Source organism: Pseudomonas sp. BIGb0381, from assembly GCF_024809815.1.
In the GTDB taxonomy this organism is placed as follows: domain Bacteria; phylum Pseudomonadota; class Gammaproteobacteria; order Pseudomonadales; family Pseudomonadaceae; genus Aquipseudomonas.
Window position 1 is genome coordinate 1 of the sequence record NZ_JANUEN010000005.1, and the last position, 228,356, is coordinate 228,356.

Genomic DNA, 228,356 nt, shown 5'->3' on the forward strand with positions numbered 1-228,356 from the left:
GGGCCATCCCTGGCCCAGGACGGCTAACCCGGCGTCCTGCCGGGTTACCCACGGATTCAAGCCTGCGTTCGGCCAGCGTGGTTAACGGGGCGCCTGAGATCAAGATCAAAAGCCAGAGGAAAAGCAGAGCAAAAGCAGAGCAGAAGCAGACCGAGGTCCATCTGATATATGGAGATCCAAATGTGGGAGGGGGCTCGCCCCCGATGAGGGTGGGTCAGTGATACTTGGGTTGACTGACTCACCGCTATCGGGGGCAAGCCCCCTCCCACATTTTTAACCCAGTACACCAGACCCAACTCCGGTCGGCTCTAAGGCCGCCACGAGACTAAGCTGCCCATACTCAGGATTGCCTGACCAACCCGCATCATCGGTCACAGAACTGCGCCTTCATGTTTGCGCCAAAACAAAACGGCACCTGGGTGCCGTTTTGTGTTTCATGCCCGGGCACGTTTACTTACGCGCTGCCTCCCACTGCTTGAGCAGGTCGCCGTAGGCCACGGTTTCGCCTTTCGGTTTCTCGTTGGCCAGTTTCGGTTTCGGCGCGCCCGGCTGGTCGAACCAGTATTGCGCGTCACGCTCGGGGTTCATTTTCGGGCCACATACCGGCTGCACCTTGGAGCGTTCCAGGCGCGTCATGATCGCGTCCTGCTCCTTGGCCAGGTTGTCGAGGGCCTGTTGCGGGGTTTTCTCGCCGCTGGCGGCGGCGGCGATGTTGCTCCACCACAGTTGCGCCAGGCGTGGGTAGTCCGGCACGTTGGTACCGGTCGGCGACCACTCGGTCCGGGCCGGGCTGCGGTAGAACTCCACCAGGCCACCGAGTTTCGGCGCCATGTCGGTCATGGCCTGTGAGTTGATATCGGACTCACGAATCGGCGTCAGGCCGACGATGGTTTTCTTCAGCGACACGGTTTTCGAGGTCACGAACTGCGCGTACAACCAAGCGGCGAGTTTCTGCTTCTCCGGCGTCGACTTGAGGAAGGTCCAGGAACCCACGTCCTGATACCCCTTCTTCATGCCCTTTTCCCAATAAGGCCCGACGGGCGACGGTGCCATGCGCCATTTCGGCGTACCGTCGGCATTCACCACCGGCAGGCCCGGCTTGACCATGTCAGCGGTAAACGCGGTGTACCAGAAGATCTGCTGGGCGATGTTGCCCTGGGACGGCACCGGGCCGGATTCGGAGAAGGTCATGCCCGCCGCTTCCGGTGGCGCGTAGGCTTTCATCCAGTCCACGTATTTCTGCGTGGCGAACACAGCGGCCGGGCCGTTGGTGTCGCCGCCACGGGTGACGCTGGAGCCCACCGGGTGGCAGTCCTCCACGCGGATGCCCCACTCGTCCACCGGCAAGCCGTTGGGCAGGCCTTTGTCGCCGCCACCGGCCATGGAGAACCAGGCATCGGTAAAGCGCCAGCCCAGGGATGGGTCTTTCTTGCCGTAGTCCATGTGCCCGTAGACGCGCTTGCCGTCGATTTCCTTGACGTCTTCACTGAAGAATTTGGCGATGTCTTCATAGGCCGACCAGTTCACCGGCACGCCGAGCTCATAGCCGTATTTTTCCTTGAACTTGGCTTTCAGCTCCGGACGCTCGAACCAGTCGGCGCGGAACCAGTAGAGGTTGGCAAATTGCTGGTCGGGCAGTTGGTAGATCTTGCCGTCCGGCGCGGTAGTGAAGGAGATACCGATGAAGTCCTTGATATCCAGGGTTGGCGAGGTGAAGGCCTTGCCTTCGTTGGCCATCAGGTCGGTGATGGATTCGGTCTTGCCATAGCGAAAGTGCGTACCGATCAAGTCGGAATCGTTGACCCAGCCGTCATAGATATTCTTGTCGGACTGCATCTGGGTTTGCAGCTTCTCCACCACGTCGCCTTCCTGCAGCAGGTCGTGGGTCAGCTTGATGCCGGTGATTTCACTGAAGGCCTTGGCCAGCACCTTGGATTCGTACTCGTGGGTGGTGAGGGTTTCCGACACCACATTGATCTTCATCCCACGAAACGGTTCCGAAGCCTTGATAAACCACTTCAACTCCTCAAGCTGCTGGTCGGCCGTGAGGGTCGACGGCTTGAATTCGCTGCCGATCCATTTTTTCGCGGCATCTTCGTACGCATCGGCCCAGGCCGTGGCGCTCAAACCGCTGAGGGCCAGTACGGCGGCCAATGAAATGCTATGTCGCAGCTTATTGTTCTTATTCAACATAGAGACCTCCTGGTTGTTTATTCATAAGGGCACTAGCCCCAACGCATCACACTCAACAGCCATACCAGGGAGAGCGCGGACGCTACCCAGATGCTCCAGTCGGTAACGCCGATCACCAGCAAATGCAGGTAGGCGCTGCCGAGAAGACCGATAAACAAGCGATCACCACGGGTGGTGCTGATCGGCAGGACGCCGCGCCGCGGGATGCTCGGCGAGCGCAGCTCCCAGGTGGTCATGCCCGCCAGAATCAGGGCAATGCCGCCAAAGAACAGTGCAGTGGGGGTGGTCCAGGCCATCCATTCCATCATCGACTCCTCAGACCCGGCCCAGGGCAAAGCCCTTGGCCACGTGGTTGCGAACAAACCAGATCACCAGCATGCCGGGCAGGATGGTCAACACCCCCGCCGCTGCCAGCACGCCCCAATCGATACCCGACGCCGACACCGTGCGCGTCATCACCGCCGCGATGGGCTTGGCGTTAACCGAGGTCAGGGTGCGCGCCAGCAGCAGCTCGACCCAGGAAAACATGAAGCAGAAAAACGCGGTCACACCGATACCGGAGCCGATCAACGGGATAAAAATCTTCACGAAGAACTTGGGAAAACTATAGCCGTCGATGTAGGCAGTTTCGTCAATTTCCTTGGGCACTCCGGACATGAAGCCCTCCAGGATCCACACCGCCAGTGGCACGTTGAACAGGCAGTGGGCCAAGGCCACAGCGATGTGCGTGTCGAACAGGCCGATGGACGAATACAGCTGGAAAAACGGCAGCAGGAACACCGCTGGGGGCGCCATGCGGTTGGTCAGCAGCCAGAAGAACAGGTGCTTGTCGCCCAGGAAACGATAGCGCGAGAAGGCATAGGCTGCCGGCAACGCCACGCTCAGGGAAATCACCGTGTTCAAGCTCACGTAGTACAGCGAGTTGAGGTAACCGGTGTACCAGCTCGGGTCGGTGAAGATCACCTTGTAGTTGGCCAGGGTGAAATCCTGCGGAAACAGGGTCAGCCCGCCGAGGATTTCGGTGTTGCTCTTGAAGGACATGTTCAGCAGCCAGTAGATCGGCACCAGCAGGAACAGGATGTAGATCAGCAGCGGAATAACCTTGCGCTTGCTCATGTTGGCGGCCTCAGCGGTTGGCGTCGGAGTGGGTCATGGCGGTGTAGAACAGCCAGGACACCAACAGGATGATCAGGAAATACACCAGGGAAAACGCTGCCGCCGGGCCCAGGTCGAATTGGCCTACGGCCATCTGGGTCAGCGTCTGACTGAGGAACGTCGTGGCGTTACCAGGCCCGCCGCCCGTGAGGACGAAGGGCTCGGTGTAGATCATGAAACTGTCCATGAAGCGCAGCATCACCGCGATCAGCAGCACGCTTTTCATCTTCGGCAACTGGATATGTCGGAACACCGCCCACGCCGAGGCCCGATCGATACGCGCCGCCTGGTAGTACACATCCGGGATGGCCCGCAGCCCGGAGTAGCACAGCAGCGCCACCAGTGAGGTCCAGTGCCACACGTCCATCACCAGCACCGTGACCCAGGCGTCCATGGTGTTGGCCGCGTAGTTGTAGCTGATCCCCAGGGCGTTGAGGCTGTAGCCCAGCAGGCCGATATCGGCGCGGCCGAAGATCTGCCAGATAGTGCCCACCACGTTCCACGGAATCAGCAGCGGAATGGCCAGGATGATCAGCACCAGCGACGACCAGCGGCCCTTGGTCGGCATGGTCAGGGCGATGGCGATGCCCAGGGGGATTTCGATCAGCAGCACGCAGGCCGAATAGATGAACTGGCGCAGCAGCGAGTCATGCAGGCGCGGGTCGAGCAGCACCTGTTTGTACCAGTCGGTGCCGACAAAGTAGCGGCTGGACTGATCGAAGATGTCCTGCACCGAATAGTTGACCACGGTCATCATCGGGATCACCGCACTGAACGCCACCAGCAGGAACACCGGCAACACCAGCCACCAGGCCTTGTTGTTCTGCACCTTGTTCATGGCAGCACCTCCAGCAGGTAGTCGTCGGCATACACCATCAGCCACTGCGCGGGGAAGCTGATACAGGCCTTGCCCTCCGGCACCGGTTTGTCTTCGGCCAGGCGTATCTTCAGCGGGGCGCCGTCGAGGTTGAGGGTCATGATCTTGTAGGTGCCGAGGTCTTCGAGGTGAGTGACATCGGCTTGCAGGGCGTCAGGGTTGTACTCGTCCCAGACGTGGATAAATTCCGGGCGAATGCCCACCTGCAGCTTCGTGTAGTCGGTGCTGGCAATGCGTTGTTGCATAGTCTCGGACAACGGCAGGTGAGTACCGGCAAACCGCACACCACCGGCCTCGGCCTGCACCTCGATCAGATTCATCCCCGGGCTGCCGATGAAATAGCCGACAAAGGTGTGGCTCGGCCGCTCGAACAACTCACGGGGGGTGCCGAACTGCACGATCTGCCCGCCGTACATCACCGCGATCTTGTCGGCGAAGGTCGAGGCCTCAAGCTGGTCATGGGTGACGTAGACCATGGTGATATTGAACTGCTCATGTATCTGCTTGAGCTTGCGCCGCAGCTTCCATTTCAGGTGCGGGTCGATCACCGTCAGCGGTTCGTCGAAGAGGATGGCCGACACGTCGTCACGTACCAAGCCACGGCCCATGGAGACTTTCTGTTTTTCATCGGCCGTGAGGTTGCGGGCTTTTTTGCTCAGCAGGGTTTGCAGGTCGAGGACTTCGGCAATCTCCTGCACCTTGCTGTGAATTTTCGCCTCGGCCATGCCCTGGTTCCGCAGAGGAAAGGCGAGGTTATCGAACACGGTCATGGTGTCGTACACCACCGGGAACTGGAACACCTGGGCGATGTTGCGTTTTTCCGGGGAGAGGTCATTCACCACTTTGCTATCGAACAGCACCTGCCCTTCGGACGGGCTGAGCAGGCCGGAGATGATATTGAGCAAAGTCGACTTGCCGCAGCCCGACGGCCCTAGCAAGGCGTAGGCACCGCCCTGCTCCCACACGTGGTTCATTTCCCGAATGGCGTAGTCCTCAGGACCGCTCGGCGTAGGACTGTAGCTGTGCGCCAGGTTCTGCAAATGGATCTCGGCCATCAGGCAACCCTCGCAACGCGGCGCCCGGGGGCCTGGACCAAACGGCCCTGGCCATCGAACACAAACAGTTTATGGGTGGGGATATACACGCGGATCGGCGCGTCGACGTCGTACTCATGCACCCCCGGCAGGTGCAGCACCAGCAGGAAATGCTCGCTGCGCACGTGCAGGAAGGTTTCCGAGCCGCTGATCTCGGCGACTTCCACGGTCACCGCCAGCTCCAAGTCGTCGTCGTTGCTCGGCACCAGGCTGATATGGCTGGGGCGCACGCCGAAGCGGAATTCGCCTTCGCCGATGGGGCGCAGGTCGACGTTCAGCGGGAAGTGCACGAAATTGGCGAAGCTCACCTCGTTACCGCTGATACGCCCCGGCATCAGGTTGATCGGCGGCTCGGAAAACAGCTCGGCGGCCAACACGGTCTGTGGCTGGTGATAGACCTCGGCGGCCTTGCCACTCTGGATCACCCGGCCTTCGTGAAGAATGGTGGTGGTGCCGCCCAGGGCCAGGGCCTCGTTGGGCTCGGTGGTGGCGTAGATGGCAATGGTATGCCGCGCCTTGAACAGCTCGCGCATTTCCTGACGCAGCTCTTCGCGCAGTTTGTAGTCCAGGTTCACCAGCGGCTCGTCGAACAGGATCAGCTCGGCATCCTTAACCAACGCGCGGGCCATGGCCGTGCGTTGCTGCTGGCCACCGGACAACTCCAACGGGTGGCGCTGCAGGAATTTCTCGATGCGCAGCATCTTTGCGGTTTCCAGCACTTTGCTCTGGATCAGCTCGTTGGACACACCGGCCTGGCGCAACGGCGAGGCGATGTTTTCGAACACGGTCATGGTCGGGTAGTTAATGAACTGCTGATACACCATCGACACGTTGCGCAGACGCACCGGCTTTTGGGTGACGTCCACGCCGTTCATCAGGATGCGGCCGCTGTCGGGCTTATCCAGGCCCGCCATCAGGCGCATCAGGCTGGTCTTGCCGGACAGGGTGCGGCCAAGCAAGACGTTGAAGGAACCGGCTTCGAAGCGCAGGTTGGCGTCGTCGATCCAGGTTTGACCTTCGACGACACGGGAGACATGTTCCAGGGTCAATGACATGACACGACCTTTTTATTATTGGAATGAATCTGGCCATTCGTCAGAGCGAGTTTCGTGCCAAAAACGGCAGGTGCTTGATCCACAAGGAAATGGGTGAAACGTGATGTTCAGGAGCGAACAGAAATGAACAGATCAGGCTGAACAATTGAACAATCCGGAGGTTGACAATGAACAGTTATGAACAACACTCTTTGAACCCGATTGACTTGGTTACACCCGTTGGATTGTGCAAGACCCCAAAACAATAAAAAGAAGGTCGCCCCATGGCCGAACCCCTGGCTCACGACACCCTTATCCAGGAATCCTGGCGCCGTTGCCGCGCCTTCGGCCTGGACCACCAGAGCACACCGAGCTTCGATCAACTGCCCGCCGAGGGCATCAGCCAACTGCTGGAAAGCCAGCATTCCCTGGTGCAGACCACGCATCAGGAAGTCCTGCCCTACTACGAAAACATCCTGAGCAACTCCAACTGTCTGATCATGCTGGCTGACAACCAGGGCCAGGTGCTGACCAGTTGGGGCACCCAGCGCTTTATCGAGCCCAAGCTGGCCCGGGGATTCAGCGCCGGGGCCAGTTGGATGGAACGCTCCAGCGGCACCAATGCCATCGGCACCGCGCTGGCCTGCGCCCAGGCGGTGCATATCGAACACGACGAACACTTCCTCAAGGCCAACCGCTTCATGACCGGCTCAGCGGCGCCGATCTTCGATGCCCAGCGCGAAATCATCGCGGTGCTGGATGTGTCCAGCGACAGCTACCTGCCGCCCTCTCACACCTTGGGCATGGTCAAGATGATGAGCCAGACCGTGGAAAACCGGCTGATCCTCAACCTGTTTCGCGGTGAGCACTTCCAACTGACATTCAACACTGGCCTGAGCAACCTCGACAGCCAATGGGCCGGCCTGCTGATCTTTGACGAGAGCGGCCAGGTGCTCTCGGCCAACCGTCGTGCCGACAACTTGCTGGGTATCAGTCTGTCGCGGGTGATGATCGACAGTTTGTTCAAGGTGTCGTTGCTGGAGTTGCTCAATCAGCCGGAGGGCCTGCCCTTTTCGCTGCAGGCGGCGGGACGCAATCGCTTCCAGTGCCTGCTGAAACGACCGAAGCAGATGCCGGTGCAGGCGCGGGTGTTCAGCGAGCCCGTTGCGCCAAAGCCCGCCGCGATTGGTTTGAAGACCCTGCACTTTGGCGATGCGCGCGTGGAAAAAGCCGTGCGCCAGGCCGAGCGCTTGCTGGAGAAGGACATCCCGCTGCTGATCCACGGTGAAACCGGCGTGGGCAAGGAAGTTTTCGTCAAGGCCCTGCACCAGGCCAGTTCCCGCAGCCAGCAGGCGTTTATCGCGGTGAACTGTGCGGCGATTCCCGCTGAGTTGGTGGAATCGGAACTGTTCGGCTACGAAAAAGGCGCGTTCACCGGCGCCAACCAGAAAGGCAGCATCGGCCTGATCCGCAAGGCCGACAAAGGCACGCTGTTCCTCGATGAAATCGGCGATATGCCGCTGCCGACGCAAGCGCGCCTGTTGCGGGTATTGCAGGAGCGTTGCGTGCAGCCGGTCGGCAGCAGCGAGTTGTTCCCGGTGGATTTGCGCATCATCTCGGCCACTAACCGGGCCTTGCGCGAGCGGGTCCAGGCCGGGCGTTTTCGCGAGGATTTGTACTACCGCATCGGCGGCCTGACCCTTGAATTGCCGCCATTACGCGAACGCAGCGACAAGCGGGCGCTGTTCCAGCAGCTGTGGCAGCAGCACCGTGAGCCCACCCAATGGGCCGGGCTCAGCGCCGAGGTGCTGGCGTTGTTCGAGCAGCACCCGTGGCCGGGCAACCTGCGCCAGGTGAGCAGCGTGTTGCAGGTGGCGCTGGCGATGGCCGAGGAACAGCCGATCCGCCCGGAGCATCTGCCGGATGATTTTTTTGTCGACTTGAAGGTGACGGCGCCGCTGCCCGCCAATGAGTACCTGGATGACAGCATCGACCTGCCCCAGCGCTTGAAGGCGGCCGGTGGGAACATTTCCCACCTGGCGCGGGAGCTGGGCGTGAGCCGCAACACCCTGTACAAGCGCCTGCGCCAAGGCAATGACTGAACGCCTGTAGCCGTCCTCTATCGCGTAGCCGTTTCTTGCGCATCCCGTAGCCATCAGTGCGAACCCTCAAACGATACTGGGGCAAGGGGCTCACATGCGCCGAAAGCACCACGAATCAAATGCGGGAGGGAGCTTGCTCCCGGTAGAGGGTGGGGCAGTCAGCTTATCTGTAGCTGATACACCGCTATCGGGGGCAAGCCCCCTCCCACCGTTTGATCTCCATGCAGCAGGTACCTGGGTGTCCTCTTAGCGCCAGCTCCACGACACTCCGGTGTAGATCCCGCGTCCATCGGCCGGTGTGGAGCGTGCGACATCCAGACCCTTGTCGTCGTAGCCCGGCGTGACGGTGTTGGCGTAGCGGCGGTTGGTGAGGTTGCGCAGGTCGACCCAGGCTTGCCAGTCCTGCTTGGGTGCGTCGTAGCCAAAGGTGGCGCCCAGGAGGGTGTAGGACGCGGCGTAATAGGAATTGGCGTAGTCCACCGCCACCCGTGAGGAATACTCGGCGTTGAGGCTGGTGTAGAAACCGGTCGGGTGGCTGTAGCGCAGTTGCGCCTGATAGTAGTGCTTGGGGATGCCCGGCAAGCGGTTGCCACCGAAACGGTCGTCGTCGCGGTAGTGGAAATCGCTGAAGGTATAGGCCTGGCGCACATCGAGCTTACCGCTGCGACCACCGTCCCACAGCGGGCTGAGCAGGCCCAGTTCTACGCCCTGGTGCACGGTGGGGCTGGCGTTGGACTCGGCGACGATGGCATTGCTGGTCGAGGTCTGGGCCTGGGTTTCCACGGTGAGCAGTTCGTGACGCACTTCGGAGCGGTACAGCGCCAGGTCCCACTGGCCGAGCCATGCTTCGCCACGGCCACCGATTTCCAGGGTGGTGGCGGTCTGGTTTTTCAGGCTGACGCCTTCGCGGGCCAGGCCTTTGGCTGCACCACTGGCAAAGTATTTGTTGGAACCCCAGATCATCGACCATGCGTGCGGTGGCTCGACCGAACGGCTCAGGTTGCCGTACACCTGCAACTGCGGGTTGAAGTCATAGCGCAGGCCGATGCGCGGTGCGTAGTCCCAGTCATGCTGGCTAAGCGGCGCCTGGCCTTCGGGATAGGTGACCTGGGTTTCACGGCGGGTATAGATCGCGGCCAGGCCGGTGGTCAGCCACAGGCCCTGGACCAGCTCCAGGTCGTTACCGATATGCAGCACGGTGTCGGAGCCCAGGTAGCTGTAGTCGCGGGTCTTGGTGCCGGGGGCGTAGGTTGCGGTGTTGCCGGCTGGCGTGCGCACGTATTCCGATGCGCCGTTATTGGGCATCGCCTGGGTGGTGCGCAGGCCGAGGGTGGTTTTGCTGTCGTGGCCGAAAAACGTGTCCTGGCGGATGTAATTCAGGGTGCTGCTGATATCGGTGTAGGCCACCTTGAGGCGGTTGGTGCCTTCGCGCAGGTCCATCGGGTAATCGTGGTACGCCAGCCCGACTTCCAGGCGCGAGCTGTCATCCAGCTGCAAGGTGGTCTTGTTGGCGATCCAGGTGGAGCCCGGTTGCAGGCGCTTGGAATCACGGGCGGCGTTGAGGCTGTTGGCGGCGCGCGGGTCGTGACTGATCTGGGCGCGGGTGAGTTTGCCGGGGGTGTCGTTGGTGGTTTCGCGGTAACGGAAATAGAAGCGGGTTTCCAGGTCCGGGTTGAAGCGGTAGCCGAAGTTGGCGGCCATGCCTTTGCCGGTGGCGGCGCTCTGGCGCTGGTAGCCGTCGGATTCCGAGTCGGTGAGGCTGATGTAGTAGTCGGCATCCCCCAGCACCTGGCCCGAACTGATCTCGCGCTGGGCATAGCCACGGCTGCCGGCTTCGTAGCGCACTTGCAACGTGGGCGCGTCGTAGCCGGTATGAGTCACGTAGTTGACCGCGCCGCCCAGCGCCAATGCGCCCCGATCGAAGCCATTGGCACCGCGCAGCACCTCGACGCGGCTTTGCCACAACGGGTCCTTGAGTTCGTAAGGGGTGCCGCCGGGGCCGGTCAGCGGCAAGCCATCGAACATTTCGTACAGCCCTGAAGCATGGGCACCCGGGCTGCGGTTCAGGCCAGAACCGCGAATGGACAGCTTCACCCCTTCATTATTCGCCGCCTTGGCGTACACCCCCGGCTGGTACTTGAACACGTCTTCGTTGGTGCTCACCCGCCCCTGCTGCACGCTGCTCATGTCGATGTAATTGGTGGCGCCGGGCACGCTCTTGAGCTGCGCCTGAGCCACTTCGCCGGCGCTGGCCTCCGGCGTGGTGACTTCGACCGGCGCCAATTGCAGGTCTTCGGCGTGCACCAGCGAGCTTAACGTCAAGGCGGCAAATAGGAACGGAGGTGGGCGCAGCAGCATGGGCGGATCCTTGGAATTCGGGGGCGTGAACGGCTGGGCCATCACGCGAACAGTGATGGGAAGGCAACGATGCTCGCCAAGTCACCCCTTAATAACGGACCAGCCCCTTCCCACAACAGCATCAGACCGGATTTATTTTTTAAGTCCAAAATCGAATTAATACATGCAAGCTCAGTATTTAAGGAAATAACCAGTACGTATTACTTCGGGTCATCGAGTCACCTATGAGATCGCCTCCCATGCCTGCATCCTCCACCGTCATCGACTTTACCCTCCATCGCAAACGGCACTTGTCACTGGATGCCCTGGCACGCGCCTGCGGCGTGAGCCGGGCGATGCTGGCACAGGTCGAATCCGGGCGCAGCGTGCCGTCGATCAAGGTGTTGTGCAAAATTGCCAAGGGTCTGAAGGTGTCGGTGGCGGCGTTCCTGGAAGATCGCGCGTTCGAAGGGGTTGAAGTGTTGCCGGCGCAGCAGAGCAAACGCCTGGTGAGTGCCGATGGCGCGTTTATCAGCCGGGCGCTGTTTCCCTACGATACGGCGCGCCAGTCCGAGTTCTATGAGATTCGCCTGCGGGCGCTTGGGGAGGAAGTGTCCAAAGGCCACGGGCCGTGGCATCCAGGAAAACCTGGTGGTGGCCCAAGGTGTGCTGGAAGTCAGCGTCAATGATGAACGCTACCTGCTGTCCACCGGCGATTCAATCCTGTTCTACGCCGACCAGCTCCACCGCTACCGCAAATCCGGCGGACAGCGAAGCCGTGGCGTTCCTGGTGATCACCTACCCAGAGCGGCTGGATTAATCACGCAAAAAAACGCCCCCGACTTATCGGGGCGTTTTTTATGGCGCGGGACCTGTCAGCAGGTGCAGCACATCATCGGCATCATTGGCATGGAGGTGTTCATCGGCATCTGCATTGCATTCATCATGTTCGAAACTCCGTAATCGACAGGAAATGGCTAGGTTCTGGCGCCGATTCCAGAGAGGCCGGAGGGCTGCGCAAGACGCCGGCAGAGCAGCAGGAATGGAGGTTCCCAGGGATGCTTAGTCGAACAAAACAGCTGTACCAGGCGTGATGACGATCAATCTGACGCTATTGCGCCACTTATATCCGCTACATGACGTTAATAGACGTCATGGATATTCGATTGAGGAATCTCGTCCAATCTTAAGGAATGACTAGGCGTTGGGCTTCTCCAGAGACTGCATCAATTCATCGGCCTCCGACCCCGGTGGCAACCTGAACCCATGCATTTCATCAGCGGCAAGAATTTCACCCAGAGCGGTGAGCAACTGCGCCTCTGTCGGCGAGTCTCGCAGCAGTTTATGCGCGGGCAGCAACAACTCGGAGGGAACGCCCTGAACGCTTGCGGCGTCGATCACAGCGAAGAGGATAAAGCGCAGGCGTATTTCGCGGTCCGTCGGCCACGCTGTTTTTCGCTTACCCAAGGTAGGGCCTCGTTTTTTCAGAAAAATCCGAGGCTATTGTGCACAGACAGGTGTTTCAAGCATCGGGATGCAAGATAGGCAGATTCCTACATCCAAAGGAGAAACAGCATACCGAACAACCCAATTACTGCACCGGCAGGAAATTCATCAACAACAGGCTTTGTGCATAGTTAAGCCCAATACGGCGGTAGCGTTCGTCGAGCATCTGGGTCAACAGGTCAAGGCGCGCAACAATCTTGCCGAACTCGACGGCGAAACTCAGGTTGCTGCCCTCCTCCGAGATCTCGTTGGAAAACAGGAGCAGGACGCCATTTGCATCCTGGCGCTTGCTGAGCAACCAGGTGGCCTTCTCGATGTTGCGCGCGGCGTTGCTGACGAACTGCGGGTTGATCGAGTCGGTAATGTAGAACTCGGTACGCCCACCGTGGGCGGTCACGATCATGCTGCCGATGGCATAGATAAAGGCACCGACCCGGTCGCCCTTGAACTCGGGGCTTAACGAATAGCTCAACGCGGCCAGGTCGCGACGGTCCCCCAGGGCAGGCAGGGACCGACGTTGCTCGATGGCCTGGCGAATTTCCCGCGCAGCGCTCACCGCATCCGGATAACCCGACTGGCGCCACTGATTGGGGTTGCGCAGATAGAGCTTGTTCATGAGCAAATACAGGCTTTGCAAGTTGTCGCGCATGCCCAGAGTCGCCATGCGATCGACACTGGTCTGGAAGAACTCATCAGGTTTGCCGTTGCTGAACTGCTTGGCTATGTCCCGACCCTGCTGTTGGGTGCAGCCACTGGCGCAGAGCATTAACACCACGGCCAGCCACAGTGGCCGACGCACTCGTCGAGTCTTGAATAAAAGTAACGTGCGAGCCATCGGCACCCGATCTGGTTCTTTCGCCCGCGCGGGAAATCGGCAGGGCTGGGACAAAGATAGATTGGAGAAATGAAAAAAAGTGCGATGGGCTGGGCAGATAGTTGTAAACAGTGCCTGGCGGGCCATGGGTCGGCAAAGTCGTGAAAGATTCGTTTCAGGACCTATACTCGATAGTTGCGAGTGTTGTCGACGCTCCAGGGAGGACTTACATCGCATGCGGCACGCTCATCCGCAACCGTACAGGAGGGTAGCGTAGATGAAACATCCCATTCGAGCTCAGATTTTTGTGCAAGTGATTTGCCTGCTTTCGGTGGCTCAGCTGTTCTGCTGAGCCTTGCGTCACTGCCGTTGAAATCAGCTGCGATTGCGGCCGGATGGCTCGCGCGCTTTATTTGGGGCCCATCAACTCAAATCACACCTGCCGCGCCCGGGTCGCAGACGGGGATTACGCTTGATAGGATGAGCCCCACTCAACTGCCGTTTCAATCAGGAGTCATGCGTGGGTAAAGGAATAAAAATGTCGTCGGCATTGGATGCGCTGGGCCATCCGCACACTATCGAGGCACTTCAAACGCTCAGCGATCGTAACCGCACTATTCCATCGCTGGTGTGTGACGGCGGCAACTGCCGTGCACCGGTGCGCTTTGTGCCGCGCGGACTCGTCAACCGGGCGGGAAAGGAACCATACGACCGCGCCGCCTACATCGGGCTGACTGCCGGCCGTGACTCCGACCACAAACCCGGGTGCAAATACGACGCCATCGGCCAGTTGAAAATTATCGTCGCGGCCGAGTCCGATCCCGACTTTATCGGAGCGCTCAACGCCGGCGCTTCCGAACTGCGCCTGTTACTGCTGCACAATAACCTGGGTGGCAAATCACTCTCTGGTGCTCAGTTTACGACTTCAGCAACGGAGGGCTCTGCCACGCAGAGACAGCCCAAGCTATATCAGCCAAGCGGCAAAAAACTTGCCAGCTACCTGCGCACTACGGCTGATCTGCTTAAGCTGCGTGAGCGGTGCGAAGCGGATGATGAACTGGCTCAACACCTGGTACTGCGCTTTGGTACTAAGAAAATTCGCTGGTCAGACTTTTTCTTTGAAAAAAACCGCTACGAAGATGCATGGCGAATGCTGGAACGCCTGGGGAGCGAGTGCCACCCCTTCGCCGTGGTGGGCACGGTCGACCGGGTTTACGTGCCAGATGAAGGCAGCGGCCGGGTCATGAGCTATCTGAATCTCACGGCTAAATACGAACGGCCCGACGCGGAAAATGTGACAAGCGTCTTCAAGGTCAGTGTTGGAGATAAAGACGGCGAGTGGCTGCAGACGCTGGTCAAAGGCACAGAAGTCATCGTATTTGGCGTGTGGAGCAGTGGCTCGCCGGAAAAACGAGCAAGCGGATCGAAAATCTACCTGAATCACACGCTGACGTTGTACACCAAGTTCAAGGAGCAGTTGGTGGTCGTGGCGTGAGAGGTGCCGTCACAGACGGGCACAGACCCACACCACGCAGGCGTAATGGCTTGGCTGTAGGGACTCTATTCGCATGCGTGTGTCATTTGTCCAGGTTCAATAGTTCGTGCATCCGCTCCCCTATCAGTCCCCGCAACCACTCGGCATGAAACGCCATTTCGTCCAGGGAGATACCCTCACCCAATTGATAGTCGAACACCTTGTCCTTCGGTCCCTGACACACGACGCGGAAATGCCCATCGCGATCAAACCGGGCGAGCACGTAGGGGCAGACGTAGATGATGTCGCTAAATGGCACACGCACTTCGCAGGCCCTGCCGAGCGGTCGGTAGCCTTACTTGAGCAGGGCAATCACCGCGCAGACAAGCATGATCGCCAGCGCGGGCCACTGCATGGGCATGAAAAAGAAGTGATGGCGCACGCCATCTTCATGCACCTGCCGGTTCAGGACAAAGCCCAGCACGGTGTTGATGCCCGAGCCAATCCCCAGGCCCATCAACAGTTGCATCAGTGAGGTATTGCCGGGTTTGACGCTGGGGTCGGGCCATAACCCCATCAGCAACAACACCATGGCCACCGGTGTGAACAGCGTCAGCCAGCCTGCGCCGCGATAGATCATCGTTTAATACTCATCTTTGATGCTGCCGGCTCACGCCAGCTCGCGTTTTTGTTCTTCAGCCGCAAACACGGCATCGAGGGTATTGAGGAACAGATCGTGGCTCAGAATGCCGGTGGCGATGGTCGACAACACGGGTTTGCCGCTCTCGTCCTTGATCACCACCTTTTCAGTCCAGGCATTGAGGTCGACGGTACACAACGACGACATCGGCACCTTGCGCCCCTGGTATTCGAGGAAATCCTGGCTCACCACAATCGGCGTCGTGGTGATTTTGAGGAAGTTGCCGCTGACGCGCTTGCCCCAGACCTGCCCGGAGCTGATGCAATTGAACCTGACCGCCCCGCCCGACTCCAGCGTCGCCATCACCTCCCGCAGACGTGCGCGTACGTGCAACTCACGAACCAACTCCTGGAAGTCGTGAAAGCCCTTGAGGCTCTCGATCACTCGATGAAACGGCTCGCTGGCATTACGACGGTAGGCCAGGTTGGTGATCATGCCGGTCAGCACGGTTTGCCCGGAGCCAAATAGATACAGGTCGTCAATCTCGGCAAAGGCGGTGTATTCCCGCTGATCGTTGATGATGCGCTCGATGCCGTGCTCATACACTGCGTAGCGCGGCGCACGCAGTTTCCTGTGCCAGGCGTAAGCGGCAAATACACCAAGCCCGAGAACGGCCAGCAAAGCGCTGGTGGCGTAGATCAAGGTATGTGGGTCACTGAAACTGAAGGCCATGCCACGGGACGTTTGGAGACTGACCGGCCCCTCATTGCCCGGTGGCAGGATCGTGCCCAGATACAACACAAACCCGGCGAGACCTAACAACACAACGCCAAATATCAAACTGAAAATCAGAAAACCCTTGCCGTGACGGAAACTGGCGATCAGTTCGCCGGTGGCGGAAGGCGCTTGGGAGGGGGATGACTGCATAAAGCTTACGTCCTTGTAATGGGTAGCGCGCGCCGCGGTTTACGCAGAGCCGATTGAGCCGTGCCCCCATTGGGCAGGCTTGGCACAGCAGGTTGGAACATGGCTAATTAACATCCTTCCTTGTGCGTAGGGGTTAATGCGGACGGGTTCACATAGTTCGCGGCACTGGGTTGGTTTTTTGCGCGAGGAACAGTGGACTGCCCCCGACACCGTAGATATCTCCAGCCTATGGAAAAGCTTGGAATTGCGCGGACTACAGTTCAGAAGTATTGGAATACATAAGCCTGCAGAACATCAGCAATCCTGCAATTTACGCAAATCGATGTTTATGGCGCGCCCTCTCGGGTCGGCTGTCGTAAACCATGCCATGGCTGACGCCAAGTCATGGCTCTTGGGCTTCCATCCTCGCGCCTCCGGCCTTACTGGCCTGCGCGCTCCGCTTGCTCTGGTCATTTCAATCGACGGAAGAAACTCGGGATGCCTCAGCCCTGCGCACTGGAGTGTAGTCATCCTGCCTGTCCATATTTCTGTTGGAAGGTGCGGTCGCTGGGTGGACAATACGGGTTTGGTCACCTGGTGGCTGGCCATTGAGGAAGGAACCCGCGCATGAGTCAGAAAGTTCTGAGGCTTCCCCGGAACGAGGTAGGTCGCGACTTCGTCGTCGGTGACATCCACTTCAAGACGATTGACCTCCATAAAGGATTGTTGAAGCTAGGTTTCGACAAGGCAATCGACCGAGTCATCGGGGTGGGTGACCTCATAGATCGCGGGCCGGGAGTCCTCGACGGGCTGAAGCTTCTTGGTGAGCCGTGGTTCTTCACTGTTCAAGGTAACCATGAGCAGATGCTTATCAATGCTTACAGGGAAAATCCCAGCGCTCGTTACGTAGCTCATGGTGCAGGCTGGTGGTCGACCATAGCCGACGAATCGAAGGAGATGATAATTGGAAAGCTTGAGAGCCTTCCATCCGTCATTGAAATCGAGTCGCCTCTCGGCTTGGTTGGAGTTGTTCACGCGGACATTCCTGCTGGGATGTCATGGGTCGAGTTCACTCGAGACATATCAATCCCTGCTGTCGAAGAGATCGCGCTATGGGGGCGCGAGCGGATCAAAAAGCACCATCGAGAAGGTGTCAAAGGAATCTGGCGTGTGTGCACGGGACACACCTGGATTCCAGAGCCTATTCGGCTAGGGAACGTTCTTGCGCTTGATTTCACCGGAGGGGGTGAAGGGTCACTAGCTGTATATTGCGTTCAGGCGGACACGATTTATGTGGAGGGGCGCCCCGTGTCACTTGACCAATCGCGAACCACGTGCCCTTTGTGGTGAGTGCCTGCTTTCGAAAGATCCCGACGAAGCCGGTTGGAAAGTAAGCCGGTCAGCCCCTAAGGAGCCACGAATGGATGCCATTTGGCGCGTGCCGGGCAGAGCCTATCAAGTCGCTCGTTATCCTGAGCGCCTGCTCATTGAAGAGCGCGCCGAAGCTCTCTCAGCCGCAGGCTATCCGCTGCCAGGTGATGATCCGGCCATGTGTACGCTGAGCAAAGGCTGAAAGCTGCCAGAGCGGCAGCTAGTTCATCCCAGGTAGGTAGCGTTAGCGAAAACACTGCGGCTGAGCTCTCCGCAAGAGAGGTATCCCAGGCACTGAGGGAGGCGATTTTTGTTCCTGCGCTGATCTACATCGCAATCAACTGGGGTAATTCCGAGACCTTGAAGGGCTGGGCTATCCCAGCCGCTACCGACATCGCGTTCGCCCTGGGCGTCTTGTCTTTGCTGGGTAAGCGAGTCCCGACTTCGCTGAAGGTTCTCCTCGCTGCCTTGGCGATCATTGACGACCTGGGTGCTGCGATCGGCTTGTTGGTGGGCAAGCAGATTGGCATCTTCCTATTGGCTGCTCTGGCTATTCGTATGGGCTTGGCCAAACTGCCGGAAGGAAGTAGCTGGACTCAGCTTTACGGCGTAGCGCTGCTGTGCGGCATTGGCTTCACCATGAGCCTATTCATTGGCAACCTGGCGTTCGCCGGATCAGCTCACTTGATTGATGAGGTCAAAGTCGGAGTGTTGATCGGCTCGATTCTGGCCGCGATTGCTGGTGTTCTGGTGCTGCGCCGCAGCAGCACAGAGGGGGAAGTCGCTTCCATGTAAATCATATCTGAAACCGACACTCAGGGAACGCGTTAGCTGCAAGATAGGGCTACCTGAACTACACTGAATTTGCTGAGGGATCAGCCCCATCCGAAACACAAAGTGCCCGGCCTTGCGCCGGTTTTTTTGTTTCTGTAATTCTGGTATGGCCGTGCCTTGGCTTCCTGATGGACTAAAAAATTTTACGGAAAATTTACGGGGCTAAACGGTTGGTCGTCCGATACTGCCCGGCGCTAATTTGGCAGGCTATTTTATGTCCCTCGCAACAATGCGGCTTATCGGCTTCATCTTAGGCATTTTTCTAGTTACTCTCGCTGTGAGCATGGTTATACCCATGATTACGCTTGTGGCCTATGAGCGTAGCGACGATCTGTCTGCCTTCCTCTGGTCGAGCTTTATTACGTTTATCTGCGGCCTACTGTTGATCGTGCGGGGGCGGCCAGACGCTGTCCACCTTCGCCCTAGGGATATGTACCTGCTGACGACTGGCAGTTGGGTGGTGGTATGCACCTTCGCAGCGTTGCCGATGGTGTTCATCAGTGGCATCAGCTACACCGACGCTTTCTTTGAAACTATGTCTGGTATCACAACTACTGGCTCAACCGTTTTAAGTGGTTTGGATACCGCGTCTCCAGGATTGTTGATATGGCGTTCGATGCTGCACTGGCTGGGTGGTATCGGCTTCATCGGCATGGCTGTGGCAATACTTCCATTGCTGCGGGTAGGTGGCATGCGTCTCTTCCAGACTGAGTCCTCAGACTGGTCGGAGAAAGTTACACCTCGCTCCCATGTGGCCGCTAAGTACATCCTCTTTCTCTATCTGGGACTTACTGGAGTCGGGGCTCTTGCACTCTGGGTAGCAGGAATGACGCCTTTTGAGGCGGTCAACCACGCAATGTCGTTGATCTCTACTGGGGGATTCTCAACGTCAGACGCGTCACTTGGCCACTGGACGCAGCCGGCGATTCACTGGGTAGCAGTAGTCATAATGATTCTGGGGAGCTTGCCCTTTACCTTGTACGTCGCGACGTTGCGCGGTAATCGCCGTGCGCTGATCAAGGATCACCAAGTGCGCGGATTCGTGGGGTTCTTGGTCGTCACCTGGCTGACGGTGGGTACGTGGCTGTGTTTTCACAGCGACTACGGATGGTGGGATGCGTTTCGTATCGTGGCCGTCAATGTGACGTCGGTCGTCACAACCACAGGCGTTGCTGTAGGCGATTACACCTTGTGGGGCAGCTTCGCGGTCTTGCTTTTTTTCTATCTGACCTTTGTTGGCGGGTGTTCAGGCTCGACGGCTGGAGGCCTTAAAATTTTCCGCTTTCAGGTTGCAGGTGCTCTATTAGTGAGTAGCCTGAAGCAGTTGATCCACCCTCGCGCAGTGATTCGGAAAAAGTACAACGGCCATCCAGTTGACGAAGAGATCTTACGCTCGCTTTTGACCTTCTCATTTTTCTTCACCATTACCATCGCAATGATCGCCTTAGGGCTCGCCTTAATCGGACTAGATTGGGTTACTGCGTTAAGCGGCGCGGCTACTGCTGTCTGCAACGTGGGGCCAGGGCTCGGCGAAGTCATTGGGCCTGCGGGCAATTTCTCATCGTTGCCTGATGCAGCAAAATGGCTACTCACCATTGGCATGCTGCTGGGGCGATTGGAGATACTCACTGTACTGGTGCTCATTACGCCGGTTTTTTGGAAGTACTAACATTCGCTTGGCGGTGACGCCGCGTTGGTAATCGTGTTTGTCCAGCCAACAACCAAGGACTGTTGGAGGAAATCCGTTTTTCCGGCTTAAATGACCGCATATCCAGTGTTCAGCCTTACGATTTTGCGGGCACACCAAAATTTGATATTGGCACCACTCCATTTTTCGAGGGCTAGCAATCATCGGCGGTAGAAATTACATTGAGCAACAGAAGTATAAGTAAGCGAGAAATACTCGCCAACGCCGACAGGGGCTAGTAAAGATGGACGCATACCAGCGCCGCCGACGCATCCAATTCTGGTTAGGCTCATTCCCAATGTTAGTAGGCTTTACCATTCTAGTTCTCGCCTTGATTCTGTCTGGCAGAGGTGCCTCGTTGAGCCCTCAAGAACTTGATGGCTTAAGCTTGAGTCAGCAAACGAAATCGCCCCCTCAAATAACCGACCATAAAGCAACTACAATCCTGGCAGTGGCCAAATAGCGAGCACACAGCTCCTAGCAGGGCTCATCGAACAGGTGTTAATCCGCCTAGCTTCATGGCACTCCTAGCGGCTTCTGAGCGGAGGAACTTTAATAGCGTGGCAGCCTCCTCTTGCTGCACGCTGCCCGTGGTGATCGCCGCTGAGTACATTGTCATTTTCTGAACCTGATCGGGGATAAGCCCAATCACATCGATGCCTTCCATGTGCATCAGCTCACTCAATTGTTGGAAGCCTATCTCCGCTTCGCCACGGGCTACTGCTTCTGCGACAGGCTTCGCAGAAATCGTTCTGGTCTTAACCCTCAACCTTTCTGAGATGTGCATTTGAGGGAAGAGAATACGTGACAGGTATGTTCCGCTGGGCGTATCCGATAGAGCCAGAGACTTTGCGTTGAGCAACGTCTTTTTGAAGTTCTTCATGGTGCTTATATCGGGCTTTTTAGCGCCTTTGCGGACGGCCATGGCAATGAACGACTTGGCAAGGTCAATTCGACTCGCTTTTTGCAAATGGCCTTGATCTATAAGCTTTCGTAGCTCCCAGTCCTCCATGATTACAACATCCGCTTTTTGACCACTCTCCAACAGATTTTCGATTGCCGTTGGCGTATTGCCTGTGGGCGGGGATTCTTTAGTTACCAGGCTGATTCCTGTCGTTTTTTCATAAAGGGGGGCTATGGATTGAATCGCCGCGATGAAGCCTCCTGTCGTAAAGAGGGTAAGCGTTTTGGTGGGAGTGGCATCCTGTGCCTCAATGCCATCTGCAAATAGAAACAAGCAAGCCAATGCGAGCCTCAATAAGGTCTTCGTCATGACGGGATATCCTGAATCGAGCGTAGAGATGAGATTTAGCAGTGGGGGCGCGAAAAAATAGGCACCTTTCAAGCAAAGACGAAATTAAGGATGGTTAAGAAATATTTAGTTTACCGTCCGATGCACCCTACCTAGGCTGCACAGATCTTTAAAGCCTACGGCGCTTGGAGCTCGCTTGAGCTTTAGGTTTGCAATCGTTGTGTGGAGTAAAAATGAATCGCGCGCTGGTGATAGAGGACGATGAGGTTACAGCCAAGGCTATTGTTAACACGCTGACCTCCCATGGATTCGAAGTTCTATGGACGGCGAACGGTCGTGATGGATTATCAGCGGCCATTTCTGGTGGCCATGATGTGATAACACTTGACCGGATGCTGCCTGATTTCGATGGTTTGACGATAATTAGTACGCTGCGAAGCCTCGGTATTCAGACGCCAGTCTTGATGATCAGCGCATTGTCAGATGTCGATGAGCGGGTCAAAGGGCTTCGTTCAGGGGGTGACGACTACCTGACCAAACCGTTCTCTACGGTCGAAATGATAGCCAGGGTGGAAGTGCTGCTGAGGCGCCCGCTTGCCGGTGTGAATGAGCGCCTACTATGCGTCGGCAACCTCCATATTGATCTTATTGAACAGTCACTCAGCCGCGACGGCGTGCAGATCCCACTTCTTCCAACCGAGTTCAAACTGCTCACTTATTTCATGCGCAACGCGGGTCAGCTGGTTACTAGAACCATGCTTTTCCAGGCAGTTTGGGGATATCACTTCGACCCAGGCACGAACATTATTGACGTCCATATCGGTCGCCTGCGTAAAAAAATCGAGGGTGGAAATTCACCCGTTATTCAAACCATACGCGGTTCTGGTTATGTTCTTGCCTCCCAGGAATGAGCGTTGGCGTTCCTCCAATAGCCGCCTTCTTGGGCTCTACGCCTTGTTTTTTATCGCTTGGGGAGCCGTTTTTACAGGTGTGCTTTATTGGAAAATATCAACCTACCTCGGAGCTGTTGCCGAGCGGACATTGATGCAGCGAGCCCACTATTACCAAAAAATAGATGATGCCAGCCTAAAAGACGAGTTGGCCGCTAGTGAGGTGTATTCGACGTCAGGAATCGACGCCTACGGCTTATTTGAAGCTGACGGCACCCATATCGCCGGCGACCTGCTTCGTTTGCGAGCAAGTCTGCCAGGTGACGGCCAGGTACATTATCTCGAGAGGGGATTGAGCATTGCATTGCCACGAGAGCAAACCCGAAGCAGCCATGCACTGATGCAGCATCGTGACGATGGTCGAATTTTGATCCTATCGCGCGATGGGGGCTCTATCTCCGCAGTCGGCGGTATTATCGAGCAAGCATTATTTTGGGGGTTTTCTCTTACCCTTATCCCTGGGTTGATCGGTTGGTGGCTCCTGAGGCGAAGGCCCTTACGTAGGGTACAGCGACTCCAAAGCTGCACTGAAAGTATCGTATCGGGCAATCTCGGCGAACGCCTTCCGCTGTCTCCACGCCGCGATGAACTCGACATGTTGGCCAATGCTGTCAACGTCATGCTCGAGCATATAGAGCAGCTTATGCATGAGGTTAAGGGGGCGTGTGACGGTATTGCGCACGATCTGCGTACTCCCCTGACTCGCCTGCGTGCCCATCTTGACCAGCTGCAGCAGTTACCCCTGGATAGCTCTCATGCAGAGACCTTGAACATGGCACTGGAAGAAAGCGAATCCATCATGTTGCGCTTCCAAGGGCTGCTGCGAATATCTGAACTTGAAGATACGAGGAGAAGATCAGGATTTGAATCTTTTCAACCTGCGGCCCTAATAACTCAGGCGCACGAATTTTTCGAACCGTTGGCACAGGAAAAGGGGCTAACACTGCTCCTTGAGATTTCAGCGGATCTTCCGGCTTTATCGGGTGATGTTTCTCTTCTGTTCGAAGCGTTGGTTAATCTTTTGGATAACGCCATCAAATTTACTCCCGAGGGTGGTGTCATTCACTTTAGGGGTTATCTGGCGGGTAACTCGCTCAATATCGAGGTCTCTGATAATGGCCCTGGGATCCCTGAGGAAGAGCGTGAAAGCGTGATTCGCAGGCTTTATCGCGTCGACTCTACTCGCCAGCAACCTGGGCACGGGCTGGGGCTTTCTCTGGTATCGGCAATCGTTCGGTTGCATGGGTTCGTATTGAGCATCCAGGAATCACCGCGTGGTTGCGGAGCCACGGTCTCGATTATCTGTCCTTTGCCAGAGGTGAAAGCAACCCTTGCCGCGCCAAGTTAAATTTATTTTAACCTGAGTTAATTTGAGCGATCACAAGTCCTAACTTAGTTTGGCGCGTCTTTCTGCTATCCGAGGCGGGCACTTGTGAAACACCCTAAATTGCGGCTTACACTCATTCTTGTGTGTTCTTTTTTGACACCAGCTTGGGCGGCTCCAGTATCAACCCCAAGTCCTGCGTCACCTAATCCGCGAGCGATGATCCCCGCAGCACCGCAACTGAGCGCAAAATCCTGGGTGCTTATGGATGCAGCGACCGGTACGGTTATAGATAGCCAAAACGCTGATATGCGCTTGCCCCCAGCCAGCCTGACCAAATTGATGACTGTTTATGTCGCTACCAATGAGATACAGGCTGGGCGCCTCAAGGTCGACGACCCGGTCACTGTCAGTGAGAATGCCTGGAGAACGGGCGGTTCTAGAATGTTTCTTGATCCAGGCGCCGTTGTGCCTGTGCGAGACCTACTGCGCGGTGTGGTGATCGACTCTGGCAATGACGCCAGTGTGGCGCTATCTGAGCATATCGCGGGTAGCGAAGATGCGTTTGCTGGGTTGATGAATGTCACCGCTAATAAACTTGGGCTGACTGACACCCACTTTGTGAATCCTACAGGCTTGCCGGCACCTGAACACTATTCTTCAGCTCATGATATGGCTCGGCTTGCACGGGCGATCATCACCGATGAGTCAGCTTACTACTCGTTGTACGCGCACAAATATTTCACCTGGAACAACATTCGCCAACCCAATCGGAATCTTCTCCTTTGGCGCGATCCGAGTGTTGACGGCCTCAAGACTGGCCATACTGAGGAAGCCGGATACTGCATGGTGACTTCTGCTGTTCGTGATGGGAGGCGCCTAATCAGTGCAGTATTTGGCTCGACAACGATGAACAGTCGTGCGGAAGATGCTCAAAAGATCCTGAGCTATGGCTTTCGCAATTTTGAGACAAATACCTATCAGAAAGGCGGAAGAATTTTAGCTCAACCGCGACTGTGGAAAGGCGACAAGGACGTAATCGCTGTTGGCTTGCGCGATGATGTGACACTCACGCTACCCAAAAATAGTGGTCGCAAGGTAGAAACGCGCCTACACATTAATAACGCTCTACAAGCTCCTATTGCTGTCGGCGATGTAGTCGGGAGTTTTGAGCTGTATGACGGTGTAAATAAACTTACTACCCGATCACTCATAGCGTTAGAAGCGGGAGAAGCAGGTGGTTGGTGGGTGCGTACCTGGGACACACTCCATCTTTTTTTTGCAGGATTGTTTGATGTGAAGGACGACACGGGAGAAGTAAAGGCCTGAATCTGGATTGATGATATCCAGCCGTGATTCACCTCACTGACAACCTCAAATGATTCCCACTGATCTGACGTGGCAGGGGCGAAACCATCCACTTGAGTCAGCAGCCTCGATGCCCAATGACATTTGCCTCAATGACGCTTTAGCGTCGGCTCGAAATGTCAGCCATCACAAAGGGAGAATGCTCAATGGGTTGTCGCTTCCATGCCATTCATATCTGATACCGACCTAAGAGAACGTGTTAGCTGCACCATAGATCTGACTGAACTACACTCGAGTTTGCTGATGGATCAGCCCCCATCCGAAATACAAAAAGCCTGGCTTCGCGCCGGGCTTTCTGTTTCTGTCATTCTGCGCAAGGCTTTACCCTGGGCTGAAATCACAAACCAAATTTCATATCAGTCTATGGTCAATACTAACTAGATGTCGTCTACCCAGTGGAACGTGAGCGCTCCTAACGCAGTCATGGCAAGCAACGCTATGACATGAAGCGAGATGGCCCCAATTGCAGGAATAAACCGTTCTTTGTGGCTTAACGTGGCCGATCCTGCCGAGGCTAGTGAGAAGACCGCGAGTCCTATGCAAAAGCTTGTGATGATCGCAAGGTGCCAGCGAGGAAAGAGCAGCGGCGAATCCACCCAAAAGCCAATGGTCAGGCCAATCAAGTAACCCCCGGCCAAATTCGCTGCGAGCGTTCCCGCAGGCATGCTCGGAAACAAATTCTTGAGCTTTTCCCCCAAAATATTGCGTAGCCACCCTCCAAGCGATGCGCTTATGGCGATGGCCACTAATGTTCTCACCAAGCTGACGAACTCCTTGCCGCTCTAGGGGCTGAGAGCTTATGTACTGAAGGAAAGGGATTGGTTATCCAAAGCGACCTGTAATGTAGTCTTCCGTCTGCTTCATTTTTGGTTTGGTGAAGATGGTGTCGGTCACATCATGCTCAATCAATTCGCCCATAAACATAAAGGCGGTGTAGTCCGAAACACGAGCCGCTTGCTGCATGTTGTGGGTCACGATGATGACGGTATATTGCTCTTTTAACTCAGTAATCAACTGCTCTATTCGCCCAGTGGAGATTGGGTCAAGCGCGGAGGTCGGCTCATCCAAAAGCAATACTTGTGGGCGTAAAGCGATGGTGCGCGCTATACACAGGCGCTGTTGCTGACCACCCGACAGGCTCTGTGCGCTCTGTTTGAGCTTGTCCTTTACCTCGTCCCAAAGCGCTGCTCCATTTAAGGCTTGCTCTACGCGTTCATCCATCTCACGACGGGAGAGCCGTTCATGGTGACGCACGGCGTAAGCGACGTTGTCGTAAATGGACATCGGAAACGGTACGGGTTTCTGGAAGACCATGCCGATATGGCTACGCAGACGGTTCATCGAGTAACCAGGCGCGAGAATATTCTCTCCGTTGAGCAGCACCTCGCCCCGCGCTTCCTGCTTCGGGTACATAGCGTATATACGGTTGAACACCCGCAGTAACGTCGACTTCCCGCAACCTGACGGCCCAATGATCGCAGTGATCCGCTTCTCTGGAATATCCATATCGATGGAGTTCAGAGACCGCTGGTTATTGTAAAAAAACTCCAGGCCACGAACGCGAATTTTGGTTCTTTCGTCGGCAAGGTCACGGCTATTCATCAGGTCAACCTATTGCGTAAAAGGATCAAGCGGGACAGTAAACTGAGTACCAGTACAAACAAGGTCAGCACCAATGCACCAGCCCAGGCTAGAGAGTGCCAGTCATCGAATGGGCTCATGGCGTACTGGAAAACCACTACGGGCACGCTGGCAATCGGTTTCAGAAGATTGCTGCTCCAGAACTGGTTGCCGAACGCTGTAAACAGTAGAGGCGCTGTTTCACCAGTGATTCTGGCTAGTGCGAGTAGCACCCCGGTCACCACGCCCGCTTTTGCAGCTCGTAGTACGATTTGTAGAGTCAATTTCCATTGCGGGACGCCTAATGCCAGCGCGGCTTCCCGCATGGTTGACGGTTGTAGTTGAAGCATCTCGTCAGTAGTTCTCACCACCACTGGAATCACCAATAGCGCCAGTGCCAGAGCGCCGGCGATAGCGGAGAAGCCGACTTGGTGATTAGTAAGTATGTTCAACGGCAAGATAACGCCGGTATAGATGAACAGCCCCAACACAATGGACGGTGCCGACAGGAGAATGTCGTTAATAAAACGTACCGTGGTACCTAGACGCGAGTGTCGTGCGAATTCCGCTAACCAGATTCCCGCCATCAAGCCAATGGGCGTCCCGATAAGCAGGGCGATACCGGACATCAGGGCGCTGCCATAAAACGCATTCGCCAGCCCACCTTCCGTACCGGGCGGCGGCGTCATTTGCGTAAAGAGGCGAATATTGAGCGCCTGAAATCCGTTGATCACTGTGGTCAGCAGAATCCAGACCAGCCAGATGAGACCGAACGCAGTTGCCCCACAACTGAGCGCCAATGCAAAGCGATTCTTGAAAGCCCGAATCTGGTAGAGACGTTCGTTTCCGGTCATAGACCCTCCTTGCGTGAAAGCCGCATGAGCAGGAGTCGTGCTAGCGCCAGTACGATAAAGGTGACGACAAATAACAGGAAGCCCAGTGCAATCAGCGCCGAGCGATGCAGGTCGGTATAGGCTTCGCTGAACTCGTTAGCGATGACTGACGCAATGGAACTGCTTGGCATCAACAATGAGGCGGAGAATTGTTGAGCATTACCCAGCACGAAAGTCACCGCCATGGTCTCGCCCAATGCGCGTCCGAGCCCGAGAAAAATTCCTCCCACCACCGCTGAGCGCGTGTAGGGCAGAACAATGTCCCAGACCACTTCCCAAGTAGTGCTACCTAGCGCGTAAGCAGACTCCTTGAGGGTTGTCGGAACACTACGGAACACCTCGTGCATGACAGAGGTGATGAAGGGCATGATCATGATTGCCAGCACAATACCCGCTGTCAGCATGCCAATCCCTAAAGGTGGGCCCTGAAACAGCGAACCCACCAAAGGAAGCTCACCCAGATAGTCATTGATCCAAGGTGATAGATGCTCTGCCATGAACGGGCCGAAAACGAATAGCCCCCACATGCCATAGATAATCGATGGAATTCCCGCGAGCAATTCAACCGCCGAGGCAACAGGCATCCGCAACCAGGGCGGAGCTACTTCAGTGAGAAAAATCGCGATGCCAAAGCTGACAGGAACCGCAATCAGCAGCGCCAGTAAAGAGGTCACCAAGGTGCCGTAAATCGGTACCAAAGCACCGAAGTGGTTGTTGACGGCATCCCACTCAGTGCTTGTCAGAAAGTCGAGACCGAAAGTCTTGAATGCAAGACTACCGCCCCAAAGTGTCGAGGCGGCAATACTCACCAGTAGCAACAGCACCAGCATTGCGGCGCCAAGCATTGAACGCTTAAACCAGAGATCATGACGCTGATCGCGAGCCGCACGCTTATCACTCGTAACGTCGCCAACGTAGAGGGTCATGGTCAAAGGTTGGACTGTGTCGTTCATCATACGTCTACTCACAAACAAACCCCTTCATCAGGCAAAACTTGCTCGAGGAAGGGGTTTAAGTGTTGCTGAATCAATGGGCGAAGTCAGACTTCCAGTAACCTTCGATACGCTTCACCAGAGAGTCAGGCAGGGCTACATAGTCCAGCGCCGAAGCCTGTTGCTGGCCTTTCTCCAACGACCATTTGAAGAAGTTGAAGGCAGCTTGGCTTTGCTCGGCATTCTTCGGCTGTTTGTACATGATGATCCAGGTGGTCGCCGTGATCGGCCAAGCGCTATCGCCAGGCGCATTGGTCATGATCAGGTTGAAGTCTTTGGCGTTAGCCCAGTCCGCAGTGTCGGCAGCCGCTTGGAACGCTTTGGCGTTGGGCTGAATGAATTTCCCGGCGGCGTTCTTCAGCTGTGCGTGCGTCATTTTGTTTTGCAGGGCATAGGCGTACTCAACATAACCGATTGAGTTTTTGATCTGCTTTACGTAAGCCGAGACACCTTCGTTACCTTTACCACCCACACCAACCGGCCAAGGCACAGTCGTGCCGAAACCGATTTTCGATTTCCAACCATCACTCACTTTGGAGAGGTAGTTGGTGAAATTGTATGAGGTGCCAGAGCCGTCAGAACGGTGGACGACGGTGATTTTACTGTCTGGCAGTTTCATGCCCTGGTTCAGGGCGACGATGGCCGGATCGTTCCAGACTGTAATCTCACCCAAGAAGATTTTCGCCAAGGTCTCACCATCGAGCTTCAATTGGCCCGGCGCTACACCCTCAATGTTCATCACCGGCACGATGCCGCCAATCACACTGGGAAATTGGCCTAGGCCACCGGCCTTGAGATCATCGGCAGACAACGGTGCGTCAGACGCACCAAAATCTACTGTTGCCGCTTTGATCTGAGCGATACCGCCACCCGATCCAATCGACTGGTAATTGATACGGTTGCTGGAGCTTTTGCTGTAGTCCTGCGACCACTTGGACAAAACCGGATAGACAAAGCTGGAGCCCGCACCGGTAACATCGGTCGCATGAGCAAGGCCACTCATGCAGAGGGAAGCCAGTAAGACAGACAGGCTTTTTTTAGTCAGCAACATCACGACAACACCTCAATGAAAGGAGTTAAGTGGAGGTATCCACCTATCGGAGAAGTGACGATTTAATTCTTTAAATATTTCTATCCGATGACAGTTCCGGGATTTTCAGAAATATTTTGAAATACGTGTGAATCGAGAACCTTCACTCGTTTGCTCGTTGAAAATGCTCGTCTGCATCGGTGTAAAGCCCTGGGGCTGCCGTTTACCCTCTTATACGGAGGGCGATGTCGGGAGCCGAACGAAGCTCTGTCTTGCTTACATAATGGACAAATACGCAACGAGCAAAACGCCCAGGATTGCCGTGATGACATTGATGCCAGGGCCAGCATTGACGCTGTAGCCAAGGGGGATCTCAACAGGCTTGAGGGTCTTTACCACCTTTTTGTACTGCCAGGATGACCAACAGGCAACCGTTGAGCCCAGCATCAGAAAAGCGAGTCCGATCCAGAAAGAAAAATGTTTTCCTGGAGCGCTCAAAACACCTGGCTTGAGCATTTGCAGCAGTAGTCCGAATCGTTCAATTACAAAGCCAAACGCCATCAGCGAAAGGCTGGTTCGGTTCCAGGCCAGCAAGGTTCGCTCAGCAGCAAAGAAGACTCGTGGATCGTTCAGGTCTGACATCAAATACCCCTTGGCTCTCAATAGGTGAAATCGATCTGGTCAGCGTGTGTAGACGTCTGACCGTGCTTCCGTCATTCGCTTTCATGGCTATCGCCTAATCAGGCCGTGCACCGACGTTCTAATAGAGAGAACAAGTACATACCGGCCAACATGGCCAATACGAATATGATGATCTGCCCGTGCCCCGTAAGCAGAATAGCGACGGCAGGCCCAGGGCAGATCCCCGCAATTCCCCAACCTATACCGAACACCAGGCTGCCGCCAATCAAGCGGGCACCCAACTCCCTTTTCATTGGTAACTGCATGGGGGCACCTAGCAAGGACTGCTTGTTCTTACGCGCCCAATTCAGGGGGATAACCGCCACTGCGATGGCCCTACCATCACCAGTGCGAGTGAAGGATCCCAGGCCCCGGCCACATCAAGAAAAGCCAATACCTTGGCGGGGTTCGCCATACTTGCCAGAAGAAGCCCAAGGCCGAAGATCAGTCCTGCAAAAAATGCGCACAGCTTTATCATTTTCATGCGCCCACCACATGACGAATGACGTACACCGTTGCAAAACCGGCGAACATAAAGCACATCGTTGCAGTGATGGAGCGGGCTGACAGTCGAGAGATCCCGCAAACGCCATGACCGCTAGTACAGCCGGAACCGTAACGGGTTCCCACGCCGACGAGCAGCCCCGCAATTATCAGGGTCGGCCACCCTGCCCTAATCTCGATCTCCGGCAGCACGGTAAATACTCCCCACAATAAAGGCGCAAGCAGCAGACCAAAAAGAAACAGCGCCTTCTCGCTCCAGCCCTCACTGCTAAATTTCATCATGCTACCAATCAACCCACTGATGCCTGCGATGCGACCATTTGCGAGAACGAACAAGCCAACCGCCAGACCTATCAAGGCTCCTCCGCCCAATGAAGTCCTAGGCGTAAAGTGCATCTAATAAATGCTCATTTTGCATCTCCTGCACAGAAGTGCTGATAAAGGACATGGATCATTGTTGATCTCTTTAGTGGCTCATGAGCTTGTCGATGGCACAGGGTTTGTCATGAACGCCGAAGCGGTCAACGATTGTTGCGCTGGCTTCATTGAGACCTCGCACTTCAACCTCAGCGCCTTCACGCCGGAACTTGATCACGACCTTATCAAGCGCTGCGACAGCGGTGATATCCCAGAAGTGCGCCTGTATGAGATCAATGGTGACCTTGTTGAGCGCTTCCTTGAAGTCAAAAATCTCAGTGAATTTGTCCGCAGAGCTAAAGAACACCTGGCCCACGACGTGGTAAGTCCGATGCGATTTCGTCACTTCCAGAGTGCTCTTGATATCTAGGTAGTGCCCGACCTTATTAGCAAAGAACAGCGAAGCCAGCAGCACACCTACCAGTACGCCGTAGGCCAGGTTGTGAGTGGCCACGACGACCACGACGGTCGCCACCATAACAAGGTTGGTCGACAGTGGATGCACTTTCAGATTGCGCAAGGAATCCCAACTGAAGGTGCCGATGGACACCATGATCATCACAGCCACGAGTGCAGCCATAGGGATTTTGGAGAGCCATTCGCCAAGAAATACCACCATCAGCAGCAGAAAAACGCCGGCACACAATGTCGAGAGACGGGTGCGGCCACCAGATTTCACGTTGATTATCGATTGGCCGATCATGGCGCAACCTGCCATGCCGCCGAGCATGCCGGCAGCGATGTTGGCTACGCCCTGGCCTTTGCACTCGCGGTTTTTGTTGCTGGTGGTATCGGTCAGATCGTCGACGATGGTCGCGGTCATCATTGACTCGAGTAGACCCACTACGGCCAAAGCAGCCGAGTACGGGAAAATGATGCGCAGGGTTTCAAAGTTCAGCGGCACTTCGGGCCAAAGGAAAATCGGCAACGTATCCGGCAATTGGCCCATGTCGCCTACAGTGCGGATATCCAAGCCGAGATAAATGGCGATGGCAGTAAGGGTGAGGATGCACACCAACGGTGACGGAATCAGCTTGCCAATCTTCGGTAGGTATGGGAATAGATAGATGATTCCGAGGCCCACTGCTGTCATGGCGTAGACGTGCCAGGTCACGTTGGTCAGTTCAGGCAACTGCGCCATGAAAATCAGGATCGCCAATGCGTTTACGAAACCGGTGACTACCGAGCGTGAAACAAAGCGCATCAGTGAGCCCAGCTTCAGGTAGCCAGCGAGGATTTGGAGTACCCCACAGAGTAAGGTGGCTGCTAGAAGATACTGAAGCCCATGATCTTTTACCAAGGTGACCATGAGCAGTGCCATGGCACCAGTTGCCGCTGAGATCATGCCAGGTCGACCGCCGACGAAGGCGATAACGGCGCAGATACAGAAGGAGGCGTAGAGGCCGACCTTGGGGTCGACTCCAGCGATAATTGAAAATGCAATGGCCTCCGGAATCAAGGCCAGAGCGACGACGAGACCTGCTAGCACGTCTCCACGAACGTTGGAGAACCACGTTTTTTTGAGTGATTGCAGCATCAGAATATCCAAGGCAATGCATCACACGCACACCAGGCGAAGGGCGAGCGCGTCGATACGAATTCAAATTTTGAGGATTATTTGACTGTGTGCTTTGGGTGTAAGAACCGGGCATACAGCAGTACGCACCGCTAGCGAACCAGGCGGGTGCGAGGTGTTGCGAGGGGGCGTAGCGCTAAGGCGGCGTAGGCTGCAAGTAGATGGTTTGGAGTACAGTCATGCTGATGTTCCTGTAGCTCAATGGTAAGACTGAGCGATAATTATACCGTCAAGCAGACGTCGATTGCGACACACAATAAAGCTCAGCGTGAGTGATTCCAGCGATCCTCCAACTCAGCCTGCTCATCAATCCTAGATACGTTCTACACCAGGATGGCAATCCCACGGCGGATATCAAAAGAGTCGAGCTACCGGTGCTACGGGTGCTCCGCAGGCCCGGAGCACCTAAATCCCACTTGAAAGTTGCGAACTGCCTGAGAAAAATTGATAGCTTATGCACGCAACCCTCAGTAAAGAGGGCTAACGCTACATTTGAAATTGCTTGACCAGCCTGTTCAATTCGACCGCTAGTTTTGTGAGTTCGGACGTTGCAATAGCTGTCTGACTTGAGCCCTCTGCCGCTTGATTTGAAAGATCACGGATACTCACTAAGCTGCGATCTACCTCCCTTGCAACCTGAGCCTGCTCCTCTGATGCGGTCGCAATCAGAACGTTGCGTTCAGTAATATTGTCGATAGATTCGGTAATCTCCACCAACGCGGAACCAGCGCCTTGAGCAGTGTCCAGAGTTTTCTGGGCTTGGGTGTTTGTGTGAGTCATTGCAGACACAGCAGATCCAGTGCCTTTTTGAATTGAGCTGATCATCTGCTCAATTTCACTGGTTGATTGCTGAGTACGATGAGCTAACGCTCGGACTTCATCAGCGACTACTGCGAAGCCTCGACCCGCCTCACCGGCACGAGCGGCTTCGATAGCCGCATTCAACGCAAGAAGATTGGTCTGTTCGGCGATAGCACGTATCACATCCAAAACCTTGCTGATGTCGGTGGCCATTACGGCGAGCCCTTGTACCTCTTGGGATGCGTCTTCAACATTTGCGACCATCAGGCTGATGGCCTGCACGGTTTCATCGACGCGCGCACGACCAGCCAACGCTGCGGAGTTGGATCGATTGGCTGCTTCAGAGGCTTGCGAGGCATTTCTAGCTACCTCTTCTACCGCTGCACTCATCTCAGTGACGGCAGTTGCTGCCATTTCAACTTCGTTATTTTGACGCAGCATGCCTTTATTTGCGTCTTCGGTGACAGCATGCATTTCTTCAGAAGTCGACGCCAATTGGTTAGAGGAATCAGATATCAAAGAAAGGGTATTTCGCAGCCCATGCTGCATTACGCTTAAAGCCCGCATAAGCCTCGCCACCTCATCGTGTCCTTGAGCTTCAATAACTCCGGTGAGATCGTTTTTAGCAATGCGCTCGGCAATAGCCAGTGATTGGCTGATCGGGCTGGTAATACTTCGAGTGTACATCAAAGCTAGTGCAATCGCGGCCAAGGTACTGATCAATATAAAACCACCAACGATCAATTTAGCTTGTTCATAGGTTTGGTTCGCCTCCTCCCCTGCCCGTTTAGCTTTGTTATTGTTAACGTCTATCAGTTCTTTGATATCGCTCTCAACAGCGTCAGCAGATTGTTTCATCGACTCGCTGGAAAGCTTGACTGCCTCATCTAAATTCCCCGAAGAAATTAGAGACAAGTATTGATCTTGAACCACCTGATAGTTGGCAAGGCTTTTTGAAAGCTCATCAACTTTCTGCTTGCCTATCGGGGTTACGATTAGAGGTTGCAAATTCGACAGCGAATTCTCAATATTAACTCTAGCCTTATTTAATTCCTCTAGAGCTTGAGTTTTTAGGCTTGCGGGCTCTACAGGATTGCGCAATCTTGCGTTGCCACCTCTGATGCTTACAAACTCCCTGTCAATTACCCCAAGTAGGGATATGCTGGGTACAACATTCGTTTCAACGAAGCTTTCAGAGTCCTTCAAGCTCGACGCCTGCTTAAGAGCGATGATCCCCAGCGCAATTATCATCAGGCAAAAGAAACCGAAGCACAGAGCCGAGCGTGGAGCAAGGTTGAGTTTACGCAGCATCATAATAAGAGCCTCTTTTGAATTATTAGCTATGTCGTCACTCGTCAGGCGCGCTTAAGCACCGTTCGTCGAGCAATACGATGTAGCCCGGAAAGGCAGGCCTTTTATTTGACGCATTATGTTTCTAGATGTAAAAAGCTGCAGCTTTATCCCGAAGAGTCAACCGAATTAGGATTCAGGGCATGCTCGTTGGGAGCATATGGAATTTTGCAATTAGCCCTTACCAAGTAATAAGTTAGAAAATTCTTTTAAACGGTATTCGTATTCGTATTGCATAGGAGCGCTTTGGCCATCACCCAGCGAGATATTTTGCACTCGCCTTACTACATCGGAGCGGTGAGTGCAACTTCGATCAATTTAGCCGATGCAAGCTCTGCCAAATCGCCATCCCGCTCACACCGTACTCATCGCAAGTACCTACAGACGGGTTATCGCGCATGCCATTACCGCGAAATTCGATATCCATAAACCGTGGCCTGCTCCATGTTGGTACTGAATTGAGTGAGTAATCCTAAGCGTTCCAGGATCATCATTGAAGGTCTGCCGCCAAGCGACAATAAGTCTTCCTGCCACCACATAGCAGCGCGCTACGCTAACTTTGACGTTCGCACTTCGAGGTAATGTTGATGTCCGAAACTGGCCTACCATGCAATTTCTAATCGGCTCAGGGAAGAAACTGATGACTACAGATCCGTTATGTCTAGTCTTTGTGCCGGCTCTGGCGGCAGTGCTGCAAGCCGCCGAGGATAAAAAGGGCACGCCGCTTACTGAGGCTGAGGTTTGTGAAATCCGAGACAGATCCACCTGCGTCGCTTTACCATTCAGCGCGGCGCTGGCTATGGAAGAAGAGCGTGGTTATCCAGACATCATTGCTGAGGACTGTAGGAGTGAATGGCAGCGTCTACGGCCTTTAATGCTAAACCGACCTGTCTGATTTCACTCCCTAGCACAATCCTACGTAATAGCTTGCTTACATAGCCAGTAACTCAACGCTCGAGCCCGTCATCCCCCCCCTCCGAAATTTTGTTACTCGATTTCATGGCAAATAGCGCCGGCTTAGCAGCAGCGATGACAAGGCACCATTGAGGAAGCGCAATTGCCGCATCGTCGTGCTCTATTGGATCAGGGGTCGCTTCGCAAAAATCCTCGATAGCGGCACTTACCTTTAGCAAAAAATCGCTCTCGGCTGGGGTGAAACCTTGAGTGCTGAAATACTCCTTGGAAGACAACGTTGGCACCCAGTCCTCCCAAGAATTGATTAGCTCATTCATACCGAACCGAGGTGGCTCGTTCTCGCATTCAATCAGCCACTCAAGTAGCTCGACAATTCGATTCCGTATTCGAGGGTAGACGAGCTGTCTTGTCATAGTTTTACACCTGGTCGAATGGTCATCTTGCCCTTGATGGGGATAAATTTTAGCCTTGCTACAGTGCCCGTCCCGGGTCGACAGGCCCCCCTTGGCCCTGCTCTCTATCTGCATCAACTCGGTGGCGTTGTCGACGAACAGCCCGTCACTTCTGAGTAAGTCTGGCAAACCAGCATAATTTTGTTTTTAGGCTCAAAGCCACAATCAATCATGCAGCGTTGCACTTTTGCAGTGCATCCGATGCTGACAACATCAGAGACTTTCAAGAATGACTCCTCGGCGCTTGATTGAGACGTAGGCATATCGGGAGGGCTGCACCGTGCTCTCTAGGACTTTTAGATAATGAGTCGAAAATGTCAGAAGACAGTCTGAAAAAGGATTCGGAACAAAAAGCGGCTACGTTCATGGGTTGGGGGAAGCTGGGAGCCCTAGCGTTGGCGATTTCAGTCCCCATTTTTTACTTGAACGGAAAGGCTTACCACGAGGGCTACCTCTCCTACTTGAACCTTGAGCCGTCCATGTTTCCTCTACAGGCAACGGAGTATATCGGTGAGACCGCTGTGGCATAGTTCAGGGTCATTGTAAGTTGGTTTACCACCGGACTCGACAGCTTGGGACGAAATTGGCTGTTGGCGATTCTAGGCATGGTTGGCCTAAGCCTTATTTTTGGTCTCGTTGATTTCATGACAGACCGTACGGGCTCTGTTAATCAAAGAAATCAGAAGCCTATAAAAGCTAAGAAACGGTCTTTTTTTAAATCCTGGCGAAGGGCAGGACTGGTTCTGTTCGTTGGTAGTTATGGTGTTTTCATCATCCTGTGCTTGATCTCAATGTCACTCGCGATGGTAATTATGCCCTTTAGCGATGCAGGACGAGAAACCGCTAGGGAAGACGTTAAGCAGGGTTTTAGTGATTCCCCCGTCGTGACTCTAAAACTACCCGGATCTGAAGAAGTCATCCAGTTCCGGATCATCCAGTGCTCGGGTAAATTCTGCGGGCTTTTTGCTAACGGCAGGGCATATACCGTACCAGTATCAGCCGTCACCTGGGCGGTCTCAGGTATGCCGGGTGTCAAAACTGGCGGTTGATCTAAGCGATGTCCGTTCTTAATAAAATCGGATATGCGCTACTCATGGAACGGCTGAGAAACGCTGCAGCTGCCCTCCATCAACATTACGGTACGTACTCATTCATCGCCGTCTGACGCCCCTGCGAGCGGCTCGACCAATTCTGGGCCCTGATTACGAACACTACCCACAGCCTTGCTTACCTTGTACCAATGAAAATCGGTAGCAGGCCGGCAGTGATCCATCGCGATTTCCCGCGCACGTTCAGGTGAAATATCTGAGGCGATCCATTCGCGGGCGTGCTCAGGAGCCAAAACCAGCGGTTTCCGATCATGGATATCTACCATCCCTTGATCGCTGGCGGCGGTGATGATGACGAAGCCGTCGCGAGGGTCTGTATCCAGGCCCTGGTGAACTTCAGCTAAACCAGCGAAGAACATCGGAGCCTGCTCTTTCAGGGTTATGAAGTAAGGCTGCTTTTTCTTTGGATCAGCCGGATCTTTGACCCACTCAAACCACCCGTTTGCCGGTGCAAGCACGCGACCGTTTGGCCAGAGCTGATTGAAAAACTTCCCAGTCATGACTGTTTCAACCCTGGCGTTTATCGGGTCAGGACGCTTTCCTTTCGCCCAAAATGGTGACCATCCCCATTTCACCTTATCAACGCTCAATTGGTCGTCCACTGGCCGAATAATTTCCACCCGAGTCGAGGGTGCGACGTTGTATCGCTCTACTGGCCAAAGATCGTAGCCGTTGATCACCAACTGCTCTGGCGCGAGCTCCTTCAGGTAGTGCGCCTAAGGGAAGCACAGAGAGAAGTGAAAGGTAGTCACGCTCCCCCCAAACCGTCAACTGAAAGAATTGGTAAGGTGCAACTGGAATTGTTGCACTCATAGAGACCACTCATTTTATCCAGGGAGTGGCACGCCATACCCCATCTCCCGGCCGAAAAAAACACAAAAAAAGGGCCTAGATTTTCATCTAAGCCCTTGATTTTGTTGAGTTCGCGGCGGGAAACCAGGGATTCGAACCCTGGGAACGCTATTAACGTTCGCCGGTTTTCAAGACCGGTGCATTCAACCACTCTGCCAATTTCCCGTTTATTCCGATGACGCGATGAAGCGGTACAGCAAGGTGCAACTGGAGATAGCCTTAGATAAGAACCCTGGGAACGCTATTAACGTTCGCCGGTTTTCAAGACCGGTACATTACAACCACTCTGCCAATTTCCCTTGTGCGTCACAGGATTATGGTAGCCCATCCTGTCTCAGCGGGCGCCATAATACCCGAATGAAACACACTGTCAAACTCTCGCCATAGCTTGTTACAGAGCGTCTGTTATGATCTTTGCGACTGAACGTTTCAAAACCGAAGGAGTGTCGCCATGCGCGAACAGAATTACGCAGTGAATGGTAACGCGCAGGCTGAGCAGCTTGAAGTCAGCCGCGTATTGCGCAACACCTATGGCTTGCTCGCCCTTACCCTCGCATTCAGCGGCGTAATGGCGTTCGTGGCCCAGCAGATGCACGTCGGCTACCCGAATATCTTCGTCGTACTGATCGGTTTCTACGGCCTGTTCTTCCTGACCAACAAGCTGCGTGACTCGGCCTGGGGCCTGGTATCGGCGTTTGCCTTGACCGGTTTCATGGGCTTTATCCTCGGCCCGATCCTCAACCGTTACCTCGGCATGGCCGGTGGTGCGGAAGTGGTCAGCTCGGCGTTTGCCATGACAGCCCTGGTGTTTGGTGGTCTGTCGGCCTACGTGCTGATTACCCGCAAGGACATGAGCTTCCTGGGTGGTTTCATCACCGCAGGCTTCTTCGTGTTGCTGGCGGCGGTGGTTGCGGGCATGTTCTTCCAGATCAGCGGCCTGCAACTGGCGATCAGCGCGGGTTTTGTGCTGTTCTCCTCCGTGTGCATCCTGTTCCAGACCAGCGCCATCATCCACGGCGGTGAACGCAACTACATCATGGCGACCGTCAGCCTGTATGTGTCGATCTACAACCTGTTTATCAGCCTGTTGCAGATATTCGGCATCATGAGCCGCGACGACTGATTTACTCGCTGCATAAAAAATGCCCCGTATCGACAGATGCGGGGCATTTTTGTTTTCACTGCATTAGTACTGGTTGGGTTCCATTTCCAGCTCGACCTTGAAACGCTGGGTGATGTCCCGCTGGATACGTTGGGCCAGGTTGGCAATATCGTGCCCTGTGGCGCCGCCATAGTTGACCAGCACCAGCGCCTGCAGGGCATGCACACCGGCATCGCCGTCACGAAAGCCCTTCCAGCCGGCCTTGTCGATCAGCCAGCCTGCCGCCAGCTTCATCTGCCCATCTGCCTGGGGGTAGGCGACCAGGTCCGGATACAGCGCCTGTAACTCTTCAGCCAGGGCCTTGGACACCAGCGGGTTCTTGAAGAAGCTGCCAGCATTGCCAAGCACTGCCGGGTCAGGCAATTTTTCGCTACGGATGCTGCAAATCGCGCGACTGACATCGCTCGGTGTCGCCTCGGTAATCCCCTGCCCCGCCAGGCGCTGCTGCACTGGGCCGTAGTCGAGCTTGAGGTGGCTGACGCGGCTCAGGGCGAAGCGTACCCGCAGGATCAGCCAGCGTCCGGTTTCGTGCTTGAACAGGCTGTCACGGTAGGCAAAGTTGCATTCTTCCAGGCTGAAGTCGCGCAGTTCGCCCGTCTGGCGGTCCAGGGCGGTCAAGCCGGCAAAGACGTCCTTGATCTCCACGCCGTAGGCGCCGATGTTCTGCATGGGGGCAGCACCGACGGTGCCGGGGATCAGACTGAGGTTTTCCAGGCCGCAGAAGCCCTGTTCCAGGGTCCACAGTACAAACGGGTGCCAGGCTTCGCCTGCTTCGGCTTCGACCACCACCTGCACGCCATCATCCTGCAACACACGAATGCCTTGGGTGGCCATGCGTAACACCAAGGCAGGAATGTCCTGGGTCAGCAGCAAGTTGCTGCCACCGCCAATCACGAGCAAGGGCAACGCCTGGGTCGACGCATAGGCCAGTGCCTCGCGCACATCGGCATCACTGCGGGCCTCGGCGAAGAATTGGGCACGCACATCAATGCCAAAGCTGTTGAATGGCTTGAGCGACACCTGCGCCAGCACTTGCAAGGTCATAACCGCCCCTTCAATTCGATCACCAATAAATCACACGCCTGCTCGATCAGGTCCAGGACCCGTTCGAAGCCTTGTTCGCCCTCGTAGTAGGGATCTGGCACCTCGTCCACTTCAGCGTCATAGCGGCGCAGGAACAGGTCCAGCTCCGCCTTGCCCTGGCCGGGCTGCAGGGCCTTGAGATTGCGCAGATTGCTGTTGTCCATGGCCAGGATCAGGTCGTAGCGCGCAAAGTCGGCGCGGGAGACCTGCTGGGCACGCTGGGCCGACAAATCGTAGCCGCGTACCAGCGCCGCACGTTGGCTGCGCTGGTCCGGCGGGTTGCCGATATGCCATTCGCCGGTGCCGGCGGACGCTACGCCGACCTGCCCCGCCAACCCGGCTTCGCGCAATTTATGGCGCAGTACGCCCTCAGCGGTGGGCGAACGGCAGATATTGCCCAGGCAGACAAACAGAACCTCCATCAGGCCCCCAACAGGCGACGGACGCGCTCAAGATCTTCCGGGGTATCGACACCCGCAGGCGGTGCTTCCAGGGCGTCCCCCACGTGGATACGTACGCCGTGCCAGAGGGCTCGGAGTTGCTCCAGGGATTCGGTATTTTCCAACCAGCACGGGCCCCAACTCACGAAGTCATGCAGAAAACCGGCACGATAGGCGTAGATGCCGATATGGCGACGGTACGGCACGCCTTCCGGCAACAGGTCAGGGTTCCTGGCGAAGGCGTCACGCGCCCAGGGCAAGGTCGAACGGCTGAAGGTCAGCGCCAGGCCGTTGACATCACTGACCACCTTGACCACGTTCGGGTTGAACAGGGTGTCGATGTCTTCAATCGGCTCGGCCAGGGTCGCCATACGCGCTTCACCATGGGCAGCCAGGTTGGCGGCCACCTGGTCGATAACGCCCGGCGGGATCAACGGCTCGTCGCCTTGTACATTGACCACGATGGCGTCTGGCGCCAGGCCCAACTGCGTGGCCACTTCGGCCAGGCGGTCGGTGCCGGAGTTGTGATCTTCACGGGTCAGCACCGCTTCGGCGCCGAACCCTTTGCAGGCTTCGATGATGCGCGGGTCATCAGTGGCCACCACGACACGCTCAGCGCTGCTTTTGCAGGCCTGTTCCCACACCAGCTGGATCATCGGCTTGCTGCCGATCAGTTGCAGCGGCTTGCCCGGCAGACGTGTCGAGGCGTAGCGGGAAGGAATGACAACGGTAAAGGCTGTGGTCATTTATCCAGGCGCTCGTCGGTGGTCAGGGTGCGGGCTTCGCTTTCCAGCATCACCGGGATGCCATCACGGATCGGGTAAGCCAGGCCGGCGCCCTTGCTGATCAGCTCGGTTTTATCGGCGCTGAGCTTGAGCGGGCCTTTGCAGATCGGGCAAGCGAGGATGTCGAGCAGTTTGGTGTCCATGAGTGTTTCCTGGATAGCAGCGTTTAAGGCAAAAGACGGGCGGGCAGCAGGCGCATCAGCTGCGTGTCGAACCAGGCGACGAACGCCGGCGACGGCACCGCATCCACCGCAAGGTACCACCAGTCGGGCTGGGCAAAGGCGCGGCACTTCACCGCGTCCTTCTCGGTCATGACCAGTGGCAATGACGGGGTAAAATTCAAGACCTCGGCGCTGTAGGGCGCGTGGTCGGCAAAAGCATGGGGAATCGGCTGCCAGTGTAGCGTTTCAAGGGTGTTGAAGAAACGTTGCGGGTTGCCGATACCGGCGACCGCGTGTACCTGCTGCCCCTCTGGAAAGTGCGCCACCGACTTGCGCTCGCCACTGTGCAGGTTGACCAGTGCGGTGGGCTGCAGGCAAAACGCAAAGCCATCGTCGCGATCCGAGCCGGCACCGTTGTAGAGCAGCGCATCAACACTGTGCAAACGCTCAACCGGTTCGCGCAATGGCCCGGCCGGCAGGCAACGGCGATTGCCCAGGCCCCGGGCGGCGTCGATCAGCACCAGTTCCAGGTCACGGGCAAGGCGGTAGTGTTGCAGACCGTCGTCGGAGAGGATCAGGTCAAGGGTCTCGCTGGCGAGCAGGGCCTTCACCGCACGACTGCGGTCGGGATCGATCATCAGGGCCACGCCGCAGCGTTGCACGATCAGCAAAGGCTCGTCACCCGCCACCGTGGCGCTGTGGCTCGCCTCGACGCGCCATGGCAACTGCGGTGGCTTGGCGCCATAGCCGCGACTGACCACACCGACGCGCAGGCCACTGCGTCGGCAGTGTTCGATCAACCACAGGATCAACGGCGTCTTGCCGGTACCGCCCACGGTGATATTACCGACCACCACCACCGGCACCGGCGATTGATAGATCTCGCCCTCTCCTGCCAGGAACCGCGCGCGCTTGCGCTGCACCACCCGGCGATACAACGATTCCAGCGGACGCAACAACGCGAGCCCCGGATGGCCCTCGTACCAGGCCTTGAGCAAACGATCGGACATGGCCATCAGGGTTGGCTCGCCGCCTCGACAGTGCTCATGCGCAGATGGCTGAAACCGAGCTTGCCGGCAGCGTCCATCGCGGTGATCACGGCCTGGTGCTGGGTCTTGCCATCGGCACTGATGGACAACGGCATCTTGGTATTGCCGCCGGACTCTTTTTCCAGGGCGGCGATCAGGCTGGCGAGGTCGTTTTTCTCCAGCAACTGGTTATTCACCGAAAACGCCCCGTCGGCGCTGATGGCGATGTCCAGTTGCTTGACTTCCTGGTCTTCGGCCGGCGAACCACTCACGGCTTCCGGCAGGTCGACACGCAGTTCGGTCTGCCGGGTGAAGGTGGTGGTGACGACAAAAAACAGCAGCAGGATAAACACCACGTCGATCAACGACGCCAGGTTGATGTCGACATTTTCCCGTCGCTTGCGGCGAAATTTCACGCTTTGCCCCCAACCAGGTCCACGTCACGGTCGCCCTGCACCACTTCCACCAGCTTGATGGCTTCCTGCTCCATACCGACCACCAGTTCATCGATGCGCCGCTGCAGGAAACGGTGGAAGAACACCGAAGGAATACCGACCATCAGGCCCGCCGCTGTAGTAATCAGGGCCTTGGAGATGCCCCCGGCCAGTACGGCCGCGTTGGTGGTCAGGCCCGAGCCCATGAACGAGCTGAAAATATCGATCATGCCCAGTACCGTCCCCAGCAAGCCGAGCAACGGCGCCATGGCCGCGATAGTGCCGAGGGCGTTGATATAGCGCTCCAGTTCATGGATGACCCGGGCGGCGGCCTCTTCGATGCACTCTTTCATGATCTCGCGACCATGCTTTGAATTGGCCAGGCCGGCGGCGAGGATTTCACCCAGCGGCGAGTTGGCGCGCAGTGCCTTGAGTTTGTCCTTGTCCAGCTGCTTGTTCTTGATCCAGCCCCAGACCTGCCCCAGCAGATGCTCGGGGGTAACGCGACTGGCACGCAGGGTCCACAAACGTTCGGCAACGATGCCGAGTGCGGCGATGGAGCTCAAGATGATGGGCAACATCATCCAGCCGCCAGATTTGACCAATTCCCACACAGTGAATGTCCCCTCGAAAAAGTGCGCCACTTTACCATATAGGTTCGGCGGCGGGGTTCGTCGGCCATGGACCCGTCTGTCCCAGGCGCCGGTCTTTGGTAAGGCTGGATCAGGGTAACGTTTCGCGCCAAAAACGGCGTTGACTACGCGCAACAGTCGGTGGCTGGAAAACCCCTAGTTGCACACGCACCGCGCCCTGCTCGGCACTGTCGTATATCTGGCTGCCCAGTTGCTGGTAGCGCTCCACCACCTGCGGGTGAGGATGGCCGAACGCATTGCCACGCCCACGAGAAATCAGTACCGACGTGGGTGACAGCCGCTGTAGAAAAGGCCATGACGACGAACTGCGGCTGCCATGGTGAGGGGATTGCAGCCAATCGGTGCGCACGGCCAACGATGAGGCGAGAAATGCCCGCTCGGCAGCCCGATCAATATCCCCCGTGAGCAGCAGGCGCTCACCATTGGCCTGGACCTGCAGAACACAGGACTTGGGGTTGCCATCCGTCGCATCAGGCCACTGCCACAGCTCGAATGCCACACCGTCCCACACCCATTGCTCACCGCTGACACAGGGCTGGGTTTCGAGAAACGCGGGCAAGCCCTCGGTTTCACCGCCCACGACACGCCGGATCGGCACCCCTCGGGCAACAGCCGACGCCCCGCCGGCATGATCGGCGTCGGCGTGGCTCAGCAGCATCATATCCAGCGTCCCGACGCCGAGCTTTTTCAACGCGGGCACTACCACGCGGGCACCGAGATCAACCGTCCCCGAACGCGGGCCGGCATCGTAGAGCAACGTGTGATGGCGGGTACGCAGGATCAAGGCCAGACCTTGCCCGACATCCAGTTGCACCACCTCCACCCGCCCATGGGGCACCGGCTCGCGGGGTGGAAACACTGCCAACAACAGCAGCGGCCAGCCCAGTGGCCGAAACGGCACGCCTTTGGGCAGCAATAAAAGCATCGCGCCGACCAGGCTGATCAGCCAGTACCCCAAGGGCACCTCGGCCGGTATCCAGGCAGGCATTTGCCCAGCGAGCCATGCCAAGCCCCGGAACAACCCGTCAAGCGCCCCACCCGCCAGCCACAACAAGCCTTCCCCCAGATACGGCAGCGACAACAATGCGCTCCCCAGCAACGCCAGTGGCAACACCACCAGGCTGATCCACGGCACGGCAATCAGGTTGGCCAGCGGCGCACTCACGCTGACGGGCAAACCGAGCACCAGCAACACAGGAAACAGACCAACGGCAATCAAGCACTGAGGACGTGTCCATGCCTGCCAGACACTCCACGGCCCCAACCGCCCACCAAATCCCACGACCAGCACCGCGACAGCCATAAAGGACAGCCAGAATCCGGGTTGCAGACTGGCTAGTGGCTCCAGGATCAGCACGCCATTGAGTGCCAGCAACAACGGCCACCAGAACCCCAGATGACGAAAGCGCAAACGCCATAACAGCACCAGCCCCACCATGACGCAGGCCCGTTGCACCGGCACGCCAAACCCTGCCAGCAGGCCGTACCCCAGCGCGGCGGCAAACGCCAGGCCACACGCCCACGGCAGCCACGGCCAGGTGCGGGGCCAGCAGCCGTAGCGTGCAAGTAGCGCGACCAACCCGTAGATCAACCCCGCCAACAAACCAATGTGCTGGCCGGAAATCACCAACAGGTGCACCGTACCGGTGTCCTGCAACACCTGCCAGTCTTCGGCCGCCAGCCCGGAGCCATCCCCCAGCACCAAGGCTGCCAGGCCCGCCTCGCGGCCTTGGGCGTCCACGGCCATCAGACGTTGCCGGACAGTGTCACGCCAGGCATGACGAGCCGGCGCCAGGCGCTCACCATCCTTAACCGAGCCGGTGGCACCAATGCGCCGGGCCAGCAGCCAGGCCTCCTGATCAAAACCGTGAAAGTTGAGCAGCCCGGCAGGCCGTTTCAGCGTTACGGCCAGACGCCAGCGCTCGCCACTGCGTACCGACGGCCCACCGTGCCAGGAGACACGGATACGCTTGGGCAGACGGGCGTTGCGCGCCTGGCTGTCGGCCAGCTCAAAACGCACACCCGTCTCTGTCTGCTGCGGCAACCCGGTTACACGGCCTTCCAGCCATCGCGTCTGGCCATCCAGCACCGGCCGTAGTCGATCATCCAGTGCCCACTGCGCACTGATGCAGGCCCAGCTCAAGCCCAGCAGGAAAAATGCCAGTGGAGACGTACGAAATGGTAATAGCATCAATGCCAGCACCAGCATGGCTATCAGCCATCCCGTCGACGGCAACGCCGGTAGAAAGCGCAAGGCAAGCAACCCCAGCGCGAGCGCGAACATCCCTGTCTTCATGAACCCTCCTTTTCAAGTGATCCACTCAGTCTTAGACGAGAGCCCAGGACGTCCTATGATGTTTTGTCACAAAGTCTGAATTTTCTGTTTATAGAATGCGGGCATACTTGCCCCTCGAACTGACCTGGACCCCTTATGCCTCGGCGCTTATTCAAACGGTACATGCCCGACCCCACCAGTATCAGGGAACACAAGTCATTACAGTTTCTTGGCACGTTGCTGCACGACCCGAACCTCTGGCACCTGAATCGGCACTCAGTGGCACGCGCCATGGCGGTGGGTTTGTTCGCGGCTTTTATCCCGATTCCGTTGCAGATGCTATTGGCGGCGGTGCTGGCGATCATCGTGCGCGGCAACATGCCCATCGCCGTCAGCCTGGTCTGGCTGACCAATCCGATCACCATGCCCGTGGTGTTCATCTGCACCTACATGACCGGCGCCTGGCTGATGAATGTGCCGCCGCGCAGCCTGCCCGACGACCTGACCTGGGAATGGATCAGCGGCCAGTTGAGCACACTGTGGCAACCCTTTCTGCTGGGTTCGGTGGTGTTGGGGGTCGTGTTGGGCGCATTGGCCTACTGCCTGACCATGGGGTACTGGCGCTGGTGGGTCGCGCACCAATGGAAAAAGCGCAAGCAGCGCCGAAGCTGAGACCTATCGCGCCGGCAACCGCAGGTGCACACGCAAGCCCCGGCCGGTATTTTCCGCCCACAAGCTGCCGTCCTGGCGTTGCACGGCATTGCGAGCGATGCTCAGGCCCAGCCCGAAGCCACCATCGCCTGGCCTTGAGCCGTCCAGCCGCGTAAACGGTGCAAAGATTCGCTCCAGATCCTGCTCATCGATTCCCCCGCCCTGGTCTTCCAACCAAAGGTGCCAATACTCCCCCTCGCGGCATCCATCCAGGCACACAACCCCATCCGCCGGGGAGTGGCGTATGGCGTTGCGCAGGATATTCTCCAGGGCCTGGGCCAGGGCATTCAGGTTGCCCCGTACCCAACTGTCAGCGCCCAGAAGGCAGGGCAGTCGCGATGCCGGCCAATCGCTTTCAAAGCACGCGTTCTCGCGCAGCATGTCCCACAGCGCTTGCACCTGAATATCTTCTTTGGGCAGCGGCGCCCGCTCGGTATCCAGCCAGGCCAGTTGCAGGCTGTCTTCCACCAGGCGCTGCATGGCGTCGATCTCCCGCCCCAACCGCTCACGCAGGCGCGCAAGATCCTGCTCGCTGTCACAGGCCACCCGCAAACGGCTCAATGGCGTGCGCAGTTCATGGGACATGTCCCTTAACAGTTGCTGTTGCAGCATCACCGTACCCTGCAAGCGCTCGGACATATGATCAAACGCGCGCCCCAGCTCGCCCAATTCGTCCTGACGACTGGTGGCGTCGTGGGACATCCGCGTATTCAATTGATCGGCACGCCATGCGTTGGCCTGCTCGCGCAGTTGATTGAGGGGCATGATCAGCAGCCGATAGAGGCCGATGCACAGCAACAAGGTAAAGAGGCCGGGAATCACGCCGTTGGTCACCACCCGCCAGAACAGTTGGTAGCGCCCCGGCATAAAGCGCTGCGGCAGTTCAATCACCAGCGAACCGGCGCCCGGATCCACCGCAAACGGAATCTTCAACCACGGCAACCCCTTGACGTGGCGGCTGACCGGCCAATCCAGGCCCCGCAGGAAGGTCAGGCGCTGGCTTTCCGTGTCGGTCAGCGGGTAACTGCTCAACGACTGCAAGTCATTGCCGATCACACCGATCCACGTGCTTTCGCGCTTGCCCATTGCATGCAGCCACGCATCAACGCCGGCATTGCCCCCCTGGTTCCAGGCCTGCTCGGCGCCGACCGCATAACCACTCAAGGTGATCCTGGCCTCGTCGGACAGGTAGGCGTTCTTCTGCTCCATGTACCGGCCCCAGGACCAACTGAGCCAGATCATCAGCAAACAGAAGGCGATCAGCAGGCAGGCAAGTTTCCAGAATAACGAGTGCCTGCCCGGCAGTCGTTTCAGCGATGCCTCAAAGCCCATCGTCGTGACCGCTCAGCACATAGCCCTTGCCCCACACCGTGCGTACCTCACGCTCGCTGTAGCCGATGGCCTTGAGCTTGCGGCGGATCTGGCTGATGTGCATGTCGAGGCTGCGGTCATGGGGCGCATAACCCCGTTGCAACACGTGCTGGTAGAGGAACGCTTTGCTGAGGACTTCTTCACCGTTGCGATGCAGGGTTTCCAGCAGTCGGTATTCGCTGCGGGTCAGGCCCGCCCAGTGCCCCTGATGAAAAACATCGCACAGCTCATCGTCGAAACGCAGCGTGCGGTTATCTTCACGCACGGGCGCAAGCGTCGGCAACGGGCGCCGATCCAGGGCCACCCGACGCAGGATGGCTTCGATACGCACGCGCAGTTCAACCATGCTGAAAGGTTTGGGCAGGTAATCATCGGCCCCCAGGCGAAAACCGCTGACGCGATCGGTTTCAGCGCCCAGGGCCGACATCAGGATCACCGGAACCGAATGGCTCTGGCGCAGATGGGTGAGGATCGACAAGCCATCCAGGCCCGGCAGCAGAATATCCATCAACACCACGTCGAATGCCTGATCGCGCGCTATCTCCAAGCCCTGCTGACCGTTTTGGCACCAGGAGACCTGGAAACCACAGCGCCCCAGATGCTCATGCACATAGGCACCCAGCACGGGGTCATCTTCAATTGTCAGGATACGAGGTAGGCCAACTGGTGCGGGATTCATTAGCGTCTGCAAGTCATTCTCAATCACTGATTATTCAAGATAACCCCGCCGCAGGCAATCGCCACACGGTGTCCAACGGCCCGAAGATTGCCCTCTGTCATTAATTTGCAAGATTCCAGACCGCGCAAATGGCTACACTGCGCAGGTGGCGCGGGCCGGATGCCGGCGCGGAAGATTGATATCAGTGTGGTAGCAGGAGAGTGGCGTGCTTAGAAGAATGGGGATAAAAGGCCGCGTACTGTTGCTGACCTTATTACCGACCAGCCTGATGGCCTTGTTGTTGGGGGGTTACTTCACCTGGATGCAGCTCTCGGAGTTGCAGGCCCAACTGCTGCAACGCGGCGAAATGATCGCCGAGCAACTGGCACCCCTGGTGGCCCCCGCCATGGGCAGCAGGAACACCGACCTGCTGGAGCGTATCGCCACCCAATCCCTGGAACAGACGGACGTGCGCACAGTGGCGTTCCTCGCGCCGGACCGCACGCCCCTGGCCCACGCCGGCCCGACCATGCTCAACCAGCCGCCGGTCGGCAACAGTTCCCACCTGCTGCAGCGCACCGGCAACGACGCCACGCGCTACCTGCTGCCGGTGTTTGGTCGCCATCGCAACCTGGCGGGCGATTTGATCCCCGATGAAGCTGATCGCCTGCTCGGTTGGGTCGAGGTGGAGTTGTCCCACAACGGCATGTTGCTGCGCGGCTATCGCAGCCTGTTCGCCAGCCTGCTGCTGATTGCCATCGGCCTGATCTGCACCGCAGCCCTGGCCCTGCGCATCAGCCGTACAATCAACGCGCCGATTGGCCTGATCAAGCAAGCGGTGGCCCAACTCAAGGACGGCAACCTGGAAACCCGCTTGCCCCCCTTGGGCAGCCAGGAGCTGGATCAACTCGCATCGGGCATCAACCGCATGGCCGAAACCCTGCAAAACGCCCAGGAAGAATTGCAGCACAGCATCGACCAGGCCACCGAAGACGTACGCCAGAACCTGGAAACCATCGAAATCCAGAACATCGAACTGGACCTGGCGCGCAAGGAGGCCCTGGAGGCCAGTCGCATCAAGTCCGAGTTCCTGGCGAACATGAGCCATGAAATCCGCACGCCACTCAACGGCATCCTCGGTTTTACCCACCTGCTGCAAAAAAGCGAACTGACCCCGCGCCAGCTGGACTACCTGGGCACCATCGAAAAATCCGCCGACAATCTGCTGGGCATCATCAACGAGATCCTCGACTTCTCGAAGATCGAGGCCGGCAAGCTGGTCCTCGACAGCATCCCCTTCAACCTGCGGGATTTGCTGCAAGATACCCTCACCATCCTCGCCCCCGCCGCCCATGCCAAGCAGCTGGAACTGGTGAGCCTGGTCTACCGCGACACGCCGCTGGCGCTGGTGGGCGACCCGCTGCGGCTCAAGCAGATCCTCACCAACCTGATCAGCAATGCGATCAAGTTCACCCGCGAAGGCACCATCGTGGCCCGGGCGATGGTCGAGGACGAGCAGGAAGACAGCGTGCAACTGCGCATCAGCGTGCAGGACACCGGCATCGGCCTGTCCAGCCAGGATGTGCGCGCGCTGTTCCAGGCGTTCAGCCAAGCCGATAACTCATTGTCGCGCCAACCCGGCGGCACGGGGCTGGGCCTGGTGATTTCCAAGCGCCTGATTGAACAAATGGGCGGTGAAATCGGCGTCGACAGCACGCCGGGCGAAGGCTCTGAATTCTGGATCAGCCTGAACCTGCCCAAGACCCGCGACGACGTCGAAGACCTGCCCTGTGCGCCGCTGCTGGGCCATCGCGTGGCGGTGCTGGAAAATCACGAACTGGCGCGCCAGGCCCTGCAACATCAATTGGAAGACTGTGGCCTGGAAGTGACGCCGTTCAATACCCTGGAAAGCCTGACCAACGGCATCACCAGCGCTCACCAGACCGAGCAGGCTATCGACCTGGCGGTACTCGGCGTGACCGCCAACGATATTCCGCCCGAGCGCCTCAACCAGCATCTGTGGGACCTCGAACACCTGGGTTGCAAAGTGCTGGTGCTGTGCCCCACCACCGAACAGATGCTGTTCAACGAGTCCGTGCCCAACCCCAACAGCCAGTTGCAGGCCAAGCCGGCGTGTACCCGCAAGCTGCGCCGTGCCCTGTCCGACCTGATCAGCCCGCGGCCGTCACGCAGTGAACCGGGCGAGCCGTTGTCCAGCCGTGCTCCGCGTGTGCTGTGTGTCGACGACAACCCGGCAAACCTGCTGTTGGTACAGACCCTGCTGGAAGATATGGGCGCACAGGTACGTGCAGTGGAAAGCGGTTACGCGGCGGTCGACGCGGTGAAACAGGACACCTTCGACCTGGTGCTGATGGACGTGCAAATGCCCGGCATGGACGGACGCCAGAGCACCGAGGCGATCCGCCAGTGGGAAAGCGAGCGCCATGGCACGCCGTTGCCGGTGGTTGCCCTCACCGCCCACGCCATGGCCAACGAAAAGCGCGCCTTGCTGCAAAGCGGGATGGACGATTACCTGACCAAACCCATCAGCGAACGGCAACTGGCCCAGGTGGTGCTGAAATGGACTGGCCTGGCCCTGCGCAACCAGGTGCCGGAGCGCGCCGTCGAAGGCCTGGGCCCGGGCGTGCAATTGCCGGTGCTGGACCACGAGGAAGGCCTGCGCCTGGCCGCTGGCAAGACCGACCTGGCGGCCGACATGCTGGCCATGCTGCTGGCCTCCCTGGAAGCCGACCGTCAGGCCATTCACGTCGCCCGCGACGCCAAAGACAACCTGGCCCTGATCGAACGCGTCCACCGCCTGCACGGCGCCACCCGCTACTGTGGCGTGCCGCAACTGCGCGCCGCCTGCCAACGCGCCGAAACCCTGCTCAAGCAGGACGACGCCAAGGCCATGCACGCGCTGGACGAACTGGACATGGCCATTGCACGGCTGGCCAGTGAAGCGCGGGTCAGCGCCTGAACTCATCAAAAAAGGACGCCTTTGATGCGCGTGATTCTTTTCAGCAGCCAGACCTACGACCGCGACAGTTTCCTCGGCGAACCCCTGCCGCGCGGCCTGGAACTGCAGTTCCAACCTGCCCGGCTCAACCTCGACACCGTCGCCCTGGCCGAACACCACGAGGTGGTCTGCGCCTTCATCAACGATGACCTCAGTGCCCCGGTGCTGGAACACCTGGCCAAGGGCGGCACGCGGTTGATCGCGTTGCGCTCGGCCGGTTACAACCATGTGGACCTGCCTGCCGCCAAACGTCTGGGCCTGACCATCGTACGCGTCCCGGCCTATTCGCCCCACGCGATCGCCGAACACGCGGTGGCCCTGATCCTCGCCCTCAACCGCCGCCTGCATCGCGCCTATAACCGCACCCGCGACGGCGATTTCAGCCTGCATGGCCTCACCGGTTTCGACCTGGTGGGCAAGACCGTCGGCGTGGTCGGCACCGGCCAGATCGGCGCCACGTTCACCAGGATCATGATGGGCTTCGGTTGCCGGTTGCTCGCCTACGACCCGTTCCCCAACCCGCAGGTCCAAGCCCTCGGTGCTGACTATGTGAGCCTGCCGGAGCTCTTGGCCCAGGCGCAGATCATCAGCCTGCACTGCCCGCTGACCGCCGACAGCAAGCACCTGATCAATGCACGCTCCCTGGCGCGGATGCAACCCGGCGCCATGCTGATCAACACCGGTCGCGGTGGCCTGGTCGACACGCCGGCGCTGATCGAAGCACTCAAGGACGGCCAACTCGGCTACCTGGGGCTGGATGTGTATGAGGAGGAAGCCCAGCTGTTTTTCGAGGACCGCTCCGACCTGCCCCTGCAGGACGACGTGCTCGCGCGCCTGCTGACCTTCCCCAACGTGATCATCACCGCACACCAGGCGTTTCTCACCCGCGAAGCCCTGGCGGCGATCGCCGGCACCACCTTGGCGAATATTGCGGCATGGGCCGATGGCCGGGCACAGAACCTCGTCGAAGGATGATCAGCGGTCACATACCAGGCTCATGATGATCAGGCACCCGTGATAGGATGCCGCGCCTATTTGGAGGATCCATGGCCGAACACGATTTCCGCTTCAGCTTGCTGAGCCCGCAACACACCCTGATCGAATGCCGCGCCCTGGTGCCGGGCCGTTACCAGGTCACCGGCAACGGTGGTTCGATCAAGCATGACGACGTGCTGATCGTCACCCTGCGTGGCAGTAAAACCTTGTCCATGCGCCTTACCGTCGAAGGTGACGCGCGCTACTCCATCCGTCCTGCTGGCCAGTGGGTCGCCATGGCCCGCGGGCCGAAGTTCGGTGAGCTGGAGATTCACACCTGGAAGGTCAACTGCGACAGCTGCGACACTGTGCTGGAGTTTGAATTCGCGGTGGAAACCAAGCTGACCAAAGAGCCGCTGCAACCGGCCGCCAACGCGCGCATTGCCGAGTTGGGCTGGGCCAGCGAAGGCGACAAGCACCGTTGCCCGACATGCCAGAAGGCCGGGCAATGAAAGGCCTGCTTCTGCTCGCCGCCGTCGGTGCGGCCCTGAGTGGCTGCGCCGGGGATGCGGTCAAGCTCAAGCAGGATCACAGCTACGTGGTGGAGTGGATTGGCGAGCGACCGCTGATGGATTACGCACACCTGACCGTCACCCTCGGCGCCGATGGGCGTGCCTACGGCAATGGCGGCTGCAACCACTGGTTCGCGCCGTACACCGTCGAGGGCGACAAACTCAGCTTCGGCAAGCTCGGCAGCACCCGCAAGCTCTGCGCCGAAGCCCTGATGGAGCAGGAACAGCGCTTCTTCCAGGCCCTGCAAGGCGTACAGCGCTGGGACATCTCGCCGATCGAGCAGACCCGCTTCTGGCCGGCCGAAGGCAAGCCGATTCGCCTGTGGCTCGAAGAGGGCTGACTGCACCGATCTGCACGTTGGTTAGATCTAAATGTGGGAGGGGCGGTTGCTTTAGCCGCGCAAGGCCTTGAGTTTGGCCAGCACCCCTTCCGCCGTCTGCTCACCCATCAACTGCTCGCGCACCTTGCCCTTGTCATCGATGATGTAGGTCACCGGCAACGCTTCGCTGCGCGGAATATCGAAGATCCCATCCGGGTTCTGCGCCAGCACGGTGAACTTGATCCCCAGTTTGTCGCTGGCCTCCTTCAGCTCCGCCCCCTGCACATTGTCGAAGTTAACCCCGAACACCCCCACGCCCTGCCCCTTCAACTGTTCCGCCAGGGCATTGAGTTCGGGGATTTCCGTGCGGCATGGGCCACACCATTCCGCCCAGTAGTTGACCACCAGCCACTGTTTGTCCAGGCGCTCGGCCGCGACCTTCTGGCCGTATTGGTCAACGCCGTAGTCATTGCCGCAGCCGCTGAGCAGCAGGGTTGTGATGATCGCCAATGCACCGATCAGTCGCCTTGTCATGGGGTAATCCTTCGGAAAAATGAACGTTGGCTGCGACCTATCGCCTCTTACGGTTTAAGGACAGGACGCCGCGCAGGTAGAATACCCGCCACCTTACGCAAGATGCGACCCGCACATGACCGATCTGACGCTTTATCACAACCCGCGCTGCTCGAAATCCCGCGGTGCGCTCGACCTGCTGGAAGCACGAGGCCTCGCCCCCACCGTGGTGCGCTACCTGGAAACCCCGCTGAATGCCGTGCAATTGAAGACACTGCTGGCCAAGCTGGGCATCAGCGCCCGCCAACTGCTGCGCACCGGCGAAGACGAATACAAGACTCTTAACCTGGCCGATACCAGCCTCAGCGAAGCGCAGTTGATTGCCGCGATCGCCGAACACCCCAAGCTGATGGAACGCCCGATTCTGGAAACCGCCGATAAAGCCATCATTGGCCGCCCGCCAGAGAACGTGCTGGAGATCCTGCCGTGACTACGCCGTATGTGCTGGTGTTGTATTACAGCCGCAATGGCTCGGTGAGCGAAATGGCTCGGCAGATTGCCCGTGGCATCGAGCAAGGCGGGATGGAAGCGCGACTGCGCACCGTGCCGGCGATCTCCACCGAATGCGAAGCCGTGGCGCCGAGCATCCCCGACGAAGGCGCGCTGTACGCCAGCCTCGATGACTTGAAAAACTGCTCGGGCCTGGCCCTGGGCAGCCCGACGCGCTTCGGCAACATGGCCGCGCCGCTCAAGTACTTTCTCGATGGCACCAGCAACCTGTGGCTCACCGGCGCGCTGGTCGGCAAGCCGGCCGGGGTGTTCACTTCCACCGCCAGCCTGCATGGCGGCCAGGAAACCACGCTGATGTCGATGCTGCTGCCGCTGCTGCACCACGGCATGCTGATCACTGGCCTGCCCTACAGCGAACAGGCGCTGCTCGACACCCAGGGCGGCGGCACACCGTATGGCGCCAGCCACCATGCCGGGCCGGATGGCAAGCGCCTGCTCGATCCACATGAAATCACCCTGTGCCGGGCCCTGGGCCTGCGCCTGGCCAAGACCGCCACGCTGCTGGAGAACGGCCGTGGCCAGGAAGCCTAAGGTTCTACCGCCGCAAGCGTGGCTGGAGCCACGGGTCAAGGCGGCACGCGCGTTAAGCCTGCTGGCGTTTTTCGCCCTGGTGGGTTTGTTGTGCGGGTACTACCTGTTCGTCGCCGACCTGCACGGCGCACGCCCGTGGGTGATCCTGCTGATCGAACTGGTGCCGCTGCTGGTGCTGGCGCCGGGGATGATCATCGGCAGTGCGCGCGGGCACTCGTGGATGTGCTTTGTGGTGAACCTGTATTTCATCAAGGGTGCGCTGGCGGCGTATGACCCGAACCGGCAGTGGTTCGGGGTGCTGGAGATGCTGGCCAGCCTGGCGGTGTTCTGTACGGCGCTGCTGTATGTGCGCTGGCGGCACCAACTGAACCGCCGGTTGGCCGAGTAACCGTGTGGCGGGCCTGCTCGCCACACAATAGACCCCGGTCAATGGTTGACGGTGTACGCCAGCATCATCGACAGCTGGCACATCGGCCGCCCACTCTCGGCATGCCACTGGTTGAACGCACCTTGCACCGTCGCCAGGTCGCGCAGGCTGGTGGGGGCCTTGTCGACGATCTTCTGCGCATTCAATGCCGCGACCACGTCATAGCTCGGCACAAATGTATCCTTGCCGACCATGCGCAGGAAGCGTGGTGCCGACAGCCCACCCAACTGATGACCGTGCTTGCTCAGGTACTTCCACAGCCCGACGATATCAGTCACCGGCCAATCGGCGATAAACGCGCCGAAGCTGCCTTTTTCCTGCTCGATATCCAGGATCATCTGCGCATTGCGCGGCACGCTCTTGAGCTTGCCCAGGTGACGGATGATGCGCGTGTCCTGCATCAGGCGCTCCAGGTGCTCGGCGCCCATCAGCACGACTTTTTCCGGGTCGAAGCCGAAGAACACTTGCTCGAACGCCGGCCACTTGGCATCCACCACACTGTGTTTCAAGCCGGCGCGAAACACGCGCAGCGCCAAGGTCGACAGGTAGCGATCATCACTGATCTTGCGCAGTTGCGCCGGGGTCTTGGGCACGGGCAGGTGGGCGTCCAGCTCGGCCGCTGAACCGAAGCGGTTCAGACAATATTCGTGCAGCCACTTGTAATCACGCATGCCCTCTCCTGCTGTTGAATGCTGGCAATTGAATTGAAAACGGCGCCCGCAAGCGCCGTGTGTCAGAGCGTTGAATGAGCTCAGAGGTTCACAACATTGACGAAGCGCGACGCGGCAGTCTCATCAATTTTGAGGCTGGTGAAGTCGAACAGGTTGCGGTCGGCCAATTGCGACGGCTGCACGTTCTGCAGGCTGCGGAAGATACTTTCGGTACGCCCTGGCGTCTTGCGCTCCCACTCCACCAGCATTTCCTTGACTACCTGGCGCTGCAGGTTTTCCTGGGAGCCGCACAGGTTGCACGGGATGATCGGGAATTGCTTGAGGTCGGAGTAGGCCTGGATGTCCTTCTCGTTGCAATACGCCAGCGGGCGGATCACCACGTTGCGCCCGTCATCGGCACGCAGCTTGGGCGGCATGGCCTTGAGCGAGCCGTTGAAGAACATATTGAGGAAGAAGGTCTCGACGATATCGTCGCGGTGATGACCCAGGGCCATCTTGGTCGCACCGATCTCATCGGCAAAGGTGTAGAGCGTGCCACGGCGCAGGCGCGAGCACAGCGAGCAGGTGGTCTTGCCTTCAGGTACCAGTTCCTTGACCACCGAGTAGGTGTCTTTTTCGACGATGTGGTATTCGACGCCCAGCGCCTTGAGGTAGGCCGGCAGCACGTGCTCGGGGAAGCCCGGCTGTTTCTGGTCCATGTTAACGGCGACGATCTCGAACTTGATCGGCGCGACCTTTTGCAGGTGCAGCAGCACGTCGAGCATGGTGTAGCTGTCTTTGCCGCCGGAGAGGCAGACCATGACCTTGTCGCCATCCTCGATCATATTGAAATCGGCGACCGCCTCACCGGCCAGACGGCGCAGGCGTTTTTGCAGTTTGTTCTGGTTGACCGTAAGAGTGCCCATGGCGCTTGGATCCGCTGGAGGTATGTGACGAAAAGCCGGGTATTTTACGCAAAAAAAACAGCTAAAGGGCTAACAGTAAAAGACCCCGCCGCGATTAGGCCCCATGTTTACAGCGCAATTTGCTCTAAAGGCCCTACAGTTATTCCGGTCATCCCTTCCTATACTGCGACTTGAGGTCGCACACATATATCCAGACCTTTGTGGCCATTTGGCCCGTAGGCGCTCCGATGGGGGGCGATGGTAATAACGACAGGAGTGACTGGCATGATCCATCACGTCGTGGGGCTGTTTACCCATCCCGACCAGGAATGGCGGGAAATTCGTGGCGATAAAGAAGAAAGCATCGGCCACATGTACCTCACTCACACCCTGATTCTCGCGGCGATCCCCGCCGTATCAGCCTTTATCGGTACCACCCAGGTCGGCTGGGTCATCGGCAACCGCTCCCCGGTCATGTTGACCCAGGAAAGTGCGCTGTGGATGACCCTCATGTCGTATGCGGCCATGCTCGGCGGCGTGGCGGTGATGGGTGCGTTCATTCACTGGATGGCCCGCACTTACGATGCCAACCCCAGCATGGCGCGGTGCGTGGCCTTTGCCACCTACACTGCGACACCGTTGTTTATCGGCGGGCTGGCGGCGCTCTACCCGCATATGTGGCTGGGCATGGTGGTGGGCACTGCAGCGATTTGCTACACGGTGTACCTGCTGTATGTCGGCGTACCGACCTTCATGAGCATCGACCCGGATGAAGGCTTCCTGTTTTCCAGTTCGATACTGGCCGTAGGGCTGGTGGTGCTGGTGGCGATCATGGCGTTTACCGTGATTGTCTGGGGACTGGGCGTAGGACCGATCTACACTAACTGACCGTTCAATGGTGAAGGCAAGGCCACCGCAAGGTGGCTTTGTACGTGATGGATGACCATTCGGCGCCTGACAGATTCGGAAACACTCGGTTTTGCGGCATACTGGACGTCTCTGGAGATATGTACAGCATGCCCGAGCAACTCAATACCCGCGTCGAAGATTGTTTCCTGCAAGCCGAATCCTTTTTCAAACGAAGCTTCAAACGCCCCCAGGTCAGCCTCAAGCTGCGGGGCCAGAAGGCCGGTGTCGCGCATTTGCACGAGAACCTGCTGCGCTTCAACCCACAGTTGTACCGAGAAAACAGCCAACACTTCCTGAAACAGACCGTGGCCCATGAGGTGGCGCACCTGATTGCCCACCAATTGTTTGGCGAGCGAATCCAGCCCCATGGTGAGGAATGGCAACTGATCATGCGCGGGGTTTACGAACTGCCGCCGGATCGTTGCCACACCTATGCCGTGAAGCGTCGCCAGGTGACCCGCTATATCTACCGTTGCCCATGTGCCGAGAGTGACTTTCCGTTCTCATCGCAGCGCCATGGCATGGTGGCTCAGGGGCGGCGGTACCTGTGTCGGCGCTGTCGGCAGACATTGGTGTTTACCGGCGAAACCAGGGTGGAATAAAGGCCTCATCGGGAGCAAGCTCCCTCCTACATTTTGATCGTATTCACAGGCCTGAATGTGGGAGGGGGCTTGCTCCCGATAGCGTCCGCCCAGCCACTACATAATCACCTTGGAGCTGCGCAGCTCGCTGATGCGCTGCGGGCTCAAGCCCAGCTCCGCCAACACTTCATCACTGTGCGCGCCCACGACGACGCCAATGTGCCGGGGGGCTGGCAACCCTTCCGAAAACTTCAACGGGCAGGCAATCTGCGCCTGGCTCGAGCCATCCCCCCTGGGCACCTCGCTGACCAGAGCCCGCGCCTTCAACTGCGGATGGGCCACGGCTTCGCTGAGCGTCAGCACAGGCTCCACGCAGGCATCCACCCCGGCAAACAGCTCGCACAATTCCTCGAAACTGCGCTTCTCGAACTCTACCTGCAAGGCCTGCTTAAGCGCCGGCTGCTGCTCAGGCTTCAAGCCCTGCGCGGCCAACTCCGGGCGCCCCAACGCTTCACACAACGGCTGCATGAAAGCCGGTTCCAGGCTGCCCACCGACATCCAGCGCCCATCTCGCGAGCGGTAGTAATCGTAGAAACTCCCACCATTGAGCACATGGCCCTCCCATTCCGGCTCCACACCACACGCCAGGTAACCCGCGCCGGCCATGGCATTCAGGCTGAACGAGCAATCGGCCATGCTCACATCCAGGTATTGCCCGACCCCACTTTGCTGCCGCGCGATGACGGCAGCGAGCAGCCCCACCACCGCATGCAGCGAACCGCCGCCCACGTCCGCCAACTGCACGCCCAGTGGCAACGGTCCGCTGTCCTGGCGCCCGGTGTAGCTGGCCACCCCGGCCAACGCCAGATAATTGATGTCATGCCCGGCGCGATCCTTATAGGGCCCGGTCTGGCCGTAACCGGTGATCGACACATAAATCAGCCGCGGGTTGATCGCCTTCAGCGCCTCGTAACCCAGGCCCAGGCGCTCCATCACCCCGGGGCGAAATTGTTCGAGGACAATGTCGTAGTTCTTGACCAGTTCGCGCACGATCTCCAGGCCTTCGAGCTGTTTCAAATCCAGCGCCAGGCTGCGTTTATTGCGATTAAGGTAGGCATGGCTGGCCGAAGTCCCCTGGTCATGGGGCGGCAGCACCCGCAGCAGGTCCACGCGCGTGGGGGATTCGATCCGCAGTACCTCGGCGCCCATGTCCGCCAGCATCAACGATGCGAACGGGCCAGGCAGCAAGGTGGAAAAATCCAGCACTTTGAGGGACGCCAAGGGACCTGACATGGGGACTCCATTTGGGTTTCGAATTCACACAGACTAGGCAGCCTGGCGCCTACCGGCAATCGTCAGAACGATCATCGAAGGTGACCGTTTTGATCATGGCGGGCTTTTTCGTGGCGGCGGCTTTATCATTGGCCCACGTTTGCTTGCAGAGAGTTCCATGAAGTTTGCGATTGCACTGTTTTCCGCCGCCCACGCGCCCTCCTCGCGCCGCGCCCTGCTGTTTGCACAGGCGGCGTTGGCCGGCGGGCATGAGATTGTGCGGCTGTTTTTCTATCAGGACGGCGTCTACAGCGCCGCCAATAACATCGTTGCCCCCCAGGATGAGCAGGACATCGCCCGCCAATGGCGTGAGTTTGTCAGCACACATCAACTCGACGGCGTGGTGTGCATCGCTGCCGCCTTGCGCCGTGGCGTGCTTAACCAGGAAGAAGCCACGCGCTATCAACGCAGCGCGGTCAACCTGGATGCACCCTGGGCGTTATCGGGCCTGGGGCAATTGCATGACGCCGCCCAGGCCGCCGACCGCCTGATCTGTTTTGGAGGGCCGTGACATGTCCAAATCCTTGTTAGTGATCAGCCGCCAGGCGCCATGGTCCGGGCCGAGCGCGCGCGAAGCGCTGGATATAGTGCTGGCCGGGGGCGCGTTTGATCTGCCGATCGGCGTGCTGTTCATGGATGACGGCGTGTTCCAACTGGCGCCGCACCAGGACGCCAAGGCCGTGCAGCAAAAAGACCTCAGCGCCAACCTGCAGGCATTGGGCCTGTTCGGCATCGATGACGTGTTCGCCTGCAGCCACAGCCTGGGTGAGCGCGGGCTGAAGCAGCCGTCCAATGCCCAGCCGCTGGACAGCGAAGCGATCTCCAGGCTGATTGACCGTTACGATCAGGTGATAACCCTTTGATGTCGACTTTACATGTGGTGTCTCACTCCCCTTTTACTGATAACCGCCTCGACAGCTGCCTGCGTATCTGTGGCGCCGAGGATGCGATCCTGCTCTGCGGCGATGGCGCCTATGGGCTGCACAACCCGGCCCTGCACACCAAGGGGGCGAAGGTCTTTGTGTTGGCCGAAGACATGCAAGCGCGCAATCTGCCGCTACCCGACTGGGCCGACAGCGTGGACTACCCGGGTTTCGTGCAGCTGTCGCTCGAGTACAGCAAGGTCAACACCTGGCTATGAACACCCTGACCGTAGGCGCGCGCACCCTGGATCTGGACAAGGACGGTTACCTCGTCGACCTGAACGAATGGTCCCCTGAAGTGGCCAACGCCCTGGCCGCCGCCGAAGGCCTGGAATTGACCTCGGATCATTGGCAGATCCTCGAACTGCTGCGCCAGTTCTATGCCGAATTCCAGCTGTCCCCCGCCACGCGCCCGCTGATCAAGTACACCGCCTTGAAGCTCGGCCCGCAAAAGGGCAACAGCCTGCACCTCAACACACTGTTCAACGGCACTCCCGCGAAACTCGCCGCCAAGCTGGCGGGCCTGCCCCGGCCGACGAATTGCTTATGACCGACTTTGCCCCACTGACCCTTGAAACCCCTGCCGAGCATCCGTTTGCGCAGTTCGTGCGCATCCTGGGCAAAGGCAAGCGCGGCGCGCGCAACCTCACCCGCGACGAGGCCCGTGAAGCCATGGGCATGCTGCTCGACGAAAAAGTCGAAGACACCCAGCTCGGCGCCTTCCTGATGCTGCTGCGCCACAAGGAAGAAAGCCCGGAAGAACTCGCCGGTTTTACCGAAGCCGTGCGTGAACGCCTGAACGCCCCGGCACTGAATGTGGATGTCGACTGGCCGACCTACGCCGGCAAGAAGCGTCACCTGCCTTGGTTCCTGCTGGCCGCCAAGTGCCTGGCGCAAAATGGTGTGCGCATCCTCATGCACGGCGGCGGCGCACACACGGCGGGCCGGCTGTACACCGAACAATTGCTGCAAACCCTGCAAATCCCCCTGTGCCGCAATTGGCAGCAGGTCGGGACCGCGTTTGAGCAAGGCAACCTGGCGTTTATCCCGCTGGGCGATTGGGCGCCGCAACTGCAACGCATGATCGACCTGCGCAACACCCTGGGCCTGCGCTCGCCGATCCACTCCCTGGCGCGCCTGCTCAACCCGCTGAACGCGCGCTGCGGCCTGCAAAGCATCTTCCACCCGGGTTACCAGGGCGTGCATCGCGATGCCAGCGGCCTGCTTGGCGATCATGTGATCGTGGTGAAGGGCGACGGCGGCGAAGTCGAGATCAACCCTGACACCATCAGCCACCTCTACGGCACCACCGGTGGCGAAAGCTGGGATGAAGAATGGCCCGCCCTCTCCGACCAGCGCCACGTCAAGCCGGCAACCCTGGAGCCTGAACACTTGAAGGCGGTATGGCGCGGCGACGTAGAGGACAGCTACCCGCAACTGGCGCTGATCGCCACCATGGCCCTGGCCTTGCGCGGCCTCGGCCACTCACGGGAACAGGCGTTCGAATTGGCCCGGCACTACTGGGATGCGCGGGACAAATCGATTTAATCGATGATTCGCGCCCGGTCTTTGCGCTTTTAGTTCGAACTCATCCCTTTAGACTGGGCTCCAACGCTTATTAGTCAAGGAGCCAGTCATGGGTTTGCTGATCGAAGGACACTGGAAAGACCAGTGGTACGAAAGTAGTGCAGATGGCGCTTTCCAGCGGGAACAGGCACAGCGCCGCCACTGGGTGACCGCCGATGGCCAGCCCGGGCCCAGCGGCGAAGGCGGCTTCAAGGCCGAGGCCGGTCGCTACCACCTCTACGTGTCCCTGGCTTGTCCATGGGCCCACCGCACCCTGATCCTGCGCAAGCTCAAGGGCCTGGAAAGCTTGATCGACGTGTCCGTGGTCAGCTGGCTGATGCTGGAAAACGGCTGGACCTTCGACAAATCCCACGGATCCACCGGCGATAAGCTCGATGGTTTCGAATTCATGCACCAGCGCTATACCGCCGACACCGCCGACTACACCGGCCGCGTCACCGTGCCGGTGCTGTGGGACAAGCAGCTCAACCGCATCGTCAGCAATGAATCGGCGGAGATCATCCGCATGTTCAACAGCGCGTTCAACGGGCTGACCGGCAACACCCTGGACTTCTACCCCGAGCCGCTGCGGGCGACCATCGATGAGCTGAACGAGCGGATCTACCCGGCCGTGAACAATGGCGTGTATCGCGCAGGCTTTGCCACCTCACAAAAAGCGTATGAAAGCGCGTTTGATGATGTGTTTGCCGAACTGGACCATCTGGAACAGCACTTGGGCGACCACCGCTACCTGGCCGGCGAGTACCTGACCGAGGCGGATGTGCGGTTGTTCACCACGCTGATTCGTTTTGATGCGGTGTATTACAGCCACTTCAAATGCAATGTGCGGCGGATTGCCGATTATCCGAACTTGTCGAACTGGCTGAGGGAGATGTATCAGTGGCAGGGCGTGGCCGAGACGGTGGATTTTGAGCACATCAAGGGGCATTACTATGCGAGCCACCGCACCATCAACCCGACGGGGATTGTGCCGAAGGGGCCGTTACAGGCGTTTGATGCCGGGCATGATCGAGTGAAGCTAACCAGCAAAGGCGTTTGGAGCTGATACAAAACCCGTAGGAGCGAGCTTGCTCGCGAAGAACTCAAAAACACCGCGTGCATTCAGGATGGGCGCGTTATCGTTGACGATTTTCGCGAGCAAGCTCGCTCCTACAGTTGATGTGTGTGCAGGTGCTCAGACTTGTGACTGGGCGCCTTCAAACCACTTCAGCTTCTCGCGCAACACCACCACCTCACCGACAATCACCAAGGTCGGCGCATGCACTTCATGCTCCGCCACCATGCGCGGCAGGTCCGCCAGGGTGCCGGTAAACACGCGCTGGTTGGACGTGGTGCCCTGCTGGATCAACGCCGCCGGGGTATCCGCGGCGCGACCGTGCTTGATCAGTTGCTCACAGATGATCGGCAAGCCAATCAAGCCCATGTAGAACACCAAGGTCTGCGACGGCCCTACCAGGTCACTCCAAGGCAGGTCCGACGTCCCATTTTTCAAGTGCCCGGTGATAAAGCGTACCGACTGCGCATAGTCACGATGGGTCAGCGGAATCCCGGCGTACGCCGCGCAACCACTGGCTGCGGTGATACCCGGCACCACCTGGAACGGGATGCCATGGGCCGCCAGTTCTTCGATTTCTTCACCGCCACGGCCAAAGATGAACGGATCGCCACCCTTGAGGCGCAGCACGCGCTTGCCTTGCTTGGCCAGGTCCACCAGTTGCTGGTTGATCTGGTCCTGCGGCACGGCGTGGTCGGCGCGGCGTTTACCGACGTAGATACGCTCGGCATCACGACGGCACAGCTCCAGAATGGCCGGCGCCACCAGGCGGTCGTACAGCACCACATCGGCTTGCTGCATCAGCCGCAGGGCACGGAAGGTCAGCAGGTCCGGGTCGCCCGGGCCGGCACCTACCAGATACACCTCGCCCGGCGCATAAGGCGGCGCGCCGTTGACCTTTTCGATCAACAGACGCTCAGCCTCATCGCCCTGCCCGGCCAACTGACGGTCGGCAATCGGCCCCTGGAACACTTCTTCCCAGAACGCCCGACGCTGCTGCACATCCGGGTACAAGCCTTTGACCTGGGCACGAAACCGAGCCGCCAGCCCGGCCAACTGGCCGTAGGTGGACGGAATCCAGGTTTCCAGCTTGGCGCGGATCAAGCGCGCCAGCACCGGCGCATCGCCGCCGCTGGACACCGCGATCACCAAGGGCGAGCGGTCGACAATCGCCGGGAAGATCACGCTGCACAAGGCCGGCGCGTCCACTACATTGACCGGTACGCAACGACGCTTGGCATCACTGGAGACTTGCGCGTTCAGGGGCTCGTCGTCGGTCGCCGCGATAATCAGGGTGCAGCCTTCAAGGTCAGCCTCCTGATAACCGCGCAGAATCAATTCCCCGCCACTGCCCTGCACCAGCTCACGCAACTGGTCTTCAATCTGGGGAGCAACCACCCGCAGCACTGCGCCGGCGTCCGCCAGCAGACGGGATTTGCGCAAGGCAATCTCCCCCCCACCGACGACCAGCACACGACTGCCGCGCAGGTTATGAAACAGCGGCAGAAATTCCATTTAGCGGATGACCTCAACGCCCGCCATGTAAGGCTTGAGCACATCAGGCACGCGGATCGAACCGTCAGCCTGCTGGTAGTTTTCCAGCACCGCCACCAGGGTGCGACCTACAGCCAGGCCCGAACCGTTGAGGGTGTGCACCAGTTCCGGCTTGCCGGTTTCCGGGTTACGGAAACGCGCCTGCATGCGCCGGGCCTGGAAATCACCGCAGTTGGAGCACGACGAAATCTCGCGGTATTTGTCCTGGCTGGGTACCCACACTTCGAGGTCGTAGGTCTTCACGGCACTGAAGCCCATGTCGCCGGTGCACAGCGCCAGGACGCGGTACGGCAGCTCCAGCAGCTGCAGGACGCGTTCGGCGTTGGCGGTCAGGCCTTCCAGGGCTTCCATGGAGGTCGACGGCTCAACCACTTGCACCATCTCGACCTTGTCGAACTGGTGCTGGCGGATCATGCCGCGGGTGTCACGACCCGAGGCGCCGGCTTCACTGCGGAAACACGGGCTGTGGGCGACGAACTTGAGCGGCAGTTGCTTGGCATCGAGGATCTCGCCGGCAACGATATTGGTCAGCGACACTTCGGCGGTCGGGATCAAGTACAGATCGGCTTCGCCATCGCGGCTGATCTTGAACAGGTCTTCCTCGAACTTCGGCAGCTGGCTGGTGCCCATCAGCGCCGGCGCCTGCACCAGGTACGGGGTGTAAGCCTCTTCGTAACCGTGCTCGCCGGTGTGCAGGTTGATCATGAACTGCGCCAGCGCACGGTGCATGCGTGCGATCGGGCCGCGCAGCAAGGCAAAGCGCGCACCGGACATTTTGGCAGCGGTTTCGAAATCCAGGCCACCGGTCAATTCGCCCAGGGCGACGTGGTCCTTGATCTCGAAATCAAAGGCCGTTGGCGTGCCCCAGCGGCGCACTTCGACGTTGCCGTCTTCGTCTTCGCCAATCGGCACGGACTCATGCGGCAGGTTGGGGATGCCCAGCAGGATCGAATCCAGCTCGGACTGAATGCCTTCCAGCTCGACCTTGCCGTCGGACAGCTCGGTGCCCATGCGCTCGACGTCCGCCATCAACGGTGCGATGTCTTCGCCACGTTGCTTGGCCTGACCGATGGATTTGGAACGCGCATTACGCTCAGCCTGCAGTGCTTCGGTGCGGGTCTGGACGGTCTTGCGCTGTTCTTCCAGCGCTTCGATGCGCGCAACATCCAAGGCAAAGCCACGGGATGCCAGGCGGTCCGCTACGTCCTGAAGGTTGCTACGTAACAGTTTGGAATCGAGCATGTCGGTCTCTCGTTTATCAAAGTTTGGTCAAGGACAGGCCAGCCCAGGTGGCGAGCAGCCCGCCGAACACGCTGATGCCCAGGTACCCGAAGGCGACCAGGGCCTGCCCGCTTTCCAGCAGGCGCAGCGTATCCAGTGAAAAGGATGAAAAGGTCGTCAGACCGCCTACAAAACCGACAATCAAGCCGGTGCGAATTTCAATCGGTACTTCCGGGCGCAACAGGAACCAGCCGTACAGCAACCCGATGATCAGGCAACCCACCAGGTTGACCGCCAGGGTCGCCGCATAAAAATGCTTCGGCCAATTGGCGCTCACCCACGTACTGGTGGCGAAACGCAATAATGTACCAGCGATGCCGGCTGCGGACACGGCAAGAATCGTCTTGAGCACTACTTTCTCCGCTGTTTGGGGCTGAGGCGGTCGAGTTGGGCGAGGTGATTGAGCTTTTCACCGATCTTCAGCTCCAGGCCACGGGGCACCGGCTGGTAGAACGGCTGCGGCTCAAGCTCGTCGGGGAAATAGTCTTCGCCGGCGGCATAAGCGTCCGGCTCATCATGGGCATAGCGGTATTCATCACCGTAGCCCAGTTGTTTCATCAACTTGGTCGGCGCGTTGCGCAGGTGCAGCGGCACTTCGAGGGAACCATGTTCAGCGGCGGCACGCAGGGCGGACTTGAAGCCCATGTACACCGCATTGCTTTTCGGCGCGCACGCCAGGTACGTGATGGCCTGGGCCACCGCCAGCTCACCCTCCGGGCTGCCGAGGCGCTCCTGCACCTCCCATGCAGCCAGGCACAGGCTCAGGGCGCGCGGGTCGGCGTTGCCGATGTCTTCACTGGCCATGCGCACCACGCGCCGCGCCAGGTACAGCGGGTCGCAGCCGCCGTCGATCATGCGCGCAAACCAATACAGCGCGCCGTCCGGGTTGGAGCCGCGCACGGACTTGTGCAGCGCCGAAATCTGGTCGTAGAAGGCTTCGCCGCCCTTGTCGAACCGCCGACGCGTATCGCCGAGCAGGCTTTGCAGCAGGTCGACGCCAATCTCGCTGCCGTCTTCGGCCAGGTCGGAGGCGTTCTCCAGCAGGTTGAGAAAGCGCCGACCGTCGCCGTCGGCGGCGGTAAGCAGGATCTTGAAGCCTTCGTCGCTGAGACTCAGCTGGCGCTTGCCCAGACCCTTGTCTTCGCTCAGGGCGCGGTGCAACAGCTTTTGCATCGCGGCTTCGTCCAGGCTTTTAAGCACATAGACCCGCGCACGCGAGAGCAAGGCGTTATTCAATTCGAAGGAAGGGTTCTCGGTGGTCGCACCGATAAAAATCAGCGTGCCGTCCTCGACATAGGGCAGGAATGCATCCTGCTGCGACTTGTTGAAGCGATGCACTTCATCGACAAACAGGATGGTGCGCTTGCCGTACTGCCCGGCCTGCTGTTTGGCCACCTCGACGGCCTGGCGGATCTCCTTGACCCCGGCCAGCACGGCCGAGACCGTTTCGAAGTGCGCATCCGAGACCTTTGCCAGCAGCCGCGCCAGGGTGGTCTTACCCACGCCCGGCGGCCCCCAGAAAATCATCGAGTGCAGCGCACCCTGCTCCAGGGCTTCGCGCAACGGCTTGCCGCGAGCGAGCAGGTGTTCCTGACCGACGTACTCATCCAGGTTGGTCGAGCGCAAGCGCGCGGCCAAAGGCTGGGCAATCGGGTCACTTCGAAACAGATCCATGGGCAGCGCTTGAAACCTCTGGGGAGTTTATTCCTGGATCACGTCGGCACCCTTGGGGATGTCGAACTTGAACTTGGACGCCGGTACCGGCTGGTTGGCCTTGACCCCGGAGAACAGGATATCGGTGCGCTGACCGACGCTGTCGACCAGGCGCATGTTATTGATCACGCCGTTGCCGAACGACAGGGACAACGTGTCAAACAGCGTGTCCTTGGATTTCGGCTTGAGGGTGAACTCGATCACGTTGCTGGTCTGCTTGGAGGTGATGTCGAAGCTGTCGTTGATTTTCGACACGTCGCCCGAAAGCAGCAGCGCCGGAGTCTGGTTCAGGCGCGGGTCCAGCTTCTTGATGGTCGCCTGCTCCAGGTCCGGGTCCCACAGGGTGACTTTCTGGCCGTCCGAGACGATGGTCTGCTCGGCCTTGCCTTCCGTGTGCCAGTAGAACAGCCCTGGGCGCTGCACGGCCATCTCGCCAGCGGTTTCCTGCAGCTGGGTACCGCCGGCATCCAGCGTGAGCTGGGAGAAGCGCGCAGTCAGGGTCTGGGATTTGTCCAACAAGTTTTTCAGGCTGGCAACGGAGGCCGGGTCAGCGTGGGCCGAAACAGCGGTCAGGGCCAGTGCCGGCAACAACAGCATGCGGATAAGACGCATGGGAGTCCTCATTGAGTCGTAAGGGCGCGCCGCGTGCTGCCACGCGGCACGGAATCAGTCGCGCGCCTGCCCAGGAGCAAGGACTTCGCGCGAGCCGTTGGTGTTCATTGCGGTGACGACGCCAGCGTTTTCCATAGCCTCGATCATGCGCGCGGCGCGGTTGTAGCCAATCTTGAGCTTGCGCTGCACCGCAGAAATCGAGGCACGGCGGCTTTCCAGCACGAAGGCCACCGCTTCGTCGTACAGCGCATCGGTCTCGGCATCATCGTCACCACCGCTGCTGCCACCGTCGAAGCCACTGCCGGCCTCTTCAACACCGGCAAGGATGTCGTCGTTGTATTCGGGCGCGCCACGCAGCTTCCAGGCTTCCACCACGCGGTGTACTTCATCATCGGACACGAAGGCACCGTGAACGCGGATCGGCAGACTGGTGCCGGGCGGCATGTAGAGCATGTCACCGTGGCCCAGCAGTTGCTCGGCGCCGCCCTGGTCGATGATGGTCCGTGAGTCGATCTTGCTCGACACCTGGAACGCCATGCGGGTCGGGATGTTGGCCTTGATCAGGCCGGTGATCACATCCACCGACGGACGCTGGGTGGCAAGGATCAAGTGGATACCGGCGGCACGGGCCTTCTGGGCGATACGCGCGATCAGCTCTTCGACCTTCTTGCCGACGATCATCATCATGTCGGCAAACTCATCGACCACCACCACGATGGTCGGCAGCTTGCTCAGCAGCGGTGCTTCGTCATGGATACTTTCGCGCTTGTACAGCGGGTCGGTCAGCGGCGTGCCGGCGTCCTGGGCTTCCTTGACCTTGGCGTTGAAGCCCGACAGGTTACGCACGCCCATCTTCGCCATCAGCTTGTAGCGGCGTTCCATCTCGGCAACGCTCCAGCGCAGGGCGTTGGCGGCGTCCTTCATGTCGGTGACCACAGGGCAGAGCAGGTGCGGAATGCCTTCGTAGATCGACAGCTCGAGCATCTTCGGGTCGATCATGATCAGCTTGGCGTCTTCCGGGCCGGACTTGAACAGGATCGACAGGATCATCGCGTTCACGCCCACCGATTTACCCGAACCGGTGGTACCGGCCACGAGCAGGTGAGGCATTTTTGCAAGGTCGGTGATCACCGGCTTGCCGCCGATGTCGTGGCCCAGGGCCAGGGTGACCGGCGACTTGAAGTTGTCGTACTCGGGCGTCGACAGCACTTCGGAGAACCGCACGATCTGGCGGTCTTCGTTGGGAATCTCGATACCCACGGTGGTCTTGCCGGGGATCACTTCCACCACGCGCACGCTGGTCACGGCCAGGGAGCGCGCCAGGTCTTTGGCCAGGTTGGAAATGCGGCTGACTTTTACGCCAGCGGCCGGCTGGATTTCGTAACGGGTAATCACCGGGCCGGGGTGAATCGAGTCCACCGACACTTCGACGCCGAACTCCTTGAGTTTGATTTCCAGCAAATGGCCGACGGCCGCCAGGGACTCGGGGGAATAGTTGAGTTGTTTCTTTTCGGCCGGGTCGAGGATCGAGATCGGCGGCAAGGTGCCTTCCACGGCGCTGTCGACAAACAACGGCGCCTGTTTCTCTTTCTGCACGCGGTGGCTAGGCTCGGCCGGCTTGGGCGGCGCCGGGGCGATTACCGGCGGCACCTGTTTCTCGCGGTCCGACATGTGCTTGCTCAGGGCCTGCTCGCGTTCGATCAGGCGCTCCTTGACCTTGGCCTGCTCACGGCGGTCCGGTGTGCTTGGTGCCACCACTTCGTTGACGCGGGTGTCCACCTCACGCAACTGCGCCACCATGCGCTTGCGCTCGACACGGGCGGCCCACCAGCGGTTGGCGGCACCCTGGAACAACTCCAGCAGGTCAAGGGTGATCTTACCGGTCACGTCCATCACCTTGAACCACGACAGGTCGGTGAACACCGTGAGGCCGAACAGGAACAGCGCGATGAACATCAGGGTGCTGCCCTGGATATTCAGGGTCTTGCGCGCCAGGTCGCCGAGGCTTTCGCCCAGCGCCCCGCCCGCGCCCGCCGGCAGGCCGGTGGGTGCATGGAAATGAATATGCGCCAGGGCGGCACCCGACAGCACCAGGAACACCAGGCCGATCAGGCGCCAGGAAAACAGCCAGCCGCTCCACTGCCACGGCTCGTGGCGCTGGCGGAAGATCTGCCAGGTCTTGATCGCCAGCAGCAAGGGGAAAATGTAAGCGAAATAACCCAGCACCATGAACAGGATATCGGCGCTGTAGGAGCCGGCAGGCCCACCGAAGTTCTGCACGTCTTCGATCTTGCTGTTGTGGCTCCAGCCCGGATCGTCCTTGCCATAGGTGAGCAAGGCCATCATCAGGAACAGGCACAGGGCGCCGATAGCGATCAGCGCGCCTTCCTTGAGTCGATAGTGCAGGTGCTGACGCCAGGCCGGCACGATGGCTGCTTTAGGTGTTGCGGCGGATTTCTTCAAAACGGGTCTTTTCCTGCGCCTGTTAGCGCGTCCATCTGTTGAATAAGTGCAAATACTGCCCAATCCGAGCAGCTGAAAAATGAACGAACGTCGTGGAATCTACTTTTAACACTGGGCGATTGCTGGATGAAATGGAGATAACGCCACAATGGCCGCATTGTACGGGTTTGTGTTCCTGTTGCCACGCCACTTGGCTTTCTTAGAGCAGCATAGCCAATTGCGTGTCACAACATGTTCAATTTGAGCATGCATTGTCTTTGCTGACAAAGGCTTATGAGCTGTTTTTACCAATCCAGGCAAGCTTGGCAAATGGCCTGCATGGGCCAGACCCGATTACGACCACGCCTCACGCAGAGAGTTGCAGAAACACCCGCTCATGCTTATGCACGTCAACAGCCGATTCGGACTGGCCCCACAGCGCTGCGTCGACAATAATCACACCCCTTGGGGCAGGCGATCCGCCTGCCACTCCCCTCCCCTTCCGTAAGCCTGGATGCCATGCTGACCTGGTTACAACGCGACTCACTGACATTCCCCCCGCTGGCCAAGGCCATGCGCGAACCCAATGGCCTGCTCGCCGCCGGTGGCGACCTGTCGGCCGAACGACTGGTGCAAGCCTACCGCCACGGCTGCTTTCCCTGGTTCTCCGAGGGCCAGCCGATCCTCTGGTGGTCGCCGGACCCGCGCACCGTGATATTCCCCGACGAACTGCATGTCTCCCGCAGCCTGGGCAAACTATTGCGCCAGCAGCGCTACACCGTGACCTTCGACCAGGACTTTGCCGCCGTCATCCAAGCGTGCGCCGCGCCGCGCGCGTATGCTGATGGCACCTGGATCACCGAAGGTATCCAGCGCGCCTACCTGGAACTGCATCAGCGCGGCTATGCGCACTCGGTCGAGGTATGGGACGAGGGCGTGCTGGTGGGCGGACTGTATGGCCTGGCGATGGGCCAGCTGTTTTTTGGCGAATCCATGTTCAGCCGTGCCGACAATGCCTCAAAATTCGGCTTCGCTACACTCACACGGCAACTACAGGCCTGGGGCTTTGCACTGATCGATTGCCAAATGCCCAATGATCACCTGCATAGCCTGGGTGCTCGCGCCATTCCTCGCAGTGAATTTGCCGGCTTCCTACGCGACCACCTGGACCAACGCAATTGCGGGCCATGGGTTTCTTAGGCGACATCCGCGCACCTGGCTTACACTTATTTCAAAGCTTATCCGAGGGTTGATCATGACCGAGTTGGCGCGTTTGAAGTTTTATGCCACTCAACCCCACTCTTGCAGCTATCTGCCCGACGAGCAGGCCACCACGCTGTTCCTCGACCCCAGCCAGCCAATGGATGTGCACGTGTATGCCGATCTCTCGGAAATGGGTTTTCGGCGCAGCGGCGATCATCTGTACCGGCCCCACTGCCAGAACTGCAATGCCTGCGTGCCGGCACGCATCCCCGTGGCGCAGTTTCTACCGGACCGCAATCAGAAACGCATCCTCAAGCGCAACGCCGACTTGACGGTGACGGCTGCCAAACCACGATTCACCGAAGAATACTTCGACCTGTACCAGCGCTATATCGAGCAGCGCCACGCCGACGGCGATATGTTCCCACCGAGCCGCGACCAATTTTCCACCTTCCTGGTGCGTGACCTGCCGTTCTCACGCTTCTACGAATTTCGCGCGGACGGCCGCCTGGTTGCCGTCGCCGTGACCGATTTGCTGCCTAACGGCCTGTCAGCGGTCTACACCTTCTACGAGCCGGCCGAAGAGCGGCGTAGCCTCGGGCGTTTCGCGATCCTCTGGCAAATCGGTGAAGCACTGCGCCTGGAACTCGAGGCGGTGTACCTCGGATACTGGATCAAGAACTGCAAAAAGATGAACTACAAGACCCAATATCGCCCCATAGAACTGCTGATTAATCAAAGATGGGTCACGCTTAACTAGAACCCCTTGGCTTAAACACCCTTTTTCGGGCACAATGCACGCCGCTTTTGCCTGGCGCAGTTGCACCGGGCCATTCACTGGATACCGAGGGCTTTACTGCATGTCGAAAGAAGACAGCTTCGAAATGGAAGGCACTGTCGTCGACACCCTGCCCAACACCATGTTTCGTGTGGAGTTGGAAAATGGGCACGTCGTAACCGCGCATATCTCCGGCAAGATGCGCAAGAACTACATTCGTATTCTTACCGGTGACAAAGTGCGCGTCGAGCTGACGCCCTATGACTTGAGCAAAGGGCGCATCACTTACCGCGCTCGCTAAGCAAGTCAATACAAAACGCCCGGTTATGCCGGGCGTTTTTGTGTGCGCGGGATTTCTCAAACACCGAGGGTTCCTGTGGGAGGGGCTTGCCCCCTCCCACACTGGATCTTCATTGTTCTGACAATTGCATTTCAAGACAGCAAAAAGGCGCCTTGCGGCGCCTTTTGTGTTACTGCAGAACGATCAGGCCATTTCAGCCGTGGTTTCGAACTCAAAGGTCAGCTCGCCATCCTTCAGATCGATATGCACCACGCCACCATGGTCGGAAAGCTCGCCAAACAGGATCTCTTCGGCCAGTGGCCGCTTGATCTTGTCCTGGATCAGACGCGCCATTGGGCGAGCGCCCATTGCCGCATCGTAGCCACCTTCGGCGATCCAGCTGCGCGCCGCTTCCGTGACATCCAGCTGCACGCGCTTGTCTTCCAACTGCGCCTGAAGCTCGGTGAGGAACTTGTCCACCACACTCTTGATGACCTCATGGCTGAGGCGACCAAATTGGATAATGGTGTCCAGACGGTTGCGGAACTCCGGCGTGAAGCTCTTCTTGATCACTTCCATCGCATCAGACGAGTGATCCTGATGAGTAAAGCCGATCGAAGCCCGCGCGGCCGTCTCGGCACCGGCGTTGGTGGTCATGATCACGATGACATTGCGGAAGTCCGCCTTGCGCCCGTTGTTGTCGGTCAGGGTCCCGTGGTCCATTACCTGCAGCAGCAGGTTGAAGACTTCCGGGTGGGCCTTCTCGATCTCATCGAGCAGCAGTACGCAATGGGGCTGCTTGGTGATCGCTTCGGTCAACAGGCCGCCCTGGTCGAAACCGACATAGCCCGGAGGCGCACCGATCAGGCGCGACACAGTGTGACGCTCCATGTATTCGGACATGTCGAAGCGCACCAGCTCGATCCCCATGGCCTTGGCCAATTGCCGTGCCGCCTCGGTCTTGCCGACACCGGTAGGACCGGCGAACAGGAACGAACCGACGGGCTTGTCCGGCGACTTGAGGCCCGCACGCGACAGCTTGATCGCGGTGGACAACGCGTCGATCGCCGCGTCCTGGCCGAACACGGTGAGCTTGAGGTCGCGCTCAAGGTTACGCAGCAGCTCCTTGTCGGAACTGTTGACGTGTTTTGGCGGAATCCGCGCGATTTTCGCGACAATGTCCTCGACCTGAGGTACGTCGATGCGCTTCACACGCTTCTCGACCGGCTGCAGGCGCTGGTAGGCCCCTGCCTCGTCGATCACGTCGATGGCCTTGTCCGGCATGTGCCGGTCATTGATGTAGCGCGACGCCAGCTCAGCGGCCGCACGCAGCGCCTCATCGGTGTACTCGATGCCGTGGTGCGCTTCAAAACGCCCCTTGAGCCCGCGCAGAATGCCGATGGTGTCTTCAACCGAGGGCTCGGACACGTCGACTTTCTGGAAGCGACGCGCCAGGGCACGGTCTTTCTCGAAGATGCCACGGAATTCCTGGAAGGTGGTCGAACCGATGCAGCGGATATCACCCGACGACAGCAACGGCTTGAGCAGGTTGGAAGCATCCATCACCCCACCGGATGCCGCGCCGGCACCAATGATGGTGTGGATCTCGTCGATGAACAGGATCGCCTGCGGGCGTTTTTTCAGCTCGCCGAGCAGGGCCTTGAAACGCTTCTCGAAATCGCCACGGTACTTGGTCCCGGCGAGCAACGCGCCCAGGTCAAGGGAGTAGACGACACTGTTGGCCAGCAGGTCCGGCACCTGGTTGTCGACGATGCGCTTGGCCAGGCCTTCGGCAATCGCGGTCTTACCCACGCCCGCCTCACCCACCAGCAACGGATTGTTCTTGCGACGGCGCGCAAGGATCTGCGCTACACGCTCGACCTCGAGTTCACGCCCCACCAACGGATCGATCCGCCCCTGGCGCGCCAGCTCATTGAGGTTGCTGGCATAGGCATCCAGCGGGTTGCTTGAAGAAGAGGACTCACCACCCTCGTCGTCCTGCATATCCTGCTCACCCTCGGAATGATCGCCGTGCCCAGGCACCTTGGAGATACCGTGGGCGATGTAGTTGACGACATCAATACGGGCAACGCTCTGCTGCTTGAGCAGGAACACTGCCTGGCTTTCCTGTTCGCTGAAGATCGCCACAAGCACATTGGCGCCCGTGACTTCACGCTTACCGGAGCTCTGTACGTGGAAAACAGCACGCTGCAATACCCGCTGGAAGCCCAGGGTTGGCTGGGTTTCGCGGTCCTCGTCATGCACGGGGATCAGTGGCGTGGTGGAGTCGATAAACTCCTGCAGGTCATGCTTGAGTTTGTCGAGATTGGCGCCGCACGCACGCAGAACCGTGGCGGCAGCTTCGTTATCCAAAAGTGCCAGCAGCAGGTGTTCGACGGTCATGAATTCATGACGCTTCGAACGAGCCTCCTTGAAGGCAAGATTGAGGGTGACTTCGAGCTCGCGGTTTAACATAGCTTCACCTCATACCCAAGTGGTCGGCGTTAACCGTCCTTCTCGATTTCACAGAGTAGCGGATGCTGGCTTTCCCTGGCGTACTGGTTGACCTGCATGGCCTTTGTCTCGGCGATGTCACGGGTAAACACTCCACATACTGCCCGTCCTTCTGTGTGAACGGCCAGCATTACCTTGGTCGCCAACTCGCGGTTCAGGTTAAAAAACACCTCGAGCACTTCGACCACGAAATCCATCGGTGTGTAGTCATCGTTGAACAAAACCACCTTGTACATCGGCGGCGCCTGTAAAGCAGGCTTGGCCTCCTGAACAGCAATGCCTGCAGAACCGTCGTCATCGTGTTCGTGATCCGGTCGATCCTGATTGAATGTTAGTCGAATCTGGCTGATTGCATGCATGGAAAGAAAGGTTCGTCAGTGGTTCAAATACAGTGGTGGGGGCGACCTGTCAGAATTTCAACTCCTGACCACCCGGTCGCCTTGACTATCGGCAAATCGGTGTTACAACCAATAGAACCCACAGTGGGTAAAAAAGGTCCGCGCAGTCAACCTTATTTATTCGGGTTAGGACGGATAAACTGGATGATACTCCAGTGATGGAGTCTGGTGCAGAGGGATATGGGTATGTCTGGCGTCAAGATCAGTGGCAAGGTCAAGTGGTTCAACAATGCCAAGGGATATGGTTTTGTTAATGAAGAGGGTAAAACCGAGGACCTTTTTGCGCACTACTCAGCGATTATCATGGATGGGTATAAAACGCTGAAGGCTGGCCAAGCTGTGAGCTTTGAAATCATTCAAGGACCGAAAGGGCTGCACGCCGTGAACATCGATGCAGTGAAAGCTGAAACACATGAGAAAAACACGCCATCAACCGCTCATAAAGAAAAGAAACAAACGGCCTGACCCCCGCGAAGCGAGTGAAATGCGATAAAAAACCGGCCACCCAATCGACTTGGGATGGCCGGTTTTTTTGTGACACACCTTTACATATGCGAAATCAGCGCATCCCCAAAGCCCGACGACGACACCAGCTTCGCGCCATCCATCAGGCGCTCGAAGTCATAAGTCACCGTCTTGGCCGAGATAGCGCCGTTGGTACCCTTGATGATCAGGTCTGCCGCTTCGGTCCAGCCCATATGACGCAGCATCATTTCCGCCGACAGGATCAATGAGCCCGGATTGACCTGGTCCTTGCCCGCATACTTGGGCGCGGTACCGTGGGTCGCCTCGAACATGGCCACGGTGTCGGACAGGTTGGCACCCGGAGCGATACCAATACCACCCACCTCTGCCGCCAGGGCGTCGGACAGGTAGTCGCCGTTCAGGTTGAGGGTCGCGATCACGTCATACTCAGCCGGACGCAGCAGGATCTGCTGGAGCATGGCATCGGCGATGGCATCCTTGACCACGACATTCTTGCCGGTCTTCGGGTTCTTGAACTGCATCCACGGACCGCCATCCAGCAGGGTCGCACCGAACTCCTCAGCCGCCACTTCGTAGGCCCACTCCTTGAAGGCGCCTTCGGTGAACTTCATGATGTTGCCTTTGTGCACGATGGTCAGCGAGTCGCGATCGTTATCCACTACATACTGCAGGGCCTTGCGCGCAAGGCGCTTGGTGCCTTCCAGCGATACCGGCTTGATACCAATGCCGCAATCCTGGTCGAAACGAATCTTGGTAACGCCCATTTCCTCCTTGAGGAACTTGATGACCTTTGTCGCTTCCGGCGAGCCGGCCTTCCACTCGATCCCGGCGTAAATATCTTCGGAGTTTTCGCGAAAGATGGTCATGTCCACGTCGCCTGGCTTCTTGACCGGGCTGGGCACACCCTCGAACCAGCGCACCGGGCGCAGGCACACGTAGAGGTCGAGTTGCTGACGCAGGGCCACGTTCAACGAACGAATGCCGCCGCCGACCGGGGTGGTCAGCGGACCCTTGATGGACACCACGTAATCCTTGACCGCATCCAGGGTTTCCTGGGGCAGCCAGGTGTCCTGGTCGTAGACTTGGGTCGCCTTCTCGCCGGCGTACACCTCCATCCACGAGATTTTGCGCTTGCCGCCGTAAGCCTTTTCAACAGCTGCGTCGACCACCTTGATCATCACCGGGCTGATGTCGACGCCAATACCGTCACCTTCGATATAAGGGATGATCGGTTGGTCAGGAACATTGAGAGAATGGTCTGCATTGACGGTGATTTTGTCGCCGACTGCCGGAACCTGAATCTTCTTGTATCCCATGCTGAACTCCATCTATGGATTGAACATCTGGCTGCGTCCGAGCCTACTCCAGATAAATGGCGACTGAAACCTCGCGCCATGCTCATTTGCCTCGAAAACAGCATAAATTGTCGCCTACAAGCCTGAAAGCAAAGGGAAAAGCGCCAATCTTGAGCACATCGTGCGACTTTAGGCGTAATCCGGTACCTGCGACCTTTAGACCAATGGACGACACACCTTTTGTATGAAGGCTCGGCGTAAGCATAGCGACCTATGTATAATGCCGCCGCTGACCAAAGAGTCACGACGGCAGACCGCTCTGGAACAGGGCCCTCCGCTACAAAGCAGGACTAATACAATAGTCCACCCGCTTGACGCTCGACTGATGCAACCCAACATCACCGCGAAGAAACCTCGACCTTTCGCTCATGGATGACTTTGAACGAACGCGCTCCACCCGGCGCATCTCGAGTTTCTGCGCACGCTTTCAGCAAAGAAGAGAGTTAATCCGAATATGCCCACCCGCTCGAAGATCATCTACACCTTCACCGACGAAGCCCCAGCCCTCGCCACCTATTCACTGCTGCCTATCGTAGAGGCCTTCACCGCTTCCGCTGATATTGCCGTGGAAACCCGCGACATCTCCCTCGCAGGGCGCATCCTCGCAAGCTTCCCCGAGCAACTGGGCACCAAGGCCGTACCGGACCACCTCGCCGAACTGGGCGACCTGGCCGTTACCCCTGAAGCCAACATCATCAAGCTGCCTAACATCAGCGCCTCGACACCTCAGCTGCAAGCGGCGATCAAGGAACTGCAGGCCCAGGGCTATGCCCTGCCGGACTACCCGGAAACCGTAACCACCGACGCGGAAAAAGAAACCCGTGCACGTTACGACAAGGTCAAGGGCAGCGCCGTGAACCCGGTACTGCGCGAAGGCAACTCCGACCGCCGCGCGCCGCTGTCGGTCAAGAACTACGCTCGCAAGCACCCGCACAAGATGGGCGCCTGGGCTGCCGACTCCAAGTCCCACGTTGCCCACATGAGCAACGGCGACTTCTACGGCAGCGAAAAAGCCGTACAGATCGAAGCCGCTGACGCGGTCAAAATCGAGCTGGTCGCCCAAGACGGCACCACCACCGTCCTGAAAGAAAAGACCAACGTCAAGGCCGGCGAAATCATCGACAGCGCCGTACTGAGCAAGAACGCGCTGCGCAGCTTTATCGCCGCTGAAATCGAAGACGCCAAGAAACAAGGCGTGCTGCTGTCGGTCCACCTGAAAGCCACCATGATGAAGGTCTCCGACCCGATCATGTTCGGCCAGATCGTTGCCGAGTTCTATAAAGACGCCCTGGCCAAGCACGCAGACGTGCTGGCACAGATCGGCTTCAACCTGAACAACGGCATCGGCGACCTGTACGCCCGCATCAAGGCACTGCCGGCCGAGCAGCAAGCGCAGATCGAAGCTGACATCCAGGCGGTCTACGCCGCCCGCCCTTCCCTGGCGATGGTCAACTCCGACAAAGGCATCACCAACCTGCACGTGCCGAGCGACGTCATCGTCGACGCCTCGATGCCGGCCATGATCCGTGACTCCGGCAAAATGTGGGGCACCGACGGCCAGTTGCACGACACCAAGGCCGTGATCCCGGACCGCTGCTACGCCACCATCTACCAGGCGGTGATCGAAGAGTGCAAGGCCAACGGCGCCTTCGACCCTACCACCATGGGCAGCGTGCCAAACGTTGGCCTGATGGCGAAAAAAGCCGAAGAGTACGGTTCCCACGACAAGACTTTCCAGGTCAAGGCTGACGGCGTCGTCCGCGTGACCGACAGCAAGGGCAACCTGCTGATGGAACAGAAAGTCGAGGCGGGCGACATCTTCCGCATGTGCCAGACCCAAGACGCGCCGATCCAGGACTGGGTCAAACTGGCCGTCAACCGTGCCCGCGCCAGCAACACCCCGGCCATCTTCTGGCTGGACCCTAAGCGCGCACATGACGGCGTTGTTGTCGAGAAGGTTCAGGCTTACCTGAAAGACCACAACACCGAAGGCCTGGACATCCGCATCATGTCGCCGGTCGACGCGATGAAGTTCACCCTGGAGCGCACCCGCAAGGGCCTGGACACCATCTCGGTGACCGGCAACGTACTGCGCGACTACCTGACCGACCTGTTCCCGATCATGGAACTGGGCACCAGCGCCAAGATGCTGTCGATCGTGCCGCTGATGAATGGCGGTGGCCTGTTCGAAACCGGCGCCGGCGGTTCGGCTCCGAAGCACGTGCAACAGCTGTTGGAAGAGAACTTCCTGCGCTGGGACTCCCTGGGCGAGTTCCTGGCCCTGGCTGCTTCCCTCGAGCATTTGGGTGTGACGTACAACAACCCGAAAGCCCTGGTACTGTCCAAGACCCTGGACCAGGCCACCGGCCAGTTCCTCGACAACAACAAGTCGCCATCGCGCAAAGTCGGCAACATCGACAACCGCGGCAGCCACTTCTACCTGGCGCTTTACTGGGCCCAAGCCCTGGCCGCCCAGACCGAAGACACTGCACTGCAAGGTCAATTCAGCGAACTGGCCAAGACCCTGGCCGCGAACGAAGCAACCATCGTTGCCGAGCTCAATGCCGTACAGGGCAAGCCAGTGGACATCGGCGGCTACTACGCGCCGAACCCAGAGCTGACCAGCAAGGCCATGCGCCCAAGCAACACCCTCAACGCGGCGATTGCCAAGTTGAAGTAAGGTTGTAAGGATGCATCACAAACCCCGGCCAAGTGCCGGGGTTTGTGTTTTCAGGGCTTATGCAACGCCGTATTCCTCGCGCCACGCGGCCTCGATAATCGCCAGGAACTGCGGCTTATACCAAGGCTCCCAGCCCGCCCTCTGCTTGAGTTCGACCCCAAACCCCGGCAGCGCAGGCAAATGCGCGAGCGCTTCGACGTTTTTCAAGCCCGGCACCTGGGCAAACCAGGGTAAAAGCGTCACACCGACTCCCGCCTGGACCGCTGAACGCAGCGACATCAGGTCTTCAGACTCATACACGCAGCGCCACCTGATGCCACTCTCCTCCAAACGACGAATCGCCAGGCTCCTGAACACGCAGGGCGCCTTGAACAGGGCCAGCGAAACTTCCTGCCCGTCCATGGGGGCTGCCGCACACTCGCCACCCAGCCACATCAACGAAAGTGCATGCAAAGGCACGCCAGCGACTTTTGGCAACTCATCAATCATCAAGCCAATATCGATTCGTCCCTCACTGAACGCCTCCGCAAGCAACAGGGAACGCGCGACCTTGACCACAATTCGCACTGAAGGTAATTCAAGCGCCAGAGCAGGAATAACGCGCTGCAGGATTTCCTCGCTGAAATATTCGGGAATACCCAGCGTCACGAACTCTTGAGTGCGACTGGTATCAAACAGGCTCCCCACCTTGTCGTTGACGCTGACCATCTGCTGGGCATAGCCGGTCAAGCGCTCTCCTTCGAGAGTGAGCAATACATGCCGATTGTCGCGAGCAAAAAGCTCGACACCCAGCAAATCCTCAAGTCGTCGAATTTGCTGGCTGATTGCCGGCTGGGTCAGGCTCAACGCTTGCGCGGCCCGGGTGAAACTGCCCAGTTCTGCGACCTTGAGGAAACTGCGCAGCGACTGAATATCAAGATTGACTCTCATGCCATACCCATGCGAGTGAGTAAATATTCCCCGCTATTAGTGCAAGGCACCCGCTATACCTGTCAAGACTACCTACTTGGCGCGCACATGATTCATCCAATAAACCCCCGTCCCTGAAACAACAAACCCCACAAGCGCAACCCCACTCGGCACCTCACCCAACACCAATGACGCCATGATCTGCGTGACCGCCGGAATCACATGAAACAAGTTCGTCGCCTTACTCGCCTCCCCCCGTCGAATCATCAAATACAGCAGCGTCAGCGCACCCACGGAGTTCATCAGCGTGATCCAGGCCACCGACGCTGCGAATGGAACCCACTCGGTGACCTGCATGGTTTCGGTGGTGTATGCCAGCAACAACATGACCAGTGACGCGGTGACCATCTGAATGAAACAACCCACCCATAGATTCACCCCGCCAAGAAAGCGTTTTTGATAGAGGGTGCCAAGCGTGATACCCAATAGCGCCAAGCCCACCGCGCCGTAACCAACCACTGACGCCTCGGAGCCAAAAAAGCTGCCGGCCACGACGATGCCCACGCCGCCAACGCCCAGGATCGAACCCGGCAGGTCGCGCCAGCTCAATTGCTCACCCAGGCAGAAATAGGCACCGATCACGACGAACACCGGCATCAGCCCGACGATCAATGCCGCCTGCCCTGCGGGAACGCCTTGGCTGATGCCGGTGTAAAGGCCGCCGAACTGCAAGGCCTGCAACAGCAGCCCCACTGCCGCAGCATGGAGGTAGGGGGCGAGCCGTTTCGGCCATTGCGCCTTGATGGCGAGTGCAACTCCCAGGAACACCAGGGCAGCCAAGGCAAACCGATAGAACGTCATGGTGAAGGGCTCGCCATAACGCACACCGAACGCACCGCCGATGTAGCCGGAACTCCACAGCAGGATGAAGGCAATGGGCAGTGGCGATGTAAGGCGCACTTCGTAGCTTTTATCGGCAATCGGGTGCATGACACTCTCCAAGGCAAGGGTTCTGGAGAGATAAGCTGCACCGGGAGCTTAAATCGGTAAAATCATAAAATGTCAGGCGCATCATGCAGATTGCTTATGCATCATCCCTGTGTGAGGGGCAAGCCCCCCTCACACACTGACTGCAACCCAGCCCCAAGCCTGTGCGGCATCCTGAATCGAGAGGCATCCCATGACCTGGCAACCCCACATCACCGTCGCCACCATCGTCGAAGACAACGGCAAATTCCTGATGGTCGAAGAACTCAAGGGCGGCCGCGCCGTGCTCAATCAGCCCGCCGGCCACCTCGACCCGCATGAAACCCTGACCGAGGCCGCCGTGCGCGAAACCCTCGAAGAAACCGGCTGGGACGTGGACGCCACGGGCATCGTCGGCATCTACCTGTACACCGCCCCCAGCAACGGCGTGACCTACCAGCGCGTGTGCTTCATCGCCAAGGCCTTGAAACACCACCCGGACTACCAACTCGACGAAGGCATCCTGCGCGCCCGCTGGCTGACCCGTGACGAGCTGATGGCCGTGCGCGACGACTGGCGCAGCGAGCTGATCATCCGCTGTATCGATGATTATCTGGCCGGCCAGCGTCACAGTCTGGAATTGATCCGCCCTTCTCTTTAGCCTTGCGGGCCCAGGCCTGCTAGAATCGCGTCCTTTTTCAAGACACCCGTTGAAACCCTATGCGTGATCCAGCCCCTTCTGACACACAAAAGAAGCGCGTCATCGTCGGCATGTCCGGCGGCGTGGATTCTTCCGTTTCCGCCGTTCTGCTCATGGAGCAGGGTTATGAGGTGGAAGGCCTGTTCATGAAGAACTGGGAAGAAGACGATGGAACGGAATATTGCACCGCCATGGACGACCTGGCGGACGCCCAGGCCGTGTGCGACAAGATCGGTATCAAGCTGCACACCGCCAACTTCGCCGCCGAGTACTGGGACAACGTGTTCGAGCACTTCCTGGCCGAATACAAGGCCGGTCGCACGCCGAACCCGGACATCCTGTGCAACCGCGAAATCAAGTTCAAGGCGTTCCTCGACTACGCCATGATCCTTGGCGCCGACTTAATTGCCACTGGCCACTACGTGCGCCGCCGTGACATCGATGGCCGCACCGAACTGCTCAAGGGCCTGGACCCGAACAAGGACCAGAGCTACTTCCTGCACGCCGTCGGCGGCGAGCAGATCGCCAAGACCCTGTTCCCGGTGGGCGAACTGGAAAAGCCCGAAGTCCGCAGGATCGCCGAGCAACACGGCCTGGCGACCGCCAAGAAGAAGGATTCCACCGGGATCTGCTTTATCGGCGAGCGCCGCTTCAGCGACTTCCTCAAGCAGTACCTGCCGGCGCAACCGGGTGAGATCAAGACCACCGAGGGTGAAGTGATCGGCCGTCACCACGGCCTGATGTACCACACCATCGGCCAGCGCCAGGGCCTGGGCATCGGCGGCTTGAAGGACGCCGGCGAAGAGCCGTGGTACGTGCTGGTCAAGGACCTGGAACACAACGTGCTGATCGTCGGCCAGGGCAATGAACACCCGCTGCTGTTCTCGGGCGCGCTGCTGGCCTCGGAGATCTATTGGGTCAACCCGATCGACCTGAGCACCCCGCGCCGCCTGACCGCCAAGGTGCGCTATCGCCAGAGCGACCAGCCCTGCACCCTGGAAAAAACCGCCAGCGGCTACCGCGCCACTTTCGATGACCCGCAACGTGCGGTCACCCCTGGCCAGTCGGTGGTGTTCTATGACGGCGAAATCTGCCTGGGCGGCGGCGTGATTGAAGTCGCCGAAGCCTGGAGCAACCCGGCATGAGCCCAACCCAGGAGCAACTGACGGCACTCGGCGGGGTGTTTCTCTCCGCCGTGCTGGTGGACAAGATCGCCAAGACCGGCCAGGTTACCGAAGCCGGCCTGACCTGCATGCTCGGCAGCCTGCTGATCCGCGACCCCAAGGACACCCTGGAAGTCTACGGGGGCGACGACCTCGCACTGCGTGAAGGCTACCGCGCCCTGATCGGCGCCCTGGAGCGCGACCCCAGCACCCTGCAGCGCGAGCCGCTGCGTTATGCCCTGTCGATGCTCGGCCTCGAGCGCCAACTGGCCAAGCGCGAGGACATGCTGGAAACCATCGGCAAACGCCTGCCCCAGATCCAGTCCCAGGTAGAGCACTTCGGCCCGGCCCACGAAAACGTGATCGCTGCCTGCGGTGCGCTGTACCAGGACACCTTGAGCACCTTGCGCCAGCGAATCCAGGTGCACGGCGACATGCGCAACCTGCAGCAACCGAACAACGCCTCGAAAATCCGCGCCCTGCTGCTGGCCGGTATTCGTTCGGCGCGGTTGTGGCGGCAATTGGGCGGTCATCGTTGGCAACTGGTGATCAGCCGACGCAAATTGCTCAAAGAGCTTTACCCGTTGATGCGCAACGAATAAGTCGCACCAACAGGCTGTTTTCAAGCCGTTACGCGTAATACGCCGGTCAGTTGGCAACGGACCGGCGAATTTTTTCATGTATGATACGCGCCCCATTTCGTTGCCCGACTGTCCGAGAACACCCCATGCAGCTCTCTTCGCTCACTGCGGTTTCCCCTGTTGACGGCCGCTACGCCGGCAAAACCCAGGCCCTGCGCCCTATTTTCAGCGAATACGGCCTGATCCGTGCTCGTGTATTGGTTGAAGTGCGCTGGCTCCAGCGCCTGGCCGCTCACCCCGCCATCAGCGAAGTGCCGGCGTTCTCCGCCGAAGCCAACGCTGTGCTCAACACCCTGGCGGAAAACTTCTCCCTGGAGCACGCCGAGCGTGTGAAAGAGATCGAGCGCACCACCAACCACGACGTCAAAGCCATCGAATACCTGCTCAAGGAGCAGGCGGCCAAGCTGCCGGAACTGGCCCAGGTCAGCGAATTCATCCACTTTGCCTGCACCAGCGAGGACATCAACAACCTGTCCCACGCCCTGATGCTGCGCGAAGGCCGTGATGACGTGATGCTGCCGCTGATGCGCCAGACCGCCGAAGCCATCCGTGAGCTGGCCATCCGCTTCGCCGACGTGCCGATGCTGTCGCGTACCCACGGCCAGCCAGCGTCGCCGACCACCCTGGGCAAAGAACTCGCCAACGTGGTGTACCGCCTGGAGCGCCAGATCGCTCAAGTCGCCGCAGTCCCGCTGCTGGGCAAGATCAACGGCGCCGTCGGCAACTACAACGCCCACCTGTCGGCCTACCCTGAGATCGACTGGGAAGCCAACGCCCGCGCCTTCATCGAAGACGAGCTGGGCCTGGGCTTCAACCCGTACACCACGCAGATCGAACCGCACGACTACATCGCCGAGCTGTTTGACGCCATTGCGCGCTTCAACACCATCCTGATCGACTTCGATCGCGATATCTGGGGCTACATCTCCCTGGGTTACTTCAAGCAGCGCACCATTGCCGGTGAAATCGGTTCGTCGACCATGCCGCACAAGGTCAACCCGATCGACTTCGAAAACTCCGAAGGCAACCTCGGCATCGCCAACGCCCTGTTCCAGCACCTGGCCAGCAAGTTGCCGATCTCCCGCTGGCAGCGCGACCTGACCGACTCCACCGTACTGCGCAACCTCGGCGTGGGCTTTGCCCACAGCGTGATCGCGTACGAAGCCAGCCTCAAGGGCATCAGCAAACTGGAGCTCAACGCGCAGAAAATCGCCGCTGACCTGGACGCCTGCTGGGAAGTGCTGGCCGAGCCGATCCAGACCGTGATGCGCCGCTACAACATCGAAAACCCTTACGAGAAGCTGAAAGAGTTGACCCGTGGCAAGGGCATCAGCCCTGAAGCACTGCAAACTTTCATCGACGGCCTGGACATGCCAGCCGCGGCCAAGGCCGAGCTCAAGCTGCTCACCCCGGCCAACTACATCGGAAACGCTGTAGAGCAAGCCAAGCGCATCTGATTCGCGCTAGCCCCCTTGAGACGCCCGGCCGCGCCGGGCGTTTTTATTCCAGTCTGAAAAGTGCTTTTTTTCAATAGGTTACACATGAATCCTGACATCCCTCTTCAACTTTTGGGCGGCATCACGGCACGGGAATTCCTGCGCGACTACTGGCAGAAAAAACCGCTGCTGATCCGCCAGGCGATCCCTGACTTCGAAAGCCCGATCGACGCCGACGAACTCGCCGGCCTGGCCCTGGAAGAAGAAGTCGAATCGCGACTGGTGATCGAACACGGCGAACGCCCGTGGGAACTGCGCCGCGGCCCGTTCGCCGAAGACGCCTTCAGCACCTTGCCTGAGCGCGAGTGGACCCTGCTGGTACAGGCGGTCGACCAGTTCGTCCCAGAAGTGGCCGAGCTGCTGGAGCAGTTCCGCTTCCTGCCAAGCTGGCGCATCGACGACGTGATGATCAGCTTCGCCGCCCCCGGCGGCAGCGTAGGCCCGCACTTCGACAACTACGACGTATTCCTGCTGCAAGCCCAGGGCAAGCGCAACTGGAAGATCGGCCAGATGTGCAGCTCCGAAAGCCCGCTGCTGACACACGCCGACCTGCGCATCCTCGCCGAATTCGAAGAAAGCGCCGAATGGGTGCTGGAACCGGGCGACATGCTCTACCTGCCGCCGCGCCTGGCGCATTTCGGCATCGCCGAAGATGACTGCATGACGTACTCGGTGGGCTTTCGCGCACCAAGCGCCGCTGAAGTACTGACTCACTTCACCGACTTCCTCGCCCAGTACCTGACCGACGAAGAGCGCTACACCGACGCCGACGCGCAGCCGGTCAGCGACCCGCACCAGATCCAAAGCGACGCCCTCGACCGCCTCAAGAGCCTGCTGGCCGAGCACATGAGCGACGAGCGCATGCTACTGACCTGGTTCGGCCAATTCATGACCGAGCCGCGCTACCCGGAACTGGTGGCGGGCGAAGAACTGGGCGAAGACGACTTCATCAGCAGCCTGCAAGACGGCGCGATCCTGGTGCGCAATCCAAGCGCGCGCATGGCCTGGTCGGAAGTCGACGATGACGTATTGCTGTTTGCCAGCGGCCAGAGCCGCTACCTGCCGGGCAAACTGCGCGAGCTGCTGAAACTGGTCTGCGCCGCCGATGCACTGCACGCCGAAAACCTCGGCGAATGGCTGTTGGACGAAGACGCCCGCGACCTGCTGTGCGAGCTGGTCAAGCAAGGAAGCCTGGGGTTTGCTGATGAATAAGATTCACGTAAGTGTCGCGGACTGGCATAAGGATATCGCCGAGATTCGGCGCATTCGTGAAGCGGTATTTATCGCTGAACAATCGGTCCCACCTGAACTGGAGTGGGACGCGGACGACGCAGACGCGGTGCATTTCCTTGCATTCGAAGGCGACTTTCCGATTGGCACCGCGCGCCTGCTACCCAGCGGCGAGATCGGCCGTGTGTCGGTGCTCAAGGACTGGCGCGGGCTGAAGGTCGGCGACAAGCTGATGGAAGCGGTGATTGGCGCCGCCGAGCAACGCGGCCAGACCAAGCAGTTCCTGAGTGCGCAGGTGTATGCGGCGCCGTTCTATGAGCGACTGGGCTTCAAGATCGTCAGCGAGGAATTCCTGGAAGTCGGGATTCCCCATGTCGATATGGTGCGCGGGGGCTGATTCGAGACCGCGTCGCTGCCATCGAGGGCAAGCCCCCTCCCACACTTGACCGCATCCCCAAGGATGTACTCGGTCAAAATGTGGGAGGGGGCTTGCCCCCGATGGCTATTTCAGCAACACCAACAATGCCCTGCCATGTCAGGGCATTTTGCCGTCTACGATTCAACTTGCGACCCACCAGGCCGACAAACTGGCACTATCAAGCCTAAATGACTCGCAGAGATAACGGACATGTCCCTACGCACCCTGCTCACCGCCCTCCTCCTGACTGCCAGTTGCTCGGCCATGGCCGACACCGAAGTCGTCAACCTGAGCAACCGCACCAGCACCGACCTGCTCCCCGTGGCGCGGAATTTCATCGGCAAGGACGGCACCGTCAGCGCCTACGGCAACCAGCTAATTGTCAACGCCGCCCCCGGCAAGATCCAGGATCTGCGTGCACTGCTCGCCCAACTGGACACACCGGCCAAGCGCCTGCTGATCACCGTCGACACCAACGAAAACAACCAGCAGAACAGCGGCGACAGCCAGACCCGCATCATCAGCTACGGCACCGCCAGCCGCGACGGCGGCATCCAGCAGATCCAGGCCAGCGAAGGCGTGCCTGCGCTGATCCAGGTCGGCCAGAGCGTGCCGCTGACCACGACCCAGCCCGACGCCTACGGTCGCCCGCAGAACCAGACCCAGTACCGCAACGTCACCCAGGGCGTCTACGTCACCGCCAGCGTCACCGGCGAGACCGTGCATTTGGCGATCAGTACCAACCGTGACCGCATGAGCCAGGAACGTCCCGATGTAGTGAATGTGCAAAGTACCGACACAAGCGTCAGCGGGCGCCTTGGCGAATGGATCCCCCTGGCCGGCATCAACCGCGAGACCCAGGCCGATAAATCCTCTACAACCCGCAGCTACTCTACCCAGGGCCGTGATGACCTGACGTTGCGGGTTAAGGTCGACACCCTGAACTGAAGCACCAAAAACTGACTGATGAGTCGTATTAGACTAAAGATGTAGTGCCACAAAAAAAGCACTACAAAACATTTGACGATCCAAAAAAGCATGGGCATGATGGCCTCGCTCCCGCTAATCAGGGGCCCTGGCAAGGGCCTTCGGATCGACGCTCCAAGCTACCCACCCGAGCCGATTCGTGTCTGTACCGCCCACAAGGCGTGTTTGACGAGGTTGCGACTGGAACGAAGTTGTCCCGAGGGACGGAAGCTAACCAGGTAACCCGGCTACACACTGATGGATCGTACAAAGGCCCACGACGCCCGAAGACCGTTCGCAGTTCGCCCTTACCTGCTCAACTCCCCCCCCTTGAGCCGTCGTTCATCCCGTCGCCTACCCCGTCGAACTCAACTTGAACACCTGAGCTTCTGGTCAGCGAGCAGCCATAACCACGCATTCACTACGTGGCTGGCAAATGGAATTTTCCACCTAGACCTATGCGACGAGGTTTTCCCCCATGGCACTGACACGCGAACAGCAAATTGCAGCCCTCGAGAAAGACTGGGCTGAAAACCCACGCTGGAAAGGCGTAACCCGCGCTTATTCCGCTGCTGACGTCGTCCGCCTGCGTGGCTCGGTTCAACCTGAGCACACCTTTGCAAAACTCGGCGCCGAGAAGCTGTGGAAGCTGGTCACCCAAGGTGCCAAGCCGTCCTTCCGCCCCGAGAAAGATTTCGTCAACTGCATGGGCGCCCTCACTGGCGGCCAGGCAGTCCAACAGGTGAAAGCCGGTATCCAGGCGATCTACCTGTCCGGCTGGCAAGTGGCAGCGGACAACAACTCCGCTGAATCCATGTACCCCGACCAATCGCTGTACCCGGTGGACTCCGTGCCGACCGTGGTCAAGCGCATCAACAACTCGTTCCGTCGTGCCGACCAGATCCAGTGGAAAGCCGGTAAAGGCCCGGGCGACGAAGGCTACATCGACTACTTCGCGCCAATCGTGGCCGACGCCGAAGCCGGTTTCGGTGGCGTACTGAACGCCTACGAGCTGATGAAAAGCATGATTGAAGCTGGCGCTGCCGGCGTGCACTTCGAAGACCAACTGGCTTCGGTGAAGAAATGCGGCCACATGGGCGGCAAGGTACTGGTACCGACCCAGGAAGCCGTGCAGAAACTGACCGCTGCCCGCCTGGCGGCTGACGTTGCCGGCACGCCGACCATCATCCTGGCCCGTACCGACGCCAACGCTGCGGACCTGCTGACTTCGGACTGCGACCCGTACGACCAACCGTTCGTGACGGGCGAACGCACCCAGGAAGGTTTCTACAAAGTGCGCGCCGGTCTCGACCAGGCCATCGCCCGCGGCCTGGCCTACGCGCCGTACGCCGACCTGATCTGGTGCGAAACCGCCAAGCCGGACCTGGACGAAGCGCGTCGCTTTGCTGAAGCGATCAAGAAGGAATACCCGGACCAACTGCTGTCCTACAACTGCTCGCCTTCCTTCAACTGGAAGAAGAACCTGGACGACGCAACCATCGCCAAGTTCCAGCGCGAACTGTCCGCCATGGGCTACAAGCACCAGTTCATCACCCTGGCCGGCATTCACAACATGTGGCACAGCATGTTCAACCTGGCGCACGACTACGCCCGCAACGACATGACCGCCTACGTGAAGCTGCAGGAGCAGGAATTCGCTGACGCCGCCAAGGGCTACACCTTCGTGGCCCACCAGCAGGAAGTGGGCACCGGCTACTTCGACGACATGACCACCGTGATCCAGGGCGGCACCTCGTCCGTGACCGCGCTGACCGGCTCGACCGAAGAAGAGCAGTTCCACTGATCGATGTGAGTACACGGCCACTGCGGACCCGTTAAAGAGCTAACCGCAGTGCCGCACGACAATCACGCCCCGACTGGTTCGGGGCGTTTTTTTGCCGGTACGCATCTCACTGATTCAATAAGGGCAAAAGGGCAAAATGTGGGAACGGTCTTGCCCCGGTACAGACCGGAGACATCCTTTACGTTTGAAACCGGAGACATCCTTTACAAGCCTCCTCCCACAAGGGAACGCATGCAACCTGAAGATTTTGTCCAAAACCTTGATCCAGAGCGCTATTCGTTGCAGATAAATCGGTTAAAAGATCCGCTCCAACAACTAGCGCTAATCAGGCAAGTAACGGCAACTTACTCCGCTGCATGAGAAACAATCGCTTAAACCCCACGCAAACAATATTCATTATCATTTGGCACATAAAAACTTCGTTACAGGTTAAACAAAACACATTTGATAAAATGCCCGCTAATGCCCGCCCCGCAAGGGCTACAGCCCCAAGAAGGTGCACTATGTGCTTATTCCATCGAATAATTTCGCCCTAGGAATTTTACTTGCCCGGTGTTTAGCCATAAAATCACAGCGATTGATTGCAGTGCGACATATCGTCACTGCATCGTTACTTTTTCGAGCTCAGAGACCTTTGCTCTCTGTTAAGGATTTCCAGCATGACCGAAGCGACAGGACTCATGGCCCACAACTGGGGCTTTGCCATTTTCCTCCTCGGTGTTGTCGGCCTTTGCGCCTTCATGCTCGGTGTTTCCAGCCTCCTCGGGTCAAAAGCCTGGGGCCGCAGCAAGAATGAACCGTTTGAATCCGGCATGCTGCCTACAGGTGGCGCCCGCTTGCGGCTCTCAGCCAAATTCTATCTGGTCGCGATGCTCTTCGTGATCTTCGATATCGAAGCCCTCTTTCTCTTTGCCTGGTCTGTGTCCGTCCGCGAAAGCGGCTGGACCGGATTCGTCGAAGCTCTCGTTTTCATAGCAATTCTGTTGGCAGGCCTTGTCTACCTATTTCGAGTGGGCGCCCTTGATTGGGCTCCGGAAGCTCGTCGTAAGCGGCAAGCGAAGCTGAAACAATGAGGCTTTGGCGATGCAATACAATCTCACCAGGATCGACCCGGATGCTCCTAACGAGCAGTACCCCATCGGCGAACGGGAAACCGTTTCCGATCCGTTAGAAGACCAAGTCCACAAAAACATCTACATGGGCAAGCTGGAAGACGTGCTGAGTGGCGCGGTCAACTGGGGACGTAAGAACTCCCTGTGGCCGTACAACTTCGGTCTTTCGTGCTGCTACGTGGAAATGACCACCGCCTTCACGGCGCCCCACGACATCGCGCGCTTTGGCGCCGAAGTTATCCGGGCATCGCCGCGCCAGGCGGATTTCATGGTTATCGCCGGTACCTGCTTTATCAAGATGGCGCCGATCATTCAGCGTCTCTACGAGCAAATGCTCGAGCCAAAGTGGGTTATCTCCATGGGTTCGTGCGCCAACTCCGGTGGCATGTACGACATCTACTCCGTGGTTCAAGGGGTGGACAAGTTCCTGCCCGTGGACGTCTACGTGCCTGGCTGCCCGCCCCGCCCCGAAGCATTCCTGCAAGGCTTGATGCTGTTGCAGGAATCGATTGGCAAGGAGCGTCGCCCGCTTTCCTGGGTCGTCGGCGATCAAGGCGTGTACCGCGCCGAGATGCCGTCGCAAAAGGAACAGCGCCGCGAACAGCGAATCGCAGTCACCAACCTGCGCAGCCCCGACGAAGTCTGATCCAGCACCGCTTCTTTTATAGAACGAAAACCTGGCTTCATTCTTTACGTTGACCGAAAGCGATAAAAAACCATGACTACAGGCAGTGCTCTGTACATCCCGCCTTATAAGGCAGACGACCAGGATGTGGTCGTCGAACTCAATAACCGTTTTGGCCCTGACGCCTTCACCGCCCAGGCCACACGCACCGGTATGCCGGTGCTGTGGGTGGCGCGCGCCAAGCTCGTCGAAGTCCTGACCTTCCTGCGCAACCTGCCCAAGCCGTACGTCATGCTCTATGACCTGCATGGCGTGGACGAGCGCCTGCGCACCAAGCGCCAAGGCCTGCCGAGCGGCGCCGATTTCACCGTGTTCTATCACCTGATGTCGCTGGAACGTAACAGCGACGTGATGATCAAGGTCGCACTGTCCGAGAGCGACCTGAGCATCCCGACCGTGACCGGTATCTGGCCCAACGCCAGCTGGTACGAGCGCGAAGTCTGGGACATGTTCGGTATCGACTTCCCGGGCCACCCGCACCTGACGCGCATCATGATGCCGCCAACGTGGGAAGGTCACCCGCTGCGCAAGGACTTCCCTGCCCGCGCCACCGAATTCGACCCGTTCAGCCTCAACCTCGCCAAGCAGCAACTTGAAGAAGAGGCCGCGCGCTTCCGTCCGGAAGACTGGGGCATGAAGCGTTCCGGCACCAACGAGGACTACATGTTCCTCAACCTGGGCCCGAACCACCCTTCGGCTCACGGTGCCTTCCGCATCATCCTGCAGCTGGACGGCGAAGAAATCGTCGACTGCGTACCGGACATCGGCTACCACCACCGTGGTGCCGAGAAGATGGCCGAGCGCCAGTCGTGGCACAGCTTCATCCCGTACACCGACCGTATCGACTACCTCGGCGGCGTGATGAACAACCTGCCGTACGTGCTATCGGTCGAGAAGCTGGCCGGCATCAAGGTCCCGGACCGCGTCGACACCATCCGCATCATGATGGCCGAGTTCTTCCGGATCACCAGCCACCTGCTGTTCCTGGGTACCTATATCCAGGACGTCGGCGCCATGACCCCGGTGTTCTTCACCTTCACCGACCGCCAGCGCGCCTACAAGGTCATCGAAGCCATCACCGGTTTCCGCCTGCACCCGGCCTGGTACCGCATCGGCGGTGTCGCCCACGACCTGCCGAATGGCTGGGAACGCCTGGTCAAGGAATTCATCGACTGGATGCCCAAGCGCCTGGACGAGTACCAGAAAGCCGCCCTGGACAACAGCATCCTCAAGGGTCGGACCATCGGCGTTGCCGCCTACAACACCAAAGAGGCCCTGGAATGGGGCGTCACCGGTGCCGGCCTGCGTTCGACCGGTTGCGACTTCGACCTGCGTAAAGCGCGCCCCTATTCCGGCTACGAGAACTTCGAGTTCGAAGTCCCGCTGGCGGCCAATGGCGACGCCTACGACCGTTGCATCGTGCGCGTCGAAGAAATGCGCCAGAGCCTGAAGATCATCGAGCAGTGCATGCGCAACATGCCGGCCGGCCCGTACAAGGCGGATCACCCGCTGACGACGCCGCCGCCGAAAGAGCGCACGCTGCAGCACATCGAAACCCTGATCACGCACTTCCTGCAGGTTTCGTGGGGTCCGGTAATGCCGGCCAACGAATCCTTCCAGATGATCGAAGCGACCAAGGGTATCAACAGCTATTACCTGACGAGCGATGGCGGCACCATGAGCTACCGCACCCGGATTCGTACCCCAAGCTTCGCCCACTTGCAGCAGATCCCTTCGGTGATCAAAGGCGAGATGGTCGCGGACTTGATTGCGTACCTGGGTAGTATCGATTTCGTTATGGCCGACGTGGACCGCTAAGCATGAACAGCACGCTTATCCAGACAGACCGTTTCACCCTGAGTGAAACCGAGCGCTCGGCCATCGAGCACGAGCTGCATCACTACGAAGACCCGCGCGCGGCGTCGATCGAAGCCTTGAAGATCGTCCAGAAGGAACGTGGCTGGGTGCCGGACGGTGCCCTCTACGCCATCGGCGAGATCCTCGGCATCCCCGCCAGCGACGTTGAAGGCGTGGCGACGTTCTACAGCCAGATCTTCCGCCAGCCGGTCGGCCGTCACATCATTCGCGTGTGCGACAGCATGGTCTGCTACATCGGTGGCCACGAATCAGTGGTCAGCGAGATCCAGAACACGCTGGGCATCGGCCTCGGCCAAACCACCCCGGACGGCCGCTTCACGCTGCTGCCGGTGTGCTGCCTGGGCAACTGCGACAAGGCGCCGGCGTTGATGATCGACGACGACACATTCGGTGACGTGCAGCCTTCTGGCGTGACCCAATTGCTCGAGGGCTACCCATGACCCTGACTTCCTTCGGCCCGGCCAACCTGATCAAGCGTTCGGCCGAAACCCACCCGCTGACCTGGCGCCTGCGTGACGACGGCGAGCCGGTATGGCTCGACGAGTACCAGGCCAAGAACGGTTACGCCGCTGCGCGCAAGGCCTTCGCCGACATGGCCCAGGACGACATCGTCCAGACCGTGAAGGACGCCGGCCTCAAGGGTCGCGGCGGTGCAGGCTTCCCCACGGGCGTGAAGTGGGGCCTGATGCCCAAAGACGAGTCCATCAACATCCGCTACCTGCTGTGCAACGCGGATGAAATGGAACCCAACACCTGGAAAGACCGCATGCTGATGGAGCAACTGCCCCATCTGCTGATCGAAGGCATGCTGATCAGCGCCCGCGCGCTGAAAACCTACCGTGGCTACATCTTCCTGCGCGGCGAATACACCACCGCCGCCAAGCACCTCAACCGTGCCGTGGCAGAAGCCAAGGCCGCAGGCCTGTTGGGCAAGAACATCCTCGGTTCGGGTTTTGACTTCGAACTGTTCGTGCACACCGGCGCCGGGCGTTACATCTGCGGTGAAGAAACCGCACTGATCAACTCCCTCGAAGGCCGCCGCGCCAACCCGCGTTCCAAGCCGCCCTTCCCTGCCGCCGTGGGCGTGTGGGGCAAGCCGACCTGCGTGAACAACGTCGAGACCCTGTGCAACGTGCCGGCGATCATCGCCGACGGCGTGGACTGGTACAAATCGTTGGCCCGCGAAGGCAGCGAAGACATGGGCACCAAGCTCATGGGCTTCTCCGGTAAGGTCAAGAACCCTGGCCTGTGGGAACTGCCATTCGGCGTGACCGCACGCGAGCTGTTCGAGGACTACGCCGGCGGCATGCGCGACGGCTACACCCTCAAGGCCTGGCAGCCAGGCGGCGCCGGCACCGGCTTCCTGCTCCCCGAGCATCTTGACGCACAGATGTATGCCGGCGGCATCGGCAAGGTGGGCACCCGGATGGGTACCGGCCTGGCGATGGCGGTGGACAACACCGTGAACATGGTCTCGCTGCTGCGCAACATGGAGCAGTTCTTTGCCCGTGAATCCTGCGGCTTCTGCACCCCATGCCGCGACGGCCTGCCGTGGAGCGTCAAGCTGCTGATGGCCCTGGAAAATGGCGAAGGCCGCGAGGGTGACATCGAGACCCTGCTGGGGCTGGTCGGTTTCCTCGGCCCAGGCAAGACCTTCTGTGCTCACGCACCGGGCGCCGTGGAGCCATTGGGCAGCGCAATCAAATACTTCCGCTCGGAGTTCGAAGCCGGCATCGCGCCTACCAGCGCCGCCGTCCCGCCTCTGGCAAGGCCGATCGTAGTCGGCGCGTAACGCTTAAAAAGCGAAGGGTCCGTGCCCTTCGCTTTCTCATGTGCTGACGCCGTCAAGGCTGTGTAGATGCACATGAACAACAAGATTCCATTAGCCACGCCCGCTGACAACGGGCCAACGAAGAACTTTGAACCATGGCCACTATCCACGTAGACGGCAAAGCGCTCGAAGTCGATGGGGCGGACAACCTGTTACAGGCGTGTCTGTCACTAGGCCTCGACATCCCTTATTTCTGCTGGCACCCCGCGCTTGGTAGCGTCGGTGCCTGTCGCCAGTGTGCGGTCAAGCAGTACACCGACGAAAACGACACCCGTGGTCGTATCGTCATGTCCTGCATGACCCCAGCCACCGACAACACCTGGATCTCCATCGACGATGATGAATCCAAGGCGTTCCGCGCCAGTGTGGTCGAATGGCTGATGACCAACCACCCCCACGACTGCCCGGTCTGTGAGGAAGGGGGTCACTGCCACCTGCAAGACATGACGGTGATGACCGGCCACAACGAGCGCCGTTATCGCTTCACCAAGCGTACCCACCAGAACCAGCAACTGGGCCCGTTCATTTCCCACGAGATGAACCGCTGCATCGCCTGCTACCGCTGCGTACGCTTCTATAAAGACTACGCCGGCGGCACCGACCTCGGCGTATTCGGCGCCCACGACAATGTGTACTTCGGTCGCGTTGAAGACGGCGTGCTCGAAAGCGAGTTCTCCGGCAACCTCACCGAGGTCTGCCCGACCGGTGTGTTCACCGACAAGACTCACTCCGAGCGCTACAACCGTAAGTGGGACATGCAGTTCTCGCCAAGCATCTGCCATGGCTGCTCGAGCGGTTGCAACATCTCCCCCGGCGAGCGCTACGGCGAACTGCGTCGCATCGAAAACCGCTTCAACGGTTCGGTCAACCAGTACTTCCTGTGCGACCGTGGCCGTTTCGGCTATGGCTACGTCAACCGCGAAGACCGCCCACGCCAGCCACTGCTGGCCGATGGCGCCAAGCTGAGCCTGGACGCGGCGCTGGATAAAGCCGCCGACCTGCTGCGCGGCCGCAACATCGTCGGTATCGGTTCGCCCCGCGCCAGCCTCGAAAGCAACTACGCGTTGCGCGAGCTGGTGGGTGCCGAGCACTTCTACTCCGGTATCGAAGCCGGTGAGCTGGAGCGCATTCGCCTGGTCCTGCAGGTGCTGAACGACAGCCCGCTGCCGGTGCCGAACATGCGCGACATCGAAGACCACGATGCCATCTTCGTGCTCGGTGAAGACCTGACCCAGACCGCCGCGCGTATCGCGCTGTCCCTGCGTCAATCGGTCAAAGGCAAGGCTGAAGACATGGCCGACGCCATGCGCGTACAGCCTTGGCTCGACGCTGCGGTGAAAAACATCGGCCAGCACGCGCTGAACCCGCTGTTTATCGCAAGCCTCGCTGAAACCAAGCTCGACGACATCGCCGAAGAATGCGTCCACGCTGCACCGGACGACCTGGCGCGCCTCGGTTTCGCCGTGGCCCACGCCCTCGACGCCAGCGCACCAGCGGTTGAAGGACTGGACACTGAAGCCGTCGAATTGGCCCAACGCATCGCCGACGCCCTGCTGGCAGCCAAGCGTCCATTGATCATTGCCGGTACCTCGTTGGGTTCCAAGGCATTGATCGAAGCCGCCGCCAACATCGCCAAGGCCTTGAAGCTGCGCGACAAGAACGGCTCCATCAGCCTGGTGGTGCCGGAAGCCAACAGCCTCGGCCTGGCCATGCTCGGTGGCGAGTCCCTGGACGCGGCCCTGCAAACCGTGATCGAGGGCACTGCCGATGCGATCGTGGTGCTGGAAAACGACCTGTACACCCGCACCGATGCCGCCAAGGTTGACGCTGCGCTGAACGCCGCCAAGGTCCTGATTGTCGCCGACCACCAGAAGACCGCCACCAGCGACCGTGCCGACCTGGTACTGCCAGCCGCCACCTTCGCCGAAGGCGACGGTACCCTGGTCAGCCAGGAAGGCCGCGCCCAGCGCTTCTTCCAGGTGTTCGATCCGAAGTACATGGACGCCAGCATCCTGGTTCACGAAGGCTGGCGCTGGCTGCATGCCCTGCGCGCGACCCTGCTGAACCAGCCGATCGACTGGACCCAGCTCGACCACGTGACCGCCGCCGCCGCCGCGAGCGCGCCGCAGCTGGCGCGTATCGTCGACGCCGCACCGTCCGCCGCGTTCCGCATCAAGGGCATGAAGCTCGCCCGTGAGCCGCTGCGTTACTCCGGTCGTACCGCCATGCGCGCCGACATCAGCGTGCACGAACCGCGTACGCCGCAAGACAACGACACCGCGTTCGCCTTCTCCATGGAAGGTTACTCGGGTTCGGTCGAGCCACGTCAGCAGGTGCCGTTTGCCTGGTCGCCGGGCTGGAACTCGCCGCAGGCCTGGAACAAGTTCCAGGACGAAGTCGGTGGGCATATCCGCGCCGGCGACCCGGGCACCCGCCTGATCGAACCCCAGGGCGACGCGCTGAACTGGTTCGCTGCGGTCCCGCGCCCGTTCAACCCGGCCCAGGGCACCTGGCAGGTTGTGCCGCTCTTCCACCTGTTCGGCAGCGAAGAGACCTCTTCCAAGGCCGCGCCGGTACAAGAGCGCATTCCCGAAGCCTACGTGTCCTTGGCCAAGTCCGAAGCCGACCGCCTGGGCGTCAACGACGGTGCCCTGCTCAGCGTGACCGTGGCCGGCCAGACCCTGCGTCTGCCGCTGCGCATCAACGAAGCGTTGGGTGCCGGCCTGGTTGCACTGCCTAAAGGCCTCGCCGGTATCCCGCCTGCGATCTTTGGCAAAACCGTTGACGGTCTGCAGGAGGCAGCGCAATGACCTGGTTCACCCCTGAAGTGATCGACGTGATCATCTCGGTCGTCAAGGCCATCGTGATCCTGTTGGCCGTGGTCGTCGCGGGCGCCCTGCTCAGCTTCGTCGAACGTCGCCTGCTGGGCTGGTGGCAGGACCGTTACGGTCCGAACCGCGTTGGCCCGTTCGGTATGTTCCAGATCGCTGCCGACATGCTGAAGATGTTCTTCAAGGAAGACTGGACCCCGCCGTTTGCCGACAAGGTAATCTTCACCCTGGCACCGGTCGTGGCCATGAGCGCCTTGCTGATCGCGTTCGCAGTCATCCCGATTACCCCGACCTGGGGCGTGGCGGACCTGAACATCGGCCTGCTGTTCTTCTTCGCCATGGCTGGCCTGTCGGTCTACGCGGTGCTGTTCGCCGGCTGGTCGAGCAACAACAAGTTCGCCCTGCTGGGCAGCTTGCGGGCCTCGGCCCAGACCGTGTCCTACGAAGTGTTCATGGGCCTGGCGCTGATGGGCATCGTGGTGCAGGTCGGCTCGTTCAACATGCGCGACATCGTCGAGTACCAGGCGCAGAACCTGTGGTTCATCATTCCGCAGTTCTTCGGCTTCTGTACCTTCTTCATCGCCGGCGTCGCCGTGACTCACCGTCACCCGTTCGACCAGCCGGAAGCGGAACAGGAACTGGCCGACGGTTACCACATTGAATACGCCGGCATGAAATGGGGCATGTTCTTCGTCGGTGAGTACATCGGCATCATCTTGATCTCGGCCCTGCTGGTCACGCTGTTCTTCGGCGGCTGGCACGGTCCATTCGGCATCCTGCCGCAGCTGGCGTTCTTCTGGTTCTTCCTGAAGACCGTGTTCTTCATCATGCTGTTTATCCTGCTGCGCGCTTCCATTCCGCGTCCACGGTATGACCAGGTGATGGATTTCAGCTGGCGTTTCTGCCTGCCGCTGACCCTGATCAATTTGCTGGTGACTGCTGCCGTTGTGTTGTTGAACACGCCAGCGGGCGCGGTTCAGTGAGGATTTGACCCATGTTCAAATATATTGGCGACATCGTTAAGGGTACCGGTACCCAGTTGCGAAGCCTGGTGATGGTTTTCGGCCATGGCTTTCGCAAGCGCGACACCCTGCAATACCCGGAAGAAGCGGTGTACCTGCCACCGCGCTATCGCGGCCGCATCGTACTGACCCGCGACCCCGATGGCGAAGAGCGTTGCGTGGCCTGCAACCTGTGCGCCGTGGCGTGCCCGGTGGGTTGCATCTCCCTGCAGAAAGCTGAAACCGAAGACGGTCGCTGGTACCCGGACTTCTTCCGCATCAACTTCTCGCGCTGCATTTTCTGCGGCCTCTGCGAGGAAGCTTGCCCGACCACCGCGATCCAGCTCACACCGGATTTCGAGATGGCCGAGTTCAAACGTCAGGACCTGGTGTACGAGAAAGAAGATCTGCTGATCTCTGGTCCCGGTAAAAACCCTGATTACAACTTCTATCGTGTTGCAGGTATGGCCGTTGCCGGTAAGCCGAAAGGCGCCGCACAAAACGAAGCCGAGCCGATCAACGTGAAGAGCTTGCTGCCTTAAGGAAGAAAGATGGAATTCGCTTTCTATTTCGCATCGGGTATTGCAGTGGTGTCCACGCTTCGCGTGATCACCAACACCAACCCCGTGCACGCCCTGCTCTACCTGATCATTTCGCTGATCGCCGTGGCCATGACCTTCTTCAGCCTCGGCGCGCCGTTCGCCGGTGTGCTCGAAGTGATCGCCTACGCCGGCGCCATCATGGTGCTGTTCGTGTTTGTGGTGATGATGCTCAACCTCGGGCCGGCCTCGGTCGCCCAGGAACGCGTCTGGCTCAAGCCCGGCATCTGGCTCGGCCCGGTTGTCCTCGCAGCGCTGCTGCTGGGTGAACTGCTGTATGTGCTGTTCGCTCACCAGAGCGGCCAGGCCATCGGCCACACCACCGTGGACGCGAAAGCCGTGGGCATCAGCCTGTTCGGCCCGTACCTGCTGGTGGTCGAACTGGCTTCGATGCTGCTGCTCGCCGCAGCCATCACCGCCTTCCACTTGGGCCGTAACGAAGCCAAGGAGCAATGACGATGCCTGCTATCCCTTTGGAGCATGGTCTGGCGGTCGCCGGCATCCTGTTCTGTCTTGGCCTGGTCGGCCTGATGGTTCGCCGTAACATTCTGTTCGTGTTGATGAGCCTGGAAATCATGATGAACGCTGCGGCACTGGCGTTCATCGTTGCAGGTGCACGTTGGGGCCAGCCGGATGGACAAGTGATGTTCATCCTGGTGATCAGCCTGGCAGCCGCCGAGGCCAGTATCGGCCTGGCGATCCTGCTGCAACTGTATCGTCGCTTCCACACGCTTGATATCGACGCTGCCAGTGAGATGCGCGGATGAACATGATCTTTCTGACTTTCGTATTTCCCCTGATCGGTTTCCTGCTGCTGTCGTTCTCTCGCGGACGCTGGTCGGAAAACCTTTCTGCCCTGATCGGTGTGGGCTCCATTGGCCTGTCGGCCATTGTCGCCGCCTACGTCATCTGGCAATTCAACGTGGCGCCGCCGGAAGGTGGTCACTACACCCTGGTGCTGTGGCAGTGGATGTCGGTGGAAGGCTTCAAGCCCAACTTCGCCCTCTACGTCGACGGCCTGTCGATCACCATGCTCGGCGTGGTCGTCGGCGTGGGCTTCCTGATCCACCTGTTCGCGTCCTGGTACATGCGCGGTGAAGCGGGCTACTCGCGCTTCTTCTCGTACACCAACCTGTTTATCGCCAGCATGCTGTTCCTGGTGCTCGGCGATAACCTGTTGTTCCTGTACTTCGGTTGGGAAGGCGTGGGCCTGTGCTCGTACCTGTTGATCGGTTTCTACTACAGCAACCGCAACAACGGTAACGCGGCACTCAAGGCATTTATCGTCACCCGGATCGGCGACGTGTTCATGGCCATCGGCCTGTTCATCCTGTTCCAACAGGTGGGCACGCTGAACATCCAGGAACTGCTGGTGCTGGCACCGCAGAAATTCCAGGTCGGCGACTTCTGGATCACCCTGGCGACCCTGATGCTGCTGGGCGGCGCCGTGGGTAAATCCGCGCAACTGCCGCTGCAAACCTGGCTGGCGGATGCGATGGCCGGTCCTACCCCGGTGTCGGCACTGATCCACGCCGCAACCATGGTTACCGCCGGTGTCTACCTGATCGCCCGTACCCACGGCCTGTTCACCCTGGCGCCGGACATCCTGCACCTGGTGGGCATCGTCGGCGGCGTGACCCTGGTACTGGCCGGCTTCGCCGCGCTGGTGCAGACCGACATCAAGCGTATCCTCGCCTACTCGACCATGAGCCAGATCGGCTACATGTTCCTGGCCCTGGGCGTCGGCGCCTGGGACGCGGCGATCTTCCACCTGATGACCCACGCCTTCTTCAAGGCCCTGCTGTTCCTGGCCTCCGGTGCGGTGATCGTTGCCTGCCACCACGAGCAGAACATCTTCAAGATGGGCGGCCTGTGGAAGAAACTGCCACTGGCCTACGCCAGCTTCATCGTCGGTGGTGCCGCCCTGGCCGCCCTGCCGCTGGTGACCGCCGGTTTCTACTCCAAGGACGAAATCCTCTGGGAAGCCTTTGCCAGCGGTAACCAGAACCTGCTGTACGCAGGCCTGGTGGGTGCGTTCATGACCTCGCTGTACACCTTCCGCCTGATCTTCATCACCTTCCACGGTGAAGCCAAGACCGAAGCACACGCAGGCCACGGCATCTCCCACTGGTTGCCACTGTCGGTGCTGATCATCCTGTCGACCTTCATCGGCGCCCTGATCACCCCGCCACTGGCCGGTGTACTGCCGGAAAGCGCCGGCCATGCCGGCGGCGCCGCCAAGCACAGCCTGGAAATCGCCTCGGGCGCCATTGCCATCGCCGGTATCCTGCTGGCGGCCATGCTGTTCCTCGGCAAGCGTCGCTTCGTGACCGCCGTGGCCAACAGTGGCATCGGCCGTTTCCTCTCGGCCTGGTGGTTCGCGGCCTGGGGCTTCGACTGGATCTACGACAAACTGTTCGTCAAGCCATACCTGGCCATCAGTCACGTGCTGCGTAAAGACCCGCTCGACCAGACCATCGGTTTGATCCCGCGCGCGGCCAAAGGCGGTCACACCGCCCTGAGCCGTACCGAGACTGGCCAATTGCGTTGGTATGCAGCTTCCATGGCGGCCGGTGCCGTGCTGGTGATCGGCGCCATCGTTGTGGTAGCGGTCTGATATGAACTTTGCGAACTTGCGAAAGGAAACGAGCCCGTCATGATTCTGCCCTGGCTAATCCTGATCCCCTTTATCGGCGGCCTGCTCTGCTGGATGGGTGAACGCTTCGGCGCCACCCTCCCCCGCTGGATTGCGTTGCTGACCATGTCCCTGGAACTCGCACTCGGCCTCTGGCTGTGGGCCCATGGCGACTATTCATTTGCTCCGGCACCGGGTGTCGATCCGACGTTCGCGCTTGAATTCAAGCACGTGTGGATCCAGCGCTTCGGCATCAACGTGCACCTGGCCCTCGATGGCCTGTCGCTGTTGATGATCCTGCTGACCGGCCTGCTGGGTATCCTCTCGGTACTCTGCTCCTGGAAAGAGATCCAGCGTCACGTGGGCTTCTTCCACCTGAACCTGATGTGGATCCTGGGCGGCGTTGTCGGCGTGTTCCTCGCCCTCGACCTGTTCATGTTCTTCTTCTTCTGGGAAATGATGCTGGTGCCGATGTACTTCCTCATCGCGCTCTGGGGTCACAGTTCTTCGGACGGCAAGAAAACCCGGATCTACGCGGCGACCAAGTTCTTCATCTTCACCCAGGCTTCCGGCCTGATCATGTTGGTGGCGATCCTGGGCCTGGTACTGGTCAACTTCAACAGCACGGGCGTGATTACCTTCAACTACGCCGACCTGTTGAAAACCAAGATGTCCCTGACCACCGAGTACATCCTCATGCTGGGCTTCTTCATCGCCTTCGCGGTGAAGCTGCCGGTGGTGCCGTTCCACTCCTGGCTGCCTGACGCTCACGCCCAGGCGCCGACCGCCGGTTCCGTGGACCTGGCCGGTATCCTGCTGAAGACGGCGGCCTACGGCCTGCTGCGTTTCGCCCTGCCGCTGTTCCCGAATGCCTCGGCCGAGTTCGCGCCGATTGCCATGACCCTCGGTCTGATCGGGATCTTCTACGGTGCGTTCCTGGCGTTCGCGCAAACCGACATCAAGCGTCTGATTGCCTTCTCGTCCGTTTCCCACATGGGCTTCGTACTGATCGGCATCTACTCCGGCAGCCAGCTGGCGTTGCAGGGTGCAGTGATCCAGATGTTGGCCCACGGTGTCTCCGCCGCCGCACTGTTTATCCTGAGTGGCCAGTTGTACGAGCGCCTGCACACCCGTGACATGCGTGAGATGGGCGGCGTGTGGTCGCGTATCGCGTACCTGCCGGCGATCAGCCTGTTCTTCGCCGCCGCTTCCCTGGGCTTGCCGGGTACCGGTAACTTCATCGGCGAGTTCCTGATCCTGATGGGTGCCTTCGTGCAAACGCCGTGGATCAGCGCCATTGCTACCTCCGGCCTGGTATTCGGTTCGGTCTACTCGCTGATCATGATCCACCGCGCCTACTTCGGCCCGGCCAAGTCCGACGCCGTCCTGAAAGGGATGGATGCTCGCGAACTGATCATGGTGCTCGGCCTTGCGGTATTGCTGATCTACATCGGCGTGTACCCGCAACCGTTCCTGGACACTTCTGCCGCAACGATGCATGGCGTGCAGCAGTGGTTCGGCACCGCCTTCTCTCAACTCGCTTCGGCCCGGTAAGAGCGCTATGGAATTCACGATCCAACACTTTATCGCGCTTGCGCCGCTGCTGATCACCAGCCTCACCATCGTGGTGGTGATGCTGGCGATCGCCTGGCGCCGCAATCACTCACAAACGTTCCTGCTGTCGTGCGCCGGTTTGAACCTGGCCTTGCTGTCGATTATCCCGGCACTCAAGGTCGCGCCACTGGCGGTGACCCCGCTGATGATGGTCGATGACTTCGCGCTGCTGTATATCGCGCTGATCCTCGTCGCCACCCTCGCCTGCGTCACCCTCGCCCACGCCTACCTCGGCGAAGGCGGCACCGGCTACCCGGGCAACCGCGAAGAGCTGTACCTGCTGATCCTGCTGGCTGCGGCCGGCGGTATCGTGCTGGTCAGCGCTCAGCACCTGGCCGGCTTGTTCATCGGCCTGGAACTGCTGTCGATCCCGACCTACGGCCTGGTGGCCTACGCCTTCTTCAACAAGCGTTCCCTGGAAGCCGGCATCAAGTACATGGTGCTGTCGGCCGCCGGTTCCGCGTTCCTGTTGTTCGGCATGGCCCTGCTCTACGCCGAAGCCGGCAGCCTGAGCTTCACCGGTATCGGTCACGCCCTGGCCGCCACCAACAGCCCGGCGCCGATTGCCCAACTGGGCCTGGCGATGATGCTGATCGGCCTGGCGTTCAAGCTCTCCCTGGTGCCGTTCCACCTGTGGACCCCGGACGTGTACGAAGGCGCCCCGGCGCCGGTGGCGGCGTTCCTGGCGACCGCGTCCAAGGTCGCTGTGTTTGCGGTGATGGTGCGTCTGTTCCAGATCTCGCCTGCCGCCAACACCGGCGTGCTGAGCAACGTGCTGACCGTGATTGCCATCGCGTCGATCCTGTTCGGCAACCTGCTGGCGCTGACCCAGAACAACCTCAAGCGTCTGCTGGGTTACTCGTCCATCGCTCACTTCGGCTACCTGCTGATCGCCCTGGTGGCGAGCAAAGGCCTGGCCGTGGAAGCCATCGGCGTGTACCTGGTCACCTACGTGATCACCAGCCTCGGCGCGTTCGGCGTGATCACCCTGATGTCCTCGCCTTACAAAGGCCGTGACGCCGACGCCCTGTACGAATACCGCGGCCTGTTCTGGCGCCGTCCGTACCTGACCGCCGTACTCACCGTGATGATGCTGTCCCTGGCCGGTATCCCGCTGACTGCGGGTTTCATCGGCAAGTTCTACATCGTCGCTACCGGTGTCGAAGCCCACGAGTGGTGGCTGGTTGCGTCCCTGGTACTGGGCAGTGCCATCGGCGTGTTCTACTACCTGCGCGTGATGGTCACCCTATACCTGATCGAGCCAAACCTGCGCCGTGTGGATGCCGAGCTGCACTGGGAACAGAAAGCCGGTGGTGTGATGCTGCTGGCTATCGCCCTGCTCGCCTTCTTCCTCGGCGTGTACCCACAACCGTTGCTCACCCTGGTGCAGCACGCGGTGCTGGGGGTTTGATCGCTTAGCGGTATGTGAGTCAACAGAAACGGCGCCTTCGGGCGCCGTTTTTGCGTTCTGGGCTGACCTGCAATAGCTCTAAAAAAAACGCCCCGAATGTTCGGGGCGTTTTACGTTGCAACCGCGTTAAAACGCGATGCCTACCTTGACCCCGTATTCATCCCGCTTGAGCCGGGTGTTATCGGCCACTTCGGAATCACCGTCCAGCTTGTATTCGGTGCGGGTGTAGTAAAGGCCCGCCATCACCGGCAGGTCGCCCTTCTGGTTCATCAGCAGGCTGACTTCGGCGTAAGGGTTGGTGCGGTCCTTGAGGTCTACGGTGTCGCTGCCCACGCCGTCCACCTTGAGCTTCGTACGACCATCAAGGGTGCGACGCGCACCCGCTTCAAAACGCAGCGTCATGTCATCGAACTGATGGTTGTAGCCCAAGGCTGCCTTGGCGAACGGCGACTTGTTGGTGAGTTCCATGTCGTAGTCGTTCGAGTCCAGCTCATAGCGGGTCCAGCTGTAACCGCCGCCAACGATCACGTCGACAAAGTTGCGCGCATCCAGCGCGGCACGCCAGCCGAGATCCAGGTCGGCCTGGCCTTCCTTGAGTGTGTTATCACTCTTTTCACCGTACTTGGCTTCCACGCCTGCCTGGTAGATAAAGCCCGACTCGGCGGTGAGCTTGTTGCCGAAGTTGTAGAAAAGGCCGGCTTCGGGCATGTGGTCCTTATCACTTTCACTACCGCCTTCGAGCTTGAAGTCGTTGTAGCTGCCCAGAATCCCAAAGGTAGAAATCGGGTCAGTGGACGGTGCGGCGAACACCACGGCTGGCGCGGCGACCAGCGCCAGCAGTGAGGAATGCTTGAGGAAGTTTCCGAATAGTTTGGACATCGTTTACATCTCCTTGTCTGGTGGGCAAATTATTCAGGAAACGCTTCGAACCCGGGTTGGCACCAAAGGTTCGAAAAAATTTGCCCCCTCTTGGAGGTAAAACGGTTCAGCGATAGCTCTAGATCAATACTCCTGGCGGGCAGCCATTACCAAGCCATCAAGGGTTGAATCTAGCTGAGGGTGAACCGGCACGCGAATCCCAAAAGTAGTGCCCAGCACTCCCAGCAGTTCGTCGGCGCTCTGGATCACGCGCTTGTCACTCGGCCGATCCAGGTAGTGAATCGCATAATGGGCGTTGTTCAAGGTGTGGCGTTCGCCCGCTGCCAGGCGTGCGACTTTCAATTGGCCCAGGAACGGCGAACCTGGATGGGTAGAGACGTACCAGTTACCGATTTCGTAGTCGATGTCTGCCTGCACTTGCAGGTCGAACACATACAAGCCACGCCATTCCCCCGCGACCTCGGCCCACAAGGTGTAGCTGCCCTCCTGCTCATTGAGTGTCAGGCGATACGGCTCATGGGCCGTGGCCTGAACGGCTTGTGTGTGCAACTGCAACGGACTGCTGGGCACCATGCCACCAAAGCCGACGTCGGTGACGTAACGCACGCCGTCCAGTGTCACCAGGCTCAGGCGATGGGTACGCGCCGTGCGCGCCTCCGGTGGCCCGCCCATCACCACCCGGCCGGTAATGCCGCGTGCATCAAAGCCCAACTCTTGCAACAGCGCCAGGAACATCTGGTTCAACTCATAGCAATACCCACCCCGCCCCTCGAACAGGACTTTCTGCTCGACGCTGTGCAAGTCGATCGGCACCGGCAGGCGCAGCAGGGTCGACAGGCTTTCAAAGGCGAAGGTGCACACATGACGCAGTTGCAAATCCCGCAGGGTCTGCAGGGTGGGCGGTGGCGGCGAATCGTAACCCAGGCGTTGCAGGTACAGACGGCTGTGGTTCAGGAGGGTCATGGCGCGATCCTTGGGCGCGGGAGGGAGGGGTCACTATGCCGCGCAAGCATGCAGATTGTCATTTTGAGTGAACCTTTTTAAACCGTTCCCTATCCATCTATAACAAGACAGGGAGGCAACATGAGTACCGCAAAAATCTACACCATCCACTACCAACTGCACGGTCAACCGAAGTCCTTTGTGGTGCGTGCCGAAGTGATGAACAACGCCGAGGCGTGGCACTGGGCGGCCGTTGACGCTGACATTGCGCATGTCAGCCGTATCGGCCGGGTTGGTCATGAACAGGTGAAAAAAACCACGCGCCCATGGGCAGAGAAGTACGGCATCACCGACGTCACCTGGATGCCGCCCAGATAAACAAAAGCCCCGCTCAATGGCGGGGCTCAGTTCATTTTTTCAAGTCGCCCAACGGATCGTAGGGCGGCTTTTTTTTCGCCTCTTCCTTGTCCTTTTTATCCAGCGGGGCGATGGCCGGACCTACCGGATCAACCTGCGGATCTGCCACATCCGGTGAGTCCGGATCAAATCCCAACTCATCCTTGCCGCTGGCGTGTTCGTTGGAGGGGGGTCCATCCGAGCGCTTGTTCATCATGGTCTCCTGTTATAGGGGGCGAGCTTTATCGTGGAGATTTTCCAGGTCTTGTTCGACGCGCTCCACATCATCCTGTGCATCACGCTCTTTCGGGTCATTGGGGCGCAAGGCATCGTTGTCACGCTCTTCTTCACCGGGGGTGCGATCAGGGTCGGGTGTACCGGGCGGTGGCTGCTTGTATTCGGGCATGGTGGTTCACCTCAAAGGGAGTACACCGGTTTAGAGAAACTGCCCCAGATCATGGTTCAACTTGATTGCCCCACCGCTGACCGCTGGCCATGAGAAGATGCCACTCCCTACCCGCCCTGGAGACCTGGACCGGATGTTCGAGCTCAAACCCTACGACCCCGTCACCTACCGCCAACAGACCCGCCGCAGCACACTGATCGTAGCCGTGCTGTTCATGGCCTTGGCCATGCTGCTGTCGAGCCTGGCGGTAATGCTGTTCGGCGAACCCGGCGGTGACAACGTGCGCTTCAATGTCGGCGGCGTATTCGCCGGGGTGTTGATTACCCTCGCCCTGGTGCGCGGCCCGTTCTGGAGCCAACCCTGGCTGGCGCCGGCCGTGTATGGCTGGCAGCTCAAGCGCAACCTGATGCGCGTGACCAATGTGATGCACACCGTCACAGAGCGGGTGCAGGCCAATGACCCGACGGCGATCAAGGTGCTGCGTTTCTACCATTTGGGGCTGACGCAGATGCATGAACTGGATGCCAACTCCAGCGCCCAGGCGCAGTTGGTCGGCGAAATGAACGCGCATAAAAACAAGATGCAGGCACTGGGGATGGACACCGAGCAGACCCGTTTCGACCCCACCTGGCTGGAAGGCTTGAAAAGCGCGTAAGTCAGTCGCCAGCCACACGCGTACGCCAGCAAAACAGCGCACTCACCGCAATCGCAGCGCCTGCCACGCCAAACACCAGGGGTGCCGAGGCCACCGGCAACAGCAGGCCCGCCAGCAGTGGCCCGAGGCCCGCGCCGATATCACGCCATACCGCGTTGGACGCCAGGGCCGACACCCGCATCGAACCGGGGTTGCGCTCGGCGACCAAGGTGGTCACCAGGGGCAGTTGCAACGCGCGCAGCACCAACACCGCTGCCGCGCCGACAACCACCCAATAGCTGCCGAACGCCGTCAAGGCCAAGGCACTCATGAACGAAAACAGCAACAACATCGAGGTGGCGCCAAAGCGCTGCGCCGCGCGGCCGCCCAGGGGGCTCAGGAGCATTTCCGAGACATAACGCAGGGCCATCAAGCCGCCCGCGATCAGCACCGCGTCGCCGCCGAGCAGCTTCTGCGCCTGGATCGACAGGCCGAAAATAAACAGTCCGTCCAGCGCCACGCCTTCGATAAACGACCACATCGCCACGCTGTCGGGCCATTGGAAGCGGCGCCCGGGGGTACTGTGCAAATCATGCCCGGCGCTGGGCAGGCTGCGCGCCATCCACAGCCCCACCAGGCAACAGCCGGCGAGGATCACAAAGATCGGCCGCGGCCCGGCCCACAGCGTCAGCCAGCCACCCAACGGCAACGCCAGCATCGGCCCCCAGGCGATCAACGCCCGCGATCGCCCTGCCCGCCGCGCGGCGCCCTCCGGTTCGGAGGTGGCCAATACCTGGGTCGACAGGTTCAACGCGGCAAAACACAGGCCCCACACCAGCCGCAGCCCCAACAATGCGGCAAAACCCGACAACACCGAATTACCCAGCGCACACAGCGTTGCGGCACCGGCGGCGATCATGCAGGTCAGGCGATCACCGTTGCGTGCGTAGAAATTCAGCACATGCCGGTAACCGAAAATCCGCACCAGCCGGTTGGCCGCCAGCAACACCCCGGCCTGGGCGAGCGTGATGCCGAAGGCCTGGGACTCCATGGGCAACAGCAGATAGAGCAACACGTCACTGGGCAGGCATAACGCCAAGGTCAACGCAGCGCGGCGGGAATGGGTATCAGCAGTGCGGAGGGCCAGGCTGGACATAAATCTGAAACATCCCGAAATATTCAGGTCGCCACGGTAGCCCTCCCGCCGCAGGTTTTACAACGGCTTTTTCCCGTAAGGCAGCAGACGCAGGCCGCTGGCCACGGCGCCCACCAGCGCAAACACGCAACCCAGCCACAGCGCATACAGCGGGCCATTGCCCAGGGACAGGTGGAAACACAACGCCACCAACGACGCCCCCAGCGTCTGCCCCAGCAACCGCGAAATCGCCACGATGCCGCTGGCCCCACCGCTGCGCGCCAACGGCGCACTGGTCATCAAGGCTTTGAGGTTGGGCGACTGGAAGAAGCCGAAACCGGCACCACACAGCGCCATGCGCCAGCCGATATCGAAGGCCGATGCGCCGTTGCCCAAGGTCGCCAACGCGGCCATCCCCACGCTCAACATCAACAGCCCGATACCACACAGCAGGCCCAGGGACACACGGTCAGCCAGGCGTCCAGCGACCAGGGCCATGACCGCCACGACCGCCGGCCACGGCGTCATCAGGAACCCGGTTTCCACCTGGCTATGCCCCAGCATCGCCTGTAGCAGAAAGGGCAGCGACACAAAAGCCAGGCCCTGGGCGCTGAAGGCGCAGATCGCCGTGAGGGAAGACAAGGCAAACACCGGCCGCTTGAACAGATCCAACGCCAGCATCGGCGCCGGGTGACCGGCCTGCCGGCGCAGCAGTAACGCGCCACACACCAGCGCCACTGCTATCAAGCCAAGGGTTAACGCCACCTGCGCACCGTGCACCGCCGTGCCCAACCCCAGCACCAGCAAGGCGAACAAACCCGCACATAGCAGGGCCGCGAGGCGGTCGAATGCATGCCCGGTCATCGGCAGGATCGGCAATGAACGCAGGCCCAATGCCAGGGCCAACAGCCCCAACGGCACATTGATCAGGTACAGCCAGTGCCAGGTCGCCACCGACAGAATCGCCGACGCCGCCGTGGGCCCCAGGGTAAACGCCAGCCCGACCACCAGCGAGTTATAGCCCAGGCCACGCCCGAGCATTTTTGACGGGTAGATATGTCGCAGCAACGCCGTATTGACACTCATGATCGCCGCCGCACCCAGCCCCTGCACCACACGGGCGGCGGTCAGGCTGACCAGCGAGCCGGCCAGCCCGCAAAACAGCGACGAGACGATAAACAGCAGCAACCCGCCGAGATACACGCGGCGGTGCCCGAGCACATCGCTGAGCGATGCAAACGGCAGCACCGTGGCGATAATCGCCAACTGGTAAGCGTTGACCACCCAGATCACCGAGGCGGAATCGGTGCCAATCCCTTCGGCCAGGGTCGGCAACGCCGTGTTGACGATGGCCGTGTCCAGCGTCGCCATGCCGATTCCCAGGGAGATCGCGATCACGGCTGGCAGGCGTTTATTGAGGGGCAGCCCATCGGCAACAGAAGACATGAACAATCCGCACAGGTGGCAAAGGTGTCTAGATTACGGGCAGCCGGGGATTTTTTCAGTGGGGCATTGCGTGGCTGTGCGAATTTTCATGTTCAGCCACACACCACAGGTAAAGGCGATCAGCCTGCCAGTGCACTCAGGTCCAGGCGCCCACCGAGGGTCGGCGGGCACCAGTAGTAGCCACCGGTCAACGGCGTGCTGATCCGATACAGGCCATCGACAATCCCGTCTTCCAAGCCGCTCATGCGGCGCAGTTGCGCTTCGAACGCATCGAAGGAATGGCCGAATGCAAGGAACATCAACCCAGCCTGGCCATTTTCGGCCCAAGGCATGGAGCGGCGCACCACGAAGGCCTCAGGGGTGAAGCTTTCCTGGGCGGTACGCTTGGTGTGGGCGGATTCGGGAGCGTCTTCCAGCTCTTCGTTGTCGCCATGGCGGCGGCCGATGATGTAGTCGCGCTCCTGGGCGGGCAACGCGGCGAAACCATCGAGGTCGTGCTGCCATTGCTGGATCGCGGCGAAACTGGCGCCGCTGTCGGTCAAGGCGGCTTCAACGGCGGCGTCGTCGTGGGGGTTTTCGGTGCCGTCTTCGTAGTCGGTGAGGTCGAAGCCCGTCTTGTAGCGGAAGCCTTCGGTCGACTGCACCAGGCGAAACGCGGGGGCCAGGGCCTTCTCGAAAGCGCGACTGCGCAGCAGCAACTCGCCGCGATCGATGCCATGCAGCCACACCCACAGTGCCTGCTGGGTGGACGGGTTGTGCGCGCCCGGCGCGCTCACGGCAGGAAAGCTGCGCAAGCCATCAATCGTTGCACCCAGCGCGTTTACCAGCGGCTCGCCAAATCCGACCACTGCCGCCGAATCGGTCAACTGCACCAGCGCGTCCAGCGCAGCGGGCACGGCTGCCAGGGTATCCACGACAAAAAACAGATGGCGTGCCTGCAAAGGCACCGGTGCGGCAAGAATGCCCGGCTGGTACTGACTCATGTGAACTCCTTCAAGAAAGGCGCGCAGTCTACTATCTCGAAGAGCAGGCCACACGCCCCGGTGCGTACTGCAAAGCGCACAAGCCTTGCCATAGAGCCCTGTGTTGGGTGACTCTCTAGTCATATTTTGCAACTATTCCAGGGGAAGTGACATGACCACCAGCAACCTGCTCGACCAGCTGTTTCCCACCAGCGTCGCCGATATTCCCGAGCAATACCGCCTGGCGGCGCCCATCGAACAGCGTGATTACCTGGTCGACGGCCAGTTGCAGGTGTGGAACGGCCCCTTGGCCCAGGTGCAGAGCCCGGTGCAATTGGGCGACCGCCGCGTGGTGATCGGCAGCACGCCGTTGCTGGACGCCGACACCGCCCTCACCGCCCTCGATGCCGCCGTGCGCGCTTATGACCGTGGCCAGGGTGAATGGCCGACGATGCGGGTGGTGGAGCGTATCCAGCACGTCGAGGCATTTTTGCGACGTATGCGCGAACAGCGCGACGCAGTGGTCAAGCTGCTGATGTGGGAGATCGGCAAGAACCTCAAGGACTCGCAGAAAGAGTTCGACCGCACCTGCGACTACATCACCGACACCATCAATGCCCTCAAGGAACTCGACCGCCGCAGCAGCCGCTTCGAGCTGGAACAGGACACCCTCGGGCAAATCCGCCGCGTGCCCCTGGGCGTGGCGCTGTGCATGGGCCCCTATAACTACCCGCTCAACGAGACGTTTACCACGCTGATCCCGGCGCTGATCATGGGCAACACCGTGGTGTTCAAGCCGGCCAAGCTCGGTGTGCTGTTGATTCGACCGTTGCTGGAGGCCTTCCGCGACAGCTTCCCGGCCGGGGTGATCAACGTGATCTACGGCAGCGGCCGCGAGACCGTCAGTGCGTTGATGGCCAGCGGCAAGATCGACATCTTTGCCTTTATCGGCACCAACAAGGCCGCCAGTGACTTGAAAAAGCTGCACCCCAAGCCGCACCGCTTGCGTGCCGCCCTGGGCCTGGATGCGAAAAACCCCGGCATCGTGCTGCCGGAGGTGGACCTGGACAACGCCGTCAGCGAGGCCGTCACCGGCTCGCTGTCCTTCAATGGCCAGCGTTGCACCGCGTTGAAAATCCTGTTTGTGCATGAAGACGTGGTCGACAGCTTCATCGAGAAATTCAACCGCAAACTGGAGACCCTCAAGCCCGGCATGCCCTGGGAAGACGGCGTTTCACTGACACCGCTGCCGGAAGTCGGCAAGGTGGATTACCTCAACGAGCTGGTGGCCGATGCGCAACAACACGGCGCCCAGGTGGTGAACGCCAATGGCGGTACCCGCCGGGGTTCGTTCTTCTACCCGGCGGTGCTGTACCCGGTGAACCCGCAGATGCGCGTGTACCACGAGGAACAGTTCGGCCCGGTGGTGCCCATCGTGCCCTACCGTGATCTGGAGACGGTGATCGAGTACGTACTCGACTCGGACTTCGGCCAGCAATTGAGTATTTTCGGCACCAACGCCGTGGAAGTCGGGCGCCTGGTGGACACCTTTGCCAATCAGGTCGGCCGCATCAATATCAATGCCCAGTGCCAGCGCGGGCCGGACACGTTCCCGTTCAACGGGCGCAAGAACTCGGCCGAGGGCACGCTGTCGGTACATGACGCGCTGCGCGTGTTTTCGATCCGCACCCTGGTGGCGACCAAGTTCCAGGACAGCAACAAGGCGCTGGTCAGCGACATTCTGCGCAACCGCGACTCAAGCTTCCTGACCACCGACTATATCTTCTAAGGGCAATACCGATCTCAATGTGGGAGGGGCGGTGCGACGTTTCGACTTGTCCCCTCCCACATTTGGATTGTGTACATCTCCAAAACCGAGGCCACTTTAGTACTGATGAACCTGCCACTCTTCGCCCGGCGCCTGCTGCGCCCCCTGCTCGACCCGTACCGACGCTATCGCCACGCCAAGCTGATCCACGCCGTGCGCGTGTCCATTGGCCTGCTGGCGACGATCCTGCTGACCACCGGCATCAACCTGCCCCATGGTGAATGGGCGTCGGTGACCATGCTGATTGTGATCGGTGGCTTGCAGCACCACGGCAATATCGGCAAGAAAGCCGTGGAGCGCGCCTACGGCACCTTGATCGGCGCCAGCGTCGGCTTGTTGCTGGTGGTGCAACAGGCCTACTTCGGCCAACCGCTGTTGACTTACCTGTTGATGTCGGTGGTGTGCGGGTTCTTTTCCTATCACGCCATCGGCAAGGGCGGCTACATCGCGCTGTTGTCGGCGATCACGGTGTTTATCGTCGCCGGGCACGGTGACAATCCGATCTCGGATGGTTTGTGGCGCACGGTCGACATCCTGATCGGTATCGTGCTGGCCCTGGCGTTCTCCTTCGCCCTGCCGCTGTATGCGGTGTACTCGTGGCGCTACAACCTGGCCAGCGCGTTGCGCGACTGTGCCGCGATCTATAGCCGGATCATCAATGGCCAATCGGTCACTGACGATGAACACCTCAAACTGCTGAACCGCTTGAATGCGGCGATGCTGCAATTGCGCTCGCTGATGCCGTCGGTGTCCAAGGAAGTGCGGATTTCCATGACCGAACTGGACGCCATCCAACGGCACCTGCGCATGTGCATGAGCACCCTGGAGATTCTCGGCAACACGCGACCGGACCCGCGCGATGAACAGGCGATGGCGCGTATGCAGGTGATGCTGAAAGCCGAGCACCGGCAGATTCGAGTGCAACTGGTGGGGATGGCGCGGGCATTGAAGTCGGGGGTCACGGAGCGGCTGGAGCGGCCCAGCCCTATCACCGGCGGCGAGCCCACGCTGGATGCGCCGGTTTACAGTGCGCTGGATGGGTATCGATTGTTAACGGTGCAACTGGCGGCGAATGTGGACGCGATGCGCCAACGACTGGCCAAGAGCGCCGGGCGTTGGAGGATCTAGAAAGGTGGCCCGTTGACCTGTTTACTCACATCAACACTTTCACACTTTCTCTTACATATTTTTCACGTTTTATTCACATCCCGAGACGTAGTGTGAAGCCTCATCCGTTACAAATGTTGCACATCAAGCCCGCCGCCCCAGCGGGCTTTTTTTTGCCTGGGATTTGAGTTAGCGCGAGGCCTTCGCGGCCGGCGCGGCCGCTTGCTCACGAATGGCGCGCTGGGTATCCAGCACCTTGGCCAGCGCGTGTTCGGCTTCCGGGCTTTGCTGCGGCACACGAATCGCCGCCGAGACCAGGGTGATCAGCTTGGCCATCACTTCAGCATCGGTCGCCGGGCGGCCCAGGCTCATGGAGTTCATCAGCAGGCGCAGTTCGGTACCCGCCATGACCCCGGAAATGGCCTTGAGGGCAAATTGCAGGCGCACTCCCAGCTCATTGCGCGGCAAGTCCGGCAAGGCCAGCGCGAAGGCTTCGAAGAAGCGCTGGAACACCGGCTGGTAATGCACCTTGAGGTATTCCTGGATAAACGGCGAGGTGTCGCTGTACACCCGCCCGAGGAAACGGATGAACGAACGCCCTTCCCCACTGGCACTGGCCGGGTCGCTGCGCTCCAGGCCCATGGCCGGAGCGAAGAGCACACCGAGCAAGGTGTCGCAATCAAGCGGGCCATCGGACTCGGCTTCACAACGCGCCAGCAGTTCCAGGCGCTGCTCGTTGAGCGGCTCCAGGCGTTGCATCAGCAGGGTCTTCATCAGGGAATCCTTGTCCCCGAAGTGGTAGTTCACAGCGGCCAGGTTCACCTGGGCGCGCTCGGTAATCTGCCGCAACAACACCGCGTCATAACCGTACTTAATGAAGAGAGCCTCTGTCGCATCCAGCAATCGAGTCTTGGTAACGTTTGGAGCGCTGAGTTTCTTCGCGACCATAAGGGTTCCACGGCGGAAATATTGTTTTAAAAAATAATTTGATTTTTTATACCGGTGCGGCCGTTCGAAAGCAAGTAGTGACACACCGCTATGCTATCCAAAGCCTTTGCCAATGGGCACTTTGAGGGCAGTCCCAGGTATTTTGGCAGCCCACCACACCGACGGGTGAAATCATTTCAAAGCGTAAAACCGCTCTACACCCACGGCTGGCGAAGCGCGGGGAACCCGGTTAGTATTCAAACAATATTTTAAAAACAAGAAATAAAACCAGTCCGAGACGCGAACCAGCTAGCTCCCGAACTTGTTACAAAGATTTACAAAGGGGGCAGGACGGCGGCGTCGAGACTGCAGGCGTAGTCACGATGACAGATACCCGCGCGCACCCAGGCTTGATTTCCCTGCAAGGTATCGGCAAGCGCTATCAGCTCGCCGGGCAGGAACTGACCATTCTCAATGAGGTGTGCCTGTCCATCGATCGCGGTGACAGCTGCGGCATCCTCGGCGCCTCGGGCTCCGGCAAAAGCACCCTGCTTAATATCCTCGGCCTGCTGGACCTGCCCAACAGCGGCCAGTACCACTTTGCCGGGCACGATATTTTCAGTGCTTCCCCGGACGAGCTGGCGGCGATCCGTAACCAGCAGATCGGTTTTGTGTTCCAGAGCTTCAACCTGCTGCCGCGCCTCAGCGCCCTGGACAACGTCGCCCTGCCCCTGAGTTATCGCGGCGTGTCCCGGCATGAATCAGTGGCGCAGGCCCTGCGCATGCTCGAACAGGTCGGGCTGGCGGAGCGCGCCCATCATCGTCCCGCCGACCTCTCCGGCGGCCAGCGCCAACGTGTGGCGATTGCCCGAGCATTGGTGGGCAAGCCTTCGGTGATCCTGGCCGACGAGCCCACCGGCAACCTCGACAGCAGCACCGCCCAGGACATCATGGACCTGCTCCTGGCCCTGAACCGCGAGCAACAGGTCACGTTGATCATCGTCACCCACGACCCGCATATCGCCGCGCGCCTGGAGCGCAGGATACTGGTGCGCAATGGCGTGGTACACGAGGCCGACCGCCTATGAGCCTGCGGGTCGAACAGAGCTTCAGCCAATTGCTGCATGAAGCCTTCGTCAGCCTGCGCACCCTGGGCAAGCGCTCGGTCCTGGCCCTGCTGGGCATCGTCATCGGCAGTTCGTCGGTGGTGGCGCTGATCAATATCGGCCATAACGCGGCGGTGGATGCCGCGATGATTTTCAAGGACATGGGCACCGACACCCTGGTCGCCCAGTTCCCGCCCAAGGGCAGCAGCACCGTGCCGACGCCCGCGAAGCTCGACCTGGACGCCGTGCGCCAAGCCGTGCCGGGCATTGCCCATATCGGCGCACTGACCTTGTTCAGCGGGCCCATCGTGTTCCATGGCCGCACCACCAACGCCAACCTCGTCGGCAGCACACCGGACATCCAGGCGGCGATGCGCCTGGTGGTACGGCAGGGGCGCTTCCTGTCGAGCTTCGACGCCAACGAAACCTACGGCGTGATCGGTGACCAGGTGGCCCAGGCCCTCGGAACGCCGGGCGATCCGCTGCAACTGGGCGACCGCGTGCGCATCAACGACTACCTGTTCCTGGTGGTGGGCATTCTGCAGAACCAGCCCAGGGCAATGCTGATGCCGGTACAGGCCAACGATTCGTTGTTCATTCCCGCCGAAGGCATGCGCCGCATCTATGCCATGCCGCAGATCGGCAATGTGATCATCCGCGCCGCGCCCGGCCAGGACATGGAGCGCATTGCCAAGGAAGCCGCCAGCGCCTTGCAGACCCAGCTCACCGACCACACTGTCGACATCCAGGTGCCCCAGCAAATGATCGACGGCATGACCCGGCAAAGCCGCACGTTCGCCTACCTGCTGCTGGCCCTCGGCGCCATCTCCCTGGTCGGCGGCGGTGTGGGGGTGATGAATGTGATGCTGATGAACGTGTCGGAGCGCCGTCGTGAGATCGGCATTCGCATGGCCCTGGGCGCTCGCCAGCGCGACATCCGCAACCTGTTCCTGCTCGAAGCCGTTACCCTCACCGCCGTCGGCGCGCTGTGCGGCGCGGTACTCGGGATGACCGCCGCATGGCTCTATGCCTGGCTGTCGGGCTGGCTATTTGACCTGGCCGCTGCCGCCCTGCCCCTGGGGGTGGGCAGTACGTTGCTGGTGGGCCTGTTCTTTGGCATCTACCCGGCTGTCTCGGCCTCACGGTTGCAGCCGGTGGAGGCCCTGCGTGATGAATAAATGGCTCTGGCTACTCGCGCTGATCAGCCTGCCCGTCGGGGCGGCCGATGTGGTCATCAAGCCGTCGGCGCCGAGTACCACCCGCAGCGGTTACGACCGGGGCGTGTCCTTGAATGCCCAGGTCACCACCATGACCCTGGGTGACGCCGTGTACCTGGGCCTGCGCAACAACCCGGCGATCCGCAGCGCTTACCTGCAGCGGGTCGCGCAGAAATTCGACCTGCGTGTCGCCGAAGACGTGTTCAACCCCAAGCTCACCCTCAACAGCTATTACCGCAGCACCCGCGGCTCCCAGGACAGTGCGCGCAATGCCAACGTGGCGCCGGCCACCAGTTTGCTCAGTGAGTACGGCACCCGCTTGAGCATGGCCTGGACCCAGCAATTGAACAACGCCGACCGCGCCGGCCGTTACCGCAGCGACGGCCTTGACCTGGCGATCATCCAGCCGTTGATGCGCGGTGCCGGCTGGGACGCCACCACCGCACCGCTGCGCCTGTCACGCCTGTCGGAGCAGGCCAACCGCCTGAACCTCAAGGCGACCGTGGCGCAAACCATCAGCCAGATCATCGCCACCTACCGCGAACTGCTGCGGGCCCAGGAGCAACTGAGCATCGTGCAGGACGCCCTCAAGCGCTCCGGCACGCTGCTTGAAGTGAACAAGGCGTTGATCAGCGCCGGGCGCATGGCCGAGTTCGAAATCGTGCAGACCGAAGCCGACATCGCCACCCAGCAACTGGGCGTCGAAGAAGCGCAGAACCAGCTCGACACCAACCGCCTGGCCTTGCTGCGCCTGCTGGCCCTGGACCTGTCCACACCAATTCGCGCCAGCGAAGCCCTGGAGGCCAAGCCCATGCAGATCGACAAACGCCAGGCCTTCAACCTCGCGCAGACCCAGCAACCGGAATACCTCGCCGCCCTGCTCGGCAGCCAGCAGGCCGACCTCAACCTGGTGATCGCCAAGGACTCCGGGCGCTGGCAGGTGGACCTGGTGGCCGGCGCGAACCAGATACGCGACGCCTACAATAACGACGGCGGCAGCACCAACAACCGCACCTGGGACAGCTACGCCGGGGTGCAGGTGCAGATCCCCATCGGCGACATCAGCACACGCCAGGCCGAAGTGCGTGCGCGGGTCAACGTGGAGGACCAGGAGATCCGCATCACCGACGCCCGCCAGGAACTGGAGCGCAGCGTCAACGACGTGGTGCGCGACCTCGGCACCCGCTGGCGCCAGTATGAAATCTCCCAGCGCGCGGTGGAGTTGTCGCGGCGCAAGATCGAGATCGAACGGGAAAAGCTCAGCGCCGGGCGCTCCACCAACTTCCAGGTGCTGAGTTTCGAGACCGACCTGCGCAATGCCGAAAACGCACAGCTCAACGCGCTGATCGCTTATTTGAACGCCCAGACCCAGCTCGACTTGACCCTGGGCATGACGCTGGAAAGTTGGGAAATCGCCCTCAATGACTATTAAACAGAAAGGCCTGCTGGGCGCTGTATTGATCGTGCTGCTGGCGGGCGCCGGGCTGGCCCTGCGCAGCCCGGCCGAAGGCCCGGCTGCCACCGGCGAGCAATGGCTGGCGGTCAAGCCCGACCCGCTGGTGCACCAGATCGGCCTGGTGGGCAAGATCGAACCCGACACCACCCTCACCCTCACCGCGCCGTTCGACGGCAATGTGCAGGCCAACCTGGTGGAGCAAGGCCAGCGAGTCGAGGCCGGCCAGGTCCTGCTGCGCATGGACCCGGCCACCCTTGAAGTACAATTGCGCGACGCCCTCTCCGCCCAGCTCAAGGCAAGGCGCACCGTGCAGGAAATGCAGGACTGGGACAGCGGCCCCACCGTCAGCCGTGCGCGCCGCAGCCTGCGCACCGCCGAGATGACCGCCGGCAACACCCAGCGCAAACTCACCGAAAGCGAAAATCTGTTCAAGCGCGGCATCATCCCGCGCAACGAGCTGGACGACCTCAAGCAACAGACCCAGCAACAGCAGCTGGACCTCGCCGCCGCCCGCAGCGAACTGCAACAGGCCCTTGATCAGGGCAAGGGCGAGTACCGCCAGATCGCCGACATGGAACTGACCAACGCCACGGTGAAATACGAGGCCTTGCGCACCCTGCTCGAAGGCAAAGAGGTGAAGGCGCCGTTCTCCGGCATCGTGGTGCCCGCGCCCGGCAATAATGCGCCTCAAGGCGGCGGCAACGCGAACGCGCCCATTCAGGCCGGCAGCAGGGTCAGCCAGGGCCAGGTGCTATTCGGCCTGGCCAATATCGAGCGGCTGAAGATCGTCGCCAAGGTCTCCGAGCTGGACATCAACCAGTTGCACCAGGGCCAGGCGGTGGAAGTGCTGGGCGATGGTTTTGACGGCGAACGGCTGAGCGGCTCGGTGAGCGTGGTCAGCGGCCTGGCGATTGCCGGCGACAGCCAGGGCAGCGCGCAGTTTCCGGTGACCCTGTCGATCCCCAGGCTGACCCCGCAACAGTTGCAGCGCGTGCGGCTGGGGATGAGTGCGCGATTGACCATCGTCACTTACAACAACGCGCAGGCGATGGTGATTCCGAGCGAGGCAATCCAGGCGGATAGGACGGTGGAGTATCGAGAAACGATGGATAAGCCGGTGGAGCGCGTGAAGGTGACCACCGGGCAATCGACGCCGCAGGGGGTGGAAGTGTTCGGCCTAAAACCCGGCTTCGTAAAGACCTCAAGATAAATGGAGATCCCCTCCCTCATTTAGAAATGCGCCAACTTCGATGCCAGTACCTTGGCCTGAAGGGCAACATCGGTTACTGCCGTGCTCTCCCACCACATCCCCCGCAACGGCGGGCCCATGGCGAACAATCGCGCGCTGACCTGGCCCTGGGCATCCAGCACTGCGCCGGAGGTGTCCGCCGCAATCCCCAACGCCAACGGCCCGGGCGTGATCAGCCCGCGCTTGAGCAACTGCTGCGGCAACGGCCGGGCCACGCGGCGCCAGTCGTATTCGATGCCGCTGGAGTTGATCAGCGCTGCGCCCGATACCTGGGTGATCGCCTGTTCGCCCCGATAACGCAAACGAATGGTCACGCCCTCACCCGCAGGCTCCAGCCCCTTGAACGACGCCGCACGAATCCGCAACCGCCCCTCTTCATGCAGCCTTGCCACCAACTGCGCACTCAACGGCGGCGAGCGGTGGTGATGGCTTTCCCACCAGGGCCGTACATGCCGCACGAACTGACGTTTCTGGCCCTCGCTGGCCTGGCTCCACAAACGCCCGATATGGGCGCGCACGGTGTCCAGTGGCGCCTGCCAATCGATACCCTGCGCCAGCGCCAGGCGGCATTGGCGACGCACCTCGCGCAGCAGTTGTCGCGGGCTGCGCAAGGCGTGGTCAGCGGCGAGGAAATCGTCCCAGCCCGGCGGTTGCCGGCGCACATGGGGCAACAAACCGTGGCGTGAAAACACCTCGATGGGCCCACGGTGCCCGGCCTGGTCCAGGGACACCACGGAGTCCACCATGGTCAACCCGGAGCCGATGATCAGCACGGGCGCCTGCGGGTCGAGGTGGGTCATGGCCTGCACGTCCCAGGGGTCCACGGCGGCGGCGTTCAACCCGCTGGATTCGGTCTGCGGCGTGCGCGCCGCCGGGAACATGCCGGTGGCCAACACCGCGTGGGCACCACGCAGTTGTTGGCCATTGTCGAGGGTCAGCAACACTGAGTCGTCGCCAACTTGCAAGTCGACGACTTCGGCGCGGATATGCTCGACGGTGGACGCCGACAACGCCTTGGCTTCAGCCAGCCGTTGCTGCGCATACAGGCCAAAAATCCCGCGTGGCGGGAACAGTTCGCTGATGGGCACGTGCTGCTGGTCCGACTCGGGCCAACCGCCGGCGCCTATGTAGTCGGTGAGCCATTGGGTCAGGTCATCGGCATTGTCCGGGTCGACGCTCATGCGCGCGGCATTGCCGTTCAGGGTGTGGCCCAGTTCGACGGCGCTGTAGGCCTCGCCACGCCCGAGTTCGGCGCGCGGTTCGATCACCAGGATCCGGCGCTGCCCAGGCAGGCGCAGCAGTTGCACCGCCAGCATCGTGCCGCTCAGGCCGCCGCCGATGATCAGGACATCAGCGTTGCGGAGGGATTCAGTCATGCACATTCGCCTTTACTGTTTACCCAGATAAATATCGTGCAAATCGCCCCGCGCCAACAGCTCGGCGGCGCTGCCACTCAAGGCCACGCGCCCAGTATCCAGCACGTAGCCCTGGGACGCATCGTTGAGCGCGACGTGGATGTTCTGCTCGGCGATCAGGAAGCTCACCTGCTGCTCGCGGTTGAGCTGCGCGATGATCTCGAAGATCTCCTGCACGATCATAGGCGCCAAACCCATGGACGGCTCGTCGAGCAGTACCAAAGTAGGATGGGTCATCAATGCGCGGCCAATGGCGACCATTTGCTGCTCGCCGCCGGACGTCAGGCCGGCGCGGGTGTGACGTTTGGTCTTGAGCCGGGGGAACCAGGCGTAGATGCGCTCCAGGTCTTGCTCCATGGCCTTGCGGCTCAGGCGCCGCACAAAGCCGCCGCTGCGCAGGTTGTCTTCCACGGTGAGCTGGCCGAATACATGGCGGCCTTCCAGCACATGCACCATGCCCTGGCGCACGCGCTGGCTGGGGTCGACGCCGGCGTATTCGAGCAGGCCCCGGCTGACCTCGGCGCGTTCGGCACGCAAGTTGTGCCCAGTGTTGCAGGTGTTCCAGGAGGGCCGTTGGTTCGTGCACGCTCATAGGGGGTTGCTCCTATTGGGGGGTGTGCGTGCGGTGGTCCGCTGGTTTGATTATTTGGATCGACACGGGACAACTGTGGGAGGGGCGGTGCGACGATTCGACTTGCTCCCGATGGCGGTGGGTCAGTTAGAACACCTTTAACTGAGCCACCGCTATCGGGAGCAAGCCCCCTCCCACATTGGACTTATGTGCATTCGATAGATCGCGATAGCTGGCGCCCGGGTGGTTCGCGCCCAACCTTGCACCATCGCCCAACAACTTCTCGCGCAACGTGCCCTGGGCGTATTCGGTCTTGTACACGCCACGCTTCTGCAATTCCGGCACCAGCCACTCGACGGCGTCGATAAAGGTTTCATGGGTCAGCGCATAGGCGAGGTTGAAGCCGTCGACGTCGGTCTCTTCGACCCACTCCTGCAACAGGTCCGCCACGGTTTCCGGGCCACCGACGAACAGTGGGCCAAAGCCGCCGATACCGACCCAATCGGCCAGTTCGTTGGGCGTCCAGACCTTGTTCGGATCCGCCGTGGAAAAAGCTTCCACCGCCGATTGAATCGCATTGGTGTGCACGTGTTTGAGCGGTTCATCCGGCTTGAACTGGCTGAAATCGATCCCGGTCCAGCCGGAGATCAGCGCCATCGCGCCTTCATAGCTGACGTAGGATTTGTACTCGTCAAACTTGGCCTTGGCCTTGGCGTCGGTCTCATCGACGATCACCGTCTGCAAGTTGAAGATCAGGATTTTCTTCGGGTCGCGCCCGGCTTCGGCCGCACGGCGGCGGATGTCGGCGACGGTCTTTCTCAGCAGCACCTTGGACGGCGCGGCAACGAACACGCATTCGGCCTGCTCGGCGGCGAACTGCTTGCCACGGCTGGAGGCACCGGCCTGGTACAGCACCGGCGTGCGCTGCGGCGAGGGTTCGCACAGGTGGATGCCGGGCACCTGGAAATGTTTACCGACGTGGCGAATTTCGTGGATCTTGCTCGGGTCGCTGAAAATCCGACGTTCGCGGTCGCGCAGTACCGCGCCCTCTTCCCAACTGCCCTCCCAGAGCTTGTAGCAGACCTCCAGGTATTCCTCGGCGTAGTCGTAGCGTGCGTCGTGTTCGGTCTGGGCTTTCTGGCCAAGGTTCTTGGCGCCGCTTTCCAGGTAGGAGGTGACGATGTTCCAGCCGATGCGGCCCTTGGTCAGGTGGTCGAGGGTCGAGAGACGGCGGGCAAACGGATACGGGTGCTCGAACGACAGCGACGCGGTCAGGCCAAAACCCAGGTGCTCGGTGACCAGCGCCATGGGCGCGATCAGCGACAACGGATCGTTGACCGGCACCTGGGTCGCCTGGCGAATCGCCGCGTCACCATTGCCGTTGTACACGTCGTAGATGCCCAGCACGTCGGCGATAAACAGGCCGTCGAACTTGCCGCGCTCAAGAATCTTCGCCAGGTCGGTCCAGTACTCAAGGTCCTTGTACTGCCACGAGCGATCACGCGGATGCGCCCACAGGCCCGGCGATTGGTGGCCGACACAGTTCATGTCGAAGGCGTTCAAGCGGATTTCACGGGACATCACAGCACTCCGTTGAGGTGGTAGTTGCCGACGACCTGGTATTTCCAGCGTAACGGATCATCCAGGGTCGGTGGCAGCGCGGTGCGTTGGCCGGTCAGTTCGAATTCGGTGTTGCTGGCAAAGAGCAAGGCTTCGGCGGCGGCGATCTGCGCTTCGGTGACGGCGACCGGGCTTGGATCGGTTTCGGCGCGTTCAAGCAAGGCGGCCGCGACATCCACGCGAATCTGCCAATCGCCGAAGCGGCTGATCACGTAGGGGTCGTCGCTTTTCTCGACAGTGCGTCGAGTGCTTTCCAGCAATTGGCGCGCTTGATTCAGGGCAGTCATGGATAAGGCTCCTCAGTTCCAGGCGTGGCGCGCAGGCTTGACGCCGTTGAGCACGTAATTGCCGATCAGGTGGTATTTCCAGCGGGCCGGGTCGTGCAGGGTGTGGGTCCGCGCGTTGCGCCAGAAGCGGTCGAGGTTGTGCTTGGCGGTGACCGAGCGGGTACCGGCCAGTTCGAAGAGTTTGCTGCTGGCGAGCAAAGCGGTTTCGGCCGACAGGACCTTGGCCTGGGCGACGACCAGCGAGGCCTGGGCGACGGTGTCTTCATTCGGTTCGGCGAGGGCCCGGTCGACGGCCAGACCGGCCTTGGCGAGGATCGCTTCGGTGCCGTGCACACGCCATTGCAAATCACCGATGGCGGCGATGGTGAACGGGTCCTGCCAACCGTGATCCTGCTGGCTGTCGATCCACGGACGGGCCTGGCGCGCGAAAATTTTTGCCTGCTCAAGGGCGCCGAGGGCAATGCCGGTGTCGACAGCAGCCTGGATGATTTGCGAAATCGGCCCATCGGCTGTGGGTTGGTCAAACGCCAGGTGGGCGGGAATCACCGCGCTCAAGGGTACGGTCACGCCGTCGAGTGTCACGCCGCCGCTGGCGGTGGTGCGCTGGCCGAAGCCGTCCCAGTTGTCGATGACGGTAAGGCCTGGCGCATCGCGCTCGACGAGGCCGATGAACGCCTGACCCTTTTCGTTATTACCCACGGTGGGCACGATATGCGCGAACAACGCGCCGGTGCAGTAGAACTTCTCGCCGTTGATTTGCGCGGTGTCGCCGTGAAAGCGGATCTGCGTATCGAAGGTGCCGGCGTTTTTGCTCTTGGCCTCGGAGAAGGCGTTACCGAAGCGATAACCCGCCAGGACCTTGCCGAAGTAGTGGCGCTTTTGTTCCTCGGTGGCGGTTTGCAGGAGGATGTCCACCACGCCCAGGTGGTTCTGCGGGATTTGCCCCAGGGACGGGTCGGCGGCGGAGATCAACTTGATTACCTCGGCCACCGTCACATAGGACACCTCGGCGCCGCCATAGGCCTTGGGAACGGTGATACCCCACAGGCCGCTGGCGGAAAATTCGTCAAGTTCGGCAACGGGCAGGCGACGCTCACGGTCACGCTCGCTGGCGTCGACGGCAAAGCGTTGGGCCAGGCGCTTGGCGACCTCGATGGCCTCCGCGTCCGAGCGGATGATATGGGCAGGTTGTTGAGGGTGGGCAGACATGGGCCGACTCCAGGCTCCGATGGGATACTGGAGTGTTTGCAGGAGTCGTGCCTGAATTTAATCGTCAGTAAAATCAGGCGGTTGCTGCGTAAACAGGCGCACAACTGCAGTTTCAAACCAGCAAAGTGTCCATCCACTGTTGGCTGGCAAACAGTTAGATCACCACATTGCGCACAAAGCGCACGGCGACGTCGCCGTCACTGCGATAGGCATGGGGCTGGTGGCTGGCCGTTGAGGGATGGCATATCGGAGTTAAAGCGGGACTTTCAATAAACCAGATATTCGAAAGAAATACGGGGCTAGGCGGTCAAGCCGAGAAAAAATTATCCCAATAGTGTGGCGCCGTAAGCACTTGCGCCGGCTACGATCTTGTTCCGACTCATTCGATACCCAACTTTAATACTCAGGGCGATGGCCCTGAGTATTGGCACCACTGGAGCCTATAGCAATCCAAGATCATCTCGACACGCTATATGTGTTCTCATCAGAGTAACCCAGTACTTCATCATTGAGCATAACAAAATAACTGGCAACGACGGACTCCGTAAGGAATACGATATCAAACTTTAAAACAGCCTCATAACAGGGCTCCAACTTCTCAACCTCAAACCAGGAAGATGCAGTACCGTTTCCTTTCACACTCCAGTAAACCTTATGCCCTACCGATATCCCTGGATACTGCGGAATAACAATCCGACCTTTGCCACCGGTCACCTCGCTGTACTTCACAGTCTTGCCATCAGAGGGTCTTATTTCTGGAGCGGGTAACAGCTGCTCCCTTAGTAGGTGTTTTGATTTCATCAGTACTTCCTCCATGAGGTGATAAAAACCACCCAACATTCACTGGTTTAGCATGAATCGACTTTATTGAGTGGCAACACCGACTCTAGTCCCCTCTCCAAAGAATGTAAGCTGTGAAATCTGACAGTTGACAGGCATAAATAACACTGATCGTCAGATCACTATATTTCTCACGAACCGCACTACCACACCCTCTGAGTTGCGATAAGAATGAGGCTGGTGGCTGGGAAACATGAAGAATTCGCCGGCATTGATGGCGTTTTCCTGCTCGCCCACCACCAACGTCAAGCTGCCTTCGAATACGAACACCTGCACGCTCCAACCTTCCGGGTCCGGCTCGGGGCTGTAGCGGTCCCCCGGCTCCAGACGCATTTCCCACAGCTCGACTTCGCGCCGGGCGTGAGCCCTAGCGAGCAACACCGCCTTGCTGCCGGGAATCTCACCCGCCCAGGCCAGTTCATTGATGCGGCTGTGATCGCGCACATCCGGCGCCTGGATCAGGTCGCTGAACGCCACATCCAATGCTTCGGCCACGCGATCGAGGGTGGACAGGCTGACGTTCTTCTCCCCCGCCTCGATGGCAACGAGCATGCGCCGGCTGACCCCGGACTTTTCCGAGAGCGCGGTCTGGCTCAGGTCGGCGGCGTGGCGCAGGCGACGAACGTTCTGGCTGACGTGCTGCAGGACCGAGGCCCGTTGTGGATTTTCTTTGTGCACTATATTGCTCATTGGGTGGGTGTGCGCAGTATACTGCCCAGCGTGCGGCGCATTGTGCGGTCCGTGCCTTTCCCATGCAAGACCAGAGCCGCCATGACTGCCCCGACCTCCCCTTCGCGTTTCAACCGCTTCAGCAAAGCCGAATGCATCCTGGTGTTTATCACCATGATTTGGGGCGGCACGTTTTTGCTGGTTCAGCATGCCATGACCGTGAGCGGGCCGATGTTTTTCGTGGGCCTGCGCTTTGCGGCGGCGGCGATTGTGGTCGGGTTCTTTTCCTTGCGTACCTTGCGCGACCTGACGCTGTTCGAACTGAAGGCGGGCGTGTTTATCGGCGTGGCGATCATGTTCGGCTACGGCTTGCAGACCATTGGCCTGCAGACGATCTTGAGCAGCCAGTCGGCGTTCATCACTGCACTGTATGTGCCGTTTGTGCCGCTGCTGCAATGGCTGGTGCTGGGCCGTCGCCCGGGGTTGATGCCGAGCATTGGCATCATGCTGGCGTTTGCCGGGTTGATGTTGTTGACCGGACCGGCGGGGGCTTCGCTGAATTTCAGCCCAGGTGAAATCGCCACCCTGATCGGTGCCGTGGCGATAGCGGCAGAGATCATCCTGATCAGTGCGTTCGCCGGGCAAGTGGACGTACGCCGGGTGACGGTGGTGCAACTGGCGACGGCGTCGCTGCTGTCGTTCCTGATGGTGGTGCCCATGGGCGAAGCGTTGCCAGGGTTCTCGTGGCTGCTGCTGTTCAGCGCGGTGGGCCTGGGCCTGACCAGTGCGGTGATCCAGGTCGCGATGAACTGGGCGCAGCAGAGTGTTTCGCCGACGCGAGCCACGTTGATCTATGCCGGTGAGCCGGTGTGGGCAGGCGTAGTCGGGCGTATCGCCGGCGAGCGGTTCCCGCCGATTGCGATGCTGGGGGCGGCATTGATCGTGGTGGCGGTGATTGTGAGTGAGATGAAGACAAAAGGGCAAAAAGCCATCGAGCTGCAGGATGCGAGGGAACAGGAGCAACAGGGCTAGGGTCCGAAACACTGCCAAATGGGATTATTCGACCTATCTTGTAGGATCCTGCCACATCTTGCCGTTTGGTGATCGTGAAAGCGGCACGTATGATGCATCCCAAACTCCCGCAGATTAGAAGCCTATGTCCCTGATAGTTCTACTGCTTCTGCCGTTCATTGGCAGCTGTCTAGCGGCCTTGCTGCCGCACAATGCACGTAACACCGAATCCCTGCTGGCTGGCCTTGTGGCCCTGGTGGGAACCGTTCAAGTCGCCCTGCTCTACCCCCAGATCGCCCACGGTGGCGTGATCCGCGAAGAATTCATGTGGTTGCCCAGCCTTGGGCTGAACTTCGTGCTGCGCATGGATGGGTTTGCCTGGCTGTTCTCGATGCTGGTGCTCGGCATCGGCGCGCTGGTGTCTCTGTATGCGCGCTACTACATGTCACCGGACGATCCGGTGCCGCGTTTCTTCGCATTTTTCCTGGCCTTTATGGGCGCGATGCTCGGGCTGGTGATTTCCGGCAACCTGATCCAGATCGTGTTCTTCTGGGAACTGACCAGCCTGTTCTCGTTCCTGTTGATCGGCTACTGGCACCACCGCGCCGATGCGCGTCGTGGTGCGTACATGGCGTTGATGGTCACCGGCGCGGGCGGCTTGTGCCTGCTGGCCGGGGTGATGCTGCTGGGGCATATCGTCGGCAGCTATGACCTGGATCGGGTGCTGGCCGCCGGCGACCAGATTCGCGCGCATTCGCTGTACCCGGTGATGCTCGCCCTGGTGCTGATCGGCGCCCTGAGCAAAAGCGCGCAGTTCCCGTTCCACTTCTGGCTGCCCCATGCCATGGCCGCACCGACCCCGGTGTCAGCCTATCTGCACTCGGCGACGATGGTGAAAGCCGGCGTGTTCCTGCTGGCCCGCCTGTGGCCGTCGCTGTCCGGCAGCGAAGAATGGTTCTGGATCGTCGGCGGTGCCGGCGCGCTCACCCTCCTCCTCGGCGCTTACTGCGCCATGTTCCAGAATGATCTCAAAGGCCTTTTAGCCTATTCCACCATCAGCCACCTCGGGCTGATCACCCTGCTGCTGGGCCTCAACAGCCCGCTGGCCGCTGTCGCCGCCGTGTTCCACATCCTCAATCACGCCACTTTCAAGGCCTCGCTGTTCATGGCGGCGGGCATCATCGACCACGAAAGCGGCACGCGGGACATCCGCAAACTCAGCGGGCTGGTGCGGTTGATCCCGTTTACCGCGACCCTGGCGATGGTGGCCAGCGCATCCATGGCGGGCGTGCCATTGCTCAATGGTTTCCTGTCCAAAGAGATGTTCTTCGCCGAAACCGTGTTTATCTCGTCAACCCAATGGGTGGAAATCGCCCTGCCCATGATCGCGACCATCGCCGGTACGTTCAGCGTGGCCTACGCCCTGCGCTTTACCGTGGATGTGTTCTTCGGCCCGCCCGCCACCGACTTACCCCACACGCCTCACGAACCCCCGCGCTGGATGCGCGCCCCGGTTGAGCTGCTGGTATTCACTTGCCTGCTGGTGGGGATCTTCCCGGCCCAGGTGGTCGGTTCGATCCTCGCCGCCGCAGCGCTGCCGGTGGTCGGCGGCGTGCTGCCGGAATATAGCCTGGCGATCTGGCATGGCTGGAATGCGCCGATGATCATGAGCCTGGTGGCCATGTCCGGTGGCGTGGTGCTCTACCTGCTGTTGCGCAAACAACTCAAGCGCGGCCGCTTCAAGTACCCGCCGGTCATCAGCTACTTCAACGGCAAGCGCGGCTTCGAGCGCAGCCTGGTGGTGATGATGCGCGGCGTGCGCAGGATCGAGAAACGCATCAGCACCAAGCGCCTCCAGACCCAATTGTTCCTGTTGGTGATCGTCGCAGTGATCGGCGCCATGATCCCGATGATCAACAGCGGCCTTACCTGGGGCGACCGGCCGAAGATCCCGGGCTCCATCGTGTTCGTCACCCTGTGGCTGCTGGCGATCGCCTGTGCCCTGGGCGCCGCCTGGCAAGCCAAGTATCACCGGCTCGCGGCCCTGACCATGGTCAGCGTGTGCGGCCTGATGACCTGCATCACCTTCGTGTGGTTCTCGGCGCCAGACCTGGCGCTGACGCAGTTGGTGGTAGAAGTCGTCACCACCGTGCTGATCCTGCTGGGCCTGCGCTGGCTGCCTCGGCGGATCGAAGAGGTATCGCCACTGCCCGGTTCGCTGCGCAAGGCCCGCATCCGTCGTCTGCGCGACTTCCTGCTGTCCACCGTGGTGGGCGGCGGGATGGCGTTGCTGTCCTACGCGATGCTGACGCGCCAGACGCCCAACGATATTTCCTCGTTCTACTTGAGCCGCGCCCTGCCCGAAGGGGGTGGCAGCAATGTGGTGAACGTGATGCTGGTGGACTTCCGTGGCTTCGATACCCTCGGCGAAATCACCGTACTCGGCGCCGTGGCGCTGACCGTCTACGCCCTGCTGCGGCGCTTCCGCCCGTCCAAGGAAAGTATGCAACTGCCCTCGCAACAGCGGCAGTTGGCACCCGACGTGGCCACTGACCTGGTCAACCCGCGCCAGGCCAGCGACACCGCACTGGGCTTCATGATGGTGCCGGCGGTGCTGGTGCGCCTGCTGCTGCCGATTGCGCTGGTGGTGTCGTTCTACCTGTTCATGCGCGGCCACAACCAACCGGGCGGCGGGTTTGTCGCCGGCCTGGTGATGTCGGTGGCGTTTATCCTGCAATACATGGTCGCCGGCACCCAGTGGGTCGAGGCGCAGATGAGCCTGCGGCCGATGCGCTGGATGGGCTTCGGCCTGTTCTCGGCGACGCTGACCGGGATCGGCGCGTTGTTTGTCGGCTACCCGTTCCTCACCACCCACACCTGGCATCTCAGCCTGCCGCTGCTGGGCGATATTCATATCGCCAGCGCCTTGTTCTTCGACGTCGGCGTATACGCCATGGTCGTCGGCTCGACACTGCTGATGCTCACCGCCCTCGGTCACCAGTCGGTGCGTGCGCATAAACCGAGCAACCAGGCCAAAGTAGTCGCCGCCACCGAAGGAGCCGCCTGATGGAAGAAGTCATCGCAATTGCCATTGGGGTCCTGGCAGCCTCCGGCGTCTGGTTGATCCTGCGGCCACGGACGTTCCAGGTGGTGATGGGCCTGTGCCTGCTGTCCTACGGGGTCAACCTGTTCATTTTCAGCATGGGCAGCCTGTTTATCGGCAAGGAGCCGATCATCAAGGACGGCGTGCCGCAAGACCTGCTCAACTACACCGACCCCCTGCCCCAGGCCCTGGTGCTCACGGCCATCGTGATCAGTTTCGCCATGACTGCGCTGTTCCTGGTGGTGCTGCTGGCGTCACGGGGCCTGACCGGCACTGACCATGTGGACGGCCGGGAGCCCAAGGAATGAATTGGGTCAACCAACTGATCGTCGCCCCCATCTTGCTGCCGTTGCTCACCGCCGCGCTGATGCTGATGCTCGGTGAAAAACGCCGCCCGCTCAAAGCCAAGATCAATCTGTTCTCCAGCCTGATCGGTCTGGGCATTGCCGTTTTGCTGCTGTACTGGACGCAACAAGGTGGCCCCGGCTCGATTGGCGTCTACCTGCCGGGCAACTGGCAGGTGCCGTTCGGTATCGTGCTGGTGGTGGACCAACTCTCGGCATTGATGCTGGTGCTCACCGGGATCATCGGCGTGAGTGCGCTGCTGTTCGCCATGGCCCGTTGGGACCGTGCCGGTACCAGCTTCCATGCGCTGTTCCAGATCCAGATGATGGGCCTGTACGGCGCGTTCCTCACGGCGGACCTGTTCAACCTGTTCGTGTTCTTCGAGGTGCTGCTGGCGGCGTCCTACGGCTTGATGCTGCACGGCTCGGGCCGGGCGCGGGTATCGTCGGGCCTGCATTACATCGCGATCAACCTGCTGGCGTCGTCGTTGTTCCTGATTGGCGCGGCGATGATCTACGGCGTCACCGGTACGCTGAATTTCGCTGATCTGGCGCTGAAAATCCCACTCGTGCCCGAGGCCGATCGCGGCCTGCTGCATGCCGGTGCGGCGATCCTCGCCACCGCATTCCTGGCCAAGGCCGGCATGTGGCCGCTGAACTTCTGGCTGGCCCCCGCCTACTCCTCGGCCAGTGCGCCGGTGGCGGCGATGTTCGCGATCATGACCAAGGTCGGCGTGTACACCGTGCTGCGCCTGTGGACCCTGCTGTTCTCCGGCCAGGCCGGCGCGTCGGCATTGTTCGGCGGCGACTGGCTGGTGTACGGCGGCATGGCCACGATCATCTGCGCGGCGCTGGCGATGCTGGCGGCGCAGCGACTGGAGCGCATGGCCAGCTTGAGCATCCTGGTCTCGGCCGGGATCCTGCTGTCGGCCGTTGGTTTCGCCCAGCCAAGCCTGACCGCCGGAGCGCTGTTCTATCTGGTCAGCTCCACGCTGGCGTTGAGCGCGCTGTTCCTGCTGGCCGAATTGATCGAACGTTCGCGCTCGGCCAACGACCTGCCGCTGGATGAAGAGATCGACGCACTGCCCAAGGCCATGGAATCCCTGCATCCGCGCCCTGGCGTCAACCTGGATGATGAGCAGAAAGCCGTGGTCGGCCAGGTAATCCCGTGGACCATGGCCTTCCTTGGCTTGAGCTTTGTCGCCTGCGCCCTGCTGATTATCGGCATGCCGCCGCTGTCCGGGTTTATCGGCAAGCTCAGCCTGCTGAGTGCGCTGGTTAATCCTCTGGGCCTGGGCGTCAGCGTGGATGAACCTGTTCGTCCTGCGGCCTGGGGTTTGGTGGCGCTGTTGATCCTCTCTGGTCTGGCCTCGCTGATTGCTTTCGCCCGCCTGGGCATCCAGCGTTTCTGGACCCCGGAAGAGCGCCCATCGCCCTTGCTGCGCCGCTATGAATGCGTGCCGATCTTCTTCCTGCTGGGCCTGAGCATCCTGCTGACCTTCAAGGCCGAGCCGCTGATGCGCTACACCCAGGCTACTGCCCAGAGCCTGAACAATCCGGAGAACTACGTCATGGCGGTGATGGCGACCCGCCCGGTTCCAAGCCCCGAAGCCAAGACCGCCGCCCTGGAGGTGCAACCATGAAGCGCCTGTTGCCTGCCCCGTGGTTGTCGCTGGCATTGTGGTTGCTGTGGCTGGTGCTGAACCTGTCCGTCAGCCCCGGCAACCTGCTGCTGGGCGCGCTGCTGGGCTTTCTCGCACCGCTGCTGATGGCGCCGCTGCGCCCGCTGCCGATCCGCGTCCGCCGCCCCGGCGTGATCATCCGCCTGTTCTTCGTGGTCGGCCGCGATGTGATCGTCTCCAACCTGCAAGTGGCCTGGGGCGTGCTGATGTGCGGTTCACGCCCACCGCGTTCGCACTTCGTCAAAATCCCCCTGAACCTGCGCGACCCCAACGGCCTCGCCGCCCTGTCGATGATCACCACCGTGGTCCCCGGCACCATCTGGTCGGAACTGGCGCTGGACCGCAGCATCCTGCTGCTGCACGTGTTCGACCTGGAGGATGAAGCGGCGTTTATCGAACACTTCAAAAGCGCCTACGAGCGGCCATTGATGGAGATCTTCGAATGAGCCCCCTGCTCTCCAATGCGATCCTGTTCAGCCTGTTCCTGTTCTCACTGGCCATGGTGCTGACGTTAATCCGCCTGTTCAAAGGCCCTTCAGCTCAAGACCGGGTACTGGCGCTGGACTATCTGTACATCCTGGCGATGCTGATGATGCTGGTGCTCGGTATTCGTTATGCCAGTGACACCTACTTTGAAGCGGCGCTGCTGATTGCGCTGTTCGGCTTCGTGGGCTCGTTTGCCCTGGCGAAATTCCTGCTGCGTGGGGAGGTAATTGAATGATGCCGTTATGGATGGAAATCGTCGTCGCGGTCCTGCTGGTGTTGAGCAGCGTGTTCGCACTGATCGGCGCGATTGGCTTGCTGCGCATGAAAGACTTCTTCCAGCGCATGCACCCGCCTGCACTGGCCTCGACGCTGGGCGCGTGGTGCGTGGCGTTGGCGTCGATCATCTACTTTTCGGTGCTCAAGTCCGGGCCGGTGTTGCACGGGTGGTTGATACCGATTTTGTTGGCGATCACCGTGCCGGTGACCACGTTGCTGCTGGCGCGTACGGCGCTGTTTCGCAAGCGTATGGCCGGTGATGATGTACCGGCTGAGGTCAGCAGCCGCCGCTGAGCCCTGGGAACGATCCTTGATGTGAAATCCCAGGCTTTAATTGAAAAATTAATTTTTTAAAATCAGCAAGTTATGGCTATCTTCACGTCCAAGCGCACAAAAGGGAGTTTTCGCCATGGATCTCAAATGCTCCGTCTTTATCGCAGCCAGCGTCGACGGCTTTATTGCTCGCCCCGACGGTGATATCGAATGGTTGCACAAACCGGAATACGAAACCGCCGAGTTGAACGGCGTGACGTATGAGCGCTTCATCGCCACGGTCGATGCGCTCGTGATGGGCCGCAAAACCCTGGAGAAAGTCTTATCCTTCCCCGAGTGGCCCTATGAGGGGACGCCGGTCATTGCACTCTCCCGCCAGCGACTGGAGCTACCGGCGCATTTGGAGGGCAAGGTCGAGGTCATGGCGGCAGAGGTAACCTCACTCGTGGCAATGTTAGCCGAACGCGGTATGAAGCATCTCTATATCGACGGTGGCCAAACGGTCCAGGCGTTTCTTGAAGCGGGCCTGGTCAATGAGCTGATCATTACGCGTATCCCGGTATTGCTGGGGCAAGGCATTCCACTGTTCGGCCAGGTTGGCAGTGAGCGTGGGCTTCGCCATGTCGGAACCCACGTGTCGGACAATGGTTTTGTTCAGAGTCGATATCAACTGATAGCAGGCACTCGCGCCGCGTAACACGGACTGGAGGTCAGGATGACTAAACATATTATTGTCATTGGCGGCGAGTCCGCTGAAGACATGCAGCGCATGACCCGCATCGACGAACATATCGTCGCTTCATCCGGCAAGGCCCATCCCACGGTTCTCTATATCTCCACCGCCAACGGCGACGACCGTGTAAAGATTGCCGACTTCACGGCCAAATATGAGAGCGCTGGTTGCAACGTACGCACGCTGGCATTTTTCATTCCACCCTTTCCCAGCCCAGATCATATTTCGTCGTTGATTGAGCAAGCCGACATCATCTACGTGGCAGGCGGGAATACCCGTGCCATGTTGGCTATCTGGCGTGAGTTTGGGACAGTGGACCTTCTGAAAAAAGCATGGGAAAACGGCAAGGTCCTGTGTGGTGTCAGTGCAGGGGCGATTTGCTGGTTTGAGTACGGGCACTCCGATTCAGGGGGAGCGTTCGCCCTGATTGCCGGCCTGGGTTTTCTGCCAGGAGCGCTGTGTCCGCATTTCAGTTCAGAGGCGGGAAGAGAAACTTCGTTTGTTGAGCTTGTCCGGCTCAAAGGTACACAACCCGCCTACGCAGCCGATGATGGCGTAGCCCTGCATTTCAAGGACGGCAGATACCACGAGACGATTCATAACGACGCGACAAAGAGTGCTTATGACGTCACTACGGCACCTCCGTATCTAACACAGCTTTCGCAGGTTTCCAGCGGCTAGATCCATCCCTTTTCCAGATGCAGTCCTCTGAAGAAACAGACCATGAGCCCAAGCCCCCTCCTGTACTTGATCGCCGTGGGCAGATAGAAAGCAGCCCCGCTGCAGATCTCATGGATACCGCCAATCCCCTGTGGGAGATGTCGAGCTTTAGCGAGGCTTCGAAGACGGCGGTACTGTTGGCAGGTATGTTGGCTGACCCACCGCTATCGGGAGCAAGCCCCCTCCCACACTTGATCGTTGTTGACAGGTAGAAAGCAGCCCGGCTGTAGATCTCAAGGATACCGCCAATCCCCTGTGGGAGATGTCGAGCTTTAGCGAGGCTTCGAAGGCGGCGGCACTGTTGGCAGGTATGTTGGCTGAGCCACCGTTATCGGGGGCAAGTCGAATCGTCGCGCCGCCCCTCCCACACGGGATCGGATGAGCCGCTCACTAAAACGGTATGCAAAAAAACGCCCCGAACCAGTCGGGGCGTTTTTCATTCAGCAGTCAATCAAGCCTGATCAGCCAACCGCCATGTCGTCCCGCCCTTCCCATCTTCCAACACCACACCCATCGCGGTCAGTTGGTCACGGATACGGTCGGATTCCGCCCAGTCTTTGTTGGCACGCGCCGCCAAACGCGCCTGGATCAGCGCATCGACCTCAGCCGCATCCACACGCCCTTCAGCGCCGGCTTGCAGGAAGTCGTCGGCTTCCATCTGCAACACACCCAGCACGCTCGCCAGTTCTTTCAGGCGCGCCGCCAGACCCGCTGCCGCGTCGAGATCAGTCTCACGCAACCGGTTGATCTCGCGCACCATCTCGAACAGCACGGCGCAGGCTTCGGGGGTGCCGAAGTCGTCGTTCATGACTTCGGTAAACCGTGCCACGAACGCTTCGCCGCCCGCCGGTGCAACAGCGGGCAAGCCTTTCAACGCGTGGTAGAACCGCTCCAGGGCGCCCTTGGCGTCCTTGAGGTTGTCTTCCGAGTAGTTGATGGCGCTGCGGTAGTGGCTGGACACCAGCAGGTAACGCACCACTTCCGGGTGGTACTTTTCCAGCACGTCGCGGATGGTGAAGAAGTTGTTCAAGGACTTGGACATCTTCTCGCCATTGATGCGGATCATGCCGCAGTGCATCCAGGCGTTGGCGTAGGTCTTGCCGGTGGCGGCTTCGCTCTGGGCGATTTCGTTTTCGTGGTGCGGGAACTCGAGGTCGCTGCCGCCGCCATGAATGTCGAAGGTCTCACCCAGGCAGCAGGTGGACATCACCGAGCACTCGATGTGCCAGCCCGGACGCCCGGCGCCCCACGGCGATTCCCAGCTCGGCTCGCCGGGCTTGGTGCCTTTCCACAGTACGAAGTCGAGCGGATCCTGCTTGGCTTCGTCGACTTCGATACGCGCGCCAATGCGCAGGTCTTCGATTTTCTTGCGCGACAGCTTGCCATAGCCCATGAACTTGGCGACGCGGTAGTACACGTCGCCGTTGCCTGGAGCGTAGGCGTAACCCTTGTCGATCAGGGTCTGGATCATCGCGTGCATGCCAGGGATGTGGTCCGTGGCACGCGGCTCCATGTCCGGCTTGAGGATGTTGAGGCGCGCCTCGTCCTCGTGCATGGCGGCGATCATGCGCTCGGTCAGCGCGTCGAACGACTCGCCGTTTTCATTGGCGCGGTTGATGATCTTGTCGTCGATGTCGGTGATGTTGCGCACATAGGTCAAGTCATAGCCGCTGAAACGCAACCAGCGGGTCACCAGGTCGAAGGCAACCATGCTGCGGCCGTGGCCGATGTGGCAGTAGTCGTACACGGTCATGCCGCACACGTACATGCGCACCTTGTTGCCATCCAGCGGCTTGAAGACTTCTTTGGTCTTGCTGAGTGTGTTGTAGATCGTTAGCACGACAGTTCCTTAAAACAGAATCACTGGCCCCACGAATCACGCAAGGTCACGGTACGGTTGAATACCGGCTGACCAGGTTTCGAGTCCTTGATATCCGCGCAGAAGTAGCCTTCGCGCTCGAACTGGAAACGGTCTTCCGGCTGTGCGTCGCCCAAAGAGGGTTCGGCACGACAACCGGTGAGAACTTGCAGGGAGTCTGGGTTGATGTTGTCGAGGAAACTGGCGCTGTCTTCGGCCTTCTCAGGGTTCGGCGAACGGAACAGGCGATCGTACAGGCGCACTTCGCACTCGATGCTGGCAGCGGCCGGCACCCAGTGGATCACGCCCTTGACCTTGCGGCCTTCAGGGTTTTTGCCCAGGGTTTCCGGGTCGTAGGAGCAACGCAGTTCGACGATGTTGCCATCGGCGTCCTTGATCGCTTCGTCGGCACGGATCACGTAGCTGCCGCGCAGGCGCACTTCGCCGTTCGGCTCCAGGCGCTTGTAGCCTTTGGGCGGCTCTTCCATGAAGTCATCGCGGTCGATGTAGATTTCACGCGAAAACGGCAGCTTGCGCACGCCCAGTGCTTCGTTCTGCGGATGACGCGGCAGTTCGAGGTGGTCGACCTTGTCTTCCGGGTAGTTGGTAATCACGACTTTCAACGGACGCAGCACGCACATGGCGCGCGGCGCGTTCGCGTCGAGGTCCTGGCGGATGCTGAACTCGAGCATGCCGTAGTCGACCACACCGTCGGAGCGGTTGGTGCCGACCATCTCGCAGAAGTTGCGGATCGACGCCGGGGTGTAGCCGCGGCGGCGGAAGCCCGACAGGGTCGACATGCGTGGGTCGTCCCAGCCATTGACGTGCTTTTCATCCACCAGTTGCTTGAGCTTGCGCTTGCTGGTGATGGTGTAGTTGAGGTTCAGGCGGCTGAATTCGTACTGACGCGGGTGCGCCGGTACAGGCAGGCTGTCCAGGAACCACTCGTACAGCGGGCGATGGCTCTCGAACTCCAGGGTGCAGATGGAGTGGGTGATGCCTTCGATGGCGTCCGACTGGCCGTGGGTGAAGTCGTAGTTCGGGTAGATGCACCACTTGTCGCCGGTCTGGTGGTGGTGGGCGTGGCGGATGCGGTACATGATCGGGTCGCGCAGGTTCATGTTCGGCGAGGCCATGTCGATCTTGGCGCGCAGCACGCGGGCGCCGTCCGGGAACTCACCGGCGCGCATGCGGGCGAACCAGTCGAGGTTCTCTTCTACCGAACGGTCGCGGAACGGGCTGTTCTTGCCCGGTTCGGTCAGCGTGCCACGGTATTCCTTGGCCTGCTCCGGAGTGAGGTCGTCGACGTAGGCCTTGCCGGCCTTGATCAGCTCGACGGCCCAGTCGAACAGCTGGTCGAAGTACTTGGAGGCATAGCGCACTTCACCGGACCACTCGAAGCCCAGCCACTTGATGTCGCTTTCGATGGCGTCGATGTATTCCTGGTCTTCCTTGGCCGGGTTGGTGTCGTCGAAACGCAGGTGCGTGACGCCACCGAACTCCTGGGCCAGGCCGAAGTTCACACAGATCGACTTGGCGTGACCGATGTGCAGGTAGCCGTTGGGCTCTGGCGGGAAGCGGGTGACGATCTGCGTGTGCTTGCCCGAATCCAGGTCCGCCTGGATGATCGGGCGCAGGAAATTGACCGGGACGGCAGGTCCGGCCTTGGAATTCGAGGTAGGGTCGACAGTGGGCTTGCTCATAGGATCCTTGAACAGACAGGTTCGTGGCCGGTTGGGGCCAGATAAAACAAAGGCGATATCATAGCTGATGCTGTCAAGACACTGACAGGTCACGACCAAAAACTGCTGCTTTAATTAACCGGGCGGTAAAAAACCACCTCGAAATTCCTGCCGGGCACGCTAAACTGCGCGCCTTGGCCGCCGTTTAGCCAGACAGGTAAGGCGCCCCAGGCGTCCAAACCCACGAATTCCCTGAAAAGAGTAGTGAACATGACCCAAGTCAAACTGACCACCAACCACGGTGACATCGTCATCGAGCTGAACGCCGAGAAAGCGCCGATCACCGTCGCCAACTTCATCGAGTACGTTAAGGCCGGCCACTACGAAAACACGGTTTTCCACCGTGTCATCGGTAACTTCATGGTCCAGGGCGGCGGTTTCGAGCCGGGCATGAAAGAAAAGAAAGACAAGCGCCCAAGCATCCAGAACGAAGCGGACAACGGCCTTTCCAACGACAAGTACACCGTCGCCATGGCCCGTACCATGGAGCCGCATTCGGCCTCCGCGCAGTTCTTCATCAACGTGGCCGACAACGCCTTCCTGAACCACAGCGGCAAGAACGTACAGGGCTGGGGCTACGCCGTGTTCGGTAAAGTCACCGAAGGCCAGGACGTTGTCGACAAGATCAAAGGCGTGTCGACCACCTCCAAGGCCGGTCACCAGGACGTTCCGGTCGAAGACGTGATCGTCGAGAAAGCCGAGATCGTTGAGTGATATTACTGATTTCAGATTTGCATCTGGAAGAGGAACGCCCGGACATTACCCGGGCGTTTCTGGATCTGCTCCACACCGGCGCCCGTGGCGCCCAGGCGTTGTACATTCTGGGGGACTTCTTTGAAGCCTGGATTGGCGACGATGGGATGACGCCCTTCCAGCGTTCGATCTGCGAGGCTCTGCGCGAGCTGAGCGACAGCGGTACCCCGATTTTTATCATGCATGGCAACCGCGACTTCCTGCTCGGCAAAGCGTTCTGCAAAGCGGCAGGCGCCACGTTGCTCAAGGATCCGAGTGTCGTGCAGCTCGCAGGCGAACCCGTGCTGTTGATGCACGGCGACAGCCTCTGCACCCGCGACCTTGGCTATATGAAGCTGCGGCGCATCCTGCGTAACCCGATTGTGCTGTTTATCCTGCGTCACTTGCCGTTGCGCACCCGCCATCGGCTGGCGCGCAAGCTGCGCAGTGAAAGCCGTGCGCAAACGCGCATGAAGGCCAACGACATTGTCGATGTCACGCCCGAGGAAGTGCCGCGGGTGATGCAGCAGTTCGGCGTGCGCACCCTGGTCCACGGCCATACGCACCGCCCGGCGATCCATAAGCTGCAGATTGGCGACCAGGCGGCCAAGCGCATTGTGCTGGGGGATTGGGACAAGCAGGGCTGGGCGTTGCAGGCAGATGAGCAAGGCTTTCAGTTGGCGGCGTTTGACTTCGTCAATCCGCAGTTGGCGTTGCCTGGCGCCTGATCCTCGAATCCCACTGATCCAATGTGAACAGAGATCAAAATGTGGGAGGGGGCAAGCCCCCTCCCATAATTGATTGCATTTCAGTCTTTGCCAATCAGTGGCCGGACGCTTCCGGACCTGCCTTGGCACCAAACGGCGGCTTCGCCAGCCACACCAGCAGCATCAACCCCATGAACATCCACCCCAGCAACGTGAAGTAATCCACGGTGGACATCATGTACGCCTGGCTGGTGAGGATCTGGTCCAGTTGCGCGTAGGCCTTGTGCCCTGCCCCACCGAGCGCCTGCAGCGCGTCGCGGGTGGCGGAGTCATAGGTGGTCATGTTCTCGCTCATGTACGCATGGTGCTGGTCTGCCCGGCGAATCCAGATCCAGGTGGTCAACGAGGCCGCAAAACTGCCGCCCAGGGTCCGCAGAAAGGTCGCAAGACCAGCGCCGTCGGCAATCTGATGCGGTGGCAGGTCGGACATCAGGATGCTCAAGGTCGGCATGAAGAACAGCGCCACGCCGATGCCCATGAACAACTGCACCAGGGCGATGTGGGTGAAGTCCACCTCATTGGTGAAGCCCGCGCGCATAAAGCAGCTCAGGCCAATCGCCAGGAACGCCAGGCCTGCCAGCAGGCGCAGGTCGAACTTGTGCGCGTACTTGCCCACAAACGGTGACATCAGCACCGGCAGGATGCCGATCGGCGCCACCGCCAGGCCGGCCCAGGTGGCGGTATAGCCCATCTGGGTTTGCAGCCACTGCGGCAGGATCAGGTTGATGCCGAAGAAGCCCGCGTACCCCAGGATCAACACAATCGTGCCGATGCGAAAGTTACGGTAGGCAAACAGCCGCAGGTTGACCACCGGGTGCTTGTCGGTCATTTCCCAGATGATGAACACCGCCAGGGCAATCACCGAAATCGCCGCGCCCACAATGATGAAGTTGGATTCGAACCAGTCCAGATCGTTGCCCTTGTCGAGGATGATCTGCAGGGCGCCGACACCGACGATCAGGCTGAGCAGCCCGACGTAATCCATCGGTTGGTAGCTGGTCTCCACCGGGCGTTTCTTGAGCTGCGAACGCACCACCATCACCGCAAAGATACCGATGGGGACGTTGATAAAGAAGATCCACGGCCAGCTGTAGCTGTCAGTGATCCAGCCACCGAGGATCGGCCCCGCAATCGGCGCCACCACCGTGACCATCGCCAACAGCGCCAGGGCCATGCCACGCCTGGCCGGCGGGTAGACCGCGATCAGCAAGGTCTGGGTCATCGGGTACAACGGCCCGGCCACCAGGCCTTGCAGCACCCGGAAGCCGATCAACTCGGGCATCGAGGTGGAAATACCGCAGAGGAACGAGGCCAGCACAAACAGAATGGTGGCCCACAAAAACAGCTTCACTTCGCCAAAACGCCGGCTCAACCAACCGGTGAGCGGCAAGGCGATGGCGTTGCTCACCGCAAACGAGGTGATGACCCAGGTGCCCTGCTCCGAACTCACGCCGAGGTTGCCGGAAATGGTCGGCAACGCCACGTTGGCGATGGTGGTGTCGAGCACCTGCATAAAGGTCGCCAGCGACAGGCCAATAGTGGCCATCAACAGGCTGGGCGGCGTGAAGGAGGCGTTATTGCTCATCAGCGTTGCACAGCCTTGGGCGCGGCGATGCTGTTGTCATGGATCAACTGGGTGATCATGGCGTCAGCCTCGGCCAATTGGCGGTCATACACGTTGGTGGTGAACGAAGCCTTCTGCGGCGCCTGTTGCGCCAGCACCGGGCCGCTCTGGTCATGCAGGTCCACATTCACCACCGTGCTCAAGCCGACCCGCAGCGGGTGCTTGGCCAGTTCTTCGGCATTGATGTGGATGCGTACCGGCACCCGTTGCACGATCTTGATCCAGTTACCGGTGGCGTTCTGCGCCGGCAGCAGGGCAAACGCGCTGCCGGTACCGGCGCCGAGGCTATCTACGGTGCCGCTGTACTTAACATCGCTGCCATAGATGTCCGACTCAATGTCCACCGGCTGGCCAATGCGCATATCGCGCAGCTGGGTTTCCTTGAAGTTGGCGTCGATCCACAGCTGGTTCAGCGGGATCACCGCCATCAGCGCAGTACCCGGCTGCACACGCTGGCCCAGTTGCACGGTGCGCTTGGCCACATAGCCGGTGACCGGTGCGATCAAGGTGCTGCGGGCATTGGCCAGGTACGCCTGGCGCAGTTGCGCAGCGGCCGCTTGCACGTCCGGGTGGGACGAGATCACGGTGTCATCCACCAGCGCGTTGCTGGTCTTGAGTTGTTGCTCAAGGTTGGTCAGGGCGTTCTTGGCGGCGGTCAGGCTGTCACGGGCGTGGGACAGTTCTTCCTGGGAAATCGCGCCGCCCTGGGCCAGGGTCTTACGGCGGTTGAAATTGTCCTGGGCGGTTTGCACGTCGGCTTTCTGTGCGTTGACCTGGGCTTTCATGCCATCGACGTTGCTGTACAAGCCACGCACCTGGCGCACGGTGCGGGCCAGGTTGGCCTGGGCACTTTGCAGGCCGACGGCGGCGTCGTTGGGGTCGAAGTTGATCAGCACCTGGCCTTCGTGGACCAGGTCGCCATCGTCGGCGCCGATGCTGACCACGGTGCCGGTGACCAGCGGGGTGATTTCCACCACGTTGCCGTTCACATAGGCATCATCGGTGCTTTCGTTGAAGCGCCCGTAGAGTTCATACCAGCCCCATACGCCCACCACACAGAGGATGACGATCAGCACCAGGCCAATCAGCATGACTTTGCGTTTGCGTGGGTTGTTGTCTTTGGGTTGTTCTGTAGCGTTAGTGTTTTCGGCAGTGGCCATGACAAATACCTCAAATTATTCCGTGCGTGTGGCTGGGGTGGTCGACGCCACGTTGTCGGCGCTGTATCCGCCACCCAGGGCCTGCATCAATTGAATCGACAGATCGATTTGCCCGGCATTCAGGGTCGCCAGCTGACGCTGGGCCTGCAGCAATTGCTGCTCGATGCTGAGCACATCCAGGTAGTTACCGATCCCTGAGCTGTAGCGCTGCATGCCGGTGACGTAAGACTGCTGGGCAATGTCCGCAGCATGTTGCTGGGCCTGGATCTGCCGACCGGTTTCGCGCAGTTGCGAAAGGGTGTTGCCGATATCGCCCAAGGCCTGCACCAAGGTCTTGTTGTACTGGGCTACCGCCAGGTCGTAGTCGGCATCGCGTGCATCGAGGTCGGCGCGCAGGCGGCCGCCATCGAAGATCGGCAACGAGATCGTCGGCGCAATGTTGAAGAAGCGGCTGGCCGAGCCGAACATCGCATCGCCCAGCAACGACTCGGCCCCGGCGCTCGCGCTGAGGTTGAGGTTGGGGTAGAAGCGCGTCTTGCTGGCGGCGACGTCCTTGCTCGCGGCCTCGACTCTCCAGCGCGCGGCGATCAGGTCCGGGCGGCGGCCCAGCAATTCGGCGGGCAACACCGAAGGCACGGCGACAGCGGCGGGCTTGAGCACATTCGGGCGGGCCAATTCGCTGCCACGGTCCGGACCTTTGCCGAGCAACACCGCCAGGGCGATCTTGGCGCTCTGCAGTTGTTTTTCCGCGTCGATCAGTTGCGACTGGGAGCTGGCTTCCAGGCTCTCGGTCTGCTGGTACTGGTACTGGCTGTCGATGCCCGCGCTGAGGCGACGCTTGCTCAAGTCGAGCATTTGCCGGGTGCGCTTGAGGTCATCGCTGGCCAGGTCTCGCACGATATGCGCCTGGCCCAGGTCGCTGTAGGCCTTGGCCACATCGGCGGCGAGGGTCAGGCGCGCGGCCTGCTGGTCGACTTCGGCGGCGCGGGCCTGGCCCAACGCGGCTTCCCAGGCGGCGCGCTGGCCACCCCAGAGGTCGAAGTTGTAATTGAAGCTGGCACCGATATTACGCACGGTCGAATAGGCATCGCCCTCGCCGCGCGGGTCCTGGTCCTGGGCCAGGCGTGAACGGCTCACGCCGGCGCTGGCATCCAGGGTCGGCATGCGCGCGGCATTCGCGGCATAGGCGGCGGCTTCGGCCTGATGGGCACGGGCGCTGGCGACTTGCATGTCGGGACTGTTTTGCAGGGCTTCCTGGATCAGGCCGTCGAGCTGCGGGTCGCCGAGACTTTTCCACCAGTCGGCGCTGGGCCAGGCAGCATTCGACAGGGTCACGCCGCTCAGGGATTTGCCGGTTTGCAAGGTGTTGGCGTCGAGGCGCTTGCCCTGGGTGTCGAGGCCGCTGAAGTTGGCGCAACCGGCCATGCTCATGGCCGCAAGCACCAGGCATAGGGCACGTGTGTTCATTCTTTACCTACCCGCTGCAGGGTGATGGGATCACCGGCAGCTATCAGAATTTTCTTGAGGATCCGTTCCAGGGTTTGCAGCTCGCCGGGCTCAAGTACGCCCGCCAGCTGGTTCAACGCTTGGGCGCCTATGTGCGGCAGCATGTCTGCCAGGCGCTGGCCGTCGGCAGTCAGCACCAACTGCACCTGGCGACGGTCCAGTTCGGAACGCTGGCGGCTGAGCAATTTTTTCTGCTCCAGCCGGTCGAGCATGCGGGTCATCGAACCGCTGTCCAGGGACAGGTTGCGGCACAGCTCCGCCGGGGTGTCGACGCCGAACTGGGCCATGATGATCAACACCTTGAACTGCGCGGCAGTGATGCCGTGGGGTTCCATGTGGGTGTCGATGATGCGGTCCTTTAGGATCGCCGCACGGCCCAGCAACAGGCCAAGGTGGCAGTTGTGGAAGTTTTCGGGGGTGAAGTGAGGCATCGGAAGTCACCTTATTACTGCCTAGGCAGTGAATGTATGACGAGATGTTACTGCCTAGGCAGCGAAAGTCAAATGGAATAATTAGCTTGCTTGCTAATGTGGGAGGGGGCTTGCCCCCGATAGCGTTGGGTCAGTCACTGATGTGTTGACTGAACGACTGCTATCGGGGGCAAGCCCCCTCCCACATTTTGTACCGCGAAAGGATCTAGAAATCGCGCTTGTAGAAGATGTCGAGGGAACTGGCCACACCACTCGCCACTTCCAGGTACACCCTCTTGCTCAGCAGGTAGCGCAAGGCGATGGTGCTGGCCGGTTCGAACACCCCCACGCCGTAACGCAGGCTGAGTTTCTCGGTGATCTTGCCGCTGGCCACCACCGCCGTGGTGGTGCCGCTGCCCTGGGTGTCGAGGTCGAAGTCCTGGATGCCCAGCTTGTTGGCAAGATCCGAGGTGACCCCGGCGCTGCCCATCAGGCCCAGGCCAAGGGCGGCCTGGGCGAGCATGTTGTTGTCTTCGCCCGTGGTGCTCAGCGGGCGACCCAGCACCAGATAGGACAGCGCCTGCTCCTGGCTCATGGCCGGTTCCGAGAAGATCTGTGTGGTGGGCTGCTCGGCGCTGCCGCTCAGGCGGATGCCGGCCACCACATCGTTGGTCTTACGAATCGCCTCAATATCCAGATAGGGCTGGTCGAGCGGCCCGGCGAACAGCAGGCGTGCACGGCGCACATCGAGCCGTTGCCCGTAGGCACGATAGCGACCGTCGTTGAGCCACAACTCGCCACGGGTATCCATGTTGTCGCCGATGTGCACATGGCCCTGCACCTTGGCGGTCAGGCCAAAGCCCGAGAAGTTGAGCTGGTCTTCGCCCACCGCCACGTCGATATCCATGGCCATGGCCATCGGCGGCTTGCCCTCTTCGGTCTGGCTGCCGACGATCACGGTGTCATCCGAGACCTTGACGGTGGAAGGCGGCAACTCACGCACGGTAATGTCGCCGCGTGGGATCCGCACCTTGCCGGCAATCGCCAGTTTGTCGTTCTTCAGGCTGATTTTCAGGTCCGGCGCCACTTCCAGCGTGGCGTAGGGTTCCACCGTGACCGGCAGTTGCGACCCTTGCAGGCTGAGGTCCACCGCCAGGGCCTGGTCCCAGTCGATCTGGCCCTTGAGGCTGCCCTGCCCGGCCTTGCCACTGCGCCATGCGCCGTTCAACTGCACGCGTTCACCGGCAATCAGCGCCTGCACGTTCAGGCCTTCAAGGCTGATGGGCAGCTCCGGCCCGGAGACTTCGCCGCCCACCAGGTTGAGGTTGCCGTTGACCTGTGGCGCCAGCAATCCTCCGGAGATCCGGCCGCTGCCGTTGAGCTTGCCGTTGAGTTTCTCGACCATTGGCACAAACGGCCGTGCCACGGCGAGATCGAGGCCGGTCAGGCTGAAATTGCCGCTGATCGGCTTGTTTTTCGGCAACGGGTTGATCTGCGCCTGCAACAGCAACTCGCCGAGCTTGCCGCCACGGAAGTTCAGCTGGGTGTCGATACGCTTGGGGTTGAGGGTGGTTTCCAGCTTGAGGGTGTCGTAGGGGAAATCCAGCCACTGGTCCTTGTCCTTCACGCGCAGGGTGCCGCCACTGGCATCCACCGAGACCACGCCTTTGGGGCCGCTGTCGGGCAAGTCCAGTTGGATGTCGGCGTTGAGCTTGCCATGCCAGGCGAAGTCCTTGGGCAAAAACGCCGCCAGGCTGTCGATGGGAAACTGCTTGAGGTGGTAGCGCAACTTGGGTTCGGGCATCAGGCGCTGGTCTTCACCGCACAGGCTGGCGGCGCCGGAGACCCAGCAGTGGGCCGCGAAGGTCAGCTTGCCGTCGGCCATGCGCTCGATTTTTGCCGGCGCTTGCAGCCTCCAGTCCTGGCCACCCGCCTGCACATCGCCACTGGCCAGGCGGCCGCGCCAGTTGCCTTTGTCGAGGTTGCCATCCAGGGCCAGGGCCAGTTTGACCAAGGGGCCGGCCAGGTCGAGTTGGACCTTCTGGCTCCTGATGTCGCCCTGGGCGCTGGCGGTGAGCGTGCCGACCTGGGTGTCGCCGCTTTGAATGCCGCTGCCCTTGAGGTCGATTTTCGCGCGCTGGGCACTGTCCAGGTTCGCGTCCAGGCTCAGGCTTTGCAGGCGATTATCGGCGAACGCCAGTTGCTGGCCCTTGAGGTCGAGTTTGCCTTGGGGCGCCTTGAGGCTGCCGGCCACGTCGAGTCGGCCATTCACCTGCCCACGCAGCTGCGGCCACAGCTGGGCCAGGCGCGCCAGCTTAATGTCGATCTGCCCGGCCAGGCGTTGCTGCAGGCTGCCGCTGCCGTTGATGCGGTTGTCGCCCAGGCGCATATCCAGGTTGGCCAGGGTCCATTGCTCGCCCGCGCCTTCGGCCTTGGCCGCCAGCACTGCGGTTTGCCCGCGCAGGCGGCCCTTGAGGTCGAGATCGGCGTTGAGTGTGAGCCGTTCGTTTTTGAATTCACCTTGGCTGCGCAGGGGGCCAGCCAGCGTGCCCGGCAATTCCGCCACCCAGTACGCCGGGTTCAGCGCCGACAGGTCCAACGCGGTATCCCAGGCAATGCCATCGGCAAATTGCAGGTTCAGATGCCCTTCGGCCTTGCCTTGGCCGGCGGTCAGTTTCAGCTCCGGCAGGAAGATTTGCGTGAGGTCGCCACTGAACGGCGTGACCACATTGAATTTGCCGGCCGGGCCGTCAAGGTCGGCCTTGAGGTTGCCGAGGTAGTTGCCGTCTTTGTAGGAAACCTCACCGTTAAAGGTGCGCACTACCACCTGTGGCTCGTCGATCAGCGGATAGAGGCGATGCCAGGGAAAATCCAGCCAATCGATCTTGGCCTCGGCGCTGAAGCCTTGTTGCCAATCCAACTGCGCCGTGAGCTTGAGGCTTTGTTTGTCGCCGGCATTCAGGTCCAGGCCAGCGATCTGCGCGCCCTTGGCGTCGACCTTGCCTTGCAGCAGCAGGTCCACCGGGCCTTTGTCCGCCGGCAGCACAGCCTTGCCCAGCAGTTGGTAGCCACTGCCCAGGTCACCCTTGGCGGTGAGGTCCAGTTGATTGAGTTGCAGGGTGTCGGGCAGATCGGCGCTGGGTTTGAAGCCATCGGCTGTGATATGCACCTCGGCCGGGAGGTTGTCCGCCAGGGGTTGCAGCTCGCCCTTGAGTTTGGCCGGCAGGTAGCCGCTGCTGTCGGCGTCGAGCCTGAGGGTCTTGAGCAGGTCGCCCTCGACCTTGAGCGCGACCGTCCACGGCGCGCCGCCGGGGGCGTAGGGCAGGCTCAGGTTGCCGCTGGCGGTCAGCGGCCATTCGCCACTGGGTTGCAGCAGGCCGTTCAGGTCCAGCACCAGGCCGTCCCGTTGCAGGTGCGCCGCGTCAATCTGCATGCCGGCGGCGGTCCAGTGCGCGGCCAGTTGCAGGCCCTTGAGTTCTTCGCTGCCGTTAAACAGCAGGCTGCCGACACGAACGTCGCCCAACTGAATGGAAACGGGCAGCTTCAGGTCCGGCAATTGAATCGGCCCGCTGCTCTCTTCGGTGCTCGGCGCAACGTCCAGGCGGACTTGCTCCACGTCCAGGCGATTGATGCACAGGGTCATGCGCAGCAGGCACGCCGGTGACCAGTCAAACGTCGGGGCATCGAGTTCGACGCGACTGCCGTCTTGCGCCCACACCAGATGATCGGCGCTCCACTGGCCGCCCAGACGGCCCTGGAAATTCTCCACGCTCAACCCCGGTACACGCCCCAGCGCCCAGCGACTGCCCGCCTGGGTACCGAGGACCGCCCACAGGGCCAGCAACAGCACGGCAAGGATGGCCAACACGGCCAGCCCAGCTATTTTCACACCACGCATCACAGCTCAGGCCCCATGGAAAAGTGCAATCGAACGCCGCCCGGGTCTTCCAGGGCATGGGCCAGGTCCAAGCGGATCGGGCCGACCGGCGAGACCCAGCGAATGCCGACGCCGACGCCGGTTTTCAGGCTGGGCAAGTCCAGGGAGTTGAACGAGTTGCCCTGGTCGATAAAGGTCGCGATCCGCCATTTTTCGGCGATGGAATATTGATACTCGGCGCTCAGGGCCACCATGTAGCGGCCACCGATACGGTCACCCCGGTCGTTCTCGGGTGATAGGGTCTGGTACTCGTAACCGCGCACGCTCTGGTCGCCACCGGCGAAGAAGCGCAATGACGGCGGCACCGACTTGTAGCCGTTTGTCGCACTACCGCCGACCTGCGCCCGCGCCAGGAAGCGGTGGTTGTCCCACAGGGTGGTCAGGCCCTTGACCATGGCCGTGCCGTAAAGCAGGTTGGTGTCGGACCCCAACCCCTCCTTGGCCACCTTGCTGTCGAATTGCAGGCGGTAGCCGTGATGGGGGTCGATGCGGTTATCGCTGCGCAGGTAGGAATAACTGATCCCCGGCATCACCAGGTTACTGAGGCCCGAGTCATTGCCCAGGCGATATTCTTCGCGCTGGTATTTGAGCGAGATCACCCGCGTCCAGCCACTGGGCAACTTGCTGTGCCATTCAGGCCCTAGGGTGAGCAATTTACTCAAGGTGTCGGTGTTGGCGATTTCTTCATTCTGGTAACCGCCGGCGAAACGCAGCTTATCGGTGAGCGGCGGGTCGAGCGGGATGTCGTACCACAGCCCAACGTTCTGCCGTGGCGCCGACAGCTCCGCTTCCCAGCCGTAGCTGTGGCCCTGGGGGTTGACCCAGTGGCGCGTCCAGTTGGCCTTGCCGCGCGGGCCGACGTCGGTGGAGAAACCCAGGCCCAGGCCCATCGTGCGGGGCTTGCGGGTCTCCAGGTTGACGGCCACCGGAATCACGTCATTGGCCGAAGCCGCGGGGGCCGCGTCGACGCGCACGCCTTCGAAAAAGCCGCTGGCTTGCAGGTTCTGGTTAAGTTCGGCGATCAGTTCGGAATCGTAGGGGGCGCCACTTTTAAACGGCACCATGCGTTGCAGCAGCTCTTCGTCAAAGGGCGTATCGCCGGCAAAGCTGACCTTGCCCAAGGTGTAGCGCGGGCCGCTGTCATAGATGAGTTCGATATCGGCGACGCCGGCCTGGGGGTCTACCGAGAGTTTCTGACTGGTAAAGCGCCCGCTGAAAAAGCCGTAGCGCGAGGACTGGTTCTGGATAAGACGCTTGGCGTCTTCGTAGTGGCCGTGATTGAGCACGGCGCCGGACTTGAGGTCATCGCTGGCGGGCACGCGAAAGGCCTTGAGGTTCGCGGCAGGGCCGTCGACCCGAATGGTCACGTTGCGCAAATGCACCGGTTCGCCGGGGTCGATGGTGAGGATCAGGCGCGGGTTCTCGCCGCCCTTCACATCGCTTTCGATCCGGGGCTGATAGAAACCGAGTGCCTGGGCGGCTTTGCGCGCCTGCTCTTCGGCACCACGGCTGAACCGCAGCAAGGCCTCTTCATCACGCTCGCCCACGCCACCGATATAGCCTTCGATGTTGGCTTTCAACGCGTCGTTTGAAGGCTTGATCCGCACGTCCAATTCGCTTTGCGCGAATGCGCCGCAGCTTGTGAACAGCAGAACCAAGCCGCTGGTAAATCTTCCTGGAAACTTCATAGGCGCGGATGCTACACGAGCTGGGGAGAAACTTAGAACTCAGACGATTCTGAAAAATTCTGCGCTAAGCCGTTGCAGCATGTAACACCTGCGGATTGGGGTGGAAAAATACGTGTTCCAGAATCGGTCCTACCGCCACTTCGCCGATCTCTTCATAGCCCTGGCGCTTGTAGAACTCCAGATAGCGCGAATTCCCCGTATCCAGTACCACACCGGATGAGTGCGGGTCTTCCGCGCACCAGTTGTGCACCGCTCCCAGCAGCTGTTCACCGTAGTGCTTGCCCTGGAATTGCGGGTGAATGCCCATCAGCGGCAACACATGCACCGACTCGTTGGGCAAGCAGGCCATTACCGCATAGTGGTAGTCCAAGTAGCGCCGGGTGCCGCGCACGCCGGTGCTCAACCACATGCGCAATTGCCAGGCCCAGCTTTCGGTAATCCCCAGGCGCCGCTGCGGGGGCGCGATCAGCGCGATGCCGATCAGGCGGTCGTTGATGAACAGCCCAATCGCCGGAAGTTTCTGGAAGAAATGCTGCTTGACCAGTTCGCGCACCGTGGCGCGTACCCGTTGTTCATAGCCTGCGCGTTCAGCTTCAAAGATGTAGGCAAACGTCGGCTCATGCCGATAGGCCTGGTACAGCAGGGAGCGGGCTTCGCGGGAATAGCCGCTGTTGAGCAGGCGAACTTCGCCAATGGCAGTGTCAGTCATACAGTCAATCTCCCTGGGCGCCACTCAATAGATGGCGTTCTTATGGGTACGAACCTACGCAGCACCAGTCGTTCCCAGACATTAGCAGTGCATCTGTCCTACCGCCACGCTGGCCCCCGTCCGACTTGTCCGCTAGCATCGCCCTTTTGCCAGACTGGACCGCCGACCATGAAAATCGTCTCCTTCAATATCAACGGGCTGCGCGCCCGCCCTCATCAGCTGGCGGCACTGATTGAAAAACACCAACCCGACGTCATCGGCCTGCAGGAAACCAAGGTCCACGACGACCAGTTCCCCCTGGCCGAAGTGCAGGCCCTGGGCTATCACGTGTACTACCACGGGCAAAAAGGCCACTACGGCGTGGCACTGCTCTCGCGCAAAGAAGCATTGAGTGTGCACAAGGGCTTTGCCAGCGATGAAGAAGACGCCCAGCGCCGCTTTATCTGGGGCACCTTCGCCGATGAAAACGGCCAACCGATCACCATCATGAACGGCTATTTCCCACAAGGTGAAAGCCGCGACCATCCGACCAAGTTTCCGGCCAAACAGCGCTTCTACGCAGACTTGCAACACCTGCTGGAAAGCCAGTTCAGCAACGACCAGGCCCTGGTGGTGATGGGCGACGTAAATATTTCCCCGGAAGACTGCGACATCGGCATCGGCGCCGACAACGCCAAGCGCTGGCTGAAAACCGGCAAGTGCAGCTTCCTGCCCGAAGAGCGCGAGTGGATGGCGCGCCTGAAGAATTGGGGCCTGGTGGACAGTTTCCGGCACCTCAACCCCGAGGTGGCCGACCGTTTCAGCTGGTTCGACTACCGCAGCCGTGGGTTCGAGGATGAGCCCAAGCGTGGGCTGCGCATTGACGTGATCATGGCGTCAACCGGCCTGGTGCCGCGGGTCAAGGATGCGGGCGTGGATTATGACCTGCGGGGTTTGGAGAAACCGTCGGACCATGCACCGATCTGGCTTGAACTCAGCTGATCGCCCTGACTGTGCTCGGGCCAAATGTGGGAGGGGGCTTGCCACCGATCGCGGTGTATCAGTAACAGATAAGCTGACTGTCAGTCACATTACTGAAATCCAACTGACTTAATCTCGCAGCACTCCCTTTGGCTTGAGAAGGTGCCGGCATGATGCTGCGCGTTCTGTTCCTGTTGTGTTGCGCATTTTCCTTCTCCGTTGTGGCTGCCCCGCTACCCGTTCCCGACCAAGGCCCGGCTTTGCGCATTCAGGGTTCCAACACCATTGGCGCGGCGTTGGGGCCGGCGCTGGTCAAGGGCTTGATGGAGCATCAGGGCCTGCAGGCGGTGCACAGCGAAGCGGCCGAGGGCGCCAATGAACAGCGCGTGGTCGGCAAGACGCGCCAGGGCAAGACAGTGACCGTCGAGGTGGCGGCCCATGGCTCCAGCACCGGGTTTGCCGCGCTGAAAAAAGCCAGCGCCGACCTGGCTGCGTCTTCCCGTCCGATCAAGGACAGCGAACTGGTGGACCTCGACCCCCTGGGCGATCTTAAAAGCCCCGAGGCCGAACAGGTGATCGCCATCGACGGCCTGGCCATTATCCTCAACCCGCACAACCCACTGAATACGTTGAACACCGAGCAACTGGCGCAGATCTTCAACGGCGAGATCGACACCTGGGAAGCGCTGGGCGGTATCGGCGGTGCCATTCATTTGTACGCGCGGGATGACCAATCCGGCACCTATGACACCTTCAAGGAACTGGTGTTGCGCCTGCGCGGCAAGCCCCTGGCCGCGTCCGCCAAGCGCTTCGAGTCCAGCGAAGCGTTGTCCGATGCGGTGAGCCGGGATCCCCAGGGCATCGGCTTTATCGGCTTGCCTTACGTGCGCCAGGCCAAGGCGGTGGCGATTGTCGATGGCGACTCGCAACCGATGCTGCCATTGAACAGCCTGATTGCCACCGAGGATTACCCGCTGTCACGCCGGCTGTTCTTCTACCTGCCGCCGTCCTCCAGCAACCCGTGGGCCAAGGCCCTGGTGGACTTTGCCCAGAGCAGCAAAGGCCAGGCGATTGTGGCGGCCAACGGGTTTATCGCCCAGCAGGTGCAGGCGATGACGGTGCAACCCCGTCCCTCGATGCCTGACGACTACCAAGCGATTGCCCGTGACGCCCAGCGTTTGACCGTGAATTTTCGCTTCGAGGAAGGCAGCGCCAGCCTGGACAACAAGGCGCGCCAGGATGTGCAGCGCGTCGTGGCCTATATAAAGAGCCACGCCAAACTCGACAAGCAGGTAACGCTGGTGGGATTCGGCGACGCCAAGAATGACCCGCAACGGGCGGCGCTGCTGTCGAAGCTACGGGCGATGGCGGTGCGCCGGGAGCTGGTCAAGAACGGCGTGGTATTGCGCGATATTCGCGGCTTCGGCGCACAGATGCCGGTGGCGGCGAACACGGCGGATGAGGGGCGGATCAAGAATCGGCGGGTGGAGGTTTGGGTGTACTGAGGGCTTAGCCTTGCGGTGTTCGGAATGGCCTCATCGGGGGCAAGCCCCCTCCCACACTTTGAATGTATTCCCAAATCAAAATGTGGGAGGGAGCTTGCCCCCGATGCAGGCGACGCGGTGTTACTGCCCGCTGCGCATCAACTCTTTAGGCACATACTTGCCGATCTCGAACTTGCCGATTGCCGCGCGGTGCACTTCGTCCGGGCCGTCGGCCAGGCGCAGGGTACGTTGCATGGCGTACATGTAGGCCAGCGGGAAGTCGTTGGAGACGCCGGCGCCGCCGTGGATCTGGATCGCGCGGTCGATCACCTTCAACGCCACGTTCGGCGCCACCACCTTGATCTGGGCGATTTCACTTTTCGCCACCTTATTGCCCACGGTGTCCATCATGTACGCCGCTTTCAGCGTCAGCAGGCGCGCCATGTCGATTTCCATGCGTGAGTCGGCGATTTTGTCGATATTGCCGCCCAGGCGCGCCAAAGGCTTGCCGAACGCGGTGCGGCTGACGGAGCGTTTGCACATCAGTTCCAGCGCGCGCTCGGCCATGCCGATGGAGCGCATGCAGTGGTGGATACGGCCTGGGCCAAGCCGGCCTTGGGCAATCTCGAAGCCTCGGCCTTCACCCAGCAGTACGTTTTCGTACGGCACACGGACATTGTCGAACAGCACTTCGGCGTGACCGTGGGGCGCGTCATCGTAGCCGAACACCGGCAGCGGGCGTACGATTTTTACCCCGGGGGCGTCCACCGGCACCAGGATCATCGAGTGCTGCTGGTGGCGCGGTGCATCCGGGTTGCTCAGGCCCATGAAGATCAGGATCTTGCAGCGCGGGTCGCAGGCGCCGGAGGTCCACCACTTCTTGCCGTTGATCACCCACTCGTCGCCCTGGCGCTCGGCGCGGGCGGCCATGTTGGTGGCGTCCGAGGAGGCGACATCGGGCTCGGTCATGGCGAAGGCCGAACGGATCTCACCGCGCAGCAGCGGCTCGAGCCAGCGTTGTTTCTGCTCTTCGTTGGCGTAGCGCACCAGCACTTCCATGTTGCCGGTGTCGGGGGCGGAGCAGTTGAACGGCTCCGGGCCCAGCAGTGAGCGGCCCATGATCTCGGCCAGGGGTGCGTATTCAAGGTTGGTCAGGCCGGCGCCCAGTTCGGATTCGGGCAGGAACAGGTTCCACAGGCCTTCAGCTTTCGCCTTGGCTTTCAGCTCTTCCATGATGGCGGTGGGCTGCCAGCGGTCGCCTTCGCTGACTTGGCGTTCGAACACCGGCTCGGCCGGGTAGACGTAAGCGTCCATGAACGCGGTGACGCGTTCACGCAGTTCCTGAACCTTGGGCGAATAGGCGAAATCCATGAGCAGCTCCCTTCTTTGAGAGGTTGTTTAGGTCATGCAATCGATGCTAGAACAGCGCTGATAATTTACCTAGCCTATTCTCGGCGTGTATTAACATTCATCACCGATATATGATCGACATATGGCCACCTAACAATAAGAGCGCAACGAAATGAATCTGAGCAAGGTCGACCTCAACCTCTTTATCGTCTTCGACGCGATCTACACCGAAGCCAACCTGACCCGCGCCGGGCAGATTGTCGGCATCACCCAGCCGGCGGTGTCCAACGCTCTGGCCCGCCTGCGCGAGACGTTCAACGACCCGCTGTTCGTGCGCACCGCCCAAGGCATGGTGCCCACGCCGATGGCGCAGAACATCATCGGCCCGGTGCGCAATGCGTTGTCGTTGCTGCGGGTGTCGGTGCAGGAAAGCCGCATCTTCAACCCACAGCAGGCGGCCAAGACCTACCGCATCAGCATGACCGACCTCACCGAAGCGGTGATTCTGCCGCTGCTGTTCCAACGCCTGCGCCGCCTGGCGCCCACCGTGGTGATCGAGAGTTTCCTGTCCAAACGCCGCGAAACTACCAAGGAACTGGCGGCCGGGCGCCTGGATTTTGCCGTGGATGCGCCGCTCAACACCGACCCGCAGGTGCGCCACGTCAAGCTGATGGAAGACCGCTACGTGTGCGCCATGCGCAAGGGCCATCCCATGGCGGGCAAGGACAAATTCACCCTGGATGACTACCTGTCGCTGACCCATATCCATATCTCCAGCCGCCGCAACGGTCTGGGCCACGTCGACCTGGCCCTGGGCAAGATGGGCATCCAGCGCAAGATCGCCCTGCGCTCCCAGCATTACCTGATGGCCTCGCAAGTGTTGCAGCAGACCGACATGGTCATGACCGTGCCCGAACGTTTCGCCCGCCGCCATGAACTGCACTGGTTCCACCTGCCGGTCAATGACGTGCCACCGGTGGAAACCCACCTGTACTGGCACGAAAGCACCGACCAGGATCCGGCCAACCGCTGGATGCGCGAGCAGATGATCGAGTTGTGCCAGCAAGTCACCGCCCACGAAAAGAAGCTGGATAAACAACAGGCCTGAGGTTCAAGAACGCTACCTGTGGGAGGGGGCTTGCCCCCGATGGGCTGCGCAGCGGCCCTTGACGTTCACGTCAACCTGCCATTAGCTTAGCGCCAAGACCCTCTTGAGCGCCCCCATGAGCACGACCTACAGCATCTCCGACCTCGCCCGCGAGCTCGACATCACCACCCGCGCCATTCGCTTCTATGAAGAACAAGGCTTGCTGGCCCCGGAACGCCGGGGCCAGGAGCGCATCTATTCGGCACGGGACAAGGTCAGCCTGAAGCTGATCCTGCGGGGCAAACGCATCGGTTTTTCCCTCGCGGAATGCCGCGAGCTGATCGAACTCTACGACCCCACCGGCGGCAACCAGATCCAACTCAACAGCATGCTGGCCAAGATCGCCGAGCGCCGTGAGCAGTTGGAACAGCAACTGCTGGACATCGAACAAATGAAGCTGGAACTGGACACCGCCGAAGAGCGTTGCACCCAGGCACTGGCCCACACCATGGGCCAGGTTGGCCATTGATCAGAAGGTAGCTGCCATGTCCCTCCCCTCCCATGTACGCCTGGTGGAAGTCGGCCCGCGCGACGGTTTGCAGAACGAAGCCCAACCCATCAGCGTGGCCGACAAGGTCCAATTGGTGGACGCCCTCAGCGCGGCGGGCTTGAGCTATATCGAAGTCGGCAGTTTTGTCTCGCCCAAATGGGTGCCGCAAATGGCCGGCTCTGCCGAAGTGTTCGCGCAGATCCAGCGCAAGCCCGGCGTCACCTACGGTGCGCTGGCGCCAAACCTGCGTGGTTTTGAGGACGCGTTGGCGGCGGGCGTAAAGGAGGTGGCGGTGTTTGCCGCGGCCTCCGAGGCGTTTTCCCAGCGCAATATCAACTGCTCCATCAGCGAAAGCCTGGAACGTTTTGCGCCGATCATGGCCGCAGCCAGGCAGCACGGCATCAGCGTGCGCGGCTATGTGTCCTGTGTGTTGGGTTGCCCTTACGAAGGTGAAATCGCGCCCGAGCAAGTGGCGGCGGTCGCGCGGGAGTTGTATGCCATGGGCTGCTACGAGGTCTCCCTGGGGGACACCATCGGCACCGGCACGGCGGGCACCACGCGGCGGCTGTTCGAGGTGGTCGGTGCGCAGGTGCCACGGGACAAACTGGCGGGCCACTTCCATGACACCTATGGCCAGGCCATCGCCAATATCTATGCCAGCCTGCTGGAAGGCATTACGGTATTCGACAGCTCTATTGCGGGCCTCGGCGGCTGCCCTTACGCCAAGGGCGCCAGCGGTAACGTCGCCACCGAAGATGTGCTGTACCTGCTCAATGGCCTGGGGATCGACACCGGTATCGACCTGGACGCATTGATTCGCGCAGGCCTGCAAATCAGTCACGTACTGGGCCGCCCTACGGGTTCGCGCGTGGCCAAGGCACGTAACGCCGTTTGAGTAGCGCGGCCGTGACAATGTGTTACCGCACGGCTACACGTCGAGTAACACGGGAACATATTTAGTCGCATTTGCCGCAGCAAAAATCTTACTAAAAAATTAACTTATTGATTTTAAAGAGTTTTTAAAAGTTGGCACGCCTTCTGCTATCTCTATGGCATAACAAGAATAAAAAGCACCAAACCTAATAAAAATAAGACGAAACGACTCTGACATAACAAAAACAACACGGCAGAGACGCAGCTAACAGATTTTTTTGGAGAAGATGTGCTTCGCAGGGTCCGGCATGCCGAAACCCGCAACCGGTTAGAGAAAAATAAAACTACCTCAGGTAGCTACCCACTGGTTGGATCGTTAACGAAGAAGCAGATCAGCGCTCAAAAAAATACGTTTGCTCTTGACCCCGGATGGGGGTCGCCAAAAACAGCGGTAAAGGGTAACGGTTGCCAAAAACAACAATAGACCGCCCCTCAATAATAAAAAAAGAGCACGCAACGACAAATTAAAGGGGACCTCCGGGTCCCCTTTGTGCTGTCTGCACCCTGGTATTTAAAGCGGTGTTCCTTGGGTGGCGGCGAAGTTGTTGAGCACCCTGCGGGTCAAGATTCGCAGTGATCGTTGTTCCAGCGCCTGCCGCTCCACTCCCAACTGCTTGAGTTCGCTCTCAAAAAACGCACTCTGCATCGCGCCGTTCACGAGTATTTCATCCCGGCGCCTGCCCAAGAGGCCGGCCAGCCGGTCAGTCACCTGGTCATGCATCGCCTGCCACTGGTCTTTTGTGGCCTGGTCTGCGGCGCTAACCTGCTCGCCTTGCAGATCCGAAAGCTCAAATAACGCGGTGCTTTTCTCGTCGATCAGATCAAGCTCCGGTGTCATCAATGCCTTGAGCTCCTGGGGGTATCGACTGCGAAGATGTGTTTCCCAGAACAGTCGCCCGGTCAAAAAAGTCTCTTCGGCAGCGGTATTGCGCTCGTCCCTCAGCACCTGCGCATAGGCTCCGTCGATCGCTGCCTGACTCACATTGGCCTGCTGGGGAAACAGCATCTCGCGGGACTTGACCGGCAACTCAAGCCGGTCTGCAAGCAGGGTACGGTATGCCAGGATGACTTCGACCTGTTCAGTAAACCCAGGCCCCCTGGCCTCGACATCCCGCTGAGCAATGGCGTCCACCAGGGTTAAACGAAACAGCTTCCTGCCCGTAGCGATCAGCGAGCCTTCAACGTGCTCCGTTCCCACCATTTCCAGTGCCCTGGCCCCCATCAGCTCGCTTTCAAGGTTCATGAATTCAACCGAACTGCCGTCGCCACAGGTGACTCGATCATCGGCGGTGGTAAACAGCGATTCGCGAATAGCCTGGCTTTCACTTGCGGCCTCAAGCATGTCCCACACTCGCTGCGCCAGTGAGGGGCGGGTCACTGCACTGGCGTACTCGGCGCTGCGGGTGGTATCGGCCAATACGGTAAAAAAAGCCGCCGACTCAGGAATGCTCCGCAGTTCGTCCCAGATCCCACCACGCCGTGTCAGCTCTGCGGCCGATGGCTCGCCCAGCCAGAGATCACGCGCCTCATCCACGGTGACGTGCTCGCCCCATTGCATCAAGGGCTCGCCCATTTGAAGGCGCGCAAGGGTGGCCGCCGACAAGGGATTTTCGTGCACGTTGATGCGCTCCCGGTGCTGATAAGCGTATTCAGGCAACGTGGTGATCTGGTTTGCATGCAGGTCGATACGGGCGAGAGCAGGCAAACGTTCGACGCCGACGGGAAATCGGGTGGTGCCGGTGTTCGGCAGATACAACTGGTTCAACTCGCGTAAGCGGCTTACATCGGCCGACCATCCCAAACGTCGATTGTGTCCCAGATTCAAAATCTTCAACTGCTGCATGCTCTCCAGGCGCGTTCGGCTCTGCTCGGTCAGTTGGATGTCATTGCTCTTCAAGTTGAGTTTGGTCAGCCCTGCCCCGCCGTTTCGAAGCGCCGGCAGTTGGGTGAAATTGTTTTCGCTCAGGTTCAACCAGCGCAAGCCGCCAAATGCCTGCAGAAAAGGCAAAGAACGGTCTGAAAGCCCCATTCGACGTAACTTCAGATGGCCCACATGATCCATATTGGCGGTAATCGCAGGCAGCTCACCGACCGCTTCTTCGGATAGATCCAGCACATGGCCGATGGGTGTGCCATCCCCCGCGAATGCCTGCGCGCCACCTCGCTGCCAGACTTCGTTGATCGTCGCCGACACTCTGCGCCTGGCACTCGCATAGCCCGACTCCTCCTCCTGCCAGTTCACCAGCGCTTTATTCAGATCGAAAAACTCCGTTTCCAGGTGCGCCAGCCTCGCCAATAGCACAGCATCCGCCGCACCTTGAAGCCCTAGCAGGGTCTCGACTTCAGCCAGGGACTTCGAGGGGTAAAGCACCATCGCTTTCATTGTGCAAACAAACGGACGCTGTGCCGCGCCCCCCACCGGACTCAGCGGATAACCGATGCGCCCATCCGCCAGGCGCATCGGTGATTTGAATCCAGGCCTGATCGTTTGCAGGCCCAGCGCACGCCGGCTTGCCTGCTCGCTCAGCGGCAGGCGCCCCAGTTGCCCTTTCAAGGCCTGGGTGGAGGACAGTAACGCTGTCCGGTGGGTGAACTGCCCGCCGCTGGCGAACCACAGCGCGCTGAAAAATGCGTCTTTGTCACTGCGACAATAGAGTCTTTGCTGCGGCACGCTGTATAACATCCACTCCTTCATGTCGCTGCGGATCAGACGAAGCTGCCTGGGGGCGGTCGCATCGCCGACCCGGTCCAGCACAGGCCCCTCATACGTATCGGCCCGCAGCTCAATACACACCCCTTCCAGTTGCCCCGGAATGGCGGCCAGCTTGTGCAGCGCCAGGTGTACACCGTCCATTGTCAACGGGTTGTCGAACAGCAGGTCGGCATGCGCCCGCATGACACGCGCCTTTTGCGCGTAACGGCGTGCCTCTTCGGCCAACCGCAACGGCAAGCGTGATGTGGGTTCAATGCAACGTGCCAACTCTTCGGGCCTGGCGTGGGCGACTATTTCTTCGGCGGCCAATTTAGGCAGGCTGGGAAAGCTGCGCTGGAGCCACTGGACATGGACATCACTGGAGATATCACCGGCCGACATTTCCAGATTGAACAGCTCATTCCGGGTGTTTTTAGCCGCTGTCAGCAATCGATCCCGGTACCTTGCGGCCCTGGCTGCAGGTGTACGCTGCGCACGCATCAGTTGCGCCATACGTTCTTCGGCGAATGTCGGTTTACCGTCAACCGAACGCTCACCGCGCGTAATGATGCCCAGCATCACCTGTTCCGCGTGTATCTCCTGCTCGACCTCGTCTTCATCCAGCAACTGGCGTATTTCACCTTCAGTCAGTTGATTAAGCATGGCGGGGAACAGGACCCCACTGCCGAGCTGTTCAGGCTGCAACTTGACCACGTCACGTGGTCTTCTCACTTTGCCTGAAAGCCACGTCAGATTGCCCTCGGAATCAAAGGCTATCAGCACCCGCGATTCAGGCCACATACCATTGTCGATCAACAACTTGACTTGCATGAACCAGTTGACGCGACTGAACACATTGGGGTCGGGGCTGCTCAGCCGATCGATAAAAGCCTGATGCTTGGCGTCGCACTCAAATCGCCGGAGCATGTCTCTGAAGAGTGGCGGCGGCGCCCGATGCTCGATAAACACCTGACGCAACTCGTCATCCGACACTCCGCTGAATAGCCTCGCCTGCTCAAGCTGGCTATCGCTCAGGTGATCGACCGTATGGCCAATACGCCGGAGCAGTGTCTTGCGGTCCCACGTCAGGGGTTGTTCGAACTCATGGACCCAGGCGCCCATACCGTTATGGTGAATGCGTGGCGCATAACGTGAATCGCCGTCGGGGTGCAAGAGCCTGGATTCACCCTCGGCGCCGGTGACGACCTTGTAGTGACCACCGTCAGTTGCCGGCAGATAGAGGCCTCCCTCATGGGCATACAGCCCCTGCGCGTTCGGCCGCAGCCCTTCGGGCAAGGCGATCCGGTGCAGGTATTGGCCCGGATTGACACTGTGCAAACGCGTGCGCCCACCGAACTCCACATGCACCAGACGCTTGATAAATGCCGTGTCTTTGGCTGCCATCAGCACTTTGGGCACCGCCAGCCCCGCCAGATCCAGACCCACCGCCGAAAAGTGCGCCCAGGCCGTGCGAGTGTCGCCTTCGGACCACGCTTCAATACCTTCGCCTATCTCATAGACCATCTGCACGGCCGCAACGACCAGCATGGCCTCCCCCAGGAAGGGCACCACGAAAGAAGCCAGATTGAGAATATCCAGTGCCGTGCTTCCCCACGACCAGAGCCAGGCGTTATACGCCTGATCATTCTTCGATTGAGTGGAGACCACGGCGGTACTGGCGTTGTTCATGATCAGCCGGATACGCTGCGTCGCGCAGTCCATCCAGACATCAGACCATGAAACACCGTACGTCCCCTGATCGGTGATTCGAGCTTTATTTGCCGGAACAAAATCCTGATCCTCGGCATGCGCCGCGCCTGGATCAAGCAAGACCTTGAGCCGGGTAAAAAAACTGTCCTGATGGGCGAGCGGCACGAACTGGCTGAAGAATTTGCGGTATTCATCACGGCACAGGCGGGTGGTCAAATGGTCGGTAAAGGCGGCTATGTGGTCATAGCTCTTGAGGGGATGGAGGGGGTCGCCAGGGATATACACCATGCAGGGCATCGGCAGGAGCTGGGCATTCCTTATGTTTACCCGCCACTCCACCGGACCGATGATCAGGATGTTCTCGATGTAGAGGTTACACAGCCGCAACGGCGAAAACTTCACTGTGTGTCCTGACCACTTGCCGCTCGACTGACTCACCAAAACGTCGTTGATCAACTGGTGTTGCGCAGGCTGGATATCGCCCTTCATCAAGGCGATGTCTGCCGCCAGTTCCAACTGGTTTTGATGGCTGATGATCAGGCTGCTAAACAACTTGCCCGCCGGCTGGTTCTGGGTTCCTGGCGCAAGGTGGTGGTTGATGGCGGCTCGCAGATATTCGTAGTAGGAACGCCCCAGATCCAGCTCCCTGCACAGTTGGGCAAACGCGTGGGCCTGGATGTCGAGTTTGAGCGACTGGACGTTGGCTGAGGGATGCACCTGCGCGCTTGAATGCCGGTAAAAGTCGTACCGGGTGATCAAGTGACAGTCCTTACACACCGGCTCGCTCGCCTGTTCCGGAGCAAAGTTGTTCAGCGCCGCCTCCAACAGGCTGACACCTTTATAAGAATAAAACTGCGGGCCCAATTCGCTGACGCGCGTGGTCGAAACCTCAGTGAGCTGCGCGTCGCAGGTGGTCTGTTCCAGCTTGCGGGCATAGAACACCTTTCTGGTATCCAGCCGTTGCCCGAACTTTTTTTCGATCGCGTCCGCCAACAATGGCTCGGCATACTCTGCCGGCGGTTTCAGTTCACCGAGCATCTGATCCAATTGGTTCAACGACGCCCTGCTGCGCTTGTGGACCTTACCCAGCCGGTCCCTGTCAGCCTGCGAGGCCTTTTTGTACCAATCAGGAATACGCAAATCCAATGACGCCAGTTCAGCTTTGCGGCTGCCCTGCGCCTCGGTATACCAGTCGGGGATATTGTCCCTGATGACGCTCAGGTGCGGACTTTGCGCGTCCGAAACCCTGTCTGCAGGAGGGGCCGTGATGTTGTCTGTCATGCGTATAGCCTTCGAGTGGCGAAATAATGCGCCACTCTAGGCAACACCTCCGCGCGGGGCGCGGTAGGAATGCACCCCGTTTCAGCGGTTGATGCTCAGCTCCTCAAGGCTGATCTCACGCATGCGGAATTTCTGGATCTTGCCCGTCACCGTCATCGGAAACTCCTCTACGAACTTGAAATACCGGGGCGTCTTGAAGTGTGCAATGCGGCCCTTGCACCAGGCCTGCAGTTCCAGGTCGTCGGCCACATGGCCCGGATGCAACTTGACCCAGGCCACGATCTCCTCGCCGTAGCGCTCATCCGGAATGCCGATGACCTGCACATCGGCCACCGCCGGGTGGGTGAAGAAAAACTCTTCCACCTCGCGCGGGTACACGTTCTCGCCACCGCGAATGATCATGTCCTTGTTGCGCCCGGCGATGCACACATAGCCGTGGGCATCCATGGTTGCCAGGTCGCCGGTGTGCATCCAACCCTCAGCGTCGATGGCGTCGCGGGTGCCGTCAGGGTTGTTCCAGTAGCCGAGCATCACGCTGTAGCCACGGGTGCACAGTTCGCCGACCTGGCCACGGGGCAGCGTGTTACCGGCTTCATCGATGATCTTGCTTTCCAGTTGCGGCTGGGTGCGGCCGACGGTGGTCACGCGGCGTTCCAAGTCATCATCCGCCCCGGTTTGCAGGGACACAGGGCTGGTCTCGGTCATGCCGTAGGCAATCTGCACCTCACCCATGTGCAATTCGCCGATGACCCGGCGCATCACCTCGATGGGGCACGTGGCGCCGGCCATGATGCCGGTGCGCAGGGTGGACAGCTCGAACTCGCCCCGGCGTGGGTGATCGAGCAGGGCGATGAACATGGTGGGCACGCCGTACAGGCCGGTGGCGCGCTCTTCGGCCACGGCGGTGAGGGTCAGCAGCGGGTCGAAGCCGTCATTCGGATAGATCATGGTGGTGCCGTGGGTGATGCAGCCCAGGTTGCCCATCACCATGCCGAAGCAGTGGTACAGCGGCACCGGGATCACCAGGCGGTCCTGCGCGGTGAGGCCCAGGCTTTCGCCGACCATATAGCCGTTATTGAGGATGTTGTGATGACTGAGGGTGGCGCCCTTGGGGAAACCGGTGGTGCCGGAGGTGTACTGGATATTGACGGCTTGATCGAAGTGCAGGCTGGCCTGGCGGCTGTGCAACTGCTCGGGCGGCAGGCCTGCACCGAGGGCCGCCAGTTCCGACCAGGGCAGGAATCCCGGGGGCGGGCTGGGGTCGAGGCTGATCATGCCGCGCAGCTCAGGCCGCAGTTCCTGCAACATCGCGTGGTAGTCAGAGGTCTTGAACGAGCCGGCGCACACCAGCCACTCGCAGCCGGACTGCTTGAGCACGTAGTCCAGTTCACTGCTGCGGTACGCCGGGTTGATATTGACCAGGATCACGCCAATCTTGGCGCTGGCGATTTGGCTGATGCACCACTCGGCGCAATTGGGCGCCCAGATGCCCAGGCGATCGCCGGTTTGCATCCCCAAGGCCAGGAACGCACGGGCGTGCATATCGACGGTCTCGGCCAGTTGCCGCCAGGTGTAGCGGCGCTGCTGATGGCGCACCACAAGGGCTTCACCATCGGGGTATTGCGCCACGGTGTGATCGAAAGCTTGGCCAATCGTCATGGCCAGCAAGCTCTTGTCCTGGGAGCCACGGCTGTAGCTCGGATGCGGTTGATCCATAACGACCCCTGTTGTCTTTTTTGTAGGTTGACGTATACGTAAACTACGATTGACAGCGCCGTAACGCAAGCTTACGTTAACGTAAAGGTGAGCGCCCTTCCCTGGCGCGCCATCCACACAACAACAAAGCTCACATTAAGGTGCCTGTCCATGAGTTACCCGTCCCTGAACTTCGCCCTCGGTGAAACCATCGACATGCTGCGCGACCAGGTGCAGTCCTTCGTGGCCAAGGAAATCGCGCCCCGTGCAGCACAGATCGACATCGACAACCTGTTCCCCGCCGACCTGTGGCGCAAGTTCGGGGATATGGGCCTGCTGGGCATCACCGTGCCGGAAGAATACGGCGGCGCCGGCCTGGGCTACCTGGCCCACGTGGTAAGCATGGAAGAAATCAGCCGTGGCTCGGCCTCGGTGGCGCTGTCCTACGGCGCTCATTCCAACCTGTGTGTGAACCAGATCAACCGCAACGGCAGTCACGAGCAGAAACTCAAGTACCTGCCCAAACTGATCAGCGGCGAACACGTCGGCGCCCTGGCCATGAGCGAGCCGAACGCCGGTTCCGATGTGGTCTCGATGAAACTGCGCGCCGACAAGCACGGCGACCACTATGTGCTCAACGGCAGCAAGACCTGGATCACCAACGGCCCCGACGCCAGCACCTATGTGATCTACGCCAAGACCGACCTGGAAAAGGGCCCGCACGGCATCACCGCGTTTATCGTCGAGCGCGACTGGAAAGGCTTCAGCCGCAGCAACAAGTTCGACAAGCTCGGCATGCGCGGCTCCAACACCTGCGAGCTGTTCTTCGATGACGTCGAAGTACCCGAGGAAAACATCCTCGGCGTGCTCAACGGCGGTGTAAAAGTGCTGATGAGCGGCCTCGATTACGAGCGCGTGGTGCTGTCCGGCGGTCCCACCGGGATCATGCAGGCGTGCATGGACCTGATCGTGCCCTACATCCACGATCGCAAGCAGTTCGGCCAAAGCATCGGCGAATTCCAACTGATCCAGGGCAAGGTCGCCGACATGTACACCCAACTCAACGCCAGCCGCGCCTACCTCTATGCGGTGGCCCAGGCCTGCGAGCGCGGCGAAACCACGCGCAAGGATGCGGCCGGGGTAATCCTCTACAGCGCCGAACGCGCCACGCAAATGGCCCTCGACGCGATCCAGATCCTCGGTGGCAATGGCTATATCAATGAATTCCCCGCCGGGCGCCTGCTGCGGGACGCCAAGCTGTATGAAATCGGCGCTGGCACCAGTGAAATTCGGCGGATGCTGATCGGTCGCGAACTCTTCAACGAAACCCGCTGAAGGAGCGCCCCATGGCCACCTTGCATACCCAGCTCAACCCACGCTCCGCTGAGTTCGCCAGCAACAGCGCAGCGATGCGCCAACAGGTCGACGCCCTGCACACCCTGCTTGCCCACGTGCAGCAAGGCGGCGGTGCCAAGGCCCAGGAGCGCCATACCTCGCGTGGCAAACTGCTGCCGCGCGAGCGCATCAATCGCCTGCTGGACCCGGGCTCGCCGTTCCTTGAACTCAGCCAACTGGCCGCTCATCAGGTGTATGGCGAAGACGTGCCGGCGGCCGGCGTGATTGCCGGGATCGGCCGCGTGGAAGGCGTCGAATGCATGATCGTCGCCAACGACGCCACCGTGAAAGGCGGTTCCTACTACCCGCTCACGGTGAAAAAACACCTGCGCGCCCAGACCATCGCCGAGCAAAACCGCCTGCCGTGCATTTACCTGGTGGACTCCGGCGGCGCCAACCTACCGCGCCAGGATGAAGTGTTTCCCGACCGCGAACACTTCGGGCGGATCTTCTTCAACCAGGCCAACATGAGTGCCCAGGGCATCCCGCAGATCGCCGTAGTAATGGGCTCGTGCACCGCCGGAGGCGCCTACGTGCCGGCCATGGCCGACGAAGCGATCATGGTGCGCAACCAAGCCACCATCTTCCTGGCCGGCCCGCCGCTGGTGAAAGCCGCTACCGGTGAAGTGGTGAGCGCCGAAGACCTCGGCGGTGCCGATGTGCACTGCAAGATCTCCGGCGTGGCCGACCACTATGCCGACAGTGACGAACACGCCCTGGCCCTGGCCCGTCGCAGCGTGGCCAACCTCAATTGGCGCAAGCAGGGCCAATTGCTGCAACGCACGCCCGTGGCGCCGCTGTACAGCAGCGAAGAGCTCTACGGCGTAATCCCGGCCGATGCCAAGCAGCCGTTCGATGTGCGCGAAGTGATCGCACGGCTGGTGGATGGCTCGGTGTTCGACGAGTTCAAGGCGCTGTTCGGCACTACCCTGGTGTGCGGTTTTGCGCACTTGCACGGCTACCCGATTGCGATCCTGGCGAACAACGGGATTCTGTTCGCCGAGGCCGCGCAAAAAGGCGCGCACTTTATCGAACTGGCCTGCCAACGCGGGATACCCCTGCTGTTCCTGCAGAACATCACCGGGTTTATGGTCGGGCAAAAATACGAAGCCGGGGGCATTGCCAAGCACGGCGCCAAGCTGGTGACGGCGGTGGCATGTGCCAAGGTACCGAAGTTCACGGTGATCATCGGCGGCAGCTTTGGCGCCGGCAATTACGGGATGTGCGGGCGCGCCTACGACCCGCGCTTTTTGTGGATGTGGCCCAACGCGCGGATTGGCGTGATGGGCGCCGAACAGGCTGCGGGCGTGCTGGTGCAGGTCAAGCGTGAGCAGGCTGAACGTGCAGGCGTCGGGTTCAGCGCCGAAGAGGAAGCCGCGATCAAGCAGCCGATCCTCGACCAGTATGAAACCCAGGGTCACCCTTATTACTCCAGCGCACGCCTGTGGGACGACGGCGTCATCGACCCGTTGCAGACCCGCGACGTGCTGGCCCTGGCCTTGTCCGCCGCGCTGAATGCCCCCATCGAGCCGAGCCGCTTCGGTGTGTTCCGCATGTAAATGGAGTTGTCCCCCATGAGCGATTTCAACACCCTCGAACTGATCACCGACAGCCGTGGCTTTGCCACGCTGTGGCTCAGTCGTGAAGCCAAGAACAACGCGTTCAACGCCGAGATGATCCGCGAACTGATCATCGCCCTCGACCATGTGCAAGCTGATGCGTCCCTGCGTTTCCTGGTGCTGCGTGGGCGCGGCAGGCACTTCAGCGCCGGCGCCGACCTGGCCTGGATGCAGCAGTCGGCCGAACTGGATTACCACACCAACCTGGACGACGCCCGCGAACTGGCCGAGCTGATGTACAACCTGGCCAAACTGAAAATCCCCACCCTGGCAGTGGTGCAAGGCGCGGCCTACGGTGGCGCGCTGGGCCTGATCAGTTGTTGCGACATGGCCATCGGCGCCGATGATGCGCAGTTCTGCCTGTCGGAAGTGCGCATCGGCCTGGCCCCGGCCGTGATCAGCCCGTTCGTGGTGCAGGCCATCGGCGAACGTGCGGCGCGGCGCTATGCCCTGACCGCCGAGCGGTTTGGCGGCCAGCGTGCACGGGAAATCGGCCTGCTGGCGGAAAGCTACCCGATTGGCGAACTGGACCAGCAGGTGGAACAGTGGATCTCCAACCTGCTGCAAAACAGCCCGGCGGCGATGCGCGCCAGCAAGGACCTGTTGCGCGAAGTCGGAAACGGCGCGCTCACCCCTGCCCTGCGCCGCTATTGCGAAAATGCCATTGCGCGCATCCGTGTCAGCGCCGAAGGCCAGGAGGGTTTGCGCGCGTTCCTGCAAAAACGCTCGCCCAGCTGGCAGCCCCAGGAGCCGCGTTCATGAGCACGCTGACCACCGTACTGGTGGCCAACCGCGGCGAGATCGCCTGCCGGGTGATGCGCACCGCCAAGGCCATGGGCCTGACCACCGTGGCGGTGCACAGCGCCGTCGACCGTGATGCGCGACACAGCCGCGAGGCGGATATTCGTGTCGACCTGGGGGGCGGCAAGGCCACCGAGAGCTACCTGCAAATCGACAAACTGATCGCCGCCGCCCAGGCCAGCGGCGCCCAGGCCATACACCCAGGCTACGGCTTCCTGTCGGAAAACGCCGGGTTCGCCCGTGCGATCGAAGCGGCGGGCCTGATCTTCCTCGGACCGCCCGCCTCGGCCATCGACGCCATGGGCAGTAAATCCGCGGCCAAGGCCCTGATGGAAACCGCCGGCGTGCCCCTGGTGCCGGGGTATCACGGCACAGAGCAGGACCTGGACACCTTCCGCGCCGCCTGCGAGCGCATCGGCTATCCGGTGCTGCTCAAGGCCACGGCCGGTGGCGGCGGCAAGGGCATGAAGGTGGTGGAGGATGTCAGCCAACTCGCCGAAGCCCTGGCCTCGGCCCAGCGTGAGGCGCTGTCGTCCTTCGGCAATGGGCAGATGCTGGTGGAGAAATACCTGCTCAAGCCACGCCACGTAGAGATCCAGGTGTTTGCCGATCAGCATGGGCATTGCCTGTACCTCAATGAGCGGGATTGCTCGATCCAACGCCGCCATCAAAAGGTCGTCGAGGAGGCGCCGGCACCGGGGCTGAGCGTTGCACAGCGCAAGGCGATGGGCGAAGCGGCGGTGCGTGCGGCCCAGGCCATCGGTTATGTCGGCGCGGGCACCGTTGAGTTTTTGCTGGACGCCCGTGGCGAGTTTTTCTTTATGGAGATGAACACGCGGCTGCAGGTGGAACACCCCGTCACCGAAGCGATTACCGGCCTGGACCTGGTGGCCTGGCAGATTCGCGTCGCCCAGGGCGAAGCGCTGCCGATCACCCAGGAACAGGTGCCGCTGATCGGCCATGCAATTGAAGTTCGCTTGTATGCCGAGGACCCCGCCAACGACTTCCTGCCCGCCACCGGGCACCTGGCGCTGTACCGCGAATCCGCCCCCGGCCCGGGGCGTCGCGTGGACAGTGGTGTCGAGCAAGGAGACAACGTTTCGCCGTTCTACGACCCGATGCTTGGCAAGCTGATTGCCTGGGGCGAAGACCGTGAACAGGCGCGCCTGCGGTTGCTGGGCATGCTCAATGAGTTTGCCGTGGGTGGGCTGAAGACCAACCTGGGCTTCCTGCGGCGCATCATTGGCCATCCGGCATTTGCGGCAGCTGAGCTGGATACCGGATTTATTCCGCGCTACCAGGACGAACTTCTGCCGGTGGCCGGGGCGTTGAGCGATGAATTCTGGCAGGCCGCAGGTTCGGCCTTCATGCAGAGCTTGCCTGCGGGTGATGGGCCGTGGGCGGACACCCGTGGATTCCGTGCAGGGCTGCCCGCCGAGGTCTCGCTGCACTTGAGCTGCAATGGCCAGGACCGCCTGGTGACGCTGACCGCAGACGCCGCAAAATTGCAGGGCGAACAGTTAGTGATCGAACACCAGGGCGTCCGTCGTTCACATCTGGCAGTGCGCAACGGGCACGAAGTTTTCCTGCGTTGGGACGGCGAGATGCAGGGCGTGAGCCTGTTCGATCCGATTGCGGCGGTCGAGGCCAACCAGTCGCACCAGGGCGGCCTCACGGCACCGATGAACGGCAGCATCGTACGGGTGCTGGTGGACGTCGGCCAAACGGTCGAGGCCGGCACGCAACTGGTGGTGCTCGAAGCGATGAAGATGGAGCACAGCATCCGCGCGCCCCAGGCCGGGGTAGTCAAGGCGCTGTTCTGCCAGGAAGGCGAAATGGTCGCCGAAGGGTCCGCGTTGGTGGAACTCGAAACCGCGGACTAGAACTTCGCCGTGGCCTGCACCACGACGCCCAGGATGCGGCAATCAGCGGTGAACAACAGTTTCGGGTAGGTGGGGTTGAGCGGCACCAGGTAGAGCTGGCCGCTCTCCTCCATCAACTGGCGGAAGGTCGCGTGAGGGCTGTCGGCCCGTTGGGCGACTACCAGTTTGCCGGGTTCGGCGGCGATGGCCGGATCCACCAGGATCATCATCCCCGCGGCGATGCTCGGGCCGCTGAGCGCAGTCATGGCGTCACCTGTCACCGGCAGCCAGAAGGCGTCACCCTGGGCGTGGTAATCCGTCAGCTCGAAGCGTGCGGCGCCATAGGCCGGGCGCTCTTCGCGAATTTCGCACAGGCCTTTCCACTCGCTGACCGGGTAGCGAAAGTACGACGTGTACTGTCTTGCCGGGCCACGGACCTCGTCGGCCTTCTCACGCAGCTCCTGCACCACTTCCAGGTCGCCCAGCCCCAGCGCTGCCAGCACCCGGTTCATGTCCACCAGACTCGGCACGCGGCGCTTGTTGAGCCAATGGCCGACGCCACCCTGGGACATGCCCAAGCGTTCAGCCAACTCCCCCTGGGTGACCTTGCGGTCTTTCATGCTGGCCTTGACCAACGCTATCCATTTATCCATGGGCGCCGACAATACGTCAGGTATTTTCCAGGGCAATAAACAGTTTGTAGTAATCCATAAAACGACATAAATACGATACGTACTATCATCGAGCATAAGGTTTTCGACACCCACCCAGAGTACCGCCCCTTATGACGACGAGCCCGTATCTCCTGCCTGAACCCCCTGAAAACGATGACGTGCAAAACCTGCGCAGCAGCGGTGCTGCCCAGCGCGCGCTGGACTTTTACTTGAAAGAAAATATGTCGGCACCCGTCCCGGATATGAGCTTGTTCGCCATCAAGCCTGGCATCAGCCAGGAGGAAGCCTTGGTACACGCCTCGGACCTGTTGCGCAGTGCCGCTGCCACGGCCTACGAATCAGCGAGCAGCCATCAGGGCAATCAGCGCGACCTGGCGTTTTCAGTGGTGTATTTGATTGATATGGCGAAGGCGATGGTGGAGCGGTCGTTGCAGGCAACGGAGGTTCGGGCGAACGGATAACAGGCGCAGAAGAAAAATATTTCTATCCGATGGATAAAAACATTTGACTTGCAAATGATAATGATTATTATTGGGCTCAGCTGATCGCGAGATCAGTCGATAGACCAAGAGACCTTAGGTCGGACTCTTGGAATATCTCCTCATCAGGCTAATCACGGTTTTTGACCCGGCTCTTTGGCCGGGTCTTTTTTTTGCCAGTTTCCCTGGCATGGCTTCAGGCTAATGAAGACTGTGTGTTGCTTGATGGCGCGCATGGTAGCAAAAGACCATCGCCAAAAGAAAGCCAGTACAACGCTCTGGCGCACATCTCTGGGAAATAGCGCTTGAGAATCAATCTCATAGACTCTAAGCTGCGGCGGCGTCACGGATGACGCCCCCTCCCCCGCAACAATTTTGCATCCAGGCTTTACCAGACTCCTGTGTAATATAGCCGCCACAACACTCATATTCAGGCAACCAGACTATGACCGTGGCCTTGACCTCCATCAAGATCAGTACCGACTTCGACAGTGGCAATATCCAGGTGCTCGACGCCAGCGATGCCTACAATTTGCTGCTTTCCATCCAGCCCGATACCCGCAGCCACCATTACCAATGGTTCCACTTCAAGGCCGAAGGCATGCACGTGGGCCACACCCATAATTTTCGCCTGAGCAACGCCGGTGGCTCTTCGTATAAGCACGCCTGGAGCGGCTACAACGCTGTCGCGTCTTATGATCACGTCAACTGGTTCCGAGTCCCTACGCGCTTTGACGGCGAGATCCTGCACATCAGCCTCGAAACCAGTGAGAAGCATGCCTGGTTGGCCTACTTTGAGCCCTACAGCCGCGAACGCCACGACTGGCTGATCGACCAGGCCCTGAAGTACGCCGGCACCCAACTGCTGGCCACCGGCAAAAGTGTCGAGGGCCGCGATATTCAACTGTTACGGCGTGGCAAAGGCGGCGAAGGCCGGCGCAATATCTGGATCATCGCCCAGCAGCACCCCGGCGAACACATGGCCGAATGGTTTATGGAAGGCATCATCGAACGCCTGCAACAGGATGGCGATGCCGAGATGAAAAAACTCCTGGCCGTTGCCGACCTGTACCTGGTGCCGAACATGAACCCCGACGGCGCCTTCCACGGTCACCTGCGTACCAACGCCATGGGCCAGGATCTCAATCGCGCCTGGCAAAGCGCCAGCCAGGAGATCAGCCCGGAAGTGCTGTTCGTGCAACAGCAAATGCACCAGTACGGCGTCGACCTGTTCCTCGACATCCACGGCGACGAAGAAATCCCCTACGTGTTCACCGCTGCCTGCGAAGGCAACCCCAGCTACACCCCGCGCATCGAAGCGCTGGAAAAACGCTTCCGCAGCCATTTGAGTTCGCTGACCCGTGACTTTCAAACCACCCACGGCTACACCCGTGACTTGCCGGGTGAAGCCAATATGACCCTGGCCTGCAACGCCGTCGGCGAGCAATACGACTGCCTGTCCCTGACCCTGGAAATGCCGTTCAAGGACAACGACAACGCGCCCAACCCGCAAACCGGTTGGTCAGGCGAACGCTCCAAACAACTGGCCAAGAACGTATTGAGCAGCGTGGCCGATATCGTCACGGTCCTGCGCTAACGCCCTTTGCCCCCGGCATCAGTCCTTGGTGCCGGTCATGCTCTGCAACACCCCATCGCGCCGAATCACCCCATGGAACAGCGCCGCCGCCAGGTGCAACAGCACCGTCAGGAACAGCAGGTAGGCCAGATACCCATGGGCCTTGCGCAATAGCGCAAACAGCGGCGCATCCGCCGCCACCAACGCCGGTAACTGCACCGAACTGCTGAGCATCACCGGGTCGCCCGCCGCCGAAATCATCGCCCAGCCCAGCAGCGGCAACACCAGCATCAACCCATACAAGACCAGATGGGACGCCTTGGCCGCCAGCACTTGCCACAGCGGTAAGTCAGACGGCAACGGCGGCTGGCGGGTGGAGAAGCGCACCGCCAAGCGCACGATCACCAGCACCAGGATCGCGATCCCCAGCGGCTTATGCAGGTGGATCAACCACTCATGCCGCTCCGACACTGACGCCGCCAAGCCTGCGCCGATAAACAACATGGCGATGACCATCAGCGCCATCAACCAGTGCAGCAGGCGCGCCAGGGGCGCAAAAAACCGAGGTTGGGCATTCATGGCTTGGACTCCGCTGGGGCACTGTGCAAGGGGCTGACTTCACCGGCACGGCGCAGGAAAGAACTGGCATATGCCGCCGAACGTGCAGCCAGCAGCGGGTCATTGGAGGCTTCGATGCCGCTGGGCAAGATCAACGGATCGAAATTGATGTCGCGACAATCACCGTCGGCCTGGGGTTGGCTGCTTTGCAACACCAGGGTGCCGGCATTCAGCACCTTGTGCTCACCGGTCCAGGGTTTGCTCGCGTCCTCCAGCGGGTCGCCGGGGTTGGCCAGGGTCATGTTCAACTGCCAACGCAAAGGCCCTGAGGCCAGGCGTTGCACCAGGTCTTTCTCAAGAAAATCGCCCCCGGCCGGTGCGGTCTCCCCCGCCGCATCCTGACGCTCGGGCACTACGCCCCAGCGCACGGCCTGGCGCTTGCCCTCGGCACTCACCAAGTAAAACGCGTTGATACCGTTATAGGTTTCGGTCGCATAACTGGCCGATGGCTTGGCCGTTTTGACCCATGCAAGGAATGGCGCCGCCTCAGGGTGTGCGGCAAAAAATGCCGGCATATTCGCCGGGTTCGGCTTGCCGGTAGCCGGGTCCGGCGCGCCGGCCTTGAGCATCTGGTAGAACGCCTCGGGCGTGCCCACCGGGAACACCGGCATGCTGTTCATGCCGGTACGCCATTGCTGGCCGTTGGCCAGGCTGAACTGCACGGCAAAGCTGCGGATCGGCACACTGCTGTCCGGCGCATAGGGGTTGCCGCTGGGCAAGGCGAAGCGGCCGATCAACGGGGTCCTGGCCTCACTGAACACTTGGGCGCTGGAGTAGGCACGGGCCTCGGCACTGCTTTCGAAGTACCCGGCCACGCACACGCCCTTGGCGTGGTTACGCCGGAATCCAGGGTGCACGCCGTTGTTGGTTTCCAGGGCATTGACCAGGGTTTTCGGGCGCAGGCGTTGTGGGTCGAGGCTGCCATTGACGTAGGCAAATGCCCCGGCCATAACCGCAACCACGGCCCCAATACCCGCAAGTCGTGCGATCAGGCTCGCCGTGCTTAGCGGGGGACGTGGCGGTGATGAGTGATCTACCATGAACAAACTCCAGGGCCTGAAGGCCTTTGGGGGTAAACATAAGGTCGGAGCATTAAGACGAACGCCGATCCGCTCTATTCCCAGGCCCTGGATTTATTTTCCACGGTCGGGAATAACCGTTCACGCCGGACGTCTCTCTAGTCCCAGCGTAGTGACCAGCCAGACACACATGCATGAACTCGACGAACCGTTACGTGAACTCATCCCCAGGCTGCGGCGTTTCGCTGTGTCCCTGACCCGTAACGCCAGCAGTGCCGACGACCTGGTGCAGGCGACCCTGGAGCGGGCGATCACCCGTTGGGCCGACAAACGCATTGAGGGCGATTTGCGCGCGTGGCTGTTCTCGATCCTCTACCGGCAGTTCCTCGATGCCCACCGCCGCACCCGGCGCTATGCACGCATGCTGGAATTTTTTACCGGCCGCGATGATGCGCAGCCGTCGGTGGAGCGCACCGTCATCGCCCAAGCGACCCTGCAAGCCTTCGACCAACTCAACACCGAACAACGCGCGCTGCTGTTGTGGGTGTCGGTGGAGGGCTTGAGCTACAAGGAAGTCGCGCAAATACTCGAGGTGCCGATTGGCACCGTGATGTCGCGCCTGTCCCGGGCGCGCCAAGCGTTGCGTCAACTCAGCGATGGCGACATCGCCAGCCCTTCCCTGCGGATACTCAAATGATCAGCCTGCCCCCCAGCGAACGCGACCTGCATGCCTACGTCGATCACCAACTCCTGGACAGTGATCGCCGTGTGCTCGAAACCTACCTGGCCGCCCATCCCGAGCTGGCGGCCCAAGTGCAGGCCTGGCAGCAGGACGCGCAATTGCTGCGTGCGTCATTGAGCGGCGCCCTGCAACAACCGGCCAACCCGGCGCTGGACCCGACGCTGATTCGCCAGCGCCTCAAGCATCAATCGCGCCGCCACGTTGCCACGGCCGCAGTGCTGCTGATTGCCGTCAGCCTCGGCGGCCTCGGCGGCTGGCATGCCCGTGAAGCCACGCAACCGCCGCTGCTGCCGATGGCCGACGCGATGCAAGCATTCCGCCTGTTTGCCCAGGAGGGCATCATGCCCGCTGACTACAACGGCCAGGACCGCGGCACGATGCAGGCGTGGCTCGACCGCTACTTCAATCAAGCCCATCGCCTGCCGGACTTGAGCCAAGCGGGCTACACGCCCGTCAGCGGGCGACTGCTCACCACCGATCAAGGCGCCGCCGCCATGGTGCTGTACCAGGACGCACAAGGTCGGCGCATCAGCTTCTACATCCGCCCACCGGGCCCGGACAACGGTTTCCTGCCCCGTGGCGAGCGCACGGCGGATGGGTTGCAAGCCCAATACTGGTCCGGCGGCGGCTACAACTATGCGGTGGTCAGCCCGACGGACCAGCCGACGCCGCCGCTGCAGCCGTTCTAGATTGGTCAAATCGCCACCGGCGCCCTAAAGTAAGCGACCACCGCACTACAGAGTGACTCGCATTGGCCGTGCTCCCCCTTATCCGTCGTTTGTTCGGTAAAAAAACCGACACACTGGACGACACGCCCATCCAGACGTTCTTTCAGGACAAAGCCCGGCAACTGGGTTACACCCTCAGTGCTGGCCAAACTCAGGCCATCACCGCCATGGCGCGCCAGACCCAGCACCTGCTCGCCAGCCAGCCTACCCGCAGCCTGTACCTGCACGGCCCGGTGGGGCGCGGCAAAAGCTGGCTGCTGGACGGTTTCTTCCAGGCGCTGCCCATCGCCGAAAAGCAACGCGTGCATTTCCATGAGTTTTTCGCCCAACTGCACCGCGGTATGTTCACGCACCAGGCGACGGACGATGCATTGGCCATGACCCTGGACGAACTGCTCGACGGCTGCCGCGTGCTGTGTTTCGACGAGTTCCACGTGCACGACATCGGCGATGCCATGCTGATTACCCGGCTGTTCAAGGCCCTGTTCCAGCGTGGCGTGTGGGTGCTGGTGACCTCCAACTATCCACCCGAAGGGCTGTTGCCCAACCCGCTGTACCACGAGCGTTTCAAGCCGGTGATCGACTTGATTGCCGCGCGTATGGACGTGCTGGAAGTCAGTTCGCCCGAGGACTTTCGCAGCCTGCCCCAGGCCCAGGCCGTGCAGCGCTTTACCACCGGCTGTTACCTGTGGCCGGGCACGCAGGCCCAGCGTGCGGCGCTCGACCTGCCTGTCAGCGGCGGCCCGACGCAGACGCTGACGGTGGGCAACCGGAGATTGATCTGCCGCCAGCATCAAGCCCGCACCATCGTATTCACCTTCAACGACCTGTGCGAACAGCTGACGGCGGTGATGGACTACCTGTTGCTGTGCGAGGCGTTCGATCACTGGGTCATCGACGGCCTGCCCCACCTGGCAGAGTGTCCGATCGCCGTGCAGCAGCGTTTTATCAACCTGGTGGACGTGCTTTACGACAAGGACAAGCACCTGATCCTGATAGGCGAACAACCGCTGGCACAGGCAATGAGCGGCCAGGCCATCGACCTGGCGCGCACTGCCAGCCGCCTGAGCCAATTGCAACAGGCCAACCCGCAACGGGTGCGCGACCCGGTATCATGAGCGCCATTTACGCCCCCCTTGCCGAGTGACCGCGCCGTTGATGAATACCCTCGCCCAACTCAAGGCCGGCCAATTGGCCGGCATTACGCGCCTGGACCTGTCCTGCGGGCTCACCGAATTCCCTGAGGAAATCTTCGGGCTGGCCGACTCCCTGGAAATCCTCAACCTCAGCGGCAACGCCCTGAGCCGCCTGCCCGACGACCTGCACCGCCTGCCGCACCTGCGCGTGCTGTTCTGTTCGGACAACGCCTTTACCGAACTGCCGGAATGCCTGGGCCAGTGCGCCAAACTGAGCATGATCGGCTTCAAGGCCAACCAGATCAGCCACGTGCCCGCCGCCGCGCTGCCACCGTTGCTGCGCTGGCTGATCCTCACCGACAACCGCATCAGCCAGTTACCCCGCGAATTGGGCGAGCGGCCGCTGCTGCAGAAACTGATGCTCGCCGGGAACCAACTGACGCAGTTGCCGGAGAGCCTGGCCAACTGCAACAACCTGGAGCTGATCCGCATCGCCTCCAACCGCCTCACGCGCCTGCCCGAATGGCTGTTGACGCTGCCGAGCCTGACGTGGCTGGCCTATGCGGGCAACCCGGTAGAAATGGCTGTGGATGGGGGGGCGGACGACGCGACAGCGGATATTCCCTGGACGGAACTGGAACTGGCCGACGTGCTGGGCGAAGGTGCCTCGGGGGTGATTCGCAAGGCCCTGTGGGTCCCCACGGCCAAGCCCGTCGCCGTCAAGCTGTACAAAGGCACGATCACCAGCGACGGCTCGCCGCTGCACGAAATGCAGGCCTGCATCGCCGCCGGGTTGCACCCTAACCTGATCAAGGTGCAAGGCCGCGTGGTGGGTGCCCCTGAGGGTCAGGCCGCGTTGGTCATGGACCTGATCGACCCGAGCTACCGCAACCTCGCCGCCCTGCCGAGCCTGGCCTCGTGCACCCGCGACGTCTACGACCCCACCACCCGCTTCAGCGTCGACACAGCCTTGCGCATGGCCCGGGGCATCGCCTCCGTGGCCGCGCATTTGCACCGGCACGGCATTACCCATGGCGACCTGTATGGCCACAATATCCTGTGGAATGAAGCGGGAGAGTGTTTGCTCGGGGACTTTGGCGCGGCGTCGTTTCATGCCAAGGCAGACACCTTGGAAACGCGAGCATTGCAACGCATTGAAGTGCGCGCGTTCGGGGTGTTGCTGGGGGAATTGCTGGAGCGGGTTGAGGCGGGGTTGATTGACGAGGCGCTGTTGGATTTGCAGAAAAGCTGTTGCCAGCCCGACGTGTTGGCACGGCCGAGCTTCGAAGAAATCAACGCCTTGCTGCAATCCATCCAGCACCACTAAGCAAATGTGGGAGGGGCGGTGCGACGATTCGACTTGCCCCCGATAGCGGTGGATCAGTTATAGATAGTTTGACTAACAAACCGCCATCGGGGGCAAGCCCCCTCCCACATTTGGATCGCGTTTCTTCAGCGGATAAATCAGCCCGCCAGGCCGACGAACATGTCCTGCACGTCATCGTGGTTGTCCAAGCCTTCGAGGAAGGCTTCGACTTCAGCCATCTGCTCATCGGTCAGGCCGCTTACCGGGTTTTTCGAGATGTAGCCCAGCTTGGCCGACAGCACGGTGAAACCCTGTTCCGGCAACGCTTTTTGCACGGCGTCCAGGTCGGTGGTTTCGGTGATGAACAGGGTGGTGCCTTCTTCTTCACCGTCTTCAAAGTCCTGCGCACCGGCTTCAATCGCTGCCATTTCCGGATCGGCATCCGGGGTGTCCGGCGAGGCTTCGATCAGGCCGACATGGTTGAAATCCCAGGCCACGGAGCCGGAAGCACCCAACTGCCCCTTGCGGAACGCCACGCGGATTTCCGCCACGGTGCGGTTGATGTTGTCGGTCACGCACTCGACGATCAACGGTACCTGGTGCGGGGCGAACCCTTCGTAGGTCACGCGGTGGTATTGCACGGTTTCACCGAGCAGACCGGCGCCCTTCTTGATGGCACGGTCCAGGGTTTCCTTGGGCATCGAGGCCTTTTTGGCCTGTTCCACCACCAGACGCAGGTGAGCGTTGGTCGCGGTGTCGGCACCGTTGCGGGCGGCGATGGTGATTTCTTTCACCAGCTTGCCGAAGATCTTGCCCTTGGCATTGGCTGCCGCTTCTTTATGTTTGACTTTCCACTGTGCGCCCATGACTCACTCTCTTCTATACATCGCGCCCAAACGTCTGCTGGCCGGCGCTTTGGGGGCAGAGTTTATAGCGCGAGAACGCATCGTTCCACCAAAAAACCCTCAGGGCGCCAACTCGAAGAACGCCTGAATCAGGCGCAACGAACGGCGCCGCTCCATGCAACCGAGCGTATGCCGGTTGACCAGCCCATCGCCCTCAATCGCCACGGCCTGCACGCGCGGGTCGGGGCTGACTTCCACGGACGAAACCACGCCCACCCCCAACTCAGCGGCGACGGCTTCGGTCACCGCCTCGCGGCTGTCCAGTTCCAGCAGCACCTTGGGCTGCACATTCGCGGCCATGCAGGCGTCATCGAAGGTACGCCGGGTGATGGAACTGGGCTCGCGCAGCACCATGATCACGTCGTTGAGTTGCTCGAGGCGAATACCCTCGGGTTGCTGCGCCCACGGGTGGCTGGCCGGCACCAATGCGCAAATGCGCGATTCGTTCAACGGTTGCAGGTGCAGGCCATTGCGCGGCTCCACTTCGGTGAGCACCGCCACGTCCGCATGCTCGGACAATAGCGCAGCCAGGGTTTCCTGGGCATTGCCCAGGCGCAGGTTGACGGTAATCCCGGGGTAGCGCGCGCGCAGGCTGGCAATCATCGGCATCACCAGGTGCGGGCCGTCCGCCGCGACTTCCAGGCGCCCGGTCAGCAGTTGGCGGTTGGCCTCCAGCATCGTCTGGGCTTCGTCCACCAGGCCAAAGATGGCCCGTGTGATCGCCGCCAGCCGCGCGCCCTCCTCGGTCAACTCCACCCGTCGCGCGGTGCGCCGCAGCAACGGAATCTGGTAGTGCTCCTCCAGGGCCTTGATATGCCCGGTCACCGCCGGCTGGCTGATGAACAGCCGTGCTGCGGCACGGGTAAAGCTGCCCTCGCGGGCCACGGCGTCGAATGCGCGCAGTTGGAACAGGTTCATAGCTATCGGCCTCACTGATAGCTCGCATAACAACAAACAATTTGATTGATGACAAGCCAAACTGCAATTTAGGCGCCGTAGCTTCAACCCCTGATGCCTTGCGAGGACTTGAGATGCCCCCTGCCGCGCCGATTCTGCTGACCCCTGGCCCCTTGACCACATCGAACCGCACCCGTCAGGCCATGATGGTGGACTGGGGTTCATGGGATGACCGCTTCAACCAACTCACCGCCAGCGTTTGCGAGCAATTGCTGGCGATCCTCCACGGCGAAGGCAGCCACCAGTGCGTGCCGTTGCAAGGCAGCGGCACCTTCGCGGTCGAGGCCGCCATCGGCACCCTGGTACCGCGCGACGGCAAGGTGCTGGTGCTGATCAACGGCGCGTACGGCAAGCGCCTGGCTAAGATCTGCGCAGTGCTCGGCCGTGATTTCAGCACCTTTGAAACCGCGGAGGACGAGCCCACTACCGCCGCCGATGTGGACCGCCTGCTGGCGGCAGACAGCGCCATCACCCACGTTGCGTTGATCCACTGCGAAACCAGCACCGGCATCCTCAACCCGCTGCCGCAGATCGCCCAGGTCGTCAAACACCACGGCAAGCGCCTGATCATCGACGCCATGAGCTCATTCGGCGCGCTGCCGATCGATGCCCGCGAGGTGCCGTTCGACGCGCTGATCGCCGCCTCGGGCAAGTGCCTGGAAGGTGTGCCGGGCATGGGTTTCGTCTTCGCCGACAAACAGGCGCTGGCCGCCGCCCAGGGCAACTGCCACTCATTGGCGATGGACCTGTTCGACCAGCACAACTACATGACCAAGACTGGCCAATGGCGCTTTACCCCGCCAACCCATGTGGTCGCCGCCCTGCACGAAGCGCTGCTGCAATACCAGGAAGAAGGCGGCCTGCCCGCGCGCCACCGACGCTATGCCGACAACTGCCAGGCATTACTCGACGGCATGGCCGCACTGGGCCTGCGCAGCTTCCTGCCGGCGGCGATCCAGGCACCGATCATCGTGACCTTTCATGCACCAGAAGACCCGCGCTACCAGTTCAAGGATTTCTACGAACGGGTCAAGGCCAAGGGTTTCATTCTGTACCCCGGCAAATTGACCCAGGTGGAGACGTTCCGCGTGGGCTGTATCGGCCATGTCGACGCAGCCGGCATGCGCGCTGCGGTCAAGGCGATCGGCGAGGTGCTGGAAGAAATGGAAGTGTTGGACATCTGATTGCCCCTTACCCACAGGATCTGAACCATGAACTATCAAAACCCCAACACCCTCCAGGCCGTCATCCTCGACTGGGCCGGCACCGTGGTCGACTTCGGCTCCTTTGCCCCCACGCAGATTTTTGTCGAGGCCTTCGCCGAGTTCGATGTGCAGGTTTCCATCGAAGAAGCCCGTGGCCCGATGGGCATGGGCAAATGGGACCATATCCGCACCCTGTGCGACCAGCCGCAAGTCGCCGAGCGCTACCGCCAGGCGTTCGGTCGCACGCCTACCGATGACGACGTGACGGCCATTTACCAGCGCTTCATGCCGTTGCAGATCGAGAAGATCGCCGAACACTCGGCGCTGATCCCCGGCGCCCTCGACACCATCGCCCGGTTGCGCGTGCAAGGCATCAAGATCGGCTCTTGCTCAGGCTACCCCAAGCAAGTCATGGACAAGGTCGTCGCGTTGGCCACCACCAACGGCTACGTCGCCGACCACGTGGTCGCCACCGACGAAGTGCCCAACGGCCGCCCATGGCCAGCCCAGGCACTCGCCAACGTGATCGCGCTGGGCATCGACGATGTGGCGGCGTGCGTCAAGGTCGACGACACCGTGCCGGGCATCCTCGAAGGCCGTCGCGCCGGGATGTGGACCGTGGCGCTGACCTGCTCCGGCAACGCCCTGGGCCTGACCTACGCGCAGTTCCGCGCCCTGGACAGCGCCACATTGGCCAGCGAACGCACGCGTATCGAAGCGATGTTCGCAGGCTCCCGCCCGCATTACCTGATCGACACCATTACCGACCTGCCGGCCGTCATCGCCGACATCAACCAGCGCCTGGCCCGTGGTGAAATGCCGCAAAGCTACTGATAGAGGTCAAGACAACGGCATCGCGTCGGGCAAACCGCACAAAACAGGCTTACAGTAAAAGGACTTCGTCGCCAAAGAACGAAGGTTTGCCCTGATGAGTGAGGAACCCAGCGATGCCGTGGAAAAATTCCGATTCGCGCTACAGCACCATGTCGATTGCGCTGCACTGGTTGATGGTGGTGCTGCTGGCAGTGGTGTACGCCTGCATTGAGTTACGCGGCCAGTTCCCCAAAGGCAGCGGCGCACGCACGTTGATCGTCGAGATGCACTTCATGTTCGGCCTCACCGTGTTTGTGCTGGTGTGGCTGCGCCTGTTTGCGCGCAGCCTGGGGGTTGCCCCCAAGATCGTACCCGCCCCGCCACAATGGCAAAGCCTGCTGGCCACGCTGATGCACTTCGCGCTGTACGCCTTGATGATCGGCATGCCGATTGCCGGTTGGCTGATCGTCAGTGCCGAGGGACATTCAGTGATGTTCTATGGGATCGAGCTGCCGCCGCTGATCGCTGAAAACAAGGCACTGGCCAAAGAGATTGAAGGCTGGCATGTGCTGTTCGGCCAGATCGGTTACTGGCTGATCGGGCTGCATGCGTTGGCGGGGATCTTTCATCACTATGTGATGCGTGATAACACGGCGCTGCGGATGATGCCGGGTAAGCGCGCTAGGCTGTAAACCCTCGGCGGCCCTGCAAGCCACCGGTATGCACAAAGATCAGGCGAGTGCCGGGCGCGAAAAGCCCGGCTTCGACCTGCTGCTTCAACGCCAGCAACGCTTTGCCGGTATAGAGCGGTTCCAGCGGTAAACCGCAGGCCTGTTCGGTGGTGTCGATAAACTCAAGCAACAGCGGGTCAACCTTGGCAAAGCCACCCCGACTGGCGTCCAGCAACTCATACCCGCCCTGCACGAGGGCGCTCACGTTCTGCGCCACACCATGATCATCCGGTACCGCCATGGCGCCGTACACCGGATGCGCGCCCGCCTCCGCCAGCGCCAACCCCGCCAACGTCGTACCGGTGCCTGCCGCCAACCACCAGGCGTCGTAATCGGCCCAACCCAGGGTGTTCAATTGCCTGCGTGCCTGCTCGACCAATACCCCGCACCCCAGCGCCCCGGCCATCCCGCCGCCGCCTTCTGGCACGGGGTAAAGATCGGGATATTGCTCGCGCCACGGCAACCAGAAACCCGGCTCATGGCGCGCGCGATAGCCGCCATACCCCAACCAATGCAGGTGCATGCCAAAGGCTTTCAGGTCGAGGATGGTGGGTGTGTCCTGGGGATGGCCGCGCAACAGGCCGACAGTGGGGAAACCAAAGCGTTTGCCCGCCGCTGCCAGCGCGTGCAGATGATTGGAGTAAGCGCCGCCAAGGCTGATGATGCCGCGGGCACGGGCTTGCTGCGCCTGGGCCAGATGCTCGGTGAGCTTGAACCACTTGTTGCCGCTGATCAGCGGGTCGATGCGGTCCAGGCGCAGCACGGCCAGCTCGACGCCATTAAGCCAATCGAGCTGCATGGCTTCAAGGGGGGCGTGGGGAAGCCAGTCAAAGGGACCCATCGGGCGGCATCTGCATGGAAAAAGAGGCGGTAGTCTAACACCGCCCCTTGCGTCGCCTTACAGCTCGGCGGCGAGGCGCGAGCCTTGGTTGATGGCGCGCTTGGCATCCAGCTCGGCCGCCACATCGGCGCCGCCGATCAGGTGCACGTTCTGCCCTGCGGCGACCAGGCCATCCTGCAACTCGCGCAGCGGGTCTTGCCCGGCGCAGATGACGATGTTGTCCACGGCCAGCAGCTGCGGCTCACCCTCGGCGCCGATGCGGATATGCAGGCCGTCATCGTCGATCTTCAGGTATTCGACGCTGTTAAGCATCTGCACGCGCTTGTTCTTCAAGCCGGTACGGTGGATCCAACCGGTGGTCTTGCCCAGGCCGTCGCCGACCTTGGAAGCCTTGCGTTGCAACAGGAACACGTCACGGGCCGGGGCATGGGGTTGCGGCTTGATCCCGGCCACGCCGCCACGGGCTTGCAACTGGGTGTCGATGCCCCACTCTTTCCAGAACGCTTCACGGTCGAGGCTGGTGGACACGCCTTCATGCACGAGGAATTCCGACACGTCAAAACCAATGCCGCCGGCGCCGATCACCGCCACGCGCTTGCCGACAGGCTTGCGCTCGAGGATCACGTCCAGGTAGCTCAGCACCTTGGCGTTTTCAACGCCCGGAATCGCCGGCGTGCGCGGCGCAATGCCGGTGGCCAGGATGATCTCGTCATAACCGCCCGCCACCAGGTGTGCGGTGTCGACGCGGGTGTTGAGGCACAGCTCGACGTGGGTGGTCTGCAACTTGCGATTGAAGTAGCGCAGGGTCTCGAAAAACTCTTCTTTGCCCGGTACGCGCTTGGCGATATTGAATTGGCCGCCGATCTCACTGGCCGAATCGAACAAGGTCACCTGGTGGCCACGCTCAGCCGCCACGGTGGCAGCGGCCAGGCCTGCGGGGCCGGCACCGACCACGGCGATTTTCTTGATCTGCTTGACCGGCAGGTAGTTGAGTTCGGTTTCATAGCAGGCCCGCGGGTTGACCAGGCAGGTGGTCAACTTGCCGCCAAAGGTGTGGTCCAGGCAAGCCTGGTTGCAGCCGATGCAGGTGTTGATTTCATCGGCGCGGCCGGCGGCGGCCTTGTTGACGAACTCGGGGTCGGCGAGGAACGGCCGCGCCATCGAGACCATGTCGGCATCGCCTTCGGCGAGGATCTGCTCGGCAATCTCCGGTGTGTTGATGCGGTTGGTGGTGATCAGCGGGATCTGTACCGCACCGCGCAATTTGGCCGTGACTTTGCTGAACGCGCCACGCGGCACCTTGGTGGCAATGGTCGGGATACGCGCTTCGTGCCAGCCGATGCCGGTGTTGATGATGGTCGCGCCCGCCTGCTCGATGGCCTTGGCCAACTGTACGATTTCTTCCCAGACGCTGCCGCCTTCCACCAGGTCGAGCATCGACAGGCGGAAGATAATGATGAAGTTCGGGCCCACCGCTTCACGCACGCGGCGCACGATCTCCACCGCCAGGCGCATGCGGTTTTCGTAGCTGCCGCCCCAACGGTCGGTGCGGTGGTTGGTGTGGGCGGCGAGGAACTGGTTAATGAAGTAGCCTTCGGACCCCATGATTTCCACGCCGTCGTACTCGGCGACCTGGGCCAGCAGCGAACAGGTGACAAAATCCTGGATCTGCTTCTCGATGCCTTCCTCGTCCAGCTCCTTGGGCTTGAACGGGTTGATCGGTGCCTGGATCGCACTCGGCGCGACCTGTTTGGGGCTGTAGGCATAACGGCCGGCGTGGAGGATCTGCATGCAGATCTTGCCGCCCGCCTCATGCACGGCCTTGGTGACGATCTTGTGCTTCTGCGCTTCTTCTTCGGTGGTGAGCTTGGCCGCGCCGGAATACACCCCGCCTTCATCATTTGGGCCAATGCCGCCGGTGACCATCAGCCCCACGCCGCCCCGGGCACGCTCGGCAAAGTAGGCCGCCATGCGCTCGAAACCACCGGGCTTTTCTTCCAGGCCCGTGTGCATCGAGCCCATCAGGGTACGGTTACGCAAGGTGGTAAAACCCAGGTCCAACGGGGCCAGCAGGTGCGGGTAGGCAGCAGCGGTCATGGTCAAGCTCCACAACGGATCATCACGGGGCGTGGGGGCTCGAATGGCACCCCATCGGGTTATGTCCCACAGACTAAGAGGCGGTGGACGACGGCTCAATGACTGAAACTGACAAGTTATTGATCCAAATGCACAGCACCCCTTGGCAAGCCGCCGCATGGGCCCTACCCTAGTCGCGAACCCTGCACCCGGTCTGTTGTCTGTTGCCCCATGCGTAAACTTCTAGCTTTTACCGTCTCCATGGCCCTGGTTGCCGCCGTCGCCGCGTATCTGGTCTGGACCCAGGAGCGCCCCGTGGCGCATTACCTGTCGGACCTGCGTATCACCCTGGCGGTGAATGAAGGCTTGCCTGCTGATCGCGGCAACCTGCTGGGCATCCAGCCAGAGCTGTTTCCGGCTGATTACCAGAGCCTGGAACGCCTGCACCTGAAGCTCTCGGCCTATCTGCAAAAGGCCCGGGACCAGGGGTTGATCAACGAAAAAACCATCGTAGTGCTGCCTGAACATATCGGCACCTGGCTGATGTTGACCGGTGAAAAAAATGAGGTGTACCAGGCGCTGCACGTGAAGGATGCGATGAACTGGCTGTCGGTCAGCAACCCACTGCTCTTTGCGCGGGCCTGGATCAGCGCCACCGGCGATAACCGCACCGATGACGCCTACCTGCGTATGAAAGCCCCCGGCATGGCGCGGGACTATCAGGTGCTGTTCGGCGGCCTGGCCAAGGAGTTTGGCGTCACGCTGGTGGCCGGTTCCATCGCCTTGCCCAACCCCAGCGTGAGCCAGGGACAACTGCAGGTCGGCCATGGCGCCTTGTACAACGCCAGCGTGGTGTTTGCGGCAGATGGTTTGCCCATCGGAGAGCCACAGCGCCAGCTCTATCCGATCTACGATGAACGCGGCTTTATCGAACCTGGTGACGAAAACGTCGTCAGCGTGGTCGACACCCCGGCCGGGCGCCTCGGCGTGTTGGTCGGCAGTGACAGCTGGTACCCGGACAACTATCGCAAGCTCAACGAGCAAGGGGCGCAACTGATCGCGGTGCCGGCCTTTGTGCTCGGTCGCGATACCTGGGATCGACCATGGCGCGGTTTCAAGAGCGTGTCCACGCCGCCGGAAATCAGCCTCAAGCCTGAAGAACTCAGCGAAGGTGAAGCCTGGCGCCGCCTTACGCTGATCAGCCAACACCCCGTCAGCCAGGCAACCGCTGGCATGAGCGTATTCCTGCGTGGGCAGTTCTGGGACCTGGGCACGGCCGGGCGCAGTTTTCTCAGCAGCAACGGGCAGATCAGCGCCGACGGCGACGCCCGTGGCGCGCGCCTGCTGAATATCTGGCTGTAACCCCGTGAAGCCGGTGCGCCTGGGTGATCTGTCGGTGGGCTTCGTGCACACCCTGGCCGACGCAATCCACAGCCACGGCCTCGACCCGCAACCGCTGCTGCTGCAATACGGCCTCGACCCCGCGCGCCTCGCCGAAGCGGGTGCACGCTTGTCGATTCCCCGTTATATGCGCCTGGGCCATGCGGCCATCCAACTCACCGGCGACCCCGGCCTGGGCCTGCGCATGGGCCAGCTCAGCCGCCTGAGCCAGGCCGGACTGGCCGGGGTCACCGCCGCCCAGGCGCCCAACGTGCGCGAGGCGGCGCGCACGCTGACCCGCTTCGAAGCGCTGTACGGTTCCAACTATCGTGGGCAATCGAGTTTTCACGAGGACGCCGAAGGTGCCTGGCTGCGGTTCTATTCCATCAGCCCCTATAACGCCTACAACCGCTTCGTGGTGGACTCGATCATCGCCGGCTGGCTGCAGCAACTGTCGAGCCTGGCCCAGCAACCGGTACAGGCGCAGCGGATTGAAATCGAATTTGAAGCGCCGGACTACAGCGAACGGTACGCGGTGCTGAGCGATGGCCCGATCCAGTTCGGCGCCGAGGCCAATCAACTGCGCCTGAGCCAGCAAACCCTGGCGCTGCGTAACCCGCAGCATTGCCCGAGCACCTGGCAGCTGTTGTTGAAGCTCTGTGAACACGAGTTGGAGCAGTTGACCCGCACCCGCAGCCTGCGCGAGCGCATTACCCGGTTGCTCGGGCCGATGCTCAATGGCGGCCGGGAACCCGACCTGGAAGAAGTGGCGGCACGCTTGAAGCTGCCGACCTGGACACTGCGCCGCAAACTGGCCGAAGAAGGCACGCAGTTTCGCGCGATTCTCAACGATACCCGCCGCGACCTCGCCATGACCTACATTCGCGATACGGAACTGGCGTTCGGCGAAATCGCCTACTTGCTCGGTTTTGCCTCGGCCCAAGCGTTTCAACGGGCGTTCAGACGGTGGAACAACCAGACCCCAGGGGAATTTCGCCGCAGTCAGCGGCATTCCGCCTGAAGTCGGTCTTACAGCTCGGTGGCGTCATCGGCCGGATCCAGAGGATCCAGTTCAAAGGCCTGGTACTCCAGCAGTTCTTCCTGATATTCGTCCATGGTGGGCTCCTTGTTTTGAATTAAAAGCGGCTGCAGATAAATGACCTGCACAGCCAGCCTAAAGTGCCGTGATGACGAAAAAATGTCGACGTCATGACGTTCCTGCACTCCAGGATTAAACGTAGCAGCGTTATGCGGATTTAGCACCGGGGTTTTGCGGCGCGATTGCAATCAGGCATGCACCGAAATGGACGGGAATGCATTCCAATGTGTGAGGGGGCTTTCCCCCTCACACATTGGATCTGCATCAAGTTTCAGACTTGCGTCGACCACGGGTTTGAACACCCGCCTCCACCGCCATCCCGGCAGTGCGCTCCAACGCATCGGCAAACGCCTGGCGCTGCTCCGGCTCGATCTGCGACAGGAACAACTCGTCCACCGTACTTTCGTAGATCTTCCACATTTTCTTGCGCAACGCTCGGCCGGCGTCGGTGATCGACGCAAAGGCGGCGCGGCCATCGCCGTCGGAGCGCGAGCGCACCACCAAGCCGTCCTTTTCCAGGCGGTCTACCAGCCGCGTGAGGTTATAGCGCTCAATGGCCAGCACATCGGCCAATTCGTGCATGCGGCGGGTGCCTTCGGGGCCGCTTTCCAGGCCCCACAGTGCGTCGTACCAGGCGTAAGGCGGCAAGTCGGCGGCCGCCAGGCGGCGCTCGATTTCACGGATGACCGTCCTGTGGGCCCTGACAAAACGGAACCATACATCAGGCTCTTTCGACGACATGCAACACCATCCGGTGGATTTCAAGAAGGTTGCAATAGTAGCTCATCCCGCGCTAAATTCGGTCATGTAGTTGCAATTGCAATCACTTTGACGACGCTCCCACAAGGAGCCCGCCACTAGAAATCCGCCGACCCTGGAGCCTCACATGACCCCGAATAACGCAGTCAGACGCGACGTCGATCCACAGGAAACCCGCGAGTGGCTGGAGTCCATCGAATCGGTGCTGTCCACCGAAGGCCGCCCGCGCGCCCATTACCTGATCGATCAGTTGCTGGATTTCGACGTGGCGCGGCATGGCGACTTCTACGGGCGGGTGACCACGCCTTACGTCAACACCATTCCGGTGGATCGCCAGTTGCCCTACCCCGGCAATCTGGCCATCGAACGCCGCACCAATGCGTTTATCCGCTGGAACGCCATGGCCATGGTCTTGCGTGCAGGCAAGCACTCAGGCGTGGGTGGGCATATTGCGACTTATGCGTCAGCCGCGGTGCTGTACGACGTAGGTTTCGACCACTTCTTCCGTGGCCGCACCGACCACTTCGACGGCGACCTCGTGTACATCCAGGGGCACTCTTCGCCAGGCATCTACGGCCGCGCCTACCTCGAAGGCCGCATCAGCGAAGCGCAACTGGATAACTTCCGCCGCGAAGCCGGTGGTGAAGGCATTTCGTCCTACCCCCACCCACGGCTGATGCCGGACTTCTGGCAATTTCCTACGGTGTCCATGGGGCTGGGGCCGATCACGGCGGCCTATCAGGCGCGTTTTATGCGCTACCTGGAGTTTCGTGACCTCAAGCAACACCAGGGCCGCAAGGTCTGGGCATTTCTGGGTGATGGTGAAATGGACCAACCGGAATCCCTGGCCGCCATTTCCCTGGCCGGGCGCGAGAAGCTCGACAACCTGATCTTCGTGGTCAACTGCAACCTGCAACGCCTGGACGGCCCGGTACGCGGCAACGCCAAGGTGATCCAAGAGTTCGAAAGCCTGTACCGTGCAGCCGGCTGGAATGTGATCAAAGTGATCTGGGGCGGTGGCTGGGATGCACTGCTGGAAAAAGATACAAGCGGCCTGCTGCGCCAACGCATGATGGAATGCGTGGACGGTGACTATCAGAACTACAAATCCCAGAACGGCGCCTACGTGCGCGAACATTTCTTCGGCAAATACCCGGAATTGCTGGCACTGGTTGCGGACCTTTCCGACGACGACATCTGGAAACTCTCACGGGGCGGCCATGACCCGGACAAGGTCTACAACGCCTATGCCGCCGCCGTGCGTCACAGTGGCCAACCGACTGTGATCCTGGCAAAAACCGTCAAGGGCTTTGGCATGGGCGAGGCCGGCGAAGGCCAGAACATCAACCACCAATTGAAGAAGATGGGCGCCGACGCCGTCAAAGCCTTCCGCGACCGCTTCGGCCTGGAAGTGCCCGATGAGCAACTCGCTGAAATTCCTTACCTCAAGCCCACAGCCGACAGCGAAGAAGCCCGTTACTTCGCCGCACGTCGCCAGGCCCTGGGCGGGTATGTGCCTGCGCGCCACACTGCGGTCGAATCGCTGCAGATCCCCGAACTGAGCGCCTTCGCCACTCAGCTCAAGGACACTGGCGAGCGCGCGATTTCCACAACCATGGCCTTCGTGCGCATCCTCGGCACCCTGCTGAAAAACCCGCACCTGGGCAAGCTGATCGTGCCCATCGTGCCGGACGAATCCCGCACCTTCGGCATGGAAAGCCTGTTCCGTCAGATCGGCATCCACTCCGCCGTCGGCCAGCTCTACACCCCACAGGACTCCGGGCAACTGAGCTATTACAAGGAGAGCAAAGACGGACAGATCATGCAGGAAGGCCTGAATGAGTCCGGCGCCATTTCCTCGTGGATCGCAGCAAGTACGTCCTACAGCAACCACGGCCTGATGACCGTGCCGTTCTATATCTTCTACTCGATGTTCGGCTTCCAGCGCGTCGGCGACCTGGCCTGGGCGGCGGGCGATGCACGAGCACGCGGCTTCCTGCTCGGCGCCACAGCCGGGCGCACCACGCTGATGGGCGAAGGCCTGCAGCATGACGATGGCCATAGCCATATCCTGTCGTCGGTGATTCCGTGCTGTGTGTCCTATGACCCGACCTTTGCCTACGAACTGGCGGTGATTATTCGCGAGGGCATGCGGCGAATGTATGTCGAGCAAGAGGACATTTACTACTACATCACCCTGCTCAACGAAAACTACCCGCACCCGGCGATGCCCGAAGGCGTGGAGGACGGGATACTCAAAGGCATGTACCGGCTCAGCACCAACCCTCAGGCACAGGTGCAACTGATGGGCAGTGGTTCGATCCTGCGAGAAGTGATCGCGGCCGCAGAGCTGCTCGCCAACGATTTCGCCGTGCAATGCGACGTATGGAGTGTGACGAGCCTGACCGAATTGCGCCGTGACGGGCACGCGGCGGAACGCTGGAACCTGCTGCACCCCGAGAGTGAGCCGCGCGTAAGTTACGTCGAGCAATGCCTGGAGGGGCAAACGGGGCCGGTGGTGGTCGCGACGGACTACATGAAGCTGTTCGCTGATCAGATTCGTCCGTTCGTGCCGGGCCGGCGCTTTGTCGCGCTAGGCACTGATGGCTTCGGGCAATCAGACACCCGGGAAGCCTTGCGCGAGTTCTTTGAGGTGGATCGCCACTTCATCGCCCTGGCTGCCCTGAAGGCGCTGGCGGATGACGGCGCGATCGGTCGCGACAAGGTCAGTGAAGCGATCAACCGCTACGGGATCAACGTCGACAAGGTGAATCCCGTAGCGGTCTGAGCTACTGCGCAGGCGTCGGCAGGGGCGGAATCGCTTCTGTCGGCGCCGGCAGGTCCGGCGTGGTCGTGGCGGGCGCGGGCTCGGCCTGCGGCGCAATCGGTGCAGGTTCAGGCGCGGGCACAACCGGCTCCGAAGCAGCCGGTGCGGCAGGCTCTTCCTTCGGCGCCTCGACTTTCTCCGCAGCCGGAGCGGCCTTCGGCTCCGGCACACCGAGGTCGGCCTTTGGCTGCTCGGGAATATGCTCAGCCTGCTTCACTTCCTGGGGCAGGAAGACGTCCACCAACGCAAAGTAGCGATCGTAGAACTTCGGCGCGGACACCGTCTCACTGGCCACCTTCACCATCGAGTCATCGGTGGAGCCGATCGGCATCGACACCGACCCCAGCACGCCTACACCCAGGCTCGCGGAGTTGTTGACCTTCTTCAGCGCATAACGATCCTGCAGGGCGTTGGCAAACATCGTCGAGTGCTTTTTACCTTTGCCATCATCGGCACACACCACGTTGAAGCTGATCTGCAGGTGAGTTTCGCCGGTCTGCTGGAAGCTCTTGTTGCCCACGACCAGTTTCGGATCGCTGCTGGTGATGATGTAGCCCTGGCTCAGCAACGCACGCCGCGCGGCCTCGCACGCCGCTACATCGCTAACCGGGTAGTCCCGGGAAAACGTACCGGAGTCGTCGAAGTTCTCATGTTCATAAATAGCGGTCTTGGGTGACGAGCAGCCCGCGGCGCCCGCCAGCACCAGCGCCAGCCCGACGCTACGCAAGTGGAATGATGTCGACATTGATAATCCTGAGGAAAACGGTCTGGGCGGTATTGTGCAACAGAACGAGGCCTTGGCGCGCGCATTCCTGTCGGTAAAACGTCACAGGGTTACGCAACGGGGCCTGCAGGGAAAAGCCCGGCGCACATATGGTCAATAAACACGCGTACCTTGGTCGAGGTATGGCGACCGGGCCACAACATCCAGAAATTGCCCCGGTGTTCCAGGTAATCATCCAGCACCCGCTGCAAGCGCCCCTCGCCCACGGCCTGGTTGACCATGTAGTCCGGCAGGCAGGCAATGCCCAATCCCTCGAGCACCACATGGTTCAGAGACTCGATGGTGGTACTGACCAACGGCGTACGCAACAGCGGTTCCGCGGCACCCAAGGCAAGACGCAACGGCCAGGGCTCGAGCTTGCCCGTGGCGCAGAACTTGTGACGCAGGCAGGCGTGGCCATTGAGGTCCTGTGGTTGCTGCGGGGTGCCGTGTTGGGCGAAGTAGCCCGGTGTGGCGACGAGTACCAGCTGGTAGTGGCCCAGGTGGCGCGCCATCAAGCGCGAATCTTCCGGCTTGCCGGTGCGAATCACCGCGTCGAAACCTTCCTCGATCACGTCCACCATACGGTCAGAGAAATCCACATCCAACTCGATATCCGGGTAGGCGCGCATAAAGTCACTGAGTACTGGCATCAACAAGCCCCGCACCTGCTGCACACTGATGCGCAGCTTACCCCGTGGCGTTGCACTGGCGTTTGTCAGCTCCTGCTCGGCCGCTTCCACCTCAGCGAGAATCCGCCGCGACCGCTCAAGGAACAGCGAGCCTTCACTGGTCAAGGTGATACTGCGCGTGCTGCGGTGAAACAGCCGCACGCCCAGGCGCTCTTCCATCCGCGCAATGCTTTTGCCCACGGCCGACGACGACACCCCCAGCACACGGCCGGCGGCGGTGAAGCTGAGCGTCTGCGCCACCTGCACAAATACCGAAAGGCTGCCCAAGCTGTCCATGATCCCGCCTTTAGCGATTGCGGACACCGGCGTCCGATAAGTTCGGAACCTTAGCCTGTTTTTCCGCCAACCACAGCCCCCTACTCTGCCTGCTTGCCCTTTTACCTGGATAAAACCTCATGAGCAGCAGCCCTTCACTCACCGCATCAGCCCAGCGGGATTCACTACCGCTGGGCGGTCTACTGGCCCTGGCCAGCGCTGGCTTTATCACCATCCTCACCGAAGCCATGCCCGCCGGGTTGCTACCACAGATAAGCGAAGGCCTCGGCGTGTCGCCCGCCCTGGTCGGTCAACTGGTCACGGTCTACGCCCTTGGCTCGTTGCTGGCGGCCATCCCCCTGACGCTGCTGACCCGCGGCTGGCGCAGACGACCGTTGCTGCTGCTGGCCATCGGCGGCTTTGCCTTGGTCAACAGCGTAACCGCGCTGTCCAGCCACTACGGACTGACGCTCGTGGCGCGCTTTTTTGCCGGGGTCTTCGCCGGGCTGCTCTGGGCGTTGCTGGCGGGTTATGCGAGCCGAATGGTGGTGCCACACCTGCAAGGTCGCGCCATTGCCGTGGCGATGCTGGGTGCACCGCTGGCGCTGTCACTGGGTGTGCCTGCGGGCACCTTCCTCGGCACTGCCGTTGGCTGGCGCCTGAGTTTTGCAATCATGACCGGGCTGACCTTGGTGCTACTGGCCTGGGCGCGCTGGCAACTGCCGGACTTTGCCGGCGAACGGACGGATAAACGCCTGGGGCTGCGCCAGGTGCTGAACCTGCCAGGCATTCGTCCAGTGCTGTGGGTAACGTTTACCTACGTACTGGCCCACAACATTCTGTACACCTACATCGCCCCGTTGCTGGTGCCCGCAGGGATCGATGCGGATGTTGACCGAGTGTTGCTGGTGTTTGGCCTCTCGGCGGTGCTGAGCATCTGGCTGACAGGCGTGTTGATTGACCGGTGGCTGCGCGTCTTGCTGCTGATCAGTTGTGCGCTGTTTGGCCTGATCGCCCTGGCGCTGGCGTTCTGGATCAATGTGCCGGCAGTCATCTATACCGCCGTGGCGTTATGGGGCCTGGCGTTCGGCGGTTTGCCGGCACTGCTGCAAACCGCACTGGCCCAATCGGCTGGCGAGTCGGCGGATGCCGCACAATCAATGCTGGTGACCGTGTGGAACCTGGGGATAGCCGGTGGCGGACTGGCAGGAGGCGTGTTGCTTCAGGGCTGGGGCGTCGCGGGCTTTCCATGGGCCGTTATGCTACTGATGCTACTGGCATGGGCCGGCGCATCACAGACAGCGCCCCAACAGCTGGCCCGGCCACCCCGCCAAGTCGAACGTTGAAATGCGCTCGTAGCCACAGGACTCATAAAAACGCACCAGATCCCCTGTCCCGCCGCCGTAGCAGTCCACACGCAAACGCGTCACTCCTGCTGCACGGGCCTGGTCATCGGCAAAGGCCATCATGCGCCGGCCAAGGCCGCGAACACGGGGATCACGCGCGGCAATCAACAGGCGTACATACACCTCGGGCTCAGTCGCCGACGGTACATAAGGCATGGGATCGCCCAACACCAGCGCTCCACGGATACGGCCTGCGGGCTCTTCTACCACCCACGCCCCAGGCAATGCGCAGGCTTCAGCCACTTGCGCGACCCGCCGGGGCGACGCCGACCAGGGCTCGGTGCCCCACTGATGGGTATTGCCCATGCCAACGAACCAGGCGACCACCTCGTCGAACACCTGCAGCACGGCAGGAACGTCCGACGCACTGGCGCGGCGGATCAGCAAGCCATCCATTCCTAGAATCAACACGCTTGGAACTCCTGGGTCGACGATACCGAGCACCCAGTCTAGCCCACATAAAAAAGCCCCCGGTCTTTTCAGGCCGGGGGCTTCTTGTTCAAACCAACATCAGTATTTCTTGATATCAGCCTTGGTTTCCAACTGCTTGCGGTACGCCGCGAAGTCCTGCTGGCCAACACGGGAAGCGAGGAAGCGGCGATATTGCGCCTTTTCTTCGTCCGTTGGGGCAGCCGCTTCGTTGACGCCGTTCAAGCGCACGATCACCAGACTGCCGTCAGCCAGGGTCACGGTGGTGAAGGTCGGCTTGTCCTTGGCCGCAGGCTTGGGCATGCGGAACAGGGCTTGCAGCACGGCCGGGTCAATCGCTTCCTGGCTACGGGTAGCCGCTTCAGTGACTTTCCAGGCCTGGCCGTCGACCGGCTGGTTCAGCGGGGTCTTGCCATCACGCAGGCTGGCGATCAGCTCATCAGCGTGAGTCTTGGCAGCCGCGCTGGCGCGCTCCTTGGCCATCTGTGTGCGGATCGCCGCAGCAACGCTTTCCAGCGGCAGTTGCGCAGGTTTGCGGTGCTCTTTGGCACGCAGCACGATGATGGTTTCCGGGTCCAGCTCAATGGCGCTGCTGTTGGCCCCCTCATCCAGCACTTCCGGGCTGAATGCAGCGGTGACCACGGCACGGTTGGCCGCAACACCGTCACCACCTTCACGGCCAAACGGCGCGGAGGTGTGTACGGTCAGCTTCAGGTCAGACGCCGGTTGGGCCAGATCGGAGGCTTCGAATGCCGCATCTTCCAATTGCTTGGTTGCTTCGACAAAACGCTGCTCGACCTGTTGGGTCTTGAGCTCGCGGGTCAGCTTGTCTTTCAGGCTGGCAAACGTCGGCACTTGCGGTGCTTCAACGCCCAACAGCTTGATCAAGTGCCAACCGAAGGTGCTGCGCACCGGCGCCGAAACCTGGTCTTTGTTCAAGGCATACAAGGCGGCTTCGAAGTCCGGGTCGTAGACGCCCGGGCCGGCAAAGCCCAGATCACCGCCACTGTTGGCCGAACCTGGATCCTGGGAGAACTCCTTGGCCAGGGTTTCGAACTTCTCACCCTTGGCCAGGCGCGCCTGGATTTCTTCGATCTTGGCCTTCGCTTGCGCGTCGGTGACCTTGTCGTTGACTTCAATCAGGATGTGCGCGGCACGACGCTGTTCAGCGAGGTTGGCGGTTTCTTTCTGATAGGCAGCCTGCAGTTCATCGTCCTTCACGCTGACCTGGTCGAAGAAGGACGACTTCTTCAGTTCCAGGTAGTCGATGACCACCTGGTCCGGGGTCATGAACTCCTTGGCGTGCTGGTCATAGTAAGCCTTGACCTCGTCGTCGGTGAGTTTCACCGCCGCAGGGTTGGCCTTGATATTGACGGTGGCAAAATCGCGGGTCTGCTTTTCCAGACGGGCGAATGCCAGCACTTCGGCGTCGGTCACGAAACCGCTGCCGGCAATACCAGCGCGAACCTGGCCGATCAGCATTTCCTGGGTCAGCATCTGACGGAACTGCAGACGGCTGTAGCCCAGTTGACGGATCACCTGGTCAAAGCGTTCGGCGTTGAATTTGCCGTCCACCTGGAATTCCGGCGTCTGCAGGATTACCTGGTCCAGTGCAGCTTCAGAGAAGCCAAACTTGGAATCGGCGGCGCCTTGCAGCAGCAGCTTGCGATCGATCAGACCCTTGAGGGCCGCGTCGCGCAGCAGTTTTTCGTCCAGCAGCGAAGCATCGAAATCCTTGCCCAGCTGTTGCATCAGCTGGCGACGTTGCATGTCGACGGCCTGGCTCAGTTCAGTCTGGGTGATTTCTTCACCGTTGACCTTGGCCACGTCCTGCTTGGTGTTGGTCGAAGCCTGGAAAATGGCCTCGATACCGGTGAACGCCATCAATGCGACGATGATCCCGATAATGGTCTTGGCAATCCAGCCTTGTGAATTGTCCCTGATATTTTGCAGCATGCGTCCCCCAGAAACGGTTGAACTTCAAAAATTGGCAACCGTGGAGCGTGGGTAGAGTCCGGATAGAAGAAAGGCGCATCCGAGGATGCGCCTTCTCGTAACTGGCGGAGCGGACGGGGGGTTGAACCTACACCCCCGGCTTGGCGACCCGATGGATACCTGGGTCAGCTTTCGCTCCGCTGCCAGGCCAGACCTGCGTCCGACCCGGGTAGCAAAGGCTTGATCGAAGCTTAGTTAACTGCTTCTTTCAGGGCTTTACCGGCTTTGAAACCTGGTTTCTTGGCAGCAGCGATTTGCAGTGCTTTGCCAGTCTGTGGGTTGCGGCCAGTGCGAGCTGGGCGGTCAGTCACAGAGAAAGTACCGAAGCCTACCAGTACCACGGAGTCGCCGGCCTTCAGAGCGCCAGTGACGGATTCGATTACTGCATCCAGCGCACGGCCAGCAGCAGCTTTCGGGATATCAGCGGATGCAGCGATAGCATCAATCAGTTCCGACTTGTTCACTCTAAGTCCCCTTATATATCTATTGAGTATGATTCTAAGTTTTTTGGTAAACAGCAAAAATCAGTGCTGAATGGCCTACAGACACTTAAGAGCCGCTTTATAACAAGGGCTCTAAAAAGCTGTCAAGGAAGCCTCCAAGCTTATTCACATTAATGCGTGCTAATTCTTTCCTTGGAATCAGACTCTCGTTTTTCGTCCTTTGCAACTATCTCCGGAGCCACATCCGGCAAGGGCTCCGGCGCGTATTGCAGCGCAATTTGCAGGACCTCGTCAATCCATTTAACCGGTTTAATCTGAAGATCCTGCTTGATGTTGTCAGGAATTTCCTTCAAGTCGCGAACATTCTCTTCAGGAATGATCACAGTCTTGATGCCACCCCGGTGTGCAGCCAGCAATTTCTCTTTCAGGCCACCGATGGCCAATACCTGGCCACGCAGGGTGATTTCCCCCGTCATCGCTACATCGGCGCGCACCGGTATGCCGGTCAATGCCGATACCAGGGCCGTGCACATGCCTACGCCGGCGCTAGGGCCATCTTTCGGTGTAGCCCCTTCCGGCATGTGGATGTGGGTGTCGTGCTTCTCGTGGAAGTCCAGGGGGATCCCCAGGCTCCTGGCGCGGCTGCGCACCACGGTCTGCGCGGCAGTAATGGATTCGACCATCACGTCACCGAGGGAGCCGGTCTTGATCAACTGGCCTTTGCCGGGGATCACCGCAGCTTCGATGGTCAGTAATTCGCCGCCCACCTGGGTCCACGCCAGACCAGTCACCTGCCCTACCTGATCCTGCTGCTCAGCCAGGCCGTAACGGAATTTACGCACGCCCAGGAAGTGCTCAAGCGCATCGGCAGTGACTTTCACCGAGAAGCGTTTTTCCAGCGCGTGCTCCTTGACCGCCTTGCGGCAAATCTTCGCGATCTGGCGCTCAAGGCCCCGTACACCGGCCTCGCGAGTGTAATAGCGCACGATGTCGCGGATCGACTCGACGTCGAATTCGATCTCGCCCTTCTTCAGGCCGTTGGCCGAAATCTGCTTGGGCGCGAGGTATTTGACGGCGATGTTGATCTTCTCGTCTTCGGTGTAACCCGGCAGACGAATCACCTCCATCCGATCCAGCAATGCCGGCGGAATGTTCATGGAGTTGGAGGTGCACAGGAACATTACATCGGACAGGTCGTAGTCGACCTCCAGGTAATGGTCGTTGAAATTGTGGTTCTGCTCAGGGTCGAGCACTTCCAGCAGGGCCGATGCCGGATCGCCACGCATGTCGCTGCCCATTTTGTCGATTTCATCGAGCAGGAACAGTGGGTTGCGCACACCCACCTTTGTCATTTTTTGAATCAATCTTCCTGGCATTGAACCGATGTAAGTCCGGCGATGACCACGAATTTCCGCTTCATCGCGCACACCACCGAGGGCCATGCGCACGAATTTACGGTTGGTGGCATTGGCGATGGACTCGGCCAGGGAGGTTTTACCCACGCCAGGCGGGCCAACCAGGCACAACACTGGGCCACGAATCTTCTTCACACGCTTTTGCACGGCGAGGTATTCGAGGATGCGTTCCTTGACTTCTTCGAGGCCATAGTGGTCGGCATCGAGAATGTCTTCAGCACGCGCCAGGTCCAGGCGTACCTTGGTCTGGGCCTTCCACGGCACCTGCACCAGCCAGTCGATGTACGAGCGCACCACGGTGGCCTCGGCGGACATCGGCGACATCTGCTTGAGCTTGTTCAACTCGGCGGTGGCTTTGGTCAGGGCGTCTTTCGGCAGGCCGGCAGCATCGATGCGCTTTTTCAGCTCTTCGATTTCGTTGTGGCCTTCCTCGCTGTCGCCGAGTTCCTTCTGAATGGCCTTCATCTGCTCATTCAGGTAGTACTCGCGCTGGCTGCGCTCCATTTGCTTTTTGACACGACCACGGATGCGCTTCTCAACCTGGAGCAGATCGATTTCGGCATCCAGCAATGCCAGCACGTGTTCGACACGGGCCGACAGGTCAATGATTTCGAGGATGTCTTGCTTCTGCTCGATCTTCAGCGCCATGTGCGCGGCCATGGTATCGACCAGGCGGCTTGGCTCATCAATGCTATTGAGGGAAGACAGGACTTCAGCCGGTACTTTTTTGCCCAACTGCACATACTGCTCAAACTGCGAGAGCAGGCTACGCACAAACACTTCGGACTCGCGCTCAGGGGCCTCGACTTCGTCGATCAGCACCACTTCAGCGCGCAGGTGGCCGTCCACCTCCATGAAACGCTCTACCGCACCACGCTGCTCGCCTTCCACCAACACCTTGACGGTGCCATCGGGCAGCTTGAGCAGTTGCAGGACAGTGGCAATGGTACCGACGCGATACAGGGCATCTTCGCCTGGATCATCATCGGCAGGATTTCTCTGGGCCAGCAGCAGGATCTGCTTGTCGCCCGTCATCGCGGCCTCGAGGGCTTCGATAGACTTCTCGCGCCCCACGAACAGCGGGATAACCATGTGCGGATAGACGACTACATCACGCAACGGCAGGAGAGGCAATTCGATGGTTGTCTTCATGATTTCGCCTCTATGACAGTTGAAAAATAAGCTTGAAACCAAGATGGGGGCTGCGTGTAAAAAAAACAAGCTCAATGCGGGCAGTTACACGCAGTAAAAATCCTTATGAAAAACAAAGGGGCCCCTAGAGGCCCCTTCGTTTGTACCAAAACTGCGAAACGCTTACGCGTCTGGCGCAGCTTTGGCAGTCGGCTCACTGTTTTCGTAGATATACAGTGGCTTGGACTTACCTTCTATAACGCTTTCGTCGATCACCACTTTACTCACCTCGGACTGCGAGGGGATCTCGTACATGGTGTCGAGCAATACACCTTCGAGGATGGAACGCAGGCCACGTGCACCAGTCTTGCGCTCCAGTGCCCGCTTGGCCACCGATTTGAGCGCATCGGTACGGAACTCGAGGTCTACACCTTCCATCTCGAACAGCTTGGCGTATTGCTTGGTCAGGGCGTTTTTCGGCTCGGTGAGGATCTGAATCAGAGCCGCCTCATCCAACTCGTCCAACGTGGCCAGGACCGGCAGACGGCCAACGAATTCCGGGATCAGACCGAACTTGACCAGATCGTCAGGCTCGACTTCACGCAGGGACTCGCCCACTTTCTTGCCTTCTTCCTTACTGCGCACTTCCGCACTGAAACCGATGCCGCCACGGGTAGACCGTTGCTGAATAACCTTCTCCAGGCCGGAGAATGCACCGCCACAGATAAACAGGATGTTGCGCGTATCAACCTGAAGGAATTCCTGCTGCGGGTGCTTGCGGCCGCCTTGTGGCGGTACGGAAGCTACCGTGCCTTCGATCAGTTTCAACAGGGCCTGCTGCACGCCTTCACCGGAAACATCCCGAGTGATCGACGGGTTGTCGGACTTGCGCGAGATCTTGTCGATTTCGTCGATGTAGACAATACCCATCTGGGCCTTCTCTACGTCGTAGTCGCACTTCTGCAGCAGTTTCTGAATGATGTTCTCGACATCTTCACCCACGTAGCCAGCCTCGGTGAGGGTGGTGGCGTCGGCGATGGTGAACGGAACGTTCAGCAGGCGAGCGAGGGTTTCCGCAAGCAGGGTCTTACCCGAGCCTGTAGGACCGATCAGCAAGATGTTGCTCTTACCGAGTTCGACTTCGTCGCCTTTCTTGTCACGCTGGTTCAAGCGCTTGTAGTGGTTGTATACCGCTACGGCCAGAACCTTCTTTGCACGCTCTTGACCAATCACATACTGATCAAGGATGCCGCTGATTTCTTTAGGCGAAGGCAATTTATGCGCGCTGCTTTCGGCCTGGGCTTCCTGCACCTCCTCACGGATGATGTCATTGCACAGGTCGACGCACTCGTCGCAGATAAAGACCGAGGGGCCGGCAATCAATTTGCGCACTTCATGCTGGCTTTTGCCACAGAAGGAGCAATAGAGCAGCTTGCCGTTGTCCTCGCCGTTGCGGGTGTCAGTCATTCGTTCGATCCAAATCCGATAGGCTTGCAACACAAGATGAAGGCTTATGCGGGCTTTTTCAAGCCCACAGGTGATCGGAAAACCCGACCAGCCCTATTTTGAGCGGCTTATATTAAGCGGGGCGCTTTTCGATCACTGCGTCGATCAACCCGTATTCACGTGCGGCTTCGGCGCTCATGAAGTTATCGCGGTTGGTGTCGCGCTCGATTTCTTCCAGGGTGTGCCCGCTATGCTTGGCCATCAGCGTGTTGAGACGTTCGCGGATGAAGAGGATTTCCTTGGCGTGGATTTCGATGTCCGACGCCTGGCCCTGGAAACCGCCCAGTGGCTGGTGAATCATCACGCGCGAGTTAGGCAGGCAGTAACGCTTGCCCTCGGCACCTGCGGTCAGCAGGAACGCGCCCATGCTGCAGGCCTGGCCAATGCAGGTAGTCGATACGTTCGGCTTGATGAACTGCATGGTGTCGTAGATCGACATGCCCGCGGTCACCGAACCGCCCGGTGAGTTGATATAGAGATGGATGTCCTTGTCCGGATTTTCCGCTTCAAGGAACAGCAGTTGCGCACAGATCAGGTTGGCCATGTAGTCCTCTACCGGGCCCACCAGAAAGATCACTCGCTCCTTGAGCAGGCGCGAGTAGATGTCGTAGGCGCGCTCGCCACGGGCGGACTGCTCGACAACCATCGGGACCAGGCCGCCTGCGGCCTGGATATCAGAGTTCTGCTGAATATAGGAATTACGGAACATGCTCTGCAGTTACTCCCAAATAGTCATGTCTTGAAAACGCATAAGCCAGCGCGAGGCTGGCTTATGGTTGAATTTCCAACGAGTTGGACAATCAGTCGGCTTGTGCTGCTTCCGCCGGCTTGACTGCTTCTTCGTAAGAGACCGCTTTATCGGTCACCTTAGCCTTCTGCAGAACAGTATCCACAACTTGTTCTTCCAGCACAACCGAACGTACTTCGTTCAGTTGCTGGTCATTCTTGTAGTACCAAGCCACGACCTGCTCAGGCTCCTGGTAGGCCGAAGCCATTTCCTGAATCATTTCGCGGACGCGGTCTTCGTCAGGCTTGAGGTCGAACTGCTTGACCACTTCAGCCACGATCAGGCCCAGTACCACACGGCGCTTGGCTTGCTCTTCGAACAGCTCGGCCGGCAGTTGGTCTGGCTTGATGTTGCCGCCGAACTGCTGAACAGCCTGTACGCGCAGACGATCCACTTCGTTGGACAGCAGGGCCTTAGGCACTTCGATCGGGTTGGAGGCCAGCAGACCGTCCATGACCTGGTTCTTGACCTTGGACTTGATAGCCTGGCGCAGCTCGCGCTCCATGTTCTTGCGAACTTCGGTGCGGAAGCCTTCGATACCGGTTTCCTTGATGCCGAACTGATTGAAGAATTCTTCGTTCAGCTCTGGCAGCTTAGGCTCGGAAACGCTATTGACGGTCACGGTGAACTCGGCGGCTTTGCCAGCCAGGTCCAGATTCTGGTAGTCAGCAGGGAATTCCAGGTTCAGGACCCGCTCTTCACCAGCCTTGGCGCCAACCAGGCCGTCTTCGAAGCCAGGAATCATGCGGTTGGAACCCAGCACCAGCTGAGTACCCTTGGCGGAGCCGCCAGCGAATGCTTCGCCGTCAACCTTGCCAACAAAATCGATGTTCAGCTGGTCTTCGTTCTGGGCAGCACGGTCGACCACTTCGAAACGGGTGTTCTGCTTGCGCAGGATTTCCAGCATGTTGTCCAGGTCCGAATCAGCCACTTCGGCGCTCAGGCGCTCGATGGCGATACCGTCGAAACCGGCCACTTCGAACTCGGGGAACACTTCGAATACGGCAACGTATTCCAGGTCCTTGCCCGCTTCCAGGGACTTAGGTTCGATCGAAGGCGAACCAGCCGGGTTCAGCTTTTGCTCAACCACTGCTTCGTAGAAAGAAGCCTGGATCACGTCACCGACGGCTTCATTGCGCGCATCAGCACCAAAACGGCGCTTGATTTCGCTCATTGGCACCTTGCCCGGACGGAAACCAGCGATCTTGGCCTTTTGGGCAGTCTGCTGCAGACGCTTGTTGACCGCAGTCTCGATGCGCTCAGCCGGCACGGTGATGCTCATGCGGCGCTCGAGAGCAGTAGTATTTTCAACAGAAACTTGCATGGATATTCCTCGTTGCACAGACGTTAGCCGGCCATTTCCGACCCCAATCAAGGGCATGCATTCTAGTGGGTCAAACTCAAGAAGTCACCCTACTGGAAATACGCCCGTAAACAGCCGGCAATTTATCGGTACGAAGGCACTGTCGCGCCCCGCCCCGGTGACAAATAAAGCCAAACACGCCAGGGCTCTGCGCCGCCCCTCTATATATAGAAGGGATCGTCGCTACCTCCCTGACGCCCCACCCCGCAATAAGGGCAGATAGACAACGCAGCATCATCGAGACACATAAATACGATGAAACGCACCGCCATCGCGACCCAGAACCCGCAGCCACGAAAAACCGAACCGCCAAAACCAAAAAAGGCGCCAGACTGTTAAATCTGGCGCCTTTCGAATATGGGGTGGACGAAGGGGATCGAACCCTCGACAACGGGAGTCACAATCCCGTGCTCTACCAACTGAGCTACGCCCACCATATTGCGTTAACAAAGAAACCAAACTACTTCTTTGTCGAGCCTTACCCTGCGCATAGACCGAGTAAAGCTTTATTTGGTGCGGATGAAGAGACTCGAACTCTTACGCCTCGCGGCGCTGGAACCTAAATCCAGTGTGTCTACCAATTCCACCACATCCGCGCTTGAAGCTCTTAAAGCAAAGGCGCCAGACGATTAATCTGGCGCCTTTCAAAATATGGGGTGGACGAAGGGGATCGAACCCTCGACAACGGGAGTCACAATCCCGTGCTCTACCAACTGAGCTACGCCCACCATATAGCGCTACTTGTGCCAAAGCTGCCTAATGGCGCACCCGGCAGGACTCGAACCTGCGACCATCCGCTTAGAAGGCGGATGCTCTATCCAGCTGAGCTACGGGCGCCTTATTAATCTGTACTCTTGGAGGATTACAAACTAAGTGCTTCCAGCCTTGCAGAACAACGATTCTGCTCGACCTTCTTAACCAGTGCTAGGCTGTGCCCGACAAGTGCGACGAATAGTATAGAGGGCCTGGAAACCCGTCAAATCTTTTTTGAAAAAAATTCATTTTATTTAAGGGGTTAGGCCAATTTGCGGACCAAGCGCCTTTGCCCTCACGCCGTGGCGTGCGAGAATGCGCGCACTTTTCCTCCCCCTCTCGATGGTTAATCACGCGTAATGACTGCACAACTTATCGACGGCAAATCAATCGCCGCCAGCCTGCGCCAGCAGATCGCCAAACGAGTCACCGAGCGCAGCCAGCAAGGCTTGCGCACGCCTGGCCTCGCGGTGATCCTGGTCGGCAGCGATCCTGCCTCTCAGGTTTATGTCTCGCACAAGCGTAAAGACTGTGAAGAGGTCGGCTTTATTTCCAAGGCCTACGACCTGCCTGCCGACACCACCCAGCAGGCCCTGACCGACCTGATCGACAGCCTCAACGACGACCCGGCGATGGATGGCATCCTCCTGCAATTGCCATTGCCCGCGCACCTGGACGCGTCCAAGCTGCTCGAGCGCATCCGCCCTGACAAAGACGTCGACGGTTTCCATCCTTATAACGTCGGCCGCCTGGCCCAGCGTATCCCGCTGCTGCGCCCGTGCACGCCCAAAGGCATCATGACCCTGCTGGAAAGCACCGGTGTCGACCTGTACGGCCTCGATGCCGTCATCGTCGGCGCGTCCAACATCGTGGGCCGCCCCATGGCCATGGAATTGCTGCTGGCCGGTTGCACCGTCACCGTGACCCACCGTTTCACCAAGGATCTGGCCGGCCACGTTGGCCGAGCCGACCTGGTCGTCGTGGCCGCCGGGAAGCCGGGCCTGGTCAAGGGCGAATGGATCAAGGAAGGCGCCATCGTCATTGACGTGGGCATCAACCGCCAGGAAGACGGCAAGCTGGTCGGCGACGTGGTGTACGAGACCGCCCTGCCCCGAGCCGGCTGGATCACCCCGGTGCCGGGTGGCGTTGGCCCGATGACCCGTGCCTGCCTGCTGGAAAACACCCTGTACGCCGCAGAGACCCTGCACGGTTAATAACCAGCCGTACTGAAAAAGCCCTGCCTTATCGCAGGGCTTTTTATTGCCCGGAAGAAAACCTGTTTTTTCTTAGTTTTTAAGCACTTTCGTCTGGTTTTAGAAGAACATTCGACAGTCTCTCGTCCATACTCCTAATATTAATTTTGGGTATTCTTCGGTTTTCCAAAGTAGCCAAACCCAGCAAATACGGGCCCTTGCCTACTTTGGGATACCCGCTATTCGATAGCGAAACGCGGTCAGTGGTACAAAAATTGGTACGAGATCCATCCCCTCCCCCGGCGTCCTGCCGACCAGCTCCCCAAACCAAATAATTTGCCTGCTACCCTGTTCACTCCACGGAGGAACATCTATGCCGAACTCAGACCTGCTTCCATCCCTGCTCGAAAAACTCTACGAAAACCAGCTCGCCCTCGAAGCCTCCATAATGGAGCTATCGAACTGGGTGGAGCAGCGTGGCTCCGCGGAAGTCGCAGAGAACGTGCGCGGCGCCCTGCAAACAATTGACCAGAATGAAGAGTTCATCAAGCTTACCCTGGCCGTCCTCATGACTCCTGACTGATCAGACGGTCACCGGGCTATCGCCCTGACATACGCCTGGCAAGCCCGCAGCGCGATCAGTCCTTGATCGCAGTCACCGGTGATGGCGAGAATTCGTTGAGCATGTGCTGGGTCAAGTTGGGCTCGCGCGGCTCCATGAACCACGCCGACGGCGCCGGGGGCGGATGGATAAGCGCGATATAGGCATACACATCCACAGCCGCTCCTTTCAAGCTTTAAACTTTTCAACTAGAATGGTTGACAAGCTTGTCTTATGACGGCTTAATGCAACCATTCTCATGAAAAAGCAGAAAGGGGCCGTGACCATGTCGCTTTCCAAATTTGGCGCAAAGGTACGTGAGTATCGCCGCGCATATGGCGTAACACTTAGCACGATGGCTAGCACACTTGGCGCTTCTACAGCGTTTTTGAGTGCGATGGAAACAGGCCGCAGTAAGATCCCGATGGACTGGGTTGAAAAAATTGCCATCTATTTCAACGAACTTGGCGAACAAATCAATGTTCAAGAGTTGAAGGCTATTGCTTGCGACGATAACGAATCAGTATCGCTTGAAGGGCTGCGTCCGCAACACCGCATGCTTATCGCTGGTTTTGCCAACTCAGATCTTAACCAGGAGCAGCTGACTCGTCTGGGTCGCTTACTCGGGGAAATCTACGGGGAAAACAGCGATGACCACTCCAAGTGAAGCTGCTCACTATGACATGCGCGGGCATCGTGTGCCCGCGCTCGGCCCGACCGACATTGACTTTATTGCGGGCAGGATCTGCAAGATCTTCAAGCTAAGTCGTCGCTCATTCTCGGTACAGAAAATAGGGATGTTCATCAACGACCTCGAAGAAAATGGGATCTTCATTGATTCCATCGAGAACGATGAGTGGATGATGGAGGATATCGCAAGGGCGATGGTGGACCCACAGAAAGGCTTCATTTACATGCCGGAATGGATGTACGAGAAGCTGAACAGGAGCGACCCTGAGGCCATCAGGATTTTCCTTCATGAGCTGGGGCACATCTTTTTGTGTCACAGAGCGATGCTTCACTTTTCGGACACGAAGGGAGTTCTCGAAGAAGACTCCGAATGGCAAGCTGACGAATTTGCTGACGCAATTATCAGAAAGCTCAAACTTAAGACGCCTGGCGCCCAGCTTGAACTGAAATATTTCTGATTGACCATGCCGCAAACATGATCAACCAGAAATTGGCAGTAGGCCGCAAACCTACTGGGGGAGTTCTCCACTCGCTCTCCGCTTCCGCAGAACCGCTAGTGAAAGCACTGCCTAGAACCAGTGCGGACTCTAGTCCCGTTTGGTGGAGTTGTCCAGAATTAATGAGTAGTGGCCACCTCTTTAGGAGAGTCGCTATGACATATACCGACGAACGTGGCACGTTCATCCTCCGCTGGAGCCGTCGCCTAAAAAACGGCCACATCCAGCGTGCAGTGGGCAAGCCATTCAAAATTTACATTAGCAAGTAAGCTTCCACAGTGACTTAGCTTCTACCCACCAAACGGACGAGCGGCAGCGCCTGAGGAGGCCCTGCCGCTATTTTTTTGAAGCAGTTCAACTGAACCGTTCAACAATATTGAGTAAGTAGCCTCACATGCCAACCCAGCTATTCGGGCCCGGTCATACGCAACCGCCAACTCTCCCGCTCTTTGGTCAGCCCGACGGAGCAAGTCGGAGAGCACCATTGCGGCGCGGGTGGCTGACGCGCCTCGCTGGGAAGTTCCGGAATCGCCGGGGCAGGCAATGGAGGCAAACTTACCGACCTCGATGTGCAGCTTGTCACCAGCAGCATCAGCGGCGCCAGCATCAACAGCTGCAGCCTTGTTCTGTTCTCTCGCATCGCTTCCTTCCTTATTCACTGCCAATTGTAGGCGCCGCTCTTCTTCTCGCGCATTATCAGACGCTCTGATGGTCGCCTGGGCCTGGGCTTCTGCAGCGTCAGCCAGCACCTTGCCGTAGCGCCAGTCTTGCACCCGCCAGGTACCGGCGGCGCTGACGGCCATCGCCAGCAGGATCGCGGCCAGGATCTGACCCGGCGTCACGACATCACCCCGCCCGCCAGCCGGTACTGCTTCAGCAGATCCTCCAGGCGGTGTTCGCGCTGCCCGTATCCCGCGCCGGGCAGGCTGGCCCAGATGTTCCGGCACTTCGCGATAGCCGTTTCGATCCGCCCGGCCACCACGTCGGGCATAGCCCGGCACTCGCGGACGTGCTGCAGCGCCAAAAGGTCTTGGCTGATCGGGCTGAAGTCCGGCAGCTTGAGCAGCGACTTGTAGTGCGGCCAGTCCTTCAGCATCTGCTGATAACGGCCGGAAGCATTGGACGTCAGCCCCTTGCTGTTGATGACCTTCGACGCGCGCCCCTTGGCGAACGGGTGATCTATGAAGTCCTTGAAGACCTCGGGCTTACGATCGGCGCCGGTGACGATCACGTCGTAACCATCCATGGCAGTGGCCGGAGATGTGCTGGTGCCCTCGGACCAGGCGAGCATGTCGAGGAACGCGAGCACGTTGCGGCCGCCGGCGAGCGATTCGGAAAGTCGTGGCATTACATTTCTCCAGGCAAAAAAATACCGGCTCGAGGGCCGGCGTTCGGGAGGATCTGCAGCAACTGCTGCTGGGTGATGGGCATACAAGCTCCTAACGTGAGTAGCCCGCACTTGGCGGGGTTGTGGCGCGACCGCTACTCCAGGCTGACGACTTTGACAGGCTTAGCGGCTTTCTTCGTTTTCTTGCCTTTGGCTTTGGCCTTGCTCTTTTTGCCGCCGTTGCACTCAACGGTGGTGGACCAGCCGGCCTGGGTGAATGTCTGCTCCACCGAATCCACTAGGTATTCGCCATCGAGCCCCACCTTGAAGCCTTGGGCGTTGATAGAACGCTCAGCAAAAAGATCCGTGCGGCCGTCCATTTCCAGGCGCACGCCGGCCGTCGAACGGTTGAACGCAGCCAAGCGCGCCTTAGCCGCGGACTCGGCGGCAGTCTTGTTCGGGTGAATATGGCGGTCGGTGTGTACTGCCGGCAGGCCATCCGGCACGTCGTCGTTGTCCAGGGATACAACCGATAACTTGCCCGTCTTCTTGTCCTGATGCTTGGCCGCTACGGTCTTGTGCGCATTACGGTCGCCCAGGCGAAACTGCCAGCGGCTTACGTCGCTGCGCGTGATGGTGATCGCGCCAATCACCTTGCCACTGGCACTCAGGCCCGCTTGGCGTTGCATCACCATCAACTTACCGTCGCCCACCTTGGCGGTGCAGTCGTACTGTTTAGCCAGGCGCGTGACAAAGCTGAAGTCAGATTCGTGGAGCTGGTCAGCCCGGGCGACCTTCGTGGCGATGGTGCAGGCCGGTGTCCAGCCGTTGCGGGCCGCAATGTCAGAAACGATTTTCGACAACGGCACGTCTTCCCAGCTACCGCTCCGGGTGGATTTGCCGGTGCCGCGCATGTCGCTGGCCTTGCCCCGAATAACGATGGTGTCCGGCGGACCGGATACCTCGATTTCATCGACCACATAGCGCCCCAGGCGCACCAGGGACGTTTCGGCATAGCCCAGGTAGACCTCGATCCCGGCGCCGCGCTTGGGCAGCGTTACCAGGCCGTCGCGGTCATCAATGCGCAACTCAAACTCGTCCGATTCCATGCCGGGCTTGTCCGTGGTGCGCAACAGTAAAAGCCGATCGTTAATCAGCGACGTGATATCGGAACCGTTCGCGACGATTCTAAATTGTGGAGTCATAGGGCATTGGCCAATTAAAAACCCGCACTGGGCGGGCTTTAGGGAAAGGAGGCGTTACGCATAACGGAACAAGGACGCAGCCAATAGGACTGAATCAATCCCACAGCGCCACTTGCTCATCCACTGGGCCTGGCAGATCCGGCAAGACAATCACCACGCCTGCGCGGTAAGGCTGATCCTCGTCCGCCAGGCCCTGATTGGCCGCCAGCACGGCCTCAACACTGCCCACCAGATGGCCATAGAAGTTATGGCAAATGGTATCGAGCAGATCCCCGTCAGATGTTCTGCATGTCGTCGCCATAGCGCACAAACTCCAAGGTAAACGCCTGTTTGCGGGGGATACCGCCCTGCATCAGCGCGCTTTGGTCTTCGTCAATCGTCTTGAGGCACCAAGTGCCCAGCACAACGCCATAGCCCGTGGTCAGGGTTACCGGCTTGAGCTGGGAGCCCATCGAGCGCAGCGTGTTTAGCTGTTCCAGCCCGCCACGGTAGCCCGGAAAAATATCGCCCTTGAGCGTGATTTTCTCGTCCCCCATGCCCACGGCCTGCTGGGCAGACCGACGCGTCAGGCGCTCCTGGGAGGCCCAGCGGTACTCGGTCGAGCGGCGCAGCGAATCAAAGGCCGCCGTATCAAGGTTGAAGTAATACGGTTGCGCCTTCGGGTCCAGCGGCTGAATGATCAGCAGATGGGGGAAAGGCTTCGCCGCCTCTTTCGCCGGCGTTGAATCCGTGGCAAACGCACCGGTGGGCAGAATGTTGGCCAGTGACGGGTCGATCTTGCCGGCGATCTTGTTGATCGCCGTAGCCGCCCGCCCGGCCTGCTCCTTCAATGTGCCCAGGCGCTCGTCAATCTGCGACAGGGCACGCGTGGCACGGTTGTAGGTGGCCACCACCTGGCCAACCTTGGCCTGGGCGGTGGCAATCCCACGCATTACTCGCTGTAGCTTTGCCCCCACGGCCGGGCCAATAAACGGCAGATCCTCCAGCTCGTTGGCCGCGCCGGTGATTTCGCTGATCGCACCGTTTACCGGCCCCATCATCCCATCAATGCTGCGCCGGCCCGCTTCGCCGGCCGAGGCCAGGTACTTCAGGCCCGACTGTAGCTGTGCCAGTGATTCCATATTCCCCCCTTAGAGATGCGGCGCGTCGTAGAGCTGTCGGTTTTCGAGCTGCTGGGCGATTTCCCGGCGGTGCTGCTCCAGCAGCGGCTGTAACCTGGCCGCAAGCTCATTCGGGTCTTTCACATCGCCTTGTACCGTCAGCGTGAAAGGCGCGCTAATGTCCACCTTGGGCTCAATCTTCGCCGGCTGTACCTTGGCGACCACTGCCGCCGCAAGCGGCCCAGCCGTCGCATCTGCGGCGGCCTGGGGCATCATCATGGCGCGCGAAACATCGCCCGGATTAAGGGCGCTTGGCGTTGCCGGCAACGCGCCCTGGCCTGGATTGGCCAACATCAGCGGCCCCGTACGAGACGGGGCAAAAGACTTGGCAATATCCCCCAGCACTGGCGGAATGTCCTTGCCGGCATCCTTCATCATCAGCGGCCCGGCCACGGGCATGACCTTCTTGCTTTCGTCAGAGCCAAACATTGACTTGCCGATGGCACCGCCCAGGGCGTCACCGCCCAAGCTGCCCAGATAGCCCCCAATCAGGCCGCCCACGATGGTGCCGATTACCGGCACTGCCGAACCAATGGCCGCACCGGCCGCCGCACCGGCGAGCGTGCCAGCAAGTCCACCAGCCGCAGCGCCATAGCCTTCGGCTTTTTCGTCCTGGGTTTCAGCGTTGTCGTAAGTGTCTTTGACCTTAAAACCGGCCTCTATCACGGCCAATACTGCCGGCCCCTTCATGCCCGCCCCAATGCCACGCCCGGGGCTTCGGCCGCCACGGCCGCCGCCCTTGCCCTTGCCTTTCCCGTCCTTTACGCCGGTGTCATCGAGGTCGCCCATTCCCATGCCACCAGATCCGCCCACGGGCATGTTGGTGACAATGACTTTTTGCGGGATGTTGGGGTTACCCATCAGCGAGCCGCGCCCAAGGTTGAGCAACCCCTTGGCAATCTTGAATCCGCTCATAGCGGTCTGAAAGGCGATCACGGCCGCCACGGCGGCGCCGATCCCCGTCACAACCCGGGGCGACTCGTCCGACAGCTTGGCCAGCCCCTGGGTGACGTAGGCCAAACCATCCGCCACTTTGTCAGTGACCGGCCGGAATGCGTCACCAATGGCGCGCATGGCCTCGTCCATACCCTGGGCCATTTCCGCCCATTTTTGCGCTGACGCCTGCCGGCGTTCCTCAAGGTTCTTATCAAGGATCCCGGTGGCACTGGCCGAGTCTTTCTTGAGCTGCGCGTACAGCTCTTTGTTCTGCATGTAGGCCGTCAAAGCGCCCTTAACCTGCATGTCCGCGAACAGATCCCCGGTACGCAAAGCCTGTTCCAGGGAGGCAATCATGGCCTTGGCTTTCTCGGGGTCAGTCTCTTTACTGATCTTCGCTGTAGCGGCCGCCATCGCGGCGGCCTTCTTCGGATCCGTTGCCGCAATGTACTTCTGTGCCAGCTCAAAGCTGGACTCCAGGGTTGATTTACCGTTCTGCAGGCCGGTATTCATCGACGCTTGGTAATCAATCCCAGCGTCCTTGTAGGCCTTGACCGTATCGCCAGAACCGATTTTCTCCATCCAGTTCTTGAGGTTGTTGGCCGCCTCATCAGCGCCGCCGGCGGTCTTCATTTGCACCTGAAGCATTGAGCCCAGTTGCGTGACCGCATCCATGCCGGTGATACCGATCTTGCCCATGCCCGCCAGCAACTCGGGGAACCAGCGCGCCATGTCGGCCGCTTCAAAGCTGCCCGCCTGGCCCTGATAGGCGATGGCCTCCAGCGCCTTTTGCATCACGGCCGGGTCGGATATTTTGGCGTTCTGCCCCAGGGCGTTGATCATGCGTGCCGTTTCGCCGCCGTCCGAACCCTGGCCCACGGCAAACTTGGCCGCTACCGGCGCGTACGACAGGGCCTTATCCAGCTCCATGCCGGCACCCACCAAAGCGTTGACCACCTCGGCCACCTGATTGCGGGCCATGCCGGTATCGCGCGACGTGCCAATAATCGTCTTGGCCATCTGCGCTTCTTCGGGCTTGTTGGCAATGTTCGCCTTGATCGCAATGTCACGAACAATCGCGCCAAAGTCCGCGCTCACCTTCGTCGGAATGGCCATTGCTGCCGTGGCGGCCGCCGCCTGGCCGATGCTGCTTTTCATCTGCTGTTTACCAGCATCGAGCTGCATATGGCCCTTGGCTTTAAACTCGGCCTTTGTCGCCGCCTGCCCCATGGCCGCATAAGCCTTGGTCAGGTTGCGCACTTCAACGCCCTGCTTACGCAGCCCGTCCAGATTGTTGTCCAGCTTTCGCCGTAGCGCATCCGCGCCTTTGTCGCCGGCCATGTGCGCTTTGCGCCATTCATCGCGCAGGCGCATGGTTTCGCCAATGGTCTTTTCCAGCACCCGCGCCCGGGAGCCTTGTTCCTCCAGCTTCTTGATTTTGTTGCTGACGTCCTTGAACGCCGCCCCCACCGTCGAGCTGACAGCCCCGCCAATGACCAGGCCGAGAGCAAGTTTGTTTGCCATGTGCGCGCCCTATACGTCGGGAAGATCAACAGCGGCTCAATCCGTGAGCCACCACACCATCACGTTAAAGGGCATGGCCAGTATCTCGGCAGACGAGAAACCCGTCTCTTTTGCCAAGCGTTTGGCCAGCGCTTTAAGCGTGCCCTCGTTACACGTCGTCTTCTTCAACCAGGCGAAAATAGCCCGCCTGAAGGCGCATGTAGTCCTTGAATTTGAGGGCCGTAAGTTCAGCCTCGGTGGCCGTGAGCAGACTGCAAAACAAGCTCAACTCTTGCTTTTCATTGTCGCCATTGCCGGCGATTTTGGCGGCCATAACATCCTTTACGCTGGGCGCGCGCATCATCAACTTGTCGGTGATAACGCCATTGAGATTGGCCTTGTGTTTGAGCGTTACGGTAACGCCTTCGTCACTCAGTACCAGCCAGGACGGGAGTGCTGCGGTAGATACGTTGGTCATGTCATCAATCCTTAAAGGCCCAGGGCCGTACGCTCAGCGGCCAACTGATCAACACCGTTGATCACCTGCACCATGTTGGCAAAGTCGATTTCGTACATCACACGACCGTCGATTTCGAGCTTGTAGTACGTGACGGCCACGGTGTGCTTGATTTCGGCCTTGTCGCCCGGCTTCCAATCGCCCATATCGACTTCTTTGAGCGAGCCGCGCAGGGTTACGTTTACCGACTTGACGGTGCCTCTCTGCCCCTTGAACGATCCACGAAAAACGAGGTTGCACGCGGTCTGATCCGCCAAGCCAAAGAACTTCAGCGCCTCTTTACGCACGCCGTTGGTGGTGAATGCCGCTTCCAGCTTTTCCAAGCCGGTCGGCAGGTCGACGGGGCCGCTCATACCGCCGCCCCGGTATTCCTCGGTTTTGATCGACAGCTTGGGCAGCGTCATGGACGGCACGTCACCGGAAAAGCTCACGCCATCAGCAAACATGACGCAGTTGGTCAACATTTCAGGAATCATTGCTCGGCCCCCTTAGGCTGCTTCAAGTACTTCAGTCAGCCACTCGTTGGTGACCTCGATCAGAAAATTCGGGTTCTCGGCCGGCGGCACGTCGGTGAAGCGAATGCGCCAGAAGATTTTGCCCTGCTCGATTTGGCTGGCCGTATTCAGTTCGGTGTCCGCGTAAACCTCGAAATTGATCACGGCGCCGGCGTTCTTCTGATCGCGCATAAAGGCTTGCAGGCCCTGGGTCACGTCAGACACATAGGTTTTCGTGATCGAGCGGTCTACAGCCCACTTGTGGCCCGCCTGGATCGCATCCATAAGGATGTCGCAGGTACGCACACGGGTAACAAACGACCACTTGGCATCCGCCGAGCAAGTGCGGTTGCCCCACAGGCGGTAACCGCCATCGCGAATAATCGTGGTGATGTTCGCGTTATTGAGCAGGTTGGCCCGGCACGTCTCGTCGCCGTCCAAGTACTCCACCGGCCGGGTGGTACCGGTGATGCCGACAAACTCTTTGTTCGATGGCGACGCCCAATAGCCGTACTCGGAATCGGTCCAGGCGAACAGGCCAGCCACCCAGGCAGAAGCCGGGGCATTCACGGTCGCGCTGTCGACAGTGCTCCAGAACTGCACGCCCGGATCCACCAGATAGATCCGCTTACTGCCGAAGTTCAACGCGTAGGCCATGGCGGCCTCGTCCGTGGTATTCGGGCCATCAACAATGGCAATCGCGCGCAGCTTGCCGGCCAGGGCGTCCATGGCGGTGGCCACCGCCTGCGTGGCCGAGTGCCCTGGGGCAATCAGCAACTTAGGCTGGGCGTTGTGTCGGCTCTTGCCGTCCAGCAGCGCCTGAAGGCCCGTGCGCTGCCCATCCGCCAGAACCCCACCAATGATGGCGGACGTTTGCAGCGCGGCGTCAGCGAGCTTAGGCACGCCAATGGCGACAATCACAGCCTTAGCCCGCACATAGATCGCCTGGCAAGCTCGGGTGATCGCCGAGTCAGTGCCGAACGCTGCAATGGCTTCGCGCTCAGACGTGATCAGCTTCAGCTCGCCCGCCTTGGCGTTGCCGCCACCGAGTACGCCCGGCGTGAAGGTGTCGCACAGACCGATGATCGAGGACGACGGGAGCGAAATAGTGCGCGCGCCGGTGTCGATCAGCGAAGTAGTGACGCCGTGAAAGAAACTCATAGGGCTCAATCTCCAGAAACGAAAAAGCCCCGCATAAGCGAGGCCGTAGGTTGTTCGTGTTACGCGTAACGATCAGCGCCAGGGAGGGCGCTGTAGTGGCTTAAATCGACTTCCAGGGATTCACCTCAAACTTGAGGCCCTTCCACTGCGCGCTTGGATCGGCGCTGTAGTCTTCTTTCCAGTCGCTTGGCTCAGGCTTGAAGCCCAGTTGAATCACCAGGGCTCGCGCGGCCGACCACTGCCACACACCGTAGAAACCGTAATAGCGGCGGCCCGTTTTCTTGTGCGTGGCCAGGATCAAACGGCGCCCACCCTGCCCGGGGCGATCCTTGACCACCTCGGCTCCCCAGTAGCGGTAATCGCACTCAGCTACCGGGCAACTGAACCAGGGGTTAAAGCGCATGTTGTTCGCCGGGTTGCGGATGGCCAACCACCAGAACTGCGAAAACCAGTGATAGGCGCCCAGGTCGAAAGGCGTGTTCATGTTCCACCACCCGCGCTTGTCACCCAAAGCGCCATCGCGGTCGTTGGACCACAACCAAGCCCAGGCAGGAAGCCGCGCCAGGCGCCAATCACCTGGGGCCTGGGTGAACGCCACAGGCGGCCCCTCAAAAGAGAGTCCGGGCAGCGCCAGGGGCACAACCAGAAAGCCCAGCAGGATCAAAATTACGCGTAACGGGAGAAACAACGCCCACTGCAAAGCAGCGCGCAGGATATGCAACGGCATGGGTTGAGCCTCAGTTTCGAAAAAGAAAACGCCCCGTCAGTGCGGGGTGTTATTGGGATTGTTCGGCGATCCAGGCCGGCGCGATGGGCCGATGCTCGCTATCCGGGAAGTCCGGCGATTGCGGCCAATCGCGCAGCTGCTGTCGGTACGTCAGCACCTCAGCGAATTGCTCAGACGAGAGCGTGGTCGCCCGCTGCAAATCCTGTTCATCACGATGTCTCGTTACGAGCCATTCGGTAGAACTAACCTCAGCGTCCCGCCAGTCGCGCTCTAAAGCTGCGAGCTGATCCACTGGCACTGGCACTGGCACACTCAAAGACTCGGAGAACTGACCACCCTCAAACCGCCAACCAATGGCGACCGGCACCCCCTCAGGGATGGGTTCGCCCAATGAGTCACCCATCGCCAATCCGACGACAAGGCTGTCTTGCACCAAGGCGATATTCATCATGCGTCCCACCGGATTCGAACGTTAATCAGGCCCGCGCCCTGCGCACCTGTCGGAATATATGAGCCGATTAATACTCGACCAGCGTTTCTATCACTGAAACCACCAGTCGGGACTGACGGGACGCCTCCAGCGTAAGGGCCAACAGACTCAGCGACGATTGTGTAGTCCGACTTTGTGTTTGAGTCGTAGTCGCCAAAACTCGATACATAAGCTCTAGGGGATCTAGCCCAATTAAGCTGAAGGCTGTAGCTACCGTTGGCAGCGGACCAAAAGGCGGCGGCCTCAAGACGTTTTTTGTTCGCCAGCGGCGTCACGGTTGGCGCCGTACCCGCTGCCCCCGTCACTACTTTGGCGAGAAGAATGTCGATTACCGTCGAATCAAATCCGGCGCCTGACTGACCCGCTTTCGAACGCTGGGAGGCAGGAATAGGATCTGTATCAGCGCCAGTGGCCACATAGAACGCAAGCGCCTTGTTTTCGATAGCCGCGCGCAGGTAGTAAGTGGTATTAACTGCCATCTCAGCGCTCGACCAGGCAGTAGTTAACACCATTCGAGGCCGCCCGGTCTGACCTACCTCCACCTGCTCGGCCAACGCCACTCTCACCCCCGCCGGCACCGACACGGTACCGCCAGATCCAGCAGCAACAGCCGCAGTAATTGCGAGGCGCCCATCACTGGTGGCAACAGTCGGAAAGTCGAGCGCGGCGAACGGCAGCGGGTCCAGCAAATTCGCCATGGCTTCAAGCGCCAAAAGCACCTTCTGATCAACCTGGCCGGCGGTATAAGCGTCCGTAATGCCGTGGCCCGCCAACGTGGCCGGGTTGGTCCCACCAATAACCCGACCACGCCTGTCGACAGTAACGCTCGAATAAGATCCAGCGCTAACACCGGAACTCCCCGTAACCATTTCAAAAATCAGCGCGGTAGCGCCCAAGACAATCGGCGCGTCCGTCACAAGCTGCCAAATACTGTCGCCATTCGTATTGCCAATTTCGACACTAACGAACAGGCCCGGCGTCACCTCTACGCTACTGTCTGCGTCCTGGGTGCGCTTCCACACGCCGGTCGAAGAAACCACGTACAGGCCGTTTTCCTTGAGGGCCGTCTGATTCTTCACCAGCACGCGCGCATCCGCCGGCAACAGCACGCCGTCGATGGTCTGCACACCGCTCAAGGCGATGTTGGCCGTGGTGGCCACCAACACCGATTGTTTGAAGTCCATTTTTGCCATGGCTTCAACAATCTGGGTATCAACGTATTCGCGGGTCGCTAGGACAATCGCCGGGTCAATCTTCAGGACAACACTCGCAGTATTCGCGACGATGAAGTTCATCCGAATAATTTGGGTCTTGCCGGTACCCTGCACAAGCAAAGGCTTGAAGCTCGGGGCACAGTTGGCTACCGCCACCATGTCGCCATCGGCGTCATACAGAGCGATTTCCCGAATCCACTTACCGCCCACGTCTGCCGGGATAACCTGCTCGGTGATGATGATGTTCGGATTTGCCGGATCGGTTCGCACCTGATTGACCGCCGCGCGGCGCCATTCGTTGATCAAGCGCGTTTGCGCGCGGTTGGGGATTGGGTCCGCGCCGTTGGCATCGCCCACGCCCATTTTGGAGAAGGTCCAGGGCTGGCCCAGGGCGGTAGCGTTTGCCTGTTTCGCCTCCCCCACAGCTGTGAGAATGGCAAAAAACTGACTGTTCTGATCAATCATGGATACACGTCCAGGGTGTCAATTTCATCAATACACATGACCAGGCCATAAGTGCCGGTCACCTCGATATCGCGGGGGGTTGGCGGGTAAACGTCGATCACTTCACCCTCGCTTACACAGGCGCCGATGCCGATGTAACCGGTGGTCTCCAGGCTGATCGCCAGGCCGGTCATGTGCCGACTGACGGGCTTGGCGTCATCAATGAGCCGGGTCAGCTCGTCGTACATTTCCTCGGTAATGCCGGTATCCAGCACGCCGACCTTCAGGGCGAACGTGCCAGGCCCCCCCTCGGGCACCGTCTGCCACCACTCCATGACCTCGATCAGGTAGCCCAGCGGCTCGACCACGCGGCGCAATGCGCCAATCGTGCCTTTGTGCTTGTGGATGTAATACGAGGCCTTGATGGCGGCCCGCTTGGTCGCCTCACTCCACCGGTAATCCCAGCGGTCGACCGACCAGGCCCACGCCAGATGCAGCAGCAAATGGGCCGGACAGGTATCGGCGTTGTAGAGCGTGCGCAACGGAACAATGGTTTTTTCGTAAAGCGCAGCCTCAAGGGCGCGCTCCAGCTGCGTGCTATTGCTGGGCAGTAGGCTTTTCATCCGCCAACCTCACGCTGTAACCCGTGCAGTACGCGGCCTGGGCTTTAGTAGGGGCCAGATCGACCCACCCGGGCAGCTCGACACGCGAAACGCCGGCAACATGCACCTGGGCGTCCACAGCAGACCGCGCCACCTCAACGCCAAGACGTTTACGAGGGTTGACCCATTTCGACAGACGGCTCAAGGCTTCGGCCAGGGCGGCGTCACCTTCTGGCCCAGCACTGTTCATGTGCAGGATTGCGTCAATTCGGTAATTCAGAATTTCGGCGCCCTGGACTGTCACCCGATCCCCCAGCGGCCGCACGTCGTCGTCATTGATGGCTTTAGCCACCGTGGCCAACAGCGCCGGCGTGGCCGTCCCGTCCCCTTCGGTACTCAGCACCGTTACGGTAACGCGTGCCGGCGATGGGCTTTCCGCCGTGGCATCCCGCACGAGGCCGGAAGCGTTACGCGCATGCAGGATGTAGCTGTTACGCGGCCCGGCCGTAGTCAGGCCCTCATAGGCCAGCTGAATACGCTCGCGGAACGAATCATTGTCCTCAAGGACTTCAGCCACCGGTGGAACAGCCAGCAGATCCTCGGGTTGAATCACCAGGCGCTGAAGGTTGACGTTTGCGCCCAGCTGATCGAGGTCGCCATTGATCGCGTGAGCCAACAGCAACGCCTTGCATGCGTCGTTAACCCGGGCGCGGTTGCCGACCTTGTTATAGGCCCCCACCTCCAGCACCTTGGTAACCGGATCGCTTTCAAGCGCGGCGTTCCAGTTGTCGCCCATATAGTCGCGGAACGCTGACAACCCTTCTTCGTAGACATCTTCAAAGTCCAGCGGCTCAAGCACCTCCGGCGCCGGTAAGGCCGACAAGTCCACGATGCTCATACGCTTACCTCCAAGACAAAGTTGTCGCCCAGGTACTCGCCGGCAACGAGCATGTTTATTTTTCCATCCAGCAGCGAAAGCGCCGTCACTCGCTCAAGCTTCAGGCGCGGCTCACCACGACCGAGGGCACGGGCCGCTTCGGCCTGGACCGCACTTTTCCAACCAGCATTGATTGGCAAGTCAACGAAACCGCGTAGCTTGCTGCCGTACTCCGGCCGCTGCCGACGACTACCCAGGGGCGTACTCAGAATGTCGGCGATGGACTGCCGCAAATGCTCGATGCCGGATATGGGTTGCCCGGTGTGGCGATCCATTCCGATCATCTGGCTTAGCCCTCCTGGGCGGCGTATTCGCTATGAGCCTTCAGGAAGGCCACAGCCTCTTTATCGGACTCCGGCACCACCACCAGGCCCTTGGCCACCGGGTAGGTACGATCGGTATCGGGCACGACCAGCGTGCGCGACGTGTAGACCAGATCGCGGAACGTCAAAGTCGCCGGCGCAGCAGTGGCTTGTTCTTCGGTTGCGGGCTTTTCGATGGTCTTGGCCATGATTTCTCCGGGCATGAAAAAACCCGCACGCGGCGGGCTGTAGGTGAATTGGGTTAGTGCGTGTGGTGGTTATCGCTATTACCGGCCGCCAGAATATCGGCGGCGCCGGTGATGCTTTGCGTTACGTGTAACGGGCCGTCGATTTCTACCGCGCCGATCAACGCTATCTGCGGCGATTTGATCGCGGCCCAACCGGGCGCCAGATCGAACTCGGTACCGCCCACCGTGGCATTCACCGCGTTATCCGTAACGGTAACCACTGTGCTGCCCACTTTGATAGTGACCGTACCCGTGGGCAGCGTGATGGTGTAAGTCTTTGCCTCCCAGTCGTAAACCAGGGAGCCTCCGTCGTCAAAACGCCAGACTTCTACATGGTCCCGGTTATCCGGCGGCCCGCCGGCGTTGCCGTACAGGCCCGGGATAAACGTGCCCATGCCAGCCTGGCCGCTTGGGTTAAACAAAACCCCCTGCTCGCCCAGGCTGGGCGCTCGCCAGTGCCGCGCCTTGCCCGCCGCCAGGCTGTGCCAGCGCACCCAGGCGCTAGTCCATTCGCCATTGCTGACACGCACCGCCGGCGCCGCCAGATCCACACCGACCACCACGCAGGGCATCAGCATGGCGGCAATCATGCGGTCATGTTCGGCACTGGCGTAGCTCATACCGCATCCTCAGGGTAAACGGGGCCGGTATCACTGGTGAACTCCCCAGCAGGGGCCACGGGGCCGCTTAGGGACTCATCAGGCCATGGCCACGTGAACTCCCCCAATTCGAAAGGCTGGATCCATTGAACCGACCACATGACGAACTGTTCAAGCTCAGGCGTTGGGGCTTCAGGCTGGGCGTGGACCTGCGCCGGCGGGCCGGTAACAAAATCCAAATCCCAAAGCTGATCCTTTAGCACCGTCATCATTTGGCCAGCCAAGATAGCGGCTTGGAGCGATGCCTTGGGCCGGTCTGCCTCCACCAGAATGCAGGACTGGAAACGACCAATGATCGCCGTTTTCCCCTCTCCCCGATCCTGGCCCGGTGCCATATCAGTGATCCCGTACAACAGCGCCGGCGTCATCACCTCGGCGCCCAGCTCCGGGAACTGTTCAACATGCACAACCCGGGGCATCTGTTCGCTAATTATGCGAGTGATCGCATCATGTAATGTCGTCAGTTCGCTCATTGGATACGCTCAACACCAAGTCGACCATGCCGGAACCATCGGGCTTCAGACGGACAACCTTGTAACGGCCACCGCCCAACAGGGTCGGCAGCTCAATGGTTAAATGGTCGCCCTTCTTGACGCCTTGCACGTCGACCACTCGCGCATTCAGGGTGGGCTCTAACACCTCGTCGGCATTGATTGCCCCGCCCAGGCGTGCGGCTCCGGTTTTCCCACCGCCGATTTCGGCGCCGACAAAGGGGGAAGCAAACGCACCGAAGACCCCACGACCATCTGCCAGCGTCGCCGGATCGCCCAGGCGCTCAACCGCCAGAGCGTCCATGCGATCAGCCAGGGCCCGAAAGCCGCCGGCCATTACTGGATCAACAAGGCTTCAGCGAAGCCGCCAGACGCGTCAGTCAGCAGCTTCCCGAACGGAACAGCGTCTGCTGTGCCGTCTGCGACCAACCCACCAGCCAACAAACTGACCTTGGAGCCCTGCTTCAGGGCACCGGTAACCGGCAGCAGCCACGAACCACCCAGGGCACCCACGCACGGTTCGCCCTTCTTGGTGGTATCCATCGGAACCACCACGAGGGAGTTGATAGCCAGCGGAACGCCGGAAGTCGTCCCAGCAGTTGGCGAAGTAAAGGTGACCGTCTGCCCGGCGCCTTGATAATTCTTAGACATCGTTCAATTCTCCAGAACGCAAAAACAACAAACCCCGCACTGGGCGGGGTTATCAGGGACAGCGGTTATTACTTGCCGGCGGCGCTGTACAGGCCGCGGAAGTCGGCAGGAGCAACGCCTGCGTCGATACGCACCTTGCTGGCCACGCCGTCGACGCTGAAGCCGTTTTGCTGCTCCACATAAGGGGTATCAATGCCGTTGAGGTAAGCCACTTCAATGGTGTCGCTGCCTTGCTTGGCAGCCATGTACCAGGCCGTTGCCGACGCATCATCCAGACGCGGCTCACCGATCACTTTGGCAAAGCCGCGAATCGGGTTGATGATGCCAGAGTTAGCATCAGCGCCCGGCACAGAGGCCGAGTTGATGATTTGATTGGCCTTGTCTTCCAGGGCAACCGGGGTCAGCACGTAGGCTGGGCGAATGTTCAAGGTGCGAGGCTTGCCACCATCAACCTGGGTTTTTTGCGAGGCCATTGCAGTCTTACCAGCGATCAAGCTGGCAATGGACAGCTCAGACGCTGGACCAGCCGCGTTGTTTTTGCGCGAAGCATCAAACAACGACTTGCCGTCGCGCATCTTCGGCGGACTGGTCAGTACCGCATAGACCAGATCGCCGATGGTTGCACGCGCCGCCTGGCCCATCTTGTAAGGCACGTCACTCAACAACGATAGGTCGTCGTTGATGATCGCCTGACGGGTGATCGAAAACAGCTCGCCGTAGGTGGCCAGCGTGATCGGCTCGCCGCGATCACTCAGGGTGATGTGCTTGTACTCGGCGCCCGGGCGCACTTCGCGCAAGCTCGGGAACTCGCCCAAGCCGACACGCGAAGACGTTTTGAAGTCGCTCAACTGGCCTTTTTTGGTCCAGAGCTGGAACGTCTCGGGGGCTTCTTCCCATCCGGTCAAAACCGACTTTCCGGCAATATCCAAGAGGATTTGCCCGAAGTCGCTGGAGCTGTGAGTAAAGGCCAGACCGACCATCTGCATCGGATTGAGCGTGGCCACCAGAATGCCGCGCTCAGTCAGGGAGGCACGTGCCAGCTCGTTCAGCCGCATATGATTCAGGCCATTGCTGGCCTCGATTGCGGTAATGCCGATCCTCGCCTCCAGAGAAGCACGCACCGAGTCGCCAACGAGATTTCCGTTGGAGATATGGCCGTGCAGGCCCGGGATATTCGACGGCGTGGACTGCTCGCCCAACTTAGCCAACAGCTGCGCCCGGGCACTTTCAACAGTGCAGGCCATGTCAGCTACGCAAGCCTGCAAAAGCTCAGGATGAGCAGTCGCAAAGCTGCCGAAAGCGGCAGTGATACCGGTACGGCGTACGCCTTCCTCGGCAATGACCTGGGCGCGGATCTGGTCAGCCGACAGGGAGTTTGCCGGGGCAGGCGCTGGAGCTGGAGCCGGGGCAGGCACTTGGTTACGCGGGTTCATCAAACTGTGAAAAGCTTCTGGCGGCATGTGTTCAAACTCCTGCATGCGTTTCGATTTGAGTTGTGCGGCAGCTACCAGCGGATCAATCAACTGATCAGCGAAGCCGGCTGCCACCGCCTCGCTGCCATCCATCCATGTTTCATCCTTCAACAGCGCGTGGATTTCTTCCGCGCTCTTGCTGGTCTTGCTGACGTAGGCCTGCACCAACGTTCCTTCAACCTTATCGAGCAGGTCGGCATAGCGGCGCATATCTTCCGCATCGCCGCCCTGGGCGCCCCAGGGCTTGTGGATCATCATCATGGCGTTGGTCGGCATGTACACCTTGTCACCCGCCATCGCGATCACGCTGGCCATGGAAGCCGCCAAGCCGTCGATGTACACATCTAAACGGGCCGGGTGGGCCTTGAGCGTGTTGTAAATCGCCATGCCGGCAAACACATCGCCACCGGGCGAATGAATGCGCAGGTTGATTTGTGACACGTCACCACAGGCGGCCAGATCCTGGGCAAACTGCTTGGCGGTGATACCCCATCCGCCGATCTCGTCATACAGCAGGATCTCGACACTACCGCGCGCCATGGCGCGCATTGAGTACCAACTCTCCACTGGCTGGTTTGCCGCCGTAATCACGGACGAAACCGACGACTGAACCGACGCCC

At 60.1% G+C, this 228,356-nt stretch carries 214 protein-coding genes, 5 tRNA genes and 5 pseudogenes (1 of these 224 running past the window's edge); 101 read left to right on the plus strand and 123 right to left on the minus strand.

The genetic code is table 11. The features are described from left to right. Positions 1–450: 450 nt before the first annotated feature. The 6 genes from M2397_RS15155 to M2397_RS15180 are packed head-to-tail and all read right to left on the minus strand — an operon-like array spanning position 451 to position 6,374. Complete coding sequence (locus M2397_RS15155) at positions 451–2,193, minus strand: ABC transporter substrate-binding protein (RefSeq protein WP_131698013.1); 1,743 nt, start codon at positions 2,191–2,193, stop codon at positions 451–453. Positions 2,194–2,225: 32 nt separating this feature from the next. Continuing rightward, the gene (locus tag M2397_RS15160; protein ID WP_027607297.1) at positions 2,226–2,498 is read right to left on the minus strand and encodes a DUF2160 domain-containing protein; all 273 of its coding nucleotides are present in this window, start codon (positions 2,496–2,498) and stop codon (positions 2,226–2,228) included. Between the two features lie 10 nt (positions 2,499–2,508). Continuing rightward, a complete protein-coding gene (locus M2397_RS15165) occupies positions 2,509–3,309 on the minus strand; it encodes a carbohydrate ABC transporter permease (protein ID WP_003174634.1) in 801 nt (266 codons plus the stop codon). Between the two features lie 10 nt (positions 3,310–3,319). Next, positions 3,320–4,186 carry a carbohydrate ABC transporter permease gene (locus M2397_RS15170; protein ID WP_131698014.1) on the minus strand — a complete coding sequence of 289 codons (867 nt, stop codon included), beginning with the start codon at positions 4,184–4,186 and terminating at the stop codon, positions 3,320–3,322. After that, on the minus strand, positions 4,183–5,280 hold the full coding sequence (locus M2397_RS15175; protein WP_131698015.1) for an ABC transporter ATP-binding protein: 1,098 nt from the start codon (positions 5,278–5,280) through the stop codon (positions 4,183–4,185). Before M2397_RS15175 ends, M2397_RS15170 begins: the two co-directional genes overlap by 4 nt. Continuing rightward, a complete protein-coding gene (locus tag M2397_RS15180) occupies positions 5,280–6,374 on the minus strand; it encodes an ABC transporter ATP-binding protein (RefSeq protein WP_090402916.1) in 1,095 nt (364 codons plus the stop codon). The genes M2397_RS15175 and M2397_RS15180 overlap by 1 nt, the downstream gene beginning before the upstream one ends. A gap of 263 nt (positions 6,375–6,637) precedes the next feature. Between M2397_RS15180 and M2397_RS15185 the strand changes: the two genes are divergently transcribed. Beyond that, entirely contained in the window at positions 6,638–8,455 is a 1,818-nt protein-coding gene (locus tag M2397_RS15185; protein WP_259243893.1) for a sigma-54-dependent Fis family transcriptional regulator, read from the plus strand. A gap of 246 nt (positions 8,456–8,701) precedes the next feature. Here M2397_RS15185 and M2397_RS15190 read toward each other — a convergent pair whose 3' ends face one another. Continuing rightward, the gene (locus tag M2397_RS15190; protein WP_259243894.1) at positions 8,702–10,813 is read right to left on the minus strand and encodes a TonB-dependent receptor domain-containing protein; all 2,112 of its coding nucleotides are present in this window, start codon (positions 10,811–10,813) and stop codon (positions 8,702–8,704) included. 239 nt (positions 10,814–11,052) lie between these two features. Here M2397_RS15190 and M2397_RS15195 point away from each other — a divergent pair, with 239 nt between their 5' ends. Then, on the plus strand, positions 11,053–11,481 hold the full coding sequence (locus tag M2397_RS15195) for a helix-turn-helix domain-containing protein (protein WP_259243897.1): 429 nt from the start codon (positions 11,053–11,055) through the stop codon (positions 11,479–11,481). After that, on the plus strand, positions 11,459–11,755 hold the full coding sequence (locus M2397_RS15200; protein WP_256663598.1) for a cupin domain-containing protein: 297 nt from the start codon (positions 11,459–11,461) through the stop codon (positions 11,753–11,755). Before M2397_RS15195 ends, M2397_RS15200 begins: the two co-directional genes overlap by 23 nt. Positions 11,756–11,989: 234 nt before the next feature. Here M2397_RS15200 and M2397_RS15205 read toward each other — a convergent pair whose 3' ends face one another. Further along, positions 11,990–12,259, minus strand: coding sequence for a hypothetical protein (locus M2397_RS15205; RefSeq protein ID WP_145338427.1), 270 nt, complete (start codon positions 12,257–12,259; stop codon positions 11,990–11,992). Between the two features lie 124 nt (positions 12,260–12,383). Next, entirely contained in the window at positions 12,384–13,133 is a 750-nt protein-coding gene (locus tag M2397_RS15210; RefSeq protein WP_131698019.1) for a hypothetical protein, read from the minus strand. 517 nt (positions 13,134–13,650) lie between these two features. On the opposite strand from M2397_RS15210, the gene M2397_RS15215 reads away from it, so the two are divergent. Further along, positions 13,651–14,607: a hypothetical protein gene (locus M2397_RS15215; protein ID WP_131698020.1), complete on the plus strand. Its 957-nt coding sequence runs from the start codon at positions 13,651–13,653 to the stop codon at positions 14,605–14,607. Positions 14,608–14,689: 82 nt separating this feature from the next. Here M2397_RS15215 and M2397_RS15220 read toward each other — a convergent pair whose 3' ends face one another. From M2397_RS15220 to M2397_RS15230, 3 genes are read right to left on the minus strand one after another with little or no spacing between them, the layout of a single operon-like run. Next, a complete protein-coding gene (locus M2397_RS15220) occupies positions 14,690–14,911 on the minus strand; it encodes a hypothetical protein (RefSeq protein ID WP_310521931.1) in 222 nt (73 codons plus the stop codon). A 30-nt stretch (positions 14,912–14,941) separates the two neighbouring features. Further along, positions 14,942–15,226, minus strand: coding sequence for a hypothetical protein (locus M2397_RS15225; protein ID WP_131698021.1), 285 nt, complete (start codon positions 15,224–15,226; stop codon positions 14,942–14,944). A 30-nt stretch (positions 15,227–15,256) separates the two neighbouring features. Then, positions 15,257–16,153, minus strand: coding sequence for a hypothetical protein (locus tag M2397_RS15230; RefSeq protein ID WP_184742736.1), 897 nt, complete (start codon positions 16,151–16,153; stop codon positions 15,257–15,259). A gap of 606 nt (positions 16,154–16,759) precedes the next feature. Between M2397_RS15230 and M2397_RS15235 the strand changes: the two genes are divergently transcribed. From M2397_RS15235 to M2397_RS15250, 4 genes and pseudogenes are all read left to right on the plus strand, one after another. Continuing rightward, complete coding sequence (locus tag M2397_RS15235) at positions 16,760–17,482, plus strand: metallophosphoesterase (RefSeq protein WP_259243903.1); 723 nt, start codon at positions 16,760–16,762, stop codon at positions 17,480–17,482. Positions 17,483–17,552: 70 nt separating this feature from the next. Beyond that, positions 17,553–17,705 carry a hypothetical protein gene (locus M2397_RS15240; RefSeq protein WP_167657080.1) on the plus strand — a complete coding sequence of 51 codons (153 nt, stop codon included), beginning with the start codon at positions 17,553–17,555 and terminating at the stop codon, positions 17,703–17,705. A gap of 104 nt (positions 17,706–17,809) precedes the next feature. Beyond that, a pseudogene (locus M2397_RS15245) lies at positions 17,810–18,298 on the plus strand (Na+/H+ antiporter NhaA); the annotation flags it as partial. Between the two features lie 253 nt (positions 18,299–18,551). Beyond that, positions 18,552–20,006 (plus strand): TrkH family potassium uptake protein, encoded by a 1,455-nt coding sequence (locus M2397_RS15250; protein WP_131698023.1) that lies wholly within the window; start codon positions 18,552–18,554, stop codon positions 20,004–20,006. 505 nt (positions 20,007–20,511) lie between these two features. On the opposite strand, the gene M2397_RS15255 is transcribed toward M2397_RS15250, so the two are convergent. After that, positions 20,512–21,297, minus strand: a complete 786-nt coding sequence (locus M2397_RS15255; RefSeq protein ID WP_145338425.1) for a substrate-binding domain-containing protein — start codon at positions 21,295–21,297, stop codon at positions 20,512–20,514. A gap of 212 nt (positions 21,298–21,509) precedes the next feature. On the opposite strand from M2397_RS15255, the gene M2397_RS15260 reads away from it, so the two are divergent. The 3 genes from M2397_RS15260 to M2397_RS15270 all read left to right on the plus strand — a co-directional run bounded on the left by M2397_RS15260 (position 21,510) and on the right by M2397_RS15270 (position 24,879). Continuing rightward, on the plus strand, positions 21,510–22,187 hold the full coding sequence (locus M2397_RS15260) for a response regulator transcription factor (RefSeq protein ID WP_259243906.1): 678 nt from the start codon (positions 21,510–21,512) through the stop codon (positions 22,185–22,187). Beyond that, positions 22,165–23,574: a HAMP domain-containing sensor histidine kinase gene (locus tag M2397_RS15265; protein WP_167657081.1), complete on the plus strand. Its 1,410-nt coding sequence runs from the start codon at positions 22,165–22,167 to the stop codon at positions 23,572–23,574. Before M2397_RS15260 ends, M2397_RS15265 begins: the two co-directional genes overlap by 23 nt. 240 nt (positions 23,575–23,814) lie before the next feature. Then, positions 23,815–24,879, plus strand: a complete 1,065-nt coding sequence (locus M2397_RS15270; protein WP_405046439.1) for a D-alanyl-D-alanine carboxypeptidase family protein — start codon at positions 23,815–23,817, stop codon at positions 24,877–24,879. Positions 24,880–25,295: 416 nt separating this feature from the next. Here the strand turns inward: M2397_RS15270 and M2397_RS15275 are convergent, their stop codons facing one another. The 10 genes and pseudogenes from M2397_RS15275 to M2397_RS15320 form a co-directional block, all read right to left on the minus strand. Continuing rightward, positions 25,296–25,664 carry a CrcB family protein gene (locus tag M2397_RS15275; protein ID WP_405046440.1) on the minus strand — a complete coding sequence of 123 codons (369 nt, stop codon included), beginning with the start codon at positions 25,662–25,664 and terminating at the stop codon, positions 25,296–25,298. Positions 25,665–25,740: 76 nt separating this feature from the next. Next, positions 25,741–26,520, minus strand: a complete 780-nt coding sequence (gene pstB, locus M2397_RS15280; RefSeq protein WP_167655632.1) for a phosphate ABC transporter ATP-binding protein PstB — start codon at positions 26,518–26,520, stop codon at positions 25,741–25,743. Then, complete coding sequence (gene pstA, locus M2397_RS15285; RefSeq protein ID WP_167655634.1) at positions 26,520–27,392, minus strand: phosphate ABC transporter permease PstA; 873 nt, start codon at positions 27,390–27,392, stop codon at positions 26,520–26,522. The genes pstB and pstA overlap by 1 nt, the downstream gene beginning before the upstream one ends. Next, positions 27,389–28,384, minus strand: coding sequence for a phosphate ABC transporter permease subunit PstC (gene pstC / locus M2397_RS15290; protein WP_184742744.1), 996 nt, complete (start codon positions 28,382–28,384; stop codon positions 27,389–27,391). The genes pstA and pstC overlap by 4 nt, the downstream gene beginning before the upstream one ends. A gap of 73 nt (positions 28,385–28,457) precedes the next feature. Then, a complete protein-coding gene (pstS, locus tag M2397_RS15295) occupies positions 28,458–29,474 on the minus strand; it encodes a phosphate ABC transporter substrate-binding protein PstS (RefSeq protein ID WP_082118724.1) in 1,017 nt (338 codons plus the stop codon). A 255-nt stretch (positions 29,475–29,729) separates the two neighbouring features. Then, positions 29,730–30,095, minus strand: a complete 366-nt coding sequence (locus M2397_RS15300; protein ID WP_167655636.1) for a YidH family protein — start codon at positions 30,093–30,095, stop codon at positions 29,730–29,732. 98 nt (positions 30,096–30,193) lie between these two features. Beyond that, a pseudogene (locus tag M2397_RS15305) lies at positions 30,194–30,612 on the minus strand (DUF6691 family protein). Positions 30,613–30,614: 2 nt separating this feature from the next. Beyond that, on the minus strand, positions 30,615–31,034 hold the full coding sequence (locus M2397_RS15310) for a YeeE/YedE family protein (RefSeq protein WP_259243919.1): 420 nt from the start codon (positions 31,032–31,034) through the stop codon (positions 30,615–30,617). Between the two features lie 70 nt (positions 31,035–31,104). Further along, positions 31,105–32,592, minus strand: coding sequence for a SulP family inorganic anion transporter (locus M2397_RS15315; RefSeq protein WP_167655638.1), 1,488 nt, complete (start codon positions 32,590–32,592; stop codon positions 31,105–31,107). A gap of 525 nt (positions 32,593–33,117) precedes the next feature. Next, positions 33,118–34,746, minus strand: a complete 1,629-nt coding sequence (locus tag M2397_RS15320) for a methyl-accepting chemotaxis protein (RefSeq protein ID WP_167655640.1) — start codon at positions 34,744–34,746, stop codon at positions 33,118–33,120. A 676-nt stretch (positions 34,747–35,422) separates the two neighbouring features. Between M2397_RS15320 and M2397_RS15325 the strand changes: the two genes are divergently transcribed. Then, complete coding sequence (locus M2397_RS15325; RefSeq protein ID WP_237683119.1) at positions 35,423–35,677, plus strand: hypothetical protein; 255 nt, start codon at positions 35,423–35,425, stop codon at positions 35,675–35,677. Positions 35,678–35,729: 52 nt separating this feature from the next. Here M2397_RS15325 and M2397_RS15330 read toward each other — a convergent pair whose 3' ends face one another. Then, positions 35,730–36,110 carry a hypothetical protein gene (locus M2397_RS15330; RefSeq protein WP_167655642.1) on the minus strand — a complete coding sequence of 127 codons (381 nt, stop codon included), beginning with the start codon at positions 36,108–36,110 and terminating at the stop codon, positions 35,730–35,732. A 629-nt stretch (positions 36,111–36,739) separates the two neighbouring features. Here M2397_RS15330 and M2397_RS15335 point away from each other — a divergent pair. Then, on the plus strand, positions 36,740–37,198 hold the full coding sequence (locus M2397_RS15335) for a hypothetical protein (RefSeq protein ID WP_167655644.1): 459 nt from the start codon (positions 36,740–36,742) through the stop codon (positions 37,196–37,198). A 98-nt stretch (positions 37,199–37,296) separates the two neighbouring features. Here the strand turns inward: M2397_RS15335 and M2397_RS15340 are convergent, their stop codons facing one another. Both M2397_RS15340 and M2397_RS15345 read right to left on the minus strand, forming a co-directional pair. Beyond that, the gene (locus M2397_RS15340) at positions 37,297–37,938 is read right to left on the minus strand and encodes an SOS response-associated peptidase family protein (protein ID WP_256663564.1); all 642 of its coding nucleotides are present in this window, start codon (positions 37,936–37,938) and stop codon (positions 37,297–37,299) included. A 249-nt stretch (positions 37,939–38,187) separates the two neighbouring features. Next, positions 38,188–38,275: transfer RNA gene (locus M2397_RS15345), tRNA-Ser, on the minus strand. Between the two features lie 286 nt (positions 38,276–38,561). Between M2397_RS15345 and M2397_RS15350 the strand changes: the two genes are divergently transcribed. Then, complete coding sequence (locus tag M2397_RS15350; protein WP_048728419.1) at positions 38,562–39,233, plus strand: Bax inhibitor-1/YccA family protein; 672 nt, start codon at positions 38,562–38,564, stop codon at positions 39,231–39,233. 63 nt (positions 39,234–39,296) lie between these two features. Here M2397_RS15350 and murB read toward each other — a convergent pair whose 3' ends face one another. From murB to M2397_RS15390, 8 genes are all read right to left on the minus strand, one after another. Beyond that, on the minus strand, positions 39,297–40,316 hold the full coding sequence (gene murB / locus M2397_RS15355) for a UDP-N-acetylmuramate dehydrogenase (RefSeq protein WP_131698029.1): 1,020 nt from the start codon (positions 40,314–40,316) through the stop codon (positions 39,297–39,299). Further along, positions 40,313–40,777, minus strand: a complete 465-nt coding sequence (locus M2397_RS15360) for a low molecular weight protein-tyrosine-phosphatase (RefSeq protein ID WP_131698030.1) — start codon at positions 40,775–40,777, stop codon at positions 40,313–40,315. Before M2397_RS15360 ends, murB begins: the two co-directional genes overlap by 4 nt. After that, positions 40,777–41,541, minus strand: a complete 765-nt coding sequence (kdsB, locus tag M2397_RS15365; RefSeq protein WP_065927093.1) for a 3-deoxy-manno-octulosonate cytidylyltransferase — start codon at positions 41,539–41,541, stop codon at positions 40,777–40,779. Before kdsB ends, M2397_RS15360 begins: the two co-directional genes overlap by 1 nt. Further along, positions 41,538–41,723: a Trm112 family protein gene (locus tag M2397_RS15370; RefSeq protein WP_003174668.1), complete on the minus strand. Its 186-nt coding sequence runs from the start codon at positions 41,721–41,723 to the stop codon at positions 41,538–41,540. The genes kdsB and M2397_RS15370 overlap by 4 nt, the downstream gene beginning before the upstream one ends. Before the next feature lie 23 nt (positions 41,724–41,746). Further along, positions 41,747–42,757: a tetraacyldisaccharide 4'-kinase gene (lpxK, locus tag M2397_RS15375; protein WP_259243924.1), complete on the minus strand. Its 1,011-nt coding sequence runs from the start codon at positions 42,755–42,757 to the stop codon at positions 41,747–41,749. After that, entirely contained in the window at positions 42,757–43,185 is a 429-nt protein-coding gene (locus tag M2397_RS15380) for a biopolymer transporter ExbD (RefSeq protein WP_131698032.1), read from the minus strand. The genes lpxK and M2397_RS15380 overlap by 1 nt, the downstream gene beginning before the upstream one ends. Then, positions 43,182–43,817, minus strand: a complete 636-nt coding sequence (locus M2397_RS15385) for a MotA/TolQ/ExbB proton channel family protein (protein ID WP_131698033.1) — start codon at positions 43,815–43,817, stop codon at positions 43,182–43,184. The genes M2397_RS15380 and M2397_RS15385 overlap by 4 nt, the downstream gene beginning before the upstream one ends. 109 nt (positions 43,818–43,926) lie before the next feature. Beyond that, the gene (locus M2397_RS15390; protein ID WP_259243927.1) at positions 43,927–46,152 is read right to left on the minus strand and encodes a DNA internalization-related competence protein ComEC/Rec2; all 2,226 of its coding nucleotides are present in this window, start codon (positions 46,150–46,152) and stop codon (positions 43,927–43,929) included. 135 nt (positions 46,153–46,287) lie between these two features. Here M2397_RS15390 and M2397_RS15395 point away from each other — a divergent pair, with 135 nt between their 5' ends. Then, positions 46,288–46,803: a DUF2062 domain-containing protein gene (locus M2397_RS15395; protein WP_145337674.1), complete on the plus strand. Its 516-nt coding sequence runs from the start codon at positions 46,288–46,290 to the stop codon at positions 46,801–46,803. A gap of 3 nt (positions 46,804–46,806) precedes the next feature. On the opposite strand, the gene M2397_RS15400 is transcribed toward M2397_RS15395, so the two are convergent. Together M2397_RS15400 and M2397_RS15405 are read right to left on the minus strand one after the other, a co-directional pair. Next, positions 46,807–48,174, minus strand: coding sequence for a sensor histidine kinase (locus M2397_RS15400; protein ID WP_184742750.1), 1,368 nt, complete (start codon positions 48,172–48,174; stop codon positions 46,807–46,809). Continuing rightward, positions 48,164–48,892: a response regulator transcription factor gene (locus tag M2397_RS15405; RefSeq protein WP_259243929.1), complete on the minus strand. Its 729-nt coding sequence runs from the start codon at positions 48,890–48,892 to the stop codon at positions 48,164–48,166. Before M2397_RS15405 ends, M2397_RS15400 begins: the two co-directional genes overlap by 11 nt. 205 nt (positions 48,893–49,097) lie before the next feature. Here M2397_RS15405 and M2397_RS15410 point away from each other — a divergent pair, with 205 nt between their 5' ends. The 4 genes from M2397_RS15410 (at position 49,098) to M2397_RS15425 (ending at position 53,778) form a co-directional block, all read left to right on the plus strand. Further along, positions 49,098–51,851 carry a response regulator gene (locus M2397_RS15410; protein ID WP_145337672.1) on the plus strand — a complete coding sequence of 918 codons (2,754 nt, stop codon included), beginning with the start codon at positions 49,098–49,100 and terminating at the stop codon, positions 51,849–51,851. 24 nt (positions 51,852–51,875) lie between these two features. After that, a complete protein-coding gene (locus tag M2397_RS15415; RefSeq protein ID WP_259243930.1) occupies positions 51,876–52,865 on the plus strand; it encodes a 2-hydroxyacid dehydrogenase in 990 nt (329 codons plus the stop codon). A 71-nt stretch (positions 52,866–52,936) separates the two neighbouring features. Next, positions 52,937–53,377, plus strand: coding sequence for a hypothetical protein (locus M2397_RS15420; protein ID WP_092488784.1), 441 nt, complete (start codon positions 52,937–52,939; stop codon positions 53,375–53,377). After that, the gene (locus M2397_RS15425) at positions 53,374–53,778 is read left to right on the plus strand and encodes an META domain-containing protein (RefSeq protein ID WP_131698039.1); all 405 of its coding nucleotides are present in this window, start codon (positions 53,374–53,376) and stop codon (positions 53,776–53,778) included. The genes M2397_RS15420 and M2397_RS15425 overlap by 4 nt, the downstream gene beginning before the upstream one ends. Positions 53,779–53,829: 51 nt before the next feature. On the opposite strand, the gene M2397_RS15430 is transcribed toward M2397_RS15425, so the two are convergent. Then, positions 53,830–54,291 carry a TlpA disulfide reductase family protein gene (locus M2397_RS15430; RefSeq protein WP_090402869.1) on the minus strand — a complete coding sequence of 154 codons (462 nt, stop codon included), beginning with the start codon at positions 54,289–54,291 and terminating at the stop codon, positions 53,830–53,832. A 115-nt stretch (positions 54,292–54,406) separates the two neighbouring features. Here M2397_RS15430 and arsC point away from each other — a divergent pair, with 115 nt between their 5' ends. The 3 genes from arsC to M2397_RS15445 are packed head-to-tail and all read left to right on the plus strand — an operon-like array spanning position 54,407 to position 55,759. Further along, on the plus strand, positions 54,407–54,760 hold the full coding sequence (gene arsC, locus M2397_RS15435) for an arsenate reductase (glutaredoxin) (RefSeq protein ID WP_131698041.1): 354 nt from the start codon (positions 54,407–54,409) through the stop codon (positions 54,758–54,760). Next, a complete protein-coding gene (gene wrbA / locus M2397_RS15440; protein ID WP_090402864.1) occupies positions 54,757–55,371 on the plus strand; it encodes an NAD(P)H:quinone oxidoreductase in 615 nt (204 codons plus the stop codon). The genes arsC and wrbA overlap by 4 nt, the downstream gene beginning before the upstream one ends. Further along, positions 55,355–55,759 (plus strand): DUF2069 domain-containing protein, encoded by a 405-nt coding sequence (locus M2397_RS15445; protein WP_145337670.1) that lies wholly within the window; start codon positions 55,355–55,357, stop codon positions 55,757–55,759. Before wrbA ends, M2397_RS15445 begins: the two co-directional genes overlap by 17 nt. Before the next feature lie 38 nt (positions 55,760–55,797). On the opposite strand, the gene M2397_RS15450 is transcribed toward M2397_RS15445, so the two are convergent. Next, positions 55,798–56,469, minus strand: a complete 672-nt coding sequence (locus tag M2397_RS15450; protein WP_145337669.1) for a DNA-3-methyladenine glycosylase I — start codon at positions 56,467–56,469, stop codon at positions 55,798–55,800. 80 nt (positions 56,470–56,549) lie between these two features. Next, entirely contained in the window at positions 56,550–57,374 is an 825-nt protein-coding gene (ttcA, locus tag M2397_RS15455) for a tRNA 2-thiocytidine(32) synthetase TtcA (RefSeq protein WP_053128530.1), read from the minus strand. Positions 57,375–57,638: 264 nt separating this feature from the next. On the opposite strand from ttcA, the gene M2397_RS15460 reads away from it, so the two are divergent. Beyond that, positions 57,639–58,241: a Yip1 family protein gene (locus M2397_RS15460; protein ID WP_027606356.1), complete on the plus strand. Its 603-nt coding sequence runs from the start codon at positions 57,639–57,641 to the stop codon at positions 58,239–58,241. Between the two features lie 128 nt (positions 58,242–58,369). Further along, positions 58,370–58,864 (plus strand): SprT family zinc-dependent metalloprotease, encoded by a 495-nt coding sequence (locus M2397_RS15465; RefSeq protein ID WP_145337668.1) that lies wholly within the window; start codon positions 58,370–58,372, stop codon positions 58,862–58,864. A gap of 96 nt (positions 58,865–58,960) precedes the next feature. On the opposite strand, the gene M2397_RS15470 is transcribed toward M2397_RS15465, so the two are convergent. Next, the gene (locus tag M2397_RS15470) at positions 58,961–60,136 is read right to left on the minus strand and encodes a CaiB/BaiF CoA-transferase family protein (RefSeq protein WP_259243933.1); all 1,176 of its coding nucleotides are present in this window, start codon (positions 60,134–60,136) and stop codon (positions 58,961–58,963) included. Positions 60,137–60,293: 157 nt separating this feature from the next. Here M2397_RS15470 and tusD point away from each other — a divergent pair, with 157 nt between their 5' ends. The 6 genes from tusD (at position 60,294) to M2397_RS15500 (ending at position 63,730) form a co-directional block, all read left to right on the plus strand. Continuing rightward, positions 60,294–60,686 (plus strand): sulfurtransferase complex subunit TusD, encoded by a 393-nt coding sequence (gene tusD, locus M2397_RS15475; protein ID WP_167655658.1) that lies wholly within the window; start codon positions 60,294–60,296, stop codon positions 60,684–60,686. Between the two features lies 1 nt (position 60,687). Further along, entirely contained in the window at positions 60,688–61,038 is a 351-nt protein-coding gene (gene tusC / locus M2397_RS15480) for a sulfurtransferase complex subunit TusC (protein ID WP_259243935.1), read from the plus strand. Further along, a complete protein-coding gene (gene tusB, locus M2397_RS15485; RefSeq protein ID WP_259243937.1) occupies positions 61,038–61,316 on the plus strand; it encodes a sulfurtransferase complex subunit TusB in 279 nt (92 codons plus the stop codon). The genes tusC and tusB overlap by 1 nt, the downstream gene beginning before the upstream one ends. Next, positions 61,313–61,648, plus strand: a complete 336-nt coding sequence (locus tag M2397_RS15490; RefSeq protein WP_259243940.1) for a TusE/DsrC/DsvC family sulfur relay protein — start codon at positions 61,313–61,315, stop codon at positions 61,646–61,648. The genes tusB and M2397_RS15490 overlap by 4 nt, the downstream gene beginning before the upstream one ends. Next, a complete protein-coding gene (locus M2397_RS15495) occupies positions 61,645–62,646 on the plus strand; it encodes a glycosyl transferase family protein (RefSeq protein WP_131698049.1) in 1,002 nt (333 codons plus the stop codon). Before M2397_RS15490 ends, M2397_RS15495 begins: the two co-directional genes overlap by 4 nt. Positions 62,647–62,734: 88 nt before the next feature. Continuing rightward, positions 62,735–63,730: a glutathione S-transferase family protein gene (locus M2397_RS15500; protein WP_259243941.1), complete on the plus strand. Its 996-nt coding sequence runs from the start codon at positions 62,735–62,737 to the stop codon at positions 63,728–63,730. A 129-nt stretch (positions 63,731–63,859) separates the two neighbouring features. Here the strand turns inward: M2397_RS15500 and cysG are convergent, their stop codons facing one another. The 6 genes from cysG to M2397_RS15530 are packed head-to-tail and all read right to left on the minus strand — an operon-like array spanning position 63,860 to position 71,362. Continuing rightward, on the minus strand, positions 63,860–65,254 hold the full coding sequence (cysG, locus tag M2397_RS15505) for a siroheme synthase CysG (protein WP_253491074.1): 1,395 nt from the start codon (positions 65,252–65,254) through the stop codon (positions 63,860–63,862). Then, positions 65,255–66,535 (minus strand): serine--tRNA ligase, encoded by a 1,281-nt coding sequence (gene serS, locus M2397_RS15510; RefSeq protein WP_259243943.1) that lies wholly within the window; start codon positions 66,533–66,535, stop codon positions 65,255–65,257. 16 nt (positions 66,536–66,551) lie between these two features. Beyond that, a complete protein-coding gene (crcB, locus tag M2397_RS15515; RefSeq protein ID WP_131698052.1) occupies positions 66,552–66,926 on the minus strand; it encodes a fluoride efflux transporter CrcB in 375 nt (124 codons plus the stop codon). Beyond that, positions 66,926–68,248, minus strand: coding sequence for a replication-associated recombination protein A (locus M2397_RS15520; protein WP_131698053.1), 1,323 nt, complete (start codon positions 68,246–68,248; stop codon positions 66,926–66,928). The genes crcB and M2397_RS15520 overlap by 1 nt, the downstream gene beginning before the upstream one ends. Positions 68,249–68,275: 27 nt before the next feature. Continuing rightward, complete coding sequence (gene lolA, locus M2397_RS15525) at positions 68,276–68,899, minus strand: outer membrane lipoprotein chaperone LolA (protein ID WP_016975527.1); 624 nt, start codon at positions 68,897–68,899, stop codon at positions 68,276–68,278. Positions 68,900–68,953: 54 nt separating this feature from the next. Then, complete coding sequence (locus M2397_RS15530; RefSeq protein ID WP_131698054.1) at positions 68,954–71,362, minus strand: DNA translocase FtsK; 2,409 nt, start codon at positions 71,360–71,362, stop codon at positions 68,954–68,956. A 498-nt stretch (positions 71,363–71,860) separates the two neighbouring features. Here M2397_RS15530 and aat point away from each other — a divergent pair, with 498 nt between their 5' ends. From aat to infA, 3 genes are all read left to right on the plus strand, one after another. After that, a complete protein-coding gene (gene aat, locus M2397_RS15535; RefSeq protein WP_131698055.1) occupies positions 71,861–72,541 on the plus strand; it encodes a leucyl/phenylalanyl-tRNA--protein transferase in 681 nt (226 codons plus the stop codon). Positions 72,542–72,596: 55 nt separating this feature from the next. Then, entirely contained in the window at positions 72,597–73,304 is a 708-nt protein-coding gene (locus M2397_RS15540; RefSeq protein WP_053128509.1) for an arginyltransferase, read from the plus strand. 100 nt (positions 73,305–73,404) lie between these two features. Next, positions 73,405–73,623, plus strand: a complete 219-nt coding sequence (infA, locus tag M2397_RS15545; RefSeq protein WP_002553999.1) for a translation initiation factor IF-1 — start codon at positions 73,405–73,407, stop codon at positions 73,621–73,623. 183 nt (positions 73,624–73,806) lie between these two features. Here infA and clpA read toward each other — a convergent pair whose 3' ends face one another. Together clpA and clpS are read right to left on the minus strand one after the other, a co-directional pair. Continuing rightward, the gene (clpA, locus tag M2397_RS15550; RefSeq protein ID WP_053128508.1) at positions 73,807–76,077 is read right to left on the minus strand and encodes an ATP-dependent Clp protease ATP-binding subunit ClpA; all 2,271 of its coding nucleotides are present in this window, start codon (positions 76,075–76,077) and stop codon (positions 73,807–73,809) included. Between the two features lie 29 nt (positions 76,078–76,106). Continuing rightward, the gene (clpS, locus tag M2397_RS15555; protein WP_010567912.1) at positions 76,107–76,475 is read right to left on the minus strand and encodes an ATP-dependent Clp protease adapter ClpS; all 369 of its coding nucleotides are present in this window, start codon (positions 76,473–76,475) and stop codon (positions 76,107–76,109) included. Between the two features lie 225 nt (positions 76,476–76,700). Here clpS and cspD point away from each other — a divergent pair, with 225 nt between their 5' ends. Beyond that, positions 76,701–76,979 (plus strand): cold shock domain-containing protein CspD, encoded by a 279-nt coding sequence (cspD, locus tag M2397_RS15560; protein ID WP_131698056.1) that lies wholly within the window; start codon positions 76,701–76,703, stop codon positions 76,977–76,979. Positions 76,980–77,059: 80 nt separating this feature from the next. Here cspD and icd read toward each other — a convergent pair whose 3' ends face one another. Beyond that, the gene (gene icd, locus M2397_RS15565) at positions 77,060–78,316 is read right to left on the minus strand and encodes an NADP-dependent isocitrate dehydrogenase (RefSeq protein ID WP_027606337.1); all 1,257 of its coding nucleotides are present in this window, start codon (positions 78,314–78,316) and stop codon (positions 77,060–77,062) included. Positions 78,317–78,809: 493 nt separating this feature from the next. Between icd and M2397_RS15570 the strand changes: the two genes are divergently transcribed. Next, positions 78,810–81,035: an NADP-dependent isocitrate dehydrogenase gene (locus M2397_RS15570; RefSeq protein ID WP_259243949.1), complete on the plus strand. Its 2,226-nt coding sequence runs from the start codon at positions 78,810–78,812 to the stop codon at positions 81,033–81,035. Positions 81,036–81,092: 57 nt separating this feature from the next. Here M2397_RS15570 and M2397_RS15575 read toward each other — a convergent pair whose 3' ends face one another. Together M2397_RS15575 and M2397_RS15585 are read right to left on the minus strand one after the other, a co-directional pair. Next, positions 81,093–81,965 (minus strand): LysR family transcriptional regulator, encoded by an 873-nt coding sequence (locus M2397_RS15575; RefSeq protein ID WP_145337660.1) that lies wholly within the window; start codon positions 81,963–81,965, stop codon positions 81,093–81,095. Between the two features lie 72 nt (positions 81,966–82,037). After that, on the minus strand, positions 82,038–82,934 hold the full coding sequence (locus tag M2397_RS15585) for a DMT family transporter (RefSeq protein WP_131698059.1): 897 nt from the start codon (positions 82,932–82,934) through the stop codon (positions 82,038–82,040). A 190-nt stretch (positions 82,935–83,124) separates the two neighbouring features. On the opposite strand from M2397_RS15585, the gene M2397_RS15590 reads away from it, so the two are divergent. From M2397_RS15590 to nuoN, 21 genes are all read left to right on the plus strand, one after another. Continuing rightward, the gene (locus M2397_RS15590) at positions 83,125–83,571 is read left to right on the plus strand and encodes an NUDIX hydrolase (RefSeq protein WP_167655670.1); all 447 of its coding nucleotides are present in this window, start codon (positions 83,125–83,127) and stop codon (positions 83,569–83,571) included. Positions 83,572–83,630: 59 nt separating this feature from the next. Further along, the gene (gene mnmA / locus M2397_RS15595) at positions 83,631–84,755 is read left to right on the plus strand and encodes a tRNA 2-thiouridine(34) synthase MnmA (protein ID WP_131698061.1); all 1,125 of its coding nucleotides are present in this window, start codon (positions 83,631–83,633) and stop codon (positions 84,753–84,755) included. Continuing rightward, a complete protein-coding gene (gene hflD, locus M2397_RS15600) occupies positions 84,752–85,375 on the plus strand; it encodes a high frequency lysogenization protein HflD (protein ID WP_027606331.1) in 624 nt (207 codons plus the stop codon). Before mnmA ends, hflD begins: the two co-directional genes overlap by 4 nt. A gap of 125 nt (positions 85,376–85,500) precedes the next feature. Next, positions 85,501–86,871: an adenylosuccinate lyase gene (gene purB / locus M2397_RS15605; protein WP_032889684.1), complete on the plus strand. Its 1,371-nt coding sequence runs from the start codon at positions 85,501–85,503 to the stop codon at positions 86,869–86,871. 84 nt (positions 86,872–86,955) lie between these two features. Then, positions 86,956–88,122 (plus strand): cupin domain-containing protein, encoded by a 1,167-nt coding sequence (locus M2397_RS15610; RefSeq protein WP_259243955.1) that lies wholly within the window; start codon positions 86,956–86,958, stop codon positions 88,120–88,122. Next, entirely contained in the window at positions 88,115–88,537 is a 423-nt protein-coding gene (locus M2397_RS15615; protein WP_145337659.1) for a GNAT family N-acetyltransferase, read from the plus strand. The genes M2397_RS15610 and M2397_RS15615 overlap by 8 nt, the downstream gene beginning before the upstream one ends. A gap of 231 nt (positions 88,538–88,768) precedes the next feature. Continuing rightward, positions 88,769–89,506, plus strand: a complete 738-nt coding sequence (locus tag M2397_RS15620; protein ID WP_259243958.1) for a secretin N-terminal domain-containing protein — start codon at positions 88,769–88,771, stop codon at positions 89,504–89,506. A gap of 496 nt (positions 89,507–90,002) precedes the next feature. Beyond that, positions 90,003–91,328 carry an isocitrate lyase gene (aceA, locus tag M2397_RS15625; RefSeq protein WP_003219577.1) on the plus strand — a complete coding sequence of 442 codons (1,326 nt, stop codon included), beginning with the start codon at positions 90,003–90,005 and terminating at the stop codon, positions 91,326–91,328. Between the two features lie 659 nt (positions 91,329–91,987). Then, positions 91,988–92,401 carry an NADH-quinone oxidoreductase subunit A gene (locus tag M2397_RS15630; protein WP_003219575.1) on the plus strand — a complete coding sequence of 138 codons (414 nt, stop codon included), beginning with the start codon at positions 91,988–91,990 and terminating at the stop codon, positions 92,399–92,401. A 10-nt stretch (positions 92,402–92,411) separates the two neighbouring features. Next, positions 92,412–93,086 (plus strand): NADH-quinone oxidoreductase subunit B family protein, encoded by a 675-nt coding sequence (locus M2397_RS15635; protein WP_003174719.1) that lies wholly within the window; start codon positions 92,412–92,414, stop codon positions 93,084–93,086. 72 nt (positions 93,087–93,158) lie between these two features. Continuing rightward, positions 93,159–94,943: an NADH-quinone oxidoreductase subunit C/D gene (gene nuoC / locus M2397_RS15640; protein ID WP_090402815.1), complete on the plus strand. Its 1,785-nt coding sequence runs from the start codon at positions 93,159–93,161 to the stop codon at positions 94,941–94,943. Between the two features lie 2 nt (positions 94,944–94,945). Beyond that, positions 94,946–95,443, plus strand: a complete 498-nt coding sequence (gene nuoE / locus M2397_RS15645; protein WP_259243959.1) for an NADH-quinone oxidoreductase subunit NuoE — start codon at positions 94,946–94,948, stop codon at positions 95,441–95,443. Further along, positions 95,440–96,795, plus strand: coding sequence for an NADH-quinone oxidoreductase subunit NuoF (gene nuoF / locus M2397_RS15650; RefSeq protein ID WP_027606325.1), 1,356 nt, complete (start codon positions 95,440–95,442; stop codon positions 96,793–96,795). The genes nuoE and nuoF overlap by 4 nt, the downstream gene beginning before the upstream one ends. Before the next feature lie 134 nt (positions 96,796–96,929). Then, complete coding sequence (gene nuoG / locus M2397_RS15655; protein WP_145337657.1) at positions 96,930–99,644, plus strand: NADH-quinone oxidoreductase subunit NuoG; 2,715 nt, start codon at positions 96,930–96,932, stop codon at positions 99,642–99,644. After that, positions 99,641–100,648 carry an NADH-quinone oxidoreductase subunit NuoH gene (gene nuoH / locus M2397_RS15660; RefSeq protein ID WP_259243962.1) on the plus strand — a complete coding sequence of 336 codons (1,008 nt, stop codon included), beginning with the start codon at positions 99,641–99,643 and terminating at the stop codon, positions 100,646–100,648. The genes nuoG and nuoH overlap by 4 nt, the downstream gene beginning before the upstream one ends. 11 nt (positions 100,649–100,659) lie before the next feature. Next, entirely contained in the window at positions 100,660–101,208 is a 549-nt protein-coding gene (gene nuoI, locus M2397_RS15665; protein WP_003174725.1) for an NADH-quinone oxidoreductase subunit NuoI, read from the plus strand. A 9-nt stretch (positions 101,209–101,217) separates the two neighbouring features. Further along, a complete protein-coding gene (gene nuoJ / locus M2397_RS15670; RefSeq protein ID WP_003174726.1) occupies positions 101,218–101,721 on the plus strand; it encodes an NADH-quinone oxidoreductase subunit J in 504 nt (167 codons plus the stop codon). A gap of 2 nt (positions 101,722–101,723) precedes the next feature. Then, entirely contained in the window at positions 101,724–102,032 is a 309-nt protein-coding gene (gene nuoK, locus M2397_RS15675; RefSeq protein WP_003174727.1) for an NADH-quinone oxidoreductase subunit NuoK, read from the plus strand. Continuing rightward, entirely contained in the window at positions 102,029–103,882 is a 1,854-nt protein-coding gene (gene nuoL / locus M2397_RS15680) for an NADH-quinone oxidoreductase subunit L (RefSeq protein WP_145337656.1), read from the plus strand. The genes nuoK and nuoL overlap by 4 nt, the downstream gene beginning before the upstream one ends. Positions 103,883–103,921: 39 nt before the next feature. Then, on the plus strand, positions 103,922–105,454 hold the full coding sequence (gene nuoM / locus M2397_RS15685) for an NADH-quinone oxidoreductase subunit M (RefSeq protein ID WP_048728604.1): 1,533 nt from the start codon (positions 103,922–103,924) through the stop codon (positions 105,452–105,454). A gap of 7 nt (positions 105,455–105,461) precedes the next feature. Further along, a complete protein-coding gene (gene nuoN / locus M2397_RS15690) occupies positions 105,462–106,925 on the plus strand; it encodes an NADH-quinone oxidoreductase subunit NuoN (protein WP_003174731.1) in 1,464 nt (487 codons plus the stop codon). Between the two features lie 126 nt (positions 106,926–107,051). Here nuoN and M2397_RS15695 read toward each other — a convergent pair whose 3' ends face one another. Both M2397_RS15695 and M2397_RS15700 read right to left on the minus strand, forming a co-directional pair. Then, positions 107,052–107,804: an outer membrane beta-barrel protein gene (locus M2397_RS15695; RefSeq protein WP_131698068.1), complete on the minus strand. Its 753-nt coding sequence runs from the start codon at positions 107,802–107,804 to the stop codon at positions 107,052–107,054. Between the two features lie 123 nt (positions 107,805–107,927). Further along, positions 107,928–108,767, minus strand: coding sequence for an arylamine N-acetyltransferase (locus M2397_RS15700; protein ID WP_259243964.1), 840 nt, complete (start codon positions 108,765–108,767; stop codon positions 107,928–107,930). A 120-nt stretch (positions 108,768–108,887) separates the two neighbouring features. Between M2397_RS15700 and M2397_RS15705 the strand changes: the two genes are divergently transcribed. Beyond that, entirely contained in the window at positions 108,888–109,124 is a 237-nt protein-coding gene (locus M2397_RS15705) for a DUF6555 family protein (RefSeq protein ID WP_027606320.1), read from the plus strand. Between the two features lie 31 nt (positions 109,125–109,155). Here the strand turns inward: M2397_RS15705 and M2397_RS15710 are convergent, their stop codons facing one another. After that, positions 109,156–109,356 carry a DUF6021 family protein gene (locus tag M2397_RS15710; RefSeq protein WP_131698071.1) on the minus strand — a complete coding sequence of 67 codons (201 nt, stop codon included), beginning with the start codon at positions 109,354–109,356 and terminating at the stop codon, positions 109,156–109,158. Between the two features lie 12 nt (positions 109,357–109,368). Next, positions 109,369–109,548 carry a hypothetical protein gene (locus tag M2397_RS15715; protein WP_131698072.1) on the minus strand — a complete coding sequence of 60 codons (180 nt, stop codon included), beginning with the start codon at positions 109,546–109,548 and terminating at the stop codon, positions 109,369–109,371. Between the two features lie 133 nt (positions 109,549–109,681). Here M2397_RS15715 and M2397_RS15720 point away from each other — a divergent pair, with 133 nt between their 5' ends. Further along, positions 109,682–110,203 carry a DUF3087 domain-containing protein gene (locus M2397_RS15720; protein WP_259243967.1) on the plus strand — a complete coding sequence of 174 codons (522 nt, stop codon included), beginning with the start codon at positions 109,682–109,684 and terminating at the stop codon, positions 110,201–110,203. 1 nt (position 110,204) lies between these two features. Here M2397_RS15720 and M2397_RS15725 read toward each other — a convergent pair whose 3' ends face one another. From M2397_RS15725 to M2397_RS15735, 3 genes are all read right to left on the minus strand, one after another. Next, the gene (locus M2397_RS15725; protein ID WP_131698074.1) at positions 110,205–111,338 is read right to left on the minus strand and encodes an MFS transporter; all 1,134 of its coding nucleotides are present in this window, start codon (positions 111,336–111,338) and stop codon (positions 110,205–110,207) included. A gap of 57 nt (positions 111,339–111,395) precedes the next feature. Further along, positions 111,396–112,763, minus strand: coding sequence for an MFS transporter (locus tag M2397_RS15730; RefSeq protein ID WP_259243969.1), 1,368 nt, complete (start codon positions 112,761–112,763; stop codon positions 111,396–111,398). A 119-nt stretch (positions 112,764–112,882) separates the two neighbouring features. Beyond that, complete coding sequence (locus M2397_RS15735) at positions 112,883–113,746, minus strand: Dyp-type peroxidase (RefSeq protein ID WP_259243971.1); 864 nt, start codon at positions 113,744–113,746, stop codon at positions 112,883–112,885. Positions 113,747–113,897: 151 nt separating this feature from the next. On the opposite strand from M2397_RS15735, the gene M2397_RS15740 reads away from it, so the two are divergent. Continuing rightward, complete coding sequence (locus M2397_RS15740; RefSeq protein ID WP_259243973.1) at positions 113,898–115,514, plus strand: NADP-dependent glyceraldehyde-3-phosphate dehydrogenase; 1,617 nt, start codon at positions 113,898–113,900, stop codon at positions 115,512–115,514. A 105-nt stretch (positions 115,515–115,619) separates the two neighbouring features. Next, positions 115,620–116,681, plus strand: a complete 1,062-nt coding sequence (locus tag M2397_RS15745; protein WP_145337651.1) for an FUSC family protein — start codon at positions 115,620–115,622, stop codon at positions 116,679–116,681. Positions 116,682–116,849: 168 nt separating this feature from the next. Here the strand turns inward: M2397_RS15745 and M2397_RS15750 are convergent, their stop codons facing one another. Next, positions 116,850–117,608: a TetR/AcrR family transcriptional regulator gene (locus M2397_RS15750; RefSeq protein WP_131698079.1), complete on the minus strand. Its 759-nt coding sequence runs from the start codon at positions 117,606–117,608 to the stop codon at positions 116,850–116,852. Between the two features lie 362 nt (positions 117,609–117,970). Here M2397_RS15750 and M2397_RS15755 point away from each other — a divergent pair, with 362 nt between their 5' ends. Genes M2397_RS15755 through M2397_RS15770 form a run of 4 tightly spaced genes read left to right on the plus strand, consistent with a single transcriptional unit; the run spans position 117,971 to position 122,576 of the window. After that, positions 117,971–118,675 (plus strand): ABC transporter ATP-binding protein, encoded by a 705-nt coding sequence (locus M2397_RS15755; protein WP_167655675.1) that lies wholly within the window; start codon positions 117,971–117,973, stop codon positions 118,673–118,675. Continuing rightward, positions 118,672–119,871, plus strand: a complete 1,200-nt coding sequence (locus M2397_RS15760) for an ABC transporter permease (RefSeq protein ID WP_145337650.1) — start codon at positions 118,672–118,674, stop codon at positions 119,869–119,871. Before M2397_RS15755 ends, M2397_RS15760 begins: the two co-directional genes overlap by 4 nt. Then, complete coding sequence (locus tag M2397_RS15765) at positions 119,864–121,342, plus strand: TolC family protein (protein WP_259243978.1); 1,479 nt, start codon at positions 119,864–119,866, stop codon at positions 121,340–121,342. The genes M2397_RS15760 and M2397_RS15765 overlap by 8 nt, the downstream gene beginning before the upstream one ends. Next, positions 121,332–122,576, plus strand: a complete 1,245-nt coding sequence (locus M2397_RS15770; protein ID WP_259243980.1) for an efflux RND transporter periplasmic adaptor subunit — start codon at positions 121,332–121,334, stop codon at positions 122,574–122,576. The genes M2397_RS15765 and M2397_RS15770 overlap by 11 nt, the downstream gene beginning before the upstream one ends. 20 nt (positions 122,577–122,596) lie before the next feature. Here M2397_RS15770 and M2397_RS15775 read toward each other — a convergent pair whose 3' ends face one another. From M2397_RS15775 to M2397_RS15810, 7 genes and pseudogenes are all read right to left on the minus strand, one after another. After that, on the minus strand, positions 122,597–123,991 hold the full coding sequence (locus tag M2397_RS15775; RefSeq protein WP_259243982.1) for an FAD/NAD(P)-binding protein: 1,395 nt from the start codon (positions 123,989–123,991) through the stop codon (positions 122,597–122,599). Between the two features lie 12 nt (positions 123,992–124,003). Continuing rightward, positions 124,004–124,567: pseudogene (locus M2397_RS15780) on the minus strand (ABC transporter ATP-binding protein); the annotation flags it as partial. 181 nt (positions 124,568–124,748) lie between these two features. Continuing rightward, a complete protein-coding gene (locus M2397_RS15785) occupies positions 124,749–126,182 on the minus strand; it encodes an LLM class flavin-dependent oxidoreductase (RefSeq protein ID WP_259243983.1) in 1,434 nt (477 codons plus the stop codon). Further along, positions 126,182–126,508, minus strand: a complete 327-nt coding sequence (locus M2397_RS15790) for an acyl-CoA dehydrogenase (protein WP_167655679.1) — start codon at positions 126,506–126,508, stop codon at positions 126,182–126,184. The genes M2397_RS15785 and M2397_RS15790 overlap by 1 nt, the downstream gene beginning before the upstream one ends. Before the next feature lie 12 nt (positions 126,509–126,520). After that, positions 126,521–127,717 (minus strand): SfnB family sulfur acquisition oxidoreductase, encoded by a 1,197-nt coding sequence (locus M2397_RS15795; protein WP_259243984.1) that lies wholly within the window; start codon positions 127,715–127,717, stop codon positions 126,521–126,523. 456 nt (positions 127,718–128,173) lie between these two features. Then, positions 128,174–128,518 (minus strand): hypothetical protein, encoded by a 345-nt coding sequence (locus M2397_RS15805; protein WP_131698088.1) that lies wholly within the window; start codon positions 128,516–128,518, stop codon positions 128,174–128,176. Between the two features lie 153 nt (positions 128,519–128,671). Then, complete coding sequence (locus M2397_RS15810; RefSeq protein ID WP_131698089.1) at positions 128,672–129,235, minus strand: helix-turn-helix domain-containing protein; 564 nt, start codon at positions 129,233–129,235, stop codon at positions 128,672–128,674. 93 nt (positions 129,236–129,328) lie between these two features. On the opposite strand from M2397_RS15810, the gene M2397_RS15815 reads away from it, so the two are divergent. The 9 genes from M2397_RS15815 (at position 129,329) to M2397_RS15855 (ending at position 137,815) form a co-directional block, all read left to right on the plus strand. Continuing rightward, complete coding sequence (locus M2397_RS15815) at positions 129,329–130,258, plus strand: DMT family transporter (RefSeq protein ID WP_131698090.1); 930 nt, start codon at positions 129,329–129,331, stop codon at positions 130,256–130,258. A 124-nt stretch (positions 130,259–130,382) separates the two neighbouring features. After that, on the plus strand, positions 130,383–133,304 hold the full coding sequence (locus tag M2397_RS15820; protein WP_259243988.1) for a monovalent cation/H+ antiporter subunit A: 2,922 nt from the start codon (positions 130,383–130,385) through the stop codon (positions 133,302–133,304). Further along, entirely contained in the window at positions 133,304–133,648 is a 345-nt protein-coding gene (locus M2397_RS15825) for a Na+/H+ antiporter subunit C (RefSeq protein ID WP_003192163.1), read from the plus strand. The genes M2397_RS15820 and M2397_RS15825 overlap by 1 nt, the downstream gene beginning before the upstream one ends. Then, complete coding sequence (locus M2397_RS15830) at positions 133,645–135,327, plus strand: monovalent cation/H+ antiporter subunit D (protein WP_167655684.1); 1,683 nt, start codon at positions 133,645–133,647, stop codon at positions 135,325–135,327. The genes M2397_RS15825 and M2397_RS15830 overlap by 4 nt, the downstream gene beginning before the upstream one ends. After that, positions 135,324–135,812 (plus strand): Na+/H+ antiporter subunit E, encoded by a 489-nt coding sequence (locus tag M2397_RS15835; RefSeq protein ID WP_145337642.1) that lies wholly within the window; start codon positions 135,324–135,326, stop codon positions 135,810–135,812. Before M2397_RS15830 ends, M2397_RS15835 begins: the two co-directional genes overlap by 4 nt. Further along, on the plus strand, positions 135,809–136,087 hold the full coding sequence (locus M2397_RS15840; RefSeq protein ID WP_024076217.1) for a K+/H+ antiporter subunit F: 279 nt from the start codon (positions 135,809–135,811) through the stop codon (positions 136,085–136,087). The genes M2397_RS15835 and M2397_RS15840 overlap by 4 nt, the downstream gene beginning before the upstream one ends. Further along, positions 136,084–136,422, plus strand: a complete 339-nt coding sequence (locus tag M2397_RS15845) for a Na+/H+ antiporter subunit G (RefSeq protein ID WP_027606290.1) — start codon at positions 136,084–136,086, stop codon at positions 136,420–136,422. Before M2397_RS15840 ends, M2397_RS15845 begins: the two co-directional genes overlap by 4 nt. Positions 136,423–136,537: 115 nt before the next feature. Next, positions 136,538–137,098, plus strand: a complete 561-nt coding sequence (locus tag M2397_RS15850; protein ID WP_259243991.1) for a dihydrofolate reductase family protein — start codon at positions 136,538–136,540, stop codon at positions 137,096–137,098. A gap of 18 nt (positions 137,099–137,116) precedes the next feature. Beyond that, the gene (locus M2397_RS15855; protein WP_259243992.1) at positions 137,117–137,815 is read left to right on the plus strand and encodes a peptidase E; all 699 of its coding nucleotides are present in this window, start codon (positions 137,117–137,119) and stop codon (positions 137,813–137,815) included. Between the two features lie 490 nt (positions 137,816–138,305). Here M2397_RS15855 and cysS read toward each other — a convergent pair whose 3' ends face one another. Further along, positions 138,306–139,694, minus strand: a complete 1,389-nt coding sequence (cysS, locus tag M2397_RS15860) for a cysteine--tRNA ligase (protein ID WP_145337639.1) — start codon at positions 139,692–139,694, stop codon at positions 138,306–138,308. Between the two features lie 20 nt (positions 139,695–139,714). Further along, positions 139,715–141,415 carry a glutamine--tRNA ligase/YqeY domain fusion protein gene (locus M2397_RS15865; RefSeq protein ID WP_131698096.1) on the minus strand — a complete coding sequence of 567 codons (1,701 nt, stop codon included), beginning with the start codon at positions 141,413–141,415 and terminating at the stop codon, positions 139,715–139,717. 249 nt (positions 141,416–141,664) lie between these two features. Here M2397_RS15865 and M2397_RS15870 point away from each other — a divergent pair, with 249 nt between their 5' ends. Both M2397_RS15870 and lpxH read left to right on the plus strand, forming a co-directional pair. After that, entirely contained in the window at positions 141,665–142,168 is a 504-nt protein-coding gene (locus M2397_RS15870) for a peptidylprolyl isomerase (RefSeq protein ID WP_065927032.1), read from the plus strand. After that, on the plus strand, positions 142,165–142,914 hold the full coding sequence (gene lpxH, locus M2397_RS15875) for a UDP-2,3-diacylglucosamine diphosphatase (protein ID WP_259243995.1): 750 nt from the start codon (positions 142,165–142,167) through the stop codon (positions 142,912–142,914). Before M2397_RS15870 ends, lpxH begins: the two co-directional genes overlap by 4 nt. Before the next feature lie 94 nt (positions 142,915–143,008). Here lpxH and M2397_RS15880 read toward each other — a convergent pair whose 3' ends face one another. From M2397_RS15880 to M2397_RS15910, 7 genes are all read right to left on the minus strand, one after another. Continuing rightward, positions 143,009–144,538 (minus strand): DHA2 family efflux MFS transporter permease subunit, encoded by a 1,530-nt coding sequence (locus tag M2397_RS15880; protein WP_131698098.1) that lies wholly within the window; start codon positions 144,536–144,538, stop codon positions 143,009–143,011. Next, positions 144,538–145,737 (minus strand): efflux RND transporter periplasmic adaptor subunit, encoded by a 1,200-nt coding sequence (locus tag M2397_RS15885; RefSeq protein ID WP_131698099.1) that lies wholly within the window; start codon positions 145,735–145,737, stop codon positions 144,538–144,540. Before M2397_RS15885 ends, M2397_RS15880 begins: the two co-directional genes overlap by 1 nt. Before the next feature lie 15 nt (positions 145,738–145,752). Beyond that, positions 145,753–147,204 (minus strand): efflux transporter outer membrane subunit, encoded by a 1,452-nt coding sequence (locus M2397_RS15890; RefSeq protein ID WP_259243998.1) that lies wholly within the window; start codon positions 147,202–147,204, stop codon positions 145,753–145,755. Next, positions 147,201–147,674, minus strand: a complete 474-nt coding sequence (locus M2397_RS15895) for a MarR family winged helix-turn-helix transcriptional regulator (RefSeq protein WP_145337635.1) — start codon at positions 147,672–147,674, stop codon at positions 147,201–147,203. Before M2397_RS15895 ends, M2397_RS15890 begins: the two co-directional genes overlap by 4 nt. Positions 147,675–147,879: 205 nt before the next feature. Further along, on the minus strand, positions 147,880–151,551 hold the full coding sequence (locus tag M2397_RS15900; protein ID WP_259244000.1) for a translocation/assembly module TamB domain-containing protein: 3,672 nt from the start codon (positions 151,549–151,551) through the stop codon (positions 147,880–147,882). Continuing rightward, positions 151,551–153,278: an autotransporter assembly complex family protein gene (locus M2397_RS15905; RefSeq protein ID WP_259244002.1), complete on the minus strand. Its 1,728-nt coding sequence runs from the start codon at positions 153,276–153,278 to the stop codon at positions 151,551–151,553. Before M2397_RS15905 ends, M2397_RS15900 begins: the two co-directional genes overlap by 1 nt. A 64-nt stretch (positions 153,279–153,342) precedes the next feature. Beyond that, positions 153,343–153,987, minus strand: coding sequence for an N-acetyltransferase (locus tag M2397_RS15910; RefSeq protein ID WP_131698104.1), 645 nt, complete (start codon positions 153,985–153,987; stop codon positions 153,343–153,345). A 168-nt stretch (positions 153,988–154,155) separates the two neighbouring features. On the opposite strand from M2397_RS15910, the gene xthA reads away from it, so the two are divergent. Together xthA and M2397_RS15920 are read left to right on the plus strand one after the other, a co-directional pair. Then, positions 154,156–154,968, plus strand: coding sequence for an exodeoxyribonuclease III (gene xthA, locus M2397_RS15915; protein WP_145337632.1), 813 nt, complete (start codon positions 154,156–154,158; stop codon positions 154,966–154,968). Between the two features lie 149 nt (positions 154,969–155,117). Further along, positions 155,118–156,452 carry a phosphate ABC transporter substrate-binding/OmpA family protein gene (locus M2397_RS15920; RefSeq protein WP_259244005.1) on the plus strand — a complete coding sequence of 445 codons (1,335 nt, stop codon included), beginning with the start codon at positions 155,118–155,120 and terminating at the stop codon, positions 156,450–156,452. A gap of 120 nt (positions 156,453–156,572) precedes the next feature. Here M2397_RS15920 and M2397_RS15925 read toward each other — a convergent pair whose 3' ends face one another. After that, positions 156,573–157,802, minus strand: a complete 1,230-nt coding sequence (locus M2397_RS15925) for an acyl-CoA dehydrogenase (RefSeq protein WP_029298342.1) — start codon at positions 157,800–157,802, stop codon at positions 156,573–156,575. A 151-nt stretch (positions 157,803–157,953) separates the two neighbouring features. Between M2397_RS15925 and M2397_RS15930 the strand changes: the two genes are divergently transcribed. The 3 genes from M2397_RS15930 (at position 157,954) to M2397_RS15940 (ending at position 160,313) form a co-directional block, all read left to right on the plus strand. Further along, on the plus strand, positions 157,954–158,889 hold the full coding sequence (locus tag M2397_RS15930) for a LysR family transcriptional regulator (protein ID WP_131698107.1): 936 nt from the start codon (positions 157,954–157,956) through the stop codon (positions 158,887–158,889). Between the two features lie 115 nt (positions 158,890–159,004). After that, positions 159,005–159,397, plus strand: coding sequence for a MerR family DNA-binding transcriptional regulator (locus M2397_RS15935; RefSeq protein WP_090402693.1), 393 nt, complete (start codon positions 159,005–159,007; stop codon positions 159,395–159,397). Positions 159,398–159,413: 16 nt separating this feature from the next. Next, positions 159,414–160,313 carry a hydroxymethylglutaryl-CoA lyase gene (locus M2397_RS15940; protein WP_167655690.1) on the plus strand — a complete coding sequence of 300 codons (900 nt, stop codon included), beginning with the start codon at positions 159,414–159,416 and terminating at the stop codon, positions 160,311–160,313. A 549-nt stretch (positions 160,314–160,862) separates the two neighbouring features. Here M2397_RS15940 and M2397_RS15945 read toward each other — a convergent pair. Both M2397_RS15945 and M2397_RS15950 read right to left on the minus strand, forming a co-directional pair. Further along, a complete protein-coding gene (locus tag M2397_RS15945; protein WP_259244007.1) occupies positions 160,863–166,034 on the minus strand; it encodes an NEL-type E3 ubiquitin ligase domain-containing protein in 5,172 nt (1,723 codons plus the stop codon). 81 nt (positions 166,035–166,115) lie between these two features. Continuing rightward, positions 166,116–167,750: an AMP-binding protein gene (locus tag M2397_RS15950; protein WP_259244008.1), complete on the minus strand. Its 1,635-nt coding sequence runs from the start codon at positions 167,748–167,750 to the stop codon at positions 166,116–166,118. 150 nt (positions 167,751–167,900) lie between these two features. On the opposite strand from M2397_RS15950, the gene M2397_RS15955 reads away from it, so the two are divergent. Genes M2397_RS15955 through M2397_RS15970 form a run of 4 tightly spaced genes read left to right on the plus strand, consistent with a single transcriptional unit; the run spans position 167,901 to position 173,427 of the window. Next, positions 167,901–169,064 carry an isovaleryl-CoA dehydrogenase gene (locus M2397_RS15955; protein WP_131698111.1) on the plus strand — a complete coding sequence of 388 codons (1,164 nt, stop codon included), beginning with the start codon at positions 167,901–167,903 and terminating at the stop codon, positions 169,062–169,064. A gap of 11 nt (positions 169,065–169,075) precedes the next feature. Next, complete coding sequence (locus M2397_RS15960; RefSeq protein ID WP_053138385.1) at positions 169,076–170,683, plus strand: carboxyl transferase domain-containing protein; 1,608 nt, start codon at positions 169,076–169,078, stop codon at positions 170,681–170,683. Between the two features lie 15 nt (positions 170,684–170,698). After that, positions 170,699–171,505, plus strand: a complete 807-nt coding sequence (locus tag M2397_RS15965; RefSeq protein ID WP_131698113.1) for a gamma-carboxygeranoyl-CoA hydratase — start codon at positions 170,699–170,701, stop codon at positions 171,503–171,505. Next, complete coding sequence (locus tag M2397_RS15970) at positions 171,502–173,427, plus strand: acetyl/propionyl/methylcrotonyl-CoA carboxylase subunit alpha (protein ID WP_259244009.1); 1,926 nt, start codon at positions 171,502–171,504, stop codon at positions 173,425–173,427. The genes M2397_RS15965 and M2397_RS15970 overlap by 4 nt, the downstream gene beginning before the upstream one ends. Here M2397_RS15970 and M2397_RS15975 read toward each other — a convergent pair. Next, a complete protein-coding gene (locus tag M2397_RS15975) occupies positions 173,424–174,059 on the minus strand; it encodes a LexA family transcriptional regulator (protein ID WP_145337623.1) in 636 nt (211 codons plus the stop codon). The genes M2397_RS15970 and M2397_RS15975 overlap by 4 nt on opposite strands. 131 nt (positions 174,060–174,190) lie before the next feature. Here M2397_RS15975 and M2397_RS15980 point away from each other — a divergent pair, with 131 nt between their 5' ends. Continuing rightward, positions 174,191–174,541, plus strand: coding sequence for a DUF6124 family protein (locus M2397_RS15980; protein ID WP_131698116.1), 351 nt, complete (start codon positions 174,191–174,193; stop codon positions 174,539–174,541). Between the two features lie 463 nt (positions 174,542–175,004). Beyond that, positions 175,005–176,156: a M14-type cytosolic carboxypeptidase gene (locus tag M2397_RS15985; protein WP_167655695.1), complete on the plus strand. Its 1,152-nt coding sequence runs from the start codon at positions 175,005–175,007 to the stop codon at positions 176,154–176,156. Between the two features lie 18 nt (positions 176,157–176,174). Here M2397_RS15985 and M2397_RS15990 read toward each other — a convergent pair whose 3' ends face one another. Together M2397_RS15990 and M2397_RS15995 are read right to left on the minus strand one after the other, a co-directional pair. Then, positions 176,175–176,714 (minus strand): cytochrome b, encoded by a 540-nt coding sequence (locus tag M2397_RS15990; protein ID WP_259244010.1) that lies wholly within the window; start codon positions 176,712–176,714, stop codon positions 176,175–176,177. Next, on the minus strand, positions 176,711–177,793 hold the full coding sequence (locus tag M2397_RS15995; RefSeq protein ID WP_131698118.1) for a catalase family peroxidase: 1,083 nt from the start codon (positions 177,791–177,793) through the stop codon (positions 176,711–176,713). Before M2397_RS15995 ends, M2397_RS15990 begins: the two co-directional genes overlap by 4 nt. Positions 177,794–177,962: 169 nt before the next feature. On the opposite strand from M2397_RS15995, the gene M2397_RS16000 reads away from it, so the two are divergent. The 4 genes from M2397_RS16000 to M2397_RS16015 all read left to right on the plus strand — a co-directional run bounded on the left by M2397_RS16000 (position 177,963) and on the right by M2397_RS16015 (position 181,705). Continuing rightward, positions 177,963–178,469: an RNA polymerase sigma factor gene (locus M2397_RS16000; protein ID WP_027606262.1), complete on the plus strand. Its 507-nt coding sequence runs from the start codon at positions 177,963–177,965 to the stop codon at positions 178,467–178,469. Beyond that, positions 178,466–179,203 (plus strand): anti-sigma factor, encoded by a 738-nt coding sequence (locus tag M2397_RS16005; RefSeq protein ID WP_131698119.1) that lies wholly within the window; start codon positions 178,466–178,468, stop codon positions 179,201–179,203. Before M2397_RS16000 ends, M2397_RS16005 begins: the two co-directional genes overlap by 4 nt. 62 nt (positions 179,204–179,265) lie before the next feature. Further along, on the plus strand, positions 179,266–180,360 hold the full coding sequence (gene zapE / locus M2397_RS16010; RefSeq protein WP_131698120.1) for a cell division protein ZapE: 1,095 nt from the start codon (positions 179,266–179,268) through the stop codon (positions 180,358–180,360). A gap of 40 nt (positions 180,361–180,400) precedes the next feature. Beyond that, complete coding sequence (locus tag M2397_RS16015) at positions 180,401–181,705, plus strand: protein kinase (protein ID WP_259244011.1); 1,305 nt, start codon at positions 180,401–180,403, stop codon at positions 181,703–181,705. Positions 181,706–181,842: 137 nt separating this feature from the next. Here the strand turns inward: M2397_RS16015 and M2397_RS16020 are convergent, their stop codons facing one another. Together M2397_RS16020 and M2397_RS16025 are read right to left on the minus strand one after the other, a co-directional pair. After that, positions 181,843–182,550 (minus strand): YebC/PmpR family DNA-binding transcriptional regulator, encoded by a 708-nt coding sequence (locus M2397_RS16020; protein ID WP_131698122.1) that lies wholly within the window; start codon positions 182,548–182,550, stop codon positions 181,843–181,845. 99 nt (positions 182,551–182,649) lie between these two features. Beyond that, positions 182,650–183,507 (minus strand): LysR substrate-binding domain-containing protein, encoded by an 858-nt coding sequence (locus tag M2397_RS16025; RefSeq protein WP_131698123.1) that lies wholly within the window; start codon positions 183,505–183,507, stop codon positions 182,650–182,652. Between the two features lie 113 nt (positions 183,508–183,620). Between M2397_RS16025 and M2397_RS16030 the strand changes: the two genes are divergently transcribed. The 3 genes from M2397_RS16030 (at position 183,621) to M2397_RS16040 (ending at position 186,256) form a co-directional block, all read left to right on the plus strand. Then, positions 183,621–184,730: a 2-aminoethylphosphonate--pyruvate transaminase gene (locus M2397_RS16030; RefSeq protein WP_131698124.1), complete on the plus strand. Its 1,110-nt coding sequence runs from the start codon at positions 183,621–183,623 to the stop codon at positions 184,728–184,730. A 27-nt stretch (positions 184,731–184,757) separates the two neighbouring features. Continuing rightward, entirely contained in the window at positions 184,758–185,585 is an 828-nt protein-coding gene (gene phnX, locus M2397_RS16035; RefSeq protein ID WP_184742837.1) for a phosphonoacetaldehyde hydrolase, read from the plus strand. Positions 185,586–185,698: 113 nt separating this feature from the next. Next, positions 185,699–186,256, plus strand: a complete 558-nt coding sequence (locus M2397_RS16040) for a cytochrome b (protein ID WP_259244012.1) — start codon at positions 185,699–185,701, stop codon at positions 186,254–186,256. Here M2397_RS16040 and M2397_RS16045 read toward each other — a convergent pair. After that, positions 186,246–187,136, minus strand: coding sequence for a 1-aminocyclopropane-1-carboxylate deaminase/D-cysteine desulfhydrase (locus tag M2397_RS16045; protein WP_259244013.1), 891 nt, complete (start codon positions 187,134–187,136; stop codon positions 186,246–186,248). The genes M2397_RS16040 and M2397_RS16045 overlap by 11 nt on opposite strands. 57 nt (positions 187,137–187,193) lie before the next feature. Then, positions 187,194–189,233, minus strand: coding sequence for an NADPH-dependent 2,4-dienoyl-CoA reductase (locus M2397_RS16050; protein ID WP_131698128.1), 2,040 nt, complete (start codon positions 189,231–189,233; stop codon positions 187,194–187,196). 210 nt (positions 189,234–189,443) lie between these two features. On the opposite strand from M2397_RS16050, the gene M2397_RS16055 reads away from it, so the two are divergent. Together M2397_RS16055 and M2397_RS16060 are read left to right on the plus strand one after the other, a co-directional pair. After that, positions 189,444–190,574 (plus strand): carbon-nitrogen hydrolase family protein, encoded by a 1,131-nt coding sequence (locus tag M2397_RS16055; protein ID WP_145337613.1) that lies wholly within the window; start codon positions 189,444–189,446, stop codon positions 190,572–190,574. 4 nt (positions 190,575–190,578) lie between these two features. After that, positions 190,579–191,613, plus strand: coding sequence for an AraC family transcriptional regulator (locus tag M2397_RS16060; protein ID WP_259244014.1), 1,035 nt, complete (start codon positions 190,579–190,581; stop codon positions 191,611–191,613). Positions 191,614–191,621: 8 nt separating this feature from the next. On the opposite strand, the gene M2397_RS16065 is transcribed toward M2397_RS16060, so the two are convergent. Then, positions 191,622–191,879 carry a hypothetical protein gene (locus M2397_RS16065; RefSeq protein ID WP_259244015.1) on the minus strand — a complete coding sequence of 86 codons (258 nt, stop codon included), beginning with the start codon at positions 191,877–191,879 and terminating at the stop codon, positions 191,622–191,624. Positions 191,880–191,955: 76 nt separating this feature from the next. Then, entirely contained in the window at positions 191,956–192,432 is a 477-nt protein-coding gene (locus M2397_RS16070) for a MarR family winged helix-turn-helix transcriptional regulator (protein WP_259244016.1), read from the minus strand. A 145-nt stretch (positions 192,433–192,577) separates the two neighbouring features. Here M2397_RS16070 and aceE point away from each other — a divergent pair, with 145 nt between their 5' ends. After that, a complete protein-coding gene (gene aceE, locus M2397_RS16075; RefSeq protein ID WP_145337610.1) occupies positions 192,578–195,238 on the plus strand; it encodes a pyruvate dehydrogenase (acetyl-transferring), homodimeric type in 2,661 nt (886 codons plus the stop codon). 1 nt (position 195,239) lies between these two features. Here aceE and M2397_RS16080 read toward each other — a convergent pair whose 3' ends face one another. Both M2397_RS16080 and M2397_RS16085 read right to left on the minus strand, forming a co-directional pair. Next, on the minus strand, positions 195,240–196,022 hold the full coding sequence (locus tag M2397_RS16080) for a DUF2242 domain-containing protein (RefSeq protein ID WP_131698134.1): 783 nt from the start codon (positions 196,020–196,022) through the stop codon (positions 195,240–195,242). An 89-nt stretch (positions 196,023–196,111) separates the two neighbouring features. Continuing rightward, entirely contained in the window at positions 196,112–197,008 is an 897-nt protein-coding gene (locus M2397_RS16085; protein ID WP_259244017.1) for a LysR family transcriptional regulator, read from the minus strand. Between the two features lie 119 nt (positions 197,009–197,127). On the opposite strand from M2397_RS16085, the gene M2397_RS16090 reads away from it, so the two are divergent. Next, positions 197,128–198,333: an MFS transporter gene (locus M2397_RS16090; protein ID WP_145337607.1), complete on the plus strand. Its 1,206-nt coding sequence runs from the start codon at positions 197,128–197,130 to the stop codon at positions 198,331–198,333. Here M2397_RS16090 and M2397_RS16095 read toward each other — a convergent pair. From M2397_RS16095 to M2397_RS16145, 11 genes are all read right to left on the minus strand, one after another. Continuing rightward, entirely contained in the window at positions 198,280–198,804 is a 525-nt protein-coding gene (locus M2397_RS16095) for a GNAT family N-acetyltransferase (RefSeq protein ID WP_145337606.1), read from the minus strand. The two genes, M2397_RS16090 and M2397_RS16095, sit on opposite strands and share 54 nt — an antisense overlap. Positions 198,805–198,903: 99 nt before the next feature. After that, positions 198,904–200,778 carry a SurA N-terminal domain-containing protein gene (locus tag M2397_RS16100; RefSeq protein ID WP_131698138.1) on the minus strand — a complete coding sequence of 625 codons (1,875 nt, stop codon included), beginning with the start codon at positions 200,776–200,778 and terminating at the stop codon, positions 198,904–198,906. A 230-nt stretch (positions 200,779–201,008) separates the two neighbouring features. Next, positions 201,009–201,281, minus strand: a complete 273-nt coding sequence (locus tag M2397_RS16105; protein WP_003174819.1) for an HU family DNA-binding protein — start codon at positions 201,279–201,281, stop codon at positions 201,009–201,011. A 149-nt stretch (positions 201,282–201,430) separates the two neighbouring features. Then, entirely contained in the window at positions 201,431–203,827 is a 2,397-nt protein-coding gene (gene lon, locus M2397_RS16110; protein ID WP_053138469.1) for an endopeptidase La, read from the minus strand. Between the two features lie 162 nt (positions 203,828–203,989). Further along, the gene (gene clpX, locus M2397_RS16115) at positions 203,990–205,273 is read right to left on the minus strand and encodes an ATP-dependent Clp protease ATP-binding subunit ClpX (RefSeq protein WP_003238279.1); all 1,284 of its coding nucleotides are present in this window, start codon (positions 205,271–205,273) and stop codon (positions 203,990–203,992) included. 112 nt (positions 205,274–205,385) lie between these two features. Further along, positions 205,386–206,021, minus strand: coding sequence for an ATP-dependent Clp endopeptidase proteolytic subunit ClpP (gene clpP / locus M2397_RS16120; protein WP_003174822.1), 636 nt, complete (start codon positions 206,019–206,021; stop codon positions 205,386–205,388). Positions 206,022–206,112: 91 nt separating this feature from the next. Beyond that, positions 206,113–207,423 (minus strand): trigger factor, encoded by a 1,311-nt coding sequence (gene tig / locus M2397_RS16125; protein ID WP_027606242.1) that lies wholly within the window; start codon positions 207,421–207,423, stop codon positions 206,113–206,115. Between the two features lie 397 nt (positions 207,424–207,820). Continuing rightward, positions 207,821–207,896, minus strand: a tRNA-His gene (locus M2397_RS16130). A 77-nt stretch (positions 207,897–207,973) separates the two neighbouring features. Then, a tRNA-Leu gene (locus M2397_RS16135) sits at positions 207,974–208,058 on the minus strand. A gap of 56 nt (positions 208,059–208,114) precedes the next feature. After that, positions 208,115–208,190, minus strand: a tRNA-His gene (locus M2397_RS16140). A 32-nt stretch (positions 208,191–208,222) separates the two neighbouring features. After that, a tRNA-Arg gene (locus tag M2397_RS16145) sits at positions 208,223–208,299 on the minus strand. Between the two features lie 275 nt (positions 208,300–208,574). On the opposite strand from M2397_RS16145, the gene folD reads away from it, so the two are divergent. Beyond that, entirely contained in the window at positions 208,575–209,429 is an 855-nt protein-coding gene (gene folD, locus M2397_RS16150) for a bifunctional methylenetetrahydrofolate dehydrogenase/methenyltetrahydrofolate cyclohydrolase FolD (RefSeq protein WP_090402619.1), read from the plus strand. Between the two features lie 352 nt (positions 209,430–209,781). After that, positions 209,782–209,991, plus strand: a complete 210-nt coding sequence (locus tag M2397_RS16155; RefSeq protein WP_259244018.1) for a hypothetical protein — start codon at positions 209,782–209,784, stop codon at positions 209,989–209,991. A gap of 8 nt (positions 209,992–209,999) precedes the next feature. Here the strand turns inward: M2397_RS16155 and M2397_RS16160 are convergent. Beyond that, positions 210,000–210,158: pseudogene (locus M2397_RS16160) on the minus strand (lysis protein); the annotation flags it as partial. 110 nt (positions 210,159–210,268) lie between these two features. Here M2397_RS16160 and M2397_RS16165 point away from each other — a divergent pair. Further along, positions 210,269–210,676 carry a helix-turn-helix domain-containing protein gene (locus M2397_RS16165; protein WP_230633857.1) on the plus strand — a complete coding sequence of 136 codons (408 nt, stop codon included), beginning with the start codon at positions 210,269–210,271 and terminating at the stop codon, positions 210,674–210,676. Next, the gene (locus tag M2397_RS16170) at positions 210,660–211,157 is read left to right on the plus strand and encodes an ImmA/IrrE family metallo-endopeptidase (RefSeq protein ID WP_259244019.1); all 498 of its coding nucleotides are present in this window, start codon (positions 210,660–210,662) and stop codon (positions 211,155–211,157) included. Before M2397_RS16165 ends, M2397_RS16170 begins: the two co-directional genes overlap by 17 nt. A gap of 329 nt (positions 211,158–211,486) precedes the next feature. On the opposite strand, the gene M2397_RS16175 is transcribed toward M2397_RS16170, so the two are convergent. The 22 genes and pseudogenes from M2397_RS16175 to M2397_RS16280 all read right to left on the minus strand — a co-directional run. Beyond that, positions 211,487–212,038 (minus strand): DUF2514 domain-containing protein, encoded by a 552-nt coding sequence (locus tag M2397_RS16175; protein WP_259244020.1) that lies wholly within the window; start codon positions 212,036–212,038, stop codon positions 211,487–211,489. Next, entirely contained in the window at positions 212,035–212,544 is a 510-nt protein-coding gene (locus M2397_RS16180; protein ID WP_259244021.1) for a glycoside hydrolase family 104 protein, read from the minus strand. Before M2397_RS16180 ends, M2397_RS16175 begins: the two co-directional genes overlap by 4 nt. Before the next feature lie 11 nt (positions 212,545–212,555). Continuing rightward, a pseudogene (locus M2397_RS16185) lies at positions 212,556–212,627 on the minus strand (glycoside hydrolase family 19 protein); the annotation flags it as partial. 51 nt (positions 212,628–212,678) lie between these two features. Continuing rightward, a complete protein-coding gene (locus M2397_RS16190) occupies positions 212,679–213,728 on the minus strand; it encodes a phage late control D family protein (protein WP_259244022.1) in 1,050 nt (349 codons plus the stop codon). Positions 213,729–213,822: 94 nt separating this feature from the next. Next, positions 213,823–214,029, minus strand: coding sequence for a tail protein X (locus M2397_RS16195; protein WP_017848158.1), 207 nt, complete (start codon positions 214,027–214,029; stop codon positions 213,823–213,825). Continuing rightward, positions 214,004–214,849 carry a phage tail protein gene (locus tag M2397_RS16200; protein ID WP_259244023.1) on the minus strand — a complete coding sequence of 282 codons (846 nt, stop codon included), beginning with the start codon at positions 214,847–214,849 and terminating at the stop codon, positions 214,004–214,006. Before M2397_RS16200 ends, M2397_RS16195 begins: the two co-directional genes overlap by 26 nt. Before the next feature lie 9 nt (positions 214,850–214,858). Beyond that, on the minus strand, positions 214,859–217,348 hold the full coding sequence (locus M2397_RS16205; protein WP_259244024.1) for a phage tail tape measure protein: 2,490 nt from the start codon (positions 217,346–217,348) through the stop codon (positions 214,859–214,861). A gap of 148 nt (positions 217,349–217,496) precedes the next feature. Beyond that, positions 217,497–217,805 (minus strand): phage tail assembly protein, encoded by a 309-nt coding sequence (locus M2397_RS16210; protein WP_259244025.1) that lies wholly within the window; start codon positions 217,803–217,805, stop codon positions 217,497–217,499. A gap of 11 nt (positions 217,806–217,816) precedes the next feature. Further along, entirely contained in the window at positions 217,817–218,320 is a 504-nt protein-coding gene (locus M2397_RS16215; RefSeq protein WP_259244026.1) for a phage major tail tube protein, read from the minus strand. A gap of 12 nt (positions 218,321–218,332) precedes the next feature. Further along, a complete protein-coding gene (locus tag M2397_RS16220) occupies positions 218,333–219,499 on the minus strand; it encodes a phage tail sheath family protein (protein ID WP_259244027.1) in 1,167 nt (388 codons plus the stop codon). Positions 219,500–219,599: 100 nt separating this feature from the next. After that, the gene (locus tag M2397_RS16225) at positions 219,600–220,226 is read right to left on the minus strand and encodes a hypothetical protein (protein ID WP_259244028.1); all 627 of its coding nucleotides are present in this window, start codon (positions 220,224–220,226) and stop codon (positions 219,600–219,602) included. 49 nt (positions 220,227–220,275) lie between these two features. Beyond that, the gene (locus M2397_RS16230; protein WP_259244029.1) at positions 220,276–220,677 is read right to left on the minus strand and encodes a phage tail assembly chaperone; all 402 of its coding nucleotides are present in this window, start codon (positions 220,675–220,677) and stop codon (positions 220,276–220,278) included. Then, a complete protein-coding gene (locus M2397_RS16235; RefSeq protein ID WP_259244030.1) occupies positions 220,674–222,395 on the minus strand; it encodes a phage tail protein in 1,722 nt (573 codons plus the stop codon). The genes M2397_RS16230 and M2397_RS16235 overlap by 4 nt, the downstream gene beginning before the upstream one ends. Further along, on the minus strand, positions 222,392–222,997 hold the full coding sequence (locus M2397_RS16240) for a phage tail protein I (protein WP_259244031.1): 606 nt from the start codon (positions 222,995–222,997) through the stop codon (positions 222,392–222,394). Before M2397_RS16240 ends, M2397_RS16235 begins: the two co-directional genes overlap by 4 nt. Beyond that, a complete protein-coding gene (locus M2397_RS16245) occupies positions 222,972–223,874 on the minus strand; it encodes a baseplate J/gp47 family protein (protein WP_259244032.1) in 903 nt (300 codons plus the stop codon). The genes M2397_RS16240 and M2397_RS16245 overlap by 26 nt, the downstream gene beginning before the upstream one ends. Continuing rightward, positions 223,871–224,197, minus strand: coding sequence for a GPW/gp25 family protein (locus M2397_RS16250; RefSeq protein WP_259244033.1), 327 nt, complete (start codon positions 224,195–224,197; stop codon positions 223,871–223,873). The genes M2397_RS16245 and M2397_RS16250 overlap by 4 nt, the downstream gene beginning before the upstream one ends. A 5-nt stretch (positions 224,198–224,202) precedes the next feature. Then, a complete protein-coding gene (locus tag M2397_RS16255) occupies positions 224,203–224,439 on the minus strand; it encodes a hypothetical protein (RefSeq protein WP_310521932.1) in 237 nt (78 codons plus the stop codon). 38 nt (positions 224,440–224,477) lie between these two features. Then, positions 224,478–225,083 carry a phage baseplate assembly protein V gene (locus M2397_RS16260; RefSeq protein ID WP_259244034.1) on the minus strand — a complete coding sequence of 202 codons (606 nt, stop codon included), beginning with the start codon at positions 225,081–225,083 and terminating at the stop codon, positions 224,478–224,480. Further along, entirely contained in the window at positions 225,080–225,595 is a 516-nt protein-coding gene (locus M2397_RS16265) for a hypothetical protein (protein WP_259244035.1), read from the minus strand. The genes M2397_RS16260 and M2397_RS16265 overlap by 4 nt, the downstream gene beginning before the upstream one ends. After that, entirely contained in the window at positions 225,570–225,917 is a 348-nt protein-coding gene (locus tag M2397_RS16270; RefSeq protein ID WP_259244036.1) for a hypothetical protein, read from the minus strand. The genes M2397_RS16265 and M2397_RS16270 overlap by 26 nt, the downstream gene beginning before the upstream one ends. Positions 225,918–225,949: 32 nt before the next feature. Then, positions 225,950–226,264, minus strand: a complete 315-nt coding sequence (locus M2397_RS16275) for a DUF2190 family protein (RefSeq protein ID WP_259244037.1) — start codon at positions 226,262–226,264, stop codon at positions 225,950–225,952. A 68-nt stretch (positions 226,265–226,332) separates the two neighbouring features. Beyond that, a protein-coding gene (locus M2397_RS16280; protein ID WP_259244113.1) for a ClpP-like prohead protease/major capsid protein fusion protein crosses the window boundary here: on the minus strand, positions 226,333–228,356 show its 3' portion. It continues 7 nt past the right edge of the window; only the last 2,024 of its 2,031 coding nucleotides appear in the window; the start codon falls outside the window, past its right edge — the gene reads right to left on this strand; its stop codon occupies positions 226,333–226,335.

Excerpts from the sequence above, each read along its gene's own strand:
- M2397_RS15155 (WP_131698013.1), bottom strand. The coding sequence starts at position 2,193 with ATGTTGAATAAGAACAATAAGCTGCGACATAGCATTTCATTGGCCGCC.
- M2397_RS15160 (WP_027607297.1), bottom strand. The coding sequence starts at position 2,498 with ATGGAATGGATGGCCTGGACCACCCCCACTGCACTGTTCTTTGGCGGC.
- M2397_RS15165 (WP_003174634.1), bottom strand. The coding sequence starts at position 3,309 with ATGAGCAAGCGCAAGGTTATTCCGCTGCTGATCTACATCCTGTTCCTG.
- M2397_RS15170 (WP_131698014.1), bottom strand. The coding sequence starts at position 4,186 with ATGAACAAGGTGCAGAACAACAAGGCCTGGTGGCTGGTGTTGCCGGTG.
- M2397_RS15175 (WP_131698015.1), bottom strand. The coding sequence starts at position 5,280 with ATGGCCGAGATCCATTTGCAGAACCTGGCGCACAGCTACAGTCCTACG.
- M2397_RS15180 (WP_090402916.1), bottom strand. The coding sequence starts at position 6,374 with ATGTCATTGACCCTGGAACATGTCTCCCGTGTCGTCGAAGGTCAAACC.
- M2397_RS15185 (WP_259243893.1), top strand. The coding sequence starts at position 6,638 with ATGGCCGAACCCCTGGCTCACGACACCCTTATCCAGGAATCCTGGCGC.
- M2397_RS15190 (WP_259243894.1), bottom strand. The coding sequence starts at position 10,813 with ATGCTGCTGCGCCCACCTCCGTTCCTATTTGCCGCCTTGACGTTAAGC.
- M2397_RS15195 (WP_259243897.1), top strand. The coding sequence starts at position 11,053 with ATGCCTGCATCCTCCACCGTCATCGACTTTACCCTCCATCGCAAACGG.
- M2397_RS15210 (WP_131698019.1), bottom strand. The coding sequence starts at position 13,133 with ATGGCTCGCACGTTACTTTTATTCAAGACTCGACGAGTGCGTCGGCCA.
- M2397_RS15215 (WP_131698020.1), top strand. The coding sequence starts at position 13,651 with ATGTCGTCGGCATTGGATGCGCTGGGCCATCCGCACACTATCGAGGCA.
- M2397_RS15225 (WP_131698021.1), bottom strand. The coding sequence starts at position 15,226 with ATGATCTATCGCGGCGCAGGCTGGCTGACGCTGTTCACACCGGTGGCC.
- M2397_RS15230 (WP_184742736.1), bottom strand. The coding sequence starts at position 16,153 with ATGCAGTCATCCCCCTCCCAAGCGCCTTCCGCCACCGGCGAACTGATC.
- M2397_RS15235 (WP_259243903.1), top strand. The coding sequence starts at position 16,760 with ATGAGTCAGAAAGTTCTGAGGCTTCCCCGGAACGAGGTAGGTCGCGAC.
- M2397_RS15240 (WP_167657080.1), top strand. The coding sequence starts at position 17,553 with ATGGATGCCATTTGGCGCGTGCCGGGCAGAGCCTATCAAGTCGCTCGT.
- M2397_RS15250 (WP_131698023.1), top strand. The coding sequence starts at position 18,552 with ATGTCCCTCGCAACAATGCGGCTTATCGGCTTCATCTTAGGCATTTTT.
- M2397_RS15255 (WP_145338425.1), bottom strand. The coding sequence starts at position 21,297 with ATGACGAAGACCTTATTGAGGCTCGCATTGGCTTGCTTGTTTCTATTT.
- M2397_RS15260 (WP_259243906.1), top strand. The coding sequence starts at position 21,510 with ATGAATCGCGCGCTGGTGATAGAGGACGATGAGGTTACAGCCAAGGCT.
- M2397_RS15265 (WP_167657081.1), top strand. The coding sequence starts at position 22,165 with ATGTTCTTGCCTCCCAGGAATGAGCGTTGGCGTTCCTCCAATAGCCGC.
- M2397_RS15270 (WP_405046439.1), top strand. The coding sequence starts at position 23,815 with ATGGATGCAGCGACCGGTACGGTTATAGATAGCCAAAACGCTGATATG.
- pstB (WP_167655632.1), bottom strand. The coding sequence starts at position 26,520 with ATGAATAGCCGTGACCTTGCCGACGAAAGAACCAAAATTCGCGTTCGT.
- pstA (WP_167655634.1), bottom strand. The coding sequence starts at position 27,392 with ATGACCGGAAACGAACGTCTCTACCAGATTCGGGCTTTCAAGAATCGC.
- pstC (WP_184742744.1), bottom strand. The coding sequence starts at position 28,384 with ATGAACGACACAGTCCAACCTTTGACCATGACCCTCTACGTTGGCGAC.
- pstS (WP_082118724.1), bottom strand. The coding sequence starts at position 29,474 with ATGTTGCTGACTAAAAAAAGCCTGTCTGTCTTACTGGCTTCCCTCTGC.
- M2397_RS15300 (WP_167655636.1), bottom strand. The coding sequence starts at position 30,095 with ATGTCAGACCTGAACGATCCACGAGTCTTCTTTGCTGCTGAGCGAACC.
- M2397_RS15310 (WP_259243919.1), bottom strand. The coding sequence starts at position 31,034 with ATGCACTTTACGCCTAGGACTTCATTGGGCGGAGGAGCCTTGATAGGT.
- M2397_RS15315 (WP_167655638.1), bottom strand. The coding sequence starts at position 32,592 with ATGCTGCAATCACTCAAAAAAACGTGGTTCTCCAACGTTCGTGGAGAC.
- M2397_RS15320 (WP_167655640.1), bottom strand. The coding sequence starts at position 34,746 with ATGATGCTGCGTAAACTCAACCTTGCTCCACGCTCGGCTCTGTGCTTC.
- M2397_RS15325 (WP_237683119.1), top strand. The coding sequence starts at position 35,423 with ATGACTACAGATCCGTTATGTCTAGTCTTTGTGCCGGCTCTGGCGGCA.
- M2397_RS15330 (WP_167655642.1), bottom strand. The coding sequence starts at position 36,110 with ATGACAAGACAGCTCGTCTACCCTCGAATACGGAATCGAATTGTCGAG.
- M2397_RS15350 (WP_048728419.1), top strand. The coding sequence starts at position 38,562 with ATGCGCGAACAGAATTACGCAGTGAATGGTAACGCGCAGGCTGAGCAG.
- murB (WP_131698029.1), bottom strand. The coding sequence starts at position 40,316 with ATGACCTTGCAAGTGCTGGCGCAGGTGTCGCTCAAGCCATTCAACAGC.
- M2397_RS15360 (WP_131698030.1), bottom strand. The coding sequence starts at position 40,777 with ATGGAGGTTCTGTTTGTCTGCCTGGGCAATATCTGCCGTTCGCCCACC.
- kdsB (WP_065927093.1), bottom strand. The coding sequence starts at position 41,541 with ATGACCACAGCCTTTACCGTTGTCATTCCTTCCCGCTACGCCTCGACA.
- M2397_RS15370 (WP_003174668.1), bottom strand. The coding sequence starts at position 41,723 with ATGGACACCAAACTGCTCGACATCCTCGCTTGCCCGATCTGCAAAGGC.
- lpxK (WP_259243924.1), bottom strand. The coding sequence starts at position 42,757 with ATGGCCATGTCCGATCGTTTGCTCAAGGCCTGGTACGAGGGCCATCCG.
- M2397_RS15390 (WP_259243927.1), bottom strand. The coding sequence starts at position 46,152 with ATGAAGACAGGGATGTTCGCGCTCGCGCTGGGGTTGCTTGCCTTGCGC.
- M2397_RS15395 (WP_145337674.1), top strand. The coding sequence starts at position 46,288 with ATGCCTCGGCGCTTATTCAAACGGTACATGCCCGACCCCACCAGTATC.
- M2397_RS15400 (WP_184742750.1), bottom strand. The coding sequence starts at position 48,174 with ATGGGCTTTGAGGCATCGCTGAAACGACTGCCGGGCAGGCACTCGTTA.
- M2397_RS15405 (WP_259243929.1), bottom strand. The coding sequence starts at position 48,892 with ATGAATCCCGCACCAGTTGGCCTACCTCGTATCCTGACAATTGAAGAT.
- M2397_RS15415 (WP_259243930.1), top strand. The coding sequence starts at position 51,876 with ATGCGCGTGATTCTTTTCAGCAGCCAGACCTACGACCGCGACAGTTTC.
- M2397_RS15420 (WP_092488784.1), top strand. The coding sequence starts at position 52,937 with ATGGCCGAACACGATTTCCGCTTCAGCTTGCTGAGCCCGCAACACACC.
- M2397_RS15425 (WP_131698039.1), top strand. The coding sequence starts at position 53,374 with ATGAAAGGCCTGCTTCTGCTCGCCGCCGTCGGTGCGGCCCTGAGTGGC.
- M2397_RS15430 (WP_090402869.1), bottom strand. The coding sequence starts at position 54,291 with ATGACAAGGCGACTGATCGGTGCATTGGCGATCATCACAACCCTGCTG.
- arsC (WP_131698041.1), top strand. The coding sequence starts at position 54,407 with ATGACCGATCTGACGCTTTATCACAACCCGCGCTGCTCGAAATCCCGC.
- M2397_RS15450 (WP_145337669.1), bottom strand. The coding sequence starts at position 56,469 with ATGCGTGATTACAAGTGGCTGCACGAATATTGTCTGAACCGCTTCGGT.
- ttcA (WP_053128530.1), bottom strand. The coding sequence starts at position 57,374 with ATGGGCACTCTTACGGTCAACCAGAACAAACTGCAAAAACGCCTGCGC.
- M2397_RS15460 (WP_027606356.1), top strand. The coding sequence starts at position 57,639 with ATGATCCATCACGTCGTGGGGCTGTTTACCCATCCCGACCAGGAATGG.
- M2397_RS15465 (WP_145337668.1), top strand. The coding sequence starts at position 58,370 with ATGCCCGAGCAACTCAATACCCGCGTCGAAGATTGTTTCCTGCAAGCC.
- M2397_RS15470 (WP_259243933.1), bottom strand. The coding sequence starts at position 60,136 with ATGTCAGGTCCCTTGGCGTCCCTCAAAGTGCTGGATTTTTCCACCTTG.
- tusD (WP_167655658.1), top strand. The coding sequence starts at position 60,294 with ATGAAGTTTGCGATTGCACTGTTTTCCGCCGCCCACGCGCCCTCCTCG.
- tusC (WP_259243935.1), top strand. The coding sequence starts at position 60,688 with ATGTCCAAATCCTTGTTAGTGATCAGCCGCCAGGCGCCATGGTCCGGG.
- tusB (WP_259243937.1), top strand. The coding sequence starts at position 61,038 with ATGTCGACTTTACATGTGGTGTCTCACTCCCCTTTTACTGATAACCGC.
- M2397_RS15490 (WP_259243940.1), top strand. The coding sequence starts at position 61,313 with ATGAACACCCTGACCGTAGGCGCGCGCACCCTGGATCTGGACAAGGAC.
- M2397_RS15495 (WP_131698049.1), top strand. The coding sequence starts at position 61,645 with ATGACCGACTTTGCCCCACTGACCCTTGAAACCCCTGCCGAGCATCCG.
- M2397_RS15500 (WP_259243941.1), top strand. The coding sequence starts at position 62,735 with ATGGGTTTGCTGATCGAAGGACACTGGAAAGACCAGTGGTACGAAAGT.
- cysG (WP_253491074.1), bottom strand. The coding sequence starts at position 65,254 with ATGGAATTTCTGCCGCTGTTTCATAACCTGCGCGGCAGTCGTGTGCTG.
- serS (WP_259243943.1), bottom strand. The coding sequence starts at position 66,535 with ATGCTCGATTCCAAACTGTTACGTAGCAACCTTCAGGACGTAGCGGAC.
- M2397_RS15520 (WP_131698053.1), bottom strand. The coding sequence starts at position 68,248 with ATGGATCTGTTTCGAAGTGACCCGATTGCCCAGCCTTTGGCCGCGCGC.
- lolA (WP_016975527.1), bottom strand. The coding sequence starts at position 68,899 with ATGCGTCTTATCCGCATGCTGTTGTTGCCGGCACTGGCCCTGACCGCT.
- aat (WP_131698055.1), top strand. The coding sequence starts at position 71,861 with ATGCTGACCTGGTTACAACGCGACTCACTGACATTCCCCCCGCTGGCC.
- M2397_RS15540 (WP_053128509.1), top strand. The coding sequence starts at position 72,597 with ATGACCGAGTTGGCGCGTTTGAAGTTTTATGCCACTCAACCCCACTCT.
- infA (WP_002553999.1), top strand. The coding sequence starts at position 73,405 with ATGTCGAAAGAAGACAGCTTCGAAATGGAAGGCACTGTCGTCGACACC.
- clpA (WP_053128508.1), bottom strand. The coding sequence starts at position 76,077 with ATGTTAAACCGCGAGCTCGAAGTCACCCTCAATCTTGCCTTCAAGGAG.
- clpS (WP_010567912.1), bottom strand. The coding sequence starts at position 76,475 with ATGCATGCAATCAGCCAGATTCGACTAACATTCAATCAGGATCGACCG.
- cspD (WP_131698056.1), top strand. The coding sequence starts at position 76,701 with ATGTCTGGCGTCAAGATCAGTGGCAAGGTCAAGTGGTTCAACAATGCC.
- icd (WP_027606337.1), bottom strand. The coding sequence starts at position 78,316 with ATGGGATACAAGAAGATTCAGGTTCCGGCAGTCGGCGACAAAATCACC.
- M2397_RS15570 (WP_259243949.1), top strand. The coding sequence starts at position 78,810 with ATGCCCACCCGCTCGAAGATCATCTACACCTTCACCGACGAAGCCCCA.
- M2397_RS15575 (WP_145337660.1), bottom strand. The coding sequence starts at position 81,965 with ATGAGAGTCAATCTTGATATTCAGTCGCTGCGCAGTTTCCTCAAGGTC.
- M2397_RS15585 (WP_131698059.1), bottom strand. The coding sequence starts at position 82,934 with ATGCACCCGATTGCCGATAAAAGCTACGAAGTGCGCCTTACATCGCCA.
- M2397_RS15590 (WP_167655670.1), top strand. The coding sequence starts at position 83,125 with ATGACCTGGCAACCCCACATCACCGTCGCCACCATCGTCGAAGACAAC.
- mnmA (WP_131698061.1), top strand. The coding sequence starts at position 83,631 with ATGCGTGATCCAGCCCCTTCTGACACACAAAAGAAGCGCGTCATCGTC.
- hflD (WP_027606331.1), top strand. The coding sequence starts at position 84,752 with ATGAGCCCAACCCAGGAGCAACTGACGGCACTCGGCGGGGTGTTTCTC.
- purB (WP_032889684.1), top strand. The coding sequence starts at position 85,501 with ATGCAGCTCTCTTCGCTCACTGCGGTTTCCCCTGTTGACGGCCGCTAC.
- M2397_RS15610 (WP_259243955.1), top strand. The coding sequence starts at position 86,956 with ATGAATCCTGACATCCCTCTTCAACTTTTGGGCGGCATCACGGCACGG.
- M2397_RS15615 (WP_145337659.1), top strand. The coding sequence starts at position 88,115 with ATGAATAAGATTCACGTAAGTGTCGCGGACTGGCATAAGGATATCGCC.
- M2397_RS15620 (WP_259243958.1), top strand. The coding sequence starts at position 88,769 with ATGTCCCTACGCACCCTGCTCACCGCCCTCCTCCTGACTGCCAGTTGC.
- aceA (WP_003219577.1), top strand. The coding sequence starts at position 90,003 with ATGGCACTGACACGCGAACAGCAAATTGCAGCCCTCGAGAAAGACTGG.
- M2397_RS15630 (WP_003219575.1), top strand. The coding sequence starts at position 91,988 with ATGACCGAAGCGACAGGACTCATGGCCCACAACTGGGGCTTTGCCATT.
- M2397_RS15635 (WP_003174719.1), top strand. The coding sequence starts at position 92,412 with ATGCAATACAATCTCACCAGGATCGACCCGGATGCTCCTAACGAGCAG.
- nuoC (WP_090402815.1), top strand. The coding sequence starts at position 93,159 with ATGACTACAGGCAGTGCTCTGTACATCCCGCCTTATAAGGCAGACGAC.
- nuoE (WP_259243959.1), top strand. The coding sequence starts at position 94,946 with ATGAACAGCACGCTTATCCAGACAGACCGTTTCACCCTGAGTGAAACC.
- nuoF (WP_027606325.1), top strand. The coding sequence starts at position 95,440 with ATGACCCTGACTTCCTTCGGCCCGGCCAACCTGATCAAGCGTTCGGCC.
- nuoG (WP_145337657.1), top strand. The coding sequence starts at position 96,930 with ATGGCCACTATCCACGTAGACGGCAAAGCGCTCGAAGTCGATGGGGCG.
- nuoH (WP_259243962.1), top strand. The coding sequence starts at position 99,641 with ATGACCTGGTTCACCCCTGAAGTGATCGACGTGATCATCTCGGTCGTC.
- nuoI (WP_003174725.1), top strand. The coding sequence starts at position 100,660 with ATGTTCAAATATATTGGCGACATCGTTAAGGGTACCGGTACCCAGTTG.
- nuoJ (WP_003174726.1), top strand. The coding sequence starts at position 101,218 with ATGGAATTCGCTTTCTATTTCGCATCGGGTATTGCAGTGGTGTCCACG.
- nuoK (WP_003174727.1), top strand. The coding sequence starts at position 101,724 with ATGCCTGCTATCCCTTTGGAGCATGGTCTGGCGGTCGCCGGCATCCTG.
- nuoL (WP_145337656.1), top strand. The coding sequence starts at position 102,029 with ATGAACATGATCTTTCTGACTTTCGTATTTCCCCTGATCGGTTTCCTG.
- nuoM (WP_048728604.1), top strand. The coding sequence starts at position 103,922 with ATGATTCTGCCCTGGCTAATCCTGATCCCCTTTATCGGCGGCCTGCTC.
- nuoN (WP_003174731.1), top strand. The coding sequence starts at position 105,462 with ATGGAATTCACGATCCAACACTTTATCGCGCTTGCGCCGCTGCTGATC.
- M2397_RS15695 (WP_131698068.1), bottom strand. The coding sequence starts at position 107,804 with ATGTCCAAACTATTCGGAAACTTCCTCAAGCATTCCTCACTGCTGGCG.
- M2397_RS15700 (WP_259243964.1), bottom strand. The coding sequence starts at position 108,767 with ATGACCCTCCTGAACCACAGCCGTCTGTACCTGCAACGCCTGGGTTAC.
- M2397_RS15705 (WP_027606320.1), top strand. The coding sequence starts at position 108,888 with ATGAGTACCGCAAAAATCTACACCATCCACTACCAACTGCACGGTCAA.
- M2397_RS15710 (WP_131698071.1), bottom strand. The coding sequence starts at position 109,356 with ATGAACAAGCGCTCGGATGGACCCCCCTCCAACGAACACGCCAGCGGC.
- M2397_RS15715 (WP_131698072.1), bottom strand. The coding sequence starts at position 109,548 with ATGCCCGAATACAAGCAGCCACCGCCCGGTACACCCGACCCTGATCGC.
- M2397_RS15720 (WP_259243967.1), top strand. The coding sequence starts at position 109,682 with ATGTTCGAGCTCAAACCCTACGACCCCGTCACCTACCGCCAACAGACC.
- M2397_RS15725 (WP_131698074.1), bottom strand. The coding sequence starts at position 111,338 with ATGTCCAGCCTGGCCCTCCGCACTGCTGATACCCATTCCCGCCGCGCT.
- M2397_RS15730 (WP_259243969.1), bottom strand. The coding sequence starts at position 112,763 with ATGTCTTCTGTTGCCGATGGGCTGCCCCTCAATAAACGCCTGCCAGCC.
- M2397_RS15735 (WP_259243971.1), bottom strand. The coding sequence starts at position 113,746 with ATGAGTCAGTACCAGCCGGGCATTCTTGCCGCACCGGTGCCTTTGCAG.
- M2397_RS15740 (WP_259243973.1), top strand. The coding sequence starts at position 113,898 with ATGACCACCAGCAACCTGCTCGACCAGCTGTTTCCCACCAGCGTCGCC.
- M2397_RS15745 (WP_145337651.1), top strand. The coding sequence starts at position 115,620 with ATGAACCTGCCACTCTTCGCCCGGCGCCTGCTGCGCCCCCTGCTCGAC.
- M2397_RS15750 (WP_131698079.1), bottom strand. The coding sequence starts at position 117,608 with ATGGTCGCGAAGAAACTCAGCGCTCCAAACGTTACCAAGACTCGATTG.
- M2397_RS15755 (WP_167655675.1), top strand. The coding sequence starts at position 117,971 with ATGACAGATACCCGCGCGCACCCAGGCTTGATTTCCCTGCAAGGTATC.
- M2397_RS15760 (WP_145337650.1), top strand. The coding sequence starts at position 118,672 with ATGAGCCTGCGGGTCGAACAGAGCTTCAGCCAATTGCTGCATGAAGCC.
- M2397_RS15765 (WP_259243978.1), top strand. The coding sequence starts at position 119,864 with ATGAATAAATGGCTCTGGCTACTCGCGCTGATCAGCCTGCCCGTCGGG.
- M2397_RS15770 (WP_259243980.1), top strand. The coding sequence starts at position 121,332 with ATGACTATTAAACAGAAAGGCCTGCTGGGCGCTGTATTGATCGTGCTG.
- M2397_RS15775 (WP_259243982.1), bottom strand. The coding sequence starts at position 123,991 with ATGACTGAATCCCTCCGCAACGCTGATGTCCTGATCATCGGCGGCGGC.
- M2397_RS15785 (WP_259243983.1), bottom strand. The coding sequence starts at position 126,182 with ATGTCCCGTGAAATCCGCTTGAACGCCTTCGACATGAACTGTGTCGGC.
- M2397_RS15790 (WP_167655679.1), bottom strand. The coding sequence starts at position 126,508 with ATGACTGCCCTGAATCAAGCGCGCCAATTGCTGGAAAGCACTCGACGC.
- M2397_RS15795 (WP_259243984.1), bottom strand. The coding sequence starts at position 127,717 with ATGTCTGCCCACCCTCAACAACCTGCCCATATCATCCGCTCGGACGCG.
- M2397_RS15805 (WP_131698088.1), bottom strand. The coding sequence starts at position 128,518 with ATGAAATCAAAACACCTACTAAGGGAGCAGCTGTTACCCGCTCCAGAA.
- M2397_RS15815 (WP_131698090.1), top strand. The coding sequence starts at position 129,329 with ATGACTGCCCCGACCTCCCCTTCGCGTTTCAACCGCTTCAGCAAAGCC.
- M2397_RS15820 (WP_259243988.1), top strand. The coding sequence starts at position 130,383 with ATGTCCCTGATAGTTCTACTGCTTCTGCCGTTCATTGGCAGCTGTCTA.
- M2397_RS15825 (WP_003192163.1), top strand. The coding sequence starts at position 133,304 with ATGGAAGAAGTCATCGCAATTGCCATTGGGGTCCTGGCAGCCTCCGGC.
- M2397_RS15830 (WP_167655684.1), top strand. The coding sequence starts at position 133,645 with ATGAATTGGGTCAACCAACTGATCGTCGCCCCCATCTTGCTGCCGTTG.
- M2397_RS15835 (WP_145337642.1), top strand. The coding sequence starts at position 135,324 with ATGAAGCGCCTGTTGCCTGCCCCGTGGTTGTCGCTGGCATTGTGGTTG.
- M2397_RS15840 (WP_024076217.1), top strand. The coding sequence starts at position 135,809 with ATGAGCCCCCTGCTCTCCAATGCGATCCTGTTCAGCCTGTTCCTGTTC.
- M2397_RS15845 (WP_027606290.1), top strand. The coding sequence starts at position 136,084 with ATGATGCCGTTATGGATGGAAATCGTCGTCGCGGTCCTGCTGGTGTTG.
- M2397_RS15850 (WP_259243991.1), top strand. The coding sequence starts at position 136,538 with ATGGATCTCAAATGCTCCGTCTTTATCGCAGCCAGCGTCGACGGCTTT.
- M2397_RS15855 (WP_259243992.1), top strand. The coding sequence starts at position 137,117 with ATGACTAAACATATTATTGTCATTGGCGGCGAGTCCGCTGAAGACATG.
- M2397_RS15865 (WP_131698096.1), bottom strand. The coding sequence starts at position 141,415 with ATGAGCAAGCCCACTGTCGACCCTACCTCGAATTCCAAGGCCGGACCT.
- M2397_RS15870 (WP_065927032.1), top strand. The coding sequence starts at position 141,665 with ATGACCCAAGTCAAACTGACCACCAACCACGGTGACATCGTCATCGAG.
- M2397_RS15880 (WP_131698098.1), bottom strand. The coding sequence starts at position 144,538 with ATGAGCAATAACGCCTCCTTCACGCCGCCCAGCCTGTTGATGGCCACT.
- M2397_RS15885 (WP_131698099.1), bottom strand. The coding sequence starts at position 145,737 with ATGGCCACTGCCGAAAACACTAACGCTACAGAACAACCCAAAGACAAC.
- M2397_RS15890 (WP_259243998.1), bottom strand. The coding sequence starts at position 147,204 with ATGAACACACGTGCCCTATGCCTGGTGCTTGCGGCCATGAGCATGGCC.
- M2397_RS15895 (WP_145337635.1), bottom strand. The coding sequence starts at position 147,674 with ATGCCTCACTTCACCCCCGAAAACTTCCACAACTGCCACCTTGGCCTG.
- M2397_RS15900 (WP_259244000.1), bottom strand. The coding sequence starts at position 151,551 with ATGCGTGGTGTGAAAATAGCTGGGCTGGCCGTGTTGGCCATCCTTGCC.
- M2397_RS15905 (WP_259244002.1), bottom strand. The coding sequence starts at position 153,278 with ATGAAGTTTCCAGGAAGATTTACCAGCGGCTTGGTTCTGCTGTTCACA.
- M2397_RS15910 (WP_131698104.1), bottom strand. The coding sequence starts at position 153,987 with ATGACTGACACTGCCATTGGCGAAGTTCGCCTGCTCAACAGCGGCTAT.
- xthA (WP_145337632.1), top strand. The coding sequence starts at position 154,156 with ATGAAAATCGTCTCCTTCAATATCAACGGGCTGCGCGCCCGCCCTCAT.
- M2397_RS15920 (WP_259244005.1), top strand. The coding sequence starts at position 155,118 with ATGATGCTGCGCGTTCTGTTCCTGTTGTGTTGCGCATTTTCCTTCTCC.
- M2397_RS15925 (WP_029298342.1), bottom strand. The coding sequence starts at position 157,802 with ATGGATTTCGCCTATTCGCCCAAGGTTCAGGAACTGCGTGAACGCGTC.
- M2397_RS15930 (WP_131698107.1), top strand. The coding sequence starts at position 157,954 with ATGAATCTGAGCAAGGTCGACCTCAACCTCTTTATCGTCTTCGACGCG.
- M2397_RS15935 (WP_090402693.1), top strand. The coding sequence starts at position 159,005 with ATGAGCACGACCTACAGCATCTCCGACCTCGCCCGCGAGCTCGACATC.
- M2397_RS15940 (WP_167655690.1), top strand. The coding sequence starts at position 159,414 with ATGTCCCTCCCCTCCCATGTACGCCTGGTGGAAGTCGGCCCGCGCGAC.
- M2397_RS15945 (WP_259244007.1), bottom strand. The coding sequence starts at position 166,034 with ATGACAGACAACATCACGGCCCCTCCTGCAGACAGGGTTTCGGACGCG.
- M2397_RS15950 (WP_259244008.1), bottom strand. The coding sequence starts at position 167,750 with ATGGATCAACCGCATCCGAGCTACAGCCGTGGCTCCCAGGACAAGAGC.
- M2397_RS15955 (WP_131698111.1), top strand. The coding sequence starts at position 167,901 with ATGAGTTACCCGTCCCTGAACTTCGCCCTCGGTGAAACCATCGACATG.
- M2397_RS15960 (WP_053138385.1), top strand. The coding sequence starts at position 169,076 with ATGGCCACCTTGCATACCCAGCTCAACCCACGCTCCGCTGAGTTCGCC.
- M2397_RS15965 (WP_131698113.1), top strand. The coding sequence starts at position 170,699 with ATGAGCGATTTCAACACCCTCGAACTGATCACCGACAGCCGTGGCTTT.
- M2397_RS15970 (WP_259244009.1), top strand. The coding sequence starts at position 171,502 with ATGAGCACGCTGACCACCGTACTGGTGGCCAACCGCGGCGAGATCGCC.
- M2397_RS15975 (WP_145337623.1), bottom strand. The coding sequence starts at position 174,059 with ATGGATAAATGGATAGCGTTGGTCAAGGCCAGCATGAAAGACCGCAAG.
- M2397_RS15980 (WP_131698116.1), top strand. The coding sequence starts at position 174,191 with ATGACGACGAGCCCGTATCTCCTGCCTGAACCCCCTGAAAACGATGAC.
- M2397_RS15985 (WP_167655695.1), top strand. The coding sequence starts at position 175,005 with ATGACCGTGGCCTTGACCTCCATCAAGATCAGTACCGACTTCGACAGT.
- M2397_RS15990 (WP_259244010.1), bottom strand. The coding sequence starts at position 176,714 with ATGAATGCCCAACCTCGGTTTTTTGCGCCCCTGGCGCGCCTGCTGCAC.
- M2397_RS15995 (WP_131698118.1), bottom strand. The coding sequence starts at position 177,793 with ATGGTAGATCACTCATCACCGCCACGTCCCCCGCTAAGCACGGCGAGC.
- M2397_RS16000 (WP_027606262.1), top strand. The coding sequence starts at position 177,963 with ATGCATGAACTCGACGAACCGTTACGTGAACTCATCCCCAGGCTGCGG.
- M2397_RS16005 (WP_131698119.1), top strand. The coding sequence starts at position 178,466 with ATGATCAGCCTGCCCCCCAGCGAACGCGACCTGCATGCCTACGTCGAT.
- M2397_RS16015 (WP_259244011.1), top strand. The coding sequence starts at position 180,401 with ATGAATACCCTCGCCCAACTCAAGGCCGGCCAATTGGCCGGCATTACG.
- M2397_RS16020 (WP_131698122.1), bottom strand. The coding sequence starts at position 182,550 with ATGGGCGCACAGTGGAAAGTCAAACATAAAGAAGCGGCAGCCAATGCC.
- M2397_RS16025 (WP_131698123.1), bottom strand. The coding sequence starts at position 183,507 with ATGAACCTGTTCCAACTGCGCGCATTCGACGCCGTGGCCCGCGAGGGC.
- M2397_RS16030 (WP_131698124.1), top strand. The coding sequence starts at position 183,621 with ATGCCCCCTGCCGCGCCGATTCTGCTGACCCCTGGCCCCTTGACCACA.
- phnX (WP_184742837.1), top strand. The coding sequence starts at position 184,758 with ATGAACTATCAAAACCCCAACACCCTCCAGGCCGTCATCCTCGACTGG.
- M2397_RS16040 (WP_259244012.1), top strand. The coding sequence starts at position 185,699 with ATGCCGTGGAAAAATTCCGATTCGCGCTACAGCACCATGTCGATTGCG.
- M2397_RS16045 (WP_259244013.1), bottom strand. The coding sequence starts at position 187,136 with ATGGGTCCCTTTGACTGGCTTCCCCACGCCCCCCTTGAAGCCATGCAG.
- M2397_RS16050 (WP_131698128.1), bottom strand. The coding sequence starts at position 189,233 with ATGACCGCTGCTGCCTACCCGCACCTGCTGGCCCCGTTGGACCTGGGT.
- M2397_RS16055 (WP_145337613.1), top strand. The coding sequence starts at position 189,444 with ATGCGTAAACTTCTAGCTTTTACCGTCTCCATGGCCCTGGTTGCCGCC.
- M2397_RS16070 (WP_259244016.1), bottom strand. The coding sequence starts at position 192,432 with ATGTCGTCGAAAGAGCCTGATGTATGGTTCCGTTTTGTCAGGGCCCAC.
- aceE (WP_145337610.1), top strand. The coding sequence starts at position 192,578 with ATGACCCCGAATAACGCAGTCAGACGCGACGTCGATCCACAGGAAACC.
- M2397_RS16080 (WP_131698134.1), bottom strand. The coding sequence starts at position 196,022 with ATGTCGACATCATTCCACTTGCGTAGCGTCGGGCTGGCGCTGGTGCTG.
- M2397_RS16085 (WP_259244017.1), bottom strand. The coding sequence starts at position 197,008 with ATGGACAGCTTGGGCAGCCTTTCGGTATTTGTGCAGGTGGCGCAGACG.
- M2397_RS16090 (WP_145337607.1), top strand. The coding sequence starts at position 197,128 with ATGAGCAGCAGCCCTTCACTCACCGCATCAGCCCAGCGGGATTCACTA.
- M2397_RS16100 (WP_131698138.1), bottom strand. The coding sequence starts at position 200,778 with ATGCTGCAAAATATCAGGGACAATTCACAAGGCTGGATTGCCAAGACC.
- lon (WP_053138469.1), bottom strand. The coding sequence starts at position 203,827 with ATGAAGACAACCATCGAATTGCCTCTCCTGCCGTTGCGTGATGTAGTC.
- clpX (WP_003238279.1), bottom strand. The coding sequence starts at position 205,273 with ATGACTGACACCCGCAACGGCGAGGACAACGGCAAGCTGCTCTATTGC.
- clpP (WP_003174822.1), bottom strand. The coding sequence starts at position 206,021 with ATGTTCCGTAATTCCTATATTCAGCAGAACTCTGATATCCAGGCCGCA.
- tig (WP_027606242.1), bottom strand. The coding sequence starts at position 207,423 with ATGCAAGTTTCTGTTGAAAATACTACTGCTCTCGAGCGCCGCATGAGC.
- folD (WP_090402619.1), top strand. The coding sequence starts at position 208,575 with ATGACTGCACAACTTATCGACGGCAAATCAATCGCCGCCAGCCTGCGC.
- M2397_RS16155 (WP_259244018.1), top strand. The coding sequence starts at position 209,782 with ATGCCGAACTCAGACCTGCTTCCATCCCTGCTCGAAAAACTCTACGAA.
- M2397_RS16165 (WP_230633857.1), top strand. The coding sequence starts at position 210,269 with ATGAAAAAGCAGAAAGGGGCCGTGACCATGTCGCTTTCCAAATTTGGC.
- M2397_RS16170 (WP_259244019.1), top strand. The coding sequence starts at position 210,660 with ATGACCACTCCAAGTGAAGCTGCTCACTATGACATGCGCGGGCATCGT.
- M2397_RS16180 (WP_259244021.1), bottom strand. The coding sequence starts at position 212,544 with ATGCCACGACTTTCCGAATCGCTCGCCGGCGGCCGCAACGTGCTCGCG.
- M2397_RS16190 (WP_259244022.1), bottom strand. The coding sequence starts at position 213,728 with ATGACTCCACAATTTAGAATCGTCGCGAACGGTTCCGATATCACGTCG.
- M2397_RS16195 (WP_017848158.1), bottom strand. The coding sequence starts at position 214,029 with ATGGCGACGACATGCAGAACATCTGACGGGGATCTGCTCGATACCATT.
- M2397_RS16200 (WP_259244023.1), bottom strand. The coding sequence starts at position 214,849 with ATGGAATCACTGGCACAGCTACAGTCGGGCCTGAAGTACCTGGCCTCG.
- M2397_RS16205 (WP_259244024.1), bottom strand. The coding sequence starts at position 217,348 with ATGGCAAACAAACTTGCTCTCGGCCTGGTCATTGGCGGGGCTGTCAGC.
- M2397_RS16210 (WP_259244025.1), bottom strand. The coding sequence starts at position 217,805 with ATGACCAACGTATCTACCGCAGCACTCCCGTCCTGGCTGGTACTGAGT.
- M2397_RS16215 (WP_259244026.1), bottom strand. The coding sequence starts at position 218,320 with ATGATTCCTGAAATGTTGACCAACTGCGTCATGTTTGCTGATGGCGTG.
- M2397_RS16220 (WP_259244027.1), bottom strand. The coding sequence starts at position 219,499 with ATGAGTTTCTTTCACGGCGTCACTACTTCGCTGATCGACACCGGCGCG.
- M2397_RS16225 (WP_259244028.1), bottom strand. The coding sequence starts at position 220,226 with ATGCCGTTGCATATCCTGCGCGCTGCTTTGCAGTGGGCGTTGTTTCTC.
- M2397_RS16230 (WP_259244029.1), bottom strand. The coding sequence starts at position 220,677 with ATGATGAATATCGCCTTGGTGCAAGACAGCCTTGTCGTCGGATTGGCG.
- M2397_RS16235 (WP_259244030.1), bottom strand. The coding sequence starts at position 222,395 with ATGATTGATCAGAACAGTCAGTTTTTTGCCATTCTCACAGCTGTGGGG.
- M2397_RS16240 (WP_259244031.1), bottom strand. The coding sequence starts at position 222,997 with ATGAAAAGCCTACTGCCCAGCAATAGCACGCAGCTGGAGCGCGCCCTT.
- M2397_RS16245 (WP_259244032.1), bottom strand. The coding sequence starts at position 223,874 with ATGAGCATCGTGGACTTGTCGGCCTTACCGGCGCCGGAGGTGCTTGAG.
- M2397_RS16250 (WP_259244033.1), bottom strand. The coding sequence starts at position 224,197 with ATGATCGGAATGGATCGCCACACCGGGCAACCCATATCCGGCATCGAG.
- M2397_RS16255 (WP_310521932.1), bottom strand. The coding sequence starts at position 224,439 with ATGCCCGGAGAAATCATGGCCAAGACCATCGAAAAGCCCGCAACCGAA.
- M2397_RS16260 (WP_259244034.1), bottom strand. The coding sequence starts at position 225,083 with ATGAGCTACGCCAGTGCCGAACATGACCGCATGATTGCCGCCATGCTG.
- M2397_RS16265 (WP_259244035.1), bottom strand. The coding sequence starts at position 225,595 with ATGAGCGAACTGACGACATTACATGATGCGATCACTCGCATAATTAGC.
- M2397_RS16270 (WP_259244036.1), bottom strand. The coding sequence starts at position 225,917 with ATGGACGCTCTGGCGGTTGAGCGCCTGGGCGATCCGGCGACGCTGGCA.
- M2397_RS16275 (WP_259244037.1), bottom strand. The coding sequence starts at position 226,264 with ATGTCTAAGAATTATCAAGGCGCCGGGCAGACGGTCACCTTTACTTCG.